Source organism: Bryocella elongata, assembly GCF_900108185.1.
GTDB lineage: Bacteria > Acidobacteriota > Terriglobia > Terriglobales > Acidobacteriaceae > Granulicella > Granulicella elongata.
On the sequence record NZ_FNVA01000006.1, the window covers coordinates 230,687 to 461,372 of the forward strand.

At 62.7% G+C, this 230,686-nt stretch carries 197 protein-coding genes and 2 tRNA genes (2 of these 199 cut by a window edge); 129 read left to right on the top strand and 70 right to left on the bottom strand.

The features are described 5' to 3' along the window. Both C4S68_RS17000 and C4S68_RS17005 read right to left on the bottom strand, forming a co-directional pair. A protein-coding gene (locus C4S68_RS17000) for a YybH family protein (protein WP_103934297.1) crosses the window boundary here: on the bottom strand, positions 1–200 show its beginning. The gene continues 364 nt to the left of window position 1, outside the view; 200 of the gene's 564 nt are visible here — the first part of the coding sequence; it begins with the start codon at positions 198–200; the stop codon falls past the left edge of the window. 54 nt (positions 201–254) lie between these two features. Next, the gene (locus C4S68_RS17005) at positions 255–2,039 is read right to left on the bottom strand and encodes a hypothetical protein (RefSeq protein WP_103934298.1); all 1,785 of its coding nucleotides are present in this window, start codon (positions 2,037–2,039) and stop codon (positions 255–257) included. Between the two features lie 198 nt (positions 2,040–2,237). Here C4S68_RS17005 and C4S68_RS17010 point away from each other — a divergent pair, with 198 nt between their 5' ends. Next, positions 2,238–3,653, top strand: a complete 1,416-nt coding sequence (locus tag C4S68_RS17010) for a dicarboxylate/amino acid:cation symporter (protein WP_103934502.1) — start codon at positions 2,238–2,240, stop codon at positions 3,651–3,653. Between the two features lie 95 nt (positions 3,654–3,748). Here the strand turns inward: C4S68_RS17010 and C4S68_RS17015 are convergent, their stop codons facing one another. Then, entirely contained in the window at positions 3,749–4,819 is a 1,071-nt protein-coding gene (locus tag C4S68_RS17015; RefSeq protein WP_235011668.1) for an alpha/beta hydrolase, read from the bottom strand. Positions 4,820–5,173: 354 nt separating this feature from the next. Between C4S68_RS17015 and dxs the strand changes: the two genes are divergently transcribed. Then, positions 5,174–7,066, top strand: a complete 1,893-nt coding sequence (gene dxs, locus C4S68_RS17020; RefSeq protein ID WP_103934299.1) for a 1-deoxy-D-xylulose-5-phosphate synthase — start codon at positions 5,174–5,176, stop codon at positions 7,064–7,066. 80 nt (positions 7,067–7,146) lie between these two features. On the opposite strand, the gene C4S68_RS17025 is transcribed toward dxs, so the two are convergent. Further along, on the bottom strand, positions 7,147–7,686 hold the full coding sequence (locus C4S68_RS17025) for an SRPBCC family protein (RefSeq protein ID WP_103934300.1): 540 nt from the start codon (positions 7,684–7,686) through the stop codon (positions 7,147–7,149). 190 nt (positions 7,687–7,876) lie between these two features. Beyond that, entirely contained in the window at positions 7,877–8,434 is a 558-nt protein-coding gene (locus C4S68_RS17030; protein ID WP_103934301.1) for a fasciclin domain-containing protein, read from the bottom strand. A 224-nt stretch (positions 8,435–8,658) separates the two neighbouring features. Here C4S68_RS17030 and C4S68_RS17035 point away from each other — a divergent pair, with 224 nt between their 5' ends. The 8 genes from C4S68_RS17035 to mraY all read left to right on the top strand — a co-directional run bounded on the left by C4S68_RS17035 (position 8,659) and on the right by mraY (position 18,586). Continuing rightward, positions 8,659–9,225 (top strand): DUF2127 domain-containing protein, encoded by a 567-nt coding sequence (locus tag C4S68_RS17035; protein ID WP_160115213.1) that lies wholly within the window; start codon positions 8,659–8,661, stop codon positions 9,223–9,225. Positions 9,226–9,679: 454 nt separating this feature from the next. Continuing rightward, on the top strand, positions 9,680–10,114 hold the full coding sequence (locus C4S68_RS17040) for a division/cell wall cluster transcriptional repressor MraZ (protein WP_103934504.1): 435 nt from the start codon (positions 9,680–9,682) through the stop codon (positions 10,112–10,114). Between the two features lie 40 nt (positions 10,115–10,154). Continuing rightward, positions 10,155–11,096, top strand: coding sequence for a 16S rRNA (cytosine(1402)-N(4))-methyltransferase RsmH (gene rsmH, locus C4S68_RS17045; RefSeq protein WP_103934303.1), 942 nt, complete (start codon positions 10,155–10,157; stop codon positions 11,094–11,096). A gap of 252 nt (positions 11,097–11,348) precedes the next feature. After that, on the top strand, positions 11,349–11,864 hold the full coding sequence (locus tag C4S68_RS17050) for a cell division protein FtsL (RefSeq protein WP_327333807.1): 516 nt from the start codon (positions 11,349–11,351) through the stop codon (positions 11,862–11,864). Positions 11,865–11,962: 98 nt separating this feature from the next. Further along, entirely contained in the window at positions 11,963–14,299 is a 2,337-nt protein-coding gene (locus C4S68_RS17055) for a penicillin-binding transpeptidase domain-containing protein (RefSeq protein WP_103934305.1), read from the top strand. 61 nt (positions 14,300–14,360) lie between these two features. Continuing rightward, the gene (locus C4S68_RS17060; RefSeq protein ID WP_103934306.1) at positions 14,361–15,911 is read left to right on the top strand and encodes a UDP-N-acetylmuramoyl-L-alanyl-D-glutamate--2,6-diaminopimelate ligase; all 1,551 of its coding nucleotides are present in this window, start codon (positions 14,361–14,363) and stop codon (positions 15,909–15,911) included. Beyond that, positions 15,908–17,305, top strand: coding sequence for a UDP-N-acetylmuramoyl-tripeptide--D-alanyl-D-alanine ligase (locus tag C4S68_RS17065; protein ID WP_103934307.1), 1,398 nt, complete (start codon positions 15,908–15,910; stop codon positions 17,303–17,305). The genes C4S68_RS17060 and C4S68_RS17065 overlap by 4 nt, the downstream gene beginning before the upstream one ends. A gap of 144 nt (positions 17,306–17,449) precedes the next feature. Then, a complete protein-coding gene (mraY, locus tag C4S68_RS17070; protein ID WP_103934308.1) occupies positions 17,450–18,586 on the top strand; it encodes a phospho-N-acetylmuramoyl-pentapeptide-transferase in 1,137 nt (378 codons plus the stop codon). A 65-nt stretch (positions 18,587–18,651) separates the two neighbouring features. Here the strand turns inward: mraY and C4S68_RS17075 are convergent, their stop codons facing one another. After that, complete coding sequence (locus tag C4S68_RS17075; RefSeq protein ID WP_103934309.1) at positions 18,652–19,896, bottom strand: NupC/NupG family nucleoside CNT transporter; 1,245 nt, start codon at positions 19,894–19,896, stop codon at positions 18,652–18,654. A 278-nt stretch (positions 19,897–20,174) separates the two neighbouring features. On the opposite strand from C4S68_RS17075, the gene C4S68_RS17080 reads away from it, so the two are divergent. Together C4S68_RS17080 and C4S68_RS17085 are read left to right on the top strand one after the other, a co-directional pair. Next, positions 20,175–20,375, top strand: coding sequence for a cold-shock protein (locus tag C4S68_RS17080; protein WP_103934505.1), 201 nt, complete (start codon positions 20,175–20,177; stop codon positions 20,373–20,375). A 150-nt stretch (positions 20,376–20,525) separates the two neighbouring features. After that, positions 20,526–20,927, top strand: a complete 402-nt coding sequence (locus C4S68_RS17085) for a hypothetical protein (RefSeq protein ID WP_103934310.1) — start codon at positions 20,526–20,528, stop codon at positions 20,925–20,927. 28 nt (positions 20,928–20,955) lie between these two features. On the opposite strand, the gene C4S68_RS17090 is transcribed toward C4S68_RS17085, so the two are convergent. After that, positions 20,956–22,392 carry a thymidine phosphorylase gene (locus tag C4S68_RS17090; protein WP_103934311.1) on the bottom strand — a complete coding sequence of 479 codons (1,437 nt, stop codon included), beginning with the start codon at positions 22,390–22,392 and terminating at the stop codon, positions 20,956–20,958. A 61-nt stretch (positions 22,393–22,453) separates the two neighbouring features. After that, positions 22,454–22,894 carry a cytidine deaminase gene (locus tag C4S68_RS17095; RefSeq protein WP_327333811.1) on the bottom strand — a complete coding sequence of 147 codons (441 nt, stop codon included), beginning with the start codon at positions 22,892–22,894 and terminating at the stop codon, positions 22,454–22,456. 261 nt (positions 22,895–23,155) lie between these two features. On the opposite strand from C4S68_RS17095, the gene C4S68_RS17100 reads away from it, so the two are divergent. Together C4S68_RS17100 and C4S68_RS17105 are read left to right on the top strand one after the other, a co-directional pair. Further along, positions 23,156–28,045: an Lhr family helicase gene (locus C4S68_RS17100; RefSeq protein ID WP_103934312.1), complete on the top strand. Its 4,890-nt coding sequence runs from the start codon at positions 23,156–23,158 to the stop codon at positions 28,043–28,045. After that, positions 28,038–29,045 carry an Fpg/Nei family DNA glycosylase gene (locus C4S68_RS17105; RefSeq protein ID WP_103934313.1) on the top strand — a complete coding sequence of 336 codons (1,008 nt, stop codon included), beginning with the start codon at positions 28,038–28,040 and terminating at the stop codon, positions 29,043–29,045. The genes C4S68_RS17100 and C4S68_RS17105 overlap by 8 nt, the downstream gene beginning before the upstream one ends. Positions 29,046–29,047: 2 nt before the next feature. Here the strand turns inward: C4S68_RS17105 and C4S68_RS17110 are convergent, their stop codons facing one another. The 3 genes from C4S68_RS17110 to C4S68_RS17120 all read right to left on the bottom strand — a co-directional run bounded on the left by C4S68_RS17110 (position 29,048) and on the right by C4S68_RS17120 (position 34,913). Further along, a complete protein-coding gene (locus tag C4S68_RS17110; RefSeq protein WP_103934314.1) occupies positions 29,048–31,552 on the bottom strand; it encodes a transglycosylase domain-containing protein in 2,505 nt (834 codons plus the stop codon). Positions 31,553–31,746: 194 nt separating this feature from the next. Further along, entirely contained in the window at positions 31,747–33,621 is a 1,875-nt protein-coding gene (locus C4S68_RS17115; RefSeq protein ID WP_103934315.1) for a proline--tRNA ligase, read from the bottom strand. A gap of 116 nt (positions 33,622–33,737) precedes the next feature. Beyond that, positions 33,738–34,913: a KpsF/GutQ family sugar-phosphate isomerase gene (locus C4S68_RS17120; RefSeq protein WP_103934316.1), complete on the bottom strand. Its 1,176-nt coding sequence runs from the start codon at positions 34,911–34,913 to the stop codon at positions 33,738–33,740. Positions 34,914–35,065: 152 nt separating this feature from the next. On the opposite strand from C4S68_RS17120, the gene C4S68_RS17125 reads away from it, so the two are divergent. Continuing rightward, the gene (locus tag C4S68_RS17125; protein ID WP_235011669.1) at positions 35,066–35,686 is read left to right on the top strand and encodes a TlpA family protein disulfide reductase; all 621 of its coding nucleotides are present in this window, start codon (positions 35,066–35,068) and stop codon (positions 35,684–35,686) included. Beyond that, complete coding sequence (locus tag C4S68_RS17130; protein WP_103934317.1) at positions 35,683–36,189, top strand: protein-disulfide reductase DsbD N-terminal domain-containing protein; 507 nt, start codon at positions 35,683–35,685, stop codon at positions 36,187–36,189. The genes C4S68_RS17125 and C4S68_RS17130 overlap by 4 nt, the downstream gene beginning before the upstream one ends. A gap of 157 nt (positions 36,190–36,346) precedes the next feature. Here the strand turns inward: C4S68_RS17130 and C4S68_RS17135 are convergent, their stop codons facing one another. Together C4S68_RS17135 and C4S68_RS17140 are read right to left on the bottom strand one after the other, a co-directional pair. Next, the gene (locus C4S68_RS17135; RefSeq protein ID WP_235011670.1) at positions 36,347–36,715 is read right to left on the bottom strand and encodes a hypothetical protein; all 369 of its coding nucleotides are present in this window, start codon (positions 36,713–36,715) and stop codon (positions 36,347–36,349) included. Positions 36,716–36,844: 129 nt separating this feature from the next. Next, entirely contained in the window at positions 36,845–37,228 is a 384-nt protein-coding gene (locus tag C4S68_RS17140; protein ID WP_103934318.1) for a VOC family protein, read from the bottom strand. A gap of 208 nt (positions 37,229–37,436) precedes the next feature. Between C4S68_RS17140 and C4S68_RS17145 the strand changes: the two genes are divergently transcribed. Beyond that, positions 37,437–38,966 carry a glycoside hydrolase family 1 protein gene (locus tag C4S68_RS17145; RefSeq protein ID WP_103934319.1) on the top strand — a complete coding sequence of 510 codons (1,530 nt, stop codon included), beginning with the start codon at positions 37,437–37,439 and terminating at the stop codon, positions 38,964–38,966. A 66-nt stretch (positions 38,967–39,032) separates the two neighbouring features. Here C4S68_RS17145 and gltX read toward each other — a convergent pair whose 3' ends face one another. The 4 genes from gltX to ispF all read right to left on the bottom strand — a co-directional run bounded on the left by gltX (position 39,033) and on the right by ispF (position 43,465). Further along, positions 39,033–40,535, bottom strand: a complete 1,503-nt coding sequence (gene gltX, locus C4S68_RS17150) for a glutamate--tRNA ligase (protein WP_103934320.1) — start codon at positions 40,533–40,535, stop codon at positions 39,033–39,035. 109 nt (positions 40,536–40,644) lie between these two features. After that, entirely contained in the window at positions 40,645–41,031 is a 387-nt protein-coding gene (locus tag C4S68_RS17155) for a hypothetical protein (RefSeq protein WP_103934321.1), read from the bottom strand. A 111-nt stretch (positions 41,032–41,142) separates the two neighbouring features. Next, positions 41,143–42,747 carry a tetratricopeptide repeat protein gene (locus tag C4S68_RS17160; protein WP_103934322.1) on the bottom strand — a complete coding sequence of 535 codons (1,605 nt, stop codon included), beginning with the start codon at positions 42,745–42,747 and terminating at the stop codon, positions 41,143–41,145. 97 nt (positions 42,748–42,844) lie between these two features. Beyond that, positions 42,845–43,465, bottom strand: coding sequence for a 2-C-methyl-D-erythritol 2,4-cyclodiphosphate synthase (ispF, locus tag C4S68_RS17165; protein ID WP_103934323.1), 621 nt, complete (start codon positions 43,463–43,465; stop codon positions 42,845–42,847). Between the two features lie 172 nt (positions 43,466–43,637). Between ispF and C4S68_RS17170 the strand changes: the two genes are divergently transcribed. After that, a complete protein-coding gene (locus C4S68_RS17170; RefSeq protein ID WP_103934324.1) occupies positions 43,638–44,663 on the top strand; it encodes an SDR family oxidoreductase in 1,026 nt (341 codons plus the stop codon). Between the two features lie 253 nt (positions 44,664–44,916). On the opposite strand, the gene C4S68_RS17175 is transcribed toward C4S68_RS17170, so the two are convergent. The 3 genes from C4S68_RS17175 to C4S68_RS17185 all read right to left on the bottom strand — a co-directional run bounded on the left by C4S68_RS17175 (position 44,917) and on the right by C4S68_RS17185 (position 47,112). Beyond that, a complete protein-coding gene (locus C4S68_RS17175) occupies positions 44,917–45,660 on the bottom strand; it encodes a glucose 1-dehydrogenase (protein WP_103934325.1) in 744 nt (247 codons plus the stop codon). A gap of 104 nt (positions 45,661–45,764) precedes the next feature. Further along, complete coding sequence (ispD, locus tag C4S68_RS17180; RefSeq protein WP_103934326.1) at positions 45,765–46,469, bottom strand: 2-C-methyl-D-erythritol 4-phosphate cytidylyltransferase; 705 nt, start codon at positions 46,467–46,469, stop codon at positions 45,765–45,767. A gap of 169 nt (positions 46,470–46,638) precedes the next feature. Beyond that, positions 46,639–47,112: a GNAT family N-acetyltransferase gene (locus C4S68_RS17185; RefSeq protein WP_103934327.1), complete on the bottom strand. Its 474-nt coding sequence runs from the start codon at positions 47,110–47,112 to the stop codon at positions 46,639–46,641. A gap of 177 nt (positions 47,113–47,289) precedes the next feature. On the opposite strand from C4S68_RS17185, the gene tilS reads away from it, so the two are divergent. The 6 genes from tilS (at position 47,290) to holA (ending at position 54,628) form a co-directional block, all read left to right on the top strand. Continuing rightward, positions 47,290–48,402, top strand: a complete 1,113-nt coding sequence (gene tilS, locus C4S68_RS17190) for a tRNA lysidine(34) synthetase TilS (RefSeq protein WP_235011671.1) — start codon at positions 47,290–47,292, stop codon at positions 48,400–48,402. Positions 48,403–48,720: 318 nt separating this feature from the next. Then, a complete protein-coding gene (gene ftsH / locus C4S68_RS17195; RefSeq protein ID WP_103934329.1) occupies positions 48,721–50,634 on the top strand; it encodes an ATP-dependent zinc metalloprotease FtsH in 1,914 nt (637 codons plus the stop codon). A gap of 81 nt (positions 50,635–50,715) precedes the next feature. Then, entirely contained in the window at positions 50,716–51,102 is a 387-nt protein-coding gene (locus C4S68_RS17200) for a DUF4260 domain-containing protein (protein ID WP_200821583.1), read from the top strand. Between the two features lie 4 nt (positions 51,103–51,106). Beyond that, positions 51,107–52,840 carry a M1 family metallopeptidase gene (locus C4S68_RS17205; RefSeq protein ID WP_235011672.1) on the top strand — a complete coding sequence of 578 codons (1,734 nt, stop codon included), beginning with the start codon at positions 51,107–51,109 and terminating at the stop codon, positions 52,838–52,840. Between the two features lie 16 nt (positions 52,841–52,856). Next, positions 52,857–53,429 carry an LPS assembly lipoprotein LptE gene (gene lptE, locus C4S68_RS17210; protein ID WP_235011673.1) on the top strand — a complete coding sequence of 191 codons (573 nt, stop codon included), beginning with the start codon at positions 52,857–52,859 and terminating at the stop codon, positions 53,427–53,429. A 5-nt stretch (positions 53,430–53,434) separates the two neighbouring features. Then, positions 53,435–54,628 (top strand): DNA polymerase III subunit delta, encoded by a 1,194-nt coding sequence (gene holA / locus C4S68_RS17215; RefSeq protein WP_235011692.1) that lies wholly within the window; start codon positions 53,435–53,437, stop codon positions 54,626–54,628. A 7-nt stretch (positions 54,629–54,635) separates the two neighbouring features. On the opposite strand, the gene C4S68_RS17220 is transcribed toward holA, so the two are convergent. Both C4S68_RS17220 and C4S68_RS17225 read right to left on the bottom strand, forming a co-directional pair. Then, the gene (locus tag C4S68_RS17220; RefSeq protein ID WP_103934333.1) at positions 54,636–55,709 is read right to left on the bottom strand and encodes a vWA domain-containing protein; all 1,074 of its coding nucleotides are present in this window, start codon (positions 55,707–55,709) and stop codon (positions 54,636–54,638) included. A 49-nt stretch (positions 55,710–55,758) separates the two neighbouring features. Continuing rightward, entirely contained in the window at positions 55,759–56,703 is a 945-nt protein-coding gene (locus C4S68_RS17225) for a vWA domain-containing protein (RefSeq protein WP_103934334.1), read from the bottom strand. Positions 56,704–56,910: 207 nt separating this feature from the next. Here C4S68_RS17225 and C4S68_RS17230 point away from each other — a divergent pair, with 207 nt between their 5' ends. From C4S68_RS17230 to C4S68_RS17240, 3 genes are all read left to right on the top strand, one after another. Next, positions 56,911–58,869 carry a CocE/NonD family hydrolase gene (locus C4S68_RS17230; RefSeq protein ID WP_103934335.1) on the top strand — a complete coding sequence of 653 codons (1,959 nt, stop codon included), beginning with the start codon at positions 56,911–56,913 and terminating at the stop codon, positions 58,867–58,869. A gap of 264 nt (positions 58,870–59,133) precedes the next feature. Beyond that, a complete protein-coding gene (locus C4S68_RS17235) occupies positions 59,134–61,002 on the top strand; it encodes a phospholipase D-like domain-containing protein (protein WP_103934336.1) in 1,869 nt (622 codons plus the stop codon). Between the two features lie 18 nt (positions 61,003–61,020). Further along, positions 61,021–61,248, top strand: a complete 228-nt coding sequence (locus tag C4S68_RS17240) for a hypothetical protein (protein ID WP_103934337.1) — start codon at positions 61,021–61,023, stop codon at positions 61,246–61,248. Between the two features lie 168 nt (positions 61,249–61,416). Here C4S68_RS17240 and tdh read toward each other — a convergent pair whose 3' ends face one another. The 4 genes from tdh to C4S68_RS17260 form a co-directional block, all read right to left on the bottom strand. Next, positions 61,417–62,454 (bottom strand): L-threonine 3-dehydrogenase, encoded by a 1,038-nt coding sequence (gene tdh, locus C4S68_RS17245; protein ID WP_103934338.1) that lies wholly within the window; start codon positions 62,452–62,454, stop codon positions 61,417–61,419. Between the two features lie 143 nt (positions 62,455–62,597). Then, on the bottom strand, positions 62,598–63,299 hold the full coding sequence (locus C4S68_RS17250) for a MarC family protein (protein ID WP_103934339.1): 702 nt from the start codon (positions 63,297–63,299) through the stop codon (positions 62,598–62,600). A 115-nt stretch (positions 63,300–63,414) separates the two neighbouring features. Next, the gene (locus C4S68_RS17255; protein WP_103934340.1) at positions 63,415–64,239 is read right to left on the bottom strand and encodes an amidohydrolase family protein; all 825 of its coding nucleotides are present in this window, start codon (positions 64,237–64,239) and stop codon (positions 63,415–63,417) included. Positions 64,240–64,364: 125 nt separating this feature from the next. Continuing rightward, positions 64,365–65,225 (bottom strand): fumarylacetoacetate hydrolase family protein, encoded by an 861-nt coding sequence (locus C4S68_RS17260; protein ID WP_235011674.1) that lies wholly within the window; start codon positions 65,223–65,225, stop codon positions 64,365–64,367. A gap of 539 nt (positions 65,226–65,764) precedes the next feature. On the opposite strand from C4S68_RS17260, the gene C4S68_RS17265 reads away from it, so the two are divergent. After that, positions 65,765–69,670, top strand: a complete 3,906-nt coding sequence (locus tag C4S68_RS17265; protein ID WP_235011675.1) for a TonB-dependent receptor — start codon at positions 65,765–65,767, stop codon at positions 69,668–69,670. A 92-nt stretch (positions 69,671–69,762) separates the two neighbouring features. On the opposite strand, the gene C4S68_RS17270 is transcribed toward C4S68_RS17265, so the two are convergent. Beyond that, positions 69,763–70,671 carry a LysR family transcriptional regulator gene (locus C4S68_RS17270; protein WP_103934341.1) on the bottom strand — a complete coding sequence of 303 codons (909 nt, stop codon included), beginning with the start codon at positions 70,669–70,671 and terminating at the stop codon, positions 69,763–69,765. A 117-nt stretch (positions 70,672–70,788) separates the two neighbouring features. Here C4S68_RS17270 and C4S68_RS17275 point away from each other — a divergent pair, with 117 nt between their 5' ends. The 4 genes from C4S68_RS17275 (at position 70,789) to C4S68_RS17290 (ending at position 77,941) form a co-directional block, all read left to right on the top strand. Continuing rightward, positions 70,789–73,968, top strand: coding sequence for an efflux RND transporter permease subunit (locus C4S68_RS17275; RefSeq protein ID WP_103934342.1), 3,180 nt, complete (start codon positions 70,789–70,791; stop codon positions 73,966–73,968). A gap of 40 nt (positions 73,969–74,008) precedes the next feature. After that, positions 74,009–75,271: an efflux RND transporter periplasmic adaptor subunit gene (locus C4S68_RS17280; protein ID WP_103934343.1), complete on the top strand. Its 1,263-nt coding sequence runs from the start codon at positions 74,009–74,011 to the stop codon at positions 75,269–75,271. Continuing rightward, positions 75,271–76,761, top strand: a complete 1,491-nt coding sequence (locus C4S68_RS17285) for an efflux transporter outer membrane subunit (protein WP_235011676.1) — start codon at positions 75,271–75,273, stop codon at positions 76,759–76,761. The genes C4S68_RS17280 and C4S68_RS17285 overlap by 1 nt, the downstream gene beginning before the upstream one ends. Before the next feature lie 193 nt (positions 76,762–76,954). Further along, complete coding sequence (locus C4S68_RS17290; protein ID WP_103934344.1) at positions 76,955–77,941, top strand: alginate lyase family protein; 987 nt, start codon at positions 76,955–76,957, stop codon at positions 77,939–77,941. Between the two features lie 6 nt (positions 77,942–77,947). On the opposite strand, the gene C4S68_RS17295 is transcribed toward C4S68_RS17290, so the two are convergent. From C4S68_RS17295 to kduI, 3 genes are all read right to left on the bottom strand, one after another. Next, on the bottom strand, positions 77,948–78,622 hold the full coding sequence (locus C4S68_RS17295; protein ID WP_235011677.1) for a bifunctional 4-hydroxy-2-oxoglutarate aldolase/2-dehydro-3-deoxy-phosphogluconate aldolase: 675 nt from the start codon (positions 78,620–78,622) through the stop codon (positions 77,948–77,950). An 85-nt stretch (positions 78,623–78,707) separates the two neighbouring features. Then, complete coding sequence (locus tag C4S68_RS17300) at positions 78,708–79,826, bottom strand: sugar kinase (protein WP_103934345.1); 1,119 nt, start codon at positions 79,824–79,826, stop codon at positions 78,708–78,710. A gap of 3 nt (positions 79,827–79,829) precedes the next feature. After that, positions 79,830–80,660, bottom strand: a complete 831-nt coding sequence (gene kduI / locus C4S68_RS17305; RefSeq protein ID WP_103934346.1) for a 5-dehydro-4-deoxy-D-glucuronate isomerase — start codon at positions 80,658–80,660, stop codon at positions 79,830–79,832. A gap of 171 nt (positions 80,661–80,831) precedes the next feature. On the opposite strand from kduI, the gene C4S68_RS17310 reads away from it, so the two are divergent. Both C4S68_RS17310 and C4S68_RS17315 read left to right on the top strand, forming a co-directional pair. Then, the gene (locus C4S68_RS17310; protein ID WP_103934347.1) at positions 80,832–81,356 is read left to right on the top strand and encodes a cupin domain-containing protein; all 525 of its coding nucleotides are present in this window, start codon (positions 80,832–80,834) and stop codon (positions 81,354–81,356) included. Between the two features lie 84 nt (positions 81,357–81,440). After that, the gene (locus tag C4S68_RS17315; protein ID WP_200821584.1) at positions 81,441–82,208 is read left to right on the top strand and encodes a glucose 1-dehydrogenase; all 768 of its coding nucleotides are present in this window, start codon (positions 81,441–81,443) and stop codon (positions 82,206–82,208) included. Between the two features lie 26 nt (positions 82,209–82,234). Here C4S68_RS17315 and C4S68_RS17320 read toward each other — a convergent pair whose 3' ends face one another. Continuing rightward, on the bottom strand, positions 82,235–83,458 hold the full coding sequence (locus tag C4S68_RS17320; protein ID WP_160115214.1) for a GGDEF domain-containing protein: 1,224 nt from the start codon (positions 83,456–83,458) through the stop codon (positions 82,235–82,237). 220 nt (positions 83,459–83,678) lie between these two features. Between C4S68_RS17320 and C4S68_RS17325 the strand changes: the two genes are divergently transcribed. From C4S68_RS17325 to C4S68_RS17335, 3 genes are all read left to right on the top strand, one after another. Next, complete coding sequence (locus C4S68_RS17325; protein ID WP_103934349.1) at positions 83,679–84,272, top strand: histidine phosphatase family protein; 594 nt, start codon at positions 83,679–83,681, stop codon at positions 84,270–84,272. A 55-nt stretch (positions 84,273–84,327) separates the two neighbouring features. Next, the gene (locus tag C4S68_RS17330; RefSeq protein ID WP_235011678.1) at positions 84,328–85,161 is read left to right on the top strand and encodes an ABC transporter ATP-binding protein; all 834 of its coding nucleotides are present in this window, start codon (positions 84,328–84,330) and stop codon (positions 85,159–85,161) included. 229 nt (positions 85,162–85,390) lie between these two features. Next, positions 85,391–86,383 (top strand): OmpA family protein, encoded by a 993-nt coding sequence (locus C4S68_RS17335; protein WP_103934350.1) that lies wholly within the window; start codon positions 85,391–85,393, stop codon positions 86,381–86,383. Positions 86,384–86,482: 99 nt separating this feature from the next. On the opposite strand, the gene C4S68_RS17340 is transcribed toward C4S68_RS17335, so the two are convergent. From C4S68_RS17340 to C4S68_RS17375, 8 genes are all read right to left on the bottom strand, one after another. Further along, complete coding sequence (locus C4S68_RS17340; protein ID WP_103934351.1) at positions 86,483–88,039, bottom strand: glycosyl hydrolase family 79 N-terminal domain-containing protein; 1,557 nt, start codon at positions 88,037–88,039, stop codon at positions 86,483–86,485. 119 nt (positions 88,040–88,158) lie between these two features. Then, positions 88,159–88,803 carry a GNAT family N-acetyltransferase gene (locus tag C4S68_RS17345; protein ID WP_103934352.1) on the bottom strand — a complete coding sequence of 215 codons (645 nt, stop codon included), beginning with the start codon at positions 88,801–88,803 and terminating at the stop codon, positions 88,159–88,161. After that, entirely contained in the window at positions 88,796–90,298 is a 1,503-nt protein-coding gene (argH, locus tag C4S68_RS17350) for an argininosuccinate lyase (RefSeq protein WP_103934353.1), read from the bottom strand. Before argH ends, C4S68_RS17345 begins: the two co-directional genes overlap by 8 nt. Before the next feature lie 107 nt (positions 90,299–90,405). After that, on the bottom strand, positions 90,406–91,449 hold the full coding sequence (gene argF / locus C4S68_RS17355) for an ornithine carbamoyltransferase (RefSeq protein WP_103934354.1): 1,044 nt from the start codon (positions 91,447–91,449) through the stop codon (positions 90,406–90,408). Between the two features lie 101 nt (positions 91,450–91,550). Then, complete coding sequence (locus tag C4S68_RS17360; protein ID WP_103934355.1) at positions 91,551–92,795, bottom strand: aspartate aminotransferase family protein; 1,245 nt, start codon at positions 92,793–92,795, stop codon at positions 91,551–91,553. 112 nt (positions 92,796–92,907) lie between these two features. Continuing rightward, entirely contained in the window at positions 92,908–93,699 is a 792-nt protein-coding gene (gene argB / locus C4S68_RS17365; protein ID WP_103934356.1) for an acetylglutamate kinase, read from the bottom strand. 21 nt (positions 93,700–93,720) lie between these two features. Further along, positions 93,721–94,845: an N-acetyl-gamma-glutamyl-phosphate reductase gene (argC, locus tag C4S68_RS17370; protein WP_327333818.1), complete on the bottom strand. Its 1,125-nt coding sequence runs from the start codon at positions 94,843–94,845 to the stop codon at positions 93,721–93,723. 139 nt (positions 94,846–94,984) lie between these two features. Next, positions 94,985–95,422: an arginine repressor gene (locus tag C4S68_RS17375; protein ID WP_103934357.1), complete on the bottom strand. Its 438-nt coding sequence runs from the start codon at positions 95,420–95,422 to the stop codon at positions 94,985–94,987. Positions 95,423–95,801: 379 nt separating this feature from the next. On the opposite strand from C4S68_RS17375, the gene C4S68_RS17380 reads away from it, so the two are divergent. Both C4S68_RS17380 and C4S68_RS17385 read left to right on the top strand, forming a co-directional pair. Continuing rightward, on the top strand, positions 95,802–100,439 hold the full coding sequence (locus tag C4S68_RS17380; protein WP_103934358.1) for a glutamate synthase-related protein: 4,638 nt from the start codon (positions 95,802–95,804) through the stop codon (positions 100,437–100,439). Between the two features lie 208 nt (positions 100,440–100,647). Further along, complete coding sequence (locus tag C4S68_RS17385) at positions 100,648–101,649, top strand: PIN domain-containing protein (RefSeq protein WP_200821585.1); 1,002 nt, start codon at positions 100,648–100,650, stop codon at positions 101,647–101,649. Between the two features lie 140 nt (positions 101,650–101,789). Here C4S68_RS17385 and C4S68_RS17390 read toward each other — a convergent pair whose 3' ends face one another. Together C4S68_RS17390 and C4S68_RS17395 are read right to left on the bottom strand one after the other, a co-directional pair. Then, on the bottom strand, positions 101,790–104,261 hold the full coding sequence (locus C4S68_RS17390; protein ID WP_160115215.1) for a carboxypeptidase-like regulatory domain-containing protein: 2,472 nt from the start codon (positions 104,259–104,261) through the stop codon (positions 101,790–101,792). A gap of 276 nt (positions 104,262–104,537) precedes the next feature. Continuing rightward, on the bottom strand, positions 104,538–105,872 hold the full coding sequence (locus C4S68_RS17395; RefSeq protein WP_103934361.1) for a M16 family metallopeptidase: 1,335 nt from the start codon (positions 105,870–105,872) through the stop codon (positions 104,538–104,540). Positions 105,873–105,920: 48 nt separating this feature from the next. Between C4S68_RS17395 and C4S68_RS17400 the strand changes: the two genes are divergently transcribed. The 4 genes from C4S68_RS17400 (at position 105,921) to C4S68_RS17415 (ending at position 108,628) form a co-directional block, all read left to right on the top strand. Continuing rightward, positions 105,921–106,334: a tetratricopeptide repeat protein gene (locus C4S68_RS17400; protein WP_103934362.1), complete on the top strand. Its 414-nt coding sequence runs from the start codon at positions 105,921–105,923 to the stop codon at positions 106,332–106,334. Continuing rightward, positions 106,331–106,789 (top strand): hypothetical protein, encoded by a 459-nt coding sequence (locus tag C4S68_RS17405; RefSeq protein ID WP_103934363.1) that lies wholly within the window; start codon positions 106,331–106,333, stop codon positions 106,787–106,789. The genes C4S68_RS17400 and C4S68_RS17405 overlap by 4 nt, the downstream gene beginning before the upstream one ends. Before the next feature lie 55 nt (positions 106,790–106,844). Continuing rightward, positions 106,845–108,101, top strand: a complete 1,257-nt coding sequence (gene rlmN / locus C4S68_RS17410) for a 23S rRNA (adenine(2503)-C(2))-methyltransferase RlmN (protein WP_103934364.1) — start codon at positions 106,845–106,847, stop codon at positions 108,099–108,101. 86 nt (positions 108,102–108,187) lie between these two features. Continuing rightward, positions 108,188–108,628 (top strand): hypothetical protein, encoded by a 441-nt coding sequence (locus tag C4S68_RS17415; protein ID WP_103934365.1) that lies wholly within the window; start codon positions 108,188–108,190, stop codon positions 108,626–108,628. A 3-nt stretch (positions 108,629–108,631) separates the two neighbouring features. Here C4S68_RS17415 and C4S68_RS17420 read toward each other — a convergent pair whose 3' ends face one another. Both C4S68_RS17420 and C4S68_RS17425 read right to left on the bottom strand, forming a co-directional pair. Continuing rightward, positions 108,632–109,441, bottom strand: a complete 810-nt coding sequence (locus C4S68_RS17420) for a hypothetical protein (protein ID WP_103934366.1) — start codon at positions 109,439–109,441, stop codon at positions 108,632–108,634. Between the two features lie 119 nt (positions 109,442–109,560). Then, entirely contained in the window at positions 109,561–110,661 is a 1,101-nt protein-coding gene (locus tag C4S68_RS17425; protein ID WP_103934367.1) for a gluconeogenesis factor YvcK family protein, read from the bottom strand. Positions 110,662–110,853: 192 nt separating this feature from the next. On the opposite strand from C4S68_RS17425, the gene C4S68_RS17430 reads away from it, so the two are divergent. The 4 genes from C4S68_RS17430 (at position 110,854) to C4S68_RS17445 (ending at position 115,467) form a co-directional block, all read left to right on the top strand. Then, a complete protein-coding gene (locus tag C4S68_RS17430; protein WP_103934368.1) occupies positions 110,854–112,047 on the top strand; it encodes a pyridoxal phosphate-dependent aminotransferase in 1,194 nt (397 codons plus the stop codon). 102 nt (positions 112,048–112,149) lie between these two features. Then, positions 112,150–113,295, top strand: coding sequence for a mannose-1-phosphate guanylyltransferase (locus tag C4S68_RS17435; RefSeq protein ID WP_103934369.1), 1,146 nt, complete (start codon positions 112,150–112,152; stop codon positions 113,293–113,295). A 58-nt stretch (positions 113,296–113,353) separates the two neighbouring features. Beyond that, positions 113,354–114,799: a phosphoglucomutase/phosphomannomutase family protein gene (locus tag C4S68_RS17440; protein WP_103934370.1), complete on the top strand. Its 1,446-nt coding sequence runs from the start codon at positions 113,354–113,356 to the stop codon at positions 114,797–114,799. Further along, entirely contained in the window at positions 114,799–115,467 is a 669-nt protein-coding gene (locus tag C4S68_RS17445; protein ID WP_103934371.1) for an HAD-IA family hydrolase, read from the top strand. The genes C4S68_RS17440 and C4S68_RS17445 overlap by 1 nt, the downstream gene beginning before the upstream one ends. Positions 115,468–115,567: 100 nt before the next feature. On the opposite strand, the gene kdsB is transcribed toward C4S68_RS17445, so the two are convergent. After that, on the bottom strand, positions 115,568–116,317 hold the full coding sequence (kdsB, locus tag C4S68_RS17450; RefSeq protein WP_235011679.1) for a 3-deoxy-manno-octulosonate cytidylyltransferase: 750 nt from the start codon (positions 116,315–116,317) through the stop codon (positions 115,568–115,570). Beyond that, a complete protein-coding gene (locus tag C4S68_RS23655; protein WP_235011680.1) occupies positions 116,314–116,565 on the bottom strand; it encodes a hypothetical protein in 252 nt (83 codons plus the stop codon). The genes kdsB and C4S68_RS23655 overlap by 4 nt, the downstream gene beginning before the upstream one ends. Positions 116,566–116,693: 128 nt before the next feature. Between C4S68_RS23655 and C4S68_RS17455 the strand changes: the two genes are divergently transcribed. Beyond that, a tRNA-Met gene (locus C4S68_RS17455) sits at positions 116,694–116,770 on the top strand. Between the two features lie 185 nt (positions 116,771–116,955). Next, positions 116,956–118,146, top strand: coding sequence for a tyrosine-type recombinase/integrase (locus C4S68_RS17460; RefSeq protein ID WP_103934373.1), 1,191 nt, complete (start codon positions 116,956–116,958; stop codon positions 118,144–118,146). A 14-nt stretch (positions 118,147–118,160) separates the two neighbouring features. Here the strand turns inward: C4S68_RS17460 and C4S68_RS17465 are convergent, their stop codons facing one another. Further along, positions 118,161–119,132 (bottom strand): hypothetical protein, encoded by a 972-nt coding sequence (locus C4S68_RS17465; protein ID WP_103934374.1) that lies wholly within the window; start codon positions 119,130–119,132, stop codon positions 118,161–118,163. Positions 119,133–119,152: 20 nt separating this feature from the next. Continuing rightward, a complete protein-coding gene (locus C4S68_RS17470; protein WP_103934375.1) occupies positions 119,153–119,404 on the bottom strand; it encodes an AlpA family transcriptional regulator in 252 nt (83 codons plus the stop codon). Between the two features lie 65 nt (positions 119,405–119,469). Between C4S68_RS17470 and C4S68_RS17475 the strand changes: the two genes are divergently transcribed. Beyond that, positions 119,470–120,111: an HIRAN domain-containing protein gene (locus C4S68_RS17475; protein WP_103934376.1), complete on the top strand. Its 642-nt coding sequence runs from the start codon at positions 119,470–119,472 to the stop codon at positions 120,109–120,111. A 110-nt stretch (positions 120,112–120,221) separates the two neighbouring features. Here C4S68_RS17475 and C4S68_RS17480 read toward each other — a convergent pair whose 3' ends face one another. The 4 genes from C4S68_RS17480 to C4S68_RS17495 all read right to left on the bottom strand — a co-directional run bounded on the left by C4S68_RS17480 (position 120,222) and on the right by C4S68_RS17495 (position 122,171). Next, positions 120,222–120,686 (bottom strand): hypothetical protein, encoded by a 465-nt coding sequence (locus C4S68_RS17480; protein ID WP_103934377.1) that lies wholly within the window; start codon positions 120,684–120,686, stop codon positions 120,222–120,224. Positions 120,687–120,688: 2 nt separating this feature from the next. After that, a complete protein-coding gene (locus tag C4S68_RS17485) occupies positions 120,689–121,231 on the bottom strand; it encodes a hypothetical protein (RefSeq protein WP_103934378.1) in 543 nt (180 codons plus the stop codon). Beyond that, positions 121,228–121,818: a hypothetical protein gene (locus C4S68_RS17490; protein ID WP_103934379.1), complete on the bottom strand. Its 591-nt coding sequence runs from the start codon at positions 121,816–121,818 to the stop codon at positions 121,228–121,230. The genes C4S68_RS17485 and C4S68_RS17490 overlap by 4 nt, the downstream gene beginning before the upstream one ends. A 173-nt stretch (positions 121,819–121,991) precedes the next feature. Beyond that, complete coding sequence (locus C4S68_RS17495) at positions 121,992–122,171, bottom strand: hypothetical protein (protein ID WP_103934380.1); 180 nt, start codon at positions 122,169–122,171, stop codon at positions 121,992–121,994. A gap of 251 nt (positions 122,172–122,422) precedes the next feature. Here C4S68_RS17495 and C4S68_RS17500 point away from each other — a divergent pair, with 251 nt between their 5' ends. From C4S68_RS17500 to C4S68_RS17675, 35 genes are all read left to right on the top strand, one after another. Next, a complete protein-coding gene (locus C4S68_RS17500) occupies positions 122,423–122,707 on the top strand; it encodes a hypothetical protein (RefSeq protein WP_103934381.1) in 285 nt (94 codons plus the stop codon). Then, complete coding sequence (locus tag C4S68_RS17505) at positions 122,700–122,888, top strand: hypothetical protein (protein ID WP_103934382.1); 189 nt, start codon at positions 122,700–122,702, stop codon at positions 122,886–122,888. Before C4S68_RS17500 ends, C4S68_RS17505 begins: the two co-directional genes overlap by 8 nt. Continuing rightward, the gene (locus tag C4S68_RS17510) at positions 122,873–123,160 is read left to right on the top strand and encodes a hypothetical protein (RefSeq protein WP_146072196.1); all 288 of its coding nucleotides are present in this window, start codon (positions 122,873–122,875) and stop codon (positions 123,158–123,160) included. The genes C4S68_RS17505 and C4S68_RS17510 overlap by 16 nt, the downstream gene beginning before the upstream one ends. A 250-nt stretch (positions 123,161–123,410) precedes the next feature. Then, the gene (locus tag C4S68_RS17515; protein WP_146072197.1) at positions 123,411–123,977 is read left to right on the top strand and encodes a hypothetical protein; all 567 of its coding nucleotides are present in this window, start codon (positions 123,411–123,413) and stop codon (positions 123,975–123,977) included. Beyond that, complete coding sequence (locus tag C4S68_RS17520; protein WP_160115216.1) at positions 123,974–125,905, top strand: ParB/RepB/Spo0J family partition protein; 1,932 nt, start codon at positions 123,974–123,976, stop codon at positions 125,903–125,905. The genes C4S68_RS17515 and C4S68_RS17520 overlap by 4 nt, the downstream gene beginning before the upstream one ends. Before the next feature lie 87 nt (positions 125,906–125,992). Next, positions 125,993–126,364, top strand: a complete 372-nt coding sequence (locus C4S68_RS17525; protein WP_103934386.1) for a hypothetical protein — start codon at positions 125,993–125,995, stop codon at positions 126,362–126,364. 52 nt (positions 126,365–126,416) lie between these two features. Beyond that, positions 126,417–127,166 (top strand): hypothetical protein, encoded by a 750-nt coding sequence (locus C4S68_RS17530; RefSeq protein ID WP_103934387.1) that lies wholly within the window; start codon positions 126,417–126,419, stop codon positions 127,164–127,166. Positions 127,167–127,231: 65 nt separating this feature from the next. Then, complete coding sequence (locus C4S68_RS17535; protein WP_146072198.1) at positions 127,232–127,642, top strand: hypothetical protein; 411 nt, start codon at positions 127,232–127,234, stop codon at positions 127,640–127,642. Between the two features lie 172 nt (positions 127,643–127,814). Beyond that, positions 127,815–128,024: a hypothetical protein gene (locus tag C4S68_RS17545; RefSeq protein ID WP_103934390.1), complete on the top strand. Its 210-nt coding sequence runs from the start codon at positions 127,815–127,817 to the stop codon at positions 128,022–128,024. Beyond that, the gene (locus C4S68_RS17550) at positions 128,021–128,329 is read left to right on the top strand and encodes a DUF4031 domain-containing protein (protein WP_103934391.1); all 309 of its coding nucleotides are present in this window, start codon (positions 128,021–128,023) and stop codon (positions 128,327–128,329) included. The genes C4S68_RS17545 and C4S68_RS17550 overlap by 4 nt, the downstream gene beginning before the upstream one ends. A 274-nt stretch (positions 128,330–128,603) precedes the next feature. After that, positions 128,604–128,900: a hypothetical protein gene (locus C4S68_RS17555; RefSeq protein ID WP_146072199.1), complete on the top strand. Its 297-nt coding sequence runs from the start codon at positions 128,604–128,606 to the stop codon at positions 128,898–128,900. Beyond that, entirely contained in the window at positions 128,897–129,214 is a 318-nt protein-coding gene (locus C4S68_RS17560; protein ID WP_103934393.1) for a hypothetical protein, read from the top strand. Before C4S68_RS17555 ends, C4S68_RS17560 begins: the two co-directional genes overlap by 4 nt. 35 nt (positions 129,215–129,249) lie before the next feature. After that, entirely contained in the window at positions 129,250–129,567 is a 318-nt protein-coding gene (locus C4S68_RS17565) for a helix-turn-helix domain-containing protein (RefSeq protein WP_160115217.1), read from the top strand. Next, on the top strand, positions 129,564–129,866 hold the full coding sequence (locus C4S68_RS23280; protein ID WP_103934395.1) for a hypothetical protein: 303 nt from the start codon (positions 129,564–129,566) through the stop codon (positions 129,864–129,866). The genes C4S68_RS17565 and C4S68_RS23280 overlap by 4 nt, the downstream gene beginning before the upstream one ends. Before the next feature lie 30 nt (positions 129,867–129,896). Beyond that, positions 129,897–131,168 (top strand): helix-turn-helix domain-containing protein, encoded by a 1,272-nt coding sequence (locus C4S68_RS17575; protein WP_103934396.1) that lies wholly within the window; start codon positions 129,897–129,899, stop codon positions 131,166–131,168. Between the two features lie 330 nt (positions 131,169–131,498). Continuing rightward, entirely contained in the window at positions 131,499–131,912 is a 414-nt protein-coding gene (locus tag C4S68_RS17580; RefSeq protein ID WP_103934397.1) for a hypothetical protein, read from the top strand. 48 nt (positions 131,913–131,960) lie between these two features. Continuing rightward, complete coding sequence (locus C4S68_RS17585) at positions 131,961–132,203, top strand: hypothetical protein (RefSeq protein WP_160115218.1); 243 nt, start codon at positions 131,961–131,963, stop codon at positions 132,201–132,203. Positions 132,204–132,313: 110 nt separating this feature from the next. Then, the gene (locus C4S68_RS17590) at positions 132,314–132,820 is read left to right on the top strand and encodes a glycoside hydrolase family 24 protein (RefSeq protein WP_103934399.1); all 507 of its coding nucleotides are present in this window, start codon (positions 132,314–132,316) and stop codon (positions 132,818–132,820) included. Then, the gene (locus tag C4S68_RS17595; protein WP_103934400.1) at positions 132,821–133,162 is read left to right on the top strand and encodes a hypothetical protein; all 342 of its coding nucleotides are present in this window, start codon (positions 132,821–132,823) and stop codon (positions 133,160–133,162) included. A gap of 82 nt (positions 133,163–133,244) precedes the next feature. Then, a complete protein-coding gene (locus C4S68_RS17600) occupies positions 133,245–133,982 on the top strand; it encodes a hypothetical protein (RefSeq protein ID WP_103934401.1) in 738 nt (245 codons plus the stop codon). 4 nt (positions 133,983–133,986) lie between these two features. Further along, entirely contained in the window at positions 133,987–134,706 is a 720-nt protein-coding gene (locus C4S68_RS17605) for a hypothetical protein (protein WP_103934402.1), read from the top strand. 9 nt (positions 134,707–134,715) lie between these two features. Continuing rightward, the gene (locus C4S68_RS17610) at positions 134,716–135,099 is read left to right on the top strand and encodes an HNH endonuclease (protein WP_103934403.1); all 384 of its coding nucleotides are present in this window, start codon (positions 134,716–134,718) and stop codon (positions 135,097–135,099) included. A 272-nt stretch (positions 135,100–135,371) separates the two neighbouring features. After that, a complete protein-coding gene (locus tag C4S68_RS17615) occupies positions 135,372–135,815 on the top strand; it encodes a hypothetical protein (RefSeq protein ID WP_103934404.1) in 444 nt (147 codons plus the stop codon). After that, on the top strand, positions 135,812–137,596 hold the full coding sequence (locus C4S68_RS17620; protein ID WP_103934405.1) for a terminase large subunit: 1,785 nt from the start codon (positions 135,812–135,814) through the stop codon (positions 137,594–137,596). Before C4S68_RS17615 ends, C4S68_RS17620 begins: the two co-directional genes overlap by 4 nt. Further along, positions 137,593–137,775, top strand: coding sequence for a hypothetical protein (locus tag C4S68_RS17625; protein WP_103934406.1), 183 nt, complete (start codon positions 137,593–137,595; stop codon positions 137,773–137,775). Before C4S68_RS17620 ends, C4S68_RS17625 begins: the two co-directional genes overlap by 4 nt. Further along, positions 137,776–139,437: a phage portal protein gene (locus C4S68_RS17630; protein WP_103934407.1), complete on the top strand. Its 1,662-nt coding sequence runs from the start codon at positions 137,776–137,778 to the stop codon at positions 139,435–139,437. It begins immediately after the preceding gene. Then, positions 139,438–140,556, top strand: coding sequence for a S49 family peptidase (locus C4S68_RS17635; protein ID WP_103934408.1), 1,119 nt, complete (start codon positions 139,438–139,440; stop codon positions 140,554–140,556). 239 nt (positions 140,557–140,795) lie between these two features. Beyond that, the gene (locus tag C4S68_RS17640) at positions 140,796–142,091 is read left to right on the top strand and encodes a phage major capsid protein (protein ID WP_103934409.1); all 1,296 of its coding nucleotides are present in this window, start codon (positions 140,796–140,798) and stop codon (positions 142,089–142,091) included. Positions 142,092–142,191: 100 nt separating this feature from the next. Then, a complete protein-coding gene (locus tag C4S68_RS17645) occupies positions 142,192–142,668 on the top strand; it encodes a hypothetical protein (RefSeq protein WP_103934410.1) in 477 nt (158 codons plus the stop codon). 88 nt (positions 142,669–142,756) lie between these two features. After that, entirely contained in the window at positions 142,757–143,380 is a 624-nt protein-coding gene (locus C4S68_RS17650; protein ID WP_103934411.1) for a head-tail connector protein, read from the top strand. Further along, positions 143,380–144,042, top strand: a complete 663-nt coding sequence (locus C4S68_RS17655) for a hypothetical protein (protein WP_103934412.1) — start codon at positions 143,380–143,382, stop codon at positions 144,040–144,042. The genes C4S68_RS17650 and C4S68_RS17655 overlap by 1 nt, the downstream gene beginning before the upstream one ends. After that, the gene (locus C4S68_RS17660) at positions 144,039–144,518 is read left to right on the top strand and encodes a hypothetical protein (protein ID WP_103934413.1); all 480 of its coding nucleotides are present in this window, start codon (positions 144,039–144,041) and stop codon (positions 144,516–144,518) included. Before C4S68_RS17655 ends, C4S68_RS17660 begins: the two co-directional genes overlap by 4 nt. After that, positions 144,515–144,982 (top strand): hypothetical protein, encoded by a 468-nt coding sequence (locus C4S68_RS17665; protein ID WP_103934414.1) that lies wholly within the window; start codon positions 144,515–144,517, stop codon positions 144,980–144,982. The genes C4S68_RS17660 and C4S68_RS17665 overlap by 4 nt, the downstream gene beginning before the upstream one ends. 89 nt (positions 144,983–145,071) lie before the next feature. Beyond that, complete coding sequence (locus C4S68_RS17670) at positions 145,072–145,830, top strand: hypothetical protein (protein ID WP_103934415.1); 759 nt, start codon at positions 145,072–145,074, stop codon at positions 145,828–145,830. A 75-nt stretch (positions 145,831–145,905) separates the two neighbouring features. Next, positions 145,906–146,286: a hypothetical protein gene (locus C4S68_RS17675; protein ID WP_146072200.1), complete on the top strand. Its 381-nt coding sequence runs from the start codon at positions 145,906–145,908 to the stop codon at positions 146,284–146,286. A gap of 304 nt (positions 146,287–146,590) precedes the next feature. On the opposite strand, the gene C4S68_RS17685 is transcribed toward C4S68_RS17675, so the two are convergent. Then, on the bottom strand, positions 146,591–146,944 hold the full coding sequence (locus tag C4S68_RS17685) for a hypothetical protein (RefSeq protein ID WP_103934418.1): 354 nt from the start codon (positions 146,942–146,944) through the stop codon (positions 146,591–146,593). A gap of 63 nt (positions 146,945–147,007) precedes the next feature. Here C4S68_RS17685 and C4S68_RS17690 point away from each other — a divergent pair, with 63 nt between their 5' ends. The 12 genes from C4S68_RS17690 to C4S68_RS17750 all read left to right on the top strand — a co-directional run bounded on the left by C4S68_RS17690 (position 147,008) and on the right by C4S68_RS17750 (position 166,643). Further along, the gene (locus C4S68_RS17690) at positions 147,008–149,794 is read left to right on the top strand and encodes a hypothetical protein (RefSeq protein ID WP_103934419.1); all 2,787 of its coding nucleotides are present in this window, start codon (positions 147,008–147,010) and stop codon (positions 149,792–149,794) included. A 4-nt stretch (positions 149,795–149,798) separates the two neighbouring features. Next, positions 149,799–150,434: a DUF2460 domain-containing protein gene (locus tag C4S68_RS17695; protein WP_103934420.1), complete on the top strand. Its 636-nt coding sequence runs from the start codon at positions 149,799–149,801 to the stop codon at positions 150,432–150,434. Positions 150,435–150,761: 327 nt separating this feature from the next. Further along, on the top strand, positions 150,762–151,619 hold the full coding sequence (locus tag C4S68_RS17705) for a DUF2163 domain-containing protein (RefSeq protein ID WP_103934422.1): 858 nt from the start codon (positions 150,762–150,764) through the stop codon (positions 151,617–151,619). A gap of 15 nt (positions 151,620–151,634) precedes the next feature. After that, positions 151,635–151,835 (top strand): hypothetical protein, encoded by a 201-nt coding sequence (locus tag C4S68_RS17710; RefSeq protein WP_103934423.1) that lies wholly within the window; start codon positions 151,635–151,637, stop codon positions 151,833–151,835. Further along, positions 151,832–152,260 (top strand): hydrolase, encoded by a 429-nt coding sequence (locus tag C4S68_RS17715; protein WP_103934424.1) that lies wholly within the window; start codon positions 151,832–151,834, stop codon positions 152,258–152,260. The genes C4S68_RS17710 and C4S68_RS17715 overlap by 4 nt, the downstream gene beginning before the upstream one ends. 14 nt (positions 152,261–152,274) lie before the next feature. Continuing rightward, entirely contained in the window at positions 152,275–155,301 is a 3,027-nt protein-coding gene (locus tag C4S68_RS17720; protein WP_103934425.1) for a phage tail protein, read from the top strand. 45 nt (positions 155,302–155,346) lie between these two features. Then, on the top strand, positions 155,347–157,584 hold the full coding sequence (locus C4S68_RS17725; protein ID WP_103934426.1) for an SGNH/GDSL hydrolase family protein: 2,238 nt from the start codon (positions 155,347–155,349) through the stop codon (positions 157,582–157,584). A 39-nt stretch (positions 157,585–157,623) separates the two neighbouring features. Further along, entirely contained in the window at positions 157,624–160,572 is a 2,949-nt protein-coding gene (locus C4S68_RS23285; RefSeq protein WP_103934427.1) for a hypothetical protein, read from the top strand. Positions 160,573–160,826: 254 nt separating this feature from the next. Beyond that, on the top strand, positions 160,827–161,933 hold the full coding sequence (locus tag C4S68_RS17735) for an acyltransferase family protein (protein ID WP_103934428.1): 1,107 nt from the start codon (positions 160,827–160,829) through the stop codon (positions 161,931–161,933). A gap of 131 nt (positions 161,934–162,064) precedes the next feature. Further along, positions 162,065–163,294: a S41 family peptidase gene (locus C4S68_RS17740; RefSeq protein ID WP_103934429.1), complete on the top strand. Its 1,230-nt coding sequence runs from the start codon at positions 162,065–162,067 to the stop codon at positions 163,292–163,294. A 147-nt stretch (positions 163,295–163,441) separates the two neighbouring features. Further along, positions 163,442–166,048: a penicillin-binding protein 1A gene (locus C4S68_RS17745; RefSeq protein ID WP_103934430.1), complete on the top strand. Its 2,607-nt coding sequence runs from the start codon at positions 163,442–163,444 to the stop codon at positions 166,046–166,048. A gap of 100 nt (positions 166,049–166,148) precedes the next feature. Further along, a complete protein-coding gene (locus C4S68_RS17750) occupies positions 166,149–166,643 on the top strand; it encodes a hypothetical protein (protein WP_146072201.1) in 495 nt (164 codons plus the stop codon). Here the strand turns inward: C4S68_RS17750 and ribF are convergent, their stop codons facing one another. From ribF to ygfZ, 4 genes are all read right to left on the bottom strand, one after another. Further along, positions 166,644–167,627, bottom strand: a complete 984-nt coding sequence (gene ribF, locus C4S68_RS17755) for a riboflavin biosynthesis protein RibF (protein WP_103934432.1) — start codon at positions 167,625–167,627, stop codon at positions 166,644–166,646. Then, on the bottom strand, positions 167,624–168,451 hold the full coding sequence (locus tag C4S68_RS17760; protein WP_103934433.1) for an MBL fold metallo-hydrolase: 828 nt from the start codon (positions 168,449–168,451) through the stop codon (positions 167,624–167,626). Before C4S68_RS17760 ends, ribF begins: the two co-directional genes overlap by 4 nt. Positions 168,452–168,460: 9 nt before the next feature. After that, complete coding sequence (locus C4S68_RS17765; RefSeq protein ID WP_103934434.1) at positions 168,461–169,147, bottom strand: DUF1844 domain-containing protein; 687 nt, start codon at positions 169,145–169,147, stop codon at positions 168,461–168,463. Positions 169,148–169,640: 493 nt separating this feature from the next. Next, complete coding sequence (gene ygfZ, locus C4S68_RS17770; RefSeq protein WP_103934435.1) at positions 169,641–170,597, bottom strand: CAF17-like 4Fe-4S cluster assembly/insertion protein YgfZ; 957 nt, start codon at positions 170,595–170,597, stop codon at positions 169,641–169,643. Positions 170,598–170,773: 176 nt separating this feature from the next. Here ygfZ and C4S68_RS17775 point away from each other — a divergent pair, with 176 nt between their 5' ends. Beyond that, a complete protein-coding gene (locus C4S68_RS17775) occupies positions 170,774–172,426 on the top strand; it encodes a hypothetical protein (RefSeq protein WP_146072202.1) in 1,653 nt (550 codons plus the stop codon). Between the two features lie 213 nt (positions 172,427–172,639). Here C4S68_RS17775 and C4S68_RS17780 read toward each other — a convergent pair whose 3' ends face one another. Beyond that, the gene (locus C4S68_RS17780; RefSeq protein ID WP_103934437.1) at positions 172,640–173,206 is read right to left on the bottom strand and encodes a hypothetical protein; all 567 of its coding nucleotides are present in this window, start codon (positions 173,204–173,206) and stop codon (positions 172,640–172,642) included. A 173-nt stretch (positions 173,207–173,379) separates the two neighbouring features. Further along, the gene (locus C4S68_RS17785) at positions 173,380–173,934 is read right to left on the bottom strand and encodes a molybdopterin-binding protein (protein WP_146072203.1); all 555 of its coding nucleotides are present in this window, start codon (positions 173,932–173,934) and stop codon (positions 173,380–173,382) included. An 85-nt stretch (positions 173,935–174,019) separates the two neighbouring features. On the opposite strand from C4S68_RS17785, the gene C4S68_RS17790 reads away from it, so the two are divergent. From C4S68_RS17790 to C4S68_RS17820, 7 genes are all read left to right on the top strand, one after another. Beyond that, positions 174,020–174,631: a hypothetical protein gene (locus tag C4S68_RS17790; protein WP_146072204.1), complete on the top strand. Its 612-nt coding sequence runs from the start codon at positions 174,020–174,022 to the stop codon at positions 174,629–174,631. A gap of 43 nt (positions 174,632–174,674) precedes the next feature. Beyond that, positions 174,675–175,172 carry a NuoI/complex I 23 kDa subunit family protein gene (locus C4S68_RS17795; protein WP_103934517.1) on the top strand — a complete coding sequence of 166 codons (498 nt, stop codon included), beginning with the start codon at positions 174,675–174,677 and terminating at the stop codon, positions 175,170–175,172. A 103-nt stretch (positions 175,173–175,275) separates the two neighbouring features. Further along, the gene (locus C4S68_RS17800) at positions 175,276–175,869 is read left to right on the top strand and encodes a PPC domain-containing DNA-binding protein (RefSeq protein ID WP_200821586.1); all 594 of its coding nucleotides are present in this window, start codon (positions 175,276–175,278) and stop codon (positions 175,867–175,869) included. A 113-nt stretch (positions 175,870–175,982) separates the two neighbouring features. Continuing rightward, positions 175,983–177,068: a homocysteine S-methyltransferase family protein gene (locus C4S68_RS17805; RefSeq protein WP_268807295.1), complete on the top strand. Its 1,086-nt coding sequence runs from the start codon at positions 175,983–175,985 to the stop codon at positions 177,066–177,068. Continuing rightward, on the top strand, positions 177,065–179,962 hold the full coding sequence (metH, locus tag C4S68_RS17810) for a methionine synthase (RefSeq protein WP_235011681.1): 2,898 nt from the start codon (positions 177,065–177,067) through the stop codon (positions 179,960–179,962). Before C4S68_RS17805 ends, metH begins: the two co-directional genes overlap by 4 nt. A 53-nt stretch (positions 179,963–180,015) precedes the next feature. Next, entirely contained in the window at positions 180,016–181,458 is a 1,443-nt protein-coding gene (locus C4S68_RS17815; RefSeq protein WP_103934441.1) for a M20/M25/M40 family metallo-hydrolase, read from the top strand. 91 nt (positions 181,459–181,549) lie between these two features. Then, positions 181,550–182,113, top strand: a complete 564-nt coding sequence (locus C4S68_RS17820; protein WP_103934442.1) for a hypothetical protein — start codon at positions 181,550–181,552, stop codon at positions 182,111–182,113. A gap of 82 nt (positions 182,114–182,195) precedes the next feature. On the opposite strand, the gene C4S68_RS17825 is transcribed toward C4S68_RS17820, so the two are convergent. Both C4S68_RS17825 and C4S68_RS17830 read right to left on the bottom strand, forming a co-directional pair. Beyond that, positions 182,196–182,654, bottom strand: coding sequence for a cytochrome c maturation protein CcmE (locus C4S68_RS17825; RefSeq protein ID WP_235011682.1), 459 nt, complete (start codon positions 182,652–182,654; stop codon positions 182,196–182,198). A gap of 167 nt (positions 182,655–182,821) precedes the next feature. After that, on the bottom strand, positions 182,822–183,922 hold the full coding sequence (locus C4S68_RS17830) for a Gfo/Idh/MocA family oxidoreductase (protein WP_103934520.1): 1,101 nt from the start codon (positions 183,920–183,922) through the stop codon (positions 182,822–182,824). A 263-nt stretch (positions 183,923–184,185) separates the two neighbouring features. On the opposite strand from C4S68_RS17830, the gene C4S68_RS17835 reads away from it, so the two are divergent. From C4S68_RS17835 to C4S68_RS17845, 3 genes are all read left to right on the top strand, one after another. Beyond that, on the top strand, positions 184,186–185,724 hold the full coding sequence (locus C4S68_RS17835; RefSeq protein ID WP_103934444.1) for a TolC family protein: 1,539 nt from the start codon (positions 184,186–184,188) through the stop codon (positions 185,722–185,724). Position 185,725: 1 nt separating this feature from the next. After that, on the top strand, positions 185,726–186,964 hold the full coding sequence (locus tag C4S68_RS17840; RefSeq protein ID WP_146072205.1) for an HlyD family secretion protein: 1,239 nt from the start codon (positions 185,726–185,728) through the stop codon (positions 186,962–186,964). Positions 186,965–187,290: 326 nt separating this feature from the next. Beyond that, entirely contained in the window at positions 187,291–188,247 is a 957-nt protein-coding gene (locus tag C4S68_RS17845; RefSeq protein WP_103934445.1) for a VTT domain-containing protein, read from the top strand. A 20-nt stretch (positions 188,248–188,267) separates the two neighbouring features. Here the strand turns inward: C4S68_RS17845 and C4S68_RS17850 are convergent, their stop codons facing one another. Then, entirely contained in the window at positions 188,268–188,993 is a 726-nt protein-coding gene (locus tag C4S68_RS17850) for an energy transducer TonB (protein ID WP_160115219.1), read from the bottom strand. A gap of 289 nt (positions 188,994–189,282) precedes the next feature. Here C4S68_RS17850 and C4S68_RS17855 point away from each other — a divergent pair, with 289 nt between their 5' ends. From C4S68_RS17855 to C4S68_RS17905, 11 genes are all read left to right on the top strand, one after another. Next, a complete protein-coding gene (locus tag C4S68_RS17855; protein WP_103934447.1) occupies positions 189,283–190,524 on the top strand; it encodes an acyltransferase family protein in 1,242 nt (413 codons plus the stop codon). 59 nt (positions 190,525–190,583) lie between these two features. Next, positions 190,584–192,203: a UbiD family decarboxylase gene (locus tag C4S68_RS17860; protein ID WP_103934448.1), complete on the top strand. Its 1,620-nt coding sequence runs from the start codon at positions 190,584–190,586 to the stop codon at positions 192,201–192,203. A 97-nt stretch (positions 192,204–192,300) separates the two neighbouring features. After that, positions 192,301–193,164: an S-methyl-5'-thioadenosine phosphorylase gene (gene mtnP, locus C4S68_RS17865; RefSeq protein ID WP_103934449.1), complete on the top strand. Its 864-nt coding sequence runs from the start codon at positions 192,301–192,303 to the stop codon at positions 193,162–193,164. 173 nt (positions 193,165–193,337) lie between these two features. After that, on the top strand, positions 193,338–194,264 hold the full coding sequence (locus C4S68_RS17870) for a PfkB family carbohydrate kinase (RefSeq protein WP_103934450.1): 927 nt from the start codon (positions 193,338–193,340) through the stop codon (positions 194,262–194,264). Between the two features lie 139 nt (positions 194,265–194,403). Next, entirely contained in the window at positions 194,404–196,158 is a 1,755-nt protein-coding gene (locus C4S68_RS17875; RefSeq protein ID WP_235011683.1) for a glycosyltransferase family protein, read from the top strand. A gap of 280 nt (positions 196,159–196,438) precedes the next feature. After that, positions 196,439–196,948 (top strand): YciE/YciF ferroxidase family protein, encoded by a 510-nt coding sequence (locus C4S68_RS17880; RefSeq protein WP_103934451.1) that lies wholly within the window; start codon positions 196,439–196,441, stop codon positions 196,946–196,948. Between the two features lie 141 nt (positions 196,949–197,089). Continuing rightward, on the top strand, positions 197,090–197,866 hold the full coding sequence (locus C4S68_RS17885; protein WP_103934452.1) for an MgtC/SapB family protein: 777 nt from the start codon (positions 197,090–197,092) through the stop codon (positions 197,864–197,866). Next, positions 197,863–198,702, top strand: a complete 840-nt coding sequence (gene dapF, locus C4S68_RS17890; RefSeq protein ID WP_327333834.1) for a diaminopimelate epimerase — start codon at positions 197,863–197,865, stop codon at positions 198,700–198,702. The genes C4S68_RS17885 and dapF overlap by 4 nt, the downstream gene beginning before the upstream one ends. Before the next feature lie 25 nt (positions 198,703–198,727). Further along, a complete protein-coding gene (locus tag C4S68_RS17895) occupies positions 198,728–199,594 on the top strand; it encodes a S66 peptidase family protein (RefSeq protein WP_235011684.1) in 867 nt (288 codons plus the stop codon). A 111-nt stretch (positions 199,595–199,705) separates the two neighbouring features. Further along, positions 199,706–201,133: a UDP-N-acetylmuramate:L-alanyl-gamma-D-glutamyl-meso-diaminopimelate ligase gene (mpl, locus tag C4S68_RS17900; RefSeq protein ID WP_103934454.1), complete on the top strand. Its 1,428-nt coding sequence runs from the start codon at positions 199,706–199,708 to the stop codon at positions 201,131–201,133. Between the two features lie 113 nt (positions 201,134–201,246). Next, positions 201,247–201,897 carry a lysophospholipid acyltransferase family protein gene (locus C4S68_RS17905; protein ID WP_235011685.1) on the top strand — a complete coding sequence of 217 codons (651 nt, stop codon included), beginning with the start codon at positions 201,247–201,249 and terminating at the stop codon, positions 201,895–201,897. A 66-nt stretch (positions 201,898–201,963) separates the two neighbouring features. Here the strand turns inward: C4S68_RS17905 and C4S68_RS17910 are convergent, their stop codons facing one another. From C4S68_RS17910 to C4S68_RS17925, 4 genes are read right to left on the bottom strand one after another with little or no spacing between them, the layout of a single operon-like run. After that, positions 201,964–202,647 carry an SPOR domain-containing protein gene (locus C4S68_RS17910; RefSeq protein ID WP_103934456.1) on the bottom strand — a complete coding sequence of 228 codons (684 nt, stop codon included), beginning with the start codon at positions 202,645–202,647 and terminating at the stop codon, positions 201,964–201,966. A gap of 27 nt (positions 202,648–202,674) precedes the next feature. Then, entirely contained in the window at positions 202,675–203,340 is a 666-nt protein-coding gene (locus C4S68_RS17915; protein ID WP_146072206.1) for an outer membrane beta-barrel protein, read from the bottom strand. A 39-nt stretch (positions 203,341–203,379) separates the two neighbouring features. After that, a complete protein-coding gene (locus C4S68_RS17920) occupies positions 203,380–203,790 on the bottom strand; it encodes an NfeD family protein (RefSeq protein ID WP_103934458.1) in 411 nt (136 codons plus the stop codon). Positions 203,791–203,839: 49 nt separating this feature from the next. Further along, entirely contained in the window at positions 203,840–205,435 is a 1,596-nt protein-coding gene (locus C4S68_RS17925; RefSeq protein WP_103934459.1) for a tetratricopeptide repeat protein, read from the bottom strand. A gap of 103 nt (positions 205,436–205,538) precedes the next feature. Here C4S68_RS17925 and C4S68_RS17930 point away from each other — a divergent pair, with 103 nt between their 5' ends. From C4S68_RS17930 to C4S68_RS17945, 4 genes are all read left to right on the top strand, one after another. Further along, entirely contained in the window at positions 205,539–207,749 is a 2,211-nt protein-coding gene (locus C4S68_RS17930) for an N-acetylmuramoyl-L-alanine amidase (RefSeq protein WP_146072208.1), read from the top strand. 186 nt (positions 207,750–207,935) lie between these two features. Next, entirely contained in the window at positions 207,936–209,024 is a 1,089-nt protein-coding gene (locus C4S68_RS17935; RefSeq protein WP_103934461.1) for a DUF6599 family protein, read from the top strand. Between the two features lie 912 nt (positions 209,025–209,936). Then, positions 209,937–211,460, top strand: a complete 1,524-nt coding sequence (locus C4S68_RS17940; RefSeq protein ID WP_103934462.1) for a glycoside hydrolase family 28 protein — start codon at positions 209,937–209,939, stop codon at positions 211,458–211,460. Between the two features lie 99 nt (positions 211,461–211,559). Continuing rightward, positions 211,560–211,635: transfer RNA gene (locus C4S68_RS17945), tRNA-Thr, on the top strand. Positions 211,636–212,541: 906 nt separating this feature from the next. On the opposite strand, the gene C4S68_RS17950 is transcribed toward C4S68_RS17945, so the two are convergent. Continuing rightward, positions 212,542–214,611 (bottom strand): beta-galactosidase, encoded by a 2,070-nt coding sequence (locus tag C4S68_RS17950; RefSeq protein WP_235011686.1) that lies wholly within the window; start codon positions 214,609–214,611, stop codon positions 212,542–212,544. Between the two features lie 11 nt (positions 214,612–214,622). After that, entirely contained in the window at positions 214,623–216,152 is a 1,530-nt protein-coding gene (locus tag C4S68_RS17955; RefSeq protein WP_146072209.1) for a hypothetical protein, read from the bottom strand. Positions 216,153–216,569: 417 nt separating this feature from the next. Between C4S68_RS17955 and C4S68_RS17965 the strand changes: the two genes are divergently transcribed. From C4S68_RS17965 to C4S68_RS17995, 6 genes are all read left to right on the top strand, one after another. Further along, on the top strand, positions 216,570–217,610 hold the full coding sequence (locus C4S68_RS17965) for a LacI family DNA-binding transcriptional regulator (protein ID WP_103934465.1): 1,041 nt from the start codon (positions 216,570–216,572) through the stop codon (positions 217,608–217,610). A gap of 52 nt (positions 217,611–217,662) precedes the next feature. Further along, positions 217,663–219,108 (top strand): sulfatase-like hydrolase/transferase, encoded by a 1,446-nt coding sequence (locus C4S68_RS17970; RefSeq protein ID WP_103934466.1) that lies wholly within the window; start codon positions 217,663–217,665, stop codon positions 219,106–219,108. Positions 219,109–219,127: 19 nt separating this feature from the next. Beyond that, the gene (locus tag C4S68_RS17975; RefSeq protein WP_160115220.1) at positions 219,128–219,985 is read left to right on the top strand and encodes an alpha/beta hydrolase; all 858 of its coding nucleotides are present in this window, start codon (positions 219,128–219,130) and stop codon (positions 219,983–219,985) included. 58 nt (positions 219,986–220,043) lie between these two features. After that, positions 220,044–221,624, top strand: a complete 1,581-nt coding sequence (locus tag C4S68_RS17980) for a sodium:solute symporter family transporter (protein WP_103934468.1) — start codon at positions 220,044–220,046, stop codon at positions 221,622–221,624. A gap of 437 nt (positions 221,625–222,061) precedes the next feature. After that, the gene (locus C4S68_RS17985) at positions 222,062–225,547 is read left to right on the top strand and encodes a TonB-dependent receptor (RefSeq protein WP_235011687.1); all 3,486 of its coding nucleotides are present in this window, start codon (positions 222,062–222,064) and stop codon (positions 225,545–225,547) included. 742 nt (positions 225,548–226,289) lie between these two features. Then, positions 226,290–228,278 (top strand): fibronectin type III domain-containing protein, encoded by a 1,989-nt coding sequence (locus C4S68_RS17995; protein ID WP_103934470.1) that lies wholly within the window; start codon positions 226,290–226,292, stop codon positions 228,276–228,278. A 101-nt stretch (positions 228,279–228,379) separates the two neighbouring features. On the opposite strand, the gene C4S68_RS18000 is transcribed toward C4S68_RS17995, so the two are convergent. The 3 genes from C4S68_RS18000 to C4S68_RS18015 form a co-directional block, all read right to left on the bottom strand. Then, positions 228,380–228,610 (bottom strand): Rossmann-fold NAD(P)-binding domain-containing protein, encoded by a 231-nt coding sequence (locus C4S68_RS18000; protein ID WP_103934471.1) that lies wholly within the window; start codon positions 228,608–228,610, stop codon positions 228,380–228,382. A 477-nt stretch (positions 228,611–229,087) separates the two neighbouring features. Beyond that, positions 229,088–229,285, bottom strand: a complete 198-nt coding sequence (locus tag C4S68_RS18010; protein WP_103934473.1) for a hypothetical protein — start codon at positions 229,283–229,285, stop codon at positions 229,088–229,090. 29 nt (positions 229,286–229,314) lie between these two features. Next, positions 229,315–230,686: the 3' portion of a sodium:solute symporter family protein gene (locus C4S68_RS18015; RefSeq protein ID WP_103934525.1), read on the bottom strand. 389 nt of this gene lie beyond the right edge of the window; only the last 1,372 of its 1,761 coding nucleotides appear in the window; the start codon falls outside the window, past its right edge; the stop codon is at positions 229,315–229,317.

Below are 230,686 nucleotides of genomic sequence, written 5' to 3' on the forward strand. Positions count from 1 at the left end.
CGCAGCAGCTCGACCACTCCCGGTGACAGGACGGGCATGGGAACGGGTGTCAGCGAGGGCGATTTCTTGTCGGGCAGGCTGGGCTGGGCCTGGCCAGGGCCGAAGGGAGTTAACGTTGGGACCTGCGCCGACACGAACCCCGCAGAGGCGAGGGCGAGCACGGCGGCGGCGCGGCAAAGGGACCAGAGGGCTCCACGCATGCCGTTGATTGTATGACTTGAAGCGGCCGCCGGGGCTCGAACGCCGTTCGCGTCCTAGTGGTGACCGCTTGAGCTCGCCCCTGACGAGCTGGCTGCCGGTGCACTGGACGGAGCGCTGGGGGCCGGTGAGCTGGCGTGGGAGCCACCCCCGCTGAAACTCGATCCCGAGCTACTGCCGCTGGAGTGAGACGATCCTCCGTTAAAGCCGGAGCTCGACCCTCCTCCACCGTGATTGAAGGAACCAGCGTTTCCTCCGCCGCCGGAGAAGGCGGCAGAAGACGCCATACCGCCATGTCCGGCTCCGGAATCGGCACGTCCGCCAAAAGGCTGCACGACCGAGCTAGTGTGGCCGCCATGGTCGACGTCGTGAGCAAGCATGAAGGTCTGCGACTTCGGGTTGAAGGTGAGGGTGCCGGGTTTGGTGGTGGCGAGAGCGCTGGTGTTGAATTCTCGTGCGTCGTTGCGATGGGCGTCGGTCGGGTGGCCATCGGGGTTACGAGAGCCGAGGGGACGCAGCGGCTCCAGCCTGGCTTCGAGCTTCGGTGACTCGCTGCTCGGCAACGGGCCGTGATACTCCTTGCGGAAGTCCTTCGGCTCGTCCTTCAGCACCTTGACGGGGTCGATTCCGTTCCAGGCGATTCGCTGGATTGAGCCCTCGTGCTTGTCGGCGGCGGTGAATAGTCCATACTTCAGGTTCTCGGGTGGGAGCCCGGGGCGGTCCTTCGGATGGATAGGAACGTATCCCTTGTGGCCGCCCGACTCGACCCAATGTACGGGGCATCGATGGTGCAGTCGCTTACCAACCACCCACGTCCAGCCGCCGTGCTCGCGATGGATCCACGAACCGGCGTGACACACCGGCCACTCGTAGTTCCACCCTCCATCGGCTTCGGAGTAGAGAACGCGGCGGAGGTGCGAAAACGGGTCGACCCCGACCAGCTGCCGATAGCGCCCCGTCCAGCATGGGAACGGATCATCTTCCTCCTCCCAATGGACGCCGCGCAGTCGCAGTGCATTCGCGTTCATCCAGCCATTGGTCGGCGCCCAGCAGGTGCCATAGGGAGCGCAGGAGAAGAACTGGCCCTGCTGCTTGAGATCGGCGAGGCCGGGTATCGGAGAGGAGAGCCCTGCCTGCGCCATCACCTCGTTGAGCTCCACCTTGCGCTCCGAGAGCCGATCGGTTACCCAGGAGTCGAATGCGGAGCTCTCCGCGCCTGCGGGCGTCACCACTGGCAGCGATCCTCCGGTGTAGTGCAGGGTATGGCCGGAGCTGGCGAGGTCGCTGCCTTCGCTGGAGGTGACGCGAACCGGGAGTGCGGAGAGCGGTGTGACGTCCATCCCGTCGAGATAGCTTTGCAGGCGCACGTAGCTGCGATCGGGATAGGGAACGAAGAGGTCGTGCTGCGGCGTGCGGAACAGATAACGCTCACCCCGGACGGTGGTCGTCAGATGCAGGGTAAGCGTTCCGGTCAGCAGGGTAACGGCCGTCTGGGGCGCGCCCTCGTTGGTCGTCAGCTGGTTGAAGGTCACGGCCGTGTTGGCGTCGACGTAGGCGGTGGAGGTGTCCTCAAACTCGATCTCGGCGCGGCCCTGGCCTGTGACGAGGCTGAAGCCCGACTCGAGTGGGACACCGGTCTTTGCCGCGACCCAGCCAGTGGGATTCGGGCCGGAAGCTTTGCCGCGCTCCAGGCGCACGTCTCCCTCCGCGTAGCTGATGCGAACGATCTGCGGTAGGGGCTGCTGGGGATCATCCTGCGCGCCTGCGGTGGGCGCGGAGATCGCGACAACGAAAGAGACTGCGAGAGGAAACGCTACGCCAGCAAGAGAGGACAAACGCATGTAGCCTCCGTACGACGGAGAGACTGCTCTGGATGAACTGCCACGGCCACGCAGGACCACCTGCGACTGTACACGAGACGTATCCAGTCTGGCACTGGTTGCACAAAATCATACTGGCCGCGAGAGTCGAGCCGGGAACGGGACCGGCGGGACCGGCGGCGCAGACTCCGGCCCGGCTCGGCTGCTATGCTTCGCAGCATGACCCCAAAGACTGGGAAGGGCCCGTGGCTTGCCGCGGTGGGCGTTGTGGTGCTGGTGCTTGGCATGGTGCTCCACACCCATGCGATCGGCGCCATACTGCGCTGGATCGGCGTTGTGTTCCTGTGCGCGGATGCGGCGCTGCGCCGCAAGCTTACGCCGTGGATCTTTGTCGCGATGGTGGCTGGTTCGGAGATTGGCGTGGATGCCCCGCACTTTGCGATGAGCCTCAATGTCTTCTCGTCGATCTTTTTGCGGCTGATCAAGACAATCGTGGCGCCGCTGATCCTGGGCACGCTCGTCGTTGGCATCGCCGGCCATGGCGACCTGAAGAAGGTCGGCTGGATGGGCGTTCGCGCCTTGATCTACTTCGAGGTGGCGACGACGCTGGCACTCGGCATCGGGCTGATCGCGATCAACATCAGCAAGGCGGGCGTGGGGCTGGGTGCGGGGCAACCGGTGGAGACGCAAGCCGCGAGGCCCGGAGCTCCGGCAACCGTGACAAGCTTCACGTTCGTGGAGCCGCCGAAGACGAGTTGGGACGATGTGCTGCTGCACATGTTCCCGGAAAACCTGGCCAAGAGCATCGCCGAGAACCAGCTGCTGCAGGTGACGATCTTTGCTGTCTTTTTCGGTGCGTCGCTTTGCCTGGTGAGTGAAGAAAAGCGGGCTCCCCTGCTCAAGCTGGCTGAGAGTCTCAGCGAGGTGATGTTCAAGTTCACCAACCTGGTGATGTACCTGGCGCCGCTGGGTGTGCTGGGCGCGATGGCGTTTACCGTCGGGCACCTGGGCATCGGTGTGCTGTGGAATCTGGGCAAGGTGCTGCTGACGCTCTATGCAGCGCTGATCTCGTTCGCGCTGCTAGTCTTTCTGCCCTCGGCGCTCCTGTTCCGCGTCCCGTTGCGCAGCTTCCTGAAGTACGTCGCAGAGCCTGCGACCATTGCGTTTGCGACCGCTACGAGCGAAGCGGCTCTTCCGATTGCGATGGAGAAGATGGAGGCGATGGGTGTACCGCGGCGCATCGTTGCCTTTGTGATTCCGACCGGCTATGCCTTCAATCTGGATGGCACCTCGCTGTACCTTGCGGTCGCCAGCGTCTTCGTGGCGCAGGCAGCGGGGATCCACATGACGGTCGGCGAGCAGCTGTTCATGATGGGCACGCTGGTGCTCACGAGCAAGGGCGTCGGCGGGGTCGCTCGAGCGTCCCTCGTTGTGCTGCTGGCTACGGCGGCGACCTTTCATCTGCCGGAGTGGCCCATCGCTGTGCTGCTCGGCTTTGACACCCTGTTGGACATGGGGCGTACGGCGATCAACGTTACCGGCAACTGTCTGGCCAGCGCGGTCATCGCGATGTGGCAGGGAGAGATGGGCGCGGAGAAGCCGAGCGAAGTCGTGGCCGAAGGCGCGGAGATGTAGCGTAGGACCTGGTTTCTATATTCTGCGTTGTACGTTCTACGAGTGCGGCGATTGCCTTTCACGTAGAACGTACAACGTGAAACGTTGAACGGCTCTTACGGGCAGTTGGGGTCGTTCGTCTGCTGGGGCGGGTTCGGAGTGTCGGGCCGTCCGGCTCGCGCGGGGATGGACGTCGGATGCACCGCGCAGGGTGTTGTCTGCGGTGTGCCGCCGAAGTTTCCGTCCGTTTCGTCACCCTTTCCGGAGGGGATCACGCCGATGGAGCGCAGCCAGGTCGTGGCGAGGTCGGTCCAGTGGGATTCCGGAGAGTTGATGGGGTGGAGCCCAAAACCGTGGCCGCCCGTGGGGTACAGGTGCATCTCTGCGGGGATATGAGCTTTCTTCAGGGCCAGGAAATAGACCACCGCGTTCTCGACGTGGACCGGATCGTTTTCGGCCTGCAGCAGGAAGGTCGTAGGCGTCAGTTTGGTCGGAGCGAGGTTGGGGTCGAGCACGGTCAGCTTGCCGGCGTCGGAGTCCGCGGCCGTGTAGGCGGGATAGATGACCATCGCGAAATCGGCTTTCGCGCTGATTGCGCTGTTGACGTCGTCGGCCGCGGGCGTCGACATGACGTGAGTATCGTCGGCATGCGAGCTAAGTGCGACCGCGAGATGAGCACCGGCCGAGAAGCCCAGAATGCCAATGAGCTTGGGGTTCAGATTCCATTCCTCGGCGTGGGCGCGGGTGAGGCGCATGGCCTGCTGAGCGTCTTCAAGGTCGGCGTAGCTGGTGGGGTAGCGCTCCTCGGGTACGCGGTATTTGACCAGGACACAGGTGACGCCGACCGAGTTGAGCCACTTGCAGGAGTCGAGGCCTTCTCCGTCCCAGGCCAGGCGGGAGTAGCCGCCGCCGGGAAATACGAGCACCGCAGGGTGCGTCGCGAGCGCCTTCGAGGGCTCATAGACGTAGAGCATGGGCTGCATCACCGGGGTCAGGCGCGCGCTGCGGTGGCCGCTGATCAAGGGCATCTGCGGCGTGGTGACGTCCTTTTCCGGCTCGGTGGTGGAGGGCGGTTCGGGCGGATGGTGCGGCCATAAAGGCAAGGTGGCCTTCTGCGCGGCCAAAGGGAGTGCGAGGGGAAGAGCGAAGATTGCTGCAGCCAGAGCCGTACGCGCGTGTCGCATCATGCGGAACATCCTACTGCAAGGCAGCGGCTGTTGCGGATGAGCGATCGCACAGAGTTCAGCGGCACGGGTAGAGTCTGCGATTGCCTCGAAATGGTGTTTGACGTCGTGGATGAGAACGGTAGAATCCGGGAATCCTCCCTGCCGAGGACCGGGTCCGGGATTGCCTGCGGGACAAATGCAACTGATTTGCTGGTGTGAGGAAAACGTGGGTAACAACCCGCAGTCTCCCAGCCCCGTCCTAAACTACCGGAGATTGGTAAACTGGCAGGATGGAGTTGGCGTCGGGGCTGCCCCGCGCTGTGGCTGGCCAAGGCTGCCGTAGTGTCCGTCTCCAGGATGTTGGACCTTTCGCGAATGAGTGAGTACCTGAGCAAGATCAAGTCTCCCGCGGACGTTAAACTGCTTAGCCTGGCTGAGCTGGAGCGTCTTGCCGAGGAGATCCGCGAACGCCTGATTCAAGGTGTCGCGAAGACCGGTGGCCACATCGGCCCCAATCTCGGCGTGGTCGAGCTGACCATTGCCATGCATTACGTGTTTGATACGCCGAAGGACAACTTTGTCTTCGACGTCAGCCACCAGAGCTATGTACACAAACTTCTTACCGGGCGCGAAGACCGCTTTGATACGATCCGCCAGCCGGGCGGCCTCAATGGCTTCATGCTCCGGACGGAGAGCGACCACGACAGCTTCGGCGCTGGCCATGCCGGTACGGCGCTGAGCGCTGCGCTGGGCATGGCGGTGGCGCGCGATATGGCTGGCGGCGACGAACACGTCATTGCGCTGGCCGGTGATGCGGCGTTTACCAACGGCATCAGCTTTGAGGCGCTCAACAACGTGGCCGCGCAGACCAAGCGCCTGATCATCGTGCTGAACGACAACGAGTGGTCAATCGACAAGAACGTTGGAGCGATTGCGGAGTACTTCCACAAGATCGCGACGAATCCGACCTACGTCAACCTGCACGATCGCGCGGTGGGCCTGATCGGCAAGTTCGGCGGTCGTGCGGCTACGCACATTGCGCGCAAGGCCGAAGAGGCTGCCAAGGGCGTCATCGGCCGCGGCATGATCTTCGAGGAGTTCGGGCTGAACTACTATGGCCCGGTCGACGGCCATAACCTGCCGCTGCTGATCGAGACCTTCAAGTTTCTCAAGTCGCAGAACAAGCCGGTGGTGTTGCACGCTCTTACCCAGAAGGGCCGCGGCTTCCAGCCAGCGATCGAGAAGCAGAAGAAGTTTCACGGGCTTGGGCCGTACGATCCCGAGACCGGCGAGACCAAGCCTACGGGGCAGAAGACCTACTCGGAGATCTTCGCGGAGTCGCTGACCAAGCTTGCGAACACCAACGACAAGGTCGTCGCGATCACCGCTGCCATGCCAAACGGTACGGCTCTCGATCTGTTCCGACCGCATCATCCGAAGCGCTACTTCGATGTAGGCATCGCCGAAGAGCATGCGGTCCTCTTCGCTGCGGGCATGGCGACCAAGGGCTTCCGTCCGTTCTGCGCGATCTATTCCACCTTCCTGCAGCGTGCCTTCGACCAGGTGGTGCATGACGTCGCCCTGCAGCGGCTCCCGGTGGTCTTCTGCATGGATCGCGGAGGCCTGAGCGGCGACGACGGCCCAACTCACCATGGGCTGTTCGACATCAGCTACCTGCGGGGCGTGCCGAACCTCATCCACATGGACCCGAAGGATGAGGACGAGCTGCAGGACATGATGTTCACGGCGCTGGAGTACGACGGCCCGTCGGCCATCCGTTATCCACGCGGGACAGGACCGGGCGTTCCGTTGAAGTTGCAGCCTGCGGCGATCCAGATTGGCAAGGCCGAGGTACTGAAGGACGGCCGCGATCTCTCGGGTCACGTAGAGGTTGCAATCTTTGCGCTGGGCAATATGGTCGCCGAGGGCGAGAAGCTCGCGAAGGCGCTGGAGTCTGAAGGCCACACCGTTGCGCTGATCAATGGCCGGTTTGCCAAGCCCATTGACGCAGCCTGCGTGGGGGCATTCGCTCGCAAGGCTGGCGTCCTTGTCACGATGGAAGATCACGTCCTCGCTGGTGGGTACGGTTCGGCGGTGCTGGAGAGCCTCAACGAGCAGTCGATCGAGGTGCCTGTCGTCCGCGTGGGCTGGCCGGATGAGTTCATCGAGCATGGCAAGCCGGACGAGCTGCGCGCGCGCTACGGCGTGACAGCTGGAGCGGCGCTGGAACGCGTCCGCCCGCTGCTTCCCAAGCCTGTCTCGGCATAATCGCTCAGTGCTCAAGCGAAGCAAGGCCCGCGCGAGTCGCGGGCCTTGCTGTTTCTGGAGCTCTGAGAAGGAGCGATGGCCTACGCCTGGTGGCGGGAGATCAGGGTAAGCAGTTCGGTGGTGCGCTTTTGGCGGTAGCCGAAGATGCTGCGCAGCTGTGGCCGCACCAGCAAGGCATCGAAGTGATGGGTGATGGGAGCCAGCGGAAGGGCATACTCGACGCGGTCTGTAATGGTCGCTCCCGGCTTGCCGTTGACCTCGGCCGGCTCAACCGTGTGGCAGTGACGCCAGTAGGCAAAGGGGCCCTGGCCCTGAACATCGCAGAAACCCTGATTCCAGCGAAAGTCCTCGATCATCGCCTCCCAGGGGAAACGTATCGGGAGCAATGGAACAGGACGGAAGGTGATAACGAGTCGCGTGCCGTTGCCTGCAACGATACCGAGCCTTGGCATAGTAATGCCGGCAGGGGGCCTCGGAGGAGGAGCAAAGGCCGCCTCTTCAATGCGCGCCTTCTGCCAGGGAGGCATCAGGCGCGGAAGATTTTCAGGGTTGGCAAAGAAGGCGAAGACGAGCTCCACCGGGAAGGGTACGGTCTGTTGCGCTTCGAAGTGAAGATGCATCGGGTCGCTGCGAGTATAGCCCTTGGGTGCCTTGCGGTCGCGGGACTTTCTTTGCTCAGCCAGCTCGGTTTACAGGATATGCCGCAAACAAAATGCGGGCGACGCCTCCCAGAAGGCGTCGCCCGAAGACCAGGATCCCTCTCGGGATCGCTGTTTCCCTGCGTGGGAACTTGTGGATGCCGTGTGGAGCTTAGGAAGGCATCAGGACGGTATCGATGACGTGGGCGACGCCGTTCGACTGGTAGACATCAGCCGTGGTGATCCACGCGGTGCCACCCTTCTCATCGGTGATCTTGATCTTGCCCATATCCATGGTGAAGGTCAGCTTGCCGCCCTCGACCGTCTTGGCCGAGTAGCTGCCGCCGCTCTTCTTGATCCACTTCATCAGGTCCTTGGAGGTGATCTTGCCCGCCACTACGTGGTAGGTCAGGATCTTGTCCAGAGTGGCCTTGTTCTCAGGCTTCACAAGCGTGTCCACCGTACCGGCAGGCAGCTTGTCGAAGGCGTCGTTGGTCGGCGCGAAGACGGTGAATGGGCCGGGCGAGGAGAGCGTGTCGACCAGCCCGCCGGCCTTGACAGCAGCCACCAGCGTGGTCAGGTTCGGGGCCGTCGAGGCATTGGCGACGACAGTCTTGTTCGGATACATCGGCGCACCGCCGACATCGGGATCCTTCATCTGAGCGGAGGCCGTGAGGGAGGTGACGGCAAGGGCCGCACCGGCGAGGATGGTCATCAAAGAGCGATTCATGGAGTTCCTTTCGCGTGTTGGAACGCTGCGGTTCTAAATGCACACTGCGGTTCTGAATGCGCACTGCGGGAGGACCTTCGCGCCGGCTGCGATTAGGTCACATCTGCAACTACGCAGGGCTTGAGCCGTTGGATTGACCGGAAGCGAAGAAAACTTTCGCAAGGGGAGTTTCGCGGGTGTTCCCAAGGGGGTTCGGTATGGGGTTCCCCGCGTTGACAAAGCCGATGCCCACACTTCAACTAAAGACGATGACCTCCGTGCCTGAACCCATGTCGCATGCAGCGCCCGCGCCCCACAGCGTCGACGTGCATCCGCATCGCCAGGGGCTGTGGCTGGTGGGAATCTTCAAGCTCTGCAAGGTGATCTTCTTTACCGCAGTGGGCGTGGGGGCATTGAACCTGCTGCACAAGGACCTAGGGGACCTGGCGGCCCGGCTGGTCTCCTGGGCGCATGACTACGCTCACCTCGATGCCGAAGGAAACTTCGCGAGCTTCCTCATGGAGCGCTCCGAACTCATCACCCACCATCAGCTCCGCCGCGGAGCGCTGTTCGCTTTCCTCTACGCCGGGCTTTGCCTGGTCGAGGCTGTCGGGTTGCTCATGGAGAAGCGCTGGGCTGAGTACTTCACTGTTACCCTCACGGCGCTGGCGCTGCCCTGGGAGACGTATGAGCTTGTCGACCGCTTTGCCTGGTACAAGGTCGGCCTGACCCTGGTCAATATTGTGGTCTTGCTGTACCTGCTCTGGGTGCTGAAGAAGAAGGGAATCACCGAGGGCGAAAACTCGGAATGATCTCACTCTGATGCCTGGACTCCCGCCGGAAGCTCCTGGAGGCGGCCTGAAGTGGCGAAAAGCGCAATTCCCACCCACAAATCCCCACCTCAGCCTGTTTTCGCTTTTATTTCGCCATATACCGGCGGGATATGGGCATGCAAGTACGGTTTCAGGAACGACTCAGCCTGGTAACGACTACATCTTGGGGCATCAGGGTAGCTAACCACGAGGGGTTCGATTTTCCACATCCTGAGAGGAAAAGAAGTCCCTGTGGATGAGTTTTCTCCCTTGCGCGCGGCTGGGATTCGCGCGATCTTTAGTGGAACGAAGTGGAGAAAAGTGGCGAGAAATGGCGAAGAAGCAAGATTCAAGCCATCAACCCTACTGATCGTACCCCTCCGGGACCGGAATGGGAGCTGTGTCCGCCGACGGGCGTACCCAGCGAGGTACCGGAAAACCAAACGAGGGCAACGTGTTACGCGGAAACAGTCCAGCGCGGGTAGACGACAAGGGCCGACTCAAGGTCCCGGTCGACCATAAGCGCGAGCTGGATGGGGAAGCGAAGCGGTTCTACATCACGAGTCGTGATGGCACGCGAGCCGAGATTTATCCGATGGCGGTTTGGGAGCGGATCGAGGCAGATTTGGCGAATGCGCCAGCCTCGGACGCCAAGAGCCGGTTTGAGGATGCGGTGAACTACTACGGCCAGGTGGTGGAGCTCGATTCGCAGGACCGCCTCCTGATTCCGCAGAAGCTTCGCGAGAAGGCCGAGCTGAAGGGCGAGGTTGCGGTGCTGGGTAAGGGCGAGCGGATGGAGGTCGTGAACGACTCCCGCTTCGTCAGCAGGTTGGAAGCCGAGCCGTTCCGGGGCAGTGACCTGGCGGTGATCGGGGTAAAGGGAATTTAGCTGTAACGGCTCCTCAGGGAGCGCATGAGGCGGAGAGCGAATGGCGACACCGCAACATGTACCGGTTCTTCTAGCTGAGAGTTTGGACCTCTTGAATCTGCGTCCGGGTGGTGTTGTTGTCGATGCCACGCTGGGCCTCGGGGGCCACTCGTCGGAGATCCTCCGGCGGCTGGGACCGACAGGCAAGCTGATCGCGTTCGATCGCGACCCGCAGGCGATGGCCAGAGCGCAGGAGCGCCTGGCCGGAGTGGTAGCGGAGCTGGGCAGTGAAGCTCCGGTGATCGAGTATATGCCGCGGGCCTTCTCGGAGATCGCCGAGGTGATTGCACCGGGCTCACTGGATGGATTGCTGGCCGACTTCGGTGTGAGCAGCATGCAGCTCGATGAAGCGCAGAGGGGATTCAGTTTTCGGGCCGACGGACCGCTTGATATGCGCATGGATGCGCGCAGCGAACTGACGGCCCAACAAGTGGTAAATCAGGCGGACGAAGAAGACCTCGCCAACCTGATTTACGAATTCGGAGAGGAAAGGAGGTCGCGGAGAATCGCCAGAGCCATTGTGCGGGCCCGGCCGATTGCGACGACGGCAGAACTTGCCAAAGTCATATCGGCCGCGGCCCCATCAATGAAAGGCGACAAGATTCATCCGGCGACCAGAACCTTTCAGGCCATCCGAATTCGTGTGAATGATGAGCTGGGCGAGATCCAATCGCTGCTGAAGAGCGCGGGATCTCTGTTGAAGCCGGGAGGGCGAGTGGCGCTGATCAGCTTCCACTCCCTGGAAGACCGGCTGGTGAAGGATGCGTTCAAGGAAGCAGCGCGGACCGGCGAGCTGGATGTTCTCACGAAGAAGCCGGTGATCGCAGGCGAAGAGGAGGAGCGGATGAATCCTCGCTCCCGAAGCGCCAAGCTGCGAGTGGCGGAGAAGTTTGCGCACGCACCCAAGCCGGGGATGAAGCCCGGACGCGGCAAGCGGAGATAGTGCGCACAGGTTTTGGTACGACAAGTTTCGAGCCGGGGTTGTCCTGCCGTGCTTTCAGGCGAAAGACAAACCGTACGACCAATCCCATCCCCCATACAGCAACCTCGGCTCGAAAAAGATGGAAGCAGCAAGTGCGAGCGGCGATGCCGTTAGCCCTGCGGGTTAGCCGGCTTCGCCGGTTAGCAGGAAGTAAGAAACAGGTGATACCGGGCCCGGGTGGTACCAGGTTCGCGGAGGCAAAAGATGGCGACGATGGCAGTGGTTGGAAACGAGATGGAGCGGATGCAGGCACGCGCTCCGCGGCAGCGCCGGACTGCCAGCGTGGCGGAGCGGAACTCCGACCTATACCAGGCGCAGCGCCGTCTGCGCCGCGGCCCCACGCCGGAGATGTTCTTCGCCAAGCACATCGACAACTCGCGCCTCGTGAAGGCCGATGATCCCGTTCGCCGCCGCGAGATGCGCATCTTCACGACGGCGATGACGCTGTTCTTCGCGCTGACGATGATCTACGTGTGGCAGCATCTCTCCTCAATCGAGGTGGGCTACAAGGTCGAAGCGCAGAAGCAGCAGGTGGAGCTGCTGCGCGAGAAGAACAGGCAGCTCGAGCTGCAGGATGCGCAGCTGAGCGATCCGAACCGCCTCGATCGTCTGGCCAAGCAGCTGGGCCTCGATACGCCGGCCCCGGGGCAGGTGATTCTTCCGGTCAACGCCGGCAAGAACGATGCTGTGCTGGCACAGGCGCAGGCACCCGTGATCAGGGCGAACTAAGGACGTTGTACGTTGTTCGTTCTGCGTTGTACGAGAGCTGACGTACAACGTACCCCGTACAACGCGACCACTCTTCGCTTCGCAGGAAATCTCCGACCATGAAACCCGTCCCCCGTCGAACACTGACCGCACCCATCCGCAGGGTGCGCTTCGTTTGGGTGGCGGTTTTCTTTTGCTTCTGGGGGCTGATGATCAGCCTGCGGCTCGGTTGGCTGCAGATCGTGCGTCACCACGAATTTGTGGAGCGCGCGGAGAAGCAGCAGCAGCGGACGTTTGAGGTCGCGCCGCGTCGCGGCGTGCTCTACGACCGCAACATGCGCGAGCTGGCGATGACCGTCCTGGTGGACAGCGTCTACGCTGTGCCAAGCGAGGTGGGCGACAACCGCGCCGCCGATGCTGCGATCCTGGCCAAGGTCATTCATCAGGATCCGCTCGATCACTTCACCACCGAGCAGGCCATGCTGGCGAGGATGAACGACTCGCACAACTTCGCATGGATCGCCCGCAAGCTGGATGCACCGACGGCACAACGGGTGCGCGAGCTGAACCTCAAGGGCATCTACCTGCAGAAGGAGTTCAAGCGCTTCTATCCCTCCGGGGATCTTGCGGCGCATGTGCTCGGTTATGTGGGCACGGACGATGATGGCCTCGGAGGCATGGAGCAGCAGTTCGACGACGAACTGCATGGCATGCCCGGCCACATGCTGACCGCCGTCGACGCCAAGCGGCACGTGCTGGGCTCGGTGGTCAGCGAGCCGATGCCGGGTGAGAACCTGGTTCTCACCATCGACTCCAACATCCAGTACATGGCGGAGAAGGCGCTCGACGCGCAGGTAGCCAAGTACAAGGCCGCGCACGGGACGCTAGTCGTGCAGGATCCGCACACCGGCCAGATTCTGGCGCTGGCGATCTCTCCACGGTTCAATCCCAACGATCAGCGGCATGTCGATGCGGATGCGTTGACGGATCTTGCCGTGAGCGACGTGTATGAGCCGGGTTCGACGTTCAAGCTGGTGACGTACTCCGCTGCGCTCGACGCCGCAGGTGTGAAGCCGACGGACATGGTCGACTGCCAGGGCGGCTCCATGACGATGTATGGCCGCACGCTACACGACGACAAGAGCGACCACTACGGTGTAATCACGGTGCAGGCTGCGCTCGAGCACTCGAGCGACGTGGGCGCTGCGAAGATGGCGCTCAAGGTCGGCAACGACAAGTTTTACGACTACATGCGCAGCTTTGGCTTCGGCCAGCGTTCGGGCATCGAGCTGCCCAGCGAGACGCGAGGCCTGTTGCGTCCGACCAGGAAGTGGAGCGCCACCAGCGTGCTCTCGCTTGCGATTGGCCAGGAGGTCGGCGTCACGCCGGTTCAGCTGGTGTCGATGGTGAGCACACTTGCGAATGGGGGCACGTATCTTCCGCCGCGCCTGCTGATGCGCGAAGAGGACAAGGACCACGACGGGCATCTCGACCCGCAGCCCTTTCATCCTGAGACGTCGATCCCTTCTCAGCTGCCCGACGGCGCGCACCGCGTGATCCGTGAGAGTACAGCAGCGGAGATGCGGATGATGATGCACGGCATCGTCGTCGAGGGCACGGGACGCCCCGCTGCACTGAATGGCTACAGCGCCGCGGGCAAGACGGGGACGGCGGAGAAGATCGATCCCAAGACGCACACGTACTCGCACACCAAGCTGGTGGCGAGCTTCGCGGGCTTTGCCCCGGTCAACAACCCGGCGATCGCCGTGGCCGTCGTCATCGACACACCGACGGTCGGTTCGGGTTATGGCGGCGAGACCTCCGCGCCGGTGTTCAGCGTGGTCGCGCAGGAGATCCTCGAGTACCTGGGCGTGCCGCATGACGAGCCGCTGAAGTCGCAGAAGGAGTTGCTGGCAGCGAAGACCACGACCGAGCGAGAAGATTCGGGCGACGAGGTCGCGGACCTGTCGGCGATGTTCGACGACGTGAACAGCCTGCCGCAGGATGATCCTCTCCGTGCTCCGGCGACCGCAGCTGCGATGGCCGCGAATCGCGCCGCGGATGCTGCCGCCGATGCCGTGGCGCAGGAGAAGGCGGACCAGCGCGCGGCGAAGCACTCCGAGCTGTCCTCGCTCTCCGAGAAGGCGCTGGCGGTATTCCATGCTGGGCCACGAGGCTTCGGTGCTGAGGGCTCGAGCCCCGATGCGAAGGTGCAGCCGGTGGCCGTGCAGGCGCAGGTGGAGACGCGGGGTAACGGCTCTGTCGTCGTCGACGAGACGAAGCGCGTCGCGGTTCCACAGTTTGATGGCAAAGCGCTACGGCTGGTGGTGCAGCAGGCGGGAGCCCTGGGCCTCCGGGTACAGACGCTGGGCAGCGGCATGGCGCGCGAGCAGGCGCCTGCGCCCGGTACGATGGTGCCCGTCGGGACCGAGGTCGTCGTGCGTTTCGCACGCTGAGTTGGTTCGCCTGGTGCTCAAGTAACAACACAGACCGCGCTTACCCATAGAATCGAAGGCGATGCAGTGGACTGAAGCTATCGCGGATGTAACGACACTGGAGACGGCAGGCCCCTCGTCTGTCGCCGTGACGGGTGTGCAGTATGACTCGCGCCGTGTTGTCGCCGGTGACGTCTTTGTTGCGATGCGTGGCGGCACGACCGACGGCAATCGCTATGTGGATGCGGCCATCGCGAAGGGGGCGAGCGCAATCGTCACCGATACGCGTGAGACGTTCAACGCGCTCAAGGTTGCGCATCCTGCACTGGCCTTGGCCCTGGTCGGCGAAGGACACACCGCGGGGCGTCGCGCGCTGGCGGAGATCAGTGCTGCAGTCTTTGGCCATCCGGAGCAGAAACTTGGCCTGATTGCCGTGACGGGCACCAATGGCAAGACCACGACGACGCTCCTCACCGAACAGCTGCTGCGCAGCGTGGGCCGCAGGAGCGTGCTGATCGGGACGATCGAGGTGCATGTGGGCGATGAGGTTCGAGAGAGTCCGCACACCACACCGGAGTCGCGCGATGTGCTGGAGATCTTCGCGGAAGGTGTTGCCGCGGGCTGCACGGAAGCGGTGATGGAGATGAGCTCGCACGCTCTCGACCAGGAGCGTGTGTGGAAGCTTCCGGTCGACGTGGCGATCTTCACGAATCTCACGCAGGACCATCTCGACTATCACGTAACGATGGAACGTTATGCGGCGGCCAAGGCCCGGCTCTTTGAGGGCGTGGGCGCACCGGCACCGCGGGTTGTGGTGCTCAATGCAGATGATCCTTACTGCGCGCGCATGGCGCAGGCTCGCAGCGATACCGCGCAGGTGATGCGCTATGGCATCGAAGCATGGGTGGAGGCTGCGAACTATCGCGCGGTAGACGTGGAGCTGCACGCGGGGGAGACGAACTTCTTCCTCGCAACGCCCAAGGGGGCGGTCGAGATCACGATGCCGCTCACCGGGCGCGTGAATGTTTATAACTTCCTGGCCGCCGCCTGTGCTGCGATGGCGCGTGGCATGACGATGGAAGAGATCGCTGTCGCAGCGCCCACGCTGAAGCAGGTGCCGGGGCGCTTCGAGGTGGTGGCCGGTTCGCGCGAGGCAAACTTTACCGTCGTCGTGGACTACGCACACACGGATGATGCTCTGAAGAACCTGCTGATCCTCGCGCATGACCTGGTCTCACCGCACGGTGGCAACGTGATCACGCTCTTCGGTTGCGGTGGGGATCGCGATCGTACGAAGCGCCCGAAGATGGGCCGCGTTGCTGCGGCAGAGAGCGATCTTGTCGTCGTGACGAGCGACAACCCGCGCAGCGAGGATCCTTCGGCGATCATCCAGGAGATCGTCACCGGAATGATGATGGCGGATGGAAGCTATATGGGTGACTTTGTGGTCGAAGAAGATCGTCGCGCTGCGATCGAGGTCGCAATTCGTGCGGCGAAGCCGGGTGATATCGTGCTGCTGGCGGGCAAAGGCCACGAGAAGACGCAGATCTTCGCCGACCATACGGTGCCCTTTGACGATGTGGCCGAAGCGGCCCGCGTACTTGAGACCCTGCAGGGAGAACAGAACGCTTGAAACTTGCTCTTGGACAGATTGCGGACTGGATTCACGCTGAGGGCGACTTCGATGAGAGCGCCGAAGCCTTGGGCTACTCCATTGATTCACGCACGGTGAGCGCGGGCGACCTCTTCTTTGCGGTGCGCGGAGAGCGCGTCGACGGTCACGATTATGTGGAGTCCGCCCTGAACGATGGGGCCATCGCGGCAGTCGTCTCCATGCGCTGGCTGCGGCCGGGCACGGTCGATGAGGCGAGGCTGCTGCGTATCCCGGACTGTGATGACTGCATCCTGTTCGCATTGCAGAAGGTGGCCTGGAATGTGCGTCGTGCATGGGGTAAGCGAGTCATCGGCGTCACCGGTTCGGCAGGGAAGACGACGACGAAGGAGTGCATCGCGCAGGTGCTTGGCACGACCTTCAACGTGTTGAAGACCGAGGGCAACTACAACAACCACTTCGGTGTGCCACTCACGCTGCTGCGTCTCGAACCGGAGCATGAGGTCGCTGTGCTCGAGATGGGCATGAATCACGCGGGAGAGATCACAGCGCTGGCGAAGATTGCCGAACCCAACTGGGCTGTGGTGTCGAACGTCGGGCCGGTGCATCTCGAGTTCTTTCCCGAGGGCATCTCCGGCATCCAGAAGGCGAAGTATGAGCTGGTGCAGGCGCTGCCGCCGGATGGGATCGCGGTGTTGAATGGCGACGACCAGCGCGTCGCGGCGTTCGCTCGAGGGCTTGGCGAGCGGGCACTGATGTATGGCACGCATAACGGGGTGGGAGTGCGCGCGGTCAACATCGAAGATCGTGGCCTGCTGGGCACGGACTTCGAGGTCGAGCTCCGCGGCTTCGAGGCCGACCCCTGGCCGATGACGCTGCGGCTTCCTGGCCGTCACAACGTGCTGAATGCTCTGGCTGCGGTTGCTGTGGGTGTGCTCGCAGGCATCGAGCCGCTGGAATGCGTGAGCTCGTTGGAACAGATGGTGCCCGGTGAGAAGCGTGGCAACGTGATTGAGTTTCACGGTGCGCAGATCTTTAACGACACGTACAACTCCAACCCGCGCGCTCTGGAGGCGATGATTCGTGCCCTGGCCGTCTCGAATGCGAAGCGGCGCGTGCTGATCGCCGGGGAGATGCTGGAGCTGGGGCCGGAGGCTGCGAAGCTCCATGCCGAGTGCGGCCAGGCGGCGGCGGACGCTGGCATCGACGTTGTGATCGGGGTGCGCGGACTCGCGCGCGAGATCGTACACGCCGCAGCGGATGGTGGTGCGCGGGCGATGTTCGTCGAGACACCGGAGCAGGCCGGGGAGTGGCTACGCACCAACGCGGGAGCTGGCGATGTGATCCTGCTCAAGGCCTCGCGCGGTGTGCGGCTGGAGCGGGCGCTGGACGCGCTGGCGCTAGGCCCTCACTAGGCTTCGACCGGGGCGAAGCTCGATGGAATTGCCGCTTCGCGCACCCCGGAAGACACGGGATTCACGGTTGCGCACAGCGTAAGATGGGCCTTGAGCGGCGGGTTCGTACGCCGATTCGCCCATCCTTCCACTGAGGCCACTGCGTTGTTGTTCTGGCTGCTCTATCAGAAGCTCTTCCCTTACTTTCCGGTCTTCCGCATCTTCCGCTACGTCACGTTTCGCTGCGTCTTCGCGAGCCTGACGGCGATGCTGATCGGCCTGCTGATTGGGCCGTTCGTCATCGAGCGCCTGCGTGAGTTTCAGATCGGCCAGTACATCCGCGAGGAGGGCCCGGAGAGCCACAAGAAAAAGGGTGGCACGCCCACCATGGGCGGCGTGCTGATCTGCATCTCCATCGTGATTCCCACGCTGTTGTGGAGCAACCTCGCAGACCCGTTTGTGTGGGTGGTGCTGGGTTCAACTCTGGCGTTTGCGGCAATCGGCTTTGCGGATGACTACATCAAGGTAGTGCATAAGCGGAACCTGGGGCTGACGTCGCGGCAGAAGCTGGCGCTGCAGTTCGTGGCCAGCCTCGCCGTAGCGCTCTCGCTGGTGTTCCTCGAAGAGCAGGGATCCTACTCGACGCGACTGATCGTGCCATTTGCGAAGCATCTTCGGCCGAATCTCATCATCGACTCGTTACGGCACGTGCCGCATTTGAGTGTGCTCGCCTTCATCCCGTTCATCGTCTTCGTGATGCTGGTCATTACGTTCAGCTCGAATGCGGTGAACCTTACGGATGGATTGGACGGCCTGGCGATCGGCTGCACGATCATCGCGGCAGGAGCGCTCACGGTGCTGACGTACGTCAGCGGGCACGTGGTCTTTGCGGACTACCTGGAACTGCAGCGCATGCCCCAGGTGAGTGAGCTGACGATCTTCTGCGGAGCGATGGTGGGCGCCTCCATCGGCTTCCTTTGGTACAACGCGCATCCGGCCGAGATCTTCATGGGCGACGTAGGGTCGCTGATGCTGGGCGGAGCGATTGCGACGGTGGCTGTGGTCATCAAGCAGGAGCTGCTGCTGCCGTTCATCGGCGGCGTGTTCATCATGGAGGCGGTGAGCGTGATGCTGCAGGTGGGCAGCTACAAGCTTCGCGGCGGGAAGAGGATCTTCAGGATGGCGCCGATCCATCATCACTTCGAGCTGGGTGGATGGAGCGAGTCGAAGGTGATCGCGCGTTTCTGGATCCTGGCGCTGATCTTTGCGCTGTTTGCGCTGACGACGCTGAAGCTGCGGTAGGGAACGACCCAAGCCATGAGAAAGGCCCACGCAAGAGCGTGGGCCTTTCTCGTTGACCTGTACTCTTACTTGATCAGCATGCTCACAATGCTTGCCGACATCAGGTTCGCCATGGTGCCGGCGAGCATGGCTCGCATGCCCAGCTTGGCGAGTTCGTTGCGGCGGTTCGGGATGAGGGCTCCGATGCCGCCAATCTGCATGCCCACTGAGCCGAGGTTGGCAAAGCCGCACAGCGCGAAGGTGGTGATGGACAGCGTTCGCACGCTGATAGAACCCGCCTTCGCAAGCTCGCCCAACTGGTGGTAGGCGATGAATTCGTTCAGCACGGCACGGGTGCCGATGAGGTTGCCGACCAGCGGGGCCTCGTGCCAGGGAATGCCGATGAGCCAGGCGATGGGGGCGCATAGTGCGCCGAGGGCGTTGCCGAGGGAGTGCGGAAAGCGAATGTGTCCGTGTGCCCAGGTCCAGTCGGAGATGCCGAGCATGATGGCGTTGATGAGGCCGACGACGGCGAGGAAGCTGATGAGCATGATGGCGACGTTCCAGGCGAGCTGGCCGCCGTCGATGGTGCCGCGGGCGACGGCTCCGATGAGGTTCTCGTTCTTGTGCTCCTCGTTCTCGGACATGTGGACGGTGCCCATCGTGGCGGGGACTTCGGTTTCGGGGACGAGCATTTTCGAGATGAGGATGGTGCCGGGGGCGGTCATGATGACGGCCGAGAGCAGGTCCTGGGCGTGGATGCCGAAGAGGATGTAGGCGGCCATGATGCCGCCGGAGACGTGGGCCATGCCGGAGGTCATGATGGTCATCAGCTCGGAGCGGGTGGCGTCGCCGAGGAATGGGCGGATGGTGAGCGGGGCTTCGGTCTGGCCCATGAAGATGGAGGCGGCGACGTTGGTGGACTCGGCTCCGGAGGTGCCCATGGTGCGCTGCATCAGCCACGCCATCACCTTGATGACCTGCTGCATGATCTTCAGGTGATAGAGCATGGCGAAGAGCGCGGAGACGAAGATGATGGTCGGCAGGACGGAGAAGGCGAAGACCTGTAACGGGCTCTTGGGGTCGCCGAGCTGGCCGAAGACCATGGCGGAGCCGTCAACGGCGTGGCTCAGGAGGGCGGTCACCGCGTCGGAACCGGCCTTGAGGACCTTCTGGCCGTAGCTCACCTTGATGACAAGGAACGCGAAGAACACCTGGAGGCCGAGGCCCCAGGCGACCGTCCTCCAGCGGATCGCGCGGCGATTGGTGGAGAGCGCGTAGGCTACGCCGAGAAATACAAGAAGTCCAAGCAGACCGGTGAATCGTGCCAAGGCGCGCTCCTTTAGTTCCAATGAGATCAAAGACGGTTGGCTGGAAAGGCAAGTGTACTTGAGGATTCCGGAACGGAACAGATTCACCTGTTGATAGGGTGATTGAAAAGAAGATTACCTTCGGTTGAACTGCGATGGAGGCAATACCGTCTGGCGATGCTACACTGGAGTGGATCGACGAACTCCGATCTGGTCTATTGCCTGTTCTGGCTGTCCGCTCTACTCGCAAACAATTCCAAATTGCGTTCAGCGGTTCATCTGATTTAAAGGACAAGACAATGGAAACGGGAACAGTCAAGTGGTTCAACGATACTAAGGGTTTTGGTTTTCTGAGCCGCGCAAATGGTGAGGACGTATTCGTTCACCACACGGCGATCCAGAGCAATGGCTTCCGTTCGCTTCAGGAAGGCCAGCAGGTTCAGTTCGACGTCGTCAAGGGCCCCAAGGGCTGGCAGGCAGAGAACGTCCGCGTCGCGTAAGCACGACAGCATCGAGAAGGGGCGGTTCCTTTGGACCGCCCTTTTTCTTTTTGGGGCCACGCGGTGATTCGCCGTCGTGCCCTTTTGCAGTTTCCCGCAATATCAGAGACCTGCGGGCTGGTTCTTGAGCGGAATCGAGGAGAGATTCAAATGGCGAATACGAGCGAGAACAAGTACTACCTGAAGACTGTGCACGAAGATATCGACCTCTATGACCGGAAACTGGCTCATCTGATGAAGTACGAGACCTTCGCGACGGAAGCAGACCGTAACGCCGCGGCCCGCAAGCTGAACCTGAAGCGCGAGCTGCTGGTGAAGACGGCCAAGCGCCTTGTGGCCGATGGCATGGAATTCAGCGAAAAGGATCTTCCTCGCTCGATGCGTCCCGCGGAGCCTTCCCCCGAAGAGGCGGCTCCGGTCGCTGCCGTCGAGGCGACCGTGGAAGCAGAGAAGCCCGCCGCAGCCGGCAATCGCAGCACCCGCCGCAATGCGTCGGCCTTTCCCGCCAACGCATTGGGCTGGACTCTTCCCTCGTCCGAAGCCAAGGCTTAAAGCGGGGGCCGCCATCTCGCGGCCCCACCTATGTTGCCTGCTTCAGGCTCCCTGGCCGGCCGGTCACTACCTCGCGGACCAGAGGGTGTCGTGTGGGCGGCCTATCGCAGATCTTAAGGGTGGCGCGCAGCATCTGCTCCGGCTCATCCAGCAAGGCTGCGTCCTCGGCAAAGAGCGTGAAGACCGGCTGCCCAGCCTCGAGTTTTGCTCCCAGCTTGGCGTGCGACTCGATCCCCGCGTGAGCGCTGACCGGGTCACCCGGCCTGGCGCGTCCCGCCCCCAGCCTCTGCACTGCCCAGCCTACCTGCTTGCAATCCATCGCGCTTAGATATCCCGCTCGCTCCGCCTTCACGACGCGCGTTGCCTTCGGTTGGTGGAAGGCTGCGGGATCGTTGAATACGAGCACATCGCCGCCCTGCGCTTCCACGATCGACAGCCATGCCTTATAGGCGGCTCCATTGCGCAGCAACTCATCGCTGAGCTTCGCGCCGTCTTCGGGAGAGGCACTCTTGCCGGCGAAGTAAAGCATCCAGCCGGAGAGCACGTTCGAGAGCTCGATCAGGTCGGACGACGTCGCGTGGCGTCTTCCCTGCATGATGTCGACGCACTCCCATACCTCAACCCAGTTGCCGCTGAATCTGCCGAGGGGTTCGTCCATGGTGGTGAGTACCGCGGCGGTACGCGTGCCTGCGAGTTCACCGGTGGAGACCATCAGGCTGGCGAGGAACTGCGACTGCTCGTAGCTGGGCATGAATGCGCCAGAGCCCACCTTCACGTCGAGGACGAGCCCCCGGATGTCCTCTGCGAGCTTCTTGCTCATGATGCTGGCGCAGATGAGGTTGGGCGATTCGACGGTGCCGGTGTGGTCGCGCATTGCGTAGAGGATGCGATCTGCGGGAACAAGCCGCGGCGTCTGCCCCACTAGCGCGGCATGCGTGCGCTCCAGCACCTCGCGCATGCGGGCCAGCGGTAGCTGCGTATCGAAGCCCGGGATCGTCTCCAGCTTGTCCAGCGTTCCCCCTGTGTGACCGAGGCTGCGCCCGCTGATCATCGGGACGGAGATCGAGGGCTTGCCCTCCAGCCCGGCTGCGGCGATCACAGGAGCGATCAGCAGGGAGCTCTTATCGCCAACGCCACCAGTGGAGTGCTTGTCGACGGTGAACGTGTCCAGGCCGGTGGCGTCAAAGGTCTCGCCCGAATACCGCATTGCCTTGGTAAGCTCGGCGAGTTCTACGCGCGTGAGTCCGCGCTGGAAGATGGCCATCAACATGGAGGCAATCTGCGCGGCGGTGATGCGGTCGTGCGCCGCGAGCGTGGCGGGAAGCTGATGGTTCGCTTCGGCGATCTGCTGCTCTCCGTAGAGCACGACCGTGCGGACGAAGTGCTGGACCTCGGCTGCATTCAGCTCGCCGCCGTCACGTTTCTTCAGGATGAGATCAATGGGATGGATCACTGTTTCGGACATGTCGAGAATTTCTGCGCTCAGCGCGATGTGTCTGCGTTACCCACATGGCAATGCGTCTTGTTTACTTCGGCTCGATGAAGGTACCGCGAAACGCGTGTGGGAGCAGAGCTCCCAACGTCGTCTCGGCGGGTTCGTTGTGCTCGGCGGGATAAAGGATCAGCACATCGTCGTCTCCAAACTCGGAGAGCGTCTGACGGCACGCCCCGCAGGGCATCGAAGCGGAGTCGTTGAGGTTTGCCACCGCGACCGCGCGAAGGCGGATGCGGGGACCAAGTTCGCTCACGGCACGAGCAATCGCCGCCTGCTCTGCGCACGAGGTCAAACGGTAGGAAGCGTTTTCGACGTTGCAACCAGTGAAGATGGTGCCGTCGGTGAGCAACAGTGCCGCTCCCACGCGGAAGTGGCTGTAGGGCGAGTAGGAGTGTTGCGCTACCGCAGTGGCGAGCTCACGCAGCTTCAGACGAAGCTCGGGCGAGATCTCCTCTTCGACGGCCAGGGGCACGGGCTTGCTCCTCGAGAAATCTTCCGGAAGGCACGATGTGCTGCCGGGGAAACGTCGATGCTATGCCGATAGCTGCGTGAGCGCAAGCCCGGACCAGTACGCGAGCCGGTTCATCCTTGGCCGCTGTCGTGACGCCGCTCGGCCAAATGCTACGCACAAGTGGGCTTGACCGCACGTCGCCATCCTGTTTGCATCCAATCGAGAGGCTTTGCATCTCGTTGTTGGACGCTAAGCAGCAAGGCGAGTCTGTGAAGTAAGTGGATGAGTGAGTCTGTGGCCAAGCGTACGAAGAAGACCGAGCCAGCTGTTGCGACCGAGGTTCGAGCCGCAGAAGACGTGCTCACCCTCTTTCACCCGGTCACGGCGGGGTGGTTTCGGGCTGTCTTTGAGCAGGTCACGGCGCCGCAGCGTGAAGGCTGGCCTGCGATTGCGCGCGGCGAGTCGACGCTCATCCTCGCTCCTACGGGAACTGGCAAGACGCTGACGGCGTTCCTGTGGTGCCTTGACCGTCTCATGCTGCAGGATCGGGGTGCAGCGGCAGGTACTGAGGAGCAGGAGCGCGGCACCACGACCGGTACGAGCAAAAAGAAGAAGAGCGCGGGCACCGGCTGCAAGGTTCTGTACATCTCGCCCCTCAAGGCGCTTGCAGTCGACGTGGAGCGCAACCTTCGTTCGCCGCTCGCGGGTATTGCGAACATGGCGCAGCGCGAAGGCGTGGCCGTGCATGTGCCAGACATCAGCGTGCGCACGGGGGACACGAGTCCGCGCGATCGCGCGCGCTTCCGCACACACCCCGGCGACATCCTCATCACCACGCCGGAGTCGCTGTATCTGTTGCTCACCTCGAACGCAAGTGAAGCGCTGCGCAGCATCGAGACGGTCATCATCGATGAGATACACGCGCTGGTTCCGACGAAGCGTGGAGCGCACCTGATGCTCTCGATCGAGCGGCTCGAAGCGTTGTGCGGCCGCAAGCTGCAGCGCATCGGACTCAGCGCCACGCAGCGGCCCCTTGAAGAGGTTGCTCGGTTTCTTGGTGGAGCGGACACGGGCGACGGAGCTGCGATTGCCGTTGAGTCGCCGACGTTGCAGCCGGCTGCGGACGGCGACCATGATGCCCAGCCCGCAGAGACGGAGAGCAACACTGGCATTCGCTATCGCCCCGTGACGATCATCAACGCGGGCGCACGCAAAATCCTGGAGCTCACCGTCGAGGTGCCGGTCGAGGACATGGCGCGACTCGGTGATATAGAAGAGCTGCCCAGCGGACCAGCGTCGCAGGGCCCGAAGCGGACCTCGATCTGGCAGTCGATCCATCCTCGTCTGCTGGAGATCGTGCGCGAGCGGACCTCGACGCTGATCTTCGTCAACGCTCGCCGCGTAGCGGAGCGGCTTGCGGGGGCGTTGAACGAGCTCGCCGGAGAGAACCTCGCGCGGGCACATCATGGTTCCCTCGCAGCAGCGCAGAGAAGCGAGATTGAAGAGATGCTCAAGGCCGGTCGACTGAAGGCCCTGGTGTGCACCTCATCGCTGGAGCTCGGGATCGATATGGGCGCGGTCGATTTGGTGGTGCAGATTGAAGCTCCCCCGAGTGTGGCCAGCGGGATGCAGCGCATCGGTCGCGCAGGGCACCAGGTGGGCGCGCCATCCACCGGCATCATCTTTCCCAAGTACCGTGCCGACCTCGTGGCCTGTGCTGCTGTAACGCAAGCGATGCACGAGGGACACGTCGAGTCCACTCGCTTCCTTCGGAACCCTCTCGATGTGCTGGCGCAGCAGGTCGTCGCAATCCTCGCGCAACCACCTTCGCTGCGACCCGAAGAGCGCAAGCCTTCGGGAAAGCGTGTCCTTGCAGCCTCGGGAGAAGATGCGGTCGAGGAAGATTCTCCCGGCATCAGCTACGACGCGTTGCTGCGTCTTGTGCGCAGTGCCGCGCCGTTTGCGGGGCTAAGCATGCGATCGTTCGACGGCGTGTTGGACATGCTTGCGGGCCGCTATCCTTCCGATGAGTTTGCCGAGCTGCGTCCGCGCATCATCTGGGATCGCCAGCGCAATTGGTTGACACCTCGGCAAGGCGCGAAGCGGCTCGCGATCCTCAATGGCGGCACCATTCCTGACCGCGGCCTCTATGGTGTCTTTCTCAGCGGCGCTTCAAAGCCCCTTCGAGTGGGCGAGCTCGATGAGGAGATGGTCTTCGAAGCGCGCACAGGTGAGACCTTCATGCTGGGGGCATCGACGTGGCGCATCGATGAAATCACGCACGATCGCGTGCTTGTCTCGCCTGCTCCTGGCGAGCCAGGGAAGATGCCCTTCTGGCACGGCGATCGCCCAGGGCGTCCTGTTGAGTTTGGCCGGCGCATCGGTGCGCTGACTCGCGAACTGCGCGAGCTTCCACGCTCAGCCGCGATGACGCGCCTGATGCAGCAGCACGATCTCGGACAACAGGCGGCAGAGAATGTGCTGCGCTATCTCGCTGACCAGGAGCTCGCAACGACGATGGTCCCCGATGATCGGACCATCGTCATCGAACGTGTACGCGATGAGCTTGGCGATTGGCGTCTCTGTTGCCTCACGCCCTTCGGCAGTCGTGTGCATACGCCCTGGGCGATGGCGGTGAGTGCGCGCCTGAAGGATGCGGGTCTCGATGTCGAGACGATGTGGAGTGAGGATGGCTTCGTCATTCGTTTTCCGGAGACCGAGGCGCCTCCCGATGCCGATCTGCTGTTGATGAGTGCGGAAGAGGCGAACGAACTCATCCTGCGTCAGCTCGGATCGAGCGCACTCTTTGCTGCGAAGTTTCGCGAGGCAAGCTCACGTGCGTTACTGCTGCCGCGCCGTCGCGCCGATGGGCGGTCACCGTTGTGGCAGCAGCGCAAGCGAGCGTACGACCTGCTCAGTGTGGCTTCGCGCTATCGTGAGTTTCCGATGTTGCTCGAAGCGTATCGCGAGTGCCTGCGCGATGTCTTCGACATGCCCGCGCTGATGGAGTTGCTGCGTGCCATCACGAATCGATCGATGCGCGTGCACGTGGTGGACTCTCGCACGCCATCACCATTTGCGGGCGCACTCCTGTTCAGCTACGTTGCGAACTACATCTACGATGGCGATGCTCCGCTGGCAGAACGTCGAGCACAGGCTCTTGCGATCGATCAGGACCAACTGCGAGAGCTGCTCGGCGACGCGGATCTGCGCGAACTGCTGGATGCTGCGGCGATCGAGGAGACCGAAGAGCAGCTTCAGTGCGTGGCCGAGGGCTATCAAGCGAGGTCGCTGGATGGCGTGCACGATCTTCTTCTGCGCCTCGGAGACCTGACGCGCGAAGAGATCGCGGCGCGCACCGATGGCGATGCCGCTGCGTGGATTGAGCGCCTACTGAAAGCTCGCCGTGTTCTGGAGGTTCGTATTGCGGGCGAGAAGCGGGTCATTGCGATGGAAGATGCCGCGCGTGTTCGCGACGCGCTTGGAGTACCGCTGCCGCCGGGGCTTCCCGCGGCCTTCCTGGAGCCTGCGCCTGAGGCTTTGCTGGATATCGTTCGTCGCTTCGCTCGCACGCATGGGCCGTTTACGACTGTGGAAGTGGCAGAGCGTTATGCGTTACCCAAGTCGCAGCTTGAAGCGGTGCTGGAGCGGCTCGTTGGCATGGGCCGTGTTGTGGAGGGCGGCTTTCGCCCGGGCGGGCTCAATCGTGAGTGGCTCGAGAGTGAGGTGCTGCGAACGATCCGCCGCAAGTCGCTGGCGAAGCTGCGCAAGCAGGTCGAGCCTGTGGCCCAACAGACTCTGGCGCGTTTGTTCACGCGATGGCACGGCGTGGTCTCGCCGCGGCGTGGCCTCGATGCGTTGCTGGATGTGATCGAAGGGCTGCAGGGAGCACCGCTGGCTGCGTCGTTGCTGGAGTCGGAGATTCTGCCGGCACGTGTGCTGGGCTATAAGTCAGCGGACCTCGACACGCTCGTCGCTGCGGGTGAGGTGGTGTGGGTGGGGCTTGAGCCGACGGGTGAGTATGACGGCCGCATCGCGCTGTACCTTGCTGATCGCATGCGCATGCTGTGGCCGCCGAACAGGGTGCGGGTGCCGGGCGCAAAGACCCAGGGCAACGAAGAGGTGTTGGGCGATCGCGAGCTGCAGATCCTTGGGTATCTGCGCGAGCGTGGCGCCTCGTTCTTTCAATCGCTGCATGATGGCGTAGGCGGAGGATATCCGGGCGAGACACTGGATGCTCTGTGGTCGCTGGTGTGGCGGGGCTTCGTCATCAACGATGCAGTGCATGCGTTGCGCGAATACTGCGAGCGGGCTTCGGCAAGGTCGTCACGCAAGGCACAGCCTGCGCGGCGAGTGCATCATCAGCAGGCTTTTCGCTCGCGACGCACCACGCCACCGACTGCGCAGGGCAGGTGGAGTCTCAACGCTGCAGCGCTGGATGAAGAGGCCAGCACGCCGCAGCGAGTCACAGCATGGTCCGCGGCGATGGCGCAGCAACTGCTGCAGCGCTATGGCGTGGTCTTCCGCGAGACGGCACATGCGGAGAGCTTGCCCGGCGGCTTCTCTGCGATCTACGACGCCCTGAAGACGCTGGAGGAGTCGGGCCGTGTGAGGCGCGGATACTTCGCTGCGGACCTCAGCGCTACGCAGTTTGCGATGCCGGGTGCGGTGGATCTTCTACGCGCGCTGCGCCCCGGCGCACTTCATACGGATGTGGAGAAGCGTGAGGTCGTGATGCTTGCTGCCAGCGATCCTGCCAACCCTTATGGCACATTGCTGCGGTGGCCCGCCCCGCCGGAGGAAGGTTCATCGCTCACGCGGTCCGTCGGTGCTCGCGTCGTGTTGATCGATGGCGCGCTCACGGCATATATGCGCCGCGGCAACCCGAACATCCAGCTCCTGCTGCCGGAAGAGGAGCCGCAACGCTCGCAGTATGCTCGTGCGCTAGCCGAGTTCCTCGTCGCGCAGGTGCAGCGCGAGGACAATCCTGAGGGCCGCGGCCGCACGAGCATGCTCATTGCCAGCATCAATGGTGTGCCTGTGGCGGAACATCCGCTTGCGCGCGTCCTCCTTGATGCGGGGTTCCGTGCTGCGCCGATGGGGTTCAATGTGCGTCGCGGGTTGGCGATAGCACCCAGCGGCTCGTTGCCTGGAGGCACTCCCAATGCCTGAAGGCGACACCATCTATCGAGCGGCTCGTGCTTTGGAGAAGGCGCTGGGAGGACGTGTGGTTACGGCCTTCGAGACGGGGCTTGCGCCTCTGGCCCGTGTTGACGATGACGCACGCATCGCCGGTCGCACGGTGGACCGTGTTGAAGCGAGAGGGAAGTGGTGTTTGATCTACTTCTCGGGCCGGCCGGAATGGGGAACGTCACAACTCACGCCTCAGAATCGAGACGTGGGGCACCCGGGTTCTGGCGGTCCGATCATCCTCGTCACGCACATGTTGATGTCGGGCTCGTGGCATATCTATCGCACGGGAGAGAAGTGGTGGATGCCTCGCTCGAAGATGCGCGTTGCGATCACGTGCGGCGAGATGCAGGCGGTTGCCTTCAATGTGCCCATCGCTGAGTTCCACACGGAGCATTCGCTGGCGCGAAGCTCGCAGGTTCCGAAGCTGGGGCCGGATGTGCTGAGCGAAGGCTTCACCGTCGAGGCCGGGATCGCTGCAATCACGAAGCAGGCACAGCAGCATCCTGAAGCCGAAGTCGGAGTGACCCTGCTCAACCAGCGTGTGATGGCCGGGCTGGGCAATGTGTACAAGAGCGAGGTCGCGTTTGCCGCGGGTGTTCATCCCTTTCGCCGCATGAGCACTGTGACGGCTCGCGAGATCGAGCGCATGGTCGAGGCCTCGGCGAGGTACATGCGTGCGAATGTGGCCGGAGACTCCGGCTCCGGCGCTACGGGAGCCATTGTGACGTATGCAGGCAAGCGCCGCACGACCCACGCGATGAACTCAGGCGATCGACTATGGGTGTACGGACGCGAGGGCGAGGAGTGTCGGCGCTGCGGAGCTATGGTACTGCGCCGCATGCAGGGGACACAGGTGCGCTCGACCTACTGGTGCCCGCAATGCCAGCCCTGGATCGCGGCAGAAGGTCAAAGCAACGAAGCCCCGGAGGGGCGCGCCATGAAGCGCACCGGTCCGGGGCGACGGAAGATCAGCTGTTGACGTCAGGGCTGCCGTCGCGGCTGTTGAGGCTGCTGATCTTGCGGGTCCTGCGGATTCTGCTGCTTGTCGCCATTGAGGCCGAAGAGCTTCTGGAAGAAGTTGCGATGGGGCTTGTTCGGGTCGTCCGCCGGGCTGCCATCGGGATTGAACATCTGGTTGCCCAGCGTCTGCGCGTCCACCCCCATGTGCGAGCACGTGCCCTGGGGCGCGGTGCCGACCAGGAAGGCCGCGGTGAAGCTGTCGCTCGGGCAGCTTGAGTCGGAGACCAGTCCGGTGGCGCGGTCGATGCGCAGCGTCTCCACACCGTCAGGCGCAGCAAAGGCCTTGTTGTCCGAGTACTGTGGCAAGGTGATCGCGCGCTTCATGAATGCAGCCCAGATGGGCGCAGCGGCATCGGCGCCCTGGATCTTCACATCGGTATAGTCGTCGTTGCCCACCCATACGACAGCGAGCAGACTGCTGGTGTATCCAGCAAACCAGGCGTCGTGCGATGTGCCTGTCTTACCTGCTGCCGGGGCTGTAAAGCCCAGGGAGCGCACCTTGATGCCGGTGCCTCGGTTGAGCACGCCTTCCATCAACGTCTGCGTCAGGTAAGCCACCCGCGGATCGAGCACCTGCTGCGCCTGCGGCGTGAAGTCGGCCACGATGTCGCCGTTCTGGTTCCGCACGCTCGACAGGAACCACGGCTTGATGTGCACGCCGGAGTTCGCGAAGGTGGTGTACGCACCAGCCATGTCGACCGGCGTCGCGCTGTACGTGCCGATCGCCATCGATGGTGTCGCTCGTGCATTCACGATGCCGGCCTGGTGCGCCAGGGCTGCGACGTTGCCGTATCCGACCTTCTGCGCGAGCGCGATGGTAGCGATGTTCAGCGAATGCGCGAGAGCGTCCGCCGCGGCCACCATGCCGGGATACTCTCCATGCTCGAAGTTGCCCGGAATGTAGGATTGACCGTTCGTGCCGAAGTCCTGGGGATCGTCGTTGAGCTTGGTCTCGGCGGTGAAGACGCCGGAGCCGTCCAGCGCTGTGCCGTTGAGAGACGAGTTGTAAGCCGCAGCATAGACGAAGGGCTTGAAGATGGAACCCGTGGGACGCTCTGCGACGGCGTGGTCCAGCTGCGAGGAGCCGTAGTCGCGGCCTCCTACAAGTGCCAGCACCTGGCCGGTGTGTGGGTTCAGCGCGACCAGCGCAACCTGCGGATAGGTGATGGGGCCGGTGGAATGCTTGTGCAGCTTGCGTACGAGCTCATCCACGTTGGCCATGCTGGCCTGCACTGCTTCAGCGGCCGCGCGTTGCAGCTCCGGGTCGAGCGACGTGTAGATTCGCAGCGGAGAACGCGACTGATCGTTATCGCCCATGCGTTGAATCATCTGGTCGTGCACGAGATCGACGAAGTACGGTGCTTCGCTGGCGTCAACGTTGGGTGGTGCGAGGCGGATGGGCTCAGCCTTGGCGCGCTCCGCCTGATCCTGGGTGATCGCGCCGGTCTCGATCATGGAGTCGAGCACGATGTTGCGGCGCTCCATCGCGCGATCCGGATGCCGGAAGGGATTGAAGTAGCTGGGCCGCTGAATGATGCCCGCCAGCAGAGCGCACTCGGCGAGATCAAGCTGCTTCAGGTCCTTGCCGAAGTACGCTTGCGCCGCCTCCGCGAAGCCCGCGATCGCGAACGAGCCGCGCTGCCCCATCGGGATCTGGTTGGCGTACATCTCGAAGATCTGCTCCTTGTTGAAGCGGGCCTCGAGCTGGAAGGTAATGACGATCTCGGCGATCTTGCGGGAGTAGGTCTTCTCCGGCGTCAGGAAGAAGCCGCGAGCCAGCTGCTGCGTGAGCGTGGAGCCGCCGCAGCTCATATGGTGCGCGAGCATGTCCTGGAAGGCGCACTTCACGGTCCTCACGTAGTTGATGCCGCCGTGGTCGAAGAAGCGGCGGTCTTCGATGGCCTGGACGGCCTGCACCATCTGCGGAGGAATCTGGTTGTAGGTGACGAGGCGGCGCTTGGTGCGGTTCTTGTCCTCGGAGAGCGCGGTGATCAGCTGCGGCTCGAGTTTGTAGCCCGCCAGGGCCGCGCCATTCTCTGCGGTGATGGACTGTACGACGCCACCGGAGGTGTTGATGGTGGCGCCATCGGTGGCGAGGAAGCTCTGCGGACCGGGCTTGATGAGGATGGAGTCGCTGCGGAGCTCGAAGCTGCCCATCGGATTGTTGTGCTCGGCGTCGCCGTTGTAGCCGGCGTGGCGCAGGGTCGCGGCGATGCTGGCAGCGGTGCGCTGCTGGCCGGGACGGACCTCCTGCGGGGCAGCGTACACCTGCGCCATCGTGGCGAAGAGGGGCCCCTGCTTCAGACGATCGTCGACCAGGCCCCGATACTTCAGCCAGAAGAAGCCGAAGACGAGCAGGCACATGACCGCGACGGCCGCAACGGCCACGAGGAAGAATTGCAGCAGGCTCTTGCCTACAGATCTGCGGGCTGGAGCATTGCGACCGAGCTTGACTTTGACAGGCATGGGGAGGTGGTCCGGGAAACAGGCCGAAGAGCGGTTAGCGAAGTGCCTCCGTGTGTAGGACGCTTCGCCCGTCCATGGCGTGCAGCCATGAACGGAGATTCAGACGCAGCGGCCAGCGATGAGGGCTGGCAGCCCGAAAAGCAGAGAGTCGCCGTGGCAGGCCACGACGACTCCGCGCCTCCACTTCCACTACTCTACTTGGACACGGCCAGCAGACTCTTGAGGGTCTGTGTCACTTCTTTTACTGCCACATCGGTCGTCGTCTGCAGCAGCCGGTCCACGAGTTCCACCTGGCCTTCGGCGAGCTTCTTGCCGATGTTGATGCGGTAGGGAACGCCGATGAGTTCGGCGTCTTTGAACTTGACGCCGGCGCGCTCGTCGCGGTCGTCGAGCAGCACGTCGATGCCCGCAGCTTCGAGCTCGGCAGCGATGTTTTCTCCGGCAGCGGCGAGGTCGGCTTCCTTCATATTCGTGACGGTCACCACCACGGCAAAGGGCGCGATGGAGGGCGCGAGCGCATACTGATCGCCGGCCTTGGCATCGCCCGCGGCCGCAGCCTTTGCGGCAAACTTCGCCGCGCTGGACTCGATCGCCGAGGTGAGGATGCGTTCGATGCCGATGCCATAGCAGCCCATGATGGGCGTCACTTCCTTGCCGTTGGCGTCGAGCACGCGCGAGCCCATGCTCTCGGTGTACTTGGTGCCGAGCTTGAAGATGTGACCGATCTCGACGGCCTTGCCGAGACGCAGCGGCTGGCCGCCGATGGGATCGAGTTCGCCTTCGTTGACGTTGCGGATGTCGGCGATGACGGTGGGCGTGAAGTCGCGACCCGGCGTCACGTTGCGGAGGTGGTGATCGAGCTGGTTGGCACCGGCGACGAGGTTCCTGCGGCCCTCGAGGCCGAGGTCCATGATGACAATCGTGCGCAGGCCTTCGCTCGCGACATCGCGCGAGACACCCTTGAGACGCTCGATGGCCTTGCCGCTCTTGAGGCCATTCAACGAGCCCTGCGTCATCACCTGCAAGATGCCCACCGGTCCGAGGTAGCCGGCCGGCCCGCCGATGTAGAGCGCCAGCTCTTCGGGCAGCATCGGGCGCAGCTCGGCGGTGCCTGCAATGGCGTTGAGCTTGGTCTCATTGACCTGGTGATCGCCGCGGAGGAAGGCAACGACGGGGCGCAGCGGTTCGTCCTTTGGATGGGCCGCGAGGCTGCCCATGAAGGCGACGCACTTGATGTCCTGCGAGGGCAGGATGCTGAGGAACTCGCAGATGTCCGCGATGGCACCCTTGCCGGGCGTGTGGACGAGCTCCGGCAGACCATCGCCCGTCGGCTCGAGGTCGACAACGGCGGTGAGCTGCGAGGTCGCCTTCTCGAGGTTGGCGGCGTAGCCCGAGGCCGAGCTGGCGATGAGGTCTTCACCAGCATCGGTGTAGACCATGAACTCCTGCGAGCCCGAACCACCCATCGCGCCCGAGTCAGCCTCAACCGCGACGAACTCCAGGCCGCAGCGCGTGAAGATGGCGCGGTAGGCGGCGTCGTGTTGGTCGTAGCTCTTGTCGAGGCCCGCGGTGTCGATGTCGAAGGAGTAGCTGTCCTTCATCAGGAACTGGCGCACGCGCATGAGGCCGGCCTTGGGGCGGGGCTCGTCGCGGAACTTGGTCTGGATCTGGTACCAGGTCTGGGGCAGCTGCTTGTAGCTGCGCAGCTCGTTGCGCGCGATGGAGGTCATGACCTCTTCGTGGGTCATCGCGAGCACCAGGTCGGCGCCCTTGCGGTCCTTGAGGTGGAACATGTTCTCGCCCATGACGGCGTAGCGGCCGGACTCTTCCCACAGCTCGCGAGGGTTCAGCGTCGGCAGCAGGAACTCCTGCCCGATGCGATCCATCTCCTCGCGGACGATGGCGACGATCTTGTTGATCGACCGCTGACCGAGGGGAAGGTAGCTGTAGATGCCAGCTCCGAGCTGGCGAATGTAACCCGAGCGGAGAAGAAGCTTATGGCTGGCGACCTCCGCGTCGGCCGGGGCCTCGCGAAGTGTCGGAATGAAGAGCTTTGACCAACGTTGCATGCTCTTTGATTGTAGCGAAGCAGCGGCTGCGCCGTTAGCCCGCTTTGCGGGGAGCGACTGCGTCGTTAGCGCTTCGCGTTAGCGTAGAACCAGACTTACTGACGCGCAGCGCTCGCTTACAGCCGACCGTCGTCGCCGGGTTCGTCTTCGTGCCCCGGTTCGTCGTCGGGGATGCCGGGGAACTCTGGCTCCTGTTCTCCGTCGTCGCTGGTGGTAGACGGGTCGCCACCTTCCTGTACTTCCGCGAACTCGGTGATCTCAGTGGATTCCGATGCCGGAGCCTCCGGCGCGACCTCCCACAGGTCATGGAGATGGACGACGCCGACTGCCGTTGGCCCATGGGGACCTTCTTCCGTGACGACGAGTGAGGTGATCTTGCGCTGTTCCATGAGGATGAGGGCGTCGATGGCGAGCGTCTCCGGTGGAATGGTGCGTGGGTTGTGGTTCACGATCTCGCCGGCGGTTTTGTGGAAGGCGTGCGGCCCGTTGCGTTCCAGCAGGCGGCGCAGGTCGCCGTCGGAGAGGATACCCAGCAGCCGGTCGTGCGTATGCACCAGCGTGACGCCGAGGCGCTTGGCGCTCATCTCGTGGATGATCTGAGGCATGGTGGCGGTGGGGGGCACGGACGGCATCTCCGCGCCGGTGTGCATGAGCTTGCGGACGGTGACGAGGCGCTTGCCCAGTTGGCCGCCGGGGTGCAGGTCGGCGAAGTCGCGGGGCTTGAAGTCGAGGCGGGCGCTGACCTCCATCGCCAGGGCATCGCCCAGGGCCAGCATCGCGGTGGTGGAAGCTGTGGGCGCAAGTTGGTGCGAGCAGGCCTCGCGGTCGATGGCGACGTCGAGCACGTGGGCGCTGGCCGAGGCCAGCGTGGAGGTGGTGCAACCGGTGATGGAGATGAGCGTCGCGCCGAGCCGCGGCAGGACGGGGATCAGCCGCAGCAGCTCCTCGGTCTCGCCGGAGTAGGAGAGCGCGAGCACCACATCGCCGGCGGTGACGACGCCGAGGTCGCCGTGGAGGGCATCGGAGGGGTGCAGGAACTGGGCGGGCGTGCCGGTGGAGACCAGCGTGGCAGCGATCTTGCGGGCGATCAGGCCGCTCTTGCCCACACCGGTGACGATGGTACGGCGGCGGGTGCGAACGGCTTCCACGATGCGTTCGACGGCCCGCGCAAAGGTGTCACGCATCGGGCCTTCGAGGCGCGTGGCGAGCTTTTCGAGCCCCGCAGCCTCGATCCGGACGAGCTCTGCGGCGGTGGGGGTGGAGGCCTGCGGAGTTGGAACAAAATCTGCCATTTCAACTGCTGATGCTAGCAGAGCGGCCGCGAGGCGGATGTGTCGAACGCCTGTAACCTCAACGCCGTTCCAGCGTCCGATAGACTGATATGCGAGGACTGTGGGCTGCGACGTGTGGACTTCCACCGCAGGGTCACGGCCAGGAGGCTGGTTTGCTGCGTCGAGTGTTAGTGGCTGGAGGAATTGCGCTGGTACTGGCTGTGCTGGTGACTGCGGGAATACACAATCTGCGCGATCGCCGCGCTGCGATGCAGCAGGCCGCCGCGCAGCATGTGGACCTTACCCCGGTTGCCTCGGGCGATGCCGCGGATGCGATCCCGCCCGAGCTGGGACGAGACCTGCGCGGCAAAGCGGCACCGGATTTCACGCTGACCACGCTCGACGGACGGCATATCCAGCTGGCTGATCTGAAGGGCAAGACGGTGATCGTCAACTTCTGGGCTACGTACTGCGGGCCATGCCGCGTGGAGATGCCGTGGTTCGAGGAGTTCGGCAAGAAGTACGCCAACGACAAGCTGGTGGTGCTGGGCCTGAACTACGAAGACGGCGTGACCAGGGACGACGTGGCGAAGGCCGTGAAGAAGACCGGCGTGACCTATCCGATCCTGATGGCTGACGACAAGACCGCGAAGGCGTTTGGTCTGGGCGACTACCTGCCGGTGACCTACTACGTCGATGCCAAGGGTGAGGTCGTGGACCAGAGCCCCGGTGCTCCAACGAAGGACCAGATGGAAGCCACGATCAAGAAGGCCATTGCACGGAGCCAGTCGTGAAGGCGGTGGCGCGTTCTCTGGTAGCAGCGTTGCTATTGGCTGCTCCGTTCGCAGCGGTCTCCGCGCAGAGCATCTCGCTTGGTGGCGACAACGCTCATTCGGCGGCGAAGCTGCAGCATGTGCTGTTGCTCTCCGATGCGGTTGAGACCAAGGTCGGCGGCTCGCAGGCGATTGAGCTGCGATTTCGGGTCGAGGATGGCTTTCACATCAACTCGCATCATCCGAAGGACGAGCTATTGATCCCTACCGCCCTGAAGCTCGAATCGGCAGGAGCGGTGCAGGTGCTTTCGGTGGACTACCCGGCAGGCAAGCCGTTCAAGCTGCCCAGCTCGAACGATCCGCTGGATGTCTACCAGAACGAGTTTCGGGTGATGTTGCGCGTGGCGGCGAAGTCTCCGGGCACCACGGAGCTGAACGGCTCGCTGCACTACCAGGCCTGCGACAACGCCGCGTGCTTCCCTCCGCGGACGCTGCCGGTGAAGGTGCTGCTGACGGCGAAGTAGGAAGCTCGAGACAGACGACGATGCGTGGCCCGCGATGTTCCTGCGGGCCACGCATTTTTGTCGAACGTCTAAGTCGCACGTGGGCGAAGTTGGAAGTGCAAGAGCGAGGATCGAGTCGCGGGTTTGGGGTTGCGGGCCGCGGGTTCGTCGTTGCCGGTTAGTAGTTCCGGTAGCCCGGGCCATAGATGTTGTGCACCGCCACCTGGTACCCGTGGCGGAAGCCTTCCCGGTAGTCGCGACGGTCCGGCGGCGCGATGAAGTGCGGGTTGCGGTATTCATCGCGGTTCATGGGCGAGGGCGGGCGATGGTTCTCGAAGTCCTTGCGCGCGCCGTAGACGCCGTCCTTGTAGCCGCGTTGCCAGGCGGCGGCAAACTGCGGCGGAGGCGCCTCCCAACCCTGCTGGGGTGGCGGCGGAGGTGGGCCCTGGTAGTACTGCTGCGGCTGCGCGATCGCTGCTCCGGCGATCAGGCTGAAGCCGAGGAGCGCTGTGGCAAATCTTGTCGTGGCGGTCATGGCGGTATTCATCGTGCTCTCCCTGGAAGCTGCATCTGTTGAGCTGCAAGCTCAACCTCGCTTAGAAGAAACACAAGTGGGAACGCCAAGTTGCAGTCCCATGCGCGCAACTCGCTGCGATGAGTGGTGTTGCCGCTGGAATCAGGTGTGCGTGGAGAGCGAGAGCGTATTGCCGTCAGGGTCGTGGAACCAGGCGACCAGCGCACCGTCCGGCGCATGCCAGACGCCGTCGGCATCCTGCGGCATAAGAGCGCAGCGCTTGAAGGTGACACCGCGTGCGGTCAACTCGGCGATCTCGGCGTGAATGTCCGCAACCTGCCAGCCCAGGATGGTGAAGGGGAATGGCGTGAAGCAGGGCGTGCGCGCGATGCGCAGCGACTGCCGCGCCGGACCAAGGTCGAAGACGACGGCGAAGTCGTCTTCCTTCACGAAGTGCAGGCCGAGCGTGTGCTCGTAGAAAGCGCGGGCGCGAACGCAGTCCCGCGAGGGAACGAAGATGCTGGGGACAAGGGTGCTCAACGGCATAGCCGTAGACTCCTGACTTCGGATTGCCCCGGTTGTTGGTGTAGAGCATTGAGGCCGCGTGCTTTACGGCCTGAGTCTACAGGCAACTGGCGGTAACAGGCTGTGATTTGGCGCCGGTCGTGCTGGGTAGGCAGAGGGATCACCATAAGACAAACGTTTACCTGAAGCGTCGAGAATGCTATCTTGGCTGCCCCGGAGGATCTACTGGATGGATCGTCGCCGCTTCCTTTCGCAATCCCTGCAGACGGCTGGCGTGGCGCTGCTACCAGGCGCGACCGCTTCGTCTGCGTCCGCCGCTGCGCCGATGGCGATGCCGGTTTTCGATGCGAACGGTGCCGAGTTTCCGAAGGACTTTCTTTGGGGCATGGCGACGGCGGCCTACCAGGTGGAGGGCGCCTGGAACGAGGACGGCAAAGGGGAGAGCAACTGGGATCGTTTCGCCCACACACCAGGGAAGATCAAGGGCGGAGCCACAGGCGACGTCGCGTGCGACAGTTACCATCGCTTTCCGGAAGACATCGCGATCCTGAAGCAGCTGCACCAGAAGAGCTATCGGTTTTCGATCTCGTGGGCGAGGGTGATGCCGCAGGGCAAAGGCCCGGTGAACCAGAAGGGGCTCGACCACTACAAGCGCGTATGCGACGCGTTGCATGAGGCCGGCATCCGGCCGTTCTGCACGATGTACCACTGGGACCTGCCCCAGGCTCTGGAGGACCTTGGCGGCTGGCCGAACCGCGACCTCGCCAGCTACTACGCGGACTACGCCGGGGTGCTGGCAAAGCATCTGGGCGACCGCATCCAGGTGTGGGCTCCGTTCAACATGCCCTGGACCTTCGCGTACATGGGCTATGGAGTAGGTGTCTTTCCTCCGGGCCGCGCGAGTTATGCCGACTTCCTGAAGGCGGCTCACACATTGTCTCTGGCGCAGGGCATGGGCTTCCGGGCGCTGAAGGCGAACTCATCTGTGGCGACGGTGGGGAGTGCCTACGGCGCGGCTCCGGCGTATCCGAAGACGGAGAGTGAAGCGGACAAGGCCGCGGCCGATCGCTACCACGCCATGAACAACGTGTTCTTCCTCGAAGCCGCCATGAACGGGCGCTACCCGAAGGCGTTTGTGGACGACCGGGCATTCGGGTTGATGGGTATCCGTCCAGGCGACGAGGCCGTCATGAAGGTTCCGCTCGACTGGGTCGGATTCCACTACTACACGCGGCGGATCGTTTCGGACGCGAGCGGCGAAGAACACGCTGGCGGCGGCAGCTTCGGCACAGAGCTGGAAGCCGACCCCGCGACCGGGCGAGACCCGTATACGCGCTTTCACGTCGAGATGGGCTCAGGCCGGGAGCTGACCGATGCCGGGCTGGAGATCTATCCCAAGGGGATCTACGACCTCGTGATGCGGATCTCGCGAGAGTACGGATCTCCGCCGATCGAGATCACGGAGAGCGGGTGCAGCTACATCGACGGGCCATACGCGAAGGACGGTGGAGCAATCCCGGACCAGAGGCGGATCAAGTTCTTTCGCGAGGAGCTGACAGAGCTAGCGCGGGCGATCCGCGATGGAGCGAAGGTGCGGGCGTTTCACGCGTGGAGCCTGCTGGATAACTTCGAGTGGGCCGACGGCTACAGTCAGCGCTACGGGCTCACCTATGTCGATCCGCGTGATCAGTCCCGGAAGATCAAGGACTCAGGGCTCTGGTACGGGCGGGTTGCGCAAGCGAATCGGCTGGACGTGTAGGAAGCGCGGATTGCGGTGGGCTGCAAACAACTCCGGGTCCATGCGGGACCCGGAGTGGCAGAGCGGTTAGTTGCGTTTCGGAAGCTTCTGGAAGGCGAGGAAGCGGCGCATGCGGTCGAGGGTGCGGGCTTTGCCGAAGACCACCATGGATTCCACCAGCGGTGGCGAGGTTGCGCTGCCGCTGACGATGGCGCGGAGGAGCATGAAGTTCTCCTTCACGCTCCAACCCTTGGCCTCGCCGAGTTTCTTCAGCTCGCCTTCGATGGAGTCCTTATCCCAGGTAGCGGCTTCGAGCGCGGTGAGCTGTTCGCCGACGAAGGCGAGGGTCTCGGCGGACTCGCGCTTCTTCGGGAGCCAGACGTTCTCGGGCGGCATGACGTTGTCGCGGAAGAGGAAGTCGGCGAGGTCGCCGATCTGGCCGAGGGTTTCGAGGCGGGCCTGGACGAGCGGGATGATGGACTGCAGGTAGGCGTCGGAGAAGATGGTCTCGCGCATGGCGGAGAAGAAGGCCTCGGGCGAGAGCTTGCGGAGGTACTCGCCGTTGAGCCACTTCAGCTTGACGAGGTCGAAGACCGGGCCACCGAGGGAGATGCGGGCGAAGTCGTACTTCTCGAGCATCTCCGGGAGGGTGAAGATGTCGGTCTCCTTGGTGTTGATGCCGCGGGAGACGATCTCCTGCTCGGTGAGCTGGGGCATGCCGCCGCCCATGAGTCCGAGGTAGTTGAGCACGGCGGGCGCGAGATAGCCGGAGTCGCGATAGAAGTTGAGCGAGACGGGGTTCTTGCGCTTGGAGATCTTGCTCTTGTCGGCGTTGCGGAGCAGGGGCATGTGCCAGAACTTGGGCATCTCCCAACCGAAGGCCTTGTAGAGCAGGATGTGCTTGGGCGTGGAGCTGATCCACTCCTCCGCGCGGATGACGTCGGTGATGCCCATGAGGTGGTCATCGACGACGTTGGCGAGGTGGTAGGTGGGGAAGCCGTCGGACTTCATCAGCACCTGGTCGTCGACGTTGGTGTGCTCGAAGGTGATGTCGCCGCGGAGCTCGTCGCGGAACGTTGTTGAGCCTTCGAGCGGCACCTTGAGGCGGACGGTGTAGGGGCGGCCTTCGGCGAGGTAGGCGTCGATCTGCTCCTGCGAGAGGTGGCGGGCGGCGCCGTTGTAGCGCGGGGGCGTCTTGGCGGCGATCTGCTGCTGGCGCATCGCTTCGAGCTCTTCGGCAGTCTCGAAGCTGCGGTAGGCGGTGCCGTTGGCGAGGAGGATCTCGACGTGCTCGCGGTAGATCGCGGTGCGTTCGGACTGGCGATAGGGGCCGAAGGGGCCACCGACGTCCGGGCCTTCGTCCCAGGTGAGGCCGACCCACTTGAGGGCGTCGAAGATCATCTGCTCGGAGGTGGAGACGAAGCGGGTGCGGTCGGTGTCTTCGATGCGCAGGATGAACTGGCCGCCGCGCTGCTTGGCGAAGACGTAGTTCAGGAGACCGATGTAGGCGGTGCCGACGTGGGGGTCGCCGGTGGGCGACGGGGCGATGCGGACGCGGGTGGGACGGGAGGTGGTGTTGCTCTCAGACATGTCAGCTATTGATGGTACTAGAGCGACGGGCTGAGGTTGTGGGTGGTGCTGAGACAGCGGCGACGGATGAGCCCGGGTCCCTTGAGGGACCCGGGGCACCCGGATCTGCCTACAGCTGTGTGGGTGGGGCTGGGGGATATTGCGGGGGATACTGCGGCGGGTAGTAAGCCTGCTGTGGAGCCGGAATGACCTTCCAGTCGCCAAAGGCCAGGATGCAGAGGACGATGAGGCTGCCGATGCCGGGAAACAGCGCCAGAAGCGCAAGCGGGCCGGCAAACCCTGCCTTCGAGAGGATTCTCCAGAAGAGAAAGATGAAGAAGGCCATGAAGGCCAAGCCGATGAGCATGAAGATGCCCATCATGCCGGCCATGGCGGCGCCAAACTGGCGGCCTTGCTCCGGTGTGAAGCCGGACGAGGCGTCCTGCAGCAGCAGGCTGGCCGCCGAGGCGATCTGGTGGTGAGTTTGCGCAAACGCATGCAGGGCAAGCAGGTGCATGGAACCTCCGAAGTCCGAAGACTGCCGACGAGTGTGAAGCAGGAATTGCAGCCAATGTACGCCAAGGGGAGCGAGTGCGCACGGGATTTCAGGCGTCGCGGATCACGTTGGTCAGTTGGCGGGGAGCGTCTCGACGAAGGCCCAGAAGGCTTTGTTCTTTTTCAGCTTCAGGATGGAGTCGTCCTTGCGCGGGTCGGGCAGCGTCTCGCCGGGGATGATGTTGGCCTTGCGGGCGAAGGCCTGTTCGAGGTGAGTGCGGGCGGGATCAGCTTTGCCTTCCTCGGCGTCGGCGCAGGCCAGGTTGTAGTAGTAGAGCGGGTAGTCGGGGTCGCGGGCGATGGCGGCGAGGTTCACCTCGCGGCTGTGCTTGAGGTCGCCGGACATGCCGTAAGCCATGCTGCTTTGGTCGGCAGCGACGCGACGCCAGCTGAGGTAGTCGGGCCCTGTAGGAGCGATGGCCAGTGCCTGTTCGAAGAGCGGCGCTGCAGCTGCGAATACATTGTGCGCGTAGAGGACAGAGGCGTAGCGGAACTTCGCGTCGTAGTCGGGCTGCCGGGTTGGATCGAAGGTGAGGGAGTCGATCAACTCATGGTCGGCGTCGAGGGAGACGAGCTCGGGGCCAGAGAGCTCAACGTCGGCGCAGAGGTCTGCGTGGGCCACAAAGAAGCGGCGGACGAAGCGGAAGGGAGACGGTGTGGGGCTCTGCTCGTACTCGGCTACGGCAATCTCAACGCCGGAGCGGCTCTTCGTCGTGTATTGGCCAAGAACATGGCGATATGGCGGGTTCTGGCCGGGTTCCGGCTTCTCTGCAGCTTCCGATTGCAGCATCCAGTCGCGGCAGGCGACGGCACTGGGCTGAGCTGGCTCGGGAAGGAACAGGAAGCCGAGCGCCTCATCGTGGGTCACCTTCGTGTTGCGGGCTCGGATGCCGAACTCGCGGCCATTGGGTTTGGCAGAGAGCTCGGCGATCTCGAAGCCGGGCGCATCCATGTGTAGCAGGCCAGGATGCTCCGCGAGTGCGAAGGTCATGGACTGCGTGGGACCTGGGGCAGGCAGAGGGCCGACGTGGAGATCGTTCGTTGCGGAAGGCTGATGCCTGTAGCGAGCGGCCATGTCTGGTGGCGCGATGGAGGAGAGCCGAACGTAGTCGGCTTCGGTGGGAATGTAGTCGGGCTCGAACGTGAAGCTATTCAGTGCAGGCTCGAAGAGCGCTTCCTCGCCTGCGTGGAATGGGGTCCGGGAGAGGTGGATCTCAGCGCAGACGTGGTCTTGAGCCACGAAGCCGAAGACGTTCTGCTGGTTGAGCGGGCGGCCGTTGTCCTCGATCAGGTAGGAGCCAATCTCAAGCGTCTGGCCGCTCTTCAAGGGACGGCTTTCGCCGTGCTTGTGTGTGACCCGCGCCTGCTTCAACGGCCCGTTGAGGATGGCGCCGAGGGTGTCGTTGCGGCACATGTCGCCGGTAGCATTGAACTGGGGATCGTAGTCCAGGATGTAGGAGACGACGAGCCCCTGCGACTTGTTGTTGAGTTGCAGGATCGCGCGACGGTCGCTGGGCGCGGAGAAGGTCTCGAGCTCCCAACCACCCTGTCTGTCGACAAGAATGCCGCCCTTGCCGGATGGCAGGACGAGTCGGAACGTCTGCGGTAGGGGCGCTTGCGCGCGCAGCACGGAACACAGGCTGAAGCTCAGCAGGAGGGCAGCGATGGGCCGGAGCATGGGAGCGAGTGTATCGCAGGATCTGGGGCGATCGCTGCAGGACTTAGCCCGGGTCCCTTGAGGGACCCGGGGCACCCAGAGTGGTGGTGGGTGTGGGCTACGTGAGATCGTCGGTGTCGAAGGCGGGTTTGCGGCCGAGGGCGGAGATGTCGTGCTTGTCGCCGGCGAGGCCGGTGAGCACGGTTTCTACGTCGTCCTCGTTGGGGGTCTCGGTTTCGGCGACCATCACGCGGGGTTCGTTCGGGATGGTGATGCCTTCGAGCAGGACCACGACGTGGGCGACGGCGGCGCCATCGTGCGAGAGGCCCTCGGGGGTCTTGCCCTTGATGGAGACTCGCTTGAGGTCGATGTCCAGCAGGTCGGCGACGCGTTCGCGCATCTGCGCGGCGATGGGCACGATCTTGGGGCGGTGCATGATGAGCACGCAGTCGAGGTTGACGATCTGGTAGCCGGCCAGCGCGACCTCTTCGAGGGCGGTCTTGAGGAAGAGCGTCGAGTCGGCGCCCTTCCACTTGGGGTCGGTGGGGGGGAAGAAGGTGCCGATGTCCCCGGCAGCCACCGCGCCGAGCAGAGCGTCGGTGATGGCGTGGAGCAGGAGGTCGCCATCGGAGTGGCCGGCGAGGCCTTGCGGGTGGTCGATCTTCAGCCCGCCGATGACGAGAGGAACGCCGTCCGCGAACGCGTGCGAGTCGAAGCCGAGACCGATACGGATATCCATGCTCGGATCATGTTAATGCAAGCCGGAGGGCGCAAAAGGTGTTGGCTGGTGGGATGGACGCAATTTGGTTCTGGATATTTTGTGGGGCCGTGACATATTTGGAGCGGAAATCGAAGCATCGCTGAGAGGCTGTGGTGGTCTAACCACCTGACAAACGACATTGAGGTTGAGCATGGAACGTGTTCTGGTGACCGGTGGGACGGGCTTTGTGGGAGCGCACTGCATCGTGCAGCTGCTGGGCAAGGGCTACACGGTGCGGACGACGATGCGGTCGTTGCAGCGGGTGGAGGATGTGCGGTCGATGCTGCGCGTCGGCGGGGCCAGCGAAGAGGCGATTGCGGGGGTGGAGTTCGCGCAGGCCAACCTGCTGGAGGACACGGGCTGGCAGGCCGCGGTGGCGGATTGCAGGTACGTGCTGCATGTGGCTTCTCCGTTTCCGGAGGGCGTGCCGAAGGACGAGAACGAGCTGATCGTTCCGGCGCGCGAGGGCACGCTGCGGGTGTTGCGGGCGGCTCGGGATGCAGGTGTGCAGCGGGTGGTGGTGACATCGTCGTTTGCGGCGATTGGCTATGGGCATCCGGCCAGCAAAAAGTTCTTTACCGAGGATGATTGGACCGTGGCGGAGAACCCTGCGGTGTTTCCTTACATCAAGTCGAAGACGCTGGCGGAGGCTGCGGCGTGGGAGTTCATCCGGCGGGAAGGCGGAGGGATGGAGCTTTCGGTGGTGAACCCGGTGGGCGTGTTTGGGCCGGTGCTGGGTGCGGACTACTCGACCTCGATCTACCTGATCAAGCGGATGCTGGATGGCAATGTTCCGGGGATGCCGCGGATACGCTTTGGGTCGGTGGATGTGCGCGATGTGGCCGAACTGCATTGGCTGGCGATGACGCGGCCGGAGGCGGCGGGTGAGCGGTTCCTGTGCACGTCGGAACACTTTGTGTGGGCGGTGGAGCTGGCGCGCATCCTGAAGGCGATGGGCCCGGTGGGGCGCAAGGTGAAGACCCTTGTGGCGCCGGACTTTGTGATTCGTCTCGTGGGGATCTTCGACCGCGCCGTGAAGCAGGTGGAGAGCGACCTGGGCAAAGAGAAGGATGCGACGAGCGAAAAGGCGCAGCGGTTGCTGGGCTGGCAGCCGAGGCCGGTGGCGGAGGCGGTGCGGGCTTCGGCGGAGAGTTTGGAGCGGCTGGGGCTGCTGTAGGGGGTGTGGTCTTCTTCCGGTTTGTGCTCGAATTGGAGATCCTTGGAAACCCACATCTCAAACTCGAGATGTGGGGCACCCGCTAAAGTAATCCGCGTAACTCTGCACGATGTGTCATCCCGAGCGAAGTCGAGGGACTTGCAGCTTGCCTGTGCTGGCAGAGAAGCAGGTTTCTCCACTACGCGGGACGATGAAGCTGTCCCGCTACGGTCGAAATGACACATTTGGGTGGTCCTGAATTTTTAGCGACAGCCTACAGGCCGCCGCTGACGTGGATGAGTTCGCCGGTGATCCAATGGGCGTCGTCGGAGGCGAGGAAGACGGCGACGGGGGCGATGTCGTTGGGCTGACCGATGCGACCTAGGGGCGTGCGGGCGATGAGGCCTGTGACGCGGGTTTCGAGGGCATTCAGCTGATCGCGCCTGCGGGGAACGTCGACCATGCCGGGGTTGATGCTGTTTACGCGGATGCCGCGCGGGCCGAGTTCCTTCGAGAGCACGCCGGTGATGGCGTTGATGGAGGCTTTGGTGGCCGAGTAGACGGCGGAGGATGGTGGGTTCTCGCGCGTGATGGAGGAGCCGATGTTGATGACGCTGGCCCCGGAGGTGAAGTGCGGCGAGGCGGCCTTCGTGACGAGCAGTGTGCCGAGGACATTCAGGTTGAAGTGGGCGTGGAAGTCGGCTTCGGTGATGGCTTCGAGCGGGGCGTAGCGGTAGATGCCGGCGTTGTTGACGAGGATGTCGAGGCGGGCGTACTTCGATAGGACCGCGGATACGAGGGCCTGGCATTCAGAGGCGATGGAGACGTCGGCCTGTACTGCGATGGCGTGGCCGCCTGCTGAGGCGATGGTCGCGACTACGTTGTCGGCGTCGGCCTGGCTGTGGGCGTAGTTCACGACGACGGAGGCTCCGGCGGCGGCCAACGCAATAGCGATGGCGGCTCCGATGCCGGTGGAGGCGCCGGTGACGAGAGCGACTTTGTTGGTGAGGGTGGGCATGGAAGTCCTTCGTGGCAAGGAGAGCGGTCGTTTGCTACCGCAAACGATACCCCACCCTTTTCACGATGGAGCCGTGAAAAGGATGGGCCACCCGAAGGTTGTGGCTAGCCGGCGAGGTAGAACTCGGCTACTTCGAGGTCGCCGGGCTGGGTGACCTTGAGGTTGCGGCTGTTGCCGGGGACGACGAAGACCTGGATGTTGGCGCGTTCGAGGAGGGAGGATTCGTCGGTGCCGACGAACTCATCGGCGGCGGCTTCGGCGAAGGCCTTGCGCATAAGTGGGACGCGGGCACCTTGTGGGGTCTGCGCGTGGACGATGAGCTCGCGGGGGATGGTGGCGGTGATGACGGCGCCATCAGCGGTGCGCTCGACCTGCTTGATGGTGTCGATGGCGGGCATAGCGACGATGGCTGCGCCGTGCTTCTCGATCGCAGCGATGGTGCGCTCGATGGTTTGCGGATCGACGAGTGGCCGGACGGCGTCGTGGACGAGGACGATGTCATCGTCGCTGGTCGAAGGCAGCGCGGCGAGGGCGTTGGCGACGGAGTCCTGGCGGGTATCGCCGCCGGTGACGACGTGGACCTGACTGCTGAGGCCGTGCTCGGCGACGAGTTCGGCGACGCGGGCCTGCTCGGACTCACGCACCGAGACGTAGATGGCCACGACGCGCGGGACGGCGAGGAAGGCTCGGAGCGAATGCAGGAGGATCGGAAGGCCCTTGAGTGCCAGGAACTGCTTGGGCGCGCCTCCGGTGGAGGCTGCCATGCGGGTCCCCAGACCCGCTGCGGGGAGAATGACGAAGACGGACATAGGAAGGGCAGTATACAGCGGCTTCGCCGGTAGCGGGGTTAGCGCTTCGCGTTAGCGCCCTTGCGGGCGTTAGCGAGTTGGCGAGTCAGCGAGTGAGCGGGACAACATGGGCTGACCTGCTGACCTGCTGACTCGCTAACGCGCAGCGCTGACTCGCTACCACGCAGTGCTAACGCGCAGCGCTGCCTTTCAACATCATCTCGTTGGACTGCTCGAAGCCGTACTTTTCGTAGATCGGGCGGCCGAAGGGAGAGGCATGGAGGGTGACGATGCTCGCGCCGCGGCGGCGGGACTCCTTGACGGCGGCGTCGAGGATGGCATTGGCGTAGCCGCGGCCGCGGGCCTGGGGAGCGGTATAGAAGTTGAGCAGGTAGGCGCGCAGGGGCTCGACGTGGAGGAAGTGGGGCGGCCAGTCCATGAGGTAGATGCCGCCGGCGGCGAGGACCTCGGAGCCTTCGTGTTCGCTGAGCAGCAGGCCGATGTAGGTGCCGGCGGCAAGGTGGCGAGTGAGCCACGCGGCGAAGGCTGGGTCCATGGCGTTAAGCGCGGCAGGGCCGCCGAAGTCGTTGTCGGCGAACATCTGGTGGCGGTGCCGGGTGATGAGGGCCACGTCGTCCAGCGTGGCGAAGCGGATGTGGGGCATCTGGAGATGGTAGATCGTTCTGGCTCTTGAGGGTGGGGAGTGATAAGTGGCAAGTGGGAGGTGGCAAGATTGGCCGGACGCGGTGGTTTGCACGAAGCCAGCAAGAGTCGCTATCCGGTTTCGAGCTTTGAGTTTCGAGTCTCGGGTTTCAGCGATGGGGTCGCTTAGCATTGGGTGGTGGCTGGACTTCCTGAACTGGCGTTGAATCGTGCTCTCTTCTCGGCGGGCGACCGTGTGTGTGTGGCTGTGTCGGGCGGCGCGGACTCTGTTGCGCTGCTGCTGGCGCTGATCGAGGCGAATAGGGAGTCTCGACTGAACAAGACGCCGCTGGGCGTCGTATTGAGCGCCGTGCATGTGAATCATGGGCTGCGGGGGGCGGAGTCCGAAGCCGACGCGGCGTTTGTTGCGGAGCTTTGCGAGCGGCTGAGTGTGCCTCTGACGGTGGAGCGGGTGGACACGGCAGGGCGGCAGGCGGTGGAGCGCGAGGGTGTCGAAGAGGCGGCTCGCGAGCTGCGGTACGGGGCGTTCGCCCGGCTCATGGAGTCCGGTGCCGCCAGCGTCGTGGCGACGGCGCATACGCTGGACGATCAGGCCGAGACAGTAATGATGAAGCTATTGCGCGGGGCCTGGACGGAGGGGCTGGGGGGGATTGCTCCGCTGGTGGCAGCGGAGCAGCAGAACAGCAGAACAGCGGAACAGCAGAACCGAGAGGGGAGGCGGAGGATTGTGCGGCCGTTGCTGGGGGTGCGGCGGGTCGAGATTGAGGCGTACCTCTTGGCCCGGGGGCAGGCGTGGCGGACGGATTCTTCGAATGCGGATGTGACGCTGACGCGGAACCGGGTGCGGCATGAGCTGATGCCGCTGCTGCGGAGCTTCAATCCGGCGGTGGATGTGCAGCTGGCGCGGGTGGCGGAGATTGCCCGCGACGAGGAAGCGTACTGGCAGGGCGAGGTGGCGCGGTTGCTTCCGCAGCTGCTGTTGCCGGGGCGTCCGGTGCGGGGTGGCGGACGGGCTGTCTCGACCGGAGTAGGAGAGGCGGGCTGCGCAATGGAGATCGAGCGCCTGCGGCCGCTGGCACCGGCGATGCGGCGTCGGTTGGTACGAGCGGCCGCGCGGACGCTGGGGGCTCGAATGAGCGCGGTGGAGACGGCCAAGGTGCTGGCTCTGGCGGGGATGGGGCAGCCTGGGGAGCCAGCGGGCAAACCCGGCGCGCGGCTGGAGTTGGCAAACGGTCTGCGGGTGGAGCGTACGGTCCGCGAGCTGCAGTTTGCCGTAGTGGGGACCGGTTAAGCGCGGCATCAATGCGTGAGACGGGGGCCAACCTGGCAGCGGTCTGCAATATCTGGGCGATGCCCCCGTTAACCAATCTGAAGTAGGACGGAAATGGCTCGAAAGTGCCCCCTTAAGTTGCACGGAATGTCGCTGGAAACGTTTGGCCGGGGGGTAGAATGATAGCGTTGTGCACTCCCTTCCTTGTGATGGGGCGCGGACGTGCCTGCACCGGAACGACGGCTGCGGCGTCTAAACTTATCGGACGACACGGATCTGGAGTTTTGTGTCGGCAAGAGCAGGGTGCAGGAGTGCTTGAACAGGAAACGAGGCAGCAGATTGAACTCAACAGTTAAACACTTGTTGATCTGGGTGGCGACCATCGGCATTTTGCTGATTGGCTGGAAGTTCGTCGTCGCCAATATGGGGGCCGGGCACGATAAGGAAGTCTCCATGACGGAGATGCAGAACGCCATCGATGCCAACAAGGTCTCTGATGTAACTGTCAACGGGAATGAGATCTCGGGCAGCTACAAGGACAGCAAGGAAAGCTTTCATACCTCGATCCCCACGGGCTACAACGACTTGTGGAAGGAGATGCGCGACCACGGCGTCAACGTCCACAACAAAGACCAGAACGGCAACATCTGGATGAGCTGGCTGTTCCAGCTTGCGCCGATCGCCGTGCTGCTGGCGTTGTTCCTGTTCATGATGCGGCAGATGCAGTCGGGCGGCAACAAGGCGATGAGCTTTGGCAAGAACCGCGCGCGCCTGCTCTCGATGCAGCAGAAGAAGATTACGTTCAAGGACGTCGCGGGCGTCGATGAAGCGAAGGAAGAGCTCAAGGAGATCATCGAGTTCCTGCGCGAGGCTCAGAAGTTCCAGCGCCTCGGCGGACGCATTCCCAAGGGCGTGTTGATGGTCGGACCTCCGGGCACCGGCAAGACGTTGCTTGCCCGCGCTGTTGCGGGTGAGGCCAACGTTCCGTTCTTCTCGATCTCCGGTTCGGACTTCGTGGAGATGTTCGTGGGCGTGGGCGCGAGCCGCGTGCGCGATCTGTTCGAGCAGGGCAAGAAGAATGCTCCTTGCATCATCTTTATCGACGAGATCGACGCTGTCGGCCGTCATCGTGGCGCAGGCCTCGGTGGTGGACACGACGAGCGCGAGCAGACGCTGAACCAGCTCCTGGTGGAGATGGACGGCTTCGAATCGAACGATGGCGTGATCCTGATTGCGGCGACGAACCGGCCTGACGTGCTGGATCCTGCGCTGCTTCGTCCGGGCCGCTTCGATCGCCGCGTGATCGTCGATCGTCCTGACATCCGTGGCCGCGAAGAGGTGCTGCGGGTTCACTCGAAGAAGGTGCCGCTGTCGGAGGATGTTGACCTGGCGGTGCTGGCTCGTGGAACACCGGGCTTCTCGGGTGCCGACTTGGCGAACATGGTGAACGAAGCTGCGTTGACTGCGGCTCGGTTCAACCGCAAGTCAGTACACATGTATGACTTCGAGATCGCCAAGGACAAGGTGCTGATGGGCGCCGAGCGTAAGTCGATGCTCCTGAGCGACGACGACAAGCGCGATACCGCCTATCACGAGGCTGGTCATGTGCTCGTCGCTGCGAAGCGCAAGCACTCCGATCCGCTGCACAAGGTGACGATCATCCCGCGCGGTATGGCGTTGGGCGTGACGATGCACCTGCCGGAAGAGGACAAGCACACGGTGACGAAGGACTACCTCGAGACGCAGCTGGCCATCCTGATGGGCGGCCGTTGCGCGGAGGAGATCTTCATGCACCGGATGACGACGGGCGCGGGCAATGACATCGTTCGCGCTACCGAGCTCGCCCGCAAGATGGTGTGCGAGTACGGTATGTCCGAGCTGGGACCGCTGACCTACGGCAAGAAGGAAGAGCAGATCTTCCTCGGCCGGGAGATCGCGCAGGCACGGGATTACTCGGACGACACGGCGAAGGAGATCGATCGCCTGGTGAAGCAGTTCGTCGATAACGGCTACAAGTCGGCGTACTCGATCCTTGAGGAGAATGGCGACATCATGCACCGCATGGCCGAGGCCCTGCTGGAGCGTGAGACGCTGGACGCCAAGGAGATCGAGCTGATCATCGCAGGTCAGGCGTTGCCGCCGGCACGTTCGGCGCTGGCGTTTGCCGAGCCCGGCGATGGCGACACGCAGAAGGTCATCAAGCCCGAGGGCGGACGTAAGTCTGGCTTTACCGAAGGCAGTGCCACGGCGTAAACGAGTTGCAACCCAACAACAAGCGAGGCGACCTTCGGGTCGCCTCGCTTGTTTGCGAGAATGGCTGCGAGGATGCCGACCATGAATCCGTTCATCAAGCCTGCAGTGCTATTGCGTGGAGAAGATGCCTTCCTGCTGGCAGCCGCTTTGTTTGCCTACGGTCATCTGCATCTGAGTTGGGTCTTGTTCGCAGTGCTGTTCCTGGCTCCTGATCTGTTGATGGTTGGATACCTGCTGAACGTCCGCGCGGGCGCTACTCTCTACAACGTGGGGCATGTGCTGTTTCTGCCTCTGTTGGTACTGGGCGCTGGGTATGTGACGGGCTGCATGGAAATGGTGGCCGTGGGGCTCATCTGGTTCAGCCACATTGAGCTGGATCGGATGTTGGGGTTTGGGCTGAAGTATCCGACCACCTTCAAGGACACGCATCTGCAGCATCTTGACCTGATAGCCGATGCGGTAGGCTAACTGGATGAAGATCGGTTTGCGGCTGTGGGTTTGCGGCGCGATGCTGGTCGGCGCGGCCATAGCGAACGCGCAGACCCAGCCTTCCGCGCAGAGTGCGACAACGACGCCTGGAGCGAAGGTGGGGCAGGGTGCGGCGGGTCCGGATGGGCTGAAGCCGGTGACGCGCGACGACGTGTTGCGTGGCGGCTATGGGCCGTATCGGGCGAACAACGACCTGCTGTTCTACCACCTCGATCTGCGCGTCGATCCGGTGGCGCAGACCATCTCCGGCTCGAACACGGTGCGCTTCGAGATGTTGACTGCGGGATCGAAGATCCAGCTGGACCTGACGCCGGCGTTTCATCTCGACGCGATCACGATGGACGGCAAGCCGCTGACGTACACGCGCGAGGAGCGGTCGATCTACATCGACCTGGGGCGAACGCTGCACAAGGGCGAGACGGCCGAGGTGGTCGTGAGGTACTCGGGGACACCGGTGCGACAGGGACGCTTTGGGTGCTTTAGCTTCGACAAGGATGCGGCGGGCAAGCCGTGGATCACGACGGCTTGCGAGGGCGAGGGCGCGAGCGTCTGGTGGCCGAACAAGGACCAGTGGCGCGACGAGCCGCAGGACGGCATGGAGATCGATGTGGCCGTGCCGAATGGGCTGATGGATGTGTCAAACGGGCGCTTTGTGGGTTCGCAGGACCTGGGCGATGGGTACACGAAGTGGATGTGGCGGGTGCATTACCCGATCAACAACTACGATGTGGCGTTGAACATCGGGGACTATCAGCATTGGTCCGATGTGCATGTGAACAAGGAGACGGGCGAGCAGACGACGCTGGACTACTATGCGCTGCCGGAGCACCTGGAGGGAGCGCATCGGCAGTTTGCACAGGTGCCGGAGATGCTGGATGCCTATGAGCACTATTTCGGCGAGTACCCGTGGGACAAGGACGGTTACAAGCTGATCGATGTGCCGTATGCGGGCATGGAGCACCAGTCGGCCGTGGCGTACGGGAACAAGTTTGAGAACGGGTATTTCAAGCGCGACTGGACGGGTGTGGGGATCAGCCCGAAGTTCGACTTCATCATCATCCACGAGAGCGGGCATGAGTGGTTCGGCAACGCGGTGACGGCGGCGGATGTGTCGGACATGTGGATCCACGAGGGCTGGACGACGTACCTCGAGGCGCTGTACGTGGAGTACCGGTGGGGCAAGGCGGATGCGATCCGGTATGTGAACGGGCTGAAAGCGAAGGTGCATAATCAGCGGCCCATTATCACGGAGCACGGGGTGAATTCGGAGCCGCCTCAGGACCAGTACTTCAAGGGTGCGTTGATGTTGAACACCCTGCGCAGTGTGATCGATGACGATGCGAAGTGGTTCGCGGACATCAAGGCGTTCTACCAGGAGTTCAAGTATCAGGACATCATGACCGAAGACGTGGTGGCGTGGTGGAACAAGCGCACCGGGCTCAACCTGACGCCGTTCTTCGACCAGTACCTGCGGCACAAGGACATTCCGGTGCTTGAGCTGAAGTTTGCGGATGGGCAGGCGCAGTATCGGTGGAAGGCGGATGAGGCGGGGTTTGCGATGCCGGTGAAGGTGGGCGACGCGGCGCAGTGGACGCTGGTGACGCCGAAGACCGGGGATTGGCAGTCGACGCCGTGGGCGGGAAAGCCTGAGGATTTCAAGGTGGCGACCGATCTTTACTACGTGGGCGTCACGCGGGACGGCGTGGTGGTTCAATAGGAATATGGGCGGTTCTGTGACGCAGATTCCCTTCGGGAATGACAACAAGAGAGACAAGAGCCGCGCGCGAGCGCTGGCAGCAATCCTGAGCGTTGGTCTTGTATCGCTGACGGGCTGTGGCTATCACCAGGTGGGCGCGGCGACGCATATTCCTGCGACGGTGCGGGTGCTGGATGTGCCGATCTTCGCGTCGAAGGTGCAGGCGTACAAGACGGAGACGGTGTTTACGAGCGCGGTGGTGCGTGAGTTGAATACGCGCACACGGTACCAGATCGTCAGCGGCAATGAGAAGACCGTCGCAGATGCCACGCTGCGCGGCACGATTCTCGCGGAGACGATTGCGCCGCTGACGTATGACGCGACGAGCGGCCAGACTTCGAGCTATCTCGTGAGCGTGACAACGAAGGTTCAACTGGTGGCGCACGATGGCACGTTGCTGTACAGCAACGATGCGTTTGCGTGGCGGCAGCAGTACCAGTCGACGCAGGATCTTTCGGGCTTTGTGCAGGAGGACTCGGTGGCGGTGCGGCGTATGGCGCATGACTTCGCGGCGGCGCTGGTGAGTGACATGCTGGAGTCGTTCCGGTGAGCGCGGTGAGGACGCGAGGTAAGGACGGCAGCGCGTGGGTCTTCGACCCCGCGACGCGGGCAGGGCTGCGCTCCTTCGCGACAGTGGATCGGCTGCTGAAGGAGATCGCAGGCGATGCGCGCAAGCCGGGCTATGTGCTGCTGGGCTCGGAGGCGTTTCTGCTGGAGCTGTGCCGGCGGGGTGTCATTGCGGGGCTGGTGCCGGAAGGCTTTCGCGACTTCTGCCTGCATGATCTGGATCTCGCGCAGACCTCGGTCTTCGAGGCGTTGGACCTGGCGCAGACGCCGTCGCTGATGGCTCCGTTTCAGGTGCTGTTCGTCCGCAATGTGAAGACGCTGTACGGGCGTGGCAGCAAGAAGGAAGAGTTCGCGGCGCTGACCGACTACTTCAATCGGCCAAATCCGCAGGCGCTGATCGTGTTCATGGCGGACCACATCGCGCTGCCGCAGGACCTGCGCCGCATGGACTTCCAGGACAAGGAGCGGGCCGACAAGCTGCGCGAGACGCTGGGCGAGCTGTGTGGCATGGTCGAGCTGCAGCAGGTTGCGGATGAGGATGCGGTGAAGTGGGTGCTTCGCTCGTCCGAAGCGGGTGGCGTGCAGATGCAGGATGATGCCGCTCGCGAACTGGTGGATGCCCTGGGCGGCGACATGCTGATGCTGTCGAGCGAGCTGGACAAGCTGATGCTGTATGCCACAGCGATGCAGGCGGAGCGCGGGGCTGCAACGCTCAGTCTTGTTGATGTAGAGACCATGGTGGCGTCTGCCAAGCAGCGCAGCCTTTACGAGCTCACGGATGCGATCAGCCTGAAGGATGCACCGCGTGCGCTGACGCTGCTGCAGGGGTTGCTGAATGCCTCCGATGGCGGCGAGGATGCGGCGATCGGGCACGTGTTCTCGCTGGCGAAGACCTACAGGCAGATGCTGGTGCTGAACGAGAAGCAAGTGAAGGATCAGCGGGCGATGTGGCAGGTGCTGTGGCCAGGCTTCCGTGTGGCGCCGTTTGCGGCGGATGCTCTGATCGCGCAGGCGCGGAGGTTTCGGGATCGTGCGGACCTGACTCGTGGGTTGCGCTGGATCGCGAAGGCCGACATCGAGCTGCGGTCGAGCCCGCCGGACAAGAAGCTGGTGCTGGAGCGGCTGGTGATGCGGCTTTCGAGCAAAGCTGGGGCGCACGCCTCGGAGTTGCGGGCGGAGTAGGCCTGGATCATTTGGGGATGAGCGGACGCCTGGTGCCCAGAACCGCGGGCGATGGCGGTGCCTGCACCGTGCTTGGGTCGTTCTTGACCGCCGAGTCGAGGTCGTTCCAGCTGACCCCGACAGGAAGTACAGCGTAAGCCTTCGGAACGCGTATCTGGAGGTCGTGAAGGCCTTCCTTCGAACGATCAGGCGCGGGGAATTCCACGATGTAGCGCGTGCGCAGGAGATGGACAAATTCCTCGAGTGTGGACGGCGCAAGCCACGACAACGTGCTGAAGATCAGGCCTCCGCTGGACGAGGTGAGGATGCTCATCGCATCTTCCCGGTTCTGCAATGAGGTCACAGGGCCAACGACGACGGGCTGCCGAATGCCAGAACCTGTGATGTCGTCGTGGCGGAGGTTGAAGATCGCGACGCTGAGCATCGCGGCGTAGAGCGAGAGCTTCGAGAGGGCTGTGGAGCTGCCAGAATCCAGACCGGGCGAAACGACGAGCGGGACGCGGCGTCCAGGTGTCTCCGCCATGCGGCAGAGGACTCTGCCGATCCTGTCCCAGAGGTGAACGGACGAACCGCAATGGTGTCCGCCGGGGCCGTGAAGGGTAGGGGCATTCAACACCTTCTGAAGGCCGATTCGCATGGCGTCGGCGCTCGCAGCTGTCTGGTTCAGCGAGCTGATGAGTGTGCAGTCCATCGCGTACAGGGAGATCTTGTCGGTGGGGCGTAACGCGGACCCGGCGAGGTTCGGCAATGCAGCGACGACGGCTTCCAGGAACAGGCGATCGGAGTCGCCGGCATCGAGGAGGGCGGCGATCTGCAGGGGATCGTCGCCTTCGGGGCGGACCGCGGTGGGATGAAAGCGTGGTCCGGAGTCCAGCGAAACGGTGACCTTGTCGGGGGTGACGCCATGTATATTTTCCGACCGCCCGTTGAGAATGAGCGTCGCAGACTGCATCCGGTTGGCGTAGACGTGAAGCGTGTAGGGTTGGCCTTCCGTGCCTCCGGAGGGTGTTGCCTGCTGAGCGTCTGCGTGGCCCGCGCAGAGGAGAAGAACAGCCAGCGCGAAGTGGCGGACCCAAAGCATGGGCACCAGTATTGCAGAGGCGCAGGCGCGCACCTGCCGAAAGGAGGCGCTACCTGGGTGCGGCGGGGCGTTTCTTTCCCATGACGGTGGGCGAAGCGCTCCCGTGGACGGTGCTGGGGTCGTCCCGTACGGACTGGTCGAGGTCGTTCCAGCTGTCCCCGGTGGCGAGGACCTCGAAGGCCCTCGGAACTTCGATGGAGAGGTTGTGGTCGCCGGCTCCGCCCTCGTCGGGCGTGGGGAATTCCACGATGTAGCGAGTTCGCAGCAGCCTGGCGAAGTGCTCCAGCGTGGAGCGCACCTGGCTTGGGTCGATGGAGAAGATCATGCCTCCGTTGGAGGAGGTGATGTAGCTCATGCCGGCGCTCGCGGGCAGAGCGCGGAGCCCAGTCGCGAGGAGACTTCGGACGTGCGGGTCGAACACCGTCTGCGTGTTGCTGGCTATGGAGAATACGGCCACGCCCAGGCTCCCTGCGCGGAGCGCGAGGTGTTCTGGCGATATGCTGCTGCCAGCATCGCCTCCGGACGAGACGACCAGCAGAACGCGACGTTCCGGCGAGGTCGACATCCGCGCCAGGACGGTCGTTACGGTGTCCCACAGCTTCACTTTGGATCCGCAGTGCCGTCCGTTGGGCTGGTGCAGGGTCGGGTAGGCGAGCGCGGAAGCGATGCTCTTCTCCATCACCTCGGGGGTAGCGTGGGCTCGGTTGGCTGAGCCGATGAGATTGCAGTCGACGGCGTAGACGGAGATGCGGTCGTCAGGAAGCAGGGCGGTTCGCGCAAAGACGGGAAGCTCAGCGGTGACGGCTTTCATCAGGTCACGGTCCGAGCCGTCGTCGTCAAGAAGGATGGCGAGGCTAACTGGGTCGTCACCTTCCACGCGGGTTCGCGTTGGATGGAAGCGCGGACCGCTGTCAATGGAGATGTTGAACTTGTCAGCGGTGACCCCGGCGATGTTCTCCGCGTTCTCATTCAGCACGAGCGCGGCAACCTGCATTCGATTTGCATAGACGTGCAGCGTGTAGGGATGCGGGTCGGCCTGTTCCGGTGGCGCTGGTTCCTGTGCGTGTGCGCTCGTTCCAAGAAGCGTGAGTAAGAGCAGAACTGGACCGCTATGTCGGAAGCAAAGCATCGGCAACAGTATGGCAGAGAGAGAGCCGTCGGGTGCCGCTACAATCCGAAGAAGCTTTAACTGGAGAGACGAATGCGGATCTGGAACTGGCGTGAGGCGGTGGGTTTCGTGGGATTGGTTGCGGGCGCTTGGGGAGCGCAGGGCCAGCAGGGCAGTCCATCCGCTCCCGCCCCCGCACCGACCCCGCAGCAGCAACGCGCAGCGATGACGGAGTTCTACAAGACGCACTACGCGAAGCATGAGTACCGAGTGCCGGCGCGTGACGGGGTGAAGATGTACACCGTGGTGTACACGCCGATCGCGAGCGAGTTTGCCGACAAGGGGCCGTATCCGTTCCTGATGACGCGGACGCCTTACAGCTGCGGCAACTACGACAATGCGAACGTCGAGCCGCGTGTGACCAGCAACATGGACATGCTGAAGTCGGGGTACATCCTGGTGTGCCAGGATGTGCGTGGCCGCTGGGACAGCGAAGGCCACTGGGTGGAGATGACTCCGCCGAAGGACGGCAAGGGGATTGATGAGTCCACCGACATGTACGACACGGTGGAGTGGCTGCTGAAGAACGTTGCTGGCAACAACGGGCGCGTGGGCATCATGGGCATCAGCTACCCGGGTTTCTATACGTCGGCGAGCATCATCGACAGCCATCCGGCGATCAAGGCGGCGAGCCCGCAGGCTCCGATGATGGACCTGTTTCGCGGAGACGATTCGTATCACGGCGGGGCGTTCATGCTGGATGCGAACCACAGCTTCTATGCGGCGTTCTTCAGCCCGCAGAAGAACCCTCTGACGAAGGAGCCGGAGAACAAGTTTGAGTTCAACCCGAAGGATATGTACGCGTACTACCTGAAGATGGGCACGCTGCAGCGGCTGGATTCAGCGGAGGGGAATACGAACTTTCTCTTTCACGACCAGGCGGTGCATGACACCTTCGACGCGTACTGGAAGGCGCGCGACATGCGCGAGCACATGCACGGCGTGAAGGCGGCGGTGATGGAAGTGGGCGGGTGGTTCGACGCGGAGGACCTTGCGGGCCCGGTGATTACGTTCCATGCGATCGACAAGCTGAGCCCGGAGGCCAAGGCAAACACGCTTGTGGAAGGCCCGTGGGTGCATGGCGGATGGGCTCGCAGCACGGGCGCGAGCCTGGGCGACATCAAGTTTGGTGGCGATACGGCGGTGTACTACCGGTCGCATATTGAGGCGCCATTCTTCGCGCACTATCTGAAGGATGCGGAGTGGACTCCGCTGGCGAAGGCTACGGTGTTTGAGACGGGAAGCAATGTGTGGCGGCAGTATGCGGCGTGGCCTCCGCCGAGTGCGAAGGCGAAGATGCTGTACCTGCAGGCCGATGGCGGGCTGGGGTGGAGCGCGCCGAAGGCTATCGTGAGCAAGGATGAGTATGTAAGCGATCCGGCGAAGCCGGTGCCGTTTGTGCCGTATCCGACCGAAGGCGATGTCCCGCAGCGTTACATGGATGAGGATCAGAGGTTCGCGTCGACGCGGCCGGATGTGCTGACGTATGAGACGGCTCCGCTGACCGAGGATGTGACGGTGGCGGGGCCGGTATCGCCGAAGCTGAAGATCGCGAGCACGGGCACGGATGCGGACTTTGTGGTGAAGCTGATCGATGTGTATCCGGAGAACTATAAGGACCCGGATGCGGAGAAGGTGGGCAAGCGGGTGCTGGATGCTCCGCCGGTGTTGATGGCCGGCTACGAGATGATGGTGCGCGGCGAGCCGATGCGCGCGAAGTTCCGTAACTCATGGGAGAAGCCCGAGGCGCTGACGCCGGGCAAGATGACGGCGGTGGACTTCACGATGCAGGACGTGAACCACACGTTCCTGAAGGGCCACCGGATCATGGTGCAGATCCAGAGCACGTGGTTCCCGCTGATCGATCGCAATCCGCAGGTCTTCATGGATATCTACAAGGCGAAGCCGGAAGACTATAAGAAGGCGACGGAGACGGTGTATCACCAGGCGGGCGCGGCGAGTGGGGTGGAGCTGATGGTGGTGCAAAAGTAGGGCCCTGTTTGTTGCTGCGTGGTGAGGGCCCGGCGGTTGCCGGGCCTTCCGCGTTTCGGAGACCATTGCGTTGTGCGAACCCCGTTATGGCTGTAGAGGTGTGAGGTCGTCAGGTATCGAGGGGCGAGGTTTTGCGTGGATCGGGGGCCACCTTTCCGAAATAGAACCGGGAACGGAACGCACGCTGCGCTGTTGATGGGGCCGTGCTAGACTTCGCCTGCTTTCGATTGCATCCGGGATCATCTGCTGAGCAGAGGAGGACTGATGGCCGTCATTGCAGGAACGAAGGGCAGCTTCACGCTGAAGGCTTATGTGGGCGATTTCAAGACGCTGCTTGCCTTCAACTTCAGCGCGCAGCCCGCGGCGCTGGCCGGGTTTACGATCCAGTGCCAGCCGCCGGGCAGCGCGGCTTTCTACCTGTTCAACGAGCTACAGTTTCAGGACCCAACCGACCACGCGCAGATTGCGACGGAACCTGCGAACTCAACGGTGAATGCGCCGATCCAGAAGTACCGTTGGGTGCATGTGCCAGGGTCATCGCACCAGGGGACGCAGCCGGTGACGGGCAAGTACACGTACACGGTGACGCCGCGGCACTTCGATGCGAACGCGCGGATGCTGCCGCTGGACACGACGCAGAGCGCGAGCGTGACGGTGGCGGTGGGGCCGTTTGTGAAGGGCTCGCTGGCGTTGGGATTCACGCGTGGCTACATGCAGTCGGAGGCGTTCGTACACAACTTCACGAAGTCCGCGCTGCTGGAGCCGAAGGGCAAGCCGCTGCAGTTCGACACGACGCAGCAGGCGGGCACGGACCCGACGGGCAACGCGTTTACGTTTGCGGATGAGTATGCGTGGCTGGGCTGGACGGCGCGGGTGCAGATCTTCGCTCTGCTGGATGCGGTGGTGAAGGACAGCACGCTGACGCTGGATGTGTTTGCGTACGACTTCAACGAGCCGGACGTGGTGTCGGCGATGCTGACGCTGGCCAAGCAGGGACGGGTGCGGATGATTCTGGACAATGCATCGCTGCATATGGGGTCGACTCCGGAGACGGCGTTTGCGGGGCTGTTTACGGCGCAGGCGAAGGCGCCGGCGGAGCTGGTGCGGGGATGCTTCGATCGCTACTCGCACGACAAGATCTTCATTGTGAAGAAGAACGGCGCGGCGGTGAAGGTGCTGACGGGGTCGACGAACTTCTCGATCACGGGGCTGTATGTGAATGCGAATCACGTGCTGGTGTTTGACGATGCGACGGTCGCGGGCTACTACGAGCAGGTATTCGAGGGGAGCTGGGGGATTTTGAAGGGGACAAAGACGCCCAGCGCGACGGCATCGAATGCGTTTGCGGCGACGAGCTTTGCAACGAAGCCATTTGCGCCGTCGGGCGTGGGGCTGCCGAAGATGAGTGTGACGTTCTCGCCGCATACGACGAGCGACGTGACGACGATCCTTGGCGGCATCGCGGACCGGATCAACGCTGAGGCTGCCACGGAGGGTGGTAGCGTGATGTTCGCGGTGATGCAGCTGACGGGCAGCAATACGCCGGTCTACAACGCGCTGGATGCGATCCATGGAAAGACGACGCTGTTCAGCTATGGCATCTCGGATGCTCCTTCAGGAACGTACTTGTACGCGCCGGGTTCCGCGACGGGGGTGCTGGTGACGGGCAAGCCGGGCAGCGTGACGTTGCCGCCTCCGTTCGATCAGCTGCCGTCGCCTCCGGGGCATGAGATCCACGACAAGTTTGTGGTGTGCGGGCTGAATTGCAAGGACCCGGTGGTGTATTGCGGGTCGTCGAACCTTGCGACGGGTGGCGAGAACCAGAACGGCGATAACCTGCTGCAGATCCATGATGCGGATGTGGCGACGGCGTTTGCGATCGAGGCGTTGTTGCTGGTGGATCACTACGACTTCCTGGATAAGTACAGGGTGGCGAAGACAAAGAGCGGCGTGACGACGGTGTCGACCGATGCGGCTTCGCCGGGCGCTGCGAAGGCAAAGAGCGCAACGAAGAAGGTGGTCGCGAAGAAGACGGCGACAGCGAAGTCGGCTCCCAAGAAGAGCGCGGTGAAGAAGAGCGCTGCGAAGAAGGCGGCCACGAAGAAGGCTGTTGCGAAGAAGGGCTCGCGCTAGGCGCAGAGGAGGGTTGCCATGGCTACGAAGAAGGTTGCGGTGAAGAAGACCGCTGCGAAGAAAGCTCCTGCGAAGGCGTCATCCGCTGCCGCTTCCAGTGCGGCTTCGGCGCTGACGTCGCAGCCGACGTCGAAGCTGCAGGCGGCGACGCAGGCTCAGCTCTACCTGGCGACGGACGATGCCTGGTCGGCGCGGTACTGGAATGACGGCGACCTGCATGCGATGGAGCGGAAGCTGTTTGGGTGAAGCTCGACGGACCAGAAGCGCTTCGCGAACTCCGTGCGGCGACGAGTGGCGCTTGCTGTAGAGGTGCGAGGTCTTCAGGTTTCGAGGTGCGAGGAAGGTTTCTTCGCGGGATGGTTGATGGGTCCTGTAGAGCGATGAGGTGTTGAGCTATGAGCTGTGAAGAGAGGCTCAGGCGATGAGGCTGGTCCAGTCGAGGACGACCTTGCCAGTGTTGCCGGACATCATCGCAGCGAAGCCCTGTTCGAAGTCGTTGTAGGCGAAGCGGTGGGTGATGATGGGCTTGATGTCCACGCCGCTTTCGAGCATGACGGACATCTTGTACCAGGTCTCGTACATCTCGCGGCCGTAGATGCCTTTGAGCGTGAGCATGTTGAAGATGATGGCTCGCATGTCGAGCGGGCCGGGCGTGGCGGGGATGCCGAGGATGGCGATCTTGCCGCCGTGGCTCATGTTGGCGATCATGTCGGCGAGTGCCTGGGGGCTGCCGGACATCTCGAGGCCGACGTCGAAGCCTTCGGTCATGCCGAGCTGCTTCTGGACCTCGCCGAGGGTGGTGTCCTTGGGGCTCACGGCGAGGGTGGCTCCCATCCTGCGCGCGAGGTCGAGGCGGTAGGGGTTCATGTCGGTGACGACGACGTGGCGTGCGCCGGCGTGGCGCACCACGGGGATGGCCATGATCCCGATGGGACCTGCGCCGGTGATGAGGACATCTTCGCCGAGGATGGGAAAGCTGAGCGCGGTGTGGACGGCGTTGCCGAAGGGGTCGAAGATGGCGGCGACTTCCTGGTCGATGCCGGGATGGTGCCGCCAGATGTTGGTCATGGGGAGCGCGATGTATTCGGCGAAGGCACCGGGGCGGTTCACGCCGACGCCGAGCGTGTGGGCGCAGAGGTGGCGGCGGCCGGCGAGGCAGTTGCGACAGCGGCCGCAGACGACGTGGCCTTCGCCGGAGACGATGTCGCCGGGGAAGAAGTCGTTGACGTTGGATCCGACCTTGACGATCTCACCGACGAACTCATGGCCGATGGCCATGGGGACGGGGATGGTTTTTTGCGCCCACTCATCCCACTGGTAGATGTGGACGTCGGTGCCGCAGATGCCGGTGTAGCGGACGCGGATGAGGACGTCGTTGATGCCGATGGTGGGCTCGGGAATGTCTTCGAGCCAGAGTCCGCGTTCTGCCTTTGCTTTGACGAGTGCCTTCAAGGGACTGATCTCCTGCGCGCCGGATTGCGTGGTTAGGCCGCCGGATGCGACGTGCCGCTTCCAGCGTACTCGGAAGATCGAGATATGTCGTGGGGGCGGGTGGGCTACCCAGGGACCAGCGCAATGCTATGAGGTGGCGGGGATCAGAGATGCGTGGGGAGGATTGCCTTCAGAAGGACGGATAGGCCGTTCCACGCGATCTGCACGCCGATGCAGAGGAGGATGAACGCCATGACGCGCAGCATGCCGTGGGCTGTCGTCTGGGAGACGGCCTTCGTGAGGCGCACAGCGTAGGCGTAGCAGAGATAGACCAGCAGGCTCATGATGGCGGCGGCGGCAAAGATGCCGATGTGGCCGAAGACCTTGTTGCTCAGCGATTGGTTGGAGATGTGCGCGGTGAGCGTGAGCATGACAACGAGGGTGCCGGGGCCGGAGGTAACAGGGAAGGTGAAGGGGTAGAAGGCCTTGGACATGAGCGCACGCTCGGTGGCGTCGCTGGAGGGCTCGCCGGCTTCTTTGCGCTTGCCGGCGGGGGTGGAGGTGTCGGCGCCGTTGAGGGTGGACCAGCCGATGGTGGCGATGACGAGGCCGCCGGAGAGCTGCACGATGGGCAGCGAGAGGCCGAAGAAGTTGAGGATGGCCGCGCCGAGGAGTTCGACGACCGCGAGGAAGATGAGGTTGTTGATGGCGATGCGGCGGGCGACGCGGCGATAGACGTCGGGCGGCGCTTCCCCCGCGAGGCCGAGGAAGACCAGCGAGGTGCCGAGGGGATTGATGAGCGGCAGCAGCGCCGTGAAGGCGAGCAGAAAGGTGGTCCAGATCTGGAGTGTTTGCGGGAGTTCCATGGGTGCAGGGTGTTGGATGTCGGTTGTTGGATGTTGGGTTCCGGCATGGCGGACACGTCCGTAGCTGACATGGGAACCGACAGAACCCAGATCTCAGTGTGCCAGATGCCAGAGGCTAGAGGTTGTAGATGCGGGTGGCGGTCTCGCCGAAGATTGCGGCTTGTTCCGTTTCGCTGAGGCCGGCGCAGTAGTTGCGCAGGGTATCCCACCAGCGGGTGTAGCTGGAGGCTACGAGGCAGACGGGCCAGTCGGAGCCGGCCATCAGGCGGGAGGGGCCGAAGGCTTCGAGGACGGTGTCGAGATACGGCTGCAGAGAGTCGGGGGTCCAGGTGGCCCAGTCAGCTTCCGTGACGAGGCCGGAGATCTTGCAGGTGACGTTCTCGCGCTTTGCGAGCTCGAGTACGTTCGCGCGCCAGGGTTCGAGCTCGGCGGCGGCGATGCGGGGCTTCGCGATGTGGTCAAGCACGAAGGACTGCTTGGGATGGCGATCGACGAAGCGGATCGTCTCTTCGAGTTGGCGCTCGAAGATGAGGATGTCGTAGACGAGGGAGTGTGAAGCGAGGGCGGAGATGCCGCGGTTGAAGGCGGGATCGTCGAGGAAGCCGGCGGGCTCGGCCTGCACGACGTGGCGGAGGCCCTTTAGTTTGGGGTCGTCGATGAAGGCGTCGAGGAGGGCTTCGATGTGACTGTCGGCGAGGGGCAGCCAGCCGACGACGCCGCGCATGGCGGGGCAGGTGCGCGCGAGGTCGAGGAGCCAGCGGGTCTCCTTGAGGGTCTGGCGGGCCTGCACGGCGACCGCGCCGTCGATGTTCGCTGCAGCGAGTTCGTGGTCGAGGTCAGTGGGAAGGAAGTCGCGGCGGAGGACGGCCATGGAGTCGTCGATCCAGCCGTATTCCGCCTGGGTGTAGCGCCAGAGGTGGTGGTGGGCGTCGATGGTCATAGGGAGGGCAGTGAGTAGAGGTCAGTGAGTAGCGAGTAGATCGGGAGGCGGTGGCACAGGCAGGCGGGGCGCTGCTGGGACATCCTGGGAACCCACGTCTCAGAAGAGAGACGTGGGGCACCCAATTACCGCTCCGCGACGGTCTTGTTGCGGAGCTCGCCGAGCTTCTCTACGCGGAGGACCATCTCTTCGTTGGGCTTGATCCAGCGCTTCGGGTCGCGGCCTAAGCCTACGCCCTGTGGGGTTCCGGTGCTGATGATGTCGCCGGGTTCGAGCGGGCAGATGGAGGAGAGGTACTCGATGAGCGCGGGGACCTTGAAGATGAGGTCGCGGGTGTTGGCGCTCTGGAGAACTTCGCCGTCGATGGCGAGGGAGATGTCGAGGGTGTGGGGGTCGCCGACTTCGTCGGCGGTGACGATGGCGGGGCCGAGGGGGCAGAAGGTCGGGAAGCTCTTGCCGAGCGTCCACTGGGTGGTGGCGAGCTGGATGTCGCGCGCAGAGATGTCGTTGCAGATGGTGTAGCCGAAGACGTGCTGTTCCCAGTCGGCGGCAGCGATGCGGTAGCCGCCCTTGCCGATGACGACGGCCATCTCGACTTCGTAGTCGGGCTCGGTGGAGTTCTTGGGGAGGATGACGGTGGCGTCCTGTCCGACGATGCCGGACTGAAGCTTGAGGAAGACCGTGGGGACGGCCTGGGTCTTCATCTTCGATTCGGTGGCGTGCTCGGCGTAGTTGAGGCCGATGGCGAAGATGCGCGGCGGGTTGGAGATGGGCGCCAGCAGGGTGGCATCGGCGAGCGGGAGGCGCGGGCAGGTCGCAAGGCCAGCCTCGATCGTGGCCTGCGCGGGTTCAGCACCGGCGATGATGCTGAGGGTGTCGGGGAAGAGGCCGGAGAGATCGGCGATGACCTCCGCGGCAGCTTCGGCGAGCAGTACTCCGGGGCGCGCGGTGGGGTGATCGGCGGTCTGAAAGGTCACAAACTTCACGGGGTCGTTCTCCTGAGAGTGAGTCTTGACGGCGGGGAGTTAACGCTATCTGCCACGCCGGACGTAACGAGGATAGCAGTGGCGCGGCCTGGCTGGCGGCGGAGAAGACGTTGCCGTCCTGCGGCTGGGACGAACGGGAACTCCGCTGACGTGACGTGGAGTGCAAAGCGGGCTTGCAATTTGACGGCATTGTTATATCCTGAGGATCATCGGATCACATACATCTGGTTCCCGTTCCAGCGGTTTTGGGGCGTAGAAGCCTTTTCATCAAGATCAGTTCTGTCTCACAGTCCTGTGCTTTCCAGCCTTACCCGAACCCAAGTGTGGAGGCGAGCGCCGAAGTGTATCCGGAATCCAGGATGACGGTCTCTGGGCCCAGCCTTACGCATCACCCTGCAGTTCTTTGAGTTTTCGCGCATTCGCGCGCTTCTTCTTGATTTGCACCGAGTAGACGGACAAGAGGGCGACTCGCTGCATCGCGGCAGGCCGCATTCGTGCATCCGCATGACGTTTTGCAACACGCTTCAGGAGGCAGCACCGTGGTAGATCGCATTCGCAAGTCCGTAGTCTGTTCCTTCGCTCTCGCGACTCTTCTGCTCTTCATGACGGCCACGGCCGCTCTCGCTCAAACGACTCTTGGCGGCATCACGGGAACGGTCAGCGACCCGCAGGGAAGCGTTGTCCCCGGCGTCTCGGTGACAGCTGTCTCCAAGGAGACCGGCCTTCAGCGCACGGCAGTCTCGAACGCAGAGGGAACGTATGCGCTGGTGAATCTTCCGATCGGCACCTACACGCTGACCTTCACACGCGATGGCTTTGCGCCGGAGAAGTATCCGGGGATCGCAGTCTCGGCCGACCGCACTCAGAGCGTGCCCGTATCGCTGAAGGTTGGCGGCAGCACCGAGTCTGTGGAAGTGGACTTTCAGCCGCTTGTAAACGCGGTGGATACGACGAACGGCTATGGGCTCGACAAGGCACAGATCTCGAACATCCCGCTGCCGACAGGTTCGGTGTTCGGTGCGGCGATCCTGACGCCCGGCGTGAATGCGGAATTGCCCTCCGGCACCGGCGCGCTCTCTGGCCTCGGCAATCCCCCGATCTGGGCGAACGGCCAGCGCGATACCTCGAACAGCTTCTCGCTGAACGGTGTGGACGCCTCGAACCTGTTCAACGGCAAGAGCACGTCGAACGTCGGCTCGGCTCGCGTCATCAACTCGACTGGCGCTTCGACCTCGGGTGGCGGCGGTGGCGTGATCCAGTCGAGTGCTTCGGTGTACCTGTCGATCGGCAACGCGATTCCTACACCTGCGCCGGAGACGGTGGAAGAGATGCACGTCAATGCGTCGATGTATGACGCGCAGCAGGGTTCGACCTCGGGTGCGCATATTGAGGTCAACACCGCAACTGGTACCAACGCATATCACTTTTCGGGCTATGGCCGTCGTGGCACGGATGCGATGAATGCCGCGCCGTTCTTCTTCAAGAACGACCCCGGCATTCCTGCCGCGCTCAAGGTTCCAGAGCTGCATCGCTATATCGTCGGTGGAACGGCGGGCGGACCGATCATCAAGGACAAGCTGTTCGGCTTCGTCTCCTACCAGCATCTTCATGTATCGGACCAGGAGATCGGTGACAGCTTTCTGGCAGTTCCCATCGGACTGAGCGATACGACGCGCACGGCGTCGGGATTCGCCGGACTGGTGAATGATCCAAACTCGTTCGGTACGTCTCTGGGGGCGGGCGATATCGACCGGACCGCGCTGGGGCTGTTCAACTCGCCATCGCTTCCGGGCGAGCCGGGTAAGTGGCTGATCCCGAACGCGACCAGCACGCCGACCTATCAGCACCCGTTCAGCGCGTTCCTTCCGGGTACCGGGCGTTTCAAGGCCGACCTGGCAGTGGCGAACCTGGACTACAACATGACGAAAAAGGACACGCTGGCTTTGAAGTACTACTACCAGCACGATCCGACCCTGGCTCCGTATGCGTATTCGAGCGTGCCAGGCTTTACTGAACATCTGGACAGCGGCGCGCAGGTGGTTTCGATCACAAACACCTACCTGGTGAAGTCGAACCTGAGCACGACACAGACGTTCGGGTTCATCCGCGAGAAGACGTGGATGGACAATGAGCAGCCGTTCACGCCGCAGTCGATTCCGGCGGGCAGTCTGGGCACCGTGTCGATCAACACGTTCAACTCGAAGTATTTCCCGGGTGTCTCGATCTACAACGTCTATGGCGGCTATCAGCCGGCAGGCACGAGTTCAGCGATTCTGAACATCGGCCCGAACGCGGAAGGTCAGTCGCCGAACACCGGCGTCTTCCAGAACCGCTTCCAGCCTTCGGCGAATGCGATCTGGACGCTGGGCAAGCACACGGTCACGTTTGGCGGGTCGTATTCCAACACGCAGTTGAACACCATCGATCACCGCACTGGAACCGGGACGGTGGCGACGGATGACTTTTCTGCGTTCGCGCAGGGATACGTTACTCCGGGAAGCGCCTCGACGGGCTTCTATGTCACCAGCTTCCTGCAGGGGAACGCGAATCGTTACTACCGCGCGAACCAGGTGGGCACGTATGTACAGGATAAGTTCCAGGTGACGCCTACGTTGTCGCTGACTGCCGGCCTCCGTTACGACTGGGACGGTGGCCTGAGCGAGAAGTATGGTCGCCTGTTCAACTTCGATCCTTCGCTTTACAGCTACAACAGCGGCTCCGACACGATTACGAATCCCGGCTTCATTATTGCCGGCAACAACACCAACGGCACCTCGGGTGTAAGCAACACGACACTGACGGGCCGGCAGTGGGGCATCGGCCCGCGCGTAGGTGCAGCGTGGCAGCCTGAGGTCTTCCATAACAAGCTGGTGGTTCGCTCAGGCTTCGGCATGTACTACGACCGAGGTGAGCTGTTTACCTACTTCTCCCCGGGCTACGCGATCGGTACAGTGACGGGTGGTCCGTTTGGTGTGAATCAGCAGCTGCCGTTCGTGACTTCTTCGACCTGCACGCAGGGAAGTCTTTATAGCTACTACATTCCGACTTGCGGCGGCGGCGGCGGTTACGGCCCACCGGTGGCTCCCCCGGATCCTGTGAACGGCAACCTGGAAAATCCGTACGGTCAAGCGATCAGCAATCCTGTATCGACAAGCCCGAAGGCCTCGGATCTTGCCAAGTACCTTCCCAACCTGGACGCGATCAGCAACGGAGGACAGCCGATTTCCCTCGGCGTCTACGACCGTAAGAACAAGCTGCCGTACACGTACAACTACACGCTGGACATCCAGTGGCAGCCTCGCAACGACCTGGCGATCGACATCGGCTATGTGGGCAACCTCGGCCGTCACCAGGTGATCCCGGTACCGTTCAACCAGCCCGGCCTTGCGAATGCTTCGGCCCCGATCCACGGTGAGATCTACAGCTACGGCTACAACGTAGGTGGCGTGAATCTGCCGAATGGCCAACCGTACGATGCGGACTACGAAGGCGGCAACGTGGACCATCGCGTGCCGTACGTGGGATACGCGGCGGAGTCGATCTCCTACAAGGCGGCCGGTGTGGATCAATACAACGCGCTGAATGCTCACGTGGAGAAGCGGATGAGCCACGGTGTGCAGGTGGGCGCCTCGTACACTTACTCGCATGCCCTCGACGAGCAGAGCGGTCTGGGCCTTTTCTATAACGGCAACAACCCGCTAAACCTGCGCGATGGTTATGCGTCCGCCGACTTTGACCGCACTCACGTGCTGAATTTCAACTACGTCTTCCGTGCCCCGGATCTGATCCACGACAACAGCTTTGGCCGTTACTTCGCCAATGGTTGGTCGCTGGTGGGACTTACGGTGCTGCAGAGCGGTCAACCGTACAGCGTGATCGACTTCTCAGGTGCCGTCGGTTCGATCTACTACTCAACCTCGGATGGCATCACAAATCCGATTGTTCCGCTGGCGAGCGGATGCACGCCGAAGAGCGCCAGGACTGGCTTGTCCGGTGCATTCGGCGATACAGCGTTGAAGGCTTCGTGCTTCACGCTGCCGCTGCTGACGCCTAACTCGAGCAACGGCATTCCGTCGAACGATCCTTACGAGACGGGCTTTACGAAGGGGCAGCGCAATATCTTCAAGCAGGCGTTTCAGCGCCGCGCTGATGCCTCGATCGTGAAAGAGACGCGCTTCGGTGATCGCTACAACCTCCGCTATACCTTCGATGTCTACAACCTGACCAACAGTGCGAGCTTCGACGTTCCTGGGAACGAGGTCTCTCAGAACGCGGGCTACAACGCATTCCCGGCGGCGGGGCAGACTCCATTGCCGACGGGTTGCAACGCACAGGGGCAGCAGACCAACACCAGCTTCTACAACTGCCCCGGTGGCTTGGGCATCGTCTCGCACACCATCGGCAGCCCGCGTCAGATCCAGATGTCGCTGAGCTTCATGTTCTAAGTCAGATAGCAATGCAAAATGCGAAACGCTCCAACCTTGCGAAGCTTTGCAAGGTTGGAGCGTTTCGCGTTTGGCTGATTGTCGGCGGTTTGTTAGTCGCCGCCGCTCTTCTGGATGCGCGCCCTCTGCTCGCGGAGCAGAGCGAGGAAGTCCTCGAGCGCGGCGCTGTGGTTGTTGGGATTCCACGCCACCGCGAGGCCGATTGAGAGGGTGTTTGGCGTGAGTTCGCTGAAGGCGAGGCCCTTCGCCCTTAGATGACGAACGCCAGCGGGCACGAGCGCTACACCTTCACCCGCCTCAACGAGTGTGAGGACGCCGGACCACGTCGGAGAGGTGTTGACGATGCGCGGTGAGAAGCCTTCCGCCGCGCAAAGAGCGAGAACACCATCGAAGAGCGGCGAGTTGGCTTTGCGATCGCACAACACCAGCGGCTCTTCCGCGAGCTGCTTCACGTGCACCCGTCGATCGGCGAACTTGTGATCGGGGCGAACGACGGCGACGATGGGGTCGCGATAAAGCAGCTCAGACTGGAGGGTGCGGGTGAACGGTGGTTCGAGCGGGCGCGTCAGTCCAACGTCGAGGCGGCCTTCTTCCAGGGCGATCTGCTGCTCGGAGGCGTGCATATCGATGAGTGCGAGGCGCGTGCCCGGGCGCCGGCGGCGATATTCGCGGATGATGCGGGGAAAGAATCCACCTGCGCCCCATAGGAAGAACCCAACGCTGAGCGTTCCGAACTCGCCCTTTTGCGAGAGGCGGGTGAGATCAATGGCGCGCTGGGCGGCGTCGAGCGTCTTGCGCGCTTCATCGAGAAAAACCCGGCCTTGCGGCGTGAGTTGAATACTGCGACCGGAGCGGTCAAAGAGTGCTGCACCCACTGTGCTCTCGAGGTCTGCCATCTGTTCGCTCACGGCGGACTGCGAGACGTGCAGGCGACGGGCGGCGGCGGTCATCGAACCGAACTCGGCGACGGCTTGAAAGTAGCGTAGATGGCGTAGTTCCATGCGAGAATCAGTGTATCGGAAATACCGATGCTATATTACGGAAGAAACTGCGCAACCTGTAGGTCAATCTCGAGTCATACTTAACATCTCAGCCTTCGCACGGCGGGGTTCAAACGTATGGGGATCGTTCGTCTAGCTCTGAATCGGCCATACACGTTCATCGTGCTGGCTATCCTGATCCTGATCGCAGCGCCGGTCGTTATCCTGCGCACGCCGACCGACATCTTCCCGTCGATCGATATCCCCGTGGTGTCGATCGCCTGGCAGTACACGGGATTGAACGCGGAAGAACTCGAAGGCCGTCTTACGACGCCTTACGAGAAGGCCCTGACGACGCTGGTCGACAACATCGAGCATGTTGAGTCGACGACGATGACGGGGCAGGCGATCATCAAGATCTACCTGCAGCCGGGCGCGTCGCTGGATCGCGCGAATGCGCAGGTATCCTCGGCGTCGCAGTATCTGCTGAAGCAATTGCCTCCTGGCATTCTCCCGCCGCAGATCATCAACTTCTCCGCATCGAGCGTGCCGATTCTTCAGCTGGGCCTTTCGGGCAAGAGTCTGTCCGAGCAGCAGTTGAACGATATCGGGAGCAACCAGTTTCGTCCGCAGCTGGCTACCATTCGCGGTGCTGTGCTCCCGAACGTGTATGGCGGTAAGCAGCGCACGATCATGATCCTGCTGGATCCGGGCCGGATGCAGGCGAAGCATCTCTCTCCGGTCGACGTGCTGCAGGCGATGGCGCGGCAGAACATCGTTGAGCCGGGCGGGACGGTGAAGATTGGTGAGTTCGAGTACGACGTGAAGCTCAACTCTTCGCCAGCTACGATCGAGGAGCTCTCGCGCCTCCCGATCCGCCAGGTGGGCGGGGCGATGGTGTACGTTCGTGACGTTGCGACCATCACGGACTCGAGCATTCCGCAGACGAACATTGTGCGCCAGGACGGTCGCCGCGGCGTGCTGATCTCGGTGCTCAAGTCCGGCAATGCGTCGACGCTGGACGTGGTGAAGTCCGTACTTTCAAGCCTTCCGCGAATCCGGCAGATCGTGAACCAGCCGGATATGAAGATTACTCCGATTGGAGATCAGTCGATCTTCGTTCGCGGATCGATCACGGGCGTGGTGCGCGAGGCTGTCATCGCCGCGATGCTGACGGGCCTGATGATCCTGTTGTTTCTCGGTTCGTGGCGCTCGACGCTGATTATTGCGGTATCGATTCCGCTGTCGATCCTTACGTCGATCATCATCCTCAGCCTGCTGGGCGAGACGATCAACATCATGACGTTGGGCGGACTGGCGCTGGCCGTCGGAATCCTCGTTGACGACGCGACGGTGACGATCGAGAACATCGAGCGTTATCTCGAGGAAGGTAACGAGCTCAATACTGCCATTCTGGAAGGCGCTGCGCAGATCTCCGTTCCGGCGCTTGTGTCCACGCTCTGCATCTGCATTGTGTTCATGCCGATGTTCTTCCTCTCGGGTGTGGCGCGGTACCTGTTCGTACCTCTGGCAGAGGCCGTGGTTTTCGCGATGCTGGCGTCTTACATGCTCTCGCGAACTCTGGTGCCCACGCTGGCGATGTACCTGCTGAAGACGCACGAGCATCATGCAGCTCCGTCTCAGAACCTCTTCGCCCGCTTTCAACGCGCCTTCGAACGGCTGTTCGAGCGCGTACGCACGTTTTATGTTGCGCTGCTGGAGCGCGTCGTCGCTGCGCGGAAGCTGTTCATCCCGTTCTTCGTGGGATGCTGCCTTCTATGCACACTCCTGATTCCGTTCCTTGGCCAGAACTTCTTCCCGCAGTCGGACAATGGAGCGTTCATCCTTCACGTGCGCGTGAAGACCGGCACGCGAATCGAAGAGACGGCTCGCCAGTGCGATCTTGTCGAGCAGGCGATTCGCGAGACGATTCCTTCCGCGCAGATGGATAACATCCTTGACAACATTGGTCTTCCGTACTCGACCCTGAACACGCAGCATGCGACGAGCGGTCTGTTTGGTGCAGGGGATGCGGACATCATGGTGTCGCTGAAGGAAGACCATCAACCGACCGCGGACTTTGTTCGCGAGCTACGCTCGAAGCTCCCGCGCGAGTTCCCAGACATCACGTTCTACTTCCTTCCATCTGACATCGTGACGCAGATTCTGAACTTCGGTCTGCCGGCGCCGCTCGACATTCAGATCGATGGAACGGATGATTCGGGCAATCGCAAGGTGGCGAACAGTATCCTTAATGATCTTCGGCATGTCCCCGGTATCGTGGATGCGCGCGTGCAGCAGCCGGCGGATTATCCAACGCTGAACATTGCGGTGGACCGTACGAAGGCGCAGCAGGGCGGTTACTCGGAGGCAGACGTAGGCAGCTCCATGCTGAACGAGCTTTCGGGCTCCTCGCAGCTCTCACCGATGTTCTTCCTGAATCCGAAGAATGGTGTGACATACCCGATTGTGGCGGAGACGCCGCAGTACCAGGTGCAGTCGGTGCAGGACCTGGAGAATATCCCGGTGAGCTCGCCCAACGGGAAGACTCCGGAGATCATGGCGGACGTTGCGAAGATCACCCCGGGATCGGAGATGCCGATCATCTCGCACTACAACATCCGTCGCGTGCTGGATATCTACGCCGGGGTGCAGGACCGTGATCTCGGTGCCGTCGCCAAGGATGTAGAGAAGATCATGGCGAGGAACAAGCCCAGGCTGGCGACGGGTAACTTCGTCACGATGCGTGGACAGGTATCAACGATGCGCGATTCGTATGTGGGCCTGTTGTTTGGTCTGCTCTTTGCCATCGTGCTGGTGTACCTGCTGATCGTGGTGAACTTCCAGAGCTGGCTCGATCCGTTCATCATCATCACGGCGCTGCCCGCAGCGCTGGCGGGCATTATCCTGTTCCTGTTCCTGACGCATACGACACTTTCGGTTCCTGCGCTGATGGGCGCCATCATGTGCATGGGCGTGGCTACGGCCAACTCGATCCTGGTGGTGTCCTTTGCCAAGGACCGGCTGAACGACACCGGGGACGCGATTCGCTCGGCGGTGGATGCAGGCATGACACGCTTCCGGCCTGTCGTCATGACGGCGCTGGCGATGATCATCGGCATGATCCCGATGGCGCTCGGTCTTGGTGAAGGTGGCGAGCAGAACGCGCCGCTGGGGCGCGCTGTGATCGGCGGTCTGTCGCTGGCAACCGTAGCAACGTTGATCTTTGTTCCCGCGGTGTTCGCACTGCTGCATGGTTCGAGCAAGGTGCAGCCAGCCAGGAAGAATGAAACTGAGCAGGAACACGCACACGCGTAGCGGCATTACGAGAGCCTGAAAGAGGCTGGAGATTTTGAAGATGGCAGGCGACATGAATACAGAAGCTACCCATCCGTCGAGCGGAAACCCTGAGGGCTCGACACCGCATTTTCCTCCGCACCCGGACCCCGGACATGCGCTGCCCGCACCGGATCGCTCGCTGCCGGGTGGGGTGTGGGTTGGGCTCGGGCTGGTTGCGTTGCTGCTGGCAGTGGCGCTGGCATATGGCATCATCCGGCGTGGGCACGATGAGCACCGCCTGGAAGAGAGTACGAATGCGAGCGCTGTGCTGTCCGTGAATGTGACCCACCCGACGGTCGCGGATACGGGTTCGGATGTCTCACTGCCTGGCAACACGCAGGCCTTCGACGACACACCGATCTATGCCCGTACGAGCGGCTACCTGAAGCAGTGGTACGTGGACATCGGGCAGCGCGTGAAGAAGGGCCAGCTGATGGCGACCATTGAGACGCCGGAACTGGATGAGCAGCTGCAGGTGGCCCAGGCGAATCTGAAGAGTGCACAAGCCGACCTGGCGCTGGCGAAGACAACCTCGGAGCGTTACCAGAACCTGCTCAAGCAGGACTCCGTCTCCAAGCAGGAGACGGATGTTGCGGTATCGGGTGCCGCTGCAAAGGAAGCCGCTGTGGATGCCTCCATGGCGACGGTGCGGCGGTTGCAGCAGCTGGTCTCGTTCGAGAAGGTGTATGCACCGTATTCCGGCGTCGTGACGGAACGCAATACCGATATCGGCGACCTGATCGACGCGGGTTCGCCGACCACGAGCGGTGCCGCGAAGGAGCTGTATCGCATCGCTTCCGTGGATAAGCTACGCGTGTTCGTTCCGGTACCTGAGGTCTACGCTCCGGTCATCAAGAATGGTTCAAAGGCAATGCTGACGCTGGATGAGTATCCGGGCAAGGAGTTCGTCGGCATCGTGGCGCGCAACTCGAATGCCATCGATATGAACTCGCGGACGTTGAACGTTGAAGTGGACATCGACAACCCGGATGGGAAGCTGCTGCCCGGAGCGTATGTCTTCGCGCACTTCAAGATCCCGCAGTCGGAGCGCATGCTTTCTATACCGTCGAATACGTTGCTGTTCCGCTCGGAGGGCTTGCGTGTAGGACTTGTTCGTGATGGCAAGGTGCATCTGCAGCCGGTCGTGATCGGTCACGACAATGGCAAGAACGTGGACGTGGCGTTAGGCGTCACGGCGAATGACCTGGTGATCCTCAATCCCTCGGACTCGCTCGCTGAAGGAGCCGCGGTGCAGGTCTCCAACCGGCCGGCGGTGAAGTGATGCGGGACGAACGCAAACTCGAGGGCCGTAGCAGGCTGGTGCGGTACGCAGCGATGGCTGCGCTGCCGCTGGTGCTCGCCGGATGCAACGTGGGGCCGAAGTACACGGTGCCCGCTGTGCCTGCGCCGCCTGCATTCAAAGAGGCGTTGCCAGCGGAGTACAAGAGCGACTCGACCTGGAAGCCCGGGCAGCCCAACGACGCCATGCCGCGCGGAGCCTGGTGGACCGTCTTCAACGATGCGCAGTTGAATGCGCTGGAGCCGCAGGTCGAGACCGCAAACCAGACACTGAAGCAGGCGGACGCGAATATGCGAGCTGCCGAAGCAGAGGTGAAGGTTCGCAACGCCGATCGCTTTCCTACCTTTGGTATCGATCCCGCGGTGGGTTCGCAGCGTTTTTCGCAGTCGCCTTACTTCAACGCAGCGCCATCGTTTCCGGTAACCGGATCGACGACGCAGTACCCGGTGGAGCTGAACTACCAGGTCGACCTGTGGGGCCAGGTGCGGAAGAACATCGCCGCCGGGCGGGAAGAGACCCAGGCTTCGGCTGCGGACCGTGTGAACATCCTGCTCTCGCTGCAGGCCACGCTGGCATCGGATTATCTGCAGCTGCGCACCTCTGACAGCCTGGCGCACCTGCTCGATGCCACGGTGGTGCAGTACCAGGAAGCTCTGCGGATCACCACGAATCGCTTCAATGGCGGTGTCTCGCCGAAGAGCGATGTGACTCAGGCACAGACGCAGCTCTCTGCTGCGAAGGTGTTGGCGACGAACGTACATATCCAGCGTGCGCAGTATGAGCACGCGATTGCGAACCTGATCGGGAAGTCTCCGGCGGAACTGACCATTCCGGATTCACCGCTGCCGACGAGCGCGGCGCCTCCGGTCATTCCTCCGGGGCTTCCGTCGGAGCTGCTGGAGCGTCGCCCGGATATTGCAGCGGCCGAGCGCCGCGCGGCGGAAGGCAATGAGGCTGTAGGTGTTGCCGAGGCGGCGTTCTATCCTTCGGTGCTGCTCACCGGCGCGCTGGGGTATGCGTCGACTGCGGCGGTAAACTCGCTGTTCTCCCCGGCGAATGCCGTGTACTCCCTCGGGCCTGGCATTGCGTTCACCTTCTTCGATGGTGGCCGTCGCAAGGGTATTCGCGATGAAGCGTATGCGCTGTTCGATCGCAACTCTGCGGCGTACAAGCAGACGGTGCTCACGGGTTTCCAGCAGGTGGAAGATAACCTTGTCGCGCTGCATACGTTGACGGATGAAGCGGCGCAACAGCATGACGCGACGTTGTCGGCACAGGAGTCGGAGCGCATCTTCAACAACCGCTACGTGGGTGGTGTGGATACATACCTCCAAGTGATCACCGCGCAGACGACGGCCCTGAACAACGAAGTGAATGAGATCGATATCCTGCGCCGTCGCATGACGGGCACCGTGAGCCTGATCCTTGCTCTGGGTGGTGGGTGGGATCGCTCGCAGCTTCCTCCGCAGTAACGCGCGACTGCGAATCGGCGAAAGGGACGGGCTTCGGCTCGTCCCTTTGCTATGTGTCGCGGGTGCGGTAAAAGTCTAATCGAGTTTCGAGTTCCGGGCAGGGAGCTGCTAGTGTTACCGTCGCATCTCGCATCTCGCATCTCGCATCTCGCATCTCGCATCTCGCATCTCGCATCGTGCTAGGCTCTTGCGCATGGCTTTGTCTCTGACACGCCGAACGTTCTGTGTGCAGTCGATGGCGGCGGCTATCGCTGCGCGCAGCATGATGGGGCAGTCGGCAATGGAGAGCGTGGCTGCGATCGAACGGGCGCGCGTGCTGGCGGAGGCCGTCCTCGATGTCGATCCGAAGAATGCAATCGAGTTCTCGGCCAGGGTAGCGGTGCTGACGGCGGCGTTTGTCCTGACGAGCGATGAAGCTTATGCGGGGCGCGCTCGCGAGCTGCTGAACACGTGGCTGCTGGCATCGGCAACGAAGCTTGCTGCCCCTGCAAAGCTGGGCGTGGTGGGGTTGATTCCGCTGGCTGAGGTCGCGGTGGCATTGCGCTTCCTGGTGGACTTCCTGGATGGCGACACGCTCTCGGCGTTGAAGGCCGCCTTCAAGGACGCGCAGGAGTATCTGCAGACCGACCATGAGGCGATGCTGGCGCGCGAGAGGAGCGATCTGCGGGGAGCCGCGTGGCTGCTGGAGTCGGCGGCATTTGCTCGCCTGCTGCAGGATGAGACGGCGTTGATTGCGGCGCGGCGGTGGTTTCGTCAGGCGCTGCGCAAGCAGGTGTCGGCAGATGGGACGTTTCCGGAGGAGATTGCGAGCCCGAATCCGCTGCGGAATACGCTGCTGCACTTCGATCTGCTGATGGGGGCGTGCCAGCTGCTCTCGACGCCGTTCGACAAGCTGTGGGACATGGAGCTGATGGATGGGCCGGGGCTGCGTGTGGTTGTGGCGTGGCTCTATCCGAGGATCAATGACCTTGCGACGTGGAGCGCCGTGGCGGACGCGCAGTACTTTCGCTCGGTGCCGCTGCGGAGGCCCGGACTGCTCTTCTGCGGAAGGGCGTACAACCGGCCGGAGTATGTGGAGCTGTGGAAGTCGGAGCCCGCGGAGGTGCCGGGTGTGTTGGCGGCGAGTGTGCCTATTCGGGAGCCGCTGTTGTGGGTGACTCGTGCGGCGCATGGACTCTGATGTGAGCTAGTTGGCGGGTTTTTGGCTGGCCTGGAACTCCGCGATGATCTCGAGGTACTTCTTCGCGGTGGCGGTGATCTTGTGGGCTTCGCCTGCGCTGAGGGCCTTGGCATCGACGAGGTCCGCACCGACGCCGAGAGCGAAGGCACCGGCGTGGAGGAAGGTATGCGCGGTCTCGAGCGAGACGCCGCCGGTGGGGATCATCTTGATGTGCGGGAGCGGGGCCTTGAGGGAGGCGATGTACTTCGCTCCGCCCATGGCCGAAGCGGGGAAGACCTTCACAACGTCCGCACCGGCGTTCCACGCGGTGAGGATCTCGGTGGGCGTGAGCGAGCCGGGAAGGACGGCGATGCCTTCGCGGTTGCAGAGCGCGATGGTGTCGAGGTTGAGCGCGGGGCTGACGATGAACTTTGCGCCTTCGGCGAGGCAGGCGCGTGCGGCTTCGGGATCGAGTACGGTGCCTGCGCCGACGAGGATGTCGGGGCGGTCCTTGATGAGGCGCTTGATGACGTTGATGGCGCCGGGGACGGTCATGGTGACCTCGAGGCACTTCACGCCGCCGTCGGCGATGGCCTCGGCGAGGGCGAGGGCCTGGTCTTCGCTGGAGGCGCGGAGGACGGGGACGAGGCCGATCTGCTGCATGGCGTCGAGGACCTGGTGCTTGTTCATGGAGGCGTACATGGTGGGTTCCTTGGTGACGTTGTCCTTAAGGACGGAAAAAGATTGCGAATGAGTTTCGAGTTCCGGGGCGCGAGTTTCGAGTTGGTCAACGTTGCGTGGCTGCGCTGCCGCCCTGCATGAGGCGTTCGACTTCAGGGAGTGAGGCCATGGAGGAGTCGCCGGGGGTGGTCATGACGAGGGCTCCGTGGGCGATGCCGGCGTCGACCGCCCACTGAGGGCCTTTGCCCTGCATGAGGCCGTAGATGACGCCGGCGGCGAAGCCATCGCCACCGCCGACGCGGTCGAAGATTTCGAGGTCGGGGAAGGTGATGCCCTGGTGCGCGTGGCCCTCGGCGAAGAGGAAGCCGGTCCACTCGTTGCGGCTGGCGGAGACGGCTTTGCGCGAGCTCATGGCGATGACCTTGAGGTGCGGAAACTCGGCGGTGACGCGCCGGCCCATCGGTGCGAAGGTTTCGAGGGTGTGGGCTGCGGGGTGATGTGAGCTTTCGCCGAGCGTGGCGGCGACGTCGCCCTCGTGGCCGAAGAGGACATCGACGAAGGGCATGAGGGCGCGGTTGACGTCGACGGAGCCCTGGCGGCCGCCGCGCGACTTCCAGAGCGATGGGCGGTAGTTGCCGTCGAAGCTGACGATGGCGCCGTGGCGCTGGGCGGCCTGCATGGCCTCGAGGACGAGGGCGGTGGAGTCTTCGGAGAGTGCGGCCATGATGCCGCCGGTGTGGAACCAGCGTGCGCCTTCCCCGCCGTCTCCGGGCCGTCTGAAGATCTCATCCCAGTTCACGTCGCCGGGCTTGAGCTGGGAGATCGCGGTAGCGCCGCGGTCCATCATGCCCATGCCGCCGCGGACGCCGAAGCCGCGCTCGAGGAAGTAGACGCCGTTGCGCGCAGCCCGACCGATGCCGTCGAAGTCGCGCCAGAGGACGTGCGACTGGTCGACGCCGCCCTGCAGCATGAGGTCTTCGATGAGGCGGCCGACGGGGTTGTCGACCAGCGCGGTGACGAGGGCGGTGCGCTGCGCGAAGCACCGCCGCAGGGCGCGGGCGACGTTGTATTCGCCGCCGCCTTCCCAGACGTTGAAGCTGCGGGTGCGGGAGATGCGCGTGTCGCCGGGATCGAAGCGCAGCATGACCTCGCCGAGGGAGACGAGGTCCCAGCGGGTATCTGTGGCGGGGCGGAGGTTGAGGCCGGCGCGGTTCAGATCGGTCATGGGCTAGCGGAGGTCGACGACGGGAGCGGGATCCATGTCGGCGTAGTCCTGGTTTTCGCCGCCCATGCCCCAGCAGAAGCCGTAGTTCTTGGTGCCGACGCCGGCGTGGATGCTCCAGCCGGGGCTGACGACGACTTCCTTGTCCTTCATCACGATGTGGCTTGTCGCATCCGGCGGTCCCATCAGGTGCAGCACGCGGTGGACGGGATCGACGTCGAAGTAGAAGTAGATCTCGCTGCGGCGCATGTGGGTGTGCGGCGGCATGGTGTTCCAGATGGAACCGGAGTCCAGCAACGTGAAGCCCATAACGAGCTGGCAGCTTCGAACGCCTTCGAGGTGAATGGCCTTGTAGATGGAGCGCTTGTTGCAGGTCTCCTGCGCGCCGAGGTTCACAGGCGTGAGGGTGGCAAACTTCGCGAGCGCCACTGGGTACTCAGCGTGGGCGGGATAGCTCAGCAGGTAGTAGGCAGCGGGCGTTGCCGCGTCTACAGAAGCGAAGCTGACGGCCTTGCTGCCGCGGCCGATGTAGAGCGTGTCGAGCTTATCGAGCTCGTAGTTGACGCCGTCGACGGTGACGGTGCCCTTGCCGCCGACGTTGAAGACGCCTAGCTCGCGGCGCTGGCAGAAGAAGTCGGCGCGGAGCTCAGGCTGGGTCTCGAGGGTGAGCGGGGCAGAGGTCGGGATGCAGCCGCCGACGACCGCGCGGTCGAGGTCGACGTAGGCCAGCGTCAGCTCGCCCGGGGTGAAGAGCTCTTCGAGGAGGAAGGTCGACCGAAGCTCGGCTGTGGTCATGGTGGGGTAGCGGACTGGATCAGCCATCTGCAGCAGCTTCATCGGGAAAACCTCAGTTGTTGCGAATTCGTGCCCCAGAGTGGTGACTGGAGTCGCCCTAAGTATAGCCGTGGGATAGGAGGTGTGGCCTGCCCTGAGAGCGAGGTCTCGCGCGATCAACGGACGCTCGGAAACGGTGGCGAAAGGTGTGGAGAATGTGGTTCACTTCAGGGCATGGCTACTGGATCCTCTCGCCGCAACTTTCTCCGTGCAGCGCCGCTCGCCGCAGCCGCTGCTTCGCTCTCGCTGCCTGAAGTTCTTTCCGCACAGACTGCGGCCGTTCCTGCGACGCCGTTTCCGATCAAGGTGCTGACGGCGGGGACGCTGGCCGAGCAGACCACAGCGCTGCAGACCAAGCCCGGAAATTTCGACTTCTCGCTGAATCCCATGCTGCCGTTCACCTGTGTGCTGACGGTGGAGAAGGAGAAGGCTGGTAAGGAGTTCGAGTGGCATGAGGGCCGCGACCACATCTTCCAGATCCTCGAAGGCGAAACCACGTATGAACTGGGCGGCAAGCCCGAGGGCGCGCATATGACGAAGCCCGGCGAATGGCTGGCTCCGAAGATGAGCGGCGCAACCACGGTCACCGTGAAGAAGGGCGACATCCTGATGATCCCGCGGAATACCGCGCACAAGCGCACGACCAAGGGGAGCGTGACGTTTTACCTGTTCTCCGTCGAAGGACCGCTGAAGTCGTAGGCGCCATACGAATCGCGAAGAGCCCACACGGCATGCCGGTGTGGGCTTGTCCGTTTGTGCAGGCGGCGACTACCCTGAGAGCACATGAATATCCTCGATCTGTTTCGTCTTGACGGCAAAGTGGCTCTTGTAACCGGTGCGGCCAGCGGCCTTGGTGCTGCCATTGCTCAGGCGCTGGCGCAGGCTGGCGCGGAGGTCGCAGTGCACGGCAACCGGCGTGCCGCAACCGAGACGGCTGAGGCCATCGTCGCTGCGGGTGGCAAGTCGTCGGCGTTCCAGGCGGACCTGGGCGACAAGCTGGGTGCCGAGAAGCTGTTCTCCGAGACCAAAGCCGCGTTTGGTCAAGTGGATATCCTGATCAACAACGCGGGCACGATTGCACGTGCGGATGCGGTGGACACGACGCTGGAGGACTGGGAGCGCGTGATCCAGGTGAACCTCACCAGCGTATTTCAGCTCTCGCAGCTGGCGGGCCGGGACATGATCGGGCGCGGCGCTGGCGGCAAGATCGTGAACATCGCGTCGCTGCTGAGCTTCCAGGGCGGCATTCGTGTGCCGGCGTACTCGTCGTCCAAGGGCGGCGTGGCGCAGCTGACCAAGGCCCTGGCGAACGAGTGGGCGCCGAAGAACATCCAGGTGAACGCGATCGCTCCTGGCTACTTTGCGACGACGAACACCGAGGCGTTGCAGGCCGATGAGACGCGCAACCGGCAGATCCTCGAGCGCATTCCGGCAGGACGCTGGGGCCAGCCGGTGGACCTTGCCGGGGCGGCGCTGTTCCTCAGCGCACCGGCGAGCAACTACGTGACGGGTACAGTGGTGACGGTCGACGGCGGGTGGATGGGCCGGTAGCGCGGCCCGCATATGGCACACCCCCGCTAGCGGTTGATGATGCTGCCCGGCTCGGACGAATCCTCGCTGCGGGTGAGGACGTCGCGGCCGATCCACCCCGGCGCCTTGAAGTAGCAGACGCGGTCACGGCCGTTTTGCTTGGCTTCATACAGCGCGACGTCAGCTTCACGCAGCAGGTCCCCGCCATCCAGCTCCTGGCGTTCGCGGGTGCTCGTGACACCGAAGCTCGCGGTGATGCAGACGTCGGTGCCGGGCAGCAGATCCGGGCACGTGCGCAGGTTGTTGCAGAGCTCCTCCATCAGCGAAGCCGAGCGGCCAATGTCCGTGTAGGGAAAGAGCAGCACGAACTCTTCGCCGCCAAGGCGGCCAAGGACGTCGGTACGTCGCAGGCGCTTGCGAAGGAAGTCGGCGAGGCCGCGCAGGATGGCATCTCCCGCGGGGTGGCCGTAACGGTCATTCACTGACTTGAAGTGGTCAAGGTCCAGGATCGCGAGCGTGAGCTCCTGGTGATAGCGACGGTAGCGCGCGAGCTCGCGTTCGAGCGCCTGCTCGAGGCCGCGGCGATTGAGCACAGCGGTCAGCGGGTCGATGATGCTCTGCTGCATTAGATCCCACTCTGAGCGCGCCTGCATCATCCAGATGAATCCCAGCGGCAGCAGCGAGACGTTGACGACGTAGATGATGCTGCACGCCATCGCGAGCCTGGGCGTGGTGACGTCAGGATCTCCACCCATGACAAACGCAACCCAGGGACGGGCGAACTCGACGCCAGCGAAGATGACGAAGAAGCCGGCCATCAGCAGGCGTGGAGCCTTGGTGTAGCGTTCGTGGTGGCCAAGGAGCAGCACGATGGTGACGATCGATTCCAGCGCGATGAGCAGGTCGCCGAGGGCGTTGGAGCGCACTTGCAGCGGAGCGCCCGACCACGCCAGGAGAAACGGAAAGCCTGCGACGAGGATGAGAGCGGAGATGATGCTGGCCGTTCTCGGGCGGCGGTCAAAGCACACGAGGGCGACGTTGAAGACGGCGTAGGAGAGCGGAATCATCTCCGGACCGACACCATGCGTCAGCCAAACGGGAAGGCGCGCTCCGAGCAGGTCAATGGCTGCTCCGATGGCATTGGCCACGAACGTGTACCAGAGCCAACGTCGCGTCCGGTCGCTCCAGCGCTGGGCCGCGAGCACACCGAACACGACGGTGAAACAGAGGAGTTGTACATCCTGGATCAGTAGGATCGCGTCAACAAGCATCGCAGCACGGATTTCAGAATACCGCGCTGCAACGAAGGGCGCGTCACCCGAGGGAAGCCGGGGGGCGCGCTGTCGGGGCATTACTTCTGTGCTTCAGCTCCAGCATCATCAATGCCCGCTGCTCTTTGGGACTCGGGCCAGTGTTCTCTCTGCGCCGATTGTCGACCACTGCGCATCCGTATAGTGGACAGAAGATTCTTCCGGGAGGGTTCACGTACAGATGGCGAAGGCAGAGCTTTGGCTGGTAAGACACGGCGAAACTGAGTGGTCATTAAGCGGAGCGCACACCAGCACTACGGACATACCGCTGACGGAACATGGACGCGAGCGTGCGCGCGAGTTACATGACTACCTGAAGGCATACAGCTTCACCGCCGTCTTTGTAAGCCCGATGCAGCGTGCTCGTGAAACCTGCGCGATCGCCGGCTTTGGCGACATCGCGCAGGTCGAGCCGAACCTGGTCGAGTGGAACTACGGCGAGGCCGAAGGAAAGACCACGCCGCAGATGCGCGAGATCTATGGCCCCGACTGGAGTGTGTGGACCAACCCACTGAAAGGCGGCGAGACTCCGGATGAAGTCGGAGCACGCGCGGACAAGGTGATTCAACGCGCGCTGGCCGCCGCGGGAACCGATGGCAAGGTTGCGCTGTTTGCCCACGCGCATATCCTGCGTATCCTTGCGTCGCGATGGCTTGAACTTCCTGCCGCCGATGGCAAGAACTTCGCTTTGAGCACGGGCAGCGTGAGTGTGCTGGGCTTCGAGCGCGAGACGCGCGTGATCGAGCGTTGGAATCGCAGCTTCGAGAACGATTAGTCGTCTGCATCGCAGACAGCGAACGACACTGAACCAAAGCAAGGGAGAGAACGTCTTGTCGCACGTTGTAACTACCATCGCTGAGCCTTCCGTTGAACCGATCGTTGAACTCGAGCATGTCAATGTCGTCCGTAGTGAGAACGTGGTGCTGCATGACCTCAGCCTGCGTATCGATCGCGGCGAGCACCTCGCGATCCTCGGGCCGAACGGCTGCGGCAAGTCGACATTGCTGAAGACCATGACGTGCGAGTGCTATCCGCTTGTACAGCCAGGCACCCGCGTGCGTCTGCTCGGTCGCGAGCGTTGGGACCTCACACAGCTCAAGCGCATGCTCGGCGTCGTAAGCGCAGAGCTTCCAGGGAGGCAGACCTTGACGACCACTGGCTTCGACGCAATCCTTACGGGCTTCTTCTCCAGCTCGACGTTGTGGCCGAATCTGACGGTGACCGATGCGATGCGCCAGCGCGCAGACGAGATCGTGCACGAGGTGGGTGCCGAGGCTCTTCGCGCGAAGCCCGTGGGCGAGATGAGTGCAGGTCAGCAGCGACGCATCATGATTGGGCGCGCAATGGCAGGGGCCAGCGCCGATGGACATGGTGAGGTGCAGATGCTGCTGCTCGATGAGCCTTCGAACGCTCTCGATCTTGCCGCGCAGCATGATTTGCGCGAGATGCTGCGCAGGCTTGCCCAGCGCGGCATTGCGATCTTGCTGATTACTCACCACATCGCGGACATTCTGCCTGAGATGAATCGCATCGTGATGATGCGCGAAGGCCGAGTGATCGCTGATGGATCGAAGACGGAACTGCTTACAAGCGCAAAGCTTAGCGAGTTATTCGGTCGAGATATCCACATGAGCCAACGGGATGGCTACTTCAACGCATGGTGAGTGGATGCCGCGAACAAATGTATTCACTGGCTCAAGATTGATTTGATGAACCGATTTTGTTCAATTCTTCCTCTCTCGTGAACATTGAGGTGCCCTTCGCTCTTCGTGTCGTTGCAGAGCTGCCATCTAACTCGACAGCCCGCGAGGCGGAAACTCAATTACGGATAGCGGTGTTTGCAAAGCGATCGATGTTTGCAGCATTGCTATCCCAGAAAGAAGGGAAGACTGAATGACCACTCAGCGTCGACTCAACACAATTTGCGGAGCGGGTACTGCTCTCACCATGCTGTTCTCACTTGCAGCGGTGGCACAGGCCCCGCAGCAGGGCAGCGTAGAAGGAATGATTCTGGGCCGCGATGGCGCAACCATGTACGTGAGGACCAGTGATTCTCCGCGGCAGATCGTTGTTCTCTCCGACGGCACGAAGGCCACCGAGAAAGGCGGATTCCTGGGATGGAGCCACAAGGATCTTGGGGTTGCCGCACTTGTTCCGGGGCTGCATGTCAAGATCGACGGCTCCTATGACGGAGACCATCAACTTGTAGCGAGGAAGGTCGAGTTCTCTCGCACGTCCATGACGACCGCGCGGCAGATCGATGCGGGCCTGACTCCCGTGAACGAGAAGATGGCGAAGCAGCAGGACCAGCTGATGACGGACCGCCGTGACATCGAAGCGACGCAGCAGGATATTGCGGATGCGAAGACCAAGATTGACACGAACACGCAGGCGATTGCCTCGACGCAGCAGGATCTCGGGCAGACGAACGGCCGCATCGGCGCGCTGGATCAGTACGACACCAAGGACACGTTGACCGTGAGCTTCCGCAATGGCAGCTCGGTCGTGAAGAAGGAAGACAAGGACAAGCTGGAAGACTTCGTGAAGCAGGCGGCCAATACGCCGGGCGCCATGATCGAGGTTCAGGGCTATGCTTCCAAGGTTGGCAACGCCTCACTCAATCAGAAACTAAGCAGCGAGCGTGCGGATAACGTGCTGACGATCATTCAGCAGTCCGGTGCGGTACCGATGACGCGCATCCTCGCGCCTGCCGCGATGGGCGTGACGGAGCAGGTTGCCGATAACCACAGCCGTTCGGGCCAGGCGCAGAATCGCCGCGTTGTGGTCACGATCGTCGTGAACAAGGGCATCACCGGCGCTGGTCAGCAGGCATCGATGACGCCTGATCAGCAGTCACAGCAGATCGCGACGACTCCGCAGCAGTAACGCGGCAATCAAGACGATCGATTCGAGGTTGCCAAGAGGCCGTTCGCCCCAGCGCTTTACGCTGGGGCGAACGGCCTCTTTGTTTCTTCGTGGCTCGCGCTACTTCATGCAGGCTGCGTTCTTCGCTCCAGCCAGCTCAAAAAACGTGATGCTAGCGGCAGGAAGCGGCTGCAATCCAGCCTTCGTGGCTTCCCCGGTGATCGACAGGAGTTCGTCGCGGGCAGTGAGCGACAGTTCCTTCCCGTTGAGCAATACGTCGCGACTCTCGAGCTCTCCTGCGGTAAGGGTGTATCGATCCGCGGCTTGCGGAAGCTCGATCGCGGCAGCCTCCGTGCGGTTGAGATTGATCGCGAGCAGTGTGACAGCGCCAGGCTTTCCCGGCGCGCACTGTGCATAGAGATGCACGGTCGCAGAAGGCGACGGCCCGGGATCGAGGACTGTGGCTCCCATGGTGCGATGCCAGAGCAGGGCAGCCCAATAGTTGGGGCGCGGTGCGAGCGTGGCTTCGTCGATGAGACCGTAGTCGCTTGCCGCGAGCGTATTGTGCATGACGACCTGCACATTCTTCTGCGCCAGCCGGCCGAGCTGATCGAGGTAGCGGAAGCTATCGAGGAAGGTTGACGCCCAGCGATCTCCGCCACAGGCAGTCTGGCCTGTCTCGGTGAGCCACATGGGTTTGCCAGGCTCGTACTTGTCGCGAAGGCTTGCATAGAATTCTTCGACGCGGGTGGTGCGGTCGAGCCACTCTTCGGTCAAGGCAGCAGCTGGGGTCGTGCCTTGATTGGGGCCCATCGCCTTGGCACAACGCTCGGAGATGGTGCCATAGAAGTGATACGAGAAGGCATCGACGGAGTTCGGTCCCATGCCTTGCAGCAGGTCCGTGGAGGGAACAATCTTGACGGGGACGAAGGGGATGCCTTCGCCCACGGAGCCGGGGCCGAGGAGCTTGGTTTGCGGTGACGCCTGGCGGAGGAAGGCGCGGAAGATCGCGTAGTCCCTGCCGAAGGCCACGCCATCATAGCCGGGAGGTGTCCCGGCGGCGATGGTGAAGGTCGGCTCGTTGATGAACTCGGTTGCGGCGATGGAACCACCGAGGCGATGGGTGGCATCGATAAAAAGCTTCGCCTGCGTGGGTGTCCACACTTCGGCCGAGTCGCGTGTTCCTTCGGAGACGGAGAACGATGTCACGAGCTTACTGCCCGTGGCATGTACGAAGTCGATAACTCCCTTCCACTGCGAGCGCGTAAGCGTCCCTCCGAATCCCTTAGGAGGCTGCGGGGGAGCGGGGGCATCGCTGTCCTGGAAATAGACCGTGTTGGCCCATGTGCCAGAGACCCGCAGATAGACCGGGCCCAGCGCAGAGGCGAGGCGGCGCAGCTTCGGATTGCTGAGGTCGATGGGCCTGCGCTGCTCGTACAGGTTGGGGTCGAGGCCTGTAGGGTTGTTGGTGCTCTTCGCCGGCGCTTCCTTGTCATAGCTGGCATAAGGCTTCCAGAAGCGGCCGCCGATGACCTCAACCATCTCGATGTTGTAGGACTGGAAGCGGGGATCGACCTGCGCGATGCGGGGCATCGTGGAGGGGTTGAGGCCCTGGGCGAACGCCGTGTGCAGGCCTGCGGCGAATAGGATTGCCGATATCGTTTGAGCTTTGAACATAAGCAGCGGAATGCTACACCCGGGCTGCCATGACGTGCACGAAGATTTTCTCCGCAATGCAGAAGTGGCCCGACGCGGGTCGGGTCACTTCTGCATTGCGATTGGAGATGGGCGTGAAGCTAACGCGATGTGCCGGTCTTCGCGAGGCCGCTGATCTGGACAAGCGGATCTTCGCTGGGCTGTGCGAGCTCCGGACGCTGGATCGATCGCGGGCCGAGCATGGTGACATGCGGAAGCGGGCCGCGCACCATCGCGACTTCGTCGCAGGCGTAGAGGCGCGGGCAGGTCTGACAGTCCTTGTAGATCTTGTCGGGCATGGCCGTGCGATCGGCCATGCGAAAGCCGAGGTGCTCGAAGTAGTCGGGGATGCGGGTAAAGAGGCAGACGCTGGTGACGTGATGCTCTTCGCCTTCAGCGATGAGGGCTTCCAGGATGGCATCGCCAGCACCGAGGCCGCGACGGTCCTGACGAACGACGATGGAGCGCACTTCAGCGAGGTGCGGTCCATAGAGATGCAGCGCGCCGCAGCCCAGGAAGTCGACCTCGCCGGTCTCGGGATGATCGCGATAAGCGACGGTGAAGTCGCGGATGTTCTCGCAGATCTCGGCGAAGCTGCGCTTCAGCAGCGTACCGTCGCCGGAGTGAGCGTTGACGAGGTCGAAGATGTTCTGCGCGTCTTGCAGATGGGCCTTGTGCACGCGCAGCGGGGCTGCTGCGGGTTCGGTCGCAAGCTGGCCGAGATCGACGGTGGCGAGATCAGTCATGCGAATCCTCAACGGAGGAGATGCCAGATGCTAGATGCGAGATGCGAAGCCTGGCTGCGGCGAGAGCGGTTGCTACCTGATGGGTTGCGGTGCCCCCGGTGACGTCGTGGCAGTCGAGCGTGGCCTTGAGCGAGATGGCGTCGAAGACGTCAGCGTCGAAGGCTGCGGAGAGGGTGCGAAGGTCTTCGAGCGAGAGAGCGTTGAGCTCGACACCTTTCTCAAGGCCCATGCGTACGGCGTTGCCAACGATCTCATGCGCTTTGCGGAAGGGCACGCCCTTGTTGCTGAGATAAGTGGCGGCGGCCATGGCGTTGAGGTAGCCGGTCTCGGCGGCGATGCGGAGGTTCGCGGTCTTGAACTTGAGCGCGCGAGTGAAGTTCGGCAGCACGGAGAGCAGGCCGGCGAGCGTGTCGGCGATGTCGAAGATCTGCTCCTGGCCTTCCTGCAGGTCCTTGTTGTAAGCGAGGGGCAGGCCTTTGACGAGCGTGGAGAGCGCGGTGGATGCGCCGAGCAGGCGTGCGCTCTTACCGCGAGCAAGCTCGGTGAGGTCGGGGTTCTTCTTCTGCGGCATCGCGGAGCTGCCGGTGGAGAAGGCCTCGGGCAGCTCGATGAAGGCAAACTCGTTGGTGGCGTAGAGGGTGATCTCTTCGGCAAAACGGGAGATGTGAACGCCCAGTGTTGACGAGGCCTGCGCGAAGTCGAGCATGAAGTCGCGGTCGGAGGTTGCATCCATGCTGTTCGCGGTGGGAGCCGTGAAGCCGAGAGCCTGCGCCGCGATGGTGCGATCGAGCTTGAGCGTGGCGCCGGCGATGGCTCCCGAGCCGAGCGGGCAGAAGTTCATGCGCGCGCGGGCGTCGGCAAAGCGCGAGAGATCGCGCTCCAGCATGGAGACGTAGGCCTGCAGCCAGTGCGCGATGAGGACAGGCTCGGCGCGCTGCAGATGCGTGAAGCCGGGCATGACCGCTTCGCCGGCTTGTTCGGCGAGGGTGAGCAGGGCATTGGCCCACTCGATGAGGTCGAGGATCGTGAGGTCCATCGCGCCGCGCACGAAGAGGCGCATGTCGGTGGCGATCTGCTCGTTGCGGCTGCGGCCGGTGTGGAGCTTGAGGGCGAGGCCGCCGACTTCTTTGGTGAGCTCGAGCTCGACGAAGTGGTGGATGTCCTCGGCCTGCGGCGCGGAGGCGACGATGGCTGCGCCGACCTGGGCGTCGGAGACCTCGTAGTCGATCTGGCCGCTGGTGGCGGAGATGCGGTTCGACCAGTTGAGGACGCGCTCGCCGACGCGGGTGAGGCCGGCGAGCATGTGCACGAGTTCCTCGGGCGTGAGGACGCCGGCTGCGGCGATGGCGCGTGCGTGGGCTGCGGAGGCTGCAACCTCCTGCGCGAGGAGACGCCAGTCGAAGGGGAAGCTGCGCTGCCACTGCTCGAAGGTACGGTCGAGTGGCTCGCGGAAGCGGCCGGACCACATTTTGACGGGTTGTTGCGTGTCAGACATTGCTTGTTGCTTTCTTGAGCCTTTGCCTACGGCCATTGTTGCGATGCGAGCGAGACGCAGATTCCCTTCGGGAATGACAAACAAAAGGGAATCCGGAACATAAGAAGCTACCGTCGCGTGCGCTTGTGGTTGGCAGGCAGCTTCTTCGCTCCGCCGAGGAGCATCAGCGTGATCGCTTTCTGTGCGTGCATTCTGTTCTCGGCCTGGTCGAAGACTACGGACTGGGGGCCGTCGAGGACTTCGTCGGTGACTTCGGCGTTGCGGTGGGCGGGGAGGCAGTGCATGAAGACCGCGGATTCGAGCGCCTTGGACATCAGCTCGGCGTTGACCTGGTAGGGCTTGAAGATGGGAGCGCGTTTGGTGGCTTCGTTCTCCTGGCCCATGGAGTAGACGGCGTCGGTGTAGATCGCATCCGCGCCTGTTGCGGCCTTTGCTGCGTCGTGGGTCAGGGTGAGCGAACCGCCCGAAGCTTCGGCGATCTCGATGGTCTTGTGGATGATGTCGAGGTTGGGCTCGTAGCCCTTGGGCGTGGCGATGGTTGTGTGCACGCCGAGCAGGGCGCCGGCAAGCATGAGCGAGTGGCAGACATTGTTGCCGTCGCCGACGTAGGCGAACTTGAGTCCTTCGACGGAGCCGAAGCGCTCTTCGAGGGTCATGAAGTCGGCGATGGCCTGGCAGGGATGCTCGAGATCGGAGAGCGCGTTGATGACGGGGACCTTGGCGTTCTCGGCCATCTCGGTGACGGTGTCGTGCGCGAAGGTGCGCAGGACGATGACGTTGGTCCAGCGCTCGACGTTATGCGCGACGTCGGGGATGGACTCACGCTCGCCAAGGGGCTCGCCCTTCTGGTCGACGAACATGGCGTTGCCGCCGGTGGTGTTCATCGCGACCTCGAAGGTGAGGCGTGTGCGCAGCGAGGGCTTCTCGAAGAACATCACCATCTGCTTGGCGTCGAGCGCGTGGCGGAAGTCCTCGGGCTGAGCCTTGACCGTGTGGGCGAGCTCCAGGATCGCTGCGAGCTCTGCGACCGAGAGGTCGGCAATGGAGGTGAGGTCGCGGCCCATGAGGCCCTTGGCGACCTCGGTGTAGGCTGTGTCGGACTGGATGCCGAGCGTAACGGCGCGGGAGTTGATCGGGATCGTTTTGTCCATGGGGGTAGCTTTTCGCTTCTAGCTCCTAGCTGCTAGCGTTCGTTCTCGGCTCTCGGTGGTACGTTCTCAGTGGCCAGTTCCCAGTTTCCCAGATGCCAGGTTCAATTGGTGGCGGTGAGGGCGGCGTCGGTGGATTTGACTTCCTGCTGGGTGAACAGTTCATCCAGCGCAGCGATGGTCTGGTCGACGTGCTCGCGAGTGATGAGGAAGGGCGGAAGAAAGCGCAGCACGGTCTCATGCGTGCGGTTGAGCACGATGTGCTTTGCGAACATGCCGTCGAGCACGCTCTTCGCCACATCAGCCGAGTGCATCTCGACGCCGAGCATGAGGCCCATGCCGCGAACCTCTGCGATGCTTTCGTGCTTGCCCTTGAGGCTGTTGAGTTGGGCGATGAAGTAGTTGCCGATCTCGGCGGCGTGATCGAGCAGCTTCGCGTGCTTGATCTCGTCGATGACGGCGATGGCGACGCCAGTTGCCAACGGGTTACCGCCGAAGGTGGTGCCGTGCATGCCTGGAGTAAAGGCGCGCGAGGCTTCCTCGGTGGCGAGCATCGCGCCCATGGGTACACCGCCAGCGAGCGGCTTGGCCAGCGTGGTGATGTCGGGCTGAATGTCGTAGTGCTGATAGGCGCACCACTTGCCGGTGCGGCCCATGCCGGACTGGATCTCGTCGAGCAGCAGGAGGGCGCCGGTGGAGTCGCAAAGCTCGCGCGCGGTGCGCAGGAACTCTTCGCTGACGGGATTGATGCCGCCTTCGCCCTGCAGGACTTCGATGCAGACGCCGCAGACCTCTTCACTGAAGGCAGCCTTGAGGGCAGCAACATCGTTGAAGGGGATGTGCACGACGTCGGGCATGACGGGCTGGAAGGGCTCGCGGTAAGCAGCCTTGTGGGTGGTGGCGACGGAGCCCATGGTGCGGCCGTGGAAGCTGTTCTCGAGCGCGATGAAGCGTGTGCCGATGTGCTTGCCTTCCGCGCGGAGCAGGCCGGCGTGGGCGCGGGCGAGCTTGAGCGCGGCCTCCCAGGCTTCGGTGCCGGAGTTGCAGAAGAAGACGCGGTCGAGGCCGGTCATCTCGGTGAGGCGCAGTGCGAGCTCCGTGGTGTTCGCGTTGTAGAAGAGGTTCGAGGTATGGATGAGCGACTCAGCCTGCTTGGCGAGCGCGTTGGTGATGACGGGGTGGTTGTAACCCAGCGCGCAGACACCGATGCCGGAGAGCAGGTCGAGATAGTCGTTGCCCTGGTCATCGCGGAGGTAGACGCCATTGCCCGAGACGAACTCGATGGGGTTGCGTGCGTAGGTCTGCATCAGCAGCTTGGATTCGGCGGCCTGGAGATCGGCGAGGGGCATGGGGTGACTCCTTGGGGCGACGTTGTACGTGGTGCGATGTTGGGTGTTGGGTGTTCGGTGTTGGGCGGGATCGCTCGGATCCCAACATCCAACACCCGACACCCAACAACGGTCAGGCGGCGATGACTTCGGTGCCGTCTTCGACGCGGGAGTTGACGAACTCGGTAAGCAGCTCCGCGCGGTTGGCCGGCAAGATTCGGACTCGCTTCACGCCGTGCAGCAGGGCGTTCTTGCAGGCTTCGAGCTTGGGCAGCATGCCGCCGGTGATGACCGCGTTCTGCTCGAGCGCGGGCAGCTCCTTCAGCGAGAGCCAACGCATCACGTTGCCGTCCGCCCCCTTCACTCCGGGAACGTCGGTGAGGAAGACCAGGGCCTCGGCGTTGGTGGCGACGGCGCAGGCCGAGGCCATCTCGTCGGCGTTGATGTTGTAGTACTCGCCATCGAAGCCGAGCGCGATGGAGCTGATGACGGGCACAGCGCCCATCGCCCAGATGGCGTCGAGCCAGCGGGGATCGGTCTGCGCGATCTCGCCGACGAAGCCCAGGTCTCCGACGGCGGGGTCGGTCTGCTTCTTGCGGGCGCGGAAGACGTGACCATCGCCGCCGGTGAGGCCCATGGCGGACTGTCCAGCCTTGGTGAGCGCGGCGACGAGCGTCTTGTTCACGCGGCCGCCGAGGACCATGAGGGCAGCGTCGCGGGTCTCGGCGTCGGTGATGCGGAGGCCGGAGACAAACTCGCTCTTCTTGCCGATCTGCGCAAGCAGCTTGGTGAGCTGCACGCCGCCGCCGTGGACCACGGCGACCTTGTGTCCGTCATTGACGAGGTCCGCGATGGAGCGCGAGCAGCGCTCCAGCAGCTCCGGGTCCTGCAGCGTTGCGCCGCCAAGTTTGACTACAAATTTCATGTGAACTCCGAGATGCGATCTTTACTGCAGGCCGTCGGCTTCATGGAAGCCGGCCATCAGGTTCATGTTCTGCACGGCCTGTGACGCCGCGCCCTTCAACAGGTTATCGAGGCAGCTGACTACCAGCAGGCGCTGCTTGTCCGGTGCGAGCTGGAAGCCGATGTCGCAGAAGCTGGAGCGGACGACGTGCTGAATCTCCGGCAGCATCGGGCTGGTGCGGACGCGGACCATCGGAGCGTCGGCGTAGAAGGTGTCGAAGATCTCCTGCACGGCAGCGGTCGTGGATGGCTGCGAGAGCTTTGCGTAGACGGTGGACATGATGCCGCGCGGGATGGGCAGCAGGTGCGGCGTGAACTGGAACTGGCTGTTGTCGAGCGAAAGCTGCTCGAGCATCTCGCCGGTGTGGCGATGGCCGAAGGGAGCGTAGACGGAGAGATTGTCTGCCGCGTGCATGAAGTGTGTGTTGGCGGTCGGGCTCTTGCCTGCGCCACTGACGCCGCTCTTCGAGTCGGAGATGATGCCGCGATCGAGGTCCAGCACGTTGGCGCGGACGAGGGGCGCGAGCGCGAGGATGATCGACGTCGCATAACAGCCGGGATTCGCGACGAGGCGGGCTGTCTTGATCTGAGGCCCATGCAGCTCAGGGGAGCCATAGACGGCCTCACGCTGCAGGGCAGCGCCGATGGCGGGGTCCGGGTCGGTGAGCTTGTAGATGGCGCGGTTGGCGTCCTCCTGCAGCCGCCATGCGGCGGAGAGGTCGATGACGCGGATGCCGTGCTTCAGCGCGACGGGCGCCCAGCTGCGGGCCTCGTCGTGCGGTGTGGCGAGGAAGAGGATGTCGATTTTTTCGCGGGCCAGGGCCTCGAAGTCGAATGGGACGAGGGTGAGCTCGTCGGCGTGGGGCAGGTGCGAGAGCTGCGGATGCAGCGAGGTCAGCGTGACGGGCGCGGCGGAAGCATCGGCGCCGGCACGGCCGAGCAGCATGGGCGGCGTGTTCTTGAGCCGCGGATGCGAAAGCAGCAGGCGAGCGAGCTCCGCGCCAGCGTAGCCGGTGACTCCGGCGATGGCGGTGCGGAGCGTGGACTTGGTGCTGGGCTCAACGGTCTGCGTAGCAATATCGATGTCGAGTTGTGCGGTAGCGGTCACGTCTGGATGCCTTCCGGTTCAGGCTTCGGTCAGCTCGCAGGGCATGCTAACGGATGCATGCGACAGGCGAGAGAAAGGGACGGTGTGGGAGAGATTCAGGGTGCGGGCCTCATGTGCGGCGCCACCCGGTCTTGCCGGCCTACGCAAGGTAGGCCTCCATTCGCCTGCGGAACTCATCCGCATTGCGAAGGTCGGGGCAGATCACCAACACTGTATTATCGCCCGCGATGGTGCCGATGACCTCATCGAATTCCTCGTAATCGATCGATGCGGCGACGGGCTGGGCTCCGCCCATGGTGGTGTGAATCACGATGAGGTTCTGAGCCTGCTTCACGCCAGTGCCAAAGCTTTCCAGCATGCCAGCGATGGACGGGAGCTCGTTCTCTTCTGACTCGCCTTCGGGAAGCTCATATCCGTCCGGACCCTTGAGCAGCTTCAGCTCGCGGATGTCGCGGGAGAGCGTTGCCTGGGTGACGTGGATGCCGCCCTGAGCCAGCTTGCGGCGCAGCTCGTCCTGATTGGTGACGGAGGTCTTCACCAGCAGGTCCTTGATCGCGTTGTGCCGAACTGTCTTCATGGGTTCCCGTGGAGCCTGAGGTCCGGGGAGGTGTATCTCCCGGACGGACGCCTGAATCTAAACGCAAAAACGTGACGCCGGAGCGCCACGCGTGATGCATAAAGTCTCAGTCACTATGTATAAATATTCATGGCCCAGATGTCAAGTCATCCGGGCGCCGGGCTGGAAAAGCTGTGAATCCCGTCTTTCGGGGGCGCATATTTCACGTGGAATGGCTGAGCGAGGATGGGTCCGGTTGGCCCTGTCTACAAGGGAATCGCGGGATCTTTGAGCGGAAGCTGAAGCGTGAGGAGTGCGTCAAGCCGTTGTCCTTGAGGGTCTCGGCCTTTTTCCCGGGAGGCCATGTTCGGAAACGCAGAAACGGAATAATATAACAATCATGGCCTTGTCATCTTCTCAGCGACAAGGGTCCGATCCAGAGGGTTGGACCCCCGAGCAGCAGTCTCTTTCCGCCGCCTCTGTAGCGGTGGCCGCTCCCCGGTCGCTTGCTCCGAAATCCCTGATTGATTCGCGATTTGATCACGATTCCTGCGGCGTCGGTTTTGTCGCGCAGAAGGACTTCCAGGCGAGCTACACGATTCTGCAGCATGCACTTACGGCGCTCTCGCGGCTGGAACATCGCGGCGCGGTGGCGTCGGATGGAGCTTCGAGCGACGGTATCGGCGTGATGGTTGCCGTTCCGCGGGCGCTGCTGCTGAAAGAGACAGGCATTCAGCTGGCTGACAACGAGGCCCTGGGCCTGGGCATGATCTTTCTGCCCGCTGCGGAGACCCGCGCCGAGGCTGTGATCGAGGAGAGTCTCGCGGCCCAGCAGCTCAAGGTACTTTGTTGGCGTGACGTTCCAACCCGCCCGGAGATTCTTGGCGAGATCGCCCTGAGCACCATGCCGAAGATCCGGCAGGTGCTGGTGGCGGACGCCAGCGGACGTCCTTTCACGTTTAACCCCAATCCCCAGGCCGAGGAGTACACGGACTCGATCGAGCGCCGGTTATACCTGGCGCGCAAGCAGTTCGAGCGCGCGGTCGATCTGGGTGAGACCGAAGGGTATATCTGTTCGCTCTCGGTGCAGACCGTGGTCTACAAGGCGATGTGCCTGGGCCGGCTGCTGCCGGCGTTCTTCCCTGACCTCGAGAATCCCGAGTTCGTCACGCCGTTCGCGGTCTTTCATCAGCGCTATGCGACCAACACCCTTCCGGCGTGGCATCGCGCGCAGCCGGGCCGCAAGCTGGGGCACAACGGCGAGATCAATACGGTGTGGGGCAATCGCAGCCGCATGCTGGCGCGCGATGCGACCTTGCCGGTGGAGTGCAAGCCGGTCCTGACCAAGGACGGCACCGATTCGACCTCACTGGACGAGACGATTGAGCTGATCAGCCAGAACGGCCGCACCATCGCGGAAGCCATCCGCATGCTGCTGCCGCCCGCAGGTTCGGTGCGCCATGACGGCAACGAGAGCCCGTTCCTGAGCTACAGCACCGGTTGCTCCGAGCCGTGGGATGGCCCGGCGGCGCTCGCGTTCTCGGACGGCATCGTCGTGGGTGCGGCGCTGGACCGGAACGGCCTGCGGCCTTGTCGCTACGCGATCACGAGCGATGGGGTAGTGGTGGCGGGCTCTGAAGCTGGCCTTGTGGACCTCGATCCGGACAAGATCATCGAGTCCGGCCGCCTTGGTCCCGGCGAGATGCTGGGCGTGGATATGGCCGAGGGCCGCATCTATCACAACGATGCGATGCTCGATGCGTTCGACGCCAAGGCTCCGTACGCGACGCTGATCGAGCGCACGCCGCTGGCCCCGGTGGAGAAGCCTGAGCTGGCTTCGAACCTCGCAGAGTTGCAGAAGGGCTTCGGCTATACCAAGGAAGACCTGAAGATGATCCTGCAGCCGATGGCTGCGACGGGCAAGGATGCCGTGTGGTCGATGGGCGACGATACGCCGCTGGCGTTCCTCGCGAAGTCGCCGCGCCCGCTGTATGCGTACTTCCGCCAGCGCTTTGCCCAGGTAACGAATCCTCCGATCGATTCGCTGCGTGAGGCCATCGTGGTGAAGCTGAGCACGCGCTTCGGCCCGTGGGCTCACCTGCTGGACAAGAACGCTCCGCTGCCGGGCATCTCGCTGGACTCGCCGTTCCTTTCGCGCGGGCAGATGCAGGCGATCCGTGCGGGTGAATATCCGCATGCGAGCGAGTTGCGGCTCGAGGAGGTCTCGTGCCTCTTCGCTCCGGAGAAAAATCTGGAGCAGGCCGTCGATGATCTGCGGGCCAAGTCCGTGGAGCTGGTGCGCAATGGAGCGAAGCTGCTGATCCTGACGGATCGCGGAGCAAGCGCACAGGCGATGCCGATCCCCATGGCGATGGCCACGGGCGCGGTGCATGAGGCGCTGGTCGAGGCCGGCATGCGCACGCTGTGCGGCATTGCGGTGGAGGCGGGCGACTGTCGCGACATCCATCATGCGGCGATCATCCTGAGCTACGGCGCGGGTGCGGTGTGTCCGTGGCTGGCGCTGGAGACGGCTGCGAGCTTCGCAGGCGAGAAGGGCTTCCCGGAGAACACGGACGGCGAAAAGCAGCTGCTGAAGTCGCTCGATGCGGGTCTGGCGAAGATCATGTCGAAGATGGGCATCAGCGTGGTGGACAGCTACCGCGGCACGCACCTGTTCGACATCCTCGGTTTGCACCAGAGCATCATCGCGAAGTGCTTCCCGCGCACGCCGGCGCCGCTTTCGGGCATTGGCTTTGCGGAGCTCGATCGCCGCCTGCGCGAGAGCTGGGGCGCGACGCCGGGTGAGTCTGCCGCGATCGACCTGCCTGACTACGGCTGGGTGAGATTCCGCAAGAGCGATACCGCGGAGCCGCATGCGTGGCAGCCTCCGACGGTGAAGGCGTTGCAGACGGTAGTGGGCAGTGCGCGTGGCGCGGCTCAGGCGTCCGATCCTTCCGCAGCGTTCCAGATCTACAGCCGCAACATGGATGTCGGCGAGGCCAAGCATCTGCGCGACCTGTTGGAGATTCGTCCCGCGGGCGCGGAGCTGGCGCTCGAGAGGGTGGAAGGGCCGGACAGCCTGTGCACGAAGTTCATTGCCAGCGCGATGTCGCTGGGCTCGCTGAGCCCGGAGGCGCACCAGACCATTACGGCAGCGATGAACATGCTTGGCGCTCGCTCAAACACGGGCGAGGGTGGCGAAGATCCTGCGGTCTATCGGCCGCAGGGATCAGGGTCCAGGGTCCAGGGCCCAGACGGCGGAGATCTCGTGGCTGCCCATGCGGGTTCGGGCGGCGCAGCTGTCGCTGAGGTCGTGGCAGCTCCCGCGGTGCACACATCGCTGAACAACAAGATCAAGCAGATCGCTTCGGGGCGGTTTGGCGTTACGGCCGAGTACCTGGCGCATGCGGAAGAGATCGAGATCAAGGTGGCGCAGGGAGCGAAGCCCGGCGAGGGTGGACAGCTTCCGGGGCACAAGGTCTCTGGCCTCATCGCACGGCTGCGTCATGCGCAGCCGGGGGTGAGTCTTATCTCGCCGCCGCCGCACCATGACATCTACTCCATCGAAGATCTCGCACAGCTGATCTACGACCTGAAGCGCGTGAACAAGAGCGCCGCGGTAGGCGTGAAGCTGGTGAGCGAGTTCGGTGTGGGCACGGTGGCTGCGGGCGTGGCGAAGGCTTATGCCGACTACATTGTGATTGCAGGCCACGGTGGTGGCACCGGTGCTGCGGCGCTTTCGTCGATCAAGTACGCGGGCTCGCCGTGGGAGCTTGGCCTCTCCGAATCGCAGCAGGTGCTGCGCGCCAATGGCATGCGTGAGCGTGTGCGTCTGCGTGCGGATGGCGGCATCTCCACCGCGCGCGATGTGCTGGTGGCAGCGTTGCTGGGTGCGGATGAGTTTGCGTTCGGCACCTCGGTGCTGGTGGCGCTGGGCTGCGATATGGCGCGGCAGTGTCACCTGAACACGTGTCCCACGGGCATCGCCACGCAGCGAGAGGATCTTCGCGCGAAGTTCCGCGGCAAGCCGGAGCATGTGGTCACGTTCTTCAAGCAGCTTGCGGGTGATCTCCAGCGGCTGCTGGCGAAGTTCGGTCTGCCGAGCCTTGAGGCTGCGACGGGCCGTGTGGATCTGCTGGAGCAGGTGCGCTTCGATGGCAACATCGACCTGACACCCGTGCTGGCCAATGGGCACGGCGAGGCATGGCATGGATCGCCGGCACGCTGGGGCGGCGGGCTGAACAAGCGCCCGGGCGAGGACCATCCGCTGGACGATCCGTGGACGGCACCTGCGCTGGAAGCTGTGGCGAAGGGTGAGCCGTTCCACGTGAAGTCGCACATCACCAACGAGCATCGCTCGGTGGGCGCGCGGCTTTCGGGTGAGCTGGCGCTGCTGCGTGCCAAAGGCCAAGTGGACAAAGCCGATGTGACCTTCGAGCTGGAAGGCACGGCAGGCCAGTCCTTCGGTGCCTTCACGGCTGCGGGCGTGAAGCTGATCCTCACCGGCCAGGCCAATGACTTCGTGGGCAAGGGGCTTTCGGGCGGCGAACTGGTGCTGCGCGCGGTGGGCCTTGCTGCGGAAGACAGCCACGATCACGTGCTGCTGGGCAACGTCGCGCTCTATGGTGCGACCGCTGGCAAGCTGTTCGCAGCGGGACGTGCAGGCGAGCGCTTTGCGGTGCGCAACTCGGGCGTGACGGCGGTGATCGAAGGCATTGGCGACCACGGCTGCGAGTACATGACCGGCGGCATGGCGGTGATCCTTGGTGAGGTGGGCATCAACTTCGGCGCAGGCATGACCGGCGGCCTCGCGTGGGTGTACGACAAGGCAGGCACGATGGTCAGCGGGACTCGCTACCACGATGAGTTCCTTGGTGCGCAGAGCTATGCCGAGACCACGGAAGCACAACAGGCCACGCTGTACTCGCTGGTGCAACAGCAGGAGTCGCTGGCGCACAGCAAGCTGGCAATGCGGCTGCTCAGCAACTGGGCGGAGGAGAGCGCGAAGTTTGTGCTGTTCACTCCGAAGCCGCAGTAGGGGCAGTGAATAGTGAATAGTGAAGAAACGCAACGGCGGCCTTTGGGCCGCCGTTGTTGTTTCGCCAGTTCAAGCGAAGCGCGTAACCCCGCTGCTTGTAGGGGACAGCGACTTTTGCCGACAGTGGACACACCCACTAGTTCTGAGTGCTGAAAGTCATTGATTGTCCGTGTAATCAGCGGAGTTGAAAATCAGGGCGAAGAGTTGATTGGTACTCTATGTCATGTTCAAAGCGCTTATCGACACTTGCGTCTGGCTTGACCTTGCGAAGGACCGGCGTCAGGCTCCTCTCCTCGACCTGATCGAAGAGATGATTCGATTAGAAATGCTAGTGCTGATTGTTCCTCGCATAGTGCTCGAGGAATTCAAAAACAATAAGGTGCGCGTGGCTCAGGAGAGCAGCAAGAGCTTGTCCGCCCATTTTCGTCTAGTGAAGGAGGCGGTAAACAAGGTCGGCGGCGAGAAGGAAAAGCTCGACTCTGTGCTCGCGTACCTAGATGACGTGAACTACAAGATTCCTCTCATTGGGGCCGAGGCTGCCAATACGCTCGATCGTGTTCAGCAATTGATGGAGCGTTCAGAGATCATCGAGGCCTCGAAAAGTGCTCTATTGAAAGCAGCGGACCGGGCTATCGCAAAGACGGCTCCGTTTCATCGCAATAAGAACTCAATGGCCGACGCTATCATCATCGAGACGTACGCCCAGGCTCTGCTACAGAAGCCCACAAAAGGGACTCGCTTCGCATTCGTTACTCACAATAAGTCGGATTTTAGTGCCGAGCAAGGAAACCAAAAAGACCCACATCCCGACCTGGTTGATCTGTTTTCGCCAATCAAGTCTCTTTACTTCATCAACCTTCGCGACGCGCTCAGGCGCATCGATCCTAAACAGCAACTCGACTACATGCTGGAGCTATCGTGGACAGATGAACCGCGTGGGAGAACCGAAATCTCCGAAGCGGCCCATCTCCTTTGGAACCAGGTCTGGTACGACCGCCATCAACACCTCCGTGCGATCGAGGAACAAGAAGCGGCTAAATCCGGGCGTGAAGCAGTGATTGCAGGACAAGAGGCCGCTAAACGAGTTGAAGAGGAGTTCGGTCTCGAAAACCTTGGACCCTGGACAGATTTCGAGTGGGGAATGATCAATGGGAAGCTGTCCGCCCTTAACTGGGTCATGGGCGAAGAATGGGACATGCTCGATACATAGTTTGCTCCGCTGGCGCCGCTTGGCTATTGCCGCTGCGGCACAACATTCAACTAGACGCAAACGGGTTCTCGCCCGCCCCAATCAACACTGACAGACGGCTCCTCGGAGGCGATGCCCACAGATGAAGCGCGGCTAATTTACTAACTCACCGTCTCGTCGAGGGTAAAGGCGTCGATCTTGTTGGCGAGGTCGCCCTTCGCGTCTTCGAGGGCTTTCTGGCGCAGCGCGAGTTCGGCCTGGGAGGCGTTGATGGCGTCCTCGGTCTTGTTGAGGTCGTTGACGAAGCGTTGGCGGGCGGAGCCGTCGGCGCCGGCGAGGGCGGTGATGTTGGCGCGCTGGCGGTCTTCGTCGCTGCGCAGCTGGGTGATGTGGGCGTCGGTCTCGTTGACGCGGTCCTGCGCGTAGGCGACCTTGCGGCGGGCTTCGAGGATGGGCTGCAGCGCAGCTTTGAGTGCGGCGTTGTTGTGGGTCTCGGTGAGCAGGTACTGGAAGGTGTTGTCGTTGGTGTTGGTGAGGTAGTAGGTGCTGAAGCCGCTGTGGCTGGCGCCGATGTGCAGGCGCACGGTGGCTCCGGCGTCAACCTCGGTGCGGAAGCGGTAGACGGTCGCGGTGGTCTCGACGGGCTTGGGATCGGTGTTTCCGCTGGTGCTGCTGTCGAGCGTCCAGCCGTTCACGACGGGAAGCTCGGAGACGACGGAGCGATGCTCGGCGGCTGCGTTGTGCACGACCACGGTGACCTCGTGGATGTCGGCGCGATGGATGTTGAGCACGCCCTTGGAGCCGCGGATGAGCGTGACGTGGTTGGTGGTCTTGTCGCCCTCGGTGGTGACGTGGATGGCCTGGTCGGCGGCGTAGGAGACGAGGCGCTTCTCGTTGGCGTGGACGGGATCGAGCAGGCCTTCACCTGCGAAGTTGCCGGACTCGATGACGGTGAAGCTGCCGCGATCGAGCGTGAGGTTAGAGGCGTTGGTGAGCCACAGCGCGCGCAGTGGCTGCGAGACGCGGTCGTTCGCGACGGAGACGAGCGTGACGTTGTCGGCGGGGATCTTGGTCTGCAGGATCGGGACGAGTGCGGACTGGTTCTTGAGGATGGTGACAGGGGCGTCGAGCTTGTAGGCGAAGTAGTCGTCGAAGGCGGAGGTCGTGGAGTTGACGTTAAGGGAGTTGGCGGCCATCTGCTGGTACATGGGGCCGCCGATGCTCCCGCCCGTGTAGCCGCCGATGACGCCACCCGCGGCGCCTCCAGACATGCCGCTCGCCACGCCACTGGAGAGCTTCGCCATTGCCATGGGTGCGGCATAGCGGTTCAACGTTTGGAGATCCGCATTCGAGGCCTCGACCGTGATGGTCTGGCTGGCTGAGCCGACGTTCAACGTAGCGTTGACTGGAGAGCCCGTCATAGCGTTGTTCAGGGCCATCTGCTGGAAGCCGGGTGAGTTGATCTGGAGGTTGTAGCGGCCGGGAGGCGCGTCGATCGAGAACTGGCCTCTGGAGTCAGTGCGCCCGTTCACTCGGGCTCCGGTGGCCTGGTTGGTCGCGACGACGAGGGCGTTGGGGATCACGGCGCCGGTAGTGTCCGTGACGTTGCCGGAGAGGCCGTTGGCGTTGGCCTCCATGGAGCTGTCGAAGGTCTGCGGCGAGAGCTGCGCCTCGGTGGCGATGGGGATTTCGGGCCGGCGGGAGTAGATAGGCTGGGAGAGCGGCTGGATGAAGCTCTGCGGGGCTCCGGCGACGAGCGAGAGGTGGACGTTTACCCAGTCGGCGCCGGTGGTGTTGTCGACGACGGACCAGCCCTGGAGGGTTGCGGTGCCTCCGGTGTTGGAGGGAGTGAAGAGGATGCGGTAGGTGGACTTCCAGACCGGGACCTCGGAGATGTAGGAGACGCGGACCTCGCGGGTGCCGGTGCCGTTGTCCTGCAGGGTGAGGTGGCGCAGGCCTTGGGAGCGGTTGGCCTCGACGAGCTGGAGGTAGCGGCCGACGGACTGTTGCAGCGCGGGATCGAGCAGGCGAACGGAGGTCGCGCTGGTGAGCTCGAGGGTGCGGACCTCTCCCGAGTCGGAGACGACGGTGAGGTAGCGATGTTCGCTTGTGGTCTTGTTTTCTCCGTCGCTGTTGAAGGTGCCAGAGCCGTGGGTCTCGATGGAGAGGAGGCGGCCGGTGATGGCTCCGCCGGGAGCGGTGACGCTGACGCGCGCGCCGCGAATCGCCGCGTAGAAGTCGGCGGCGGAGGAGTCCTCGCTGAGCGTGAAGGGAAGCGTGCGCAGCTGCTGGTCGAGCGGCGTGGTGGAGTTGTAACCTGCGCCCGCGATGCGGCCTCCGCCGAGGTCGATGGCCGTGAGGGATTGCAGCACGTCGTTGAGCTGCGCGCTGGTGAAGTCGATGGTGACGGCGCCGTTGCCGGTGACGTTGCCGGTGTGTTCGAAGAAGCCGACGCCGTTCTTGTAGAGCGAGACGCTGGTGACGGGCAGCGTGGCAGAGGCCGCCGGATGAGGAGACGCCGCAGCTGTATGCGTTGGCTTCGGGGTCTGCTTCGACTCAGCCTGTTGGGCGGACGCCTGCGCGGCGATGAGGGCGAGAACGGCGACGGGGAGCGGAAGCAGCGAGAGTCGCATGGATTTCCCTTGGCGCGCAGGGCGCGTCTTCATTTGGGTCTTGGTGCTCGACGATGGGCCCGAACGGCAGCTGATGCCTGCGCCATTAGACACCGCAGCGGCGAAAAGGGGATCAGTTGCAGGAGGAATTTCGGAGAGGAGCTGCTACGGGAAGTGGTGAGTGAGAAGTGGCGGGTAGCAACGGGCCAGATGTCAGATCCCAGCCTTCCAGATCCCAGTGCTGCAAGGCTCGAGGCATCCGGCTCGGGAGCTAACCGGATGCCTCGAGCTGCATTGCTAGCAGGCCAGGTCGGCGCGGGATACCTTCAATGTGCCCAGGTTTCCGAGCAGCGTGAGCGCAATGCGGTCCTGCTGCAGCAGCTCGTTGGCGAGGCGCTGGATGTGGGCCGGGGTGACGCGCTCGACCTCGGTGATGATCTCGTCGATGGAGAAGAAGCGGCCAAAGTTCATCTGCTGGCGTGCGAGCGAGTTCATGCGTGAACTGGAGCTTTCGAGTCCCATGACCATGTTGGACTTGATCTGGTCCTGTGCCCGTGTGAGCTCTTCGGCGGAGACGGGCGTCTCCTTGAGGCGGGTGAACTCGGCGAGGGTGAGCGCCAGCACCTCGCGCACGTTGGCAGCATCGCAGCCGGCGTAGACGGCGAGCGAACCGGTGTCACGGAAGGGGCTCAGCTCGGAGTAGATGGAGTAGGCCAGGCCGCGGTCTTCGCGGATGGACTGGAACAGCCGCGAGCTCATGCCCCCGCCGAGGATGTTGCTGAGCAGGTACGCGGCGTAGCGATCTTCATGCGCTACGTTGATCGATTCGAGTGCGAGGCAGAACTGGACCTGCTCGAGCGACTTCTTCTTACGCAGCGTGATGTGCGGATAGGTCTTCGGCGCGGGTGTGTGCTCGATGCGTTCGCTGCTGGAGGCGGAGAGCGAAGCGAAGGCTGCTTCGACCTGCGCGACGAAGGCATCGTGCTCGATGTTGCCGGCCGCGGTGAAGAGCATGTTGGCGGGTGTGAAGCGGCGCGCGTACTCCTCGAGGACGATCTGCTGCGTGAAGCTGGAGACGGTGGCGGCGGTGCCGAGGATCGGTCGGCCTAGCGCATCGTCCTTCCAAAAGCTCTGCGAGAAGAGCTCGTGCACGAGGTAGTCGGGGTTGTCCTCATCCATCTTGATCTCTTCGAGGATGACGCCCTGCTCACGCGCGATGTCTTCGATCGCGAAGGTGGGATGCAGCACCAGGTCTGAGAGCAGATCGAGCGCGACGGGGACGTTCTCATCGAGGACCTTGATGTTGAAGCAGACGGTCTCCTTGCCCGTGAAGGCATCGAGGTTGCCCCCGATAGCGTCCACCTCGCGCGCGAACTGCGAGGCCGAGCGGGTGGTGGTTCCCTTGAAGAGCATGTGCTCGAGGAAGTGGGAGATGCCGTTGACCTCGGGGGCCTCATCGCGCGAGCCGGAGTCGACCCAGACGCCCATGGAGACGGAGCGCAGGTGCGTCATGCGTTCGGTCAGAACGAGCAGGCCGTTGGAGAGACGGGTGGAACGAATATCGCGGGAGTGGGGGGAGGCGAGCGTCGCGGCGTTGTCAAGCGCAGGAGCGACGGAAACGGGTTTCGGCATCCTAAATATTGTTTCACAGAGGCGAATGCGGCGATTTAGGCTGGCCCCATGAGCGAGGCGGTCGAGTGGACGGAACGCGGACGGTTGGCCCGGCGCGACGGCGACGATCAGGAGGCACTGCGGTGCTATCAGCAGGCTGCGATGCTGTACGAGGCGGTCGACGATCGGACGGGACTGGCCCACACGTTGCGGCACTGCAGTGAGTTACAGGCGAAGCTCGGCGACGGCGCAGGAGCACTCGAGAGCATCGCGCGGGCCTACGAGATCTACGAGGCCAATGAGCCGGCTCCGCTGGAGATGGCGAACACCTTTCGCATAGGAGCGCTGGCGCACGAGGCCGCACGCGAGCCATGGAAGGCCGAGCGAGAGTGGCTGAACGCGCTACAGCTGTATACCGAGATCGGGGTGCAGGCCGGCGTCGACGAAGCCACGGCAAGGCTAAAGAGACTTGGTGTGGGATGAGTGCCGCCGAAGAAGATCGACCCGAGGCCTATGAGGACCTGATGGCCCGTGCTGATGAAGCTCGCGTCGAGGGCAAGCTCCGGCTGGCGTTGGCACTCTACCGCAAAGCCGCAGATCTCGATCTAGTGGCTGGAGCCGAGACGCGCTGCTCGGTGCGTGCGATGCGCTTCGCCGCCGAGATGCAGGCGCTGACCGGCAATGCCGAGGACGCCAGCGCGAACGCTCGCGCGGTCGTGCGGTTCTACCTGCTCCACAATGCCGATCCAAGAGAGCTCGCCGCGGCCTGGCGTACGCTGGCGCTCGCCGAGGAGTCGCGGAAGTCGATCGACGGCGAGTGGGAGTCGCGCCGGGCTTGGATCAATATGCGTGAGCTCAACGCCCGCATCGGGGATGAGGCTGCGATGCGCGAAGCGGATGCTCACCTGGAGAGGCTGCCGGAGGATCCGCAGCCGTAGCCATCGGCCGCCGCGCCGGGCTCTTCTTACTCCGACCGGCTACACTTGAAGAGTGATGGAATCAAACGCAAAAGCGCTGTTTGGACGCACGCTCGCCGAGCTGGGCGAGGTGCTGGCGGCGCATGGGCAGAAGCCGTATCGTGCCCGCCAGGTGTGGGAGGCGCTGTACAAGCAGCGCGTCGCCGGCGTGGAGGACATGACCACCCTCTCGCAGGGGCTGCGCGACACCCTGATGCAGGATGGCTGGGGCGTCGGCATGCCGGAGATCGTGCAGACGGCTGTGTCCGTCGATGGCACTGAGCGCTACCTGATGCGCATGGCCGATGGTGAGACCGTCGAGACCGTGTGGATGCCGGACGGCGATGGCGGCGAGCGCGGAGATGGATCCGAGGCCGCCGAAGAAGAGGCTGGCGAAATCGAGACAGCCGAAGAAGCCGTTGCCGGCACGACCGAAGGGAATCCCGGCGGCTATTGGGACCGCCGGGCGAATGGGCGCGCGAAGTCGGAGTTTGGCGCGCTGGCGGAGCGCGGCTTCCGGCGCGCGACCATCTGCATCTCGTCGCAGGTGGGCTGCGCGGTCAACTGCCAGTTCTGCCTGACGGCGAAGCTGGGCATCAAACGTAACCTGACCGCTGGCGAGATCGCGGGGCAGGTCGCCGCAGTGCTGAACCGCCAGCAGATCCGCATGGGCAAAGACCGCATCAATCTGGTCTTCATGGGCATGGGCGAGCCCTTTCTGAACTACGACGAGTTCATCAAGAGCGTGAAGCTGCTCTCGGAAGGCATTGGTATTCCGGAATCGCGCATGACTGTTTCGACATCGGGGATTCTGCCCGGGATCGAGGCATTCGCGAAGGAGACCGTACGTCCGAAGCTGGCGCTCTCGCTCAATGCCAGCAATGACGTCGTTCGCGAGCAGATCATGCCGATCACGCGCAAGTGGAACATCGCCCAGCTGCTGGAGGCGGTGAAGAAGATCCCGCTGCGAACCCGCGAATGGGTGACGTTCGAGTACGTGATGCTGGGCGGCGTGAACGACCAGCCGCAGCATGCCCATGAGGTGCTGAATCTTCTGAAAGGGATTCGCGCGAAGGTGAACCTGATCGTGTGGAACCCCGGCCCTGGGATCGACTATGTGCAGCCGAAGGCGACCGATGTCGCGCGGTTCCAGGGGATGCTGATTGAAGGCGGGATGGCGACGTACATCCGGCGGCCGCGCGGGCGCGATATCTACGCCGCCTGTGGGCAGCTGAAGCGTACGGTTGAGCCGGAGAGTGGTCAGGGCCTGGTAACGATCAGCGAAGCGTCCTAGCGTCCTTCGTCATGGAGCGAATTCCGCACACGGCTGATGGCTTTTCCCGACAAGGGGTGGGAGGCGAAGTATGGTACGTTGTCCGAATGCCGAGCGAAGAACCTCTGAACGATCTACTCAATGCTCTCCTTCCCCATGCCCAGGAGTTGTTACGGAAGTACGGTGAGTTTTTCCCTTTCGGGGCTGCGATCGATGACTCCGGGGACGTGAGGATGGTAGCTGCAGGAACGGGGGATGAGCACCCTGCGTCGCAGGAGGTCATCGATATTCTCCTCAACGGAATGAAGGCCGAAGCCGGCGCCGGATCGATTGCGGCTGCTGGGATTTGCCTGGATAGCACATTCAATCTAGAGGGCTCCCCAATGAAGGACGCGGTTTGCTGTCGCCTGGAATCGCATGGGGGAGAGAGCCTTCAGGTTTATCTGCCCTACGTGGCAAAGAAGCACTTTCGTTCTTCGAAGAAGACGTTCGAATTCGGCGAATTGGTTGCGATGGGGAAGGTTCCTGAGATCTGGCCGGTTTCCTGATACCTACCGTCCGCCCCGGGACATGCGGTCAATGCCCACGTCCTCGTGTAGCGAAGGTACCTTGGGCGACGTTGCCATCAGGAGCGCCGCGCCTACGAGTGCCAGTACCACCTCGCCATGGATGCGCGCGTTGGCATCGAGACGGTCGGCGCGGATCGCCGGGACGTCGAGCACGAAGAACCAGATCGTAAACATGATGCCGAGCAGCAGCGCTGCCGGGCGCGCGAGATAGCCGGAGAGAATCCCCAGCCCTGCGGCGATGAAGCAGGCGCCGGAGAAGCGCACGCAGATGAGGTGCAGGATGATGTTGTCCGGCAGCTGTGCGGCGAAGAGTCCCGCATACAGAAAGTGGTTAATCCCGAAGCTGATCAGGATGAAGGCGAATAGCGCTCTCGCGGCCAGGAACAGGTAGTTCCGTTCGGTCTGCACGGCCAGCCGACAAAGGACAAAGGCCGCGCACGCCAGTGCAACGGGGATGAGGAAGCGATTCCGCGCCATCGGGTCGTGCAGCACGTCGGTCAGGTGCAGCAGGTGCTGGCTGGCGCCTGCCATCAAAACGATGCCAAGGATAAAGCTGGACTCCCGGATGCGGAAGCGGGCCAGTAATGCCACGCCGAGCACAGGAAGCAAGATGCTCAGGACCAGCGCCAGCGTACCAGGCATGGGAGAGAACCACGGCAGCGGCGGGAGTCCATCGAGCGGATGACCTGCGAGCGCGTACTCGACCCCGAAGGCAATCATCGACGCACCAAGGATCACGCGGCCGAAGAAGGCGCGTGGCATCTTGAGAGCGTGTGTGGGAGGTGTACCCATCGACGATTGAGGCCATGCTAGCGCAACCGCCGTGTCACGGGCAGTCCACGGATAGGGGAGTGCGTAGATGACCCACCCTGGGTACGGGGATCGGCGTCCCAAAAAGCACCGCTTGGGGGCTAGATGGAGGTGCGGTCCCGCGCTTCGAGCGCCAGCGTCATGAGCTTGGCGGCGACCTTGTCGTAGCCGTGTCGCAGCACCTCGCCCTCATGCAGAAAGTTGCCGGTGATGGGCTCTACGCCGAGGGCTCGGACGCGTTCGAGATCGGCGTCGATCGGAGTCTGGCCTTCGCGCGCGTACTGCTCCAGCGTGGCCGGGAGAATAGGCGCGGTGTTGATCAGCGCGTAATCGAAGATCCGGCCGCCGGCGTGGTCGAAGATGCGCTCGATGTGCTGTGAGGCCGACAGTCCGAGCGATTCGTTGGCCTGCGTCATCAGGTTGCAGATGTAAACGCGGGTCGCAGCGCTGGCCTGCAGGGCATCGGAGATTCCACCGACCAGCAGATTCGTGATCAGCGACGTGTAGAGCGAGCCGGGCCCCAGCGTGATCAGATCGGCTGCCGCGATGGCCTCCAGCGTCTCAGGAAGCGGCTGGGCGTCAGCGGGTTCCAGCATCAGCTCCACGATGGAGCGCTTGGACTTGGTGATCCGGGTCTCGCCATGGACCACCGTACCGTCGTCCATCCGGGCGGCCAGCGTGGCGTTGGACGTGGTCGAAGGGTAGATGCGGCCCCGGGCCGCAAGGATCTGCGAGCTCGTGTGCACCGCCTGCGCAAAGTCTCCAGTGATGCCGCTGAGGGCGGCGAGGAAGAGGTTGCCGAAGCTGTGCCCTTCGAGATCGCCGTGCTGGAAACGGTATTGGAAGAGCCGGGAGAGCAGGTGCTCGTCTTCGCTGAGCGCGACGATGCAATTGCGGACGTCGCCCGGGGGAAGCATGTTCAGGTCTTCGCGAAGCCGACCCGAGGATCCGCCATCGTCGGTCACCGTCACAATGGCGGAGAGCTCGCCGATGAGGCACGGCGGAGTCGGGCAGGCGCCTTCCGTCACACGGCGGTCGGGCGCATGGGGCGCGCTGGGATAGTGCCGGCGTTCGAAGCTGGCCTGGGCGGTTGAGGCGCCGGGGACGCTGACGTAGCGCTTCAGGCCTCGCAGCAGGGTGGAAAGACCCGTCCCGCCGCCGATGGCGACAACACGTAGCGGGTGCGGAGACGGTTCGGGCATCGTCTCAGTGTAAGCGAGAGGGCCGGGTCTGATGTTGACGCACGAGCCTGCTCCTGCAACTCGGTTGCGCCGGACGCACGCCGCTGGGCCGGGGCTGGGCGGCTCGCGGAAACGAATCACAGGGCATCCCGAGGGAGGGACTTTTGCCGTGTTTCCCTGCGAAATGTGGAGCAAATCTGAGACACTAGAGGCATGATCGCCGAAGCACAGAAGACCCTAACCGACCGCATCGACCGCATCGAAGTCTCGGCCACGATGGCCATCACCGCCGAGGCCCTGAAGATGAAGGCCGCTGGCATCGACCTCGCCGACTTCGGCGCAGGCGAGCCGCACTTCTCCACGCCCGCGCACATCAAGGCTGCGGCGATTGACGCCATTGAAAAGAACTTCACGCGCTACACCGCCGTGGCTGGCATCCCGGATGTGCGTAAAGCTGTCGTCGAGCGCCACGCTGCAGACTTCGGCACGAACTACACACCGGAAGAGTGTGTATTTACCGCTGGCGGCAAGCTCGCCATCTTCAATGCCGTCGAGGTTCTGATCAACCACGGCGATGAGGTCATCGTCCCGGTGCCGTACTGGGTGTCGTACAAAGACATCATCGAGTTCGCCGGCGGCACGCCCGTATTTGTCGAAACCGACGAGGCCGAGAACTTCAAGCTCACCGCAGCCATGATCGACGCGGCGATTACGCCGAAGACCAAGGCGATCATCCTGAACTCGCCGTCAAACCCCTCCGGCAACGTGATCCCCACCGAAGAGGTCTACGCGATCGTGCGCCTCGCGCACTCCAAGGGCATCTACGTGCTCATCGACGAGTGCTATGCCTACCTGAGCTTCAGCGGCCCGCCGGTCTCGGGCGCTTCGGTCACGGAAGCCAAGGATCACATCCTGGTGCTCGGTTCGCTCTCGAAGACTTACGCGATGACCGGCTGGCGTGCCGGCTTTGCGCTGGGACCGAAGAAGATCATCGCGGCCATGAGCAAGCTGCAGTCGCAGTCGACCTCGAACACGGCGACGTTCGTGCAGAAGGCCGCAGTCGCGGCTCTCTCTGGCGATCAGACCTGCGTCGCGGAGATGCGTGCCGACTACATCAAGCTGCGCGATCGCATCCTCGAAGGCTTCAAGACGATCCCCGGCCTCACCTGCACGGTGCCGGAGGGCGCCTTCTACGTCTACCCGAACATCAAGGCGTTCCTGGGCAAGGGTGGCATCAACACCGCGAGCGAACTGGCCTCGCGGCTGCTGACCGAAGCGCACGTGGTGACGGTTCCGGCCGAGCCGTTCGGCACCCACGAGCACATCCGGTTGTCGTACGCCGTCTCGGCGGACGTCATCGACAAGGGCGTGCAGCGCATGCGCGACTTCCTCGCGAAGCTCTCGTAGGATGCCCGGACACCCGAATTGTTCAGCTTTCAACACCAACGGTAGCCTTCGGGCTACCGTTTCCACTTTCGTGCGGGCCGTATTCGGTACGATAGGGGGACGATGAGTGAATCCACGGTGGGTATTCCCTTTGCTCCGGTCATCCTGGCCGGCGGCAGCGGCACACGATTCTGGCCGCGTAGCCGTCGTAGCCGTGCGAAACAGGTACTTGCGCTGCAGGGTGAGCGCACGATGATCCAGGACACGCTGGCGCGGCTTGGCCCGCTGGCGGGGTGTAAAGATACCTGGGTCATCACCAACCACTGGCTGCAGAAGATCATCAGTGAGCAGCTGCCGGAGATCCCGCAGGCACACGTGCTGGCGGAGCCCGCTCCGCGCAACACCGCTCCCGCATGTGCACTGGCCGCGTTTCTGCTGGAGAAGACCGAGCCCAATACGGTGCTGGGCATCTTTCCGTCCGACCATGTCGTGAGCAACGACCGCCGCTTCGTCGAGGTGCTGCAGAAGGGCATCGACCTGGCTGCTGCGGGCGAAAACATTATCGTGCTGGGCGTAAAGCCTACCCGCATCGAGACTGGCTATGGCTATATCGAACAGGGCTCCCGTGTGCGCCGTGACGAGACTCCTGCTGGCTTTGCTCCGATCGATATCTACCGCGTCAGGCGCTTCCGCGAGAAGCCTGACCCGGTGACCGCAGAGCGCTTCGTCGCTGCGGGAAACTTCGTCTGGAACGCGGGCATCTTTCTGTGGAGCGCTCGCACCCTGGCGAATGCAGTGCGTGAGCATGCGCCCGAGATGGCGCCCATCCTCGAGACCATCGCCGCGGCTTACGGTACGCCGGACTTTGATCGCGTCTTCCGCGAAGAGTATGGCAAGTGCGAAAACATCAGCGTGGACTATGCGGTGCTCGAGCCACGTTCGGGCAAAGGCGAGTCGCGCTCCAATATTTATTGCCTTCCTGCTGACTTTGGCTGGAACGACCTTGGCTCGTGGGCATCGCTGCATGAACACCTGGGCGAAGGCGATCGTGACAACGTGATGGACGGCGAGACGACGGGGCTGTTCGCGATTCAGTCGGCCGGCAACTATGTCTTTGCGCCAGGCAAGACGGTGGCGTTGTTGGGTGTCGATGGCTTGGTGGTCGTCGAGACGGACGACGCGTTGCTGATTACCACGCGGGCCAGATCGCAGGATGTATCCAAGCTCGTGCGCGCGATCCACGAGAGCGGGCGCGAAGACCTGATTTAGACCACACGCAAGATGCGACACGCGGAGGAGCTTCGCGAACGCATGAGGATACGAAACGATGAGTGAGACGACCGCAGTGAAGTTTGGCACCGATGGCTGGCGAGGTATCATCGCCGACGACTTCACGTATGACAACGTGCGCGTCGCTGCACGCGCAATCGCGCTGTATGTGTTGCACCATGAGGATCCGAAGGCAGGCGTGTGCATCGGCTTCGACACGCGCTTTGGCTCGAAGTCCTTCGCGAAGGTCGTCGCCGAAGTGATCGCGAAAGCAGGCATCCCGGTCTTCCTTTCAGACAAGGTAACGCCCACGCCGGAGCTGTCCTTTGCCGTGCGTGGCATGAAGGCTGCAGGCGGTGTCATGATTACCTCCAGCCATAACCCGGCCGAGTGGAACGGCGTAAAGTACAAGGCCAGCTATGGCGGCTCAGGGTCGCCGGCGATCATCAAGCAGATCGAGAGCTACCTCCTGAAGCCGTTGGCCGATGCTGTAGAGCCCGCGAAGATTGAGCTGGTCGACTTCGCCCCCGAGTACATCGCAGCGCTGGAGGCCTTTGTCGATCTGCCTGCGATCAAGGCGTCCGGCTATCGCTTTCTCATCGACACCATGTATGGCGCTGGCGCGGGGTATATCGCTGGGATCTTCACGCGCGCGGGCATTCCGTTTGTCGAGTTCCGCAACGAGCACAACCCGGCCTTCCCGGGCATCAACCCGGAGCCGATCCTTCCGCATATCGCGGCGACGCAGGTGAAGGTTGTCGAAGCACATTGCGCCGCGGGGCTCATCACCGATGGCGATGCGGACCGCATTGGCGCTGTCGACGAGCATGGCAACGTCGTTGACGCCCACAAGGTCTATGCAGTGATCCTGGAGTGGCTCCTGGAACGCAAGGGCTGGCCCGGTGATGTGACGCGCGCCTTCAACACCACCAAGATGCTGGACCGCATCGCAGCCGCGCATGGCCGCACACTGCTGGAGCATGGCATCGGCTTCAAGTACGTCGTCGACCTCATGCTGGAGCGCGAAGTGCTCATCGGCGGTGAGGAGTCGGGCGGCATCGGCATCAAGCGTCATCTGCCGGAGCGAGACGGCCTGCTCAACAGCCTGCTGATCGCTAACGTGATGGCCGATGAAGGCAAGACGCTCGGCGAGCTTGTAGCCGCACTGCAGGCAAAGTATGGCGAGCACCAATACGGCCGCATCGACATGCACATCAACGATGCGCTGAAGCAGTCTGCGATTGCACGAGCCTCCCAGCTGAAGGCCGGCGAGAGCTTTGCGGGAATGAAGATTCTCAAGGTCGAAACGATGGACGGCATCAAGTTCTTCCTCGAGAACCCCGCCTGCACCGGCAAGCCCAATGCGGCCGAGACCTGGCTGCTGCTGCGTGCCTCCGGCACGGAACCGCTGCTGCGGGTCTATAGCGAAAGCTGCTCCATCGAAAGCGTCAACCAGGTGCTGAGCACCGCAAAGGCATTTGTGCTTGAAGGCGAGGCGAAGTAGTGGCGGAGATCGTAACGGTTGAGGCCGCGGGCCTGCTCTTTGACATGGATGGCGTGCTGGTCAGTTCACTCGGCAGCGTGATGCGCAGCTGGCGCACCTGGGCGGAGCACTTCGGTGTGCCGAACCCGCAGGACATCGTGGTACCGCACGGTACCAGGGCCGTCGACATCATGGAATCGCTGTTGCCCGGCGTCGACAAGGTCGTCGGCTTGAAGTTCATCGAGGACATCGAGGTCGCGGACGTACACGATATCCAGCTCCTCGACGGAGTGAAGGTGCTGCTCGACAGCCTGCCGACGGATCGTTGGACGATCGTGACCTCGGCGACACGTCCTTTGCTGCTGGCAAGGCTCAACGCCGCTGGGCTCCCGATCCCGGACGAGCTCATCACGGCGGAGGATGTGAAGCGCGGCAAGCCCGATCCCGAACCCTATCGCCGTGGCGCGGAGATCATCAAGCAGGACGTCGCGCAGTGCATCGTCGTGGAGGATGCTCCCAATGGCATCGGCGCGGGGCTCGCTGCGGGAGCCCGCGTGATCGGCGTCGCCGGCACACACACCGTGCCGGAGTTGAAGGCAGCAGGCGCGACCTGGGTCGTCGAGACGCTGGCGAATGTGAAGGCGACTGTGACCGAGGCTGGTCTGGCGCTTGAGATCGCTGCGGTTTAAGAAAACGAATGATCGGGCTGTGAGTTCCGGGCTATGAGTTACGAGTCACAGCTCATAACTCATAGCTCATCACCCGAATCCCAATGCTCTTTTCCCGTTTCTAGCGCTGCCGCAGGATTGCATCGACGCGCGCGAGATCTTCTTCCGTGTCCACGCCCACAGTGTCGAACGGAGCTTCAGCGACGTAGAGGCTGAGGTTGTTTTCAAGCAGTCGCAGCTGCTCGAGCCGTTCGGTCATCTCCAGCGGGCTGGGCGTCAGCGAAGCAAAACGCTCCAGCGCGTGCCGGCGATAGGCATACAGACCAAGGTGCTTGTAGCACCGCGTTGCGGCGGGCGTCTGCGGATCGCGGTGGTAGGGGATGGTCGCGCGTGAGAAGTAGAGCGCACGGCCATCGACCGCCGTGGTCACCTTCACCACATTGGGGTTCGTGATGTCCTCTTCCGGGCACGGCACCTTGAGCGTGGTGACCTCAACATGTGGCAGAGCAAAGGGCGCGAGGATGGCCTCAATGTGTGCTGGCGTCAGCATGGGCTCATCGCCCTGGACGTTCACGTAAATGTCAGCATCGATCTGCTGCGCGACCGCGTGCAGGCGATCCGTGCCGCTGGGCAGGTCGGGCGAGGTCATCACGATGGGCCAGCCACACTCGCGTCCGAGGGCCGCGACCTCGTCTGAATCGACCGCGATGATGACCTCGGCAAACTGCGGGCAAGCCTTCGCCGCGGCGTACACCCAGTGCAGCAGGGGCTGGCCCGCAACCTCGCGCAGGACCTTCCGTGGAAGGCGGGTCGAGGCAAGGCGCGCAGGGATGACGGCGACGACACGGGGACTTGCGGGAGCAGCGTTCAACGGCGGGTTTCCTTGCGAAACAGGGGATCGTCGGAGTTGCGTTTGCGGCGCGTGATCCGGATGGCAACCACAACCACCACGACCAGCAGCACGCCCAGGGCGACCGCCGCAAAGTGCAGCCAATGGAGAAACTGCTCCAGGTGGCATGCCAGCGGGTCGCTCGTCTCCGAGCAATTGGTCTGGGCCGCCAGCACGCTCTGCGAAGCCAACAGCACGATGCCTGCGATCTTGGGAAGCGCGCGACGCATGGTCAAACAGAAGTGTCGCACGGATGCGATGAGGACATGCGGTTGACCCGGGCAAACCCGCAACCGTATGATGGAGGAGCGGCTGTGCGTCGCGGCTGTGTGCCGCTTGATGCGTCTTCGCTCCCTCCGGCGGTGTAGCTCAGATGGTTAGAGCGACGGACTCATAACCCGTAGGTCACTGGTTCGATTCCAGTCACCGCCACCAATCACATCTTCGGGCACATTCGTACAGCCCCGCTGATTCGCGCAATACGCTGATTGGCGTGGCTTTTGTCTTTCGCAGGGGTTCGCGGGTGTTCGTTGCCTGCCGGGGGAATGTGGGGGCATAATGGGGGGCACACCGTCATCCACGTGGGGGCACATTCCTGGTTGGGTGGTTGTGTCCCTATTATGCCACTCACCGACATGGAACTCCGCGGCCTCAAGCCTGGGACGAAGACTCGTAAAGTCTTCGACGGGCAGGGGCTCTACCTGCAGATCGAACCCGGCGGCGCGAAGTACTGGCGGCTGAAGTACCGCTTCGCCGGCGTGGAGAAGCGGCTCGCGCTTGGCGTCTATCCCGAAATCGGTCTCAAGCGCGTGCGGGAGCTGCGCGACGATGCGCGGCGTCTGCTGGCCGAGGGGAGAGATCCCGGCGTCGAGCGGCGCGTGCAGCGTGCCATGGCGGCGGCGCAGCTCGAGAACAACTTCGAGGCGATCGCCCGCGAGTGGTTTGCGATGCGCGAGAAGATCTGGGCGCATAGTCATAGCGATCGCGTGCTCCGGCGGCTCGAGCGCGACGTGTATCCGGTGATTGGCAAGCGGCCGATCGGCGAGCTGACGGCGCCGGAGGTGCTGGCGTTGCTGCGCCGCGTCGAGCGCAGGACGGTGGAGACGGCGCACCGCATCATGCGGGACGTCGACCAGATCTTCCGCTACGCCATCTCCACCGGTCGCTGCACGCGGAACATCGTGCCGGACCTCCGTGGGGCGCTGCAGCCCTACAGTAACGACCACTTCGCAGCAACGCTCGATCCCAAGCGCCTGGGAAGCATCCTGGCGGCGATGGATCGCTACACCGGCACGCAGGTGGTGTGCTCTGCGCTGCGGCTGGCGCCGCTGGTGTTTGTGCGGCCTGGTGAGCTGCGGATGGCGCTTTGGAAGGACATTGACCTGGACGCGGCGGAGTGGCGCTATCACGTGCCGAAGACGGGGACAGATCACATCGTCCCGCTGTCGAGGCAGGTGGTGGCGATCCTGCGGGACCTGCATGACGTGACGGGGCAAGGGCAGCGAGTGTTTCCGGGGGCTCGATCGCCGTCCCGGCCCATGAGCAATATTGCGGTGCTGGTGGCGATGCGCAGCCTCCAGATCGGCAAGCAGGAGATGACGGGTCACGGCTTCCGCGCGGTGGCGCGCACGCTGCTGGATGAGGTGCTGGGCTTCCGGCCGGACATCATCGAGCACCAGCTGGCCCACGCCGTGAAGGACCCAAATGGAAGGGCCTACAACCGGACCTCGCACCTTCCGGAGCGGCGTCGCATGATGCAGGCCTGGGCAGACTATCTGGAAGGGCTAAAGGCTTCAGAGGTTGCGGGATGAAAGATGTCAATCTTCTAGATTGCGGAAACGCTGCCTTCGTTCGTTGTCGCGGCGAGCAGCTCGGTCATGATCCTGCGCCCTGGAGCTGATGGTATCGCTGTTGGCGACGTTATGACGAAGCGGCAATTCTTGAATAAGATCCTTGAGATAGGTGCCAGGGATTTCTCGCCAGAATAGTGTATTTCGACCATCGAAAGGCGAAGGACGATGTCTTTGTATTGGGGGTGATCGTGTTGGAAGATCAGTATCGACTTCCCTTCGCCGACCGTCCAGAAGCGTTCATCATCCAGATCGAGGCGGCAATTCTTCAAATCGACGAGAAGGCCGTCCGGTTGAGGGGGCGAGTCCTTGGTTAGCGGCCGTTCGTCAAGGTCCGAAATATCGGGCAATATCTGCCGGGTCGCTGTGTTGCAGTCGGTCTGAGGGATCGCCTGGGAGTCGGCGGCGAACTTGTAATTCACCAGTTCTGCGGCGGCTTGCCATGCTTGGGGCAGCGTTGGGTGCTGCTCGACGACATGAGTCATTGCGGCCGACAACTCCCCTACCTTTTTCTGATCGGGACGCTTGCCCTGCACCTGGGCGGTCTCGACTGTGGCGATGACGGTTGAAAGGCTTGCCTGAAGCTGTTGCGGACTCTTGGGGTCTAGGAGAGCCGTGATGAGGGGTTTGCCACTGTTGGCGTCCGAAACGTTCTGCTTGATTGTTGCGATGCTGAAGGATACCCAGGCTACCCAGCCCACCACTGCTGTCGCGGCGACACCGATAAGGACGTGATGTAATGATCGATACTTTGGGTCGAGGCGCTCCTCGATCTTTGCAACGCGAACTAAGAGGTCGGTGAATTCTTTTTGTGAAGGTCCTGCCAACGGATCATCCCCCTCGAGGGCGGACGCTTCCGCTGCCGCCGTATCCAGCTCGGCATCCTCGGGCGTCACCTGCTCTATCGTTTCGCCCACAAGGCTACGGCTTGCGGCTTCGGCTGGCAAGGGGGATGTGAGGGCGGGGCTCATTGCGCGCTGACGGACATGCGGCTGGCGCACCAGGCGTCAATCTCGCGGGCGCGCCAGCCTACGGACTTGCCGCCCAGGGAGACGGCCTTGGGGAAGCTGCCATCCCGCATGCGCATGTAGATGGTGGTGGTGCGGAGTCCCGTCGCGGCCATCACCGCCGGCAACCGCAGGATGCGGTTGGGGATGCAGGCGGCCGCCTGCTGATGGGGCGTCGGATCGACGTCGATGGCTTCGCTGGGGTTCGGCATGCTTGGCTCCTGGTGCGTGATAGGCTCTGCGGAAGAAAACTTCACTGCGGAGGTGGTTCGTGGAGATGCTAGGTGCGGGCTGGCTGGCGCTTGCTTTGCTGCGGAAGAGCGCTGACTCGGAGGACGGCAACATTGGAGGACTGATCGGCGTTGCCGTCGGGGTGGTGCTGATCCTGGTGATTCTGGCGACGCGGGGTGCGAAGAGGCCTCCCGCTGAATCGAACCGCCTCACGCCGCTGCAGCCTGCTGTGGTCTCGCCGGAGGAGATTGTGACGCGTGCTCGAGCGCACGTCGTCAACATGGAGGAGCGGAAGCAGGCGCTGCTGCAGGAGCTCGTAGCGGAGCTGAAGGCCGAACTCTACATGGCTCGTGTGGCCGGGGTGACGCACAAGAACGCTGACCGAACGTCGCGCCAGGCGGAGCTGAAGCGATGTGAGGCCTTCGAGACGCTGAGGTTGCGAAGCGATCCGGAGAACAAGTTTGATCCGAACGCCATCGAGGTGATCACGGAGCGGGACCGCTGCATCGGCTACCTGCCGAGTGAGACTGCGAGATGGGTCGCTGACTCGATGCGCGTCGGCTGGCAGTGGCACGCCGTGATGTATTCCGTTGACGAGGTCGAGCGTGAGGACGATCTCAAGCCGGTGCTGGGAGCACGCATCGCGCTGCTGAAGCTCGGGCTTGCGGAGCCGGAGCCCGAGAGCTGACGAGGTATCGACGGCTGCTCGGCTTTCGTAGCGGTTCGGCATGTCTCACAGCATGCCGTGGCGTCTAAACGGTGTCAACGAAATTCGTAGCAATTGGTACGAATTTCGTATCACTTCGACGCGGGGAACTCGACTTCATCCTCGGAGTCATGTGGAGGGAGGGGAAATCCAGGCATGCCGACCCAGAGCACGCCATTGATCTTCACCCATGGGAAGTTGTTGGAGTCGATGGTGTTGTACTTGATCGCCCCATAAAAGCTTGTCTTCTCTGCGCGTTTGCTCGGCCCGTCAAAATGCCGGCGGTTATCGAGTGCGTCGATGATCTCGTTGCGGCTCATGTAGCGCCTTGCAGCCAGCAAGATTCCTTCGATTGCCTTTTGTGGCGTGGGCTTTGATTCGGAGGCGAGAGGCTCCCCTTCGATCTTCTGAAGTTGGGCGCTCACGAACTTATATCGATCGAACTTGAGTGGCGCCACGGACTGGAAGAATTGCTCGAGATCCGCGAACTCTTTGCGCAGGTTCTCGATCTCCAGTTCTCTCGATTCGACGGGAAGATTTGGGCGCGAAGTGGGCATGGCTAGAGAAGAGCTCCGTGTGCAAGCAGGAAGTCCGGGGCCCCTGATACGCGGCACATAGCGAGAGTTCTGTAGGTCACCTCCCAATGGTACTGGACAGCAGCATAGGCCGCCATGTGGCGCTGTTGCGGCGTACCGGTTGAGAGGCGCTCTTCGACCAGGGCGAGCTCCGTATACTTCGCCTGCTGTTTTGCGCATGCATGTACTACCTCTGCGTGCTTCGGATCGACGAGGTCATGCTCAACGCAGTGCTGAAGGATGGCGACAATATGCCTTGCGTCCTCGGCGAATTGTTTGAGGCCTTCCATCCCGCCGATCGCGTCCCAAAGCGCTTGCTCCCGCTTTTCGGCTGTTCCGGGTTCCTCGAGGAATTCGATGATCGGCTCGAATCGGCCCGTCCGTAGGTGTGCTGCCTCGTTGAGGCAGCCTGTCACCAGGTCGATCTTCTTACGGGGGGTGAGCCTGTAGGCGTAAGTGAGAAGTCCTGCTCCAGCCAGGATCGCGGCGGAGATCGGGGGATGAGGCAGATCGAAGAGGAAAGTCATAATGAAGTCCCTTGGGCGCGTGTGAAACTCGGCAGAGATGATGCGATGCGTTCGGGTAGGGAGACGATTTCAGGTTTGCGGGTAAAGCAGTGCAGCCATGCAATCAAGACAAAGACGCCCATGGCGGAGCTGATGAGGTAGCCAATCACTAAAGAGGCGGCGGTGCCAGTCAGGAGCAGTGAGCTTAGAACGGCGGTGCTGGCCTGGGCCGTGAGCGATTGGACGATCTGCATCCCGTCGCGACTCCACGAGAGAATCTCGCGCTTTACAGTCCAAAGGCATGTGGTGAAAAACGCCATCCAGATGTAGCAGCAGGCGATGTTCAGCCGGGTAACAGCATTCAGAAACGCGACCGGCGTCCGGGCTTCGCCAACTGCCATCCAGATGCACCCGGCAACGAGGACCGATGCCATCGACAGCAGTGCGATCCACGCGTTCCGCGGGCGCAACCCGCGCCCGGGGATCGACCGAAGAACGTCCCACATCACCCAGATTCGCAGGAGCGCACTAAGTCCCTCGGCGGTGTAGTAGGTGTAAAAGTAGCGGACGCTATTGAGGCGGAAGTGGTAAGCGATCAGGGATGCCACGAAGTTGACGATGCAGTAGCTCAGGATTGAGGGCCAGCGACCGCCGCTTCGGCGAGCAATGATGCAAACGATAATCGCGGCTTCGAGCCCGCAGGCTGTTACCGCGCAGCTTGAAAGAAATGTTCGTGCGGCGTAGGAGTTGCCGACCAGGTGCGCCGCACGAACCCGGTTCGTTACTGCAGCGTCGACGAGCAGCCCGGATCTCCCGGAGCGCAGATCGGCGGAACGATGGACGACTGCGGAGCCGCCGGGACTGCCTGTGAGGTCTGCGCTTGTGCGTTCTGAAACCGTGTTGCAGTGAGGGCCGCAGCCGCAATCGCCACGCCCAGAACAGCCAGCTTTATTGCCTTCATGCTTCATCTCCATGCGCAGTTGCGCATGGAGAGTATGTGGCGCAGGACGGGGTGTTGCTCGGCTAAATGCGTCCATCGGGGAACCTAGTTTGATTCGGTTCATCTATCTTGCTTTCCAAGCCCCTAACTGTCAACGCGTTGCGCTTGCGGGAATGCTCGCAACGGAGGCTTACGCGTAAGCTACGATATTTTCGCTGCGAACGCTACGAATTTCCTTTACAAAGTTCGTAGCATCGGCGACAGTTCCTCTTGTGAACATCCGTAAGCCAACGGCATCGACGCTTCCCCCGCTTGCGCCCTTTCTCCAGCGCTCGCTGGTCGCGTACATCGCGGTCCGCGAGCGCAAGGGCGATGAGCCCTCCCTGTCTGAGGTCGCCAGCGAACTCGGAAAGAGCAAGGGACACGCCAACCGCTGCATGCGCGAGCTTGTCCTCGCCGGCTGCCTGCTCAAGATGCCCCCGCCCGTGCGCCACGCGCCTTACCGCGTGACGCCGATAGGTCGCCGCTGCGCAGCGAAGGCGGTGGCCAATGGCTGAGCGCCTGATCGAGTACGCGCCGAAGTTCATTGCCTTCTCCACGCCGATGGGGCCGGAGCCTTCGCGGGTTCGCGAGATGTTTCTGCGCACGCATGAGCAGGCCGCGGCGGAGCTTGTCGCCGAGCGCGCGTGGCTACGCGATGTTTCACAGGAAAGGACACAGCAATGCAAATCAGAGTAAAGGCTCAAGCGCCTCCGGATGCGTTGGTGGCTGCCTTGTCCAAGGTGCGGCTGCGCTACACGTGCCCGATCGCGGTGTATGTCTACCTTCCCTATGTCGGGGGAGGAATAGATTGCGGCGTCTTTGGTGATGGCGAGAACGGCGCATACGAGTGGTTTACATGGCGCTTCGGCGTCCTTGCGACATCCGATGGCGCTTACGGCGCACCCGAAATAGCGCTCCGAGACGTGCTGCTGTGGGTGCTGGGAATGCCTTCGGAGCCGCCGAAGTGAACTTCTACGCCAAGCCGGGCACGTGCCAGTACTGCGGTTGCACGCGGGAGGAGCCTTGCAAGCTGGCCGATGGCGATGAGTGCGCGTTTCTGAACTCGAATGCGACGCGGTGCAGCAACCCGGACTGTGTGCGTGCCGACGAAGAGGCCCGCGCGAGGGACTACAGGAAGAGTTTTCAGCGCAGGAACTCCAAGCCATCGGAGCTGCGCGAAAAGGTTCGGCGGCCACGATTCCGCCGGCGGAGGGCAGTATGAAGACGGCAATGGCAGTGGCGATAGCGCCAACGGCGAGGGAGGTCCAGGCGGGCGAAGGCCTGGGCCAGAGTGAGAGGGGCGCATGCGGGATCAAGATCCTGTGCGCGATCTCGGGATGCAATGCGGGTGCGGGGAGGACCGGCTTCTGCGGCGAGTGTCTGCCCCAGGTGGCGGCGATTCTGCTGCGGGATATGCGGCTGCTGCGGATCAACCCGGCGACGCTGGATGCGGCGTGGTTCCGCGAACAGACGGGCGGCATCCTGAACCGGGACGAGTCGCAGGAGCTGCGCCGCGCGGTGATGGCGGCGTGGGCTGGGAGGTCGATGCCGCAGGGCGCGCGCGTCCGCGACCTGATGCAGGACTTCGATTCGACGCTGGTGAAGGACGAGCCGGCGAATCGCGAACGTCGCGCCGCGCTGATGGCGAAGCTGCCGCGCATCCATGTCGAGGATGAGGCAAAGCGGCAGCAGGGCACGCCCTGGTGGGCGTGGCAGTTTCTTGGCTGGACGGTAGCGGCCCTGATCGTCGCGTTGTTTCTCGCGGGCAAGGGGCGTGCCTGGTGAGCGAGAGACAGATTGTTGAGATTCCCATTGCAGAGATCCGGCCTTCGAGCACGAACCCTCGGCGCACCTTTGACGAGGCCAAGCTGCAGGAGCTGGCGGCATCGATCCGCGAGCATGGCGTGCAGACGCCGGTGCTGGTGCGCTGGTGGGGCGGAGAGTCTTCCTACCAGCTGGTTTATGGCGCTCGCCGCCTGAGGGCTTCCGAGCTTGCGGGCAAGGTGACTGTGCCCTGCGAGGTCCGCGAGATGACGGACGCAGAGGCGAGGGACGCTCAGATCATTGAGAACCTGCAGCGCGCCGACGTGGACCCGGTGGAGGAGGCGCAGGCCTTCGGTGAGCTGCTGGAGGCTTCGGGCTCGATTGCTGCGGTCGCGGCGCGGGTGGGCAAAGAGCAGAGCTACATTGCGAAGTCGCTGCGGTTGAACGCGCTGACGCTGCCTTCGAGCGATGCGCTGCGGGCGAGGCTGATCACCATCGACCATGCGCTGCTGCTGGCTCGCCTGGCGGAGACGGAGCAGAACGCGGCGCTGAAGTGGACGCTGGACCACAGTGCCGGCGCGAAGATGACGGTGGAGAAGGTTCTCGAGGAGCGGCTCGCGCGCGTTGCGCAGGAGGCTGAGGACCGCAAGGAGGCTGAGGCTGAGGGTGAGCGTCGCTTCCGTCACTACACATGGGAACCGCAGTCTGTCGTCAAGCTGAAGGCGTGGATCGAAGCGGAGTCGGGCATTCTGCTGAGCCGCGCTCCCTGGTCGCTGACGGAGGAAGACTACCTGCTGCCCGATGTGGGGCCGTGCTCGGAGTGCCCGAAGAACACGAAGGCCAACGCTCCACTGTTTGGCGATCTCGTGATGGGCGAAGCGACGTGCACGGACGGTGCATGCTTTGCGGCGAAGACGGCCGGGTTTGTGCAGATTGAGATGCGCAAGGCCGGGCATGACGAGCAGGCCAAGCCCAAGGTGCTGGTGCCGCGGCTGAGCTGGAAGGCCTCGAGCGTGAAACCTTCGGTGGTGCCGAACGATATCAAGGTGATCATCGAGACGCCGGGGCGCTGCGGTGAGACCGCCAACCCCGCGAAGGTGTTGAAACAGGGTCAGTGGATCGAGGCGAAGCCGGGCAGCTGTGTGAACGTGCGTCCGGGCGTGACGTGCGACTGGAGCGACGACGGCCAGCGCGGCTACATGGGCGACGACAAGAAGCTGCGCAAGCCTGGCGAGGTGCTGCAGGTGTGCATCGCGGTGGGCTGCAAGACGCACCGCAAGGAGTGGGAGAAGCCGAAGGCTGCGGGAAACACTTCGCAGCGGCCCGATCCTGCGGCGCAGAAGAAGGCCGAGGAAGAGGCGGCTCATGTCGAGAAGATCGAGCGCGAGATCCGCGCGAAGATTCTCTTCGCGATCCTGGGCAAGCTGGATGCGACCAAGGCGGTGCGGCTGGTCGCAGACAAGCAGCAGGATGCTGCGGGGTGGCGCAAGCGCATCCTCGCTGTGATGCCGGAGCTCGGCGGCGAGACGCTCGAAGCCTTCATCGTCTTCTGCTCGGAGTTTGCTGGCTACTTCCATGCGAACAGCTACTGGCTGATGCAGCAGGGCGGCGTTGCGGAGAGCCGCAAGCACGTCTTCGCGCTGGCGAAGAGCGTAGGCCTCGATGGCGCGCAGATCGCAGCCAAGCACTTCCACGACGGCGGCATTGCGCCCTGGTCGGAGCGGCTGTACCCGAAGGGCGTTCCCTGGCCGAAGGGTGAAGGCTCGCCCGCGAAGAAGGCCATGGCAAAGAAGACGGCTGCTAAGAAGGCGGTTGCGAAGAAGCCGACGCTCACTCCGGAGCGGCGGAAGAAGATCGCGGCTGAGATGAAGAAGCGCCTGGCTGGGAAGAGGAAGGCTCAGCCGAAGGCCAAGGGTTCACGAAAGATCACGGCGCAGACCGTGGGATAGCGCACACGTGGGCCGGTCTTCAACGCTGGGGGCCGGTCCGTTTTTTGTCTGCAGTGTAAAGGGTGATGCGAAGAGGGGAAGGAAGCTATGGAGCACGAACCGATACCAATCAACATCGGCAACATCTGTGGGGGGGCACTGATCGAAGCGTTCGATCTGAAGCTCGCCGAAGTGTTGGCGAACGTCATGGATGTGAACACGGAGGCGCGCGCCAAACGGGTGATCACGCTGAAGGTCACCATCGTCCCGAAAGATGACCGCGTCACGCTGGACGTGCAAATCGATCCAAGCGTGAATCTCGCTCCACTGCGGCCGAGTAACTCGAAGATCTTCATCGGCAAGGACGCGGAGGGCTTCCTCTATGCGCTCAACGAAGATCCGCGCCAGATGAACATCTTCAGCCCACCCCAACGCCAGGCGCCTCCGGCTCCTATCGAGTTCAAGCCTGCAGCGGGCTGATTGTCCGCAGCCACAACCGTAGTGCCGCGGTAGCCCCGCGGGGAGTCTCAGGATGTTCGATCTGGAAAAAACACTCGATGCGGTTTACCGGCTCTTCAAGCCGCAGCCTCTCGATCACACCGTCGAAGGACGCCACTATAAAGTCCTTCCCACCGAGTATGGCCTCGAGATCCAGGGGCAGATTGTTCCGCCTGCGGCTCCGGTGGTCTCGCTTACGAGTCTTTCGGGCTTCATCGATGCGTATGGGGCCGGTGTGGATGGCTTCAGCGCAGAAGAGACCGCAGTGCATGTCGTCGACCATCTCACGGTGCAGCTCGTGTCGCTGCGCGCGGATGAGTATGGGCGACGCAAGGTGTATCTCCAGGCGGTGTGCGACGAGGTCAATCCGTTCCCCTTCGACAGCTATCTGCAGCCGGAGACCTTCCTGCTGAAGCTGGAGTCCGGCTTCCGGCCCACGGACAACGTCATCGCGCTGCAGAAGCTGGCGAGCTCGCTGAGCAGCGAGAGCTCGATCAAGACGCAGGACAACGGCCTGACGCAGACGATCGAGATTCGGCAGGGGGCAGCGAGCCACACCGAAGTCCCGCTGCCGCGCCGCATCCCGCTGCTGGCCTACCGCACCTTCCGTGAGATCGATCCGGTGCAGAGCGAGTTCCTAGTGCGCCTCAAGGCCGAGCCTAACAAGCTGCCGACGATCGCGCTGCTGCAGGTGGACGCCGACAAGTGGAAGCACGACACGGCGCTCGTGGTGAAGCACTGGCTGGTCTCGCAGCTGCCGGAGAAGACAGTCGTCATCGCGTAACGGTTGGACCGGTCTTTGAGACGGGGCCGGTCCGTTTTTTGTCTGCGGTGTGAAGGGCGAGGCGAGTGATGAAGTTATGCGGGGCCGGCGTTGCGGCGAGCGTGCAAGGGTCTGCGACGCGCCTGGAGAGTCCCCGGACGGCGCCGGTGACGGTGCACGTGAGCTATGAGACCTCGCTGGCGATGGTGACGGAGAACTTTCGTACCGCGCGCCTGCACCTGGCGGAGTGCATGGGGTGCGAGCGCAAGGCGTCTGCGGACCTGGATGCTGCTGTACAGAAGCGGCTGGCAGCTACCCGCTATGCGAATGGGCTCCGGATGCTGGGGGACGCGCTCGCCGGTTTTGCCGGGGCTGGCGGCGAGGCCTGGACGAAGGAGATGGACGCGTTCCTCGCGGCGGTCGCGCAGCATGCGGATCTGCAGCTGGGCAGCGCCGAGGAGCTGGCAGACGAGATCGCAGAGGAGACCCGGGCGTGAGCCATGACGTGGTGGTGGTGAGGATACCGGGTGTGGTCGGCTCAGATGACCTGCTGCGGGCTGCGGCGTGGCTGACTCAGCAAGGCAATGGCTGGTGCTTGTATGTCATCCACGTTGATGCGCTGCTATTGGCCGCGGTGTTGTGGACGAAGTGGCGATATCGGAGGCCTCGATGAGCTGGCTTTGGGTGGATGGGTTGGCGGTGTATCTGGCGATCGGGGCGGCGAGCTTGATGTTCGTGTGTGCCTGGGATGTGTTGGTGGCGCGGGGCCGCAACCTGCGCCGGCTGGCGCTGGCGGAGTGGGCTGTGCTGGTGACGATGATCGCGCTCGGCTGGCCTGTGGTGCTTTGGTGGTGGGTGAAGGAGGTCCGGGCGTTATGAGTGTGTATGTCGATCCTCTGCTGCGGCACGGCGGCTCTGACAGCTTTCGCTGGGACCACAGCTGCCACATGTATGCGGACACGCCGGAGGAGCTGCACGCGATGGCGCGCTCGATCGGGATGAAGCGTGCGTGGTTTCAGCCGGACGGTGGAAGGCTGCCGCACTACGACCTGGTGGGCACGAAGCGGAAGAAGGCTGTGGAGCTGGGTGCGATCGAGCACACACGCGAGCAGATGGTGCAGTTCATGCGCGACCGGCGTGGAGTTGCGGCGCCGACGTTGTTTGGAGGGAACAATGCCGACTGATCGCATCTGCGCTGCGCTGGGATGTATGAATCGCCTTGCGCCAAGTAATCCCCTCGTGTTCTGCCGGAGTTGCCAGGCGCGTCGAGGGAATGCGGCTTCGCTACCAGCGCCGTCCCCTGTACCCAGTCTCTGCAGTCGTGGATGTGGCAAACCTACACATCGCGGCCTTTGCCGTAAGGCTGCCCCTGTTGCTGCACCCGTGCCCGCTCGGGAGCCAGTGCCGCTTCCGGAGGAATTACCTACCGAGTCTCCCATCACGAAAGGACCGCGTCTCTTGGATAATCTTCGTTCCCGTTCTATCCGCATCGATGAGATCCCCGCAGCGGCGGCGCCGGTGCGTCCAGCCATGGGGCGCCTCGGTGAGCTGTGGGCAAAGCTGGTGGCGAACTGTCCGCAGGGGCTTGCGGAGGTCGTCGAAAATCGCGATCGCTCGCATGCGACGCAGACCGTGCTGCACATGCGGAAGCGCGCCAAGGCTGCTGGCTACGAACTGCGCGATGCACGCAATGAGAGAGGCGATGTGTTGTATCTCTACCTTGTCCGGCAGAAGCCGGAGATGTTGCCCGTATGAACCTTGCCTCGGGGTTGCGGGTGTATGAGACGCGCAAGGGGGAGTGGTTCCTTGCGCGGTCGGTGGCGGAGGCCGTGGCCACGGTGTTGCGCGTGCACCAGGTGGCCACTGAGGCCGAAGCGAAGCGGCGTGGGCTGTTGAGCGGCGATGGCCCGCGCGAGCTCAGCGACCTCGAGCTGCGGCAGCAGCCGATCGATGTGAAGCGTGAGGGCGGGCGCGGGCTGATGAACTTTGCGGAGTTCCTGGAAGAGATCCAGCCGGAGGATCCGGACTTCTTTGCCAGCGTGGTGTGGGATAGGCCGTGGGTGCGATGAGTGCAATGGGATCGATGAGCGTGGCGGGGTGGAGTATGGCGAACGCGGAAGGACCATGGCCGGCGGCGGTGCAACCGCAGCTGCCGATCGGCGAGGTGTTGCGGGCTCGGCGGCTTGAGCTCCGGATGAGCCAGGCGCAGGCCGCGGGGCGTGCTGATGTCGAGCAGGCCAACTATGCGCGGTACGAGCAGGATGCATTGTGTCCGCAGATGGGGACATTGCTGCGTCTCGCGTACGCGCTTCGATTGCCGGCGTCGCAGATCCTCGAGCGCGCTGAAGATCTCCAGCGTCATCGTGGCCGCCAGCTGGACGCTCGCAAGGTGCTGGGAGATCTGCTGCGGGGTGGGGAATGAGCGCGGCTCTCTCTGAGATGCTCCCCGCGAACGCGGTTGGCTTGCGCCTTGCTCGCATAGCGGGTGATGAACTCATTCTCTGCGAGAGTATCCGGTTCGGAGCAGGCCGCGCGGGAGTGTTGACCGTTCTTACTCGGGCGTCGATCTCGGGCCTTGTCGAAGTCAACGGGGAACTCCAGAGCCACTTCGTAGATGTACTCGATGAGAGTGGAGACATCGTGGAGACCGTCGCTCTTGACCGGTTCTCATACAAGGCTCTCAAGGGCCAGTGGATGCGCTGCAGGGTTGAGCGTGGTTGAGGGAATCAGTAGCTAGGGGCCGGTGTTCGCGTGAGTGTGCAAGACATGTGGTATTACAACGGCCTGGCGGCGAGCCGCATGGGCCGGGATGGGAATCCGCTTTCGCCGGCGGAGCTGCGCGTGTTAGAGCGGCTGTGCTTCCAGCACAACGCGGCGGTGTGGTGCTCGTGGGAGAACATTACGGACATGGCCGGCAAAGCGATGCTTTCTCCGGGACATTGCCGGCGAGTTCTGGCGGAGCTTGAGCGCCGGGGCATGGTGCTACGTTTTGCCGTGGTAGTGGAGGCTGAGCGTGGTGTGAAGCCGAGCTCGACGAATGAGTACGAGCTGCCCGGGCTGCTGGATGCGATGGGCGATGAAGAGCGCGAGCGGTGGCTCCAGCTCAAGCGGTCGCAGGCGAACCGCGACAGGTACTGGCGTAGGCGGCGTGTGAGGACCAACGCCGAGGTGAGCGTGCGCCGTGGCGGCCGTAAGTCACGCGTGGTGCCGATTGGAAGTAAGCAGGTGCGGGACGTTGCCGCCCAGGGCAGGTTGGATTTGTCGGCTGGGGCAACGATGGAGGACCTCGCGGCGTCGTTTGTCGCGAGCTGCACGACGGTTGAAACGGCCGCCCAGGGTGTGGAAGATTCATCGGCTGGGGCTGTGGATACGGAGCGTGCAGGCGTTTTTTTTGACGTGGAGATGTTTGCCGGGGGCAATCAAAATGTTTGTGGGGGGCAAACAAAATGTTTGCCCTCGAGTACTTGTAGTGAGTGTGAGGAGTTTACCTGTCCATCCCCCTTACCCCCTTCCGTCGCTGCGGAGATCTGCAAGAGCAACAGCAACGGCAAGGACAAGAGCGCTGGGATAGCGGGTTGGCCTGGTGAGGCGGTGCGTGCGGCCTCAACGCGCGGGCAGCGTCGCCAGCGCGCGCCGGTGGAGGCGGACGATCCCGAGGTGCATCGGGAGGTTCTTGCGGTGCTGGCGTGCACCGGGATAGCTCCGGGTGCTGCGCGTCGTCGCCTGTACCTGGCGGTGCAGCGAGCGCTGGAATGGTTCTGCAGCGAGCAGGAGTGTGCGCCGGCGGTGGGCGGCGATGTGATGCGAGAGATGTGGTCGCTGTACCTCGCCGCGAAGCCGTACCTGCTGCAGGTGCGCTGTCCGGACGTGCGCCGGTTCTACGCCGATGGCTTCTGGACAGACGTGAAGATGTGGCCGTGGATGAAGCATGAGCTTCGCGCGTGCCCGATCCGGCGGGGCGGAAAATATCTGTTCTACGAATTCGCCAGCGGCAAGAAACTCGACACTCGGCTGCTCATGTGATGTGGAAAAGTGTTTGCGTGGAATCTGGAAGCATGCTCTGGGGCCGCATGGCTATTGGCGATTTCTCGTTATGTCAGAAGTGACATTGAAGACCCAGCCGCGATGCTGCATTGTTTGTTGAGCAGGTAACAGCGTGACTGCGAGAGCAGCGTGGAGGCCTCAACGGAGGCATCCGCTACCCGTGCGAGAAGCGGGTCGTAGTGGCCGTAAAGTTGCGGCCTCGGTGCGTCTCGAAGTGACGTTGGGTTCCTGATCGCTGCTTATCCATCCCCGCCGGCCCGGTGCGCGCTCGAGAGTGCATCGGGCTTTCCTCTGAATGGAGACGAGATCGTGTCGAAGCGTTTTCAGCTGTGTGTGGAAGACAGCCGTACCGGCAATCTGCGGGTGCAGATGCATGTCACCCTCTTCGAGGGCGATCTGCTGGTGAGACAGCGCAAGGCGGAACGCGTGGAAGACGCAAGTGGTGTGCTCATCGGGTTCAAGCTGCGTACGACGCAGGGAGCTCCGGCGAAGCTGAGGCCTGCGAGTCTGGGGATGCTTCCGATTGTGGCTTCGCAGCAGAGAGAGTCCTGCCGCGCGATCTCGCGAGCCGAGGTCGAAGCCAACGCTGGGCTGCGCGGTGTTTCGAAGACGGCGCACCTTACGGACGAGCAGCGGGTTGAGCGTATCCGGCGGCACTGGACCGACGTGGATGCGATCGAGGCGGCGCAGGACAAGGTGAGAAGTTATCTCGGTGTGCACTAACGCGGAAACGCAGCCGACCACACGACGCAGAGAGGTTGGTGCGAAGCGATGGCGGAGACGCTCGCCGAACTAAGATCGACCGTTGCCCGAATGCGGAGGCAGGTCGATAAGCATGATGTGGACCTGTACCAGGGCTCAGGGAAAGACGACCCATCACTGACGACGAGGATGGCCCTTGTGGAAGATTGCGTTGGCAAGATCCGGAGTCATCTCTCGCGTATCGTGTGGCTGCTGGTCGCGGCATTGATCACGGGCACCGTGGATGTCATCGTTCACGCCACACGTCACTAAGCTTCGCGGAGAACCTGCCGCGAAAACCTGTCACTTGCCAAGGTGACTGCCGAAGGCCTGTACGCTTCGCCGCGTGCAGGCCTTCACCGTTTCGAGTGTGGAGTTGCGAGATGGCCGTAATCACTGCAGAGCAGGCTGGCGGAGCGGAGCTGGTCGCCTTCCTGGACCTGATCGCTTGGAGCGAAGGAAGCGATTACAACGTGATCGTCACCGGTGCTGATGGGCGTCGTGAGATCTTCACGGACTTCTCCGAGCATCCGTTCATGAATCGTTCGCCGAAGCTGATTCGCGCGGCGAACCCTTTGGTGGCTGGATCGAAGCCGTTGTACTCGGACGCGGCTGGCCGGTATCAGTTCATGCGTCGTGGCTGGATCCAGCTGGCGCTGCAGTTGAAGCTGGGTGATTTCTCTCCGCTGTCGCAGGACCGTGCGGCGCTGGAGCTGATGCGTGAGCGTGGCGCGTTGAGGCTGCTGGGCCAGGGTCGCGTGCAGGAAGCGATTGCAGCGTGTTCGAACATCTGGGCGAGCATGCCGGGCAACACGTATGCGCAGCCAGGCGGGAAGAAGATGGTCGACCTGATGGGGAAGTACTCGCAGCTGCGAGGTTCGGTGGCGTAGATGGCAACGCAGCTGGTGACGCTGGGTAAGTCGGTGCGCACCTGGGATGTGCGGTACCGGCGCATGCATCCATGGCGCCTGATGCATCCGGAAGAGCTTGCGCTGTTGCGATACGTTGAGCGCCAGCCGATCGCGAAGTTTGTGAGCTTCCGCGATGTGCAGGTGCTGCCGGGCGTTGTGGTCGGAGTGGTGATGGCGAATGGCGTGCGCAGGTTGTGCGCGTTCGGCGGTCCTTACGGCGGCAGCAGGTTTCAGAACTCGGTGGCGTTGGGCTGGATGGTGCTCGATGGGATGGATGTCGAGCGGATCGGCGATTCGCCGGTGAGTGTGGCGTTGGGTTGAACGTTGCTGGATGGGCCAAGCTGGCGGGCCTGGAGAGAGTAAGGCAGGAACGACCGCCGAACGGCGGATAAGGAGAAGCACTATGAAGGCATGGCTGCATAGCATCATCGCGATTGCGATCTCGTCGTTCTGTTCGGCGCTGATCGCCAATCTCACGTCGCCTGCGACGTTCAACCTCACCGCTGATGGCCTGAAGCATCTCCTGGCTGTCTGCGGAATGTCTTCGGCGCTGGCCGTTGCCGCTCTGCTGGTGAAGTCGCCGCTGGCCCCATCGGACGCGTCTGGAGCCGGTCCAGATAAGGCGCTGGTGTGGATTCTGCTGTTCGGCGGTTTCGCGCTTCCGTGCTCGGCGCAGACGGCGTCGACGGGCTCCAGCGTGACGAATCTGTATGCCGCTGGAGCGTCGTTCAATCAGGGTGCTACGCCGGCGGTTGCGGGCTCGGCGCTGTACGCTCATCAGCTCACCATCAGCCCCGATAGCTATGCTGGCGGGACATACGCATTCACGATGTTGGACATCCTGCCCAATGGGACGAAGCCGTTTACGGTGTCGACGAACATCAGTGCTGGGATCGCGCAGCGGGTTGCGACGATTGCGGGGCATGATGTGCTCGCTCCGACATCGGCGGGGATCTCGTTTACGGGCGTGAATACAGGCTGGGCGTGGTCTACGGGTGTCGCCGTGCCTTTGCGTTTCAAGCCAAAGAGTGATGGCAGCGCATGGTTCCTGGTGCCGACGGTGCGTGTCATCAAGTCCAGCGTTGGTGGTGGAACGGGATATCAGCCTGTCATTGGCCTGATGTTCGGCTGGGGAAAGTAGCGCGATGACGTCCTGGTGGATCTACGCGTGCCGTGCGGGGAAGTCGCTGTTGGTTGGTGCAGGGATCTTTGCCCTTATCGCCATTGGCGTGGCTGCCCTACAGGTGCGCGTGTTGGTGCGGTCCACCGATCGCGGGTTGGCACCGCTTCTGAGTCATGCGTCGAACGTTGCGGCTGCGAGCGAGTCGCTGCCGCAACGTGCTGACGCTCTCCTGACGAGCTTCACGAAGGTCGGCGATCGCGCTGTGACGGTCGAAGACAAAGCTGCAGGCCTTGTAGACGAGACGCGTGGAAACCTTGGAGCGACGTTCGCGAATATCAACCGGCCGTGCGGATCGAAAGCGCCGTGTGGGACGCTAGCAGACTTGGATCGTACGCTGGCCACGTTTCGTGGCACAGCTGGCGAGGTGGAAGCTGCATTACGCCATGAGAGCGCCGAGCTGGATGCGCTGAACGCTCAGGAGCGAACGACGGCGGATGATGCGCACGGTGTGCTGGTGTCGGCGAAGCAAGTGATGGACGACTATCACGCGCTGTATCCGGCCATGCAGCGAGCGTTGGACGGAGCCGCAGTAACGAGCGAGCAAGGTGGCAGGATCGTGACGAACCTGCGCATCGAGTCCGATCGCTTGATGGCTCCGCAGCCGTGGTGGAAGCGTGTGCTAAGTGCTGGCGATACGGGTGTCAAACTGGCGTGCATCGTAACGAAGCGATGTTTGTGGTGAGAGAGTCGAATGCCGAAGCAAGTGTGTGCGCGGTGGCGTGAGACTGGCTGTAACAAGCTGGTCGAGCTGCCAAAGCGGTATTGTGACGGCTGCGAGGCAGATGGAGCGGGGAAGGATACCCGCCCGTCTGCTGCAGCTCGCCTCTACGATGCGTGGTGGCGACGCGAGAGCAAGGCGTTCCTGGCTGAGAATCCCGTCGCGGTGGACATCTTCGGTGAGCATCATGGCAGGCTGTTCGCTGCTGAGGTAGTGGACCATAAGAAGCCACATCGCGGCGATGTGGTGCTGTTCCGCGATAAGAGCAACTGGCAAGGGCTGACGCGCTCTGACCACAGCCGCAAGACAGCACTGGAAGATGGCGGCTTCGGCAACGCTCGCAAGCGAGGCGGATAGCGGCGTCGTGTAAGTAATGTCGTTGCCTCACTTGCGACTCGTGTGCGCGCACGGCCTGGCATGGTGACCCGGGTGGGGGTAAATGTCTGGGGCTCTGGACCCTGAGACCGTGTTTTAGCCACGTTTCGGCGTCCGCAAAATGGAGAAATTTCACTCGGAATAGGCCACCAAGTGAAGTACCGAAAAAGGTTTCCAGGATGGTCCCGAACGGCTGTGGAGGCCGCTATGCGCGGGATTCGTGGTCTCTCTGGAGGGCCTGAAAGAAGGGCAAAATGGGCGGCCGTCCTCGTCAACCGATCAAGGTACTCGAGCTCAGGGGCTCCACGTCGCACGATAAGAAGCGCTACGCATCCCGCGTGGCCGCTGCTGATGTCGCCTCAGCCCGCGGCGGTGTAGGTGACCCTCCGGCGCACTGGTCGACGCCCTGCAGTATCCCGCCTGGCGCGCGCGAGGCCATCTGGCATGAGAAGGTAGCCGAGTTCCCTCCGGGTCTGCTCACCGTCGAGCATCGGGCTCTCCTGGAGCAGCTCTGCACTGCGATCTACGAGTCCCGGCGTCCGGGCAAGATGCAACTCCGCTACATCGCGGAGGTCACCAAGATCCTGCGACTCTTCGGCATGACGCCGCTCGATCGCGAGAAAGTCAACACGCACGCTGCCGGACCGGCGAAGCCTGTCGGCAAGCTCGCTGCGTTCGTGAATCGCAGAGCGGGATGACCAAGGCGACGGTTCAGCGTGAGCGGAAGACACGCCGCGCTGCCGAAGCCACGCCCCGCAAGCCCAGGGAGCCACGCAAGCCGAAGGTTCACCCCGCCGAGCAATACCTCCGGGACATCGTCGACGGCAAGATCGTCGCCTCTAAGTTCGTTCGTCAGGCGGCCCGCAGGCACTTCCAGGACCTCGAGCACGGCTCCGACCGGGGACTCAAGTTTGACCCCGAAGCGGCACAGCATTGCATCGACTTCTTTCCCGCCTTCCTTACGCACCAGGAGGGCGAGTTCGCCGGCAAGCCGTTCCACCTCACGCCCGATCAGCAGGCGAAGGTGTGGATCGTCTATGGCTGGCAGCGCTGGTCGGAAGAGCGCAACCGGTACATCCGGCGCTTTCAGTTTGTCTACAACGAGGAGGGACGAGGTAACGGCAAGTCGATGTTCGTCTCAGGCCTCTGCCTGTACGAACTCATCGCCTTCGGAGAAGTCGGTGCGTGGGTCTACTCCGCGGCCACCGATAAGAAGACGGCGCGCCTGGTGTGGGACACCGCCGCGCAGATGGTCCAGAGCAATCCCGAGCTGCGGGAGCTCATCGAAAAGCGTGCTGGCATCGCCAACATGCACGTTCCGGGGACTGCGGCCAAGTTTGAGGCTGTCGCTTCGGACAGCGATAACCTGCTGGGTCTGCGGCCGCAGTTCACGTCGCTCGATGAGCTTCATGTGCATGCCAACTCCGGCGTCTGGGATGTCTTCGAGTCCGCCATGGGCAAGCGCGTCGAGCCGCTGCTCTGGGCTATCACCAACTCCGGCTACGATCGCAACTCGGTCTGCTGGCAGAAGCGCGAATACGCCATCAAGGTGCTGGATGCCGAGATCTCCGGCGATACCAGCTTCCGCAATGACACGTGGTTCGTATGGATCTGCGGCATCGACGACGAAGACGACTGGGAGGATGAAACCTGCTGGCGTAAGGCGAACCCCAACCTCGGCATCTGCGTATCGATGGACGAGCTCCGGCAGAAGGCTGCCGTAGCGAAGGGTGATCCCTCTGCGCTCAACTCGTTCCTGCGCTTCCGGCTCTCGCGCTGGACGGAGGGCCACACCACCTGGATGCCTATGGATCGGTGGGATGAGTGCGGTGGGACGCTCGACGAAGATGAGCTTGCAGGCCGGCATTGCATCGGTGCGCTCGATCTATCGACGACGACGGATATCGCGCCGTTCTGCATGCTCTTTCCGCCCACTGAGGACGACGACCGGTGGGCCGTGTTGCTCAAGTACTTTCTTCCGAAGGAGAACCTCCAGGCCCGCGTCAAGCGCGATCGCGTGCCGTATGACGTCTGGGAGCGGGAGGGCCGCTTCATTCTTACGCCGGGCTCGGTCATCAACTACCAGGCCATGCGCAAGGAGATCAATCGCTGCGCGGAGAAGTTCGACCTCAAAGAGATCTGCTACGACCGTTGGAACTCCACGGATCTGGTGCGCAACCTCGAGGAAGACGGCTTCGAGATGGTCAAGTGGGGCCAGGGCTTCAACGATATGAACGCGCCGATGAAGCGCCTCATGGAGCTCGTCCTCGGTCGCGAGTTCAACCATGGCAACTGCCCCGTTCTGCGCTGGATGGCGCGCAACACGGTGGCCTATCTAGACCCCGCCGGCAACATCAAGCCGGACAAGGCGAAGTCGAAAGAGAAGATCGACGGCATCGTCGCAACCATCATGGCCCTTGGCCGTGGCATGCAGGTCGCCGGGCCTCAGTACATCGATTCGGACGTGATCTACCTATGACCCGAGAGCAAGAGAAACTCCGCAAGCAGCTCATCGCCCTGGCTATATGCCTCGTGGGCCTCGCGCTCATCGTCCGTGGTGTCGCGCTCGCCTGGCGTCCTGGCGGGTTCATCGTGGCGGGCCTCTTTATCGCCCTGCCGGCACTTGCGATCGCGCGCGCAGCAGAACGGGAGAAGTAATTGAGCCTCATCGAATCCATGTTCTCCGGCATGCGCATGCTCGCATCCGATGTCTCGGGCTCCGCCGGCGCCTATGACGACTTCTGGTATGAGCCCATCGGCGGTCGCAACAGCGCCGCCGGCATCCGCGTCTCGCCGGAGACCTCGAAGAAGCTCGGCGTCGTCATCGCGTGCGCTTCGTCACGCGGCAAGACCATCGCTATGCTCCCGTTCAAGGTGCGTCGGGATCTTCGCGGCGGCGGCAGCAAGGTCATCGCAAACCATCCGGTCTGGCGGCTCATCGCAAAGCGCCCGAACTCGTTCCAGACCCCCTATGACTTCCGCCTGATGCTGAACGCTCACGTGGATCTGCGCGGCAATGGCTATGCGGAGAAGGTGGGGAATGTCCAGGGCTATCCGGAGCAGTTGCTCCCGATGCATCCCGACCGCGTTCGCGTCGATGTCATTCCAAAGACCGGAAGGCTGATCTACATCTACAACGATCCGCTGCTCAACAAAGAGCGTCGGCTCGTTCAGGAAGAGGTCTTTCACCTCCGCGACTGGAGCGATAACGGTTACACCGGACAGTCGCGCATCACCATGGGGCTCGATCCCTTCGGTGTGGCCCTCGCGCGGCAGGATTACATGTCGCGGTGGTTCAAGAATGACGCTCGCACAGGCATCGTCTTCGCTGGAGGAGACTTCAAGGACGACGAGGCGAAAGAGAAGTGGGTTGAAAAGATGCGCGCGGGTGGCACGGGTGCCAACCGCGGCCGTCCCATGTGGACTCCGAAGGGCATGACGGTCTCCCAGATGGGAGTTACGCCTGTCGATTCCCAGCTCATCGAGGGGAAGAAGGTCTCCGACCAGGAGATCTGCTCGATCATGGGGGAGTATCCCCATGTCATCGGTATCGATGCCGGCAAGGCTGCAACCTACGCCTCTGTTGAGCAGTTCAACATCATGCGCGCGCAGAACGTCGTGCACCCCATGGTCATCATGTGGGAGCAGGCGGTGCAGCGCGATCTTCTGCTGGACGACGCCGAATATAGCCATCTTTCGATGGCCGCGCTCATGCGTGGCGACAACGCGACGCGCTTCGCTGGCTATGCGACCGCGATCGAACACGGTTGGCTCTCTCCGGACGATGTTCGCGAGCTGGAGGACCTCAATCCGATCGCGGATGGTGCGGGTAAGGTCTACTGGCGCCTGGCGGCGTTGCTGCCGTTGAAGCAGATTGAAGCGCCTGCCAAGCCGGAGCCAGCAGCAGGGGATGAATCGGACGATGACGACGCCCCGGAGGATGGCGCGGGAGGCGATTCCGATCCGAAGGCGATGAATCCCACAAAGCGCGCGCAGTTCGAGATGCTGGCGCTCTCCCAGGCGGAGCGTTGTGTGCGTCGCGAGACCGCTGAAGTCCGCAAGATGATCGATCGCCGCGCCGCCGGGTCGGAGGTCGCCGAGTTCTACACGAAGCATGCGGCGTGGATAGCTGAAATCTTCCATTTGAACGCGAAGATCTCTCTTGAAGTGCGGTCTGCCTGTGACGATCGCGGCCAGCAGCTGGCGATGCACCTCGCGGACGAGGATGACGAGTTCCTCGCTGCCGCGCAGGTGTGGGTTGAGCAGATTGCAGCAACCGAGCCCCGAAAGCTCGCGAAACTCGCCGTGGAGGGCATCTAGATGCGTCAATACAGCGCCATTCTGGCCGCAATGCGCACCCAGCGCTGGGCCGTCATGCCCGAATATCTCGAAGGCATCTATGCCGTGCTCGAGATGAAGGCGCTAGGCGGTTCCGCTTCGGCCGATACGCTCGCGAAGATCCAGGCTGAGACCGAGCTGCAGGCCGCGCGAGCGCAGAAGGTGCAGTCCGCGAGCACCGGATCGGTGGCCGTGCTGCCTCTCTATGGCCTCATCCTGCACCGAGGCTCGGCCATGGGTGACATGTGTGGCCCACAGGCGACCTCCACGATGCGTTTCCTGCGGCAGTACAAGGCCGCGGTGAGCGATCCGAACGTTACAGCCATCGTCATCGACGTCGACTCGCCTGGCGGCACGGTAGAGGGCGTGGACGAGCTTGCAACGGAGATCCGCAACTCGCGAGGCAAGAAACAGACCATCGCTTGCGTCAACATGCTCTGCGCGTCGGCCGCATACTACGCCGTGGCTGGCGCGACGGAGATCGTCGCGAGCCCCAGCTCGAAGACGGGCTCCATCGGAGTCTATTGCGTGCATCAGGACGCCAGCGAGTGGTTCAAAAAGCAGGGAATCGCCAACACGCTGATCAAGTTCGGTGAAAACAAGGCCGAAGGCAACCCGTACGAGCCATTGTCCGACGCCGCGAAGCAGCACATTCAGGACTCCGTCGATGAGGCTGGCGATGCCTTTGAGTCCGCAGTAGCTGCGGGCCGCAAGGTCTCAAAGAAGACCGTGCATGACACTTTCGGCCAGGGGCTATGTTTTGGGGCGAAACAGGCCCTGAAGCTCGGCATGGTCGATTCCATCGACACCTTCGATAACGTGCTGGCGCGCTTCGGCGTCTCGGTGGATTCGCCCAGCACCCAGATGAGTACATTTCGCGAGCGGCTTGATAGCCAGAGCGCCGTAAAGAACTCCGCCGACGATAGCGACCTCACCGTCACCTGTACCTGCAGCTGCGATCCCTGCGGTAATGGCGATTGCGACGGCTGCACCGTCACCGATTGCAGCGCGGACGGATGCACCTGCAGCTCGGCCAGCGCAAAGCACAGTGAGCGCAAGTCGAAGGCTCGCCAGCGTGAAATTGAGTTAGCCGCACTTTAGATCGGAATGCCTCCTCGGCCTCCGGGCAGGAGGATCGCCGAAGCGGGTTGCAGATCCTTCGCGAGGGGGCTGTAATCCGCGACACCTCAAGGCTCCGCTTCGGCGGGGCCTTTTGCGTGCCCCGTGACATCACCGGCGGCCTAAGCCGCTGGTTTCGTGCGTTTGCAACGTGCGCCCCAAGGCGTGCCTGCCGCAGCGCGTTCCGTCAACTCCAACCCACGACCCCAGGAGGGGCCACGATGAACATCAATGCACTGCGGCAGAAGATCGCATCCGAGCGCCAGAAGGCGCAGGCGATCCACGATAAGGCCGTCGCGGAAGGCAACCGCGACCTCACGGCGGAAGAGCGCACCGCCTATACGGCGCACATTGCCTCAGCGATGCAGGCAAATGAGGATCTCACCGCGGCCCTCGCGCTGATGGAACTCGATCGCAACGCCGCTGGCGTGCAGGTCTCCGGCCCCGGCGCCGTCCAGGTCGGCCACAACAACGCGGAAGACAAGCCCTGGGAGTCCCTCGCGGAGTTCATGGCCGCCGTCCGCAACGAAAAGGTCAATGCGCATACCGCAGACGTCCGCATCAAGGCCGCTCTGGGTGGCAATGAGCTCGTCGATGCGGAAGGCGGCATCCTGGTGCCGGCGGAGTTCGCTCCGGACATCATCCGGCGCACCTTCGCGGCCGATCCCGTGGCCAGCCGCTGCCGTCAGCAGCCCATGAGCTCCAATCGCCTCGTGATGAACGGTGCGACGGACGCAAGCCGAGCTGACGGCCAGCGTAACGGTGGTATCGCTTCGTTCTGGACGCGCGAGGCGAATCTGTACACCGGCAGCAAGCCGAAGTTCCGCGAGATGGCGCTGCAGGTTGACAAGCTCACGGTCCTCACCTACGCCACCGATGAGCAGCTCGAGGACGGTCCGGCCTGGAAGGCCTACGTCGATGCCGTGGTGCCGGACGAGTTCGGCTTCCGGGTCGGCGATGCCATCTTCAACAACCCCGGAAACGGCAGCGGTCCCATTGGCGTCGCCAAATCGCCCGCTATGCTGGCAATCGCCAAGGAAACAGGCCAGACTGCCGCGACCATCGTTACGAAGAACGTCGAGAAGATGTATGCCCGCATGCCGAGTTATCTGCGTGCGGCTGCCGCCTTCTTCATCAACCAGGACACGGAAGATCAGCTCTGGGAGCTTACCCGCGGTTCTGGCACGGCCGTCGAGCTGCTCTATACACCTCCCGGCATGAGAGGGAACAACAACAGCTACGGCGTGCTCCTCGGTCTGCCCGTCATCCCGATCGAATACGCGCAGACGGTTGGTACGCAGGGAGACATTACGCTCGCCAACTTCAACGAGTACATGCTGGGCAAGCGCGGCGGTGTCAAGGCGGATACCTCCATTCACGTCGCTTTCCTCACCGGCGAGCAGGCCTTCCGCTGGCAGATGCGTGTCGCCGGTCAGCCTCTCTGGGATAAGCCCGTCACCCCCAAGAACGGCACCAACCTCCAGTCGCCCTTCATCCAGCTCCAGACCCGCTCCTAAGCGGAGCTGGCAATAGGAGAGATCGCGGCGAGGCTCAACCCCTCGCCGCCTGGTCTTTGAACCTCTCACGGGCTCTCCGGAGCCGAAAGGACATCACCCCATGGCGGGAGATCGTTTTTACGCAGCGCAGAGCGGCCACACGGCCCTTCTGCTGCCCCCTGTCGATGCCACCGGCGGCAAAGCCTCCGCGGCATTCAACTTCAGCATGTGGCGTCACGCCTCCATCATCGTCGCGCTGGGCGTAACGGCAGCTGCTCCCACGGCCATCCTGCTCGAGGCCTGCACTGACGCCGCCGGCGACGGCGCCACGGCCATCCCCTTCGACTACTACTCGCAGGAGACGGCCAATGGAGATGTGCTCAGCACACATCTGACCGCGACCGCGGCCGGCATCACGCCCAGCGGCAACGACAACATCTTCTACCAGATCGAGATCGACGCGGACGCACTGCCCGCCGGCTCCAGCTACCTGCGGGTCCATATCACCGCCGGTGCGAACTCCACGCTGGCGACGGTGATCCTCGTCCTCTCTGAAGGCCGCTACGCCGGTGAGTCTTCGCCCACCGTCCTGGTCTAAACCACAACACCGGGAGGGGCCTCGCTCCTCCCGGCAACTCAAGCGGGGCTTAGGCCCCTCCCCAATCCTTCCCGCTTAGCGAGCCCGCATGTCCCTCATCTGCATCACGCCGCCGGCCGTCGAGCCCGTCACGCTCTACGACGCGAAGGTCCAGCTTGGCCTCGATCCCCGCGAAGATGCCGATCCCGTGCAGGCGCGTATCCTCTCGAGCCGCATCCGGCCACTCATCGCAACCGCGCGCGAGCTCGTCGAAGACGAGATCCACTGCGCACTCATCACCCAGACCTGGCGCTGGGCCCGCGATGGCTGGCCCTCGCGCAATATGCGCTACGGGCGTGAAGGCTACTCGGAGCTCCTGCTGCCTAAGCCGCCCTTCCAGTCCATCGTGAGCTTCACCTATACCGACGTCTCTGGAGCGTCACAGGGCATGACCGACTGGGGCTACCAGCTCGTCGACCAGGGCGCCGGTCCACAGACGGCCCGCATCCTTCCGCCCTACGCCACGCCCTGGCCGCCGCTCCAGTGCGTACCCAACAACGTCATCGTCGAATTCATCTGCGGCTATGGCGATGCCCCGGCAGATCTTCCGATGAAGATCCGGCAGGCTCTGCTCTTCATCGTCCAGGATCTCTACGACAACGGCCCTGCCAGCAAGGGCATTCCGCAGGTTGCGCTCAGTCTGCTGAGCGCGGAAATGAACAGGATCTCCTGATGGCCACCGGCGACCTCATCACAATCGAACAGTTGAAGGCGTGGAACGGAAAGTCGGATGCCGCGACGGACTTTGATTCGGCCATGGGTGACGCCATCACGGCCACCAGCGCCGACTTCCTTCGCGCGATTGACCGCTTCGACTTCCTCGCCGCCGATTACACCGAGGTTCGTGAGGGCGACGGAGGCACGCACCTTTCGCTGCGCCACTGGCCCATCAATAGCGTCGCAGCCCTCACCGTTGCCGGGACCGCGGTCTCTGCTTCGCCCGATGGCATCGCCGCTGGATACAGCATCGTGCAGCAGCCCGATCCGGAGCGCTTGCGGGACATCTTCTTCGTTGGCGGGTCCACCATGCAGGATGGAGCTGCCGTCAGCGTCACCTACAACGCCGGCTACGCGACGCCGCCTGCCGATGTGGTGCAGGCGGTGCTGGAATGGGTATCGCTGCGCTGGAGGGGCCGTCCCGGCACGGGAATCACGTCCCAGCGGGACGCCGGCGGCGAGCACGTCACCTATGACGCCCAGGCTCCCGCACCGCCTTCCGCTTTGGACGTCATCGAGCGCTATAAGCGTAGCTGGCCGAACTACAACAAGCGCCAGGACGATCGCGACTATCGTGTGACCCGCATCAACCGAACCATGACGGAGAAGTTAGCGTGATTCCTCAGTTCACCGTCGACGCTTCGGGCATTCCCGACTACCTCGATCGCGTGAAAGCGAACGTGCTCGCAGGTATCCGCGGGGGCATGGCTGACGCGATGAAGGGGCTGGCCTATGTCGTCGCCGGGCATGCGGGCGGAGATCCCATCGTCAGCCGCAGTGGACAGTTCGTCGGCGCGGTCCTGGGTAGCCCGAAGGTCACGCAGAGCGACGGCTATATCAAGGGCACCGTCTCCAGCATGGTCGGCCGCAAGCCTATGGGTGTTTGGTTCGACGAAGGTACCAGCGTACCTGCCGTCGAGGGCGTTCTCTTCGGCTTCTTCTCTGCGGATGGCCGCAGCGTCTTCACCCACGGCCACAATGCCTTCCAGGTAGCGCCGCACCCCATCATGAACCCATCGCTGCAGGAGTACCAGCCAGCGATCATCGCAACGATCGAGGCGCGTATCGACGCGGCCATAGGGGAGTCAGCATGACCAACGAATTCGATCCCGAGCCCGCATGGGAAGCTCTGCTGGAGTTGCTGCAGGTCAAGTGTGGTGCGATGTTCACCACCATGTCCCGGCGTCACACCAAGCCGCCGGTCCTCGACGAAACGCTGCAGCCCGCACTCTTCGTCGTCGAGGCTCGGTACATGTTCCGGCAGCCGAAGATCGGCCTTCAAAAGGTGACGGCCGTCGGGTTCCTGATCCTCTACTTCCAGTGTCCCGATCCGCTCGACCAGAAGATCGGGCAGGAGACCAGCTTCGGTGGCACCGTGTTGAGCGGGATGCTGAAGGCCATCACTTCGGCGCTCTCACCCGACAGCGTCAGCTCCAACAAGCTCACCCTTGGTGGCCTGGTCGATAACTGCTGGATCGATGGTGACGCCGACGTCGACCCGGGCATCGAGACATCGCAGGGTGCGGCGATTGTTCCCATCCGGATGGTCTTTCCCTAGAAGTTTTCGCTAATTCACGTTGCGGCTGCCCTCTCTGGGGCAGCCGTTTTTCTTGCAACCTCAACCCCAGTCTCTGAGGAGGGACGGCCATGAATGCACAGTTTGGATCGGGAGTGGTGACGGTCACTCCAGTGGCGGGCAACCTGCCTGCCAACCCGACGCCCACGCGTCTGAAGGTGATGCAGGACGCACAGGTGGACTTCAAGGGCGATCTGAAGTCGCTGTTCGGCAACAAGATGTATGCGGTCCTGATCGCGAAGGGCAAGGTGCAGGTCACCGGCAAGATCAAGATCGCGAGTTTCAGTGCCGCGGACATCAACCAGATCTACTTCGCGACTGCGCAGACCTCCGGCGGCAATCTTCCGGTCATGGATGAGATCCATGCGATCGGGGCGACCATCACCCCAACGGTCGGCGCCGGGCTCACCGTGGTCGAGGACCTCGGCGTCATCAACAATGACACGGGCGACCAGATGGTCAAGGTGGCCAGCGCTCCTGCCGTCGGCCAGTACACCTTCACTCCCGCAGTAACTGGCGGGTCTCCGACGGCTGCAAGCTACGGGTTCAATGCTTCCGAGACGGCCTCGCACGTTGCGCTCAACTACACGGCCACCACGACGGGCGGCAGCTCCCTCGCGCTCACGCAACAGCAGATCGGTTACACCGTCATCACGAAGCTCATGCTCTTCAACTCCACCAAAAGCAGCTTCGTCGCGCTGGAGCTGAACAACGTGGCCTTCGGCTCCTGGTCGCTGCCCACCAAACAGGATGACTTCTGGGTCGCCGACGTGGACTTCACAGCCTGCGCTGACGCCAGCGGCACCCTCGGCACGCTCTACGCGAACTAAGAGCTTCCATCTTTCAACGCAGCAGCTATCACAGCAGCGGGGCCGCACAGGCGGCTCCGCTTGGAGATTCGCATCATGAGCAGAAAGACAGGATCGATGGTCGCGGCCATCAACGACGGCATTGCGGCCGCGGTCAATCAGTCATCCAAGCCCCGGTTCCGTGGCGTCGTCGTGAAGCTGGGAGGCCAGAAATACATTCTTCCTTCGTTGTCCTGGGAGCAGTTTGAGGAGCACTATGATGCGCTCGTTGCCCCTGTCACTGGAGAAGGCGCTGCGGTAGTGCGTGAGCAACTCCGGACGTACGGCCCGATCATCGGAGACGCGCTCCGTCGCAACTATCCTGGCGTCACCGATGAGCAGTTGCGGGGATATATCGATCTCAGCAACATCGCAGATCTCATCATGGCAGTGCAGGGCGTTAGTGGTATGGAGACCGTCGAGCCGGGGGAAGAGTAGCCGGTGCCATGGGCTCGGGGCTTGGGTGGGTCTATCCCACCCTCGCCCGAAACACCGGTTGGACTTACGGGCACATATCCGAAATGCCCGCGTGCGATGTCATTGCATTCCTCGAGCATCTGGCCGAGCATCCGCCCGACTACGTCATTCTGGGAGCGGTTCATCTGAAGCAGGCCGACAGGAAGACAGGATCGGGTGTCTCGGAACTATCTCAGTTTGTAGGGGGAGCGAGGGCGCCCACACCGGGAGTGCTCGCGGAGATTGCCTGGGCAAGAGAGTGGGAGCAGCGCGCAGGGCTCGCATCCTAACGGGCGGCGGCGGAAACGTCGCCCCCGCAATACCGGCATCGGATAGCTGCGCGTTTGATCATCTCCGCGCACAGTGGGCACGCCTTGTCTGATGCTTCGAGGATTACGGCCTCGCCCGTCGCCCAAAGGTTCTTGTACGAGGTGAGGGACATCCCGCGGTCGTAGGACACATAGAGAACCGCGTTGGCTCCCCGCTGCATCGCGGCTTCCTGGAGCTTGCTGTTCACGTCGGTGATTGTGGGTTCGCCCGAAAACAGCGATCCCGCCGAGCACTTGGCTTTGATTTCACCAAGGGACTTGTAAGGACGGTCCACGCCGCCTGTGTGGATCTCGATATCAGTAGTGTTCACGCCTGCGCTCCATTGTTAGGGTGCGCTCCATGCTAATCCAGTGCCGCCCTGACAGGAAGAAAAATGGCCGATAACGAGGTAAAGATTGGAGCATCTGTCGACACGGATGCAATCCTCACCGGGATGCAGGTGTCGGCTGACGGTGTGCAGCAGGCCACGCTCCAGATGAGTGTTTCCTTTCGAGAGGTGGCCAGTGATGCCACTCGCAACCTCCGGAAGATCTCGGATGAGACGAAGGCCGCGGCCGAAACTGCTTCGGACACATCGAAGCGGATTGCTGAAGCTACGGCAACCGTCACGGAGGCGAAGCGCGAGCAGGCCGCCGCGATGAAGCTCGTCGTAAACGGCCACTATGACGAGCAAAAGGCTGTGGCGTTGCTTGCTGCAGCTCAAGAGAAGGTGGCTTGGGCTGAAGCTCGGGTCAATACTCTGCTGAAGGAGCAGGCTGAGGCGCTGGCCGCGACGAAGGTGCAGTGGGTGGGATTCGCGGGCGCTCAGGAGATGGCTGCGGGCGCGGGTCATAAAGCTGTCACGGACGTGCAGGCAACAAGCGCGGCCATCCGCTCCTTTGAGGGGAATCCTGGCATTCGTGCCATGGAAGTCTTCGTCGGGCGCACCCTGGGTCTCGGGCCGCTGCTGCAGACTATCTTCCCGATCATAGGAGCGCTCGCGTTTGCAAAGATCGTGTTCGACATCGGCGAAGGATTCATGGCGGCGAAGGAGAAGGCGGAGCAGTCTGCCGAAGCGATCAAGGATGGCTTCGCGAAGGTGAACGGGGAACTGCATCGGACGAACCTCGAGATGGAGATCTCGAACGATAAGCTTGAGACCGAGATCGCAAAGCTGGAGAAGAAGCCTGGCAATGGATTGAAGCAGGCGCTTGACGAAGACGAGCTTGCGGCGGAGCGGCTCGGAGATGCTCTCAGCGCGGACGTTGAGAAGGTCAAGCAACTGGCGAAGGACAACTCTGTCAACTGGTGGCAGAGTCTGATCTCGGGGAAGGGGACGACCGGTGACGCCGGCGATCTCGCGACAAAGGTCAAGACTGAGATCGACAAGGCGCGGCAGGCCGCCGACGACGTTGTTGCCGGTGCTCGCGAGAGCGGCGACAAGGGGAACATCGCTCAGGCCGAGGAGCACCGGATAGAGCACCTCGTAAAAGCATATGAGGAGGGATCGAAGAAACTGGCTGCAGCGCAAAAGGCAGCCCAGGCGGCACAGGATTTTCGGAGTTCACCCGCGGCTAGCTTTGGCGCGGCCTCCACATTCAGTGGGGGTGGCCTCTCGTTTTCGTCGTCGGTCGATAACGGAAACAACGTGCAGATGCTCGCGGGTGCCCAGCGTCTCTTGCTCGAAGAGCAAAAGGCGATTGGAGAAGAGTATAGGCAGGAGCATGAGCGTCAGCAGAAGGACGTGCTGTCCGCGTCGCATGGCGGTTCTTCCAAGGCTGGTGAGCAAGCGCTGCAGTCGGCAGAGCTAGAACTCGACCAAATGAAGCAGATGCACTCCGTGACGTTGAAGGAGGAGCATGACTTCTGGGAGGCCCGCAAGGCTTCATTCGCGGACTTCCCGTCTCAGTACAAGACCGTGATGGATAAGATCACGGCGATCGATCAGGAAGGCGCGAAGCGGGCTGCCGAGGTTATCAAGAAGTTCAAGGAAGCTGAGGCGAGGGATGCTGATCAAGCAGCTACCAGCCTCGCGGCGCTGGGGCGCTCGCTCGCAGAGGCGAACAAGGCATCGCTGGAGCAGGCTCAGAATGTCACGCGCAGTGGAGAGCGCTGGGAGAGTTACAACCGCGAAGTCGCGAAGGGGAAAGAGCAGCAGGTCCAGGCTGGCTTTGCCATGGAGGAAGCTCAGCTCCGTATGGCGGAGCAGACCGGAGCTCTGCGTCCGCTCGCCGCAGCGCAGCAACAGGCCGCGCTGCACGCGAAGGAGCACGCTGCCGAGCTGAAGGTCCTCGAGGCCGAACTCGAGCGGCTGAACGCGATGATGGCCGGCGCCAAGCATGATCCGACCACGGGAGCGCTGGACGATCCCAAACTCGCCGCGCAGATCCAGCAGGCGCAGAACGCGATCAATTCCTCGAAGGCGAAGAGTGGCCAGCAGTCCCTGGGCGATCAGGCGGCTATCACGGCAGCTACGGCGAAGCCGTACCTCACCGCATTCGACCAGATCAACAACGGCTGGCTGAAGGTGCAGAACGATCTTATCCAGGGCAATCGCCGCATCGGTCGCGACTTTGCGGAGATGGGCCTCAGCCTGGTGCAGAGCGCCGCTCGTTCCGCCGAACAGATGCTTGCCAACTTCGTGCGATCGGAGATTCGGCAGGTGGCGGCGCACCGGGCTTCCAACCTTCAGAAGAACGAGAGCGATGGGCAGTCGGCTGCGATCGCCGACGCGATCCATAAGCAGAGCGCCTTCAAGGGCATCTTCATGGATGCAAAGTCGGCTGCGTCCGGGGCCTTCAAGGCTGTCTCCGGTATTCCCGTCGTCGGTCCGGTGCTTGCGCCGATCGCCGCGGGCGCCGCGTTCGCCGGCGTCATGGCTCTCGCGGCGTTCGAGCAGGGCGGCATCGTCGACGGCACTCCGGGAATGGGCGTCCCGATCCTGGCCCACGCCGGCGAACGCGTTCTTACCGCCACGCAGACCAACAACTTCGAGCGCCTCGTGAATAACAACACCATGGGCGGCGGAGGAATTACGAATCACTTCAACATGGGCGGCCAGACCTTCCACGGCGAGCAGGGCGGCTACGGCGACTTTGAGCGCAACTTTCAGCGCACCGTGAAGAAGACCTTCCGGGGCAGGGACGGCGTTCCATCATCGCGATCGCTGTTGAAGGGGTAGACGAATGAGCGATGCACTGTTTCCGATCCTTCCCGGGCTTACCTGGGACATCACCTATTCGCCCAGCTTCGACAACGTCGAGCAGCGATCGAAGAATGGCGCGGTCACCGTGCTTATGAATGATCCCTATCCGCAGTGGAGCTTCGAACTCAGCTATGAGTTCCTGCGCGACGCTCCGGGGCAGGTGGCGACGCCCCGCAACCCGAAGAACTATCCCGAGCTGCAGCAGCTCGTAGGCTTCTTCCTGCAGCGCGGCGGCAACGCGGATACCTTCCTGCTCGATCCGGAGCTGCTGACGGGCAAGCGCGAGCCCGTTGCGGCCCATCAGATCGGCACGGGAGATGGAGCGACGACTGTCTTCTATCTCGTGCGGGACCTGGGCGGCTATGCGATGGAGGTCCAGGACCCCATCCCGGGATCGGTCAAGGTCATGGTCAACGGGGCTGTCGTCTCTGGCTGGACCCTGGGCACGAAGGGGGACATCACCTTTGCCGCGGCTCCGGCTGAATCGGCTGTCATCACAGCTTCGTTTCGCTGGCGCTGGAGCGTGCGGTTTGCGCAGAGCTCGCAACAGTTCAAGGCCTTCATGTTCGACCTCTACGAGGCCGATAGCGTCAAGTTGATTCAGGACAAGCGGTAGCCACGGAGGGATTATGCCGGGAAAATCATCGCAATTTCCCCGCTTCTATTTCATGGGGAAGCCTTTCTATCTCAATCGGGCTTTGCTTTGGCTTGATGCGTACCGCTTTCTACCGCACCGTCTGCATATAGCTCTGTGGAACTGGTGCTTCAGGATGGATGTTGACTGGCGGATCGTTGGCAAGAACCGAGCATCGCTTTGGCTTGATGCCTACCGCTTTCTTCCCTGGCGCTTGCGTGTGGCTATGTGGAACTGGTGCTTCGGGATGGACCTTGACTGGCGAGCAGCAAAGGAGAGGACGCGGAGAGAGCGGAAGGGAGAACGCTGATGCCCCTCGACGCACCCACAGATACGGCGGCCTTCCTGGCCTCGCGGCCCCGCTTCGCCTTCCGCGCGAACCTCTTCACCTTCGCGCTCACCAGCGGCCTCACGCTGCGGTATACGGACTGGCGTCGGCCCATCGTCGTCGCGGGCAACACCTACTCGCCCACGCCTCGCATCGTTCGCGGCAACATCCGCGTGGAGCGGGGAACAAGCGTCAGCACGCAGGACCTCGAGCTGCAGGAGGCCAACGGCTCGACGGTGGGCCTCGTCGCGCAGGGCTTCTTCCGGCGCGCCATCTTCACCCATCAGCGTATCTTCGCGGCAGACTCAACCCTGCAGTGGACCTCGCCGATCGTCCGCTTCTTCGGCCGCGTGAACGAGAGCAACGTCACGGCCAGCGGGGCCAAGTTCACCGTCAAGTCCATGCTGGACGATCTCGACCGCGATTATCCCTTCGACGTCATCGAGGCGGACTGCAACGCCGTCGTCTTCGATGTCCGCTGCGGCGTGAATCCCGCAGCCTACACCTTCACCGGCGCTGCTGGTGCTGGGTCGACAAAGAACAAGCTGATCACCGGCCTCAGTAACGCCGACGACTACTTCACCCAGGGCGTCCTGTCCTTCACCTCCGGCGCGATGAGCGGGGCTCACTACCTGGTCAAGAGCTACGCCGGCGGCGTCATCGTGCCGTCTCCGCCCTTCCTGGCCGCACCCGCAACGGGCGATGCCTTCAGCGTCTCCGCCGGCTGCGACAAGACACAGGCCACCTGTACTTCGAAGTTCGGCTATGACTCCAGCTCGGGAACTGCCCCGTTCTTCCGCGGCAAGCCTTACGTGCCGGATCCGACAGTTACTTACTAAATCAGGAGGGATGTTATGCAGCTAGTGAATGGGTTCCCGCGCCGCAATCGTATCGATCTGCAGACGCGTGGTGAGAAGGTCATCCGCGAGGCGATTCTGGCGATCGAGATGTTGGGGGCTGATCAGCTCTTGACGGAAGCCGTCATCCTGCTGGGAGAGGCGCAGACGAAGGTTGCTGACTGGGCGGAAGCGACCGGCAATCTCGACGTCGCATGAACCGCGCCGCTGTCCTCGCTGCTGCCCTTGCTTGGGAAAAAACGCCGTACCACCCCAACGCTGCCGTATGCGGCTGTGGGGCGGACTGCGCTCTCTTCCCGCTCGCGGTGTATCAGCAGGCCCTTGCGGTGCGCTGGCCAAGGCCACCGCGCTACGTTTCGCAATGGCACCTTCATCGCAGCCAGGAGCTTTACCTCGAGTACGTCCGGGCCATCCCCGGCGTGCGCGAGATCGACTCTCCGGAGCCTGGCGATTTCGCGCTCTTCCGGCTCGGCCGCGTGTACTCGCACGGCGCCATCGTGCTGGCGTGGCCGCAGGTGGTGCATGCCGAGAACCCTGCCGGCGTCGTCCGCTGCGATGTCTCGATCGACTCGAAGCTGAGCCGCTCCAGCATCGTTCGTCCGCTGTTCTTCACCTTCGATTGATCGACTGAGGCCACATGGCGTTTCTTGGATTGGGATCGCGCTCGCAGCAGCCCAACCGCCTGGGGACCATCCAGGTCGGTACCAGCGAGTACGGCGTAGCCATCCCCATTGGCTGGGGCCGCTTCAAGGCTCCCATCAAGCTGTTGGACTTCGCGGACTTCAGCTCCCAGGAAGTAACGCAGGGCGGCAAGGGCGGCGGCGGCAACTTCGATTACGAGTACTACGCAGCCGTCGATGCGCTCATCTGCCACGGCCCCATCGACACCTTCGGCGACGTCTATGACGGCGGCGGTGCCTCCTCGCTCGTAGGCGCGACGGAAGAGTTCACCATCCCCTCCGGAGGCGGCACCTACCAGGTCACCAACGGCGGCTATGGGGATGATGCCTTCTACTACGACGAAGGCGTTACCTACGCGAAGGACTACAGCCTCACGGCCAACGACTTCGGCTCGGATGGCTCTGTCACTGTCACCGGCAATCAGCCTGCGCCGATGGCCTACACCGGCGGCTCACCGTCAGCGCTCCAGTACACCCACAGCAATACCGGCCTCTATACCTTCGCCGCGGCCGACGAAGGCAAGACGGTCTCCATCACCTACGCCTACACCACGGCGGATCTCTCCAACATCAACACCGGACCCGGCACCAACTCTCCGCTCAGCCCGCTGCAGCGCTATGCCATCACCGCGATCCTCGGCAGCGATGCTGGCACGCCGTGGGGCTACATGGTGTCGAAGTACCCCACGCGCGCCCTTGCCTATGCGGGCATCGCTCGCCTGGTCTGCTCTTCCATGGATCTTGGCACCGGAGCGACGGTGCCATCGCTCTCGGTCGAGGTCATCAACGGCCGTGGCAAGGCCTTTGGCTCCGGCGTCGCCGACTGCGATCCCGCCGTCGTCATCGCAGACTTTCTCACCGATGCCAAGGCTGGCTGCAACTGGCCTTACCTGGGCGACCTGACCGTCCTCTCGAACTTCTACGTAGCCAACAATCTCTTCGTCTCTCCGTTCCTGGACTCCGCACGCAAGGCCCTCAGCTTCCTGCAGGAGATCTGCGACCTCACCAACGCCGCCCCGGTGTGGAGCGGCTCGCAGCTCAAGATCATCCCGTACGGGGACACCTCCGCCACCGCGAACGGCCGCACCTTCACGCCGCCCACGCAGCCTGTCTACGAGATCGATGAATCGGAGTTCCTCTGCGAGCCTGGCAAGAACGCTCTGGAGATCCCGGATACGGATCTCGCCGACAACTACAACCGCGTCACCTGGCAGTTCTCCGCGGCGAACGATAACTACAACACGCAAATCATCCATGAGCAGGACGAGGCCTCGATCCTCACCAACACCCTGCTGCCGATGAAGACGGTGAATGCGGAGATGTACCGCGTGCAGCTCTACGCCGCGATCGCCATGAACATGATGCTGCGCCGGCAGAGTGTTGCTCTGCGCAAGTATCAGTTCAAGCTGCCCTGGTACTACCAGCTCCTGGAGCCGATGGACATCATCGTCGCCAACCTTACGACGGGGAACCTCGGTGCCACGCCCATGCGCATCGTGTCAGTGGAAGAAGACGAAGACGACGAGCTCGCCATCATCGCGGAAGACTTCCTCTACGGCGTCGCCGGCGGCGTGCAGTATCCCAAGGGAGCGACCGGCGGCAATCAGCCCGGCGCTCACGACCTCCCCGGCGCGACTCAGCTTCTCGCCGCGTTTCAGCCCAACACGCGTCTTACGGGTGGATCTGACCAGCTCTGGCTTGCGCTCACCGGTGGGACGAGCTGGGGCGGCTGCCGCGTTTGGCTATCGAAGGACGGTAATAGCTATGCGGAGATCGCAAAGCAGTACGGCTCTTCACGCGCTGGCGTCCTCACCAACGCGCTCGCGGCCGGCAGCGATCCGGACACCACCAACACTGCCAGCATCAGCACCTCCGGCACTCTCAGCAGCGGATCGCAAGCGGATGCTGATGCATTCGCGACGCTCGCGCTGATCGGCTCCGAGCTCATCAGTTACGAGACCGCGACACTCACCGGTTCCACGGCGACCACCAATAACTACGACCTCGGCACATATCTCAGGCGCGGGATCTTCGCGGGGAACTCGCAGGCCCACTCCGCAGGCGAGGTCTTCGTTCGGCTCGACGACGCCATCACCAAGTACTCCGTCGATCCTGTGCTGCAGGGCCAGGTGATCTATCTCAAGTTCACCAGCTGGAACCTCTACGGCAACGAAGAGCAGGATCTCGCGAACGTGCAGGCCTACCCCATCAACCTCGGAGCCTCCGCGTCGACAGCCACCAATGTGACGGTGCGCAGCTTCGCGAACTCCGGAGGCACCACGGCAACGGTAGCCGTCTACAAGTCGGGCGGCGCTCTTACCGATGGCGGTACGGGAACCTTGGCCAATGGGGCTTCCGTCACGCTGCCAGCTCAAAGCTGGGCAACCGAGGCACTTGGCACCTGGTACGGCATCAACTTCAATCCAGCGACGTCGGCCTATGTGATCTACACCGATCGCAATGCCTGGCTGGCTGACCAGCTCACCATGCTTGCGATCGGCTCGACGACCACGCCGGCTTCCGGTGCGACCGCTCTTCTTCCGGACGACTATGACGATGTCGGTTCGCAGCCGACGACGAATCCGCAGGGTGCATGGCTGAGCGGGCAGACGGCCGGTATCTCTGGGAGCGCCTTCACTGCGCCGCTCTATGACGTCGACGGTGGCTCGGAGTCGAACGCGTCCATCAACTACTACGGCTGGGCTGGGACGACTACCGCTGCGAAGACCCTGTCGCTGACGGCTGCATTCACTGCGGTCGGGGGGGCCGGTTATATGCCCATCACCTACACGCTCGATGGTTCCACCTGGAGCACCCTCGTGGCGCAGACCTCCACGACTGCCTCAGCAAGCTATAGCGCCTCGGTACCATCCGGAACGGATCTGTCGAACGTCGTCGTCTCAATCAGCGCCTTCTCCGCGACTCCTGCGGCGGGGCATACGTCTTCAGCCCGCATCACCGTCTCCAATCTGCAGATCGCCTAGCCTTCACGCCGAATCACCGCTCTCAACCCTTCCAAGGAGAACTCCATGACCCGCCTTCTTCGAGCGGCCGCGGCCGCGTGCTTGCTTTCGATCGCAGCCATTGGCTCGGCGCAGATCACCGTCAGCGCCGCACATCTGCAGGACTCGACCGGGACGCCGGTCGCCAACGCGACGATCACCTTTGCGCCGGTGAATAACGCTGGCCAGCCCATCAGCTATCGCGCCGCGGGCTCGAGCGCTGGCCAGGTGGTGGGCTCTCCTGTGACAGCGACTGTCACCGCGGGCGCGTTCACGATCTCGCTTCCGGACACGAGCCTGACGCAGCCCATCAACGTCTGCTTTGCAGCGTCGCTGCAGGACAACGTCAGCGGCGAGCAGCTGCCCTTCTCGGGGCACTCCTGCGTGCAGCCCTCGAGCACCTCGGCACAGTCCGCCTGGTGCACCACCGCGAGTGGCACGACCACATGCAACTTCGATAACTTCCCGGTGAATCAGCCGGCGCTTGTCGTTGTGCAGACCGGGCCGACTGGCGCTCCCGGCACCAATGCGGCCGGGACCAGCACTAACATCCAGAAGCTGATCGCCACGTATAAGCAGGGCGGCCCGAACCTCTACGATCCAACGCAGGCGGTGAGTAACACCGTCATCACGTCGACCGGGACGCTGGAGAGCCTGAGCGGATACACGACGTCGGGTTATATCCCGGTCACTCCGGGCGGCGCGTTCACGACGGCTTTTGGCGATGGCGACACCAACGCAGGGCTGGGGCTCTGTTACTTCGACATCAACCTCAACCCCGTCGCGGCCTCACAGGGCTTTCCCTTCACTTCGCCGCAGACCTTCACGGTGCCATCCGGCGCGACGATCGCGTACGCCCGCGTCTCCTGGGCGGTCTCCGGCGGCTCGTACCTCAACAGCACTGGCTTCGCCGCGCAGGAGATCGTGACCGGTTCATCGCTGCCAGCGTCGTACTCGAGCTTCTCGGTCTACCCTGCGTCGACGGTGGATGCCAACATCGCCACCGAGACGGCGCGGGCCGAAGCCGTGGAAGCAACGCTGCCCAGCGCGGCGGAGTCGCAGCAGATCCTCGCAGCGAGCCAGCCTACGGCCGTGAACTTGTTCGACGTAAATGCCGCGGTCCCTGGGCTGCTGGACAACGCGAGTTACTGCTGCGCTCCCGCGCATGGCGCTGGCGTCGTCGAGACCGACTCGGCACACTACGTCTCCGGCTATATCGCTGTGACTCCGGGCTCGCAATACACGATGGCCGTGGGTGACAGCGAAACCAACGCGGCCTATGGCATCAGCTGGTACACGCTGAATCGGACGCCCATCACCACGTACCACACCGGAGATGGCTTTCCCTTCACGTCGCCGCAGACCTTCACCGCGCCGGCCGGCGCGTACTGGATTCGCTTCACGGGATCGGGACCCGGCACGCAGATGTTCGTGGCCGGGTCGTCAGTTCCTTCGAGCTACGTCCCCTTCGCGCAGGTGGCTCATGTCCTCACCACCTCGGATCTTGTGCCCCTGGTGCAGGCGCAGACCAACATGGCTTCCCCCATTAAGGGCTGCCGGATCGGTGTGATAGGCGACAGCATCTCCAGCATCTTCGGGCAGGCCTGGCAGAACGTGGTCGAGGCGCGAACCGGCTGCACCCTCGAGTACCAGGACGCGCGGCCCGGACGCCTGTACGCGGACGCCATGGAGTGCTATGGGGCGTCGACCCCGACCGGAACGATCGGCAACTACAACGCCGCCAACCCGCTTACCTATGGCTCGTATGCGTCGCAGGCGTGCAGCAACTACAACTCGAGCTCGATCGCGCCCTACCCTCAGACCGGCCTGACGCTGGCGCAGAACCTGGCCAACGTCGACGTGATGTTGCTGGAGCTTGGCACAAACGATGTGACGGGTATCGGCACAGGCCTTCAGTCCATCGGCACCATCACCGACGCGCCTTCTGCCGGGACGCAGTACGGCAACTTCAACTGGCTCATCACCGCGCTTCACACTGCGAACCCGGCGATGCGCCTTCTTATCGTGACCAACGGTGCTGACGTCGGCGGGACCGGCTACAACGCGGCATCCCTCGCGACTGCGGGGGCCATCGTGGCGACGGCGCAGATCTACGCCGATCCGGTGCTGGATCTGACGAAGGTTGGCGGCGTGAATGGCCTCACCATCAGCACCCTGACCATCGACAACACCCATCCCACCACCGCGAGCTTCCAGCACTTCTTCGGCGCCGCGATCGCGAACTTCGTCCGCATGTGGTGGTAAGCAGCCGCTGATCCATTCCCCAGAAGCCCAGAGGACACTATGAAGCGAATTGCTCTCCTGCTCGCCCTGGCGGCGGCGCTGCCCGCGTGCGCCCAGACCCCGTTGACCTCCGTCACGGCTTCTTCTATCTCGATGGGCGGAGTCCCTATCGCGCAGGGAACGGTGCGTCTTACGCCCGTCACCGAGACCGGCCAGCCGTGGCCCGTCGTGCAAAGCGGCGGAGGCTTGAACGGCCCCGCCGCCTTCTCGTGCTCGCTCGTCAACGGCGCGATCGTTGGCAGCTGCCAGGTGCCCAACGCCTGCGCTACCACGCCGGCCAACATCGACTACAACATCGAGATCCGCAACACGGTCACCAGCGCAAGTTTCACTCTGAAGGTGGTGCCCGGTGTCTGCGGTACCAGTTGGCCGCTGGACCGCTATGCGCCGGCCGCGGCGACCACAACCTACATCGCAGGCCCCCAGGGCGCTCCAGGAGCGAATGGAGCCGTCTGGTGGACCTCCAGCGGAGCCCAGTCGAACGGCGTTGGCGCAAACGGAGACCTCGATCTCGATATCGTCGGCGGGAACGTCTACGAGCGGATCGCCGGCGTCTGGGTTCTGCAGGGCAACCTCAGGGGGCCACAGGGCGCGACTGGAGCCGCAGGAGCAATGGGTCCACAGGGGTTGACGGGTGCAACGGGCCCGCAAGGCAGCACTGGACCTGCAGGTGCGACCGGAGCGTCCGGTGCGGCGGGAGCAACTGGGGCCACGGGAACCGCAGGAGCGACGGGCCCAGCTGGACCCGCTCCTAACTGCACGGGCATCGTCAAGTCGACCAGTGGCACCGCTGCGTGCGCGGCATCGGCCGATATCGTCGCGGCCGTCGGGGCGGGTGTCTACGACGCGGCCAATGCAGCGGCGACTGCACAAGCGACCGCGATAGCCTCATCGCTGCAGCGGTCGTCGAACCTCTCGGACCTTGCCAGCGCTTCGACGGCTCGAACGAACCTTGGCCTCGGCAGTGTAGCCACGCACGCCGCGACGGAGTTCTTCCAGCTGTCGACCATGACGGCTCCGGGCTTCGCCGTCGCGACGGCCGCTGGGACAGCGGGCCAGGTCAACGGCAATAACTGCGTGCCCTACATGGACAGCAGCTCCAGCACCGCGCCGATATGTGGGACGCCACTCAATCTGATCTCAGTCTTCAAGACCACGCTGTGCGGCGGAGCTTCCATGGTTGCAGGGAGCGCCATTAACCCGTTCGGTGAGCTCCGCGTCGACTGCGAGGCTGGCACACCCTTCTCCGCTACGCAGATGCAGAACGCCTGCAACGATGTCACCAGTTGGTTTGCGTCGCACTTCACATCCCTGCTCATCGGCTTCGGCCCCGGCACTTACCTCGACCCCGGATGCATCGGGCAGATGCCTGTAAACACGTACCACGCCACGACTCACTATCGCGGAGTCGGAGGCGGTGCGGCCGGTGCCAACACGGTGCTATCAGGGACATCACCCGTCACCATCATTCAGGAGACGGGCTCGACGGTGCCCTCTGTGGCGGCGTTCTACCATGGCGACACTGCGTCCGTGGGCAGTGGCCTCGACCACGTAGAGATAGAGAAGCTCGTCATCGACGCGTATTACGTGACGGCAGGGTTGCAGATCGGGGACGTGTCTGCGCCCATCATCCGGGATGTTTCGATCTATCACGCCAAGGGCTTCGGCGCGGCGCTGGCAGACCCGAACGGCACTCAGGTTGTAGGCCATGGCCGCGCCGTCGAGCACCACATCGAAAACCTCCGCATCGTGGGCGACTCCGATTATGGGCAGGTAGTGAGTTACAACCGCTGCACCACTCCAAGTGGTGTATGGGCCGGAACAGGCTATACCTGCGGAGGCACCTCCGGGAGCGGAACCTTTGTTGGAGGCAGCTTCGATTACTCGCAGAACAACTACAACGGCGTTGAGGTGCACATCACTTCGCTGTACGAGGGCCTGAATGCCCCTTGCACCACAGGCACTCCGGTCGCAACGCCCAACATGACTCTGGTCAGCGGGACGACGTACACCGTTTCAAGCCTCACCCTTTCGGGCACCGCTTCGGGCTGTAATCTGCCGGTCTATGTCTATGTCACCCTCAAGCCGAATGCCACGACGGGCCTTTGGTATCCCGCCAACGCGACGGACTTCGAGGCTGACGGGGAAAAGGTCGAGGGGATATTCGATACCGCCTTCATGACTCTGGGCAGCGGAGCTCACACTCACGCGCACTGCTGGTCGAGCCCCTGGGTCTGCGCCTATGATGGCGGCCAGAGCCAGTGGATCGCATCGGACTTCGATACGTTCGCGCACATCGGTTACCTCTGCTATAGCTGCAACTCGCAGATGAGCAAGACGAACTGGGTCTATGCCACAACGCCTGCTCCTGGTGCGGTCAAGATCTATATCCAGAACTCCAGCTCGGTCATCTCTATCGATGGCGAGACGTGCGGCGGGCAGATCCCCAACCCGGTGAGTACCAACTCGGGGGACTTCGAGTACTCGGGCTACTGGGGGTATTACGACGGCCTGCCGTCCGGCATGGCGAACCTGCCGTCGACCTGGACGCTGCACTCCCTTCGATCATGCTTCAACCCGACGCTCGCGATGCCTGAGCAGACACCGTCTCTCTCGCTCCCGCTCATCTACCGCGAAGCTGCGCTGACGGTGCAGAGCAACAATATTGACGGCGGCCGTGGCCTCGAGACGATCACCCTCAGCGCAAACACCACCTTCGGACTGACGAACCTCACTACGCCGATCCCGTCCCTGCGGCTGCAGATCTGTCAGCCAGCCACGGGTTCGACTACGTATACGGTGACCTTCCCGAGCACGGTCCACGTTCCATCATCGGTGGTCACAGCAATCAACGGCATGGCCGTCAACACCTGCGCGGTTTTGGATTTTGCGAGCTTCAATAGTTCGACGCTTGAACTGTTCGCCGACAGAGAAGGGTTGGCACCGTAGATTTGCCGCCGTACAACCGGGCTTGATAAGTTGGGGGCATATCTGGGGGCATGAATCGATAGCGGAAGCGCGAAAGATGCTTTATGCCTCGCGAGCTTCGACGCGGTGGATTCCAGTCACCGCCACCAATACCTTTTCAACTTGTCGTTTCTAGACGGTTCGGTTTGCTGCGCACGCGCAAGCCGCATCGCTCCGCATCCCGGGCGGTCCTGTCGAGCCACGGGCGCATCGTGGCGCTGTGAAAGAATCGCGGCATGTCCCTGCCCAGGCTGAAGGTCGAGTCGAGCGAGTTCCTGCGTCTGGACGTGATTCGATTCGTGGCAGCCCTGTGCGTGGTCTTCCACCACTGGAAGTCTTCGCTGCTGCTGCCTGGCCGGGTGGGGCTTCCCGGTGGCAGCGCACTGCCTCGCCTGCAGTTCCTTGAGTTGAGCGTAGACATCTTCTTCGTCATCTCCGGAGTAATCATCGCCCGGGTGTATGCGGAGCGTGTGACTGACGGCAGAAGCTATCGGCAGTACCTCATCCGCCGCATCGCGAGAATCTACCCCGTCCACCTGTTGACGCTTGTGCTGATGGCCGTTCTGGCGCTCAAGGCCTCCGCGCTTGGGCTCTCAATCCTGGGAGACGACACCCTGGCGAGCTTCTTCCGGAACCTGTTCCTGGTCAATGCGTGGTGGAGGTTCGGTCTCAGCTTCAACATCGTTGCATGGTCCATCAGCGTGGAATGGCTGTGCTACCTGCTGTTCCCGGCGATGCTCTGCCTGCAGCAACGGAAGCAGCGATGGACATGGATCGCGGCGTGCTGCATGCCCATCGTGCTCTCGCTTTCTCCGGTACGGGTCGGCGAAGGCGTGTTTCACTTTGCGATCATCCGCGGACTGTTGGGGTTCTACGTCGGAATGGGAGCTCAGCTTCACCGGGCTGAGTTGCGCAGGTTCGCAATCCCCGGGGCCGTCGTTCCTGTGCTGGCGGCGCTTGCCCTCGGTCTGAGTCTGGCTGGAGTCGCTTACGTCCATCTTTACGCCCTGGCCCTTGCGATTCCGCTGTTGGCGTTTGTCGCTGACCTGCGGGGTGGCGCTTCGGCGCTCGTCCGGAACGTGGCGCCCTTGAGTCAGCTGACCTTCTCGATCTACATGTGGCACGTCCCCTTCGCGACGATTCTGCCGCTGCTCCTTCGCCGGGGGATGGCGCCTTGGGCGTGGAACTCGCTGATCGGTGTCGGCGCGCTGGTGCTTCTTTGCTTCAGTTACGTGTCGTTTGTGGCCCTGGAGGATCCCGCGCGGAGCTGGATCTCTCGGTTCGCAGGAGGCCGCCGCCGGGCCTCTGCCGTGGAGCGCGAGGGCGAGCAGATCGCGCCGTAACCGAAGTGGCCGCCGGGCGAACGGGATGGCTCGGTCTGTCGTGACGCCCCGCCGGGATATATGATCTTCTGTTACGGGGGGCGTCTAACCCCGGTAGTCGCGATTCTTTCCCCTGGAGCCGTACCGTCACTATGCCCAAGAGCCTCAAGATCTCCCTCCTCGCCGTCTCCGTGATGCTCGTAGTTGGCGTGTTCCTCGGAGTGAACGCGCGTGGCGTGCATGCGGCCGGAGATGCCCAGCAGGAAGGCGCCTACCGCCAGATCAACGTCTACGGCGAGGTTCTGCAGCACATCGAGACCGAGTACGTGGTCGATCCCAACATGCACAACGTGACCAACGGTGCGCTGCGCGGGCTGCTTGAGTCGCTTGACGCGGACTCCAGCTACCTCACCCCGGAGGACTACAAGGCCTACCGGTCGGACAAGGGCGGCAAGGCGCAGGTGGGGATCAACATCTCCAAGCGCTACGGCTACGCGACCGTGGTCTCGGTCATCGCGAACTCTCCCGCAGACAAGGCGAGCATCGCCGATGGCGACATCATCGAAGCCATCGGAACCCAGGACACGCGCGACCTTTCGCTCGCGATGATCCAAACGATGCTTGAGGGCGCTCCCGGCAGCGAGCTGCACATTGCGGTAATCCGCCCACGCAAGGCCGAGCCGGAAAAGATCACGTTGAGCCGAGTGATGATCTCCGAGCCGGCGGTGAGCGAGACGTTGTATGAGAACTCTTCCATCGTGTACCTGGCGCCGGGGATCCTCGACAAGGACCACGTGAACCAGATGGAGCAGAAGCTGAAGACCGCAGCCAAAAGCAACCGCAAGGTGCTGCTGGATCTCCGTGAAGTTTCGGCTGGAAGCATGGAGGAGGGTGTTCGCGCGGCGAACCTGTTCCTGAAGTCGGGCACGATTGCTACGCTTGAGGGCCAGAAGTTCCCCAAGCAGACGTTCGGTGCGGACGCCTCGAAGGCTGCCGATGCGACGTCGCCCCTGGTTGTCCTGGTGAACCGCGGGACGGCCGGTCCGGCAGAGCTGCTTGCGGCGGCGATTGCGGACAACCACCGCGGCGACCTCGTCGGCGAGAAGACCTTCGGCGAGGGCACGGAGCAGAAGACCTTCGAGCTCTCCGACGGTGGCGCGGTGATCCTGTCGATCGCCAAATACGCTTCGCCCGCAGGCAAGAAGTTTGAGGATGACGCGGTGACGCCGGCGACGGTGGTGGCTGCGAATGATGACCTCAGCGCGGACAGCGACTCCAGCGACAGCACCACCAAGACCCCCACGCCGCCGAAGAAGCCCACTCCGGCGCAGGACAACGTGCTGAACAAGGGCCTGGATCTGCTGAAGGCCAAGGCCGCTTAGCCGGGAACAGAAATCTTATGGGACGAGGCCCGGCGATCCGGGCCTTTTTCCTTGCCTGATTTGCTCCTCGCAGGCAGCCTTTGCGCCACATCGAAGCGTCCTTTGGCCTATACCCCTGCGTGGTACCTTGGGAGCATTGTGCCGAGTATGCTGAACCTCAACGGGCCGGAGTCTGAAAAGCCCGGCAAAGGCGGCGTCGCCGCTGCGGGCGAACCTGAGCCCGAGAGCAAGCCGCTGCGACCGGAGCTTGATTTCTGGCGCGCCGTGCGGCGGTTCCCGTTCTTTGAGGCTGATTTCCGCAACCGTCCCTTGGCGGCCCGGGCGGGATTCGCTCTGCTGATGGCTGCGTCCGCTGTCTTCGGCGTGATGGTTGGGCTTGTCCTGGTGTACTCGATCAACCTGCCGCAGATGGCCGAGCTGGAGCACTATCGTCCCAGCACGACGACCGAGCTTTACGACGTCCACGGCGAGGTGATTGGGTCGTTCGCGTTGGAGCGCCGCGTCGTCGAGCCCTACAGCGAGTTCCCCCAGGTGCTGCAGGACGCGATCATCTCCATTGAGGACAAGAACTTCTTCACCAACTCCGGGCTGAACCTGGTTCGCATGGCCGAGGCCGCCTACGAGGACGTCCACTCCCACGGGAAGGTTCAGGGAGCGTCCACGCTGACCATGCAGCTGGCCCGCAACCTGTTCCTGTCCAGCGAAAAGACCTACGGCCGCAAGATCCAGGAGATCTTCCTCACCCTTCAGATCGAGCGGCGTTTTACCAAGGATCAGATCTTCACGCTGTACGCGAACCAGATCTACCTGGGCCGCGGCACCTATGGCTTCGAGGCTGCGAGCGAATACTACTTCAGCAAGCATGTGCACGACCTGACGCTGCCGGAGGCGGCTCTGCTGGCTGCTCTGCCAAAGGGCGCCGAATACTACAACCCGATCCGGCATCCCGAGCGCGCGATGACGCGCCGCAACCTGGTGCTGTCGGAGATGGTGCAGGACCACAAGATCACCCGCGAGCAGGCCGCCGTCGCGGAGGCTGCGCCTCTGGGGCTGCACATCGAGCCCCCCGCGAACACTGAGGCACCGTACTTCGTCGAAGAGGTCCGCCGCCAGCTGGAGCGGGACTACGGCGTCGAAGAAGCGCACGGCGCGGGGCTGCGCGTGTACACGACGATGGATCTCGAGCTGCAGCGTACCGCCAAGAAGGCCCTGCTGGACGGACTCGCGTCCTATGAGCGCCGCCATGGCTGGAAGGCGAAGATCGACAACGTCAGCGCGGCTTACCCCGATCTGAACAACTACAAGCATCCGGACTGGGTGGAACCGGTCAAGGTGGGGTCGTACTTCCACGTGCTGGTGACGGCCGTTGCGCCGACGAAGCTGACGGTGCGCCTCGGCCAGCAGGAAGCTACGCTCACTCCGCCGGACTGGGCGTGGACGCAGAAGTTCAAGGCGACCGATCTGTTCAAGCCGGGCGACATCGCCTATGTGCGCGTGACCGCGGCTCCCGCAGGTGCGGCGCCCAGCGTCGTGCTGGAGCAGGACAGTGGAGCGCAGGGCTCGCTGATGGCCGTCGACAACTCCAACGGCGAGGTGCTGGCGATGGTCGGCGGTCGCGACGCCGATCTCTCGCAGTTCAACCGCGCAACCCAGGCGCAGCGGCAGGTGGGCTCGTCGTTCAAGATTTACGACTACGTCGCCGCGCTTGAGGCCGGCATGAAGCCCTACGACTCCGTCTCCGACGTGCCGACAACCTTCTACACGCCGAACGGCCCGTACACGCCCCACGACTACGAGCGCGGCAGCTTCGCAGGTTCGATGTCGCTGATCGATGCCTTCGCGGAGTCGAGGAACATCCCGGCCCTGAGGCTCGCGGACAAAGTCGGCATCAAGAACGTCATAGCCGTGGCGCACCGCTTCGGTGTCACGAGCAACATTCCCAACTTCCTGCCAGTTGCCATCGGCGCGGCGGACATCACGCTGGCCGAGCAGGTGGCGAGCTACTCGGTCTTCCCCAACGACGGCATCCGCATTCAGCCACATTACATCCGCCGCGTCTCCATGCCGGATGGTTCGCCCGTGGAGCAGAAGACTCCCGAGGTGAAGGAGGTGCTGTCGCTGGAGACGGCGCGGCAGATGATGATCCTGCTGCAGGCCGTAACGGCGCATGGAACGGCTGCGGCGACGGCCTCGATGAAACATGCTCTGGGCGGCAAAACCGGCACGACCAACAACTACACCGATGCCTGGTTCCTGGGCTTTTCGCCCAGCATCACCGCGGGCGTCTGGGTCGGGTATGACAGCCGTGTCTCGCTCGGCGAGAAGGAGACCGGCGCGCGCGCCGCCCTGCCCATCTGGATGGACTTCATGAAGGTGGCCATTGCGGACCGTCCGAATGAGCAGTTCTCGAAGGCAGGCGCCCCCAAGAAGCAGATTCAGGTGCCGACGACGGACGAAGGAGAGGCGCTCCCGAAGGCAAAGACTGCAGATGACTCGGACGACACAGGCGATTCTGACAGCACGGCTCCTGCGGACTCCAAACCGGCGACTCCTTCTCCTTCGGCGCCGGCGCCTCCTCCGGCGAACGATGCGTTGCCCAACGACGAGCCTTCGAAGCCCTCCTCGGCGGCTCCCATCGTGCGGCAGGCTGCTCCGGTAGCGAGGCCGGCAACGCCAGGCGCGGCTCCCATCGTCAGGCAGACGCCGCCCGCCACGACGGCAACGCCCAGAACCACAGCGCAGCCTCCGCGCTAGCCTCTGCCCTTCAGCCGCAGATTTTGCATTCCCATGCCCGGAGAATCTCGTTTTACCCAGTAGAGCAGCGGAATCTCGCGCGGGCTTACGGAGTGAAGCGATGCATGGAAGATGGAACAGGACGGCAGGGATGGCGGCGGTGGTGATGGCGGTCGCCTGCTGCGCTCCGATGGCAGGGTTGGCACAGCGTGAGGGGTTCACGGTGCGGGATCCTCTGTTTGCAGGCGTGGAGAGGTTCGCGAAGAACGCGGTCTCGGTGGTTCAGGTGGAGAAGGGCCCGGTCACGCTCGAGAGGGCGGAAGGGAAGGGCTCCGATGGTCGCCACGGAGCCTCCGATGTTTATGTCTACGAGTTCGAGAAGGAAGGCGCGTACGATCCTGCAGAGGTGAAGCCGTATGCCGACCGGCTGGGTGCGCAGGGTTGGAGCTGCGAGACCCTGCCGTCGCACCGCAAGCCCGGGGCGTACCGCTACAAGTGCCGCCGGCCGCTGGCGGATGGGTATCACGAGTCCGTCGACATCGTGGTGGAGGCGCGGCAGCTGGTCTTCGTGCACGGCATCAGCAATCACGAAGACAACGACTCGGGCGACTGGTAGTCAGGGCCGTGGCGCGAGTAAATCGCTCAGCGCGAAGTAGCGCTGGGCGCGCTTCACGTCGCGGAAGATCTGCGTCTTGAGCGCGTCGGGCGAGTCGAACTTCTGCTCCGAACGCAGGCGGAGCAGGAAGGTCAGCTCCAGCGGCGTGTCCTCGAAGAGGGTGACGGGCTCAAAGCCGAAGAGGTGCGTCTCGACGGCGAAGGAGTCCTCGCCGAAGGTGGGACGATTGCCCGCGTTGGTTACGCCGCGGAAGAGCTTTGCCTCCGCACCCGCGCCGATGCGCAGGGTCGTCACATAGACGCCATTCGCTGGCAGCAGGCCGCTGTAGCTGGCGATGTTGATGGTCGGCACAGCGTACTTGGTGCCGAAGCCTCGGCCATGCGCGGGCGTGGAGTGCACGCTGAAGGGACGGCCCAGCAGGGCGCGAGCCTCGGCCAGCGCCTGCGGCCTCGTCGCAAGATTCTCGGTGAGCAGAGCGCGGATACGGCTGGACGAGATCGCCCCGCCGCGAGCCATCACGGGCTGATGCGGATGGGCTTCAAAGCCGAGCGTGCGGCCCATGTCCATGAGGGTTGCCATGCCGCCCTGACGGTCGTAGCCGAAGCGGAACTCCTCGCCTTCGTGCACTTCTACGGCTCCGAGAGCTTCGCTCAGTACGGTTCGCGCGAAGTGCTCGGCGGTCCAATGACGCAGCTCCTCGTTGAAGGGAAGCACCAGCGTGGCATCGAGGCCGGTCGCGGCCAGCAGCTCCAGATTCACCGGTGTTGGGGTGAGCAGCTTCGGCGCCTTGTCGGGCCGCAGCAGGACGGCCGGATGCGGATCGAAGGTGACCGCGATGGACTGTGCGTTGAGGGCATGTGCGCGCTCCTGCACCGAAGCGATCACAGCCCGATGTCCGCAGTGCACGCCATCGAAGTTGCCGATGGTAACGACGGAGCGGGCAGCGTCTTGGGGCAGCTCGCTCAGCGAGCGGTAGATCTTCATACGGACTCCGGCGCGATGTTGAACTCCAGCGTCAGGCCGTCGTGGGCCAGCTTGATGTGGGCGGGGAGTTCGGCGTTGGTGGGCTCGTGGTCGAGGTCGTGGGAGATGTGGGTGAAGTAGGCGCGGCGGGGCGCGAACTTTTCGACGAGGGCGACGGAGTTCTCGAGGTGCGAGTGGGTGGGGTGGGGCTCGCGGCGGAGGGCGTCGAGGATGAGGATGTCGAGGCCCTGCAGCAGGGGGTAGCTCTCCTCGGGGATGTCGCTCATGTCGGTCAGGTACGCTGCGGTGCCGACGCGATAACCCGCGATGCGCTGGCGGCCGTGCATCACCGGGACGCGTAGGAACGTAGCGCCGAAGAGGTCGACCTTCGTGCCCGGCTCATCGGGCAGGCGGTTCATGTGCACGCGAGCGCTCGTGGGGTACCTTTTTTCCTTGCGGAAGGTGTACTCGAAGATGCGCTCGATGGTGTCGGCGGTGGGCTCGTCGGCGTAGAGCGGCAGGCCTTCGCGCTGGGCAAACGAGAGCGGGCGCAGGTCGTCCATGCCCAGGATGTGGTCGGCGTGGCCGTGGGTGTAGAGCACGGCATCGACGCCCCACACATCGCAGGCGATGGCCTGGGCGTGAAAGTCGGGGCCGGTATCGATGAGCACGTTGCGGGTGCGAGCGGGATCCGCGGCGTCCGGATAGCTGATCCTCACCGACGGCCGGGTGCGGCGATTTCGCGAGCCTGGGACTCGCGCGTTGGCGCAGACGGCACACGGACACCCGAGCGTTGGAACGCCCATCGAGGTGCCCGTGCCGAGGAATGTGAGCTTCGCGTTCAAGGCTCTCGGTTAGCGGACAATGCTGGGGCCGCCGGCCATGCCTCCGGGAGCGCCGGGCATTCCTTGTCCGGCGCGGGCCGCGGCCTGGCGCGCGAGCCGCTGGGTGACGTCGAGGAAGCCCATGCGGAGCTCGAAGAGGGCGCTTTCGCAGAACTTCTCCTCGTCGGGGGAGAGGTTGCCCTTGGCCTTGTCGACGACGGCGGTGATCATGTCGATCATCTGCCGCGCCCCCATGGGATCGACCGAGACCGGCTGGCCGGGTTCGGCTGCGCCCCCGAGCATCATCAGGGCCTGCATGAACAGGGTCTGGACGACGCTCTGGAAGGTGATCGGCGGGGGCTGCTCGGCGCCCAGGTTCTGCGAGCGGATCGCGGTGTCGAGGCGGTCGAGCGTGTCGTCGTAGGCGCGCTTTACCTGCTCGATCTGGTCGGCGGTGAGGGCAGGGAGCTGGTCGGCGGCGTCCTCTGCGGAGCCCATGGATTCTTCACCGGCTTCAGCCTGTGGCTCGGCTGGTGGAACCTCGTCGGGAGCGGTGACGAGACGCGGACCGCCCACTGCAGGAGCTTCTGCGGCTACTTCTGCGGCCGGGGTCTCGTGGGTGGGCTCCGGTGTGGGAGCGGAGGGGGTGTCGTGGCGCAGCTCGCCGTCGGCGGTGAACTTGCGGCGGTCGTTGATGACGAATGGCTTGTCAGGCATGGGTACGGTTCACTCTCTCGTTAAGGCTACCAGCTTCGATGCGGCGGGCGGTGAATCGGTGCCAGGGTCCCCCCTCCTCCCTTGAATACGCAAATGTTGATTCGGAGGTGGTTAGGTCTGGACCTCGCCCCAGCCGCATTGGCGGCGTGGCGCGCATGCAGGAAGCCCTAAGTCCATTGTAGTCAGTGCGGCGGGGAAGTATGCCAAATGGGCTCGGCGGTTGAAGGGGGTCTATATGTCGCGCTTTCAGCGCTCGGAGCCCTTTGGTGGTACGGTACCTGGGGCTTCGCCCCAAGCTGGTATATGGCCGCGCCGTTGGCGCTCAATGAAAGTGGAGCGTAGCGAATTCGAGGGAGCTGTTGATTGCCGGTACTGGCCAACAGCAGGTTTCTCCACTTCGCGGGACGATAAGACTGTCCCGCTTCGGTCGAAATGACACATTTTTTGATGAGTTGGAATATGTAACTGCAGCCCAGCTGTTGGACCTCCTGAACTACTTGGCAGACGCCGTCCCGCCTTCATAGGAGAGCGGCTTCGCGGCGAACTCGCGGCGTAGGTAGCCGAGGGCGTGCCATTGGCCATCGACCTCGACGGCGGAAGTCAGCTCGCCTGCGGTTTTGCCGTCGACGGTGAGCGGGGTGGGCAGCGCGGCAGGAGCGCCGGTGAGGGTGAACTTCGAGAAGATGCGGTGGACCTGGCCGCGGGAGTGGATGCGCTCGACGATCTCTTGGCCGAGGTAGCAGCCCTTGGAGAAGTGTAGGGCGTGGGTTTGGCCGGTTTCCTGGGGAAGGTCCTTGGCTGTTTCGGTGTTGCGGATGTCGGTTCCGTATTTGGGGATGCCGGAGAGGATGCGGTGGGCTTCGAGGGCCTCGGGGGAGGCTTCGGGGTCGCCAATGCTGCGAATCCAATCGAGTGTCGTGTGATCGCCCCAGAACTCGTAGTGGTTTTTTGCCACGCTCAGGATCAACGGATCACCGTCGATGCTCGTCGGATCACCAAATATATCGCGAGCTGGCGAAATGCTGACCGGGGTCGTCGGCCACGCATTACCGACATCGAGAGAAGCGAGAGCGCCAGGACCGACGACCAGGACGCCAGTCTTGTCGGTCAAAGCAGGCGTCAGCTCGACGTCGTCCATGATGATGAATTTGTCGAGATGTTGGTTAACGGTTTCGAGTTGCGAGTTGTCGGTTTCGAGTAGGTACGTCGGGTCGCCTTCGCCTGGTTCGCGGTAGATCATGGCGTCGGCCTGGATGCGGCCCTGGGCGTTGAGGAGGAAGTTGTAGTTTCCTTCGCCGGGCTTGAGGTCCTTGATGTTGTTGGTGACCATGCCGTTGAGCCAGCGGGTGGCGTCGGAGCCGGTGATGCGGAGGAAGGCGCGGTCCGTGATCAGCGCGTAGGCTGCGTGGTGGCGGATGGCGTCGAGGTCGGTGCTGGAGATGCTCGTCATATTGGGGCCAGGTAATAGTCTGGGACTTTTCTACGTCTATGGAAAGAGGATGCGCGCCGAAGGGGCCAGGGTTCAGGGTTTAGGGCCCAGGGCTCAGAGTGCTGATGACTGGGCGGGCCAGCCCTGGATTACCCAACGTACACTGGGGTGCGGCAGGATCAGGAGAATTTGAACGAGTGAGTGGTGAGCGGGTAGGTTTGGGGATGGTGGGAGTTGGGTGTGCATTGCTCGCGGGCATGATGGCCACGGGCGCCTTGGGACAGAGCAGCGGCACGCCGAGTCAACCGCAGGATCCGCAGCCGCCGGTTCACGCGACCGATCCCGGCGTGACGCCTCCGCAGGTGACTGCCGGGCAGCAGATGGTCACCATCCAGACCGTCCTGAGCAAGAAGCAGCAGGACGACATCCTCGCGGACGCTGACAATCTGTTCAAGTTTGCCTCCAAGGTGACGGGGCTGCCGATTCAGCACAAGGTGAAGAAGGTCTTCATCTCCCGCGACGAGGTGAACGCGGAGCTGCGGAAGAAGTTCGACGAGGACAAAGGCAACAAGCGCATGGAGCGCAGCGAACTGGTGCTGAAGAAGTTCGGCTTCCTCGATCCGGACTTCCAGCTGCGGCCTTTCCTGCTGAGCCTGCTCACGGAACAGATTGCCGGCTTCTACGACGCGAAGACCAAGACGATGAACCTGCTCAACTGGGTGCCGATCGAAGAACAGAAGCCGGTGATGGCGCATGAGCTGACCCACGCGCTGCAGGACCAGAAGGTGAACCTGGACAAGTGGGAGGACCCCCAGCCCGAGGGTGTCGCGAAGAACATGCAGGAGGACAACCTGCATATCCAGACCGACGAGGCAGGCACCGCGCGTGAGGCCGCGGTCGAGGGCCAGGCGATGGTCTCCTTTGCGGACTACCTGATCAACCAACAACAGCCCGGCAAGACGCTGAGGGATGCACCCCAGGTGGGCGAGCAGATCTCCAACGGCGCGGGTGATGTGTCGGACTCGCCGGTGCTGGCGAGGGCTCCGCTGGTACTGCAGCAGGCGATGTTGTTCCCGTACACGCAGGGGCTGGCGTTCGAGCAGGCGGTGCTGCTGCGCAAGGGCGTGGATGAGGCGTTCAGCGGCGTTCTCGCGAACCCGCCGAACTCGAGCTACGAGGTGATGAACCCGGCGTCGTGGATGCAGCACAATCCGGTGCCGGTGATGGCGATGCCGAACATCCATCCGCTGCTGGATGCGGCAGGATATGAGCCTTACGACATTGGCGTGATGGGCGAGCTGGATGTGCGCATGACGACGGAGTTGTTTGGCGGGCGGCCGCTGGCAGAGGCGCTGGCGCCGCAGTGGGATGGCGGTATCTACTACGCCGCGCAGCGCAGGAATGCGACGCCCGCGGAGAAGCAGACGACCAGGTCTATCGCGTTGCTGTACAGCTCGAAGTGGAAGGACGAGAACGCCGCGCGGAGCTTCATGAAGGTCTTCGAACAGCAGCTGGGTCGTCAGTATGACGGGCTCGAGCGCCGGCAGAAGGACGAGACCGGCGACGATGAGCGGGTGTATTCGACGCGCGAGGGCGATGTGGTGCTGTCGGTGGAAGGCGAGCGGGTGTGGGTGAGCGAAGGCTTCGAGATGCCGCTGGCGCGCAACCTGCGGGAGATGGTCGAAGGCGCGCAGGGGACGGGGCCGATTCGTAGCGCGAGCAATGACCGGAGTCAGGGGTCAGGGCCCAGGGTCCAGAGTGCGCAGACTCTCGTGCCGCGGGGCGAGCTGCTCACCGGCTTCGGAGCGGAGCTCGCGCGCTTTGGGATGATTCGCGCGGTGCTGCAGTAGGGCCCGACGTATCTACATATCCCGAACGATATATCCAGAACGACCAAGAGATGTGACATTTCGACCGGAGAGGGACGGTTTCATCGTCCCGCGCAGCGGAGAAACCTGCATCTTTGCCAGCGCAGGCAAACTACAGGTCCCTCTCACCCGCTCGGGATGACACATCTTTCAGGGAGTCATTGACTCGGGGCACTTTGAGGTTCTCAATGCAGCCTACTTCGTCGGCGACAAGCTCATGACGTTGATGTTCGCCAGGCCGTGGAGCCAGCGGGCGGGGCGCGCGTCGACGGTGTTGACGAGCTGGATGGTGCCGCCTTCGGTGTCGGGCAGGCTGTCGCCTTTCATGATGGCGACGATGACCTGTCCGGTGGAGAACATGGGCTCGACCTCTGCCGCGGAGTAGAGCACGAAGTAGTGGTCCGTGCCCGTGGCGATGATGGAGGAGTGCAGGATCAGCGGCTGGGTCTCGCGCGAGGCCGTGAGGCCGGAGGAGGCGAGGACGTCGGAGAGCAGCGGGCCGGTGTAGCTTTCCTCGATGCCGCCGCGATGCTCGTTCTTGACCTTGAGGGTGACCTGCTTCATCTTCATCAGCTCGGCCACCGTGAAGACGGTGGTGTGGCCTTCGAAGGTGACGGTGAGGGACTTCGATGCCGGGACCGGGGGCTTCATCGGCATTGGCGCGACGCCGCTTTGCGCGGGCGTGGATGCCTGTCCCCACGCGTGGGGCGCGAGCGAAAGGGAACCGAGGACGAGGGTTGCGGCGAAGAGGCGGCGCGTCATGCAGACAGCATACGCCGCGCCGTTCCTATACGGTTGCCAATAGCGATTTCTTCGTGTTTGGCCGTGCTGGCAAGATGCAGGTTTCTCCACTACGCGGGACGATGAAACTGTCCCGCTCCGGTCGAAATGACGCATCTTGGATGGTTCGCAAGATGGTCGATACAGCCTACAACCTACGGCCGGGTGTCGGTCGCGTTGCGGATCTCGATGGAGGCAACGTTGCTGATGCGGCGCGCGGTCTTGATGTCGGCCGAGTCGAAGAGGGCGAACTGGCCGATGGTGTCGGGCAGGGGCGCGCCGTCGCGCTGGATGGCGATGATGGCCTGGCCCTTGTGGAAGGTGCTGAGCAGCTCGGCGTAGGAGTAGACGACGGCGTAGCCATCGGTGCCGTAGACGACGGCGTAGCGGTGCATGAGGTGATGCTCGGTGTCGGGCGTGTCGACGAGGCCGCAGGCCGCGGCGACGTCGGAGACGAGGGGACCGGTCCAGGTCATGTCCTTCTTGGTCTTGCCGTCGACGACGGTGACGTTGACCTGAGGCAGGGCCTTGAGGTCGGCGAGGGTGAAGACCTTTACCTTGCCGTCGATGATGACGGAGAGCGCGGTGGAAACCGGGCCGGGCTGGTGGGTGTGGTCGCCGTGGCCGCCGTGGGCCATCGGCATACTGCTCTGAGCCACCAGTTGAGGTGACAGGATGAGTGCGGACAGCAGAAGGAAGATTGTGCGCATTCCGCGATTGTACCGATGCTGGCTGAGCATCATGATATGCTGCGCAGAATTCATCACGTTCACATTCCAGGCGGCAGAGGAGTTTATGCCTAATCGGATCGTGTATAGCCTTGTGTTTCTTTTCTCGCTTCTGAGCGTGCGGCGTGTCGCGGCACAGACGGACGCGTTGCGGCGGCATGAAGAGGTGGAGGGGTACTTCTCCTCGCTGGCCTATTTGGATAACTCGAAGTACATCGGTGGGGGCGCGGAGTATACGTGGGCTCCTCGGCGCTGGATTGGGGCCGGTGCAGGGGTTACCGCGTCCGATTCGACACAGGTTCTGAGGCTGACGAGTTTTAAGATCGGTGAACCCCTGACATACGCGTACGGGTTTGTGCGCAGTGGCTGGACGTTCAAGCGTTTCGGCGTGTACGGGGTGGTGGCCGGGGGCAGGACGACGGTCAACGGGTTCAATGGCATCGATGAAAACCTGAATCCTACGTATGGCAACTACAGCGTGCCGACGTTCGCGGCTGGTGGGAAATTCGAGATCGCTGTGACCCGCCGGCTCACGCTGAACTATGAGGCCTTTGACAAGCTGCAGTTTGGCGGCGACTCCACGTTCCATGAGCCCGCGAGCCTTGGAGGCTCCTATGTGGTGCACGGTTTGACGGAGCAGACGCAGGAGATCCGAGCGGGTCTTGGTTTCCATTTTTGAGGGGATGATTGGCCGGGCTGGCGATGTGCCCTATACTTTTCTCATGTCGATTGTGAAGAACATCGCCGCGATCGCCCAGGGAATGAGCATCACGCTCCGCGAGGGCTTTCAGCCGACCGAGGTCGAGAACTACCCCGACGGCAAGGGGCCGCTGCGTGGCGCGGTCCTGCAGGAGCGTTTCCGCGGCAAGCACCAGCTGCAGCGCGACGAGAACGGCCTGGAGAAGTGCGTGGCGTGCTTTCTGTGCGCTGCTGCCTGCCCGGCCAACTGTATTTACATCGAGGCGGCGGATAACACCGAAGCCAAGCGGATCTCGTCGGCCGAGCGCTATGCGCAGGTGTACAACATCGACTACAACCGCTGCATCTTCTGCGGCTACTGCGTGGAGGCCTGCCCGACCGATGCGATTACGCATGGGCATGGCTTTGAGCTCGCGAGCCTGAACGCTACCGGCATGGTGATGCGCAAGGAAGACCTGCTGGTGTCTGTTCCGGCTGGTCTTCCGCGTTCGGACAAAGAGCAGGCGGAAGTGCTCGCGTAGAGGCAGGGGCCAGGGTTTAGGGCCCAGGGTTCAGTACGATGGACGGCGAGCCGATGGCTCGCCGTTTTCGTTTTTTGCTGGCAGATCTGAAGGGAGAGTCCGGATGCGTGCAGGAATGTTGGCAGGATCGTTGGCGGCGGTGATGCTTGCTGTGTCGGGGGGACTGGGCGATGGGCAGACGCCTGCGCCGTCCGCGCAGGTGCCTGCGGGGTACATCCCAACCGTGCGGAAGCTGGAGCATGGCAAGGCTCCGCGGATGACGTGGCAGCTCGTATCGGAGGCCAATGGCGAGCGGACGTTTGCGGTGATCTTTCTCACCGGCGATGAGCTGTTGGCGGGGATCACGGAGTTTGCGGAAGGGCAGCATATCGCGGCGGCTCGCATCACGGGGATCGGGGCGATCAGCCATGCGACGCTGGGCTGGCTTGACCTGGAGAAGAAGGCGTACAAGCCGATTGTGATCAGCGACCAGGTGGAGGTGACGTCGATGCTGGGCGACATTGCGGAGCTGAACGGCAAGCCCAGCGTGCATCTGCACCTCACCGTCGCGCATCAGGATGGGGCGGTAACCGGTGGGCACCTGATCGAAGCGTTTACGCGACCGACGCTGGAGGTGATCGTGACGGAGTACCCGAAGGGTCTGCACAAGGAGTTCGATCCCGAGGTGGGGATGACCTTGATTAGGCCGAAGAGCTAGAAGAGCTAGGGATTAGGGAACAGGGATTAGGGATTAGGAAACAAGCTGCGAGATATGCTGAAGGGATGGGCATCGTGAGGAAGACACAGCCGAAGCACCCGCTGGCGAAGTTGATGGAAGAGCGCATCGTGATTATCGATGGCGCGATGGGAACGACGATCCGCACCTATGGGATGACGGAAGCCGACATCCGAGGCGAGCGGTTTGCCAACGCGAAGAAGGACATGCTGAACAACGGCGACATCTTCTCGCTGACGCAGCCGAAGATGATCGGCGACATCCATCGCCGCTTCCTCGAAGCGGGCGCGGACATCATCGAGACGAATACGTTTGGTGCGACGACGATCTCGCAGAGCGAGTTCTTTGTGGATGACCCGCGGGAACATGGCGGGCGCAAAGACCCTGAGTTCTATCAGAAGATCATCGACGACACGATGCTGAGTGATCTGGCGTGGGAGATCAACGAGACGAGCGCGCGGCAGTGTCGCGAATGGGCGGATCGCGTGGGCAATGACACCGGGCGGCAGAGGTTTGTTGCCGGAGCGATTGGGCCGTTGACGGTGTCGCTGTCCAACTCGCCGGATGCGGATGATCCGGGCTTTCGCGTGGTGACGTTCGACCAGGTGCTGACTGCGTACAAGCAGGAGGTTCGCGCGTTGATCGCGGGCGGCGTGGACACGTTGCTGGTGGAGACGATCTTCGATTCGCTGAATGCGAAGGCGGCGCTGGTGGCCATTCGCGAGGTGTTCGATGAGGATGGGCTCACCGCTGCGGGTAAGGAGTTGCCGATCCAGATCAGCGCGGCAGTGGGACGTGGTGGAGAGACGATGATCTCCGCGCAGACGGTGGAGGCGATGTGGACGGCGGTGGCGCAGGCGCGTCCGTTGTCGGTGGGGCTGAACTGCTCGCTGGGGCCGGACCTGATGCATCCGTTCCTCGCGGAGCTTGCGGGCAAGGCGGGGTGTGCTGTGAGCTGCTATCCGAATGCGGGTCTGCCGAATCCGCTGGCTCCTACGGGCTTCGATCTTCTGCCGGATGATATGGGGCGGTTGCTGGGCGAGTTTGGGCGCGAGGGCATTGTGAACATTGCGGGCGGCTGCTGCGGGAATACTCCGGATCATATTGCTGCGATTGCGAAGGCGCTTGAGGGTGTGGCTCCGCGGCGGTATGGAGCTGCGTTGATTGAGGTGGCGGCTTGAGTCTGGACGAGAAGCAGATCCTCTCCGAGGATGACAACAATGAGGCCAGGGTCCAGGGCTCAGGGTCCAGGGGCCAGAGTGCGGAAACGCAGATTCCCATGCGGCAAGCAGAGGGGAATGATGGCGAAGAGCAGATCCTCTCCGAGGATGACAACCAGAAAGGCAACGATAACGACGAGACGACTCCGTTCAAGCCGCTGCGGCTTTCGGGGTCGCAGCCGTTCGTGCAGCAGCCGGGCGTCTACATGATGATCGGCGAGCGCACGAACGTGGCCGGGTCGCCGAAGTTCGCGAAGCTGATCAAGGAAGGCAAGTACGAAGAGGCCGTCAGCGTTGCGGTGCAGCAGGTGGAGAACGGCGCGAACGTCATCGACATCTGCATGGACGAGGGCATGATCGACGGCGTGGCCGCGATGACGCGCTTCCTGCAGCTGCTGGGCTCGGAGCCTGATGTGGCGAAGGTTCCGTTCATGGTGGACTCCTCGAAGTGGGAGGTCATCGAGGCGGGGCTGAAGTGCATCCAGGGCAAGGGCATCGTGAACTCGATCTCACTGAAGGAAGGCGAGGAGAAGTTCCGGGCCAACGCGCGGGCTGTGCTGAAGTATGGCGCTGCGGTTGTCGTGATGGCCTTCGATGAACAGGGCCAGGCCGCGACGTATGAGGACAAGATTCGCATCTGCGAGCGCGCGTACCGCATGCTTGTCGACGAGATCGGATTTCCGCCGGAAGACATCATCTTCGATCCGAACATCCTGACCGTGGCGACGGGTATGGAAGAGCATGCGAACTACGCGCTGGACTTCATCAACGCGACGCGGTGGATCAAGCAGAACCTTCCGCACGCGAAGGTGTCGGGTGGTGTTTCAAACATCAGCTTCAGCTTCCGCGGCAACAACAAGGTGCGCGAGGCGATGCACTCGGCGTTCCTGTACTACGCGATCGGCGCGGGCATGGACATGGGCATCGTCAACGCCGGCATGCTCGAGGTGTACGAGGAGATCGATCCCGAGCTGAAAGAGTTGGTGGAGGATGTGCTGCTCAATCGGCGGCCCGATGCCACGGAGCGGCTGGTGGACTTTGGCGAGGCGCTGAAGGCCGCGGGAGCAGGCGGCGACAAGGCGGCGGAGAAGAAGGCCGAAGAGTGGCGCAACGGGACGGTCGAGGAGCGGCTGAGCCATGCGCTGGTGAAGGGCATCGACGCGTACATCGAGATCGATACGGAAGAGGCGCGCGCGAAGCTGGGCCGGCCGCTGCTGGTGATCGAAGGCCCGCTGATGGCGGGCATGGGGGTGGTGGGCGATCTGTTCGGTGCGGGCAAGATGTTTCTGCCGCAGGTGGTGAAGAGCGCTCGCGTGATGAAGAAGGCCGTGGCGTATCTGTTTCCGTTCATGGAGGCGGAGAAGGCCGCGATGATTGCGGCGGGCGAAGAGGTGAAGGCACAGGGCAAGATCGTGCTGGCGACGGTGAAGGGCGATGTGCATGACATCGGCAAGAACATTGTGGGCGTGGTGCTGGCCTGCAATAACTACGAAGTCATTGACATGGGCGTGATGGTGCCCGCGGAGAAGATCCTCGAGCGCGCGAAGGAGGTGCGTGCGGACATCATCGGCTTGAGCGGGCTGATTACGCCGTCGCTCGATGAGATGGTGCATGTGGCGCGCGAGATGGAGCGGCAGGGCTTCAAGGTGCCGCTGCTTATCGGTGGAGCGACTACCAGCCGCGCGCATACGGCGATCAAGATTGCGCCGCATTACTCGCAACCGGTGGTGCATGTGCTGGACGCGAGCCGCGCGGTGCCGGTGACGACGAGCCTGCTGAGTGTCGATGGCCGCGAGGACTTTGAGACGCAGCACCGTTCGGACTACGAGGCGATTCGGACGTCGCACAATGCGCCGAAGGCGAAGGCTCTGCCGCTGGCCGAGGCTCGCGCACGGCGCACGAAGATCGAGTGGCGCGATGAGGATATTGCGAAGCCTGAGTTCTTCGGTGTGCATACGCTGGAGGACTTTCCGCTCTCGACGCTGCGAGAGTTTATCGACTGGTCGCCGTTCTTCCATACCTGGGGGATGAAGGGGATCTATCCGCGCATTCTCAATGCTGAGAAGCCGGAGCAGGAGGAGCAGGCCAAGCATGCGCGCGCGTTGTTTGCCGATGGGCAGGCGATGCTGGAGCGGATCGTCGAAGCCAAGTTGATTACGGCACGTGGTGTGTATGGCTTCTTCCGCGCGAATGCTGTGGGCGATGACATTGTGCTGTACAAAGACGATGCGCGCAGCGAAGAACTCGCAGTGCTGCACGGGCTGCGGCAGCAGGTGCATCGCGAAGGCTCGGAGCCTTGCCGGAACATTGCGGATTTTGTCGCGCCGAAGGAGACGGGGCTTGCTGACTCTGTGGGTGCGTTTGCGGTGACCAGCGGCATTGGATTGCCGGAGGTGGTGGAGCGGTTCAAGGCCGCGAACGACGATTACTCGGCGATCATGGCGGAGGCGATTGCGGACCGGCTGGCTGAGGCGTTTGCGGAGTGCCTGCACAAGCGGGTGCGCGATCAGTGGGGCTACGGGCTGACCGAGAACCTCACGCCGGCGGAGTTGATCCAGGAAGGGTATCGCGGCATCCGGCCTGCGCCGGGGTATCCCGCGTCCCCGGACCATACGGAGAAGGGCACGATCTGGAAGCTGCTGGATACGGAGAAGGCCACGGGGATGAAGCTGACGGAGAACTTTGCCATGTGGCCGGGGTCGAGCGTGAGCGGGTTGTACTTTGCACATCCGCAGTCGCGTTACTTCGCGCTGGGGAAGATCGATCGCGACCAGGTGGAGGACTATGCCGAGCGCAAGGGCATGAGCGTGGACGAGGTTGAACGCTGGCTGGGGCCGAATTTGAACTACAAGTGAGATAGAGAGCAGACAGTAGACAGTAGATCGAAGAAAGTGTGCGCTTGAGAGGGATGGCGATGACTTTGTGGGGACGTTCGTTGGTTTGCGTGGCGGGTCTGTTGAGCGTTGCGGCAGGGGAATTGGCGGCGCAGCAGCCGAAGTTGCCGGCGCAGGATCGCGAGCTTTCGCGGGCGATGCTGGCGGAGGTCATCGGGATCAACTCGCAGGACTCCAATGGCAGCGTGACGGCGGTGGCCGAGGCGCTGCGGGCGCGTTTCGTCGCAGCGGGGTTTGCAGAGAGCGACCTGATCCTGGCGGGGCCGAACGACCGCAAGCAGAACCTGGTGGTGCGCGTCGCGGGCAGCGATGCGTCGCTGAAGCCCATCCTCATCATTGGACACATCGATGTGGTGGAGGCGCGGCGCGAGGACTGGACGAGCGATCCGTACACGCTGATCGAGAAGGATGGCTTCTTCTACGGGCGCGGCACGCAGGACATGAAGTCCGGCGATGTGGACGTGGCGGAGAGCCTGATCCGGCTGAAGCGCGAGGGCTGGACACCGAAGCGCACGATCATCGCGGCGTTCACGGCGGATGAAGAGGGTGGCAAGTCGAATGGTGTCGATTGGCTACTGAAGAACAAGCCTGAGCTGATTCGGGCGGAGTTCGTGCTGAATCCTGATGCGGGCGGCGTGGAGCTGCGCAATGGGCGCGCGACGGAGATGGACGTCGAGGCCACGGAGAAAACGTATGCGGATTTCCGCGTCACGGCCATCAATCGTGGAGGACACAGCTCGCAGCCGCGGCCGGACAATGCCATCTATGAGCTGATGCATGCGCTCACGAAGCTCGAAGCGACGCCGTTTCCGATTGAGCTGAACCCGGTGACGCGGGAGCAGCTGGCTCAGACGGCGAAGATCGATTCGCCCGCGCGGGCAGCGAACATTCGTGGCGTTCTGGCGCAGCCGATGAATGCGCGTGCGCTGGCGGCGTTTTCGTCGGACCCGCAGGATAGCGCGCTCTTGCGGACGACCTGTGTCGCGACGATGCTGAGCGGCGGGCATGCCCCGAATGCGCTGCCGCAGTTGGCGCGGGCCAATGTGAACTGCAGGATACTGCCGGGGCACTCGCAGGAGGATGTGCGACTGGAGCTGATCAAGCTCTTCGGCGATCCCGGGCTGACGATCGCATACATGTCGGATGGTGGCGAGATCTCGGCGACGGCGCCGGGGCGCAGCAGTTTGCCTCCCCCGGCGCCGCGCGAGGATGTCTTTGGTCCGCTGCGGGCGGTGACGCAGCAGATGTGGCCTGGGATTCCGGTGATCCCGGTGATGAGCGCGGGCGCGAGCGACTCGATCTACACGATGCAGGCGGGGCTGCCGAGCTATGGCGTCGGCGGCCTGGGGATCGACTTCGATGACGACCGGGCGCATGGGCGGGATGAGCGTATTCGGGTGGAGGCGTTTTACGAGAGCGTGGAGTTCTATTACCTGTATCTGAAGGCGTTGGAGTAGGACGCTAGCGCGGAAGAGCTGCCTGAGAAATATCGGACGGCGTTCGATTTTCGTTGCAGGTTTTGGGGCGCTCTTGGAGAATGGCCCAACCATGGGTAACTATCCGTCTTACTACGCCTATCCGTCGACGCCCCCGCTGGTGCGCGTCTTGCCGAACCCTCCGCGGTTGCACTGGGGCTGGGTTCTGGCTTTGCATCTGCTTACTCGCGGTTTGTTCGGTGCCGTGTGGCTTCTGGTGCAGGCGAATTGGGTGCGCAAGGTTCGCGGGAGCAGCAAGGCCTTCGTATGGTCCATCGTGAATCTTGCGGTCTGGCCGGTCGTGATCTTTGCGGGTGCGGTGATCGGCGTTGCGACTACGCTGCTGCACGTCGACCCGACGGAGAGTAGCGCGATGCTTGCGACCTTCGGTGTTCTGGTCTTCCTCGCGGTCCTGATCCTGAACCTGGGCACAATCTTTACCCTGCGCAGCGAACTGGAGGAGTTGCCGGTCGGACTTTCCCTGGGGGCGATTATGACGTTCTTCTTTGGGCCGATTTACTTCCAGTATCACCTGCACACCTTCTCGTTCGACCAGGTGAACACCACACCGGGGTATTCGCTCGGGCTGAACGCGGCGCCGTTGGTGGTGCCGGTGGAGCAGGACAAATCCCTTTAGCGCGCCCAGAGAAACTGCATGCAACGAAGAAGCGGCAGCCATTGGCTGCCGCTTCTTCGTTGCTACAAGGATCACGATCTCGCTAGGTCTTCATACCCATGGGGGCGGTGTTTCCTGTGGGCGCCTCGCCTGGTTTGGCTGGGGCGTACTTGGAGGCGCACTTCGCCTGGAGCTGGGTGGCGTGGAAGGTGCCATCGCGGCCGAAGGTGCCGATGGCGAGTGCCTGGGCGTCGTCCTTGAAGGTGTCGGGCGGCGGCTCGGAGCCTACATAGGAGACCTTGACGGTCTTGCCCTGCTCGATGAGGGTGAACTCAGCGTTGGGTCCGTTGCGCTGGATGGTGCCGGGCTCGACGTTGCCGGCCACGCGCAGGTTCTTGGAGTAGGCGCCCGAGCCCATCGCCTGAAGTTCGGAGATGGTGACGTAGTAGCTCTTGGTGTCCCGGGCTCCGGAGACGGCGAGCCAGGCGACGGTGCAGAAGATCACCGCGGCGGCGATGAGGAACTTGACGGGGGACTGTCGCTTTGTCGCTAGGTTTGGCACGTGATCAGTGTATCGTGGCGCGGAATTGAAGCGGTGACGAGTGTCACGGGTGTGGGGCGGTGATCGGCCCGAAAAGGGGCCGGGTGTTGGTCGTTCGTTGTTGGGTGTTGGGAGAGGCTCAGGGCCCACGCTCCCAACAACGAACATCCAACACCTAACAACCTTGTTTACTTGAAATCCACGTACAGGGTGCGGCGTTCTTTGGTGGACTGCTGGGCCAGCTCCAGCAGGCGGACGGTGCGGTAGCCGTCTTCGGTGGGCACGGCGAGGGGTTTGCCGTCGGCGATGGCGTCGCGGACGGAGACGTAGAAGTTGCGATAGTCGCCGGTGACGGAGGGGTAGGGCTTCTTCTCCAGCTGGACGGGCTCCTTGCGCTCGGTGGCGAGGGTGAGGGTGCCCCAGGCGGATTCGGGCTCCGGGAGCCAGGGCTCAGACGAGCCGACCTGCGGCGGGACTGCGCCGAGGTTCAGCAGGGCGTTTTCCTGCGGGTCGAGGCCGTACTTGGTCCAGCTGCCGTGGGTGCCGTGTACGCGGAAGCGGGGTGCGGCGTCGGCGGCCAGCATGGTGGCGTGGCAGATGAAGCGGACGGGTTTACCGGGCCAGAAGGGTGTGGAGTCGTACTCGAAGGTGATGTCGACGGCGTCGTTGATGTCGGTCTGGTCGCGGTCCTCGCGGACGGAGCCAGTGACGCGCGCAGGGGCTCCGAAGAGGGCGAGCGCCTGGTCGACGAGGTGCGGGCCCAGGTCGAAGAGGATGCCGCTGGTGGGGCTGGCGGCTTCCTTCCAGGTATTGGGGCGCTGGATGGGGCGGAAGCGGTCGTAGCTGGAGAAGACCTCGACGATGCGGCCGAGGTGGCCTTCGTCGAGGATCTTGCGGAGGGTGAGGAAGTCGGCGTCCCAACGGCGATTGTGGAAGGGCGCGAGGACGAGGCCCTTGGCTTTGGCCAGGTCGATCAGTTCGCGTGCCTCTGCGCTGGACGAGGCGAAGGGCTTGTCGATGACGACGTGCTTGCCGGCCTCGAGGGCGGCTTTGGCCATCGCGTAGTGGGTATCGTTGGGCAGGCCGACGACGATAAGGTCGATGTTCGGGTCGGCAAAGGCCTCCTCGGCGGACTTGAGGATGCGGGCGTTCGGATAGCGCTCACGGGCGGTGTCGCCGGTGCGCTGGACGATGACGGAAAGCTCGAGACCGGGGACGGCGCTGACGAAGGGGCAGTGGAAGACCTTCCCGGCGAGGCCGTAGCCGAGGACAGCGGTATTGATGCTCATGGCTGTGCGAATGCTCATGGCAGACATGGTACTCGCAACCTGTCATGCAGGTCACCGGAGGCTTTGCACTGTTTCAGGGGCAATGGCACGCCCCAAAGGTGTGGAATTTGAGAGGAACTTTTGCATACCTGCGGGTTTCGTCCGCATCTGTATTTGAGACAGAGAAAAATAGTCGCGCTTCGCGGCGGGACTCGCCGGTTCCCCGGCGGATTCGCAGGGTTCCTGCGGGTGGCTTCTCGGGATGACGATTTAGCATGGTGGTTATGGTCAAAGACAGCAAGAGTGCGCGCCATGTGGCGGCGGCCGTTCTGCTCGCGGCATGCCTCACGGCAACGGCGCAGGGTCCCGGCTCGAGCAGCCCGGGATCGGCGGGACAACCGCCAGCGGGCGGAATCACGAGCTCCGATCAGAACCTCGGACTCGTGGTGGGAGCGACGCAGCAGCTTAGCGCTCCCGGCCCATCGACGAGCCCCCAGGGAACGACGACGAGCGTGCAGGATCCCAGCTATCGCGGCAGTATCGTTCGCGACAAGGCGACCGATGGCGTCATTCAGCTGACGCTGGACGATGCGCTGCAGCGCGGTCTGCGCAACAACCTTGGACTGATCCTGCAAACCTCCAGCGTGATGTCCGCGAACGGCAGCCGCCTGCAGGACCTGCAGAAGCTTCTGCCGACTGTGACGGGCGCAGCAGCGATCCAGGTGCAGCAGCTGGACCTGGCTGCCTATGGCCTCAAGTTTCCGGGGATCAACCCGATCGTAGGACCGTTCCAGACGGTCGACTTCCGGGCGTATCTCTCGCAGAACCTGGTGAACCTGCAGGCCTTCGAGAACTACATCGCGTCCAGGCACAACTTTGAAGCAGCGAAGCTGACCGCACAGGATGCCCGGGACCTGGTGGTCCTGACCGTGGGCAATGCGTACCTGCTGTGCATCGCGGACGCAGCGCGGATTACGGCTGTGAAGGCTGAGATGGCGGAGTCGAAGGTCTCTCTGGATCAGGCGACGGCCAATCACGATGCCGGGACGAGCCCCCGGCTCGATGTGCTGCGCGCGCAGGTGGACTACCAGAGCGAAGAGCAGCAGCTTATCTCCTCGACCAACCAGCTCGACAAGGACAAGATCGCCCTGGCCCGCGCCATCGGCCTTCCGATGGAGCAGAAGTTCGAGCTGAGCAACGATGTTCCGTTCGCGGCGCTCGATACGCCCGATCCCAATGTGGCCTACCAGGCTGCGCTGAAGGCTCGCAAGGATCTGGCGGCAGCTGCGGAGACGCTGAAGGGCGCCGAGGCCAGCCGCAAGGCTGCGTTCTACGAGCAGATGCCTTCCGTGGACGTCGCTGCGAACTATGGCGATCTGGGACAGACCCCCGGCCATTCGCACGGCACCTATACGGCGACCGGAGAGGTGACCGCCCCGATTCTGCAGATCGCGAAGACGCACGGCGACGAGCAGGTAGCGCGGGCGCAGGTGGACCAGGCCAGGGCGAAGCTCTCGGACCAGCAGCAGCAGGTGAACGCGGACGTCCGGGACGCGATTCTGGATATCCAGACCGCGGCCAAGCTGGTGGAAGCGGCAAAGAGCAACGTCGATCTCGCGCACGAAGCGTTGAGTGAAGCGCAGCAGAGGTTCAAAGCCGGTGTGGCGGACAGCCTGCCGGTCTCGCAGGCGTTGGCTACGGAAGAACAGGCCAACGATCAGTACATCAGTGCGCTGTACCAGCACAATATTGCGAAGCTTGGTCTGGCGCGTGCGCTGGGTGTAGCTGCGAGCGATTCGAAGACTTATCTCGGAGGGAAGTAGAGTGGCGAACGAAGATCAGAACAAGCAGGGCGCGCCGGCAGACAACGGAGCCGAGGAAGCGCCGAAGAACAACGGCCGCCGCCGGATCATCCTCATCCTGGTGGTCCTGGTGCTCGTCGTTGGTGGATTCTTCTACTGGATGCACTCGCGCCAGTTTGAAGACACGGACGACGCCCAGGTGGACGGCAACCTGTACCAGGTGAGCTCGCGTGTCTCCGGCCAGGTGATCAACGTGTATGTCGAGGACGAGAAGTTCGTCCACAAGGGCGACCCGATTGCCGACATCGACCCGCGCGACTACCAGGTGGCTCTTGAGCAGGCGCAGGCGAACCTCGTCAACGCGCAGGCCGAGTACGAGGAGGCCGTTGCCAACGTGCCGATCACCAGCGTGAACGTTCGCACGAACATCACGACGGCCGGCCAGGATGTGAGCGGAGCGCAGGCCTCGGTTTCGCAGGCTGAAGCTCAGGCGCAGGCCGCGATCGCCCGGGTGCAGGCTGCCAAGGCGAACGCCCTCAAGGCGCAGCTGGACGTTGACCGCTATACGCCGCTGGTGAAGAACGATGTCATCTCCAAGCAGCAGTACGACGCTGCCGTGGCCACGGCTACCGCCGATCAGGCTTCGCTGGAGGAGGCTGAGCGCAATGTTCGCGCCCAGCAGGACATGGTGCACCAGGCGCAGCAGAAGCTGGCGGACTCGCGTTCGCAGGCCCAGCAGAACGCCTTGAATGGCCCCAAGCAGAACCAGGTGCAGCAGGCTCGTGCAGCGGCTGCCCTTGCCTCGGTGAAGCAGTCGCAGGCGAAGGTGGACCAGGCGCAGCTGAACCTGAGCTACTGCAAGATCGTGGCCCCGACGGACGGCATCGTGAGCAAGAAGAACGTCGTCGTGGGCAACAACCTCTCGGTAGGCCAGGATCTCCTGACGCTGGTTCCGCTGACCGATCTGTGGGTGACCGCGAACTTCAAGGAGACCCAGCTGGATCACATGCAGAAGGACCAGAAGGTTGAGCTGGCGATCGATGCGCTCGGCGGACGCAAGTTCACCGGCACGATTACGCAGATCGGCGGCGCAACCGGCTCGAAGCTGAGCCTCTTCCCGCCCGAGAACGCGACCGGCAACTATGTGAAGGTCGTGCAGCGTATCCCGGTCCGCATCGACTTCACCAACCTGAAGGACGAAAACAAGGACTACGCCCTGCGTCCCGGCATGAGTGTAACGCCGACCGTCAAGGTCCGGTAGCTTCAAGCTGCTATTGCGGCGCCACGCGGGAGGCCTTCGGGCCTCCCGCCGGCTTTTGCAGGCGATTGTCAGGAGTGCGGCTCTCGAGTGGTCGAAGTCTGTTTCCGGTCCGGAACGTAACCTTTACGATGTCTGTTAACAATTCTTCTCGACAATTAACAGTCGGACCGTCATAAGCTCTGTCATACACTCGAGCGCTGCGCGTCCGCAGAACAGTCTGCAACGCTGGCTGCGTTCGAAACATCTATTCCTCACAGGATCTTCCACGGGTTTTCAGCGGTCCAGGGCGAAATTCCCCTCTACCGCAGCGAAAGGGCTACAACGCTATGCCATCTCTGCTCCATCTTCTGGTCGGACACACCTACATGGTGCTGTTCGTCTGGGTGCTGGTCGAGCAGGGAGGTGTGCCTGTTCCCAGCGCTCCCGTGATGCTTGCGGTTGGAACCATGAGCGCCGCTCATAAGCTGCATGTGGCGTATGCCCTCCCACTGGTTCTATTTGCGTGCATGATCGCCGACATCTCGTGGTACTACCTGGGCAAGCGCTTTGGCGGCAGGGTGCTGAACCTGCTGTGCAAGTTCTCGCTCGAGGCGGCGACCTGCGTCGAGAAGACCCAGGGAACCGTGGTCCGGCGCGGTGCGATCACGCTGTTGTTCTCGAAGTGGGTGCCGGGGCTGAACACGGTCGCCGCGCCTATCGCCGGGCAGGCGGGCATTCCGTTCGGCGAGTTCGTGATCTACGACATGGCCGGTACGCTGGCCTGGGCTTCGGTGTGGCTGTTTGCGGGGCGTTTCTTCGGCGACGTCGCCAAGCGTTCGCACGAGTTCTTCGCGACCCTCGGACACCTCGGTGTGCTGCTCGTTGTGCTGATGGCGCTGGGTGTGGTCGTCTACCGGTTCATGAAGCGCCGCCAGTTCGTCACCGAACTTCGCGGCCTGCGGCTTGAGCCTGCCCAGCTGATGGCGATGATCGGCGATGCCGAGCGCGAGGGCCAGGAGCCCCCGTTCATCGTGGACCTTCGCCATCCGCTGGACGTGCTGACCGAGCCTCTGGTCCTACCGGGAGCGCTGCGCATCGGGCCGGACGAGCTGCGGCAGCGGCATGAGCTGATCCCGCGCGATCGTGACATCATTCTGTACTGCACCTGCCCCAGCGAGGAGACCAGCGCCAAGGTGGCGATGGATCTCCGTCGCATGGGAGTGCGCCGGGTTCGTCCGCTGCGCGGCGGGTTGCAGGGCTGGCGTGACGCGGGCTTCCCGGTCGATGGCGTGGGCGTCATCTAGAACGGCGTCGCTGGCCGTCCTCAGCTTCCCATCCTGAAGTTCACCGTGATGGTCGTCTGTACCTCCGTGGGCGCTCCATTGAGCAGGTACGGCTTGTAGCGGGCGCTGCGCACGGCTTCGAGCGCTGCGGCCTGCAGGATCGCGGGGCCGCTGATGGCGTGGGCGCTCTCGATGCGTCCGCTGGTGGAGATGACGGCTTCGATGACGACTGTGCCCTCCGTGCGAGTCGCCTTGGCGATGCTGGGGTAGACCGGCACGATGGGCGCGAGAAGCATGCCGGCGATCACGCCGCCCGAGATCGCGATACGATCAGAGCGCGCTGCGGGGGCAGGACGCACGCTGACGCTGGATCCCGCCGGAGACGAAGCCCACACCGCGGGGCCAGAGGTGGCCGCCATCACTGTGCCGGTTGTTGGTAGCAGCGGAGACGCGTCTACCGGTGAGCTGGTGAGGTTGCGGATGAAGTTGCTGATGCGGGACTGTGGGGCCGCCGTCGGTGCAGTTGGACCTGCGCTCGGTGCGGCCTGCTGCATGCGAACGTGCGGCGGCGGTGGGGTGGGCTTTGGGAGCGCTGGGGCTGTGAGCGTCATCTGCGGAGCGTGCAGCGGAAGCACCTCGGGATGAAGGATGGGGATGCTGAGCAGCGCTGCGGCAAGAGAGGCTTGCACGGCGATGGCGGTGTAGACGGGTTTGCGGCTGCGGGTGCGCAGCATCGCGGTGGACTCGACCAGGGACTGCTCGAACATGATGCACCTCGAATCAGGTTGGGACCTGAAGATCGTTGGCGCATCCGGCAGGAGTCGAGCCAGCAGGAATGCGTGTGCTGGCATAGACACCGGATCGGCTCAAAGTGTTCCGCGATGCAGGGTGAGCAGGGCGATTCATGCGTCGTCGCCCTGAGCTCATTGCGGCTCTATCGCGGGGCTGTAGAGGTATGAGGTCTTCAGGCTGTCAGGTGCGAGGTCTGCGGCGGCGTCTGAGGCGGCACAAAATCCCGTGACGGCATAGGGCTGCTCACGCGATGATGGAACGCACATGGCTTCTACTGCTTCCAATGCTCCTACGACTGCAACGATGGCGACGACTGTGAGCAAGCCGCAGCGCGTGCTCTCGGTCGACGTGCTGCGCGGGCTCACCATTGCGCTGATGATCCTGGTCAACGATCCGGGCGACTGGAAGCACGTCTTTATCCAGCTCGATCACGCGGAGTGGAACGGCCTCACGCTGACGGACCTGGTCTTCCCGACGTTTCTCTTCGTCGTGGGCGTGTCGATGGTCTTCTCGTTTACGGCACGGGTGGCGCGGGGTAACTGCCGGAAATCGCTGACGGGGCACGTGTGGGCGCGGTTCGCGAAGCTCGTGATCCTGGCGCTGGCGCTGAACTACTTCCCGCGCATGCACTGGCAGGGGATGCGGCTGTATGGGGTGATCATGCGGATTGCGCTGTGCTCGTTGATTGCGGGGATGGTGCTGGTCTTTACGCGCAACCCGAAGGTGCTTGCGGTCATCGTCATCGTGCTGCTGGTCGGTTACTGGGCGCTGCTGCGCTTCGTGCCGATCCCGGGTGTGGGTGTGCCGACGCATGGGTTTCCGATCAACGATGAGGTGAACAACCTCACGGCCTTCGTCGATCGTTGGGCGCTTGTCTGGCAGCACAAGCTCTTCTTTGGGGCGGGCGCGCTTTATCGGAAGACCAGCGACCCCGAGGGGCTGCTGAGCACGCTGCCGTCTGTCGCGACGACGCTGATTGGGGCGCTGATCGGCCTGCACTTCCGGCGTCCGGAGTGGCAGCAGGGAGAAGCGGCGCGGCTGCGCATGCGGGGGTATCTCTTCGGCTGGGGATTGATGCTGGTGCTCGCGGGTGGAATATGGAACAACGCGTTCCCCATGAACAAGAACCTGTGGACCTCGAGCTTCGTGCTGGTGACGGCCGCTGCGGCGATGATCGCGCTGGGCATCATGAGCCTCCTGGTCGACTACCGTTCGCAGCCGTGGCCGACGTGGCTGCGGGTGATCACGTGGCCGTGGCTGGTATTTGGATCGAACGCCATTGTGGCGTACACGAGCTCGGTGGTGCTGGTGAAGGCGCTGATCTACATCCACCACACGGGGCCGGACGGCAAGAGCGTGTCGCTGCTGAGCTGGCTGTACAAGACGGTGTTTGCAGCGCATGGAAGCACGGTGTGGACGTCCTTAGCGTGGGCCGTGTGCTTTGTTGCGGTGTGCTTCATTCCGAACTGGATTCTTTGGCGGAAGAAGATCTTCGTCAGGATGTAGATGCCGGCCCACGTGCATTTCTCTTCGCCCTTCGCTAGGCTCAAGGGTGAGGAAACAACGTGGCATACGAGAGTCTGCGGGAGTGGATCAAGGCGCTGGAGAAGGCGGGCGAGCTGGTCCGTGTGAAGGAAGAGGTCTCGCCGTACCTGGAGATGGCGGAGATCGCGGACCGGGCGGTGAAGTCGGGCAAGGGAACGGCGAAGGCTGGTGGGCCGGCGCTGCTGTTCGAGAACATCAAGGGCTATCCCGGAGCGCGGGCGCTGATGAACCAGTTTGGCTCGCTGGGCCGGATGGAGATGGCGCTGGAGACCGACTCGCTGGATGCGATTGCGGCGCGGATCCAGACGATGATCCAGCCGGTGGCCCCGACGAGCCTGATGGACAAGCTGAAGATGCTGCCCAAGCTGGCGGAGATCGGCAACGTGTTTCCGAAGATCGTGAGCGCGAAGGATGCACCGTGCAAGGAGGTGATCCTGCGCGGCGAGCAGATCGACCTACTGAAGTTTCCGGTGGTGACGACGTGGCCTGAAGATGGGGGGCCGTTTATCACGCTGCCCAACGTGATCTCGAAGGACCCCAACAGCGGCAAGCGCAACGTCGGCATGTACCGGATGCAGGTGTATGACGGGAAGACGACGGGCATGCACTGGCAGCGGCAGAAGAACGGCGCGGAGCATCTGCGCGAGCGGTTGCGGAAGGCCGCAGGCAGCGCGTCGGGCGCGGTGGATCTGATGGCGCTGACGGCGGGAGGCACGGTGTCGGCTGCCTCACCCACATCTGAAAAGCGAGATGCGGGGCACCCGGGTTCATCGATCCCTGAGCATGTTGCCACGAAGATTCGCGGGCAGCGGATGGATGTTGCCGTGGCGATTGGCACGGACCCAAGCATTTGCTTTTCGGCGATCGTGCCGGCGCCGCCGGAGGTGGAGGAGTTTCTGATCGCTGGCTTCCTGCGCGGCAAGCCGGTGGAGCTGGTGAAGTGCGAGACGGTGGATCTTGAGGTGCCGGCGACGGCGGAGATCGTGCTTGAAGGCTACGTCGATATCGGCGAGCTACGCACGGAAGGACCATTCGGCGACCACACGGGCTTCTACACGATGCAGGACGAGTACCCGGTCTTCCACATCACGTGCATCACGCATCGCAAGGACCCGATCTACGCGGCGACCATTGTGGGCAAGCCGCCGATGGAAGACACGTACATGGGCAAGGCGGTGGAGCGGATCTTTCTGCCGCTGATGAAGTTGACGATTCCGGAGATCGTGGACATCAACATTCCGCCGGAGGGCGCGTTCCACAACCTGATGATCGTGAGCATTCGCAAGAGTTATGCGGGGCAGGCGCGCAAGGTGATGAACGCGATCTGGTCGCTGGGCGGAGCGATGTTTACCAAGATCATCGTGGTGCTGGACGAGGACTGCGATGTGCATGACCTCGGCGAGGTGGTGCTGCGGACGACGAACAACATCGATCCGGAGCGAGATATCGAGTTCACGCTGGGGCCGATTGATTCGCTGGACCACTCGTCACGGCTGCCGAACTTCGGGTCGAAGATGGGGATTGATGCGACGCGCAAGTGGGCGGCGGAGGGATTCACGCGGCCATGGCCTTCGATGATGGAGATGCCGGATGAGGTGAAGGCTCGGGTGAGTCGGCTGTGCGAGAAGCTGGGGTTCTAGGTCCTGAGGCATGAACCTCCGGGGGCTTCCAAGGCCACCGGGCGATATACTTACAGAGGCGCGCTTTGCGCACACTTTCTTTCGCAGGGAACACGCATTGGCACAGGCTGAGATTGGCATCATCGGGGGCAGCGGGCTTTACAACATGCCCGGGCTGACGGACGTTCATGAAGAGAAGATCAGCACGCCGTTTGGCGACCCCAGCGAGACGTTTGTGCTGGGCACGCTGGAGGGCCGCAAGGTGGCGTTCCTGGCGCGGCATGGCAAGGGGCATCGCATCCTGCCGACGGAGCTGAACTTTCGCGCGAACATCTATGCGATGAAGTCGCTGGGCGTGACGTCGATTCTTTCGGTATCGGCCGTGGGATCGTTGAAGGAAGAGCACAAGCCCACGGACTTTGTGATTCCGGATCAGTTCATTGATCGCACGTTTGCGCGTGAGTCGACGTTCTTTGGTGAGGGCGTTGTGGGCCATGTGGCGTTTGGCGATCCGGTGTGTCCGATCGTTGCCAAGGTATTTGCGGATGCGTGCGCGGAGGTGGGTGTCGTCGGCAAGCTGGGCGGGACGTACGTTTGCATGGAAGGGCCGCAGTTCTCCACGAAGGCGGAGTCGAAGCTGTATCGCTCGTGGGGTGCGGACATTATCGGCATGACGAACCTGCAGGAGGCCAAGCTGGCTCGCGAGGCGGAGATCAGCTACGCGACACTGGCGATGGTGACCGACTACGACTGCTGGCATGAGAGCCACGATGCGGTGACGGTTGACCAGGTCATCGCGGTGATGCACCAGAACTCGGAGAACGCGCAGAAGGTCGTGAAGGCGGCGGTGAAGCTGATGCCCGCTGACCTGAGTGCGAGCCCGGCGCAAACGGCGGCGAAGTTTGCGATCATGACGGATCGCAGTGTGATTCCGGCGGAGACGAAGGCGAAGCTGGAGCTGCTGTTTGGGAAGTACTGGTAACGGGCTAGCTGCTAGCCTCTAGCTTCTCGCTGCTAGCTTTGCTGTGGCCGTGCGGCGGCAGTATCTCCTCAATGATTGATCGGCAGATGACCGCGCGAGTCGCGGAGATTTTATGTTGCGAGGCGAGCTAGAAGCCAGAAGCGAATGGCTAGAAGCTGCTTCCAAAGGAAGATATGTCCATTCTTGTAGTAGGTTCGGTTGCGTTCGATTCGCTGGAGACTCCCAGCGGTAAGCGGGAGCGTGTGTTGGGCGGTGCGGCGACGCACTTTGCGCTGGCTGCGAGCTTCTTCACCAAGGTTCGTGTGGTTGGTGTGGTGGGCGATGACTTTCTTCCTGAGCATGAGGCTGTGCTCACGTCGAGGGGCATCGACACGACGGGCATCGAGCGGGCGGAGGGCAAGAGCTTCCATTGGAAGGGCGAGTACCTGCGCGACCTCAACGAGGCCGACACGCTGGCTACGGATCTGAATGTGTTCGGCAGCTTCGAGCCGAAGATTCCGGAGAGTTATAAGGACTCGGAGTATCTGTTCCTCGCGAACATCGATCCTGTGCTGCAGCTGCAGGTGCGCAAAGCCATGCCGAACGCGAAACTGGTCGCGGGCGACACCATGAACTACTGGATCAACGCGCATCGCGAAAACCTGCTGCCGGTGCTGCGTGAGCTCGACATCCTGATCATCAACGACAAGGAGTCGCGGCTGCTGACGGGCGAGGCCAATGGTCTCAAGGCCGCACAGGGCGTGCTGGATCTCGGGCCGAAGTCGCTGGTGGTGAAGTATGGCGAGCATGGCTCGGCTGCGTTCTTCACGCCGGAGGTCTTCCGCACGCGCGATTGCAGGAAGATGTTCCGCGCGCCGGCGACGCCGCTCGAAGAGGTCGTCGATCCGACGGGCGCTGGCGATTCGTTTGCGGGTGGGTTCTATGGCTATCTTGCTTCGCAAGGTGAGCTCACGGAAGAGGTCTTCCGCCGGGCGATGTTCTATGGCTGCGTGTGCGGCTCGCTGAACGTGCAGGACTTCGGCACGGAGCGGATGCAGCGCACGACGCGCGCGGAGATCGATGAGCAGGTGCAGAAGCTGATCGAGTTGACGCACCTGTAGTAGGGCAGCGGCTTCGCCGTTAGCGCTTCGCGTTAGCAAAAGAGTCGAAGATCGATGGTGTTTCGGGTTGACTTTGGGAATGGCTGAGAAGAGCGCAAAGACGGAGACGAGGTTGGAGCGCAGTCCTAGGCGCGTGCGTATGATCGAGCGTGCAATGGGGGCCGACCCCAAAGGGGTTGCTGCGGAGCCTCTGTTTGGCGGCGATCCCGAGGTCGTGCGTCCCGTGGGGCGTGGCGAGACGTTTCCTCTGTTCGCACTCGGCGTGATTTTTGCTTTCGCTTCGCTTGCGGTCTGCTATCACCGTGGCTTCGTGCTGCTTTATGGCGATGCTGTGGCGCACTTGGCCATCGCGCGCCGCATCTTCGATGCTCGCTATCCGGGGCTCGCGCAGCTTGGTGGGGTGTGGCTGCCGCTGCCGCATCTGCTGATGGTGCCCTTCGTCCGCGACATGACGATGTGGCAGACGGGCCTTGCGGGCGCGCCGATGTCGATGCTGAGCTATGCCGCGAGCGTTGCGGGCATCTGGCGGCTGGCACGGCGGTTGATGCGTCAGCGCTGGGCGTTGGTGGCGACGGCGTTCTACGCGCTGAATCCGAACCTGCTGTATCTCGCGACGACAGCGATGACCGAGGCGGTCTTCCTCGCGCTGTTCGTGTGGACCATCGTGGCGACGATGGAAGGCATTGCAGCGATGCGCGCGAACGTGCCGGTGGTGGCGCGGGCCCGCATGATGCTCGCAGGCTTCCTCATCATGGGGCAGGTGTTCACGCGGTACGACGGCTGGATCTTCGGGGCTGCGGTGTGGTGCTGCTTTGCATATGCGTGGTGGAACAGTGTGCCGGAGATGAAGGCGCGGCTGCGGACGTGGTTTGTGGTCTTCACCATCATCGTGGCTGCGGGGCCGCTGCTCTGGTTCTGGTACAACCACCACTTTGCGGGCGACTGGCTGGACTTCATGCGCGGGCCGTACTCGGCCAAGCAGATTGAGCGCAGGACGGCGCCTCCGGGGCAGCACTATCGCGGGTGGCACAATCCGGCGTGGGCTCTGTTGTTTTACACGCGGACGGCACAGATCGATGCGGCGGCGTGGGAGATGGGCTTCGTGGCGATGTACGCGTCGCTGTGGGCGATGTGGGTCAGCCTGAAGGCCAAGGGCTCAGGGTCTAGGGGCCAGGGCTCAGGGCTCAGGGTCCAGAATGCGGAGAGCATGCAACCCCTGCGTTCCGACGTGAAGCTGGGTCTGCTGTTGTGGGTGCCGCTGCCGTTCTATGTGTACTCGGTGGCGTATGGTTCGGTGCCGATCTTCATTCCGCAGCTGTGGCCGCATGCGTATTACAACGCTCGCTATGGCATGGAGATGCTACCGGTGCTCGCGATCTATACGGCGCTTGCAGCAGAGATGCTGGAGCAGTGGCTGCGTGGCCGGTCGGATGCCTGGGCGGTGACCTCTGCGAAGCTGTGGCCGAAGGTGGCGCTGGCGCTGTGTGCGCTCAACTGCGTGGGCATGATGGTGCGTACCCCACTCGTGCTGAAGGAAGCGATGGTCAACGCGCGTACGCGCATGGCGCTGGAAAAGGCGCTGGCCTTCGAGATGGAGACGCTGCCGTACGATGAGCCGGTCATGATGTCCACGACGGATCACGTGGGCGCGGTGCAGGTGGCAGGTCGCGACCTCAAGAGCATGATCAGCGAAGGCGACGAGCAGAGCTGGGAGTGGGGACTTGCCGATCCGGCGAAGTACGCTGCGTTCGTGATCGCCATCGGAAACGATCGCGTGGCGCAGGCGGTGAAGGAGCATCCGCAGGGGCTGACGGAGATCAGCGTGGTGTGCACCAGCGGCCAGCCGTGCGCGAAGGTCTACCAGTCGACCACGTGGAAGCCTGCCGGGCACTGATGTTGTAGAACGGGCTGCGGCGGCATCGATGATGTCGTAGCGGTGGCGTCGATGGTATGGAAACCAGGCGAAAACGCGTCTGCGAGGGCCTGCATCACAGTACAGGAACGCAGAGGGCCCGGAGTTCCATCGGAGCTCCGGACGAAGGAAAACAGACAACCGAGATCGATGCAGGGGAGCCACGACGCTGCCTCCATGATGTTCCGCGCGCGCTAATGGCAGCGGACGATCTCGATGCTCGATCAACGGGCCACGCGATGACGGGCCAGGGAGTAGTTCCATGGGAGTCTTTACACCGGATGTGCATACGCTGCGGGAGCTCTACAAAGCAGAGCTGGAGCGCGCGCTGAATATGGAGAAGCAGATCGCGGAGAAGGGCCTGCCAGCGATGATCAAGGCGGCGACGAGTTCGGAGTTGTCGTCCGCGTTTCAGTCCCACCTGCAGGAGACGCAGGCGCAGATTCAGCGTCTGGAGCGGATCCTCGACGAGGTCGAAGGTGAGGCGAACGAGGGCAAGTGCAAGGTGATCTCTCAGCTGATCTCGAGCGCCTACTCGGAGGTTGGCGACGCGACGGACCCGATGCTGCGCGACGTGGTGCTGATCGCCGCGGGAAACCAGGTGGAGCATCACGAGATCGCCGTCTACGGCACGCTGCGGACCTGGGCCGAGGTGCTGGGCGAGCGGGAGCACGCCGAGGTACTCGAGCGGACGCTGGAGGAAGAGAAAGCGGCTGACGCGAAGCTGACGGCGCTGGCGAGCCAGATCAACGTAGAGGTCCCGGTGGCCTGACGCGCCGGGTTCCTGGCAATGCCGATGGCCTGCACCCCACCCGGGTGCAGGCCATTTTCGTCTCCGTGCGGGAGAGGCAGGACATTCAAGAACCTCTGCGGACACCTTCATCCACCGCACAGGGCGCGGTATGCTGGCTCGATGACTGCTCCGTGTCCGGTGGACCCGACGACCGCTCCGCACAGCCTGCTGATGCAGGCTGCGGGGGTGCGCATGCTCGTTGCCTGCGCGCTGGGGGGACTGATCGGGCTGGAGCGCGAGCGCCGCCACAAGGACTCTGGCCTGCGGACGAACATGCTCATCTGCATGGCTGCGGCGTTGTTCACGCTGATGAGCGAGGTGCTGGCGGGGGATTCGACGCCGAATAAGGGCCAGGTCGCGGCGAACATTGTGCAGGGCGTGGGCTTTCTGGGAGCGGGGCTGATCCTGCATGGCAAGAGCCGCATCCTGGGGCTGACGAGTGCCGCGACGGTGTTTGTGGTCGCGGCGATTGGCATGACGTGCGGTGCGGGCATGTACCTGGAGGCCGCGATTGCGACGGGGATCGTGCTGGTGGCGCTGACGCTGATCGGGACACTCGAGGTGAAGCTCGGCTGGAAGCGGTTTCCGATGCTGTACGAGGTGCGTGCGAATGTGGGCCAGGCACTGGGGCCGGAGCTTGTGGGACAAGCGCGTGCGGAGGCTCTTGCGGGGCAGATTGAATCGGCGCAGCACCGCATGTATACCGCGATTCTGGATGTGCTGGATCGCGCAGGGTTGAAGCTGGATGTGCTGAACCGCGACACGATTGCGGGGCTGGCGCGGATATCGTTCTGGGTGCTGGCCACGCGCGCGGAGCATGCAAAGATGCTGGCAGAGTTGCGCGCCAGCGATGACACCGACAAGGTGGTGACGTTTCAGGATGAGGAGTCGGAGTGAGTTTGATTTCGTTTGTGAAGGCGCATGCGCGCGGCAATGATTTCCTGGTGATCGAAGAGTCTGCAGTTGAGTCGGTGCTGGGGCACCGCCAGCATGCTGCCTTGGCGCGCAAGCTTTGCTCGCGCAATACCAGTATTGGCGCAGATGGCATCGAGTTTGTGGATCGTCGCGCGGATGGTTCGATCTTTCTGCGGCTGTTCAATGCGGATGGCAGCGAGGCCGAGCTGAGCGGCAACGGCACGCGTTGTGTGGCTGCCTGGCTGGCGCAGAGCGAGGGTATCCAGGAAGTGGATTTGGGCACCCATGGCGGTGTGCGGCGCTGCAAGCTGGTGCGTCGCGAAGGTGCGGAGTGGTGGATCGAGAGCGCAATGGGTGTGCCGCGCGTGATGCCTCGGACGATTGAGATCGCCGGTGTTGACGGGCCGATTGCGGGCGCGATGGTGAACGTGGGGAATCCGCACTTTGTGATCTTTCCGGAGGCGGAAGACTTCAGTTCCCACGGCATGACGTGGCAGCAGCTGGGCGCGAAGATTGCGGTGGATCCGCTCTTTCGCTTCGGCACCAACGTGGAGTTCGTGCGGGTGAAGAGTGCGGAGGAGATCGAGTTTCGCATCTTCGAGCGCGGATGTGGGCCGACGACTTCGAGCGGCACAGGTACGTGTGCTTCGAGTGCGGCGGCGATCAAGCTTCGCGGCGTCGCGCGTAAGCTCGGCGCGATTGCGGAGGGCGGTGGACAGAGTGTCGAATGGCCCAGCGATGATGCGGAGATGATGCTGACGGGTCCGGCGGAGATCATCTGTACTGGCGAGGCGGAGGTCCAGTTTGATCTCCTCTAGGCCCACGCTCAAGCGTGGAGGGCGCGTGGCGATTGTGTCGCCGGCGTCTTATGCGCAGCCGGAGCTGATCGATCGTGGAGTCGCGCGGCTGCGCGCGTTTGGTTATGAGCCGGTGGTGATGCCGAACGCTCGCGAGCGTGGACCCTTGTACTACGCGGGCACGGCGGAGCAGCGGGTGGCCGATCTGCATGCGGCGTATACGGACGAGAGCATTGGCGCCATTGTTTGCACGCGAGGCGGTTGGGGCTCTGCGGAGTTGTTGCCGCTGCTGGATCCGGAGATTGTTCGCACGAACCCGAAGCCGTTCATCGGGTATTCGGACCACACGTCGTTGCATGCTTGGATGTGGAACGAATGCGGCCTCCCTACAGTGTATGGAGCGATGGTGGCTTCGGACTGGGCGAAGGATGATGGTGTGGATGAGCCTACGTGGCTCACGGCGGTAGAAGGCGCTGCGCCGTGGAGCGTCGATGCCAGCGATGGGATTCGCGTACTGTGCGAGGGCGCTGCGGTGGAGGGGCGTCTGCTGGGCGGATGCCTTTCGATTTTGTGCGAGGCGCTTGGTACACCTTATGCGCTGCAGATCGAGGAGCCGTGCATCCTGTTCTGCGAAGACATTGGGACCAAGCCGTATAAGTGGGATCGCTTGCTGCAGCACTGGAAGTTTGCGGGGATGATGGAGAATGTGCGGGGCATCGTGCTGGGCGACATGAGCGCCAATGTTGAGCCGCAGGAGATGGCGCTGCTCGAAGGCGCATGTCTGCATGCGCTGCGGCATTTCGAGGGACCGATTACGATTGGGCTGAAGTGCGGGCATCTTGATCGGCAGAACCGTTCGACGCCGTTGGGTGCGTGGGTTGGGATGGATGGTGCGTCCTTGCGAGAAAAATAGTACGTTCGAGTTTCGAGTAACGGGCTGCGAGTCGCGAGTCAGACCCAGATTCCCCGTCAGCAAGCCTGGGGGAATGACAAAGAAGAAGAGCAAAGAAGAGTTAGAGAGACGATGGCGAAGCATGTACATCTGATTGGGATTTGCGGGACGGCGATGGCGTCGCTGGCCGGCATGCTGCAGGCGCGCGGCTGGCGCGTCACCGGTTCGGACACGGCGGCGTATCCTCCGATGAGCGATCAGCTGGCAGCGATGGGCATTACAGTGATGGAGCCATACAGCGAACGCAACCTCGACGAGCGGCCGGACCTGGTGGTGGTGGGCAACGCGATCTCGCGCGGCAACCCGGAGCTCGAGCGGGTGCTGGATGAGCGGATCGAGATGACGTCGATGGCGGCGTTGATCCACGACGAGTTTCTGGATGGGCGCGAGCGGCTGATCGTGTGTGGAACGCATGGGAAGACGACCACGACGAGCATGCTGGCGTGGATCTATGAGAGCGCTGCGCAGGGTGATGAGGTGTGGAAGCCATCGTTTCTCATCGGTGGTGTGGCGGAGAACTTCGGCACGAGCTTTCATGTGCAGGAGGGGACGCGCACGTTCATCCTCGAAGGCGATGAGTACGACACGGCCTTCTTCGACAAGGGCCCGAAGTTTCTACATTACTTTCCGGACGTCGCGATCCTCACGCATGTGGAGTTCGATCATGCCGACATCTACAAGGACCTCGATGCGGTGAAAATCGCGTTCAAGCGCATGGTGAATCTCATCCCGAGGCGCGGGCGGCTGGTGGCGTTCGATGGCAGCGAGAACGTGAGCGAGTGCTCGGCGAAGGCGTTTTGCAAGGTTGAGCGATATGGCTTCGGCGAGGGCAGTGAGTGGCGGATGACGGTGCTGACGCAGCACGGAAGCACGACGGCATGGACCCTGCTACGCAAGTCGGATGGAGCTTCGCTCGCACTCACGCTGCCCATGGCCGGGGAGCACAACGCGCTCAATGCGACGGCTGCTGCCGCGGTGGCGCTGGGGCAGGGGATTCCACCGGAGCGTGTCGCTGCGGCGCTGGCGAGCTTTCGCAGCGTGAAGCGGCGGCTGGAGGTGAAGGCCGAGGTGGGTGGCGTGACGATCATCGACGACTTTGCGCACCATCCGACGGCGATTCGCGAGACCCTACGTGCGTTGCGTGCGGCGTACAAGGGACGGCGTCTGATCGCGGTGCTGGAGCCGCGCTCGAACACGCTGCGCCGCAACGTCTTCGAGCAGGAGCTGGTGGACTCCCTTGCTCTGGCGGATGAGGTGGTGCTGGCTGCGGTGTTCAAGAGCGAGGCGATTCCAGAGCGTGAGCGCATGGAGCCGCAGCATGTGGTGGATGCGCTGAACCAGCGTGGCGTGCATGCGGTGCTCGCTGTGGATGCGGACGCCATCGTCGCAGAGCTCGCACCTCGAGCCAGGGCCGGCGATGTCGTGGCGATCCTCTCAAACGGCGGCTTTGGAGGCATCTACACAAAGCTGCCCGCGGAGATCACGAAACATCTCGCGTGATAGCGCGGTGGTCTCACGCACACCCGCCGCTTGAGAACGTTTTATCCTGAGTCTGTATGTTTGTGTCGTTGAGAATGCTGTTCGCCTTCTTACTGCTCGGCTTGCCTGGAGCAGTGATAGGGATTCCGTGGTCGCTGCTGCGCGGCAATACCACGATGATGTACGGGTGGGCGATGGCCACGATGCGTTTCGGGCTGTGGGCCGGTGGCGTGAAGGTACGCGTGAGTGGCCGCGAGCGCTTCCCCATCGGCGAGGCTGCCATTGTCGTGAGCAACCACATCTCGAACGTGGATCCGCCGGTGCTGCTGCCGCTGGTGCCGGGGCAGACGAGTGTCTTCCTCAAGGCAGAGCTGATGAAGATCCCTTTGCTTGGGCTGGTGATGAGGATGGGCAAGTTCGTGCCGGTGGCACGGGCAAAGTCTCGCGAAGAGGCGCGCACCAGTGTGGATGCGGCCTCGAAGGTCCTCGCGGGTGGCTATAACATCTTCCTTTTCCCTGAAGGCACGCGCTCGACTGATGGCAATATGCTCCCGTTCCGCAAAGGAGCGTTCTACCTTGCTGTGCAGTCCGGGGCGCCAATCGCGCCGATGATCGTGCGGGGTACCTCCGCGATGATGCCGAAGGGAACGCTGAAGTCGAAGTCCGGCAGGGCAGAGGTGGAGTTTCTTGAGCCGATTCGTCCCAGCGAAGGCGAGACGCCGGACGAGCTCGCGAAGAGAGTGCGGGCTGCGATGGAAGAGGCATTAAAGGCAGACGGCAGATAGTAGACAGTGGACAGGACGGGCGGCAGTTCTGACTGTCTACTGTCTCGTCTCTACTGTCTGTCTTTCTTACTTGACGATCGCGTTGTAGCCATCGCCGAGCAGCCGGTTTCGCATCGCGTCGGCATCCTTGCGCGTGTTGAAGGGGCCCACCTGGATGTGGATCAGCGGATCGGAGCTGTAGGTCCGGGACATCACGGTATAACCGCGGCTGCGCAACGCGGAGAGCAGAAGGTCTGCGTCCTCCTGGTGGGAGACGGCGGCGATCTGGACCATGAAGAAGCTGCCGGTTCCCGTAGGGCTGCTGGGCTCGGCGGCTTGCGGGGGAGCACTCACGGGAGGCTGTCGGACGATGGGTGCGGTCGTCGGAGCGGTAGCAGGAGAGGATGTTGCCGACGGCGACGAGGCTGGGACGTAGGTCGTGGTCTCGGTCCTCGCCTGAACTACCGAAGGAGCTGGTGCGGCAGGTGCTGCGGGTGAAGCCACAACCGAAGAGGACCCACCGCCTGCCGGCGATCCGGCGGCAGGTTTGAACGTGGTGAAGTTCGTCGACGGGGAAGCACTGCCACCCTCAGCCGCAGCTACGTCGGTTGAAGGGGGCTTGTGCCTTCCCACCGAATAGCCGAAGCCGAAGAAGAGCCCGCACAGCACCACGAGGCCAAAGAAGATGCCAAGGATAGCGGTGGTCGAGAGAGTCAGCTCGCGGTCACGCGGCGCTCCCAGGTCATCATCATCGTCAAGAAGGTGGCTCATGCAGAGGGCCCCGGCCCTGCCCGAAGGCTAGAACTTGAGGTAGAAGCCGACGGTGGGTTGCAAAGTGTAGGTGCGCTTCTGAAGCGTCAGGTAGTTGGCGTTGAAGTCCGGATCTTCGAAGAACAGTTGGCGGAAGCCGCCGCGGATGCCCAGGTATCCGTTGATGTCCTTCTGCAGGCCAGCCGAATAGTAGACCATCGGACGGGCTTCGGTCTGCTGACCCTGGCCGCCGTGTCCGGTCGGCTTGAACTCGAGGAAGCCGCCGCCGGCGCCGAAGAAGGGCCGCAGGCCGACGACGGTGAACAGAGGCTGTGCGACGTAGCCGAAGGTGTACTCGCTGGCGCGGGTCTGGACCTGGTTGGGAGCGACGCTGATGAAGTTCTCGGTGTAACGAGCGTAGCTGCCGTTGAACTCGAAGCCGACCCACGGGCGCTGCTGATAACGGATCGTCACGATCGCGCCGAGGGTGTTCGAGGTCTGCTGCTCCACGGTGGAACCGTAGTCAGGAGCTTCCGGCGGAATAATCGGGCCGGTAACGGTGTGGGTGAACATGCCGGCGCCGGAGACCCCGAGGTCGACCCGCGACATCACGCGGGAAAAGGACGACTGTGGTGTGCTGGCCTGAGCAAGAGAAGAAACGGGAACGCTGCAGGCGAGAGCGGCTGCACAGAACAGGAGGGAAGCTTTATGCATCAAGTCGAAATGGCTCCGAGGCGCGGACGCACCCGAGCCCTAGTCTAAACCCTTGTTCCGCCGGGCGCGTCGCGCAACCGTCGCAAGCAGGGCCAGACCGACGCCAAGGACGATCCCGCATGGGAGGGAGACGCTGCGATGCAGCGGTGGGTTAGCAGCCGGGGAGAAGAGAAACGTCAGACTGACGGCATAGATCGAAGCGGCCAGGGCCAGGCCCCGGTCCGGCAAAGTTCTCAGGAAGCCTGTAGTCAAGACGGCCAGTGCCGCCAGTGTGATCGCTGCGCCTGCCGGTTCGACGGGAAGGTGTGGGAGAGCCGCCAGCGACAGCAGCACGCAGGTCAGGCCGATGCTGCCTGGAATCACCAGGCCGGGGCGATTCAGCTCGACGGCGCCCAGCGCCACACCGCTGGTGAAGAGCAAGACGACGCCGTCAGGCGTGGTGGGTACCATGTGGGAAAGGACCAGGTGAGTTGTAGAGAACATCGCCGCGTCTACCGGACTAAGGAATCTGCTGGCCGCGCTGCTGCAGCGTCAGCTTCATTGCGAGGGCGGCGGAGTTCTGCGGCTCCAGTTGAAGCGCGTGCGTGACGTCGCTTGCGGCGGCGGAGAGCATATTGTCCGCGAGGTCTAGGCGGGCGAGCTCCAGAAATGCTGCCGCCGAGGGCTTGACCTTGAGGGCGGCGAGCGCCTCGAAGCGGGCCGAGACGGCGTCTCCACTTCGGTCGCGCAGGTTGGCGAGGCCGATGTGTGCGGACCAGGAGGCCGGGTCGGCTTCGAGGGCGCTCTGGAACTCACTCTCGGCCTCGGGAAGGAGGTTCTGGTTCAGGTAGCTGTTGCCAAGCTGCACATACTGCTCAGCGCGCTGTTGGGGAGGCAGCATGGCCAGCTGCAGGGCGCGCATCTGGTCGAGCTGGAACGCCGCCTGGCGGAAGCCGGTCTCCGAGTAGTCGCGGCGGACGCGTTCGACCGGGCTGAAGACCGTCTCCGGGATGCTGGAGAGCCTGGTTCCGGGGGCCGCGAGGCTGAGGCGCGCCCGGAGAGCTCCGGCTTCGTTGTCATTCTGCTTTAGCTTGAGCGCCGCGTCGGCCTCGCGGAGCGCCGCGGCGGTATCACCGCGACGGAAGAGGGAGACCGCGAGGTTGTAGTGGTAGTCCTCATCGCTGGGATCCGCGGTCGATGCCTGCTGGAAGAGAGCGACGGCATCCTTGCCCTGTCGGCTGCGGGCCACGGCCTGGTCGTTCACGACCTCGGGGAGAGACAGCTGGCCTGCGAGGGTGGCGAAGGCCTGTTCGGCGCCAGCGTAGTTGGCGGAGTTGAAGCGTGCCAGGCCGAGGTAGAAGTTGGCTTCCAGCGAAACCCGGCTGGAGCTCGGTACCTTGGCCAGCGAAGCGGCAGCAGCCGCGTAGTCGCGGTCGGTGTACTGCTGCTTGCCAAGGGCCAGAAGGGCGTCGGCGTAGGTGGGGACGAGATTCACGGCGGCGGTCAGACGCTGGATCCGCTCGGCCGGGGTCGGTGCGTTCGAGCCACGGATATAGTCCTCAAATGCCGCCAGGGGTACGTTTCCACCCGCGGTGATGAAGGTCTGCTCGGTGACATTGAAGTGGGGATCCATCACCCTGGCGACCTTCCAGGCGACAGCGTTCTCGGCGTCGAAGAGCCTGTTGAGCTCGGCGCCATCTTCCACGGGAGCGGATAGCTGCAGGCCATCGACCGAAAGTACGCGGGCCTGGATGGTGATCTGGCCATTGATGACGTTGAAGGTGCCGACGATCACGTAGTTTGCATCGAGCCGCTGTGCGATTCGGATCGTGCTCGCCCGCGACGGTCGGAAGTCGCCGGGAAGTCCCAGATGGTCATAGGCGTACGCCCGGTCATCGTGGGAGATGGTGAGGAAGCGGGCCGACTCGAGCCGCTTATCCAGCGTGTACGGAAAGCTGTCGCCGATCCAGTTGAGTGATGGATTGCCGGAGCGATTCTCGAACGGCAGTACCAGCACCACCCGGCCGCCGGGCGACTGCGCGCACACCGCCGCCGCGGACGTGAACATTGCCAGCGACAGGGCAGAACGGGCGACAAGCTTCCAGGAGGACCACATCGACACGATTATAGGCGGCGAGGATGGGCAGGTATCCGACTGAGCACCCCGAATCCACTGCAAAGGCGGGTGTCCAAACCTACACTGAGAAGCAGCGATGCAGATGACCCGGAAAAGAGAAGGCTGGCGCAGGTGGAGCGCGAGCGGCGTGCTCGCGGCCTCGTGCGCGATGACGCCTGCCGGGATTCTCGGCCAGCCTCCTGCCGCTGCGCATGCTCACCCGGATGCCTGGACGGCAGCGATTCGAGCGCGCCGCAGCTTCGAGGGTATGCCGCCCGGATCGCATCGTAAGCCGGGCTATGGGCACCTGATCCTCGCGTTCCAGGCGATCTACCACAACGATCCCGGCGGTCCACACGCGGCTGCCGCTGTCGCGCAGGTCGCCGAGCTCTTCGCCGAGGAAGGCCGCGAGTTCCACGACAAGCACGAGTTTGTTAACGCCGCCCGGCAGTATCAGTACCTCGCCAAGGCTTACCCTGGCGGAGACGAAGCTCCGGCAGCGCTTGGCCACGCCGCCGAGTATCTTGGGCCTGCGTTCGCGAACGATCCCCGGCAGGCAGCCCAGGTGCGGGCGGAGCTGGTGAACGACTACCCAGGCTCCCGCGAAGCCCGCGCGCTTCGCCACGATTCCTCGGCCAGCGTGCCTAATCCCCCGGTACCGGCCCCGGTGCCGCAAGCTCCCGCGCCTCAGGCGCCTGTCGAGCGCGTCGCCGAGCAGGATGCGCCGCCGCCCCCATCGCAGGTGCTGCACCACAAGGGTGGGTCGGATATTCCACTGGCGACCCTGACCAGCATCCGGCACTGGTCCACCTCGGACTACACGCGCGTCGCGATCGATCTGGGCGCGGACGTGGAGTATGAGGCGGCTCGCGTCGAAAGCCCGACCCGCATCTTCTTCGATCTCCACCACACGCATCTCGCTCCGGGGATCGAAGGCCACAACTTCAACGTCACGGACGATGGCTTCCTGACCCGCATCCGCGCCGCGCAGTACAACGCCGATACGGTCCGCGTGGTGCTGGACGTCCACCGGATCACGGACTTTTCGGCCTTTCTCCTGCCGAATCCCGATCGCCTCATCATCGATATCCACGGCCGTAAGCGGGATGCGCCGCCGGCTCCAGCGGCAGCCGGAGCGAGCGTCCCTCCGCCGATCACGCAGTCTCAGGTCACGCAGCCTCAGCCTGCTCAACGCGCAGATCTTGCCGGCTCCAGCCTTCCTCCCATGCCTGTGACGGACGGCAGCGAAGGTTTCGGCCTGCCGAGTGGCGGTTCCCGTGGGGCAGTCGCAAGGCCGCGAGTGGTGGTTGCCTCCGAGCCCACGGCGGCGCGGCCCGTACCCAACACCATCTCCACCAGCTCCAGCGCGACCAGCGCTGAGGTCGCGGCCGTCTCCAGCCAGCCCGGCAAGATGGAGGCGACCCGCCGCCCGACCTCGAAGCCCGTCGCGGCGAAGAGCTCCGTGCCGGACGCCGACGTGGAGCTGTCCGAACAGGCGGGACCGCACGTTGCGGGAAGGCCGACTGCCGCGCCGCCACCTGCGGCTGACGGCCAGACCTCGCTGATGCGGGCGCTGGGCCTCAAGATCGGCCGCATCGTCATTGACGCGGGGCACGGCGGTCACGACTCGGGCACGCTGGGCGCCGGTGGCATCGAAGAGAAGGATGTCGTGCTGGATGTTGCGTTGCGCCTGGGCAAGCTGCTGCACGACCGGCTCGGCACGGAGGTGGTCTACACCCGCGCGAGCGACACCTTCGTGCCGCTCGAAACACGCACCGCCATCGCGAACAAGGCGCAGGCCGATCTCTTCATCTCCATCCACGCCAACAGCTCCGCGGACAAAACCGTGCGCGGGGTCGAGGTCTACTACCTGAACTTCACCAACGATGCCGAGGCGATGCGGGTCGCGGCTCGCGAGAACGCGGTCTCGACGCAGAGCGTGCACCAGCTGAGCGAGCTGGTAGAGAAGATCGCCCTCAAGGACAAGGTCGAGGAGTCGCGCGACCTCGCGGCGGATGTCGACAGCTCGCTGTACGGTGGCTTGACCGACGGCAACGCCGGACTCAGGAATCGCGGTGTGAAGAAGGCGCCGTTCGTGGTGCTCATCGGAGCAAACATGCCGTCGATCCTGGCGGAGATCAGCTTCGTGACAAACAAGGCCGATGCCGCCGAACTCCGCAATCCTGCCTATCGTCAGCGCGTGGCGGAGAGCCTCTATCGCGGCGTGGCGCAGTATGCGGGCGCGGTGAACGGGGCGACGCCTGCACCGGCGTCGAAGAGCGCTCACCTCGAGCGTGCGAGCGCTCCGCGCTGAGGCATTGATCTGCATCTCTCCGGCCAAATTCCGCCAACCGCGGAGCCTCTGACGCGAAGCACTGCCCGCGAAGCGGCGAACGCGGGCGATAGCCTGCGCTGCACTCCGTGCTTACCTTCGGCTAGTTGGTGTAGTCTGCGCAATATGAGGCGGGTGTTGCGTTACGGCTGGGCGATAGCAATTGCAATGGGCTGGGCCCTGGGCTCCAACGCGCAGGGAACCGTGGCGATCAACGAGCCAAAGGCGCCGCTGCTGCCCGCGAGCTTCGGCGAGTGGACGACCTCGGCCGGAAGCCCGAGCGGAACCTCGAGCCTATCGCTGACGACTGTCAGCAAGGCGGCGCTTCAGGAGTGCGGGCCGCAACGTTCTGCGGTTCACGACTACATGCGCAATGGCAAGACGATCCACGTCGAAGCGATCGAGTTCAACGACCGCACTGGCGCAGAGAGCGCGTTCTCGCTCGTCGCGAAGCCCGACATGAAGCAGGGCAAGGCCATCGGCGATCTGGACTCCGTCGGCGAGGACGCTATCCTCTTTCGTGCCGACGCTTCGCTCGTACTGGTGACGCCTGCGACGGAAGCCGACCTGAAGACTTTCGCGCCACTCGTCGCAACGCTGCCCAAGGCCTACGGCAACACGGGAATTGCACCCCTGCTGCCTTCATTGGCGCCGAAGACGAACCTCGTTGCGGGCTCGCTGCGCTACGCCCTCGGTGCGAACACCTATGCGGCGCAGGGTGGTGTGATCCCCGCGCAGTCGCTGGAGTGGGACAAGAGCGCTGAAGCCATCACGGCCACCTACAGCGGCAAGGGTGGTCGCGAGACGCTCACCGTCGTCTCCTATCCCACGCCGGAGATCGCCTCGGCCGTCACGAAGCGTGTTCAGGCGCAGATGCCCGGATTGGGGCCACAGTTTACGAACGCGAAGGCGCGCCGCGAGCGCATCCTTATGGTCGTTGCCTCCGGTCCATGGACCGCTGACGACGCGCAGAAGCTCATCGACAGCGTGCACCTGCATGAGCAGCTCTCGGTGGATAAAGGCAGCCCGCCGCCGGACTTCAACGTCGAGGTCCACAAGACCGCGAGCCTGCTGGTCTCCATCACCATCTTCTCGGGTGCGCTGATGGTCGCCGCGCTGGTGCTCGCGATCTTCTTCGGCGGCGGCCGGGCGCTGGTCCGTGCTCTTCGCGGCAAGCCTCCGGCTGTCGAAGCGGAGTTCCTCAGCCTTCACCTCGATCCGCAGAACGCTCCGGCGAAGTTTCAGTCGGAGAAGTAGCGCCCGCGCTCGAGTCCCCGGGTTCGTCCGCATTGCCCTCGCGGAATTCTCCTTGCACGCGGGCTGCCGAAGCGCCGTTCGGCCTGGGTCATCTGACAGGATCGCGCCTGCCGGCGTTCTCCGGACTGCAACACGTTGTCCCGGCTCCCCACGAGGTGCCGTCGGAAGAAACGCTTCGAAACCCGGGGAAACCGGGGTAAATGTAGCTAAATCGCTGAAAACGGGGATGTTGCCCTTTCTCCGAAAACATCCTTGACAGCACCGGAGGTGAACCATACTCTTTGGTCAGAGAGTTCCGATGGCCTTGCCTCCGTTGGAACTGCCTCCCATAGAAAAGAAGCCGCCCTGTTGCCGGGCGGCTTCTTTGTTTGTGGAAAACACTCCCGCTGTGTGCAGAGCGTGTCCTTAACTCGGGCAGTCCTGAAATGGCCTCGTGAGTGTTTGTCGCGTATCGACGCGGTGTGAAAGCCTCCGGCGGGAACGTCGATAGACCGTCTGCAACAAGAACCAGTACCGCGGCGATCACAAGGGCGGACTGGGAAGCTTCGAGCAGCCCGGCCATAGAACGGGCGCCCGAACGTAACCGCGACCGCGTCGCGCAGGCCCAAAGCACGCCACACTTGGAGTTCTCCCATGCATGAAGTGATCGTTTCAATGTCCTGCCTGTTGATGGTCCTTGCTCCCTGCGCCGTTGTCCTGGCTTCGCGAGTCGAAGGCGGCCGCTAACCCCAGGAGATCTCTTCCCGGACATCTCTGCGCACTTGCGTAAGAGGGGCGAGCCTGTGCCACGCCTCGCTCTGGCAAGACCAACCTGCCGTCTTCACGGTGTCTTTCCAGCATTCCTCTCAACTGATATACCTGCCTGACAGGTTTGTGCTAGCTTGGCTGGCGACCCTTTCAGGAGGTTCTTCCGTGTTCCAGGTCCGTTCTGCCGCCTTTCTCTCGCTCTGGTTTGCCGCCGGGTCTGCACTTTCAGGCGCTGCCGCAGCGCAGGACACGCGCACCGTGACCGAGCCGGTGATCCCAGCAGCCTGCGTCAAGCTGGAAGCGCGCCTTCGGTCTACTCCTGATGGAAACGGTGGCGCTCTGCGCTCAGAGGACGAGTCAAAGCTCGACACCGAGCGCATCCAGAAGGCGCTCGACACCTGTGGTGCAGGGAAGGCCGTAGAGCTGGCTCTCGCCGTCCACGACCCGCACATCGCGACATCCGGCCCGCAGTACCCTGCCGCTGACGCCTTCCTGACGGGTCCGCTCGAACTTCGCGACGGTGTGACCCTGCTGATCGACAAGGGCGTCACGCTCTTTGCCTCCCGCGATCCGAAGGTCTTCGATGTGGCGAAGCCTGGCGACCCGATGAAGTGCGGCACACGGGAGCCTCGTCCGACCAGCTTTCCGACGTTCTCGGTCAACGCTGCGTCTCGTCCGCGCGGGGGGTGCCATTCGCTGATCACGGTGAACGCGAAGAATGCGGCCATCATGGGGCAGGGAACCATCGACGGCCGCGGCTACGCGAAGATGATCGGCCAGGAAGACAGCTGGTGGGAGCTCGCTCGCAAGTCGCAGCCCAACGACGACCTCTATTACTCGGTACGGATGATCGTCGCGAGCCACGCCGACGGCCTGATCCTCTACGGGATTCACCTGAACAACTCCATCAACTATCACGTGAGTGTGGGGCAGACCGACGGCTTCACCGCCTGGGGCGTGCACCTGCAGACCCCGGTGAACAAGAAGCTCATCGGCACGGACAACGATGCGCGCAACACGGACGGCATCGACCCGGGCACGAGCCAGAACATTACGATCACCAACAGCTTCATCGACAATGGCGACGACAACGTGGCGATCAAGCAGGGCGTCAGCCACATGAGCGTGGTGCACGACCATTTCTACTCCGGGCACGGCATGTCGATTGGCTCGGAGACGGTGCTGGGGCAGAGCTTCCTGGTGGTGCATGACATCACAGAGGACCACACGACCTCGGGCATCCGCATCAAGTCCAACGTGAAGCGCGGCGGCCCGGTGCATGACCTGATCTACAAGGGCATCTGCATGCGCGATGTGCCGATCCCCATCGCGATCTCGCCGTACTACACCAACCAGACCGTCGAGCCGTTTGAGGATCCGAAGTACACGGGGGACAAGGTGCCCGACTACAAGGCGATCACGCTTGAGGACATCTGGTCCACCACGCCGGGCGACGTGCTGATTGCGGGCCTTGAGGGCCACACCACCGAAGTGAAGTTGGACCACGTCTTCATCCACGGCATCCAGCCCACACAGGTGCATCTCGACTATGCGGCAATCACGGCGGGGCTGACGAATATCCCCCTGACGCCTGAGCTGACGAAGAACCACGTGACGGTGACAGGAGCGATCCACAACGACATGCTGCCGGCCGACCCGTGCCGGGACAAGTTCGTTCCATACCAGTAGATGTGAGGACTGGCGGCGTTTGTGGAACGCTGCGCGGCCGGATTTCCTCGTGCGCGGTTGGCGAGGGGCGCGAGGTTCGCTACAATGACAGAGGAGCAGGCCGACGTAGCTCAGTTGGTAGAGCAGCTGATTCGTAATCAGCAGGTCAACGGTTCAAGTCCGTTCGTCGGCTCCATAAAATCAACAACTTGCGATTCACTTGACGGCGCCCTGCTGTACAAGTGCTGTGCCGGCGATCCTGGTCTGCAGGACTCGCATCTCTCAGATTCCAGCCGTTGGAGAGACTCGTCCCGCCCTGGAAGATGATCTTGTCCCCTGCCTCGGTCGCAAGTATGCACAGAGCTTCGGTGACGCAGTGGTCCTTCTCGATGACTCCGGGACGGAGTGGCCGTTCGTGACGATGTTCTGCCGCGCGCTGGATAGCTTGGCCGAAACCCAGGCAGTATCGACATATAGACTTTGCGTCTGGTGTTTGATTTCCTGTGCTGTCCGCATAGGTGTGGGTCGATATGAGTTGAGCGATGCGCAGTGGCTCGGGGTCCACAGCGACGCAGCCGCTGGACTGTTTGTGGGACAAGGTCTTGGGCGACCTGGTGGCTAACCGCAGGAACCTGTATCTGATGATCGATTCGACCATCGTGCGCGCCCGCCAACGAGCTTGGCCTGCAGGTCGACTTCCTGGTCACCGGCGGGCAGGTCAACGACTGCACCCAGGCCATCTCTCTGCTCGGTTCGCCCAAGGCCGAGTGGGCGCTGGCCGACAAAGGCTACGACAGCCAGGCCACCGAAGCCGACAGGCTTAGGGATGTGGCTATCTTCCCTACCTGCCACTGCGGACGCCTGGGGCGGCGAGTGGCTGTGGCTGCATGATGTTCATGCTGAGCCGACGGCGTATCGTGGCGATCCGGAGCCTCAGACCATGTGTCGGCAGATAGCCTGTGACCGCCCCACCGTAGGTACGAGCCGGCCACTCAGGTACCGGCAACGAAAGTGATCGCGAACATCGCATCGCCCGAGATACTTCCAGAGGCGTAAACGGATAGCGGCGGGAAGCCAATCCGTCATAGCATCTGATCATCACTCAATGTCGATCGGCGAGTACAGCGACTCCGAACTTCGTAAGCGTCACGGACTTGGTAGTTCCGCCCAGCAGCACATCCGTCATAGCGTGCTCGGTTTGCACCACATGCGTCTCACTGGACGTATTTACCAGGATGTAGACAGTGTGATCGCCCGCGTAGCGAGGGTTGACTTCGACGCCTGCGGGCACCGGTCCAAAGGGCGCGACGACGCCGCTCATCGCGAGTAGCTTCTCAGCAAGTTTTTTCATGCCATCATCCCCCATCCAGACGCCGACATAGGTGATCGTTCCTGCGCCGACTTTGCGGGACACGATTGCCGGTTGTCCGTCGAGCCAGCCATTGCTCTTGCCATACCGAGCCCATACCGCTGTGTCGGGAGCATTCAAGCTGAGCTGCTCGGCCCACAGCTTGCTTTCGGCGGGACCAAAGCTCCCTTGCACGGGCACGAGATTAGACAGCGCATAGAACTGCACGACATCAGCGCCAAGCAGGTCCACCAGCGGTCCAGGCTGGTTCTGGGGCTGGAGTCCATTGTCATCGTCTTTCATCGCGGTGCGCTGGCCCAGAACAAGGTTGCCGCCACCCCTGACGTACGCCATCAGATTCTTAGCGGCTGCATCGCTCAGCACGTTGAGCCCTGGAGCGACGACCAGCTTGTAGTGGCTCAGATCGTTGGTCGGGGCGATGACGTCGACGGACTGCGCCAAATCCTTCAGGGGGCGGTAGTAGCTCACCAGCTCATCGACCGGGTCATAGTCCTTGTTGTGACGCTGCAGGTTGATCGCCCAGAAGCTGTCGTAAGTATGAAGGATGGCCACCTCGGAACGTGGTTCGGTTCCGGCTAGCGCCGGGCCGGCCTTTGCGAATTCTGCGCCCAGTTGAGCGATTTCGTCATACACGGGTACGGGCTTTCCGTTTGCTCCAACCAAGGTCCCGTGATATTCCTCTTGCCCGTTATGCGCGCTGCGCCACTGCCAGTATCCGATGGCGTCGGCTCCATGACCGATGTTGTGCCAGGCAACGGCACGAACCTCACCTTTTGCAAGTGCCTGATTGACGCCGCCCCAGTTTACAAACGCCGGTTGCGTCTCCATCACCCAGAAGTTGCGATCCTTGAAGCCGCGCTGCATATCGTCGTCGGCCCCGTTGCGCGCCAGATCGACTTCACCTTGCGGAAAGTAATCGTCGTAGGAGATGAAGTCCATGAGCTGTGCGACCGCACGGTGATCGTACGTCTGTTGTCCCCATCCAAGTACGTTCGTGGTCAGGAACTGGCGAGGGTCCGTCAACGGGCGCAGGGCATCGATCTCATTCTTCGCGTAGTTGCGCCACATGTCGGTGTCAAATCGACGCATGCTGAGCAGTAGTCCAGGGTTGCCCTTCCCAGCTTCGAGAGGGATCTGTGACCACGCAGAATACGTCTGGCTCCAGTATGTTGTCGCCCAGCGGCGATTGAGATTGTCCAAGGTGAGATAGCGGGCCTTCAGCCAATCCTGAAAGTCCTTCTTGGCGACGGCGTCATAGGATTCCGTGGTGAGTTCATTGTCTATCTGCCAGCCAATCACCGCCGGGTTGTGTCCATAGCGTTTGCCCATCTGCGCGGCGATGCCAGCACAAAGTTCGAGGTACTTCGGGCTCGCAAAGCTGAACTGCTGCCGATTGCCGTGCTGTTCCACGGAGCCGTCAGCATTCACACGCAACACTTGTGGATACTTCTGCGTCAGCCATGCCGGGGGAGCTGCCGTGGGTGTTCCCAGGACCACATAGATGTTATGCCGAGCGGCGGCCGCAATCGCGTGGTCCAGCCAGTCCCACTGATACTGATCTTCGGCGGGCTCCACGCTGCTCCAGGCAAATTCCGCCATCCGCACAAAGCGCACGTGTGCTTTCTCCATGAGCGCCAGATCCGCGTCCCACTGCGATTCCGGCCACTGCTCCGGATACCAGGCGACGCCGAGCCATATGGGTGGTTGCGGCTCGGTTACGGTCTGGGCGCGACAGCCAGCGCCAGTGACCGTGAGGCTTGCCGCTGTGAGTGTCACAAAGGCCCAACGAATGGTTCGACGCAATGGCTCGATCCTCACCTTTCCCACACTGCATCCATGACGCCGTAAGGCGGGACCACCGGTGCATTGGGAAATGTTGAAGAAACGATCTTCACTTCGTCTCGCTGCTGTGGCGAATTTTCTGCCTCGGGATTCATTGACCCTGTACTCCGCGTGTGGAAGGTCGCATGCACCGGTTTGCCGTCCATGACGACTTGGATCGTTTGCGGGACGCCGCTCTTATTGGTGAGCAAAAGATGATTGCTCCCGTCCGCTCCGCGAAAAGCCTGAGCGTAAATGGCGCTGATAGTCGCAGTCCCAGCAGATACACTGGCACCGCCTTTTACAACGGTGGGGAATACCGCATCGCTCGTTCCGATGACAGGATCCACTAACTGCATCTCCAGGCCGTACGGGGTGTAGTAGAAGCCGTAGTCCAGCCTGGTGGTGTCCACGGTTTCACCAGCTTTGGCAGCCGCCACCAGCTCGGCCGTATGATCGTTCGTCAACGCGATGGCATTGTCCCCGTTGCCCTGTCTGCCAACAAGGATGTGCATGCCGGCCTGGGTCACGTGGGGATCCGACGAGAACCGCAACATGAACTCCGCGAGGAAGACTGCGGCGTACTGCGTGCCCCGCATGGCGCCAATGCCGTACTCGCTGATCTCCATCTGCATGCCGGGTCCGAAGAGCTTGCCCACATCCTGGTCGACCCAGCGATTGGTCGTGTCGGCAAGAAATTCGTTGTAAAACGCCATCTTTGCGGCCACGTCGCCCGCATCCTTTGCGCCCGGGTAGGGGTGCCAATACAGTTCATCCCAATAGCGATTCTTGTAAGAGGCCATGCTTTCCAGCCATTCATTGTTGCGCTGAACATAGACGGCAACCTTGGCAGACGGTACTGCAGCCTTGATCGCCGCGGCGTACGGCTCTACAGACTTCAGATAGTCAGCCCCGGTTGGATAGAAATCCTTGAAGTAAAACGGTTCGTTGCCAAGTTCCCAGACGTCAACATGCAGCCCCTGCTTCTCGGCTTCGAGCGCGAGCGCAGCTGCGGACTCCGGTGTGTCGGTGAAGGTGTTGACGACGCCAATGGTGTGCGTGGCTTCCGATCCCGGCGACGTCGCAGAGCCCGTCCGAAGCGTCTTCAAGAGGCTGGCGTAGCCGTCAAGCGGGTTGCCGCCCTTGCCGCGGAGCACCTGGTCGGCGAACACGAATCGCTGGTAGAGTTCCACCTTTTCGTTCTTGAACTTCGCGATCCATTCGGGCCTCATCTGGCCTGTACGCCAGTCCCAGGCGTCATCCATGGTGCCGGCAGGGAAGCGCATCCAGCCAAGGTCCAGACCGGCAAGCATGGTTCTCATCTTTGGATCGGCATAGCTCTGACCGGAAAACATGATCTGCATGTTGCCGCCCGCGAAATGCCTCCGGGATGGCACAGCGAGGCGGTGCGTCGTGTCGATGGAAACCACGGTGGCGGGTCCACCCTCCTGGGAGAGCATGCTCTTGGCGCTGGCCAGGAAAATCAATAATGAAAGCGCTGTCAGTACCCTGCGATTCGTCACGAGCTGTTCCTTTTCACTGCGCCGACGCGCGTTGTATGGGGCGTATGCAGACCAGCGCGAATTCGAAGAGAAGGCTAGAGGCTACCGTACAAAAGTGTCAAGTTCTTGGATATTTTCGAGGTTCGATTACGTTTTCAAAGCCGGACACTGGACGGATACAGGCCGTCCCACCGCGTCCGGGGAAGCCCGTTTTGACATTCTGATGGCCCTTGCCTACTATGACGTGGCGGCCAGGAAGTGCATCACGATATCGCTGAAAATGATCATAAGCTGCAAAGGTTTTCATCGTCTCTCTAGCCCATTTCACCAGTAGTGTTTGGGGCCACCCGACGCACCGACCGCGGTGGATGAGCCCAGGATCGATGATTCTGTTGCCACAAACGGTATGGCCTAAGCTGGGAAAGGGGGTCGATCCTAATGCGTCTTGAAGATGTCGCGAAACGTGCAAACGTCTCCATCTCCACGGTTTCAAGGGTTGTCAATGAGACGAACACGGTCTCGGGAGCGACCCGCCGGCGTGTCCTCGCGGCGCTGGAAGAGCTGAATTACACGCCGAACCTGCAGGCGCGGCTGCTGGTCTCGGGGCAGTCGAACATCCTGGGCATCGTTGTCTCCAACCTGGAGAATCCGTTCTTCGTCGACCTCTTCCACCGGTTGGAAGGCTATGCCGCGAAGGCCGGCTACGAACTGATCGTCGCGAACACGAACTATGAACCGGCTCGCCTGGCGGAGACGCTCCGAATGATGAAGGGCCGCTGCGTGACGGGTATCGCCATCGCCGCGTCGGAGACGCTGCCCCGGGAGGTATCCGAACTTCTGGCTGCGAAGACCCCTGTGATCTGCGTCAACACCAACGAGGCGCTTCCCGGGCTTTCGCATATTCGTGTCGACGCTCGCGCCGGCATGCGCAAACTCGTCGGCCATCTCGCATCCCTTGGACATCGCAGGCTCGCATACCTGAGCCACGAGCGCACCTACAAGGGCGGTACTGACGAACGGCGAGTCGCGTTCGAAGAGACCTGCAAGGCACACCATGTCGAGTTCGTCCATGTTGCGATGCCATCGCGGGAGAGCTGGGAAGACGGCCGCAACGCGGTACGTAAGCTGGCCTCGCTTGGGTTCGACGCCAGCGGCATCGTCTGCGTGAACGATATGACCGCCGTAAGCGCCCTTCGCGCCCTTCGCGATCTGGGCATCCGTTGTCCGGAAGATGTGTCGGTTACAGGCTTCGATAACATCCCGATCGCTCATCTCTGCTGTCCCTCGCTGACGACCGCGTCCATTGCCAGCGATAGCATCGCGGCCACGATCTTCAAGGCCTTGACCGCAGCACCAGACGCGGAGGCAACCGACTCCACGTTTGACCCCGAATTGATCGTTCGGGAATCGACCGGCCCCTATCGCGGTCGCGGCATTCTTTCCGCGAAGAAACAGCTGACGACGGCAGGAAGTTCTTAGACGGCGGTGCTTGTCTTCCGGCAGGCGCACGCAGTTGGACAAAGGAGTAACGATGAAGGAAAGCTCGCGTCGCAACTTTCTCCGCAATGCGGCACTTGCGTCGACGGCGATGGTTACAGGCAATGGCGCGGCTTCAGCAGTGACGCCTCCTGCGAAAAGGCCCAACGTCCTGATGATCTGTTCGGATCAGTTTCGCGCAGATTTTCTTGGCATCAACCGGCAGAATCCGTCGGTGCTCACGCCCAACCTTGATGCTCTCGCCAGGCGTGGCACGAACTTTCAGTTTGCCGTCTGCAACCAGCCATTGTGTTCGCCATCGCGCGCCTCGTTTCTTACCAGCCGGTACGCTACCGAAACCAGGGTCTGGGCACTCGAGATTGAATTGGATCACACGCTGCCGACGATCGCTACCGAGTTCCGCAAGGCCGGATACACATCGAACTTCATGGGGAAGTGGCATGTATCGGCAAAGAATGATGCGCAAGGAACGCCGCAGTTAGGTTGGCTGCCTCCGGGGCCCACGCGCGGAGGATTTGATGATCTATGGGAAGGCGCCAATATTACCGAGTTGGTCTCTCATCCAGACGAGGGGCACTATTACGCCGACGACGGAACGGACCTCCATTTTCATGATGAGTACCGCGTTGACTTCACCGCTCGACGGGCGTGCGAGTTTATTGAAAAGCAGCACGAGAAGCCATGGTTTCTATTCCTTTCTCAACTTGAGCCTCATCAGCAGAACGATATGGAAGCCTTCGTGCCGCCGCAACGGTACGCGAAGAACTACGCGGATGCTTTCGTTCCACACGACCTGCGCAATCTACCTGGGGATTGGCGGTCCCATCTGCAGGGCTACTACGGTTGCGTGCAGGCGATCGATGACTCGATTGGCAAGATCGTCGCTTCGCTGGAACGTTCCGGCCAGTTAGAGAACACCGTGATCTGCTTCTTCTCCGATCATGGCTGCACCTTCCGAACACGAATTGGAGAGTACAAGCGCTGCCCGCACGACTCCTCGATTCGCGTTCCGTTCATTCTGGCCGGGCCCGGGTTTGAGCGTTCGACCACCATCTCCGAGCTCGTGACTTTGCTGGATCTTACGCCCACCCTACTGGAGGCCGCCGGCGTGCCTGTGCCTCCGTCGATGAAGGGGCGCGCCTTAAAGCCGATGCTTGATTCTGCGGAGATGCGCCGCGAATGGAAGAATGCCGCATATATCCAGTTGAGCCAGGCGATCTGCGGCCGGGCCATACGCACAACGGACTGGACGTATGCGTGCTATGACCCTGGAATCGCAAAGGGCGAGGCGGCGATGAGCAGGACATACGTGGATTTCGCCCTCTACTCCAACGCCGCCGATCCCTACCAGCAGGTCAACCTGGTGGGCCGTCCCCAGTACAAAACGATTGCCGCCGGCCTGCGCGAACAACTGCGGCACATGATCGTTGCCAACGGAGAGCCGGAGCCAACGATTACGCCTATCGAGTTCTACGCCTGATCCTTACAGGAGAATGATGATGAAGACGATTGCCGCTGCATTGCTTTTAGGCATCTCTGGGCTGGCGATGCACGCTCAGGATAAAGCTGTCCCCCCTGGTGAGGATCGTGTCTACAAGACGGTGGATGGTCAGGAGCTTCACCTCTGGGTTGCCAAGCCATCCGGCAAGCCGACGCACACGGCCGTGGTTTTCTTTCACGGTGGTGGTTGGACCGGAGGAACCGTAACGCAGTTCGATGCGCAGACGAAGGAGCTCGCAGAACGTGGAATGCTGGTAGTCAACGTCCAGTATCGCCTCGTTGCGAAGGCGCCCAGCACGGAGAGCCCTCAGGTCTGCCTGGAAGACGCGAAGTCAGCCATGCGTTGGGTACGCTCGCGTGCAAAAGAATTTCAAATCGACCCTCACCGGATCGCCGCTGGTGGTGGCTCCGCTGGAGGATATCTTGCCGCAGCGACGGCCCTGGTTCCCGGCTGGGACGACCCCAAGGACGATCTGGCTGTCTCGCCTAAGCCCAACGCGCTCGTGCTGTTTTTCCCGGTCGTCAATGTGGGGCCGAGCTACTACGACCAGCACCGCTTCGGAGACGATCCGCGCAAGTACTCGCCGGAAGCCTACGTCAGCAGGAATACTCCCCCGACGATCATCGAAGGCGGAGGTGCGGACAAGCTCGTTCCACCGGATGAACTCAAGGACTTCAAGGCGAAGTGCGATGCAGCCGGAGCGAAGTGCGTTCTCGACTTCTATCCCGGACAACCGCATGGCTTCGCCAACAAGGAACCCTACAGAAGCTTGACACTCAATGCGGTCATGCACTTTCTGGAGTCGATCGGCTACCTGCGGAAGGATACGCCAGACGTAGTCGTGCCGACGCAGTAATGGAGCCGCGCGAAGGCTGGAGCTGCACGATCAAGCATTGTTTGTATGATGTTCCCGAATGAAAGACGTCTTCACCCAACACGCCGGGATCTTCATCCTTGCGGCGTACTTCTCGGTGACGGTCGTCATCGGATGGTTCTCGCTGCGTTCCAGGGTATCGGCGAATTCTTTTCTTAACGCAACGCGTGCCCTTCCGTTCCCGGTTGTGATCCTGTCCTACGTGTCGGCGAACAGCGGCGCGCTCGAGATCCTCGGCCTGAACGCCGCTGCCGCGCAGTATGGTGTCCAGGCGTTTCACTTCTACTGGATCGGCGCGATCCCGGCAATGATCTTCCTGTCGATCTGGGTGATGCCCATGTATCGGCGCAGCGGCATCCGGAGTGTTCCAGAGTATTTCGAACTGCGGTATGGGCCGGATGTTCGTCTCTTGAACGCTTGCGTTGTCGCGACCATGAGACTCCTGCTGGGCGGGATCAACCTGTACGCGATGGCGCAGGTCCTGCAGGCAATTCTCGGTCTCCCGTTCCTTTCCGGTGTACTGCTGTCCGGCAGTGTAGTTCTTGCTTCCATGTTGTTAGGTGGCATACGCGCCACCATCTACAACTCGATCCTGCAGATGGGCCTGATGCTGTGTGGTCTCGTGCCTCTCGTGCTGCATTACGCCAAGGGCCGACGATCGTTGCCTCTCGTGGACAGCGGCATGCGCGGCCACCTCTGGACTTCCACTCCGCTCAACTCAACCACCTCGACCTTCGATGCCATTGGCGTCGTCCTCGGTCTGGGCTTCGTCCTCAGCTTCGGCTACTGGTGCACGGACTTTGTGCTGATGCAGAGAGCTTTCACCGCGCGCACGGACAAAGCCGCGCGGATGGTTCCTGTCTGGGCCGGCTTCGCAAAGCTGCTCTTTTCGATGATCGGCGTGCTGCCGGGATTGGCCGCAGTCTCCAGGATTCCAGGCCTTGGACATTCGGTGCGCTACGACCAGGCGCTGCCTTTGCTCATGCGCATGACCTATGGCCCGGTCATGCTCGGTCTTGGGTTGACTGCCCTCGTGGCGGGCCTGATGTCTGGTTTGGCCGCGAACATTTCCGCGTTCTCGGCGTTATGGACCCAGGACATCTACCGGCAGTCCATCCGGAAAGACGCAAGCGAGTCCCATTACGTATGGATGGGCAGGTTCGCGTATCTCTTCGCCGCGATCGTGGGGGGCTCCGCTTCCTATCTGACGATCCTGTTTGGAAATCTCATGGAGCATATCCAACTGATATTTTCGATCTTTGCTTCGCCCTTCTGGGCCGTTTTTCTGCTGGGCATCGTTGCTCAGCGTGTGAACGCGAGAGGAGCGATCGCCGGTCTCATCAGCGGTGCAAGTATCGGGCTCGCCCATCTGGTTGCCTTCGGGGCTGGCTGGATCCGATATGGGTCTGTCATGAACATGACCTTCCACGGTGCGATTTATTCATTCACCACGGCCATAGTCGTCGGTCTGCTAGCCAGTCCGCGGGAGACCCGAGACATACAACAAAGGGTTCTCACTCTTGACTCCTCGGTCGCGTTCGGCGTTCGCACACTTCCTCTCTGGTGCCTGTCGTTCGTCCTGCTATCGGTTGCCATTGCGCTGAATGTGTACTGGCGCTAGTACGGGCAAGCACCCTGGTCACGAGGGTAGCCGCCCGGCGCCTCCCGCCGGACAATTCTCCCGATCCTTTTCCTTGCGGGACCGGCCATCCTGCAAACGATATCAGAGTCGCCCTCCCGGCGCATGCCGGGGAACTCGCGGGCTTCGTTCGCTCAGGGTGTATCACCGCCTTTGGCGGAAAGAAGCCTATCTTTGGTGAAGAGATGCAGTTCTTTTTGACAAAAAGGATGCTGCTTGCATACTATGGCTGCGCCTGTCGGAAGGTTCGCACATCGGTCTCATACTGGGATCCATATTGCAAACGTTTGCAGTAGCTCCGGTGCAGCTTGAACCGTCACGAACGCCTCACCGCGCAAGGAACCGATCTGCTCGATTTGGAAGCACTTCTAAGGGGATGAGCCATGATGAACTGGTCAAGATCTGAGACCGCGCGGCGCGTGCGGAAACAACTTAAGCTTGTGTGGATTCCGTTTCTTCTGCTCCTCATGGCCTTGCCTGCCATCGCCCAGATGGACCAGGGAACGATCACCGGCGTCGTGCAGGACAAAGAAGGAGCCGTCATTCCCGGGGCGACTGTCACGCTGACCAACACCGATACCGGGCTTGTCCAGCATGCCAACGCGAACGGCAGCGGCATCTATGTCTTCACTCCCGTGCCGATTGGCAATTACAAGATCGCGGCATCCTCGGCCGGCTTTTCAACCACGGTCCAGGAAAACCTTCGTCTCGATGTGCAGCAAAGGTTGAATGTGGTCCTGAAGCTCAACCCGGGGGCTGTATCCGAGACGGTTACCGTGAGCACCGCGCCCCCTCCCCTGCAGACGCAGGAGGCCTCTGTGGGACAGGTGATGACCACGGAGACCATCAACGACACGCCGCTCAACGGGCGCAATTGGGTCTTCATCGCACAGCTGGCTGCAGGCGTAACGCCGAGCACAGGATCTCCTGCTGCCGGCAACGGAGACTTCTCTGCAAACGGTCAGCGCGTTGAGCAGAACGACTTCATCCTGGACGGCTTTGACGACAACAACGGCTCGTTCAACTTTTCCGGTGGAACGTCGTATGCTGTGCAGCCTCCACCCGACGCGCTGGCAGAGTTCAAAGTGCAGACCGCGGATTTCAGCGCGGAATTTGGCCACTCTGCAGGAGCCGTCGTAAACGCGAGCATCAAGTCCGGAACGAACGATATTCATGGCGATGTCTGGGAGTATTTCCGCAACAACGCCCTCGACGCCCGCAACTGGAATTCGACGACTATCCCGGACTATCGGGAAAACCAATTCGGCGCCACGCTAGGTTCACCGATCATCCGTAACAAGCTCTTTTACTTCGGCTATGCCGAAGCCAATCGCATCACCTATGCCAACACAAGTCTCAGCTCTGTTCCCACCGACCTGATGAAGACAGGCGATTTCAGCGAGCTTCTTAACCCCGCACTCACCTCGACCGGCACAGCGATCAAACTCTACGCGCCCGGTTCAAACGGGAGTAAGTTGCTTGTCTGCGGCACGCAGCAGAATGTCATTTGCCCCGGCAACGTGAATCCGCTTGCGAAGAGCATCCTGGCGCTCTATCCCGAGCCCAACACGAACGGCGCTAACACCTATAACAATTACACGAACAACAATCCCTTCCACCAGAACGTATGGCAGTGGGGCAGCCGCGTCGATTGGAATGCAACTCCCAAAGACCAGGCGTTTGCGCGCTACACCTATTCGAACGAAGTAGCCGACTACTCGCCAACCTTCGGTCTTCCCCTGGATGGGGGCTCCTACCCTACGGATGGATCGCTTCAGGTCTTCAACGATTCGCTCTCCCTCAGCGAGACACACATCTTTACCCCCACGCTGGTCAACGAATTCCGGTTTGGATTCAACTACCTCAAATATCTCGCGCTCCAACCGGACAGCAACGTCAATGCTGCCGCCAACCTTGGCCTCGGAGGCATCCCCTATACGCCGGGCCAGGGTGGACTTCCGCACACTACGGTGACAGGTCTTAGCCTGTTTGGATCGCCCGCGTCGGCGCCAAATACGAACTTCGCAGATTCGTTCCAGATCATGGACAACGTCAGCAAGAATCTCGGCAAGCACTCGCTTCGGATGGGCGTCTTCTTTCAGAGTATGCGCGACCGGATTACCAACCAGAATCCACGCGGGTCCTATACCTACAGCGGTCGCTTTACAAGTCTTCCCGGCACAGCTAACACCGGATTCGGCGCGGCAGATTTCCTCTCGGACATGATGGATTCTGCGTCCGTCTCCACCGTCAATCTCTTCCACGATTCCCGCTGGTACCGTGCTGCTTACGCCGAGGACACGTGGAAGGTAGCCCCCACTGTCACTCTGACGTTGGGACTCCGTTACGACTTCTATCAGCCGTCGAAGGAGATCAACGGGCGTCAGGCAAGCTTCAATCCCACGGGACCGCTTCTGCCAGGCAGCGGACAGGCGACGATGACCTACGTCAGTAGCCAGGAAGCCAACCTTGGTTTGGCGCCCGCTTTCCTGACGTATATGACGCAGAACAACGTCTCCATTCAATACACCAACAATCCTTCGCTGACCAATGCGCAGAAGTGGAACTTTGCGCCACGCCTTGGTATCGCCTGGAATCTCTATCCCAGGACCGTGATTCGGGCGGGTTACGGCATCTTCTATGGCGGGTTGGAGTCGAACGGCCCTGAGAACTTTCTGGCGAACTATCCCTTTCAGTTTTCATCGAGTTTCTCCTCACCAAGTTGCACTCCGGGATCCTGCCTCACCGATGGCCTCAACCTGGAAACCGGCTTTCAGCAGCAGATCAGTCAGGGCTTCAATAACTTTCTCTCGCAGCCAGTCTTCTACGGTGTCGATCAGAACACCAAGACACCCTATGCGGAGAATTACAACCTGACCCTCGAGCAATCCCTTACTCACAAGCTCGTCTTCAGCCTCGCGTACGTCGGCTCAACGAGTCACCATCTGCAAATTCCCGGAGCCCCGAATTCCGCGGCCGCTCTTATCAAACCAGGCCTCGCTGTGAAAACGGTACAACCGTTTCCGACGCTGGGAGCTGTCACCTTGGATACTTACGCAGGGGCCAGCAATTACAACTCATTCCAGGCACGCGTGGAGCAGTCCTATTCCAACGGACTCCGCTTCCTTTCGACTTACACCTGGGCTCACGCACTGGACGATGCTACGGACGACTGGACTACCTATGGCCCCGATACCGGTTACCGCGCCTACAACCTGATCGGCATCAACAACGATTACAGCAATTCTCCTCAAGACATACGGCAGAGGGTCACGGTCAACGCGTACTACCAGCTGCCCTTTGGGCATGGCAAGAAGTATCTGCGCGACGGCGCGCTCCTGAACAGCATCGTGGGTAGTTGGGCAGCCAATCTCGTGTTCACGGCGCAGACAGGGCCTCCGATCACGGTCTCCACCAACCTCGGCAGCTCCGGGCCAAACGGTGGCACAGCGGAGGCAATCAAGGTACGCGATCCCTTCGCTGCGGGAGGAAGTCCCGATCCCACGAATCCAACCATTACCTGTGCGCAGCAGACTAAGACCATTCAGCATTGGTACAACCCGTGTGCGTTCGCCAATCCTCCAATCGCCTCCTTTCCCACCGCGAGCACGCAGATCACCGGCCTGGCCGCCCTCCCGTATCTCGGTGGACGCAGGTTGAGCGGACCTCCGGCTCCCGGACTCGAGCGCGTCAATCTTTCGATGTTCAAGTCGTTTTCTACGTTCCGCGAACAGCGTCTTGAGGTGAGAGCCGATGCGTTCAATCTCCTCAACACCCCGTCGTATGGCCGCCCTTCCACGTCGAGCGATGCCGCTACCGGTGGGCAGATCACGGCGCCCCAAACCATCCAGTCGCTTGCACCCGATGCACGGTTCTTCCAACTCTCGGCTAAGTATGTGTTCTAGCTCCCGGTAATTTCCTCGGCAAGGAACAACAGGTTGCAGGAGTTAGCGCAATCTGTTCTTTGCCGCGAAACCCCTTTTCTCGCCGTTGATACACATCCGCAACAGGGCCGCAGGTCACGTAGCGCTGAGGCGCAGTGAAGATGCAGAGCCGCGCACCAAAGACATCGGTCAGTTCGTGCCGGACAAAGGCGTCAGCGGTCAGGTGAATCATGAATCATTCCCATCCACAACGGCTCGACAACGATATCTCCGGCTCGCTGTGGATGCTGTTCCTTGCACGCGCCCAGCGAGTGCGGGGCAAGATCTTTCATGCAGTGCATATTCGAAGTCCTGCGCCCTGCCTGAAAGATACCAACAAATAGTCCTCGACGATCGCGTGATGTGGCCGCGGCGCGCTGCTTCTCCCTAAGTCAGATAGGGCAGACAGGCCGCCAGGCGATCAGCCTTGCACGGAATGAGGCAGCACGCTTGCCAAACTCCCCACCCGACGAACAACCGCGCCATGAAGGAGATACTCCAAATGAAGGCTTTACCGATCCAACTTCGCAAAGTATGTGTAAGCCTGTGGGGCCCGGTATTTCTCTTACTCATAGGTTTTCCAGCCGTTTGCCTGGCGGCCCCGTCTGCACCTGCGACGATCGACTTCGCGGTGACAAATGCGATCCTTGCCAGCCCCGGGGCCACCGCCACATCCCCACAGACGACCCTGTACTGGGGGAAAGCAACGGGCGCGACGGGGAGCATGACTTATCAGGTCTACCGCTCCACAACAAGTGGTGGACCCTACACGGAGATCGCGTCCAGCATAGCGGCCGCAACGGTCACGCCCACCTACGTGGATGTGTCCGCCACAGCCGGCACAACCTACTACTATGTGGTCACCGCTACCGATACCACCGGACAGAGTGGCTATTCACCAGAGGTTGCCGTCACCACGGCTCCCGTACCCACGTCGGTAAGTGCTGCAGGCGCCAGCGAGGCGGTAACCGTCTACTGGACCGGAACCTACGGGATTAATTACAACGTCTATGCTGCGTCGAACTCCAGCGGCACGTGGACAACCGTGAAGTCGAATATATCGGGAACGACCGGTGCGATGAGTTACACCGATAAAGCAGGGCCTACCGGTCTCGGACTGCAAAGCGGACAGACCTACTACTACGCGGTTGCTGCAGTGACGGGCACCTTCAACCTGAGTGAAACCGATTCCGCGAGCGTCTCAGCCGCGCCCTCTGGCGACCCCCTGGGACCCACTCCGTCCGTAACGTCGATGACGACGAGCGGCGCGACGGCAACTGTGTCTCTTTCCTGGCCCGCTGTTCCCGGCGCTACAGCCTATAACATCGTGCGCAGCACCTCGACGAGCGGTCCCTGGACCTGTCCCGCGTCTAATTGTCTCTTGTCGACTCCACAAAGCGGCACTACGTACGTCGATTCGACTGCGGCATCCGGCACAATTGAGTACTATCAGGTTCTGGCCACAAGTAATGGCGGAACGACCTATGGGGCTTCTCATACCATCGGTGTCTCGACAACCATCACCACCGCCAGCTTTGCGACCACGGGCACGGGCACGAGTAACAAAGCTGCTGCCAGTTGGTCCTTTGATCTGAAGCAGGATGAGTCCAGCAGCAATATCAGTACGTACGTGGCGAACGCTGGCGGAGCAACCATGTTCACCGGCGTCCGCGTATCCTGGTTCCCACAGTATCCGTTGCTCCTGAGCAATACGGCCCTCAATCCTATCGCTCAGTCGCAACTCGATTACGAAGCCTCCAATGCCGCACTCATCGAGCACACCACGGGCACCTTCCTCAATTTCTTTCTCTCACCGAAGACGGGTTCCCTGGATACAGCCTTCTACGACAGCAGCACGCCGCCTGCCATCGATGTAACCAAATGGGTGGATGCGATGCAACTGTCGCGAGACTATTACCAGAACACCTACAGCGCGAATAGCGCGACCATCGCGTACAACGGCATTGAAAACGAACCGGATAATACCGGCTGCCAGTTCACTTCCGCCACGTTCGGCACGATCCTGAACGCGCTCGACGGAAGCTGGGGAAGTGCTGTACAGGAAGGCCCCGACACCTTCCGGGCTGGCGATGGAGCCTTGTGGCTGGGAGCAAGCCCGTCCTCGATCCAGGCTCCCCAACCAATGGGCGGCGGCAGCCTGTGCGAAACGTCATACGTCCCCATCCAGAGTTCAACTCCACTTGCGATTACGAAGGCCTCAACCCACGCCATTGGGGGGACGCCTCTGGCCGATTTCAAGACCTTCCTCACCCAGGCAAGGGACACCGACGGCTTGGCGATCTGGCTGCCGGAAATTCATTCGCTTGCGGAACCCATGGTCGCCCTCAACTACGGGACGGCAAAGGGAATTGCTCGAGCCGTCTGGTGGAATCCCATCACAACGGTCCGCGGCGACTTCATGCAGATCAGCAAGGCCAACAATCAACTCTTCAACGCCATCTCTGCCGACGGATTATTCGCAGTGACGTCCGGCTACTTCAACGGCAACAGTTCCACTCTCGCAGTTTTCCTCGCCAACACCGCTGTGGATCCCACCACCTTCAAGATCCCGGTCTACGAGACCTTCACCCTGAAATGCACCAATCGGACCGTGTACTTCAATGGCAGTTCAACGGCTTCATCCACATACACCATGACGCTGCCTTCTGCGGACAACCAGAACGCCGAATTTGAGATTCCGGTCACCTGGTAAGAACGTCACGAAGCAAGGGAAGACTGCATCTGGAACCCCCCACGGGTTCCAGATGCCTTTCTTTGGAGCAAGCCGGCAGCAGCTATGGCCACGTTGGCGACCTACTGTTTTGCATTCATGGTCGCATCAACGCGTTTGGTGCCTTCCACGCCGAAGCCGATCCATCCGGAGTTGATACTCTCTGCCATCTCTTCGAATGCCCACGTATCCCTTTCGGGTATTCCCATCCCGGCGAGATTGCGAACCCATGCGTCTCGCGGAATAGCCTGCGCTCGCACCTCTTTGCCTAGAACTTCGCCAAACTGCTGAGCAAGGTCATCCGGGCTGACCATTGAACCCAACTCGATCAGGCGGCGTCCAGATCACTCCGTTATTAACAACGTCGCAACTTCAGCCCCGATATCCTCCGATGCGTCCAGGACGTATGGAACTACAGGAATCAAGACTGGGAGTCAAGTTTGAATATGGGCCAATTTGTGTATCGCAACCGCACGAGAAACTAAGAAGTGAAACCTCAGGAGGTCATCGATCTGGTTCTGATCATGGTCGGTCACAGCTGAGAGGCCATGCTGGTCGGCTCCCCGGCGAACCGACCCGATCGCCCACTTTCCGTTGCCCTTGTCGTGGGCTTCCAACAACTTCCTTCGCAGATCATCAGAATACGGTCGCGCCATCTCTTAAATTTCGACCCGCAAACCAACCCCGCAAAGAATCAAACTCTATACGATCGGATATTCCGCTCTAGCCATTCCGTGTAGCGATTCGCAGGGGAAGTTCTGACGAAAGGTCTCGGGTACCTGGCCCGCGCCTTATTTCGAACTTCTGCGGGCAGCAAGAAACATAATGAGTCCGAAGAGCAGCATGACAAGGCCCCAGATGAGATTGATGTTCATGCCTCCAGAACTGGCGTAGATGTCGCTTCCTCGTGTCATGGCGCCATGGACGACCATGATCACACCGAGAATTAGAAAGAGAAGACCGAGCGGCAGGCGAATGTCCAGTCCCATAGGTCGAGTTCCTTTCTGCCGAGCGACTGCTAGGCAAAGATTAGGTTGAGAAAAACGAGGACGGCGATGACGCTGATCGAGAGCACGATGGGACGCTCGTACCAGACCATATGCTTTTCCACGGGCTTTGGCGTAAGCGAGTACACCAGGCCGACGAGCTCATGTTCCGGGCGGGGATTGGTGAAGAGGCTGACGGCGATCGTCACGATGAGATTGACCGAAAAAGCGAAGATCGCTGTCCAGAAGTTCTGTGCCATATCGCTTGGATAAAAGTGGATGGTGTGGATCCAACCTCCGTGGAGGCCGACTGCCGCGTCGGCAGGACGCGTGAGCCCATGGTGGATGAGTGCCGCGCCGGTTCCGCTGAGCAACCCTGCAAACGCGCCATGCCCCGTGGTGCGCCTCCAGAACATGCCAAGCAGAAAGGTAGCAAAGAGCGGGGCGTTCACCATAGAGAAGATGAGCTGCAGGGCATCCATGATGTTGTTGAAGCTCGTGGCCGCATATGCGGCCACGATGGACAAGAGTATGCCCCCGACCGTGGCCATCCGGCCCATCCAGAGGTAGTGCTCGTCGCTCGCTCCCTTGCGGATATAGCTCTGATAGATGTCATAGGTCCACACCGTATTGAAGGCCGTGACGTTGCCAGCCATACCCGACATGAAGCTCGCAAGAAGAGCGGTCAATCCAAGGCCGAGGATCCCTGTCGGGAAGAACTTCAGCAACATCACAGGGATCGCGAGATCGTAGTTATAGACGGGGTTACCGTTGGTGTCGAGCGTGGCTTTGCCGGTGATAGGGTCAATCTTCGGCGGAATGATGCCGTGCGGATGAGCATCGTCGAGCGGCATTGCCTGCTGCGAGAGGGAGGGCGATGCGTTTGCGGCGGCGCCGTGAGAGGTGACGCTGACCGCGATGAGTCCCGGAAGGATGACGAGGAACGGAAAGAACATCTTGGGGATGGACGCGATAATGGGTACGCGCCGCGCAGACTCTTCTGACTCCGCAGCCATGGCGCGTTGGATGACGAGAAAATCCGTGCACCAATACCCGAAAGAGAGCACGAATCCCAGACCCATGACGAGGCCGACGACTTCGACGCCAAGTGAGTTGGTGGAGGCGTGTGTCATTCCTCGCCACGAGTGAGTCATCGTGGCGGGAAGTCGATGCTGAATGCCTTGCCAACCGCCTACATTGCGCAGGCCGATCCAGACGAGAGGAAGGAATCCCGCGACGATGAGGAAAAATTGGAGGACCTCGTTATAAATCGCGCTGGTAAGGCCACCGAGGAAGATATATCCGAGGACAATAACGGCTGACAGCACGATGGACACATGAAAGACCCAATGGTCTGGCACAATTCCATGCAGCAGGCCCAGCGACTGAATCAATAACGCCATG

Excerpts from the sequence above, each read along its gene's own strand:
- C4S68_RS17055 (WP_103934305.1), top strand. The coding sequence starts at position 11,963 with ATGAAACCCGTCCCCCGTCGAACACTGACCGCACCCATCCGCAGGGTG.
- C4S68_RS17050 (WP_327333807.1), top strand. The coding sequence starts at position 11,349 with ATGGCAGTGGTTGGAAACGAGATGGAGCGGATGCAGGCACGCGCTCCG.
- C4S68_RS17885 (WP_103934452.1), top strand. The coding sequence starts at position 197,090 with ATGACTGCTCCGTGTCCGGTGGACCCGACGACCGCTCCGCACAGCCTG.
- C4S68_RS17325 (WP_103934349.1), top strand. The coding sequence starts at position 83,679 with ATGGCGAAGGCAGAGCTTTGGCTGGTAAGACACGGCGAAACTGAGTGG.
- C4S68_RS17160 (WP_103934322.1), bottom strand. The coding sequence starts at position 42,747 with ATGCTCCGGCCCATCGCTGCCCTCCTGCTGAGCTTCAGCCTGTGTTCC.
- C4S68_RS17560 (WP_103934393.1), top strand. The coding sequence starts at position 128,897 with ATGAACCTTGCCTCGGGGTTGCGGGTGTATGAGACGCGCAAGGGGGAG.
- C4S68_RS17805 (WP_268807295.1), top strand. The coding sequence starts at position 175,983 with ATGGAAGAGCGCATCGTGATTATCGATGGCGCGATGGGAACGACGATC.
- C4S68_RS17505 (WP_103934382.1), top strand. The coding sequence starts at position 122,700 with ATGGCTGAGCGCCTGATCGAGTACGCGCCGAAGTTCATTGCCTTCTCC.
- rlmN (WP_103934364.1), top strand. The coding sequence starts at position 106,845 with ATGGAATCAAACGCAAAAGCGCTGTTTGGACGCACGCTCGCCGAGCTG.
- C4S68_RS17140 (WP_103934318.1), bottom strand. The coding sequence starts at position 37,228 with ATGCCGTTGAGCACCCTTGTCCCCAGCATCTTCGTTCCCTCGCGGGAC.
- C4S68_RS17710 (WP_103934423.1), top strand. The coding sequence starts at position 151,635 with ATGCAGCTAGTGAATGGGTTCCCGCGCCGCAATCGTATCGATCTGCAG.
- C4S68_RS17105 (WP_103934313.1), top strand. The coding sequence starts at position 28,038 with ATGCCTGAAGGCGACACCATCTATCGAGCGGCTCGTGCTTTGGAGAAG.
- ispF (WP_103934323.1), bottom strand. The coding sequence starts at position 43,465 with ATGGATATCCGTATCGGTCTCGGCTTCGACTCGCACGCGTTCGCGGAC.
- C4S68_RS17845 (WP_103934445.1), top strand. The coding sequence starts at position 187,291 with ATGCCATCTCTGCTCCATCTTCTGGTCGGACACACCTACATGGTGCTG.
- C4S68_RS17510 (WP_146072196.1), top strand. The coding sequence starts at position 122,873 with ATGCAAATCAGAGTAAAGGCTCAAGCGCCTCCGGATGCGTTGGTGGCT.
- C4S68_RS18000 (WP_103934471.1), bottom strand. The coding sequence starts at position 228,610 with ATGGTCAGCCCGGATGACCTTGCTCAGCAGTTTGGCGAAGTTCTAGGC.
- C4S68_RS17645 (WP_103934410.1), top strand. The coding sequence starts at position 142,192 with ATGGCGGGAGATCGTTTTTACGCAGCGCAGAGCGGCCACACGGCCCTT.
- C4S68_RS17855 (WP_103934447.1), top strand. The coding sequence starts at position 189,283 with ATGGCTTCTACTGCTTCCAATGCTCCTACGACTGCAACGATGGCGACG.
- C4S68_RS17595 (WP_103934400.1), top strand. The coding sequence starts at position 132,821 with ATGGCAACGCAGCTGGTGACGCTGGGTAAGTCGGTGCGCACCTGGGAT.
- C4S68_RS17235 (WP_103934336.1), top strand. The coding sequence starts at position 59,134 with ATGGCCGTCATTGCAGGAACGAAGGGCAGCTTCACGCTGAAGGCTTAT.
- dxs (WP_103934299.1), top strand. The coding sequence starts at position 5,174 with ATGAGTGAGTACCTGAGCAAGATCAAGTCTCCCGCGGACGTTAAACTG.
- C4S68_RS17135 (WP_235011670.1), bottom strand. The coding sequence starts at position 36,715 with ATGAATACCGCCATGACCGCCACGACAAGATTTGCCACAGCGCTCCTC.
- C4S68_RS17270 (WP_103934341.1), bottom strand. The coding sequence starts at position 70,671 with ATGGAACTACGCCATCTACGCTACTTTCAAGCCGTCGCCGAGTTCGGT.
- C4S68_RS17115 (WP_103934315.1), bottom strand. The coding sequence starts at position 33,621 with ATGCAACGTTGGTCAAAGCTCTTCATTCCGACACTTCGCGAGGCCCCG.
- C4S68_RS17480 (WP_103934377.1), bottom strand. The coding sequence starts at position 120,686 with ATGCCCACTTCGCGCCCAAATCTTCCCGTCGAATCGAGAGAACTGGAG.
- C4S68_RS17880 (WP_103934451.1), top strand. The coding sequence starts at position 196,439 with ATGGGAGTCTTTACACCGGATGTGCATACGCTGCGGGAGCTCTACAAA.
- C4S68_RS17375 (WP_103934357.1), bottom strand. The coding sequence starts at position 95,422 with ATGAAGACAGTTCGGCACAACGCGATCAAGGACCTGCTGGTGAAGACC.
- C4S68_RS17550 (WP_103934391.1), top strand. The coding sequence starts at position 128,021 with ATGAGTGTGTATGTCGATCCTCTGCTGCGGCACGGCGGCTCTGACAGC.
- ygfZ (WP_103934435.1), bottom strand. The coding sequence starts at position 170,597 with ATGACGAGCATCTCCAGCACCGACCTCGACGCCATCCGCCACCACGCA.
- C4S68_RS17800 (WP_200821586.1), top strand. The coding sequence starts at position 175,276 with ATGCGTGCAGGAATGTTGGCAGGATCGTTGGCGGCGGTGATGCTTGCT.
- C4S68_RS17785 (WP_146072203.1), bottom strand. The coding sequence starts at position 173,934 with ATGCGCACAATCTTCCTTCTGCTGTCCGCACTCATCCTGTCACCTCAA.
- C4S68_RS17060 (WP_103934306.1), top strand. The coding sequence starts at position 14,361 with ATGCAGTGGACTGAAGCTATCGCGGATGTAACGACACTGGAGACGGCA.
- C4S68_RS17345 (WP_103934352.1), bottom strand. The coding sequence starts at position 88,803 with ATGACTGATCTCGCCACCGTCGATCTCGGCCAGCTTGCGACCGAACCC.
- C4S68_RS17670 (WP_103934415.1), top strand. The coding sequence starts at position 145,072 with ATGAATGCACAGTTTGGATCGGGAGTGGTGACGGTCACTCCAGTGGCG.
- C4S68_RS17255 (WP_103934340.1), bottom strand. The coding sequence starts at position 64,239 with ATGACCATCGACGCCCACCACCACCTCTGGCGCTACACCCAGGCGGAA.
- C4S68_RS17970 (WP_103934466.1), top strand. The coding sequence starts at position 217,663 with ATGAAGGAAAGCTCGCGTCGCAACTTTCTCCGCAATGCGGCACTTGCG.
- C4S68_RS17965 (WP_103934465.1), top strand. The coding sequence starts at position 216,570 with ATGCGTCTTGAAGATGTCGCGAAACGTGCAAACGTCTCCATCTCCACG.
- C4S68_RS17655 (WP_103934412.1), top strand. The coding sequence starts at position 143,380 with ATGGCCACCGGCGACCTCATCACAATCGAACAGTTGAAGGCGTGGAAC.
- C4S68_RS17515 (WP_146072197.1), top strand. The coding sequence starts at position 123,411 with ATGAAGACGGCAATGGCAGTGGCGATAGCGCCAACGGCGAGGGAGGTC.
- C4S68_RS17585 (WP_160115218.1), top strand. The coding sequence starts at position 131,961 with ATGGCGGAGACGCTCGCCGAACTAAGATCGACCGTTGCCCGAATGCGG.
- C4S68_RS23280 (WP_103934395.1), top strand. The coding sequence starts at position 129,564 with ATGAGCGCGGCTCTCTCTGAGATGCTCCCCGCGAACGCGGTTGGCTTG.
- C4S68_RS17485 (WP_103934378.1), bottom strand. The coding sequence starts at position 121,231 with ATGACTTTCCTCTTCGATCTGCCTCATCCCCCGATCTCCGCCGCGATC.
- C4S68_RS17280 (WP_103934343.1), top strand. The coding sequence starts at position 74,009 with ATGGCAGGCGACATGAATACAGAAGCTACCCATCCGTCGAGCGGAAAC.
- C4S68_RS23655 (WP_235011680.1), bottom strand. The coding sequence starts at position 116,565 with ATGCGTCGCGCGCTTCCCAAGATCGCAGGCATCGTGCTGTTGGCTTCG.
- C4S68_RS17995 (WP_103934470.1), top strand. The coding sequence starts at position 226,290 with ATGACTTATCAGGTCTACCGCTCCACAACAAGTGGTGGACCCTACACG.
- C4S68_RS17790 (WP_146072204.1), top strand. The coding sequence starts at position 174,020 with ATGCCTAATCGGATCGTGTATAGCCTTGTGTTTCTTTTCTCGCTTCTG.
- C4S68_RS17240 (WP_103934337.1), top strand. The coding sequence starts at position 61,021 with ATGGCTACGAAGAAGGTTGCGGTGAAGAAGACCGCTGCGAAGAAAGCT.
- C4S68_RS17200 (WP_200821583.1), top strand. The coding sequence starts at position 50,716 with ATGAATCCGTTCATCAAGCCTGCAGTGCTATTGCGTGGAGAAGATGCC.
- C4S68_RS17395 (WP_103934361.1), bottom strand. The coding sequence starts at position 105,872 with ATGCCGAAACCCGTTTCCGTCGCTCCTGCGCTTGACAACGCCGCGACG.
- C4S68_RS17275 (WP_103934342.1), top strand. The coding sequence starts at position 70,789 with ATGGGGATCGTTCGTCTAGCTCTGAATCGGCCATACACGTTCATCGTG.
- C4S68_RS17145 (WP_103934319.1), top strand. The coding sequence starts at position 37,437 with ATGGATCGTCGCCGCTTCCTTTCGCAATCCCTGCAGACGGCTGGCGTG.
- ispD (WP_103934326.1), bottom strand. The coding sequence starts at position 46,469 with ATGTCCGTCTTCGTCATTCTCCCCGCAGCGGGTCTGGGGACCCGCATG.
- C4S68_RS17695 (WP_103934420.1), top strand. The coding sequence starts at position 149,799 with ATGAGCGATGCACTGTTTCCGATCCTTCCCGGGCTTACCTGGGACATC.
- C4S68_RS17735 (WP_103934428.1), top strand. The coding sequence starts at position 160,827 with ATGTCCCTGCCCAGGCTGAAGGTCGAGTCGAGCGAGTTCCTGCGTCTG.
- C4S68_RS17725 (WP_103934426.1), top strand. The coding sequence starts at position 155,347 with ATGACCCGCCTTCTTCGAGCGGCCGCGGCCGCGTGCTTGCTTTCGATC.
- C4S68_RS17285 (WP_235011676.1), top strand. The coding sequence starts at position 75,271 with ATGCGGGACGAACGCAAACTCGAGGGCCGTAGCAGGCTGGTGCGGTAC.
- C4S68_RS17300 (WP_103934345.1), bottom strand. The coding sequence starts at position 79,826 with ATGACCGATCTGAACCGCGCCGGCCTCAACCTCCGCCCCGCCACAGAT.
- C4S68_RS17610 (WP_103934403.1), top strand. The coding sequence starts at position 134,716 with ATGCCGAAGCAAGTGTGTGCGCGGTGGCGTGAGACTGGCTGTAACAAG.
- C4S68_RS17155 (WP_103934321.1), bottom strand. The coding sequence starts at position 41,031 with ATGCACCTGCTTGCCCTGCATGCGTTTGCGCAAACTCACCACCAGATC.
- C4S68_RS17635 (WP_103934408.1), top strand. The coding sequence starts at position 139,438 with ATGCGTCAATACAGCGCCATTCTGGCCGCAATGCGCACCCAGCGCTGG.
- C4S68_RS17835 (WP_103934444.1), top strand. The coding sequence starts at position 184,186 with ATGGTCAAAGACAGCAAGAGTGCGCGCCATGTGGCGGCGGCCGTTCTG.
- C4S68_RS17605 (WP_103934402.1), top strand. The coding sequence starts at position 133,987 with ATGACGTCCTGGTGGATCTACGCGTGCCGTGCGGGGAAGTCGCTGTTG.
- C4S68_RS17475 (WP_103934376.1), top strand. The coding sequence starts at position 119,470 with ATGCTAGGTGCGGGCTGGCTGGCGCTTGCTTTGCTGCGGAAGAGCGCT.
- C4S68_RS17005 (WP_103934298.1), bottom strand. The coding sequence starts at position 2,039 with ATGCGTTTGTCCTCTCTTGCTGGCGTAGCGTTTCCTCTCGCAGTCTCT.
- C4S68_RS17220 (WP_103934333.1), bottom strand. The coding sequence starts at position 55,709 with ATGCTTTGGGTCCGCCACTTCGCGCTGGCTGTTCTTCTCCTCTGCGCG.
- kduI (WP_103934346.1), bottom strand. The coding sequence starts at position 80,660 with ATGAAGCTGCTGCAGATGGCTGATCCAGTCCGCTACCCCACCATGACC.
- C4S68_RS17830 (WP_103934520.1), bottom strand. The coding sequence starts at position 183,922 with ATGAGCATCAATACCGCTGTCCTCGGCTACGGCCTCGCCGGGAAGGTC.
- C4S68_RS17780 (WP_103934437.1), bottom strand. The coding sequence starts at position 173,206 with ATGACGCGCCGCCTCTTCGCCGCAACCCTCGTCCTCGGTTCCCTTTCG.
- C4S68_RS17090 (WP_103934311.1), bottom strand. The coding sequence starts at position 22,392 with ATGTCCGAAACAGTGATCCATCCCATTGATCTCATCCTGAAGAAACGT.
- C4S68_RS17980 (WP_103934468.1), top strand. The coding sequence starts at position 220,044 with ATGAAAGACGTCTTCACCCAACACGCCGGGATCTTCATCCTTGCGGCG.
- C4S68_RS17440 (WP_103934370.1), top strand. The coding sequence starts at position 113,354 with ATGAGTGAGACGACCGCAGTGAAGTTTGGCACCGATGGCTGGCGAGGT.
- C4S68_RS17915 (WP_146072206.1), bottom strand. The coding sequence starts at position 203,340 with ATGCATAAAGCTTCCCTCCTGTTCTGTGCAGCCGCTCTCGCCTGCAGC.
- C4S68_RS17340 (WP_103934351.1), bottom strand. The coding sequence starts at position 88,039 with ATGTTCAAAGCTCAAACGATATCGGCAATCCTATTCGCCGCAGGCCTG.
- C4S68_RS17205 (WP_235011672.1), top strand. The coding sequence starts at position 51,107 with ATGAAGATCGGTTTGCGGCTGTGGGTTTGCGGCGCGATGCTGGTCGGC.
- C4S68_RS17380 (WP_103934358.1), top strand. The coding sequence starts at position 95,802 with ATGGCCTTGTCATCTTCTCAGCGACAAGGGTCCGATCCAGAGGGTTGG.
- C4S68_RS17495 (WP_103934380.1), bottom strand. The coding sequence starts at position 122,171 with ATGAAGGCAATAAAGCTGGCTGTTCTGGGCGTGGCGATTGCGGCTGCG.
- C4S68_RS17715 (WP_103934424.1), top strand. The coding sequence starts at position 151,832 with ATGAACCGCGCCGCTGTCCTCGCTGCTGCCCTTGCTTGGGAAAAAACG.
- C4S68_RS17185 (WP_103934327.1), bottom strand. The coding sequence starts at position 47,112 with ATGCCCCACATCCGCTTCGCCACGCTGGACGACGTGGCCCTCATCACC.
- C4S68_RS17765 (WP_103934434.1), bottom strand. The coding sequence starts at position 169,147 with ATGCCTGACAAGCCATTCGTCATCAACGACCGCCGCAAGTTCACCGCC.
- C4S68_RS17030 (WP_103934301.1), bottom strand. The coding sequence starts at position 8,434 with ATGAATCGCTCTTTGATGACCATCCTCGCCGGTGCGGCCCTTGCCGTC.
- C4S68_RS23285 (WP_103934427.1), top strand. The coding sequence starts at position 157,624 with ATGAAGCGAATTGCTCTCCTGCTCGCCCTGGCGGCGGCGCTGCCCGCG.
- C4S68_RS17525 (WP_103934386.1), top strand. The coding sequence starts at position 125,993 with ATGGAGCACGAACCGATACCAATCAACATCGGCAACATCTGTGGGGGG.
- C4S68_RS17795 (WP_103934517.1), top strand. The coding sequence starts at position 174,675 with ATGTCGATTGTGAAGAACATCGCCGCGATCGCCCAGGGAATGAGCATC.
- C4S68_RS17625 (WP_103934406.1), top strand. The coding sequence starts at position 137,593 with ATGACCCGAGAGCAAGAGAAACTCCGCAAGCAGCTCATCGCCCTGGCT.
- C4S68_RS17310 (WP_103934347.1), top strand. The coding sequence starts at position 80,832 with ATGGCTACTGGATCCTCTCGCCGCAACTTTCTCCGTGCAGCGCCGCTC.
- C4S68_RS17470 (WP_103934375.1), bottom strand. The coding sequence starts at position 119,404 with ATGCCGAACCCCAGCGAAGCCATCGACGTCGATCCGACGCCCCATCAG.
- C4S68_RS17745 (WP_103934430.1), top strand. The coding sequence starts at position 163,442 with ATGCTGAACCTCAACGGGCCGGAGTCTGAAAAGCCCGGCAAAGGCGGC.
- argH (WP_103934353.1), bottom strand. The coding sequence starts at position 90,298 with ATGTCTGACACGCAACAACCCGTCAAAATGTGGTCCGGCCGCTTCCGC.
- C4S68_RS17290 (WP_103934344.1), top strand. The coding sequence starts at position 76,955 with ATGGCTTTGTCTCTGACACGCCGAACGTTCTGTGTGCAGTCGATGGCG.
- mpl (WP_103934454.1), top strand. The coding sequence starts at position 199,706 with ATGGCGAAGCATGTACATCTGATTGGGATTTGCGGGACGGCGATGGCG.
- C4S68_RS17750 (WP_146072201.1), top strand. The coding sequence starts at position 166,149 with ATGCATGGAAGATGGAACAGGACGGCAGGGATGGCGGCGGTGGTGATG.
- C4S68_RS17720 (WP_103934425.1), top strand. The coding sequence starts at position 152,275 with ATGGCGTTTCTTGGATTGGGATCGCGCTCGCAGCAGCCCAACCGCCTG.
- C4S68_RS17530 (WP_103934387.1), top strand. The coding sequence starts at position 126,417 with ATGTTCGATCTGGAAAAAACACTCGATGCGGTTTACCGGCTCTTCAAG.
- C4S68_RS17600 (WP_103934401.1), top strand. The coding sequence starts at position 133,245 with ATGAAGGCATGGCTGCATAGCATCATCGCGATTGCGATCTCGTCGTTC.
- C4S68_RS17975 (WP_160115220.1), top strand. The coding sequence starts at position 219,128 with ATGAAGACGATTGCCGCTGCATTGCTTTTAGGCATCTCTGGGCTGGCG.
- C4S68_RS17650 (WP_103934411.1), top strand. The coding sequence starts at position 142,757 with ATGTCCCTCATCTGCATCACGCCGCCGGCCGTCGAGCCCGTCACGCTC.
- C4S68_RS17010 (WP_103934502.1), top strand. The coding sequence starts at position 2,238 with ATGACCCCAAAGACTGGGAAGGGCCCGTGGCTTGCCGCGGTGGGCGTT.
- C4S68_RS17360 (WP_103934355.1), bottom strand. The coding sequence starts at position 92,795 with ATGCCCCTCGCCGATCTCCAGGCCGCCGAATCCAAGCTGCTGATGCAG.
- C4S68_RS17025 (WP_103934300.1), bottom strand. The coding sequence starts at position 7,686 with ATGCATCTTCACTTCGAAGCGCAACAGACCGTACCCTTCCCGGTGGAG.
- C4S68_RS17170 (WP_103934324.1), top strand. The coding sequence starts at position 43,638 with ATGGAACGTGTTCTGGTGACCGGTGGGACGGGCTTTGTGGGAGCGCAC.
- C4S68_RS17400 (WP_103934362.1), top strand. The coding sequence starts at position 105,921 with ATGAGCGAGGCGGTCGAGTGGACGGAACGCGGACGGTTGGCCCGGCGC.
- C4S68_RS17910 (WP_103934456.1), bottom strand. The coding sequence starts at position 202,647 with ATGAGCCACCTTCTTGACGATGATGATGACCTGGGAGCGCCGCGTGAC.
- C4S68_RS17080 (WP_103934505.1), top strand. The coding sequence starts at position 20,175 with ATGGAAACGGGAACAGTCAAGTGGTTCAACGATACTAAGGGTTTTGGT.
- C4S68_RS17875 (WP_235011683.1), top strand. The coding sequence starts at position 194,404 with ATGATCGAGCGTGCAATGGGGGCCGACCCCAAAGGGGTTGCTGCGGAG.
- C4S68_RS17420 (WP_103934366.1), bottom strand. The coding sequence starts at position 109,441 with ATGGGTACACCTCCCACACACGCTCTCAAGATGCCACGCGCCTTCTTC.
- C4S68_RS17925 (WP_103934459.1), bottom strand. The coding sequence starts at position 205,435 with ATGTGGTCCTCCTGGAAGCTTGTCGCCCGTTCTGCCCTGTCGCTGGCA.
- C4S68_RS17930 (WP_146072208.1), top strand. The coding sequence starts at position 205,539 with ATGACCCGGAAAAGAGAAGGCTGGCGCAGGTGGAGCGCGAGCGGCGTG.
- C4S68_RS17590 (WP_103934399.1), top strand. The coding sequence starts at position 132,314 with ATGGCCGTAATCACTGCAGAGCAGGCTGGCGGAGCGGAGCTGGTCGCC.
- rsmH (WP_103934303.1), top strand. The coding sequence starts at position 10,155 with ATGGCGACACCGCAACATGTACCGGTTCTTCTAGCTGAGAGTTTGGAC.
- C4S68_RS17615 (WP_103934404.1), top strand. The coding sequence starts at position 135,372 with ATGGGCGGCCGTCCTCGTCAACCGATCAAGGTACTCGAGCTCAGGGGC.
- C4S68_RS17415 (WP_103934365.1), top strand. The coding sequence starts at position 108,188 with ATGCCGAGCGAAGAACCTCTGAACGATCTACTCAATGCTCTCCTTCCC.
- C4S68_RS17430 (WP_103934368.1), top strand. The coding sequence starts at position 110,854 with ATGATCGCCGAAGCACAGAAGACCCTAACCGACCGCATCGACCGCATC.
- C4S68_RS17175 (WP_103934325.1), bottom strand. The coding sequence starts at position 45,660 with ATGCCCACCCTCACCAACAAAGTCGCTCTCGTCACCGGCGCCTCCACC.
- C4S68_RS17120 (WP_103934316.1), bottom strand. The coding sequence starts at position 34,913 with ATGGCAGATTTTGTTCCAACTCCGCAGGCCTCCACCCCCACCGCCGCA.
- gltX (WP_103934320.1), bottom strand. The coding sequence starts at position 40,535 with ATGTCTGAGAGCAACACCACCTCCCGTCCCACCCGCGTCCGCATCGCC.
- C4S68_RS17565 (WP_160115217.1), top strand. The coding sequence starts at position 129,250 with ATGGCGAACGCGGAAGGACCATGGCCGGCGGCGGTGCAACCGCAGCTG.
- C4S68_RS17620 (WP_103934405.1), top strand. The coding sequence starts at position 135,812 with ATGACCAAGGCGACGGTTCAGCGTGAGCGGAAGACACGCCGCGCTGCC.
- C4S68_RS17460 (WP_103934373.1), top strand. The coding sequence starts at position 116,956 with ATGCCACTCACCGACATGGAACTCCGCGGCCTCAAGCCTGGGACGAAG.
- C4S68_RS17315 (WP_200821584.1), top strand. The coding sequence starts at position 81,441 with ATGAATATCCTCGATCTGTTTCGTCTTGACGGCAAAGTGGCTCTTGTA.
- C4S68_RS17705 (WP_103934422.1), top strand. The coding sequence starts at position 150,762 with ATGCCCCTCGACGCACCCACAGATACGGCGGCCTTCCTGGCCTCGCGG.
- C4S68_RS17110 (WP_103934314.1), bottom strand. The coding sequence starts at position 31,552 with ATGCCTGTCAAAGTCAAGCTCGGTCGCAATGCTCCAGCCCGCAGATCT.
- C4S68_RS18010 (WP_103934473.1), bottom strand. The coding sequence starts at position 229,285 with ATGGGACTGGACATTCGCCTGCCGCTCGGTCTTCTCTTTCTAATTCTC.
- C4S68_RS17225 (WP_103934334.1), bottom strand. The coding sequence starts at position 56,703 with ATGCAGGTTGCCGCGCTCGTGCTGAATGAGAACGCGGAGAACATCGCC.
- C4S68_RS17820 (WP_103934442.1), top strand. The coding sequence starts at position 181,550 with ATGGGTAACTATCCGTCTTACTACGCCTATCCGTCGACGCCCCCGCTG.
- C4S68_RS17815 (WP_103934441.1), top strand. The coding sequence starts at position 180,016 with ATGGCGATGACTTTGTGGGGACGTTCGTTGGTTTGCGTGGCGGGTCTG.
- ribF (WP_103934432.1), bottom strand. The coding sequence starts at position 167,627 with ATGAAGATCTACCGCTCGCTGAGCGAGCTGCCCCAAGACGCTGCCCGC.
- C4S68_RS17545 (WP_103934390.1), top strand. The coding sequence starts at position 127,815 with ATGAGCTGGCTTTGGGTGGATGGGTTGGCGGTGTATCTGGCGATCGGG.
- C4S68_RS17435 (WP_103934369.1), top strand. The coding sequence starts at position 112,150 with ATGAGTGAATCCACGGTGGGTATTCCCTTTGCTCCGGTCATCCTGGCC.
- C4S68_RS17405 (WP_103934363.1), top strand. The coding sequence starts at position 106,331 with ATGAGTGCCGCCGAAGAAGATCGACCCGAGGCCTATGAGGACCTGATG.
- C4S68_RS17015 (WP_235011668.1), bottom strand. The coding sequence starts at position 4,819 with ATGATGCGACACGCGCGTACGGCTCTGGCTGCAGCAATCTTCGCTCTT.
- C4S68_RS17295 (WP_235011677.1), bottom strand. The coding sequence starts at position 78,622 with ATGTACGCCTCCATGAACAAGCACCAGGTCCTCGACGCCATGCAGCAG.
- argF (WP_103934354.1), bottom strand. The coding sequence starts at position 91,449 with ATGGACAAAACGATCCCGATCAACTCCCGCGCCGTTACGCTCGGCATC.
- C4S68_RS17675 (WP_146072200.1), top strand. The coding sequence starts at position 145,906 with ATGAGCAGAAAGACAGGATCGATGGTCGCGGCCATCAACGACGGCATT.
- C4S68_RS17935 (WP_103934461.1), top strand. The coding sequence starts at position 207,936 with ATGGGCTGGGCCCTGGGCTCCAACGCGCAGGGAACCGTGGCGATCAAC.
- C4S68_RS17085 (WP_103934310.1), top strand. The coding sequence starts at position 20,526 with ATGGCGAATACGAGCGAGAACAAGTACTACCTGAAGACTGTGCACGAA.
- C4S68_RS17920 (WP_103934458.1), bottom strand. The coding sequence starts at position 203,790 with ATGGTACCCACCACGCCTGACGGCGTCGTCTTGCTCTTCACCAGCGGT.
- C4S68_RS17100 (WP_103934312.1), top strand. The coding sequence starts at position 23,156 with ATGAGTGAGTCTGTGGCCAAGCGTACGAAGAAGACCGAGCCAGCTGTT.
- C4S68_RS17320 (WP_160115214.1), bottom strand. The coding sequence starts at position 83,458 with ATGCTTGTTGACGCGATCCTACTGATCCAGGATGTACAACTCCTCTGT.
- C4S68_RS17870 (WP_103934450.1), top strand. The coding sequence starts at position 193,338 with ATGTCCATTCTTGTAGTAGGTTCGGTTGCGTTCGATTCGCTGGAGACT.
- C4S68_RS17390 (WP_160115215.1), bottom strand. The coding sequence starts at position 104,261 with ATGCGACTCTCGCTGCTTCCGCTCCCCGTCGCCGTTCTCGCCCTCATC.
- C4S68_RS17250 (WP_103934339.1), bottom strand. The coding sequence starts at position 63,299 with ATGGAACTCCCGCAAACACTCCAGATCTGGACCACCTTTCTGCTCGCC.
- C4S68_RS17740 (WP_103934429.1), top strand. The coding sequence starts at position 162,065 with ATGCCCAAGAGCCTCAAGATCTCCCTCCTCGCCGTCTCCGTGATGCTC.
- C4S68_RS17035 (WP_160115213.1), top strand. The coding sequence starts at position 8,659 with ATGCCCACACTTCAACTAAAGACGATGACCTCCGTGCCTGAACCCATG.
- C4S68_RS17690 (WP_103934419.1), top strand. The coding sequence starts at position 147,008 with ATGGCCGATAACGAGGTAAAGATTGGAGCATCTGTCGACACGGATGCA.
- C4S68_RS17335 (WP_103934350.1), top strand. The coding sequence starts at position 85,391 with ATGACCACTCAGCGTCGACTCAACACAATTTGCGGAGCGGGTACTGCT.
- C4S68_RS17640 (WP_103934409.1), top strand. The coding sequence starts at position 140,796 with ATGAACATCAATGCACTGCGGCAGAAGATCGCATCCGAGCGCCAGAAG.
- C4S68_RS17230 (WP_103934335.1), top strand. The coding sequence starts at position 56,911 with ATGCGGATCTGGAACTGGCGTGAGGCGGTGGGTTTCGTGGGATTGGTT.
- C4S68_RS17425 (WP_103934367.1), bottom strand. The coding sequence starts at position 110,661 with ATGCCCGAACCGTCTCCGCACCCGCTACGTGTTGTCGCCATCGGCGGC.
- C4S68_RS17850 (WP_160115219.1), bottom strand. The coding sequence starts at position 188,993 with ATGTTCGAGCAGTCCCTGGTCGAGTCCACCGCGATGCTGCGCACCCGC.
- C4S68_RS17665 (WP_103934414.1), top strand. The coding sequence starts at position 144,515 with ATGACCAACGAATTCGATCCCGAGCCCGCATGGGAAGCTCTGCTGGAG.
- argB (WP_103934356.1), bottom strand. The coding sequence starts at position 93,699 with ATGAAATTTGTAGTCAAACTTGGCGGCGCAACGCTGCAGGACCCGGAG.